General features: G+C 38.2%; 208 protein-coding genes, 1 other RNA gene, 1 pseudogene and 2 riboswitches (2 of these 212 only partly in view). Of the genes and pseudogenes, 116 read left to right on the forward strand and 94 right to left on the reverse strand.

Translation table 11 applies throughout. From position 1 onward, the window contains the following. The 4 genes from pdeM to AC04QZ_RS03420 all read right to left on the reverse strand — a co-directional run. Positions 1-341, reverse strand: partial view of a ligase-associated DNA damage response endonuclease PdeM gene (pdeM, locus tag AC04QZ_RS03405; RefSeq protein WP_086546320.1) — the 5' portion only. 298 nt of this gene lie to the left of the window's left edge; 341 of the gene's 639 nt are visible here — the first part of the coding sequence; the start codon lies at positions 339-341; its stop codon lies beyond the left edge, outside the window. Between the two features lie 34 nt (positions 342-375). Then, entirely contained in the window at positions 376-2853 is a 2478-nt protein-coding gene (locus tag AC04QZ_RS03410; protein WP_478356576.1) for a ligase-associated DNA damage response DEXH box helicase, read from the reverse strand. A 289-nt stretch (positions 2854-3142) separates the two neighbouring features. Beyond that, positions 3143-4732, reverse strand: a complete 1590-nt coding sequence (locus AC04QZ_RS03415; protein WP_478356577.1) for an ATP-dependent DNA ligase — start codon at positions 4730-4732, stop codon at positions 3143-3145. 2 nt (positions 4733-4734) lie between these two features. After that, positions 4735-5763: a ligase-associated DNA damage response exonuclease gene (locus AC04QZ_RS03420; RefSeq protein ID WP_086546326.1), complete on the reverse strand. Its 1029-nt coding sequence runs from the start codon at positions 5761-5763 to the stop codon at positions 4735-4737. 155 nt (positions 5764-5918) lie between these two features. Between AC04QZ_RS03420 and AC04QZ_RS03425 the strand changes: the two genes are divergently transcribed. Continuing rightward, positions 5919-6530 carry a SatD family protein gene (locus AC04QZ_RS03425; RefSeq protein WP_478356578.1) on the forward strand — a complete coding sequence of 204 codons (612 nt, stop codon included), beginning with the start codon at positions 5919-5921 and terminating at the stop codon, positions 6528-6530. Beyond that, complete coding sequence (locus AC04QZ_RS03430; RefSeq protein WP_478356579.1) at positions 6530-7240, forward strand: DUF3307 domain-containing protein; 711 nt, start codon at positions 6530-6532, stop codon at positions 7238-7240. The genes AC04QZ_RS03425 and AC04QZ_RS03430 overlap by 1 nt, the downstream gene beginning before the upstream one ends. 33 nt (positions 7241-7273) lie before the next feature. Here AC04QZ_RS03430 and AC04QZ_RS03435 read toward each other — a convergent pair whose 3' ends face one another. The 6 genes from AC04QZ_RS03435 to AC04QZ_RS03460 all read right to left on the reverse strand — a co-directional run bounded on the left by AC04QZ_RS03435 (position 7274) and on the right by AC04QZ_RS03460 (position 15594). Beyond that, positions 7274-9442, reverse strand: coding sequence for a S9 family peptidase (locus AC04QZ_RS03435; RefSeq protein WP_478356580.1), 2169 nt, complete (start codon positions 9440-9442; stop codon positions 7274-7276). 98 nt (positions 9443-9540) lie between these two features. Next, positions 9541-10188, reverse strand: a complete 648-nt coding sequence (locus AC04QZ_RS03440) for a DUF4412 domain-containing protein (protein ID WP_086546334.1) — start codon at positions 10186-10188, stop codon at positions 9541-9543. A gap of 23 nt (positions 10189-10211) precedes the next feature. After that, positions 10212-10988: an enoyl-CoA hydratase/isomerase family protein gene (locus AC04QZ_RS03445; protein WP_478356581.1), complete on the reverse strand. Its 777-nt coding sequence runs from the start codon at positions 10986-10988 to the stop codon at positions 10212-10214. Position 10989: 1 nt separating this feature from the next. Next, the gene (locus AC04QZ_RS03450; protein ID WP_478356582.1) at positions 10990-13077 is read right to left on the reverse strand and encodes a ComEC/Rec2 family competence protein; all 2088 of its coding nucleotides are present in this window, start codon (positions 13075-13077) and stop codon (positions 10990-10992) included. A gap of 3 nt (positions 13078-13080) precedes the next feature. Further along, on the reverse strand, positions 13081-15105 hold the full coding sequence (locus AC04QZ_RS03455) for a helix-hairpin-helix domain-containing protein (RefSeq protein WP_478356583.1): 2025 nt from the start codon (positions 15103-15105) through the stop codon (positions 13081-13083). Between the two features lie 153 nt (positions 15106-15258). Then, entirely contained in the window at positions 15259-15594 is a 336-nt protein-coding gene (locus AC04QZ_RS03460; protein WP_029274329.1) for a MerR family transcriptional regulator, read from the reverse strand. 116 nt (positions 15595-15710) lie between these two features. On the opposite strand from AC04QZ_RS03460, the gene alaS reads away from it, so the two are divergent. Further along, the gene (gene alaS, locus AC04QZ_RS03465; RefSeq protein WP_478356584.1) at positions 15711-18329 is read left to right on the forward strand and encodes an alanine--tRNA ligase; all 2619 of its coding nucleotides are present in this window, start codon (positions 15711-15713) and stop codon (positions 18327-18329) included. 85 nt (positions 18330-18414) lie between these two features. Here alaS and AC04QZ_RS03470 read toward each other — a convergent pair whose 3' ends face one another. The 3 genes from AC04QZ_RS03470 to AC04QZ_RS03480 form a co-directional block, all read right to left on the reverse strand. Next, positions 18415-18918 (reverse strand): hypothetical protein, encoded by a 504-nt coding sequence (locus tag AC04QZ_RS03470; protein ID WP_478356585.1) that lies wholly within the window; start codon positions 18916-18918, stop codon positions 18415-18417. A 125-nt stretch (positions 18919-19043) separates the two neighbouring features. Continuing rightward, positions 19044-19550: a hypothetical protein gene (locus AC04QZ_RS03475; protein WP_478356586.1), complete on the reverse strand. Its 507-nt coding sequence runs from the start codon at positions 19548-19550 to the stop codon at positions 19044-19046. A gap of 101 nt (positions 19551-19651) precedes the next feature. After that, positions 19652-20251 carry a hypothetical protein gene (locus AC04QZ_RS03480; RefSeq protein WP_478356587.1) on the reverse strand — a complete coding sequence of 200 codons (600 nt, stop codon included), beginning with the start codon at positions 20249-20251 and terminating at the stop codon, positions 19652-19654. 320 nt (positions 20252-20571) lie between these two features. On the opposite strand from AC04QZ_RS03480, the gene AC04QZ_RS03485 reads away from it, so the two are divergent. The 6 genes from AC04QZ_RS03485 (at position 20572) to AC04QZ_RS03510 (ending at position 28080) form a co-directional block, all read left to right on the forward strand. After that, entirely contained in the window at positions 20572-21759 is a 1188-nt protein-coding gene (locus tag AC04QZ_RS03485) for an ATP-binding protein (RefSeq protein ID WP_478356588.1), read from the forward strand. A 113-nt stretch (positions 21760-21872) separates the two neighbouring features. Beyond that, positions 21873-23336, forward strand: a complete 1464-nt coding sequence (gene gatB / locus AC04QZ_RS03490; RefSeq protein ID WP_478356589.1) for an Asp-tRNA(Asn)/Glu-tRNA(Gln) amidotransferase subunit GatB — start codon at positions 21873-21875, stop codon at positions 23334-23336. Continuing rightward, the gene (locus AC04QZ_RS03495) at positions 23336-24448 is read left to right on the forward strand and encodes a redoxin domain-containing protein (protein WP_478356590.1); all 1113 of its coding nucleotides are present in this window, start codon (positions 23336-23338) and stop codon (positions 24446-24448) included. The genes gatB and AC04QZ_RS03495 overlap by 1 nt, the downstream gene beginning before the upstream one ends. A 103-nt stretch (positions 24449-24551) precedes the next feature. Next, entirely contained in the window at positions 24552-25241 is a 690-nt protein-coding gene (locus AC04QZ_RS03500) for a response regulator transcription factor (protein ID WP_029274338.1), read from the forward strand. A 249-nt stretch (positions 25242-25490) separates the two neighbouring features. After that, the gene (locus AC04QZ_RS03505) at positions 25491-26213 is read left to right on the forward strand and encodes an RluA family pseudouridine synthase (protein WP_029274339.1); all 723 of its coding nucleotides are present in this window, start codon (positions 25491-25493) and stop codon (positions 26211-26213) included. Between the two features lie 76 nt (positions 26214-26289). After that, the gene (locus AC04QZ_RS03510; RefSeq protein ID WP_086546353.1) at positions 26290-28080 is read left to right on the forward strand and encodes a chloride channel protein; all 1791 of its coding nucleotides are present in this window, start codon (positions 26290-26292) and stop codon (positions 28078-28080) included. 69 nt (positions 28081-28149) lie between these two features. Here the strand turns inward: AC04QZ_RS03510 and AC04QZ_RS03515 are convergent, their stop codons facing one another. Further along, positions 28150-29553 (reverse strand): sigma-54-dependent transcriptional regulator, encoded by a 1404-nt coding sequence (locus tag AC04QZ_RS03515; protein WP_086546355.1) that lies wholly within the window; start codon positions 29551-29553, stop codon positions 28150-28152. 107 nt (positions 29554-29660) lie between these two features. Then, the gene (locus AC04QZ_RS03520; protein WP_478356591.1) at positions 29661-30908 is read right to left on the reverse strand and encodes a serine hydrolase; all 1248 of its coding nucleotides are present in this window, start codon (positions 30906-30908) and stop codon (positions 29661-29663) included. Positions 30909-30991: 83 nt separating this feature from the next. After that, positions 30992-31187, forward strand: a riboswitch (cobalamin riboswitch). Between the two features lie 95 nt (positions 31188-31282). Here AC04QZ_RS03520 and AC04QZ_RS03525 point away from each other — a divergent pair. The 13 genes from AC04QZ_RS03525 (at position 31283) to AC04QZ_RS03585 (ending at position 45456) form a co-directional block, all read left to right on the forward strand. Further along, positions 31283-33319, forward strand: a complete 2037-nt coding sequence (locus tag AC04QZ_RS03525; RefSeq protein WP_478356592.1) for a TonB-dependent receptor plug domain-containing protein — start codon at positions 31283-31285, stop codon at positions 33317-33319. Next, complete coding sequence (locus AC04QZ_RS03530; RefSeq protein WP_478356593.1) at positions 33316-34449, forward strand: YncE family protein; 1134 nt, start codon at positions 33316-33318, stop codon at positions 34447-34449. Before AC04QZ_RS03525 ends, AC04QZ_RS03530 begins: the two co-directional genes overlap by 4 nt. 9 nt (positions 34450-34458) lie before the next feature. Further along, positions 34459-35574, forward strand: a complete 1116-nt coding sequence (locus tag AC04QZ_RS03535; protein WP_478356594.1) for a YncE family protein — start codon at positions 34459-34461, stop codon at positions 35572-35574. A gap of 60 nt (positions 35575-35634) precedes the next feature. Then, the gene (locus AC04QZ_RS03540) at positions 35635-36768 is read left to right on the forward strand and encodes a PKD domain-containing protein (protein ID WP_478356595.1); all 1134 of its coding nucleotides are present in this window, start codon (positions 35635-35637) and stop codon (positions 36766-36768) included. Positions 36769-36777: 9 nt separating this feature from the next. After that, positions 36778-37713, forward strand: a complete 936-nt coding sequence (locus AC04QZ_RS03545) for a PKD domain-containing protein (RefSeq protein WP_478356596.1) — start codon at positions 36778-36780, stop codon at positions 37711-37713. 14 nt (positions 37714-37727) lie between these two features. Next, positions 37728-38831: a DUF5074 domain-containing protein gene (locus AC04QZ_RS03550; RefSeq protein ID WP_478356597.1), complete on the forward strand. Its 1104-nt coding sequence runs from the start codon at positions 37728-37730 to the stop codon at positions 38829-38831. Positions 38832-39134: 303 nt separating this feature from the next. Continuing rightward, positions 39135-39326, forward strand: a riboswitch (cobalamin riboswitch). A 98-nt stretch (positions 39327-39424) separates the two neighbouring features. Further along, positions 39425-41290: a TonB-dependent receptor plug domain-containing protein gene (locus AC04QZ_RS03555; protein ID WP_478356598.1), complete on the forward strand. Its 1866-nt coding sequence runs from the start codon at positions 39425-39427 to the stop codon at positions 41288-41290. 39 nt (positions 41291-41329) lie between these two features. Continuing rightward, entirely contained in the window at positions 41330-41917 is a 588-nt protein-coding gene (locus tag AC04QZ_RS03560) for a DUF6580 family putative transport protein (protein WP_086546370.1), read from the forward strand. Between the two features lie 130 nt (positions 41918-42047). Continuing rightward, a complete protein-coding gene (locus tag AC04QZ_RS03565; protein WP_086546372.1) occupies positions 42048-42989 on the forward strand; it encodes an ABC transporter substrate-binding protein in 942 nt (313 codons plus the stop codon). An 8-nt stretch (positions 42990-42997) separates the two neighbouring features. After that, positions 42998-43684 (forward strand): SIR2 family NAD-dependent protein deacylase, encoded by a 687-nt coding sequence (locus tag AC04QZ_RS03570; RefSeq protein ID WP_478356599.1) that lies wholly within the window; start codon positions 42998-43000, stop codon positions 43682-43684. After that, the gene (locus tag AC04QZ_RS03575) at positions 43674-44399 is read left to right on the forward strand and encodes a Dph6-related ATP pyrophosphatase (protein ID WP_478356600.1); all 726 of its coding nucleotides are present in this window, start codon (positions 43674-43676) and stop codon (positions 44397-44399) included. The genes AC04QZ_RS03570 and AC04QZ_RS03575 overlap by 11 nt, the downstream gene beginning before the upstream one ends. A gap of 129 nt (positions 44400-44528) precedes the next feature. Continuing rightward, positions 44529-45023: a YMGG-like glycine zipper-containing protein gene (locus tag AC04QZ_RS03580; RefSeq protein WP_086546378.1), complete on the forward strand. Its 495-nt coding sequence runs from the start codon at positions 44529-44531 to the stop codon at positions 45021-45023. Positions 45024-45117: 94 nt separating this feature from the next. After that, positions 45118-45456 (forward strand): Dabb family protein, encoded by a 339-nt coding sequence (locus AC04QZ_RS03585; RefSeq protein WP_478356601.1) that lies wholly within the window; start codon positions 45118-45120, stop codon positions 45454-45456. 937 nt (positions 45457-46393) lie between these two features. Here AC04QZ_RS03585 and AC04QZ_RS03590 read toward each other — a convergent pair. Both AC04QZ_RS03590 and AC04QZ_RS03595 read right to left on the reverse strand, forming a co-directional pair. Then, complete coding sequence (locus tag AC04QZ_RS03590; protein WP_086546380.1) at positions 46394-46645, reverse strand: hypothetical protein; 252 nt, start codon at positions 46643-46645, stop codon at positions 46394-46396. A 16-nt stretch (positions 46646-46661) separates the two neighbouring features. Further along, a complete protein-coding gene (locus tag AC04QZ_RS03595) occupies positions 46662-47351 on the reverse strand; it encodes a DUF3291 domain-containing protein (protein ID WP_478356602.1) in 690 nt (229 codons plus the stop codon). A gap of 131 nt (positions 47352-47482) precedes the next feature. Between AC04QZ_RS03595 and AC04QZ_RS03600 the strand changes: the two genes are divergently transcribed. From AC04QZ_RS03600 to AC04QZ_RS03635, 8 genes and pseudogenes are all read left to right on the forward strand, one after another. Continuing rightward, complete coding sequence (locus AC04QZ_RS03600) at positions 47483-47962, forward strand: GAF domain-containing protein (RefSeq protein ID WP_478356603.1); 480 nt, start codon at positions 47483-47485, stop codon at positions 47960-47962. A 13-nt stretch (positions 47963-47975) separates the two neighbouring features. Beyond that, positions 47976-48581, forward strand: a pseudogene (locus AC04QZ_RS03605) (DNA-3-methyladenine glycosylase). A 54-nt stretch (positions 48582-48635) separates the two neighbouring features. Further along, positions 48636-49124, forward strand: coding sequence for a pyridoxamine 5'-phosphate oxidase family protein (locus AC04QZ_RS03610; RefSeq protein ID WP_478356604.1), 489 nt, complete (start codon positions 48636-48638; stop codon positions 49122-49124). 65 nt (positions 49125-49189) lie between these two features. Then, on the forward strand, positions 49190-50479 hold the full coding sequence (gene kynU, locus AC04QZ_RS03615; protein WP_478356605.1) for a kynureninase: 1290 nt from the start codon (positions 49190-49192) through the stop codon (positions 50477-50479). Positions 50480-50516: 37 nt separating this feature from the next. Next, positions 50517-51377, forward strand: coding sequence for a bestrophin family protein (locus AC04QZ_RS03620; protein WP_478356606.1), 861 nt, complete (start codon positions 50517-50519; stop codon positions 51375-51377). Next, positions 51377-52279 carry a histone deacetylase family protein gene (locus AC04QZ_RS03625; protein ID WP_478356607.1) on the forward strand — a complete coding sequence of 301 codons (903 nt, stop codon included), beginning with the start codon at positions 51377-51379 and terminating at the stop codon, positions 52277-52279. Before AC04QZ_RS03620 ends, AC04QZ_RS03625 begins: the two co-directional genes overlap by 1 nt. Positions 52280-52320: 41 nt before the next feature. Further along, entirely contained in the window at positions 52321-53004 is a 684-nt protein-coding gene (locus AC04QZ_RS03630) for a pseudouridine synthase (RefSeq protein WP_478356608.1), read from the forward strand. A gap of 38 nt (positions 53005-53042) precedes the next feature. Continuing rightward, positions 53043-53777: a hypothetical protein gene (locus AC04QZ_RS03635; protein ID WP_478356609.1), complete on the forward strand. Its 735-nt coding sequence runs from the start codon at positions 53043-53045 to the stop codon at positions 53775-53777. Positions 53778-54010: 233 nt separating this feature from the next. Here AC04QZ_RS03635 and AC04QZ_RS03640 read toward each other — a convergent pair whose 3' ends face one another. The 3 genes from AC04QZ_RS03640 to AC04QZ_RS03650 form a co-directional block, all read right to left on the reverse strand. Then, positions 54011-55372: an MATE family efflux transporter gene (locus tag AC04QZ_RS03640; protein WP_478356610.1), complete on the reverse strand. Its 1362-nt coding sequence runs from the start codon at positions 55370-55372 to the stop codon at positions 54011-54013. Between the two features lie 168 nt (positions 55373-55540). Next, on the reverse strand, positions 55541-56170 hold the full coding sequence (locus tag AC04QZ_RS03645; protein ID WP_086546399.1) for an AlbA family DNA-binding domain-containing protein: 630 nt from the start codon (positions 56168-56170) through the stop codon (positions 55541-55543). A 10-nt stretch (positions 56171-56180) separates the two neighbouring features. Next, positions 56181-56666, reverse strand: coding sequence for a DUF4442 domain-containing protein (locus tag AC04QZ_RS03650; RefSeq protein WP_478357415.1), 486 nt, complete (start codon positions 56664-56666; stop codon positions 56181-56183). 80 nt (positions 56667-56746) lie between these two features. On the opposite strand from AC04QZ_RS03650, the gene AC04QZ_RS03655 reads away from it, so the two are divergent. From AC04QZ_RS03655 to hemF, 4 genes are all read left to right on the forward strand, one after another. Beyond that, complete coding sequence (locus tag AC04QZ_RS03655) at positions 56747-57055, forward strand: phosphoribosylpyrophosphate synthetase (protein WP_478356611.1); 309 nt, start codon at positions 56747-56749, stop codon at positions 57053-57055. 128 nt (positions 57056-57183) lie between these two features. After that, positions 57184-57405: a coproporphyrinogen III oxidase gene (locus AC04QZ_RS03660; RefSeq protein ID WP_478356612.1), complete on the forward strand. Its 222-nt coding sequence runs from the start codon at positions 57184-57186 to the stop codon at positions 57403-57405. Positions 57406-57507: 102 nt separating this feature from the next. After that, positions 57508-58740: an MFS transporter gene (locus AC04QZ_RS03665; protein ID WP_478356613.1), complete on the forward strand. Its 1233-nt coding sequence runs from the start codon at positions 57508-57510 to the stop codon at positions 58738-58740. Positions 58741-58838: 98 nt separating this feature from the next. Next, positions 58839-59753 carry an oxygen-dependent coproporphyrinogen oxidase gene (gene hemF, locus AC04QZ_RS03670; protein ID WP_478356614.1) on the forward strand — a complete coding sequence of 305 codons (915 nt, stop codon included), beginning with the start codon at positions 58839-58841 and terminating at the stop codon, positions 59751-59753. A gap of 52 nt (positions 59754-59805) precedes the next feature. Here the strand turns inward: hemF and AC04QZ_RS03675 are convergent, their stop codons facing one another. The 3 genes from AC04QZ_RS03675 to AC04QZ_RS03685 form a co-directional block, all read right to left on the reverse strand. After that, the gene (locus tag AC04QZ_RS03675) at positions 59806-60507 is read right to left on the reverse strand and encodes an endonuclease V (RefSeq protein ID WP_478356615.1); all 702 of its coding nucleotides are present in this window, start codon (positions 60505-60507) and stop codon (positions 59806-59808) included. Positions 60508-60515: 8 nt separating this feature from the next. Continuing rightward, positions 60516-61616, reverse strand: a complete 1101-nt coding sequence (locus tag AC04QZ_RS03680; RefSeq protein WP_478356616.1) for an alpha/beta hydrolase — start codon at positions 61614-61616, stop codon at positions 60516-60518. Between the two features lie 460 nt (positions 61617-62076). After that, entirely contained in the window at positions 62077-63069 is a 993-nt protein-coding gene (locus AC04QZ_RS03685; protein ID WP_478356617.1) for a DUF4365 domain-containing protein, read from the reverse strand. A gap of 650 nt (positions 63070-63719) precedes the next feature. Between AC04QZ_RS03685 and AC04QZ_RS03690 the strand changes: the two genes are divergently transcribed. The 5 genes from AC04QZ_RS03690 to AC04QZ_RS03710 are packed head-to-tail and all read left to right on the forward strand — an operon-like array spanning position 63720 to position 69705. Continuing rightward, positions 63720-63914, forward strand: a complete 195-nt coding sequence (locus tag AC04QZ_RS03690) for a helix-turn-helix domain-containing protein (protein WP_478356618.1) — start codon at positions 63720-63722, stop codon at positions 63912-63914. A gap of 28 nt (positions 63915-63942) precedes the next feature. Further along, a complete protein-coding gene (locus AC04QZ_RS03695; protein ID WP_478356619.1) occupies positions 63943-65562 on the forward strand; it encodes a class I SAM-dependent DNA methyltransferase in 1620 nt (539 codons plus the stop codon). Further along, a complete protein-coding gene (locus AC04QZ_RS03700; RefSeq protein ID WP_478356620.1) occupies positions 65562-66974 on the forward strand; it encodes a restriction endonuclease subunit S in 1413 nt (470 codons plus the stop codon). Before AC04QZ_RS03695 ends, AC04QZ_RS03700 begins: the two co-directional genes overlap by 1 nt. Next, entirely contained in the window at positions 66971-68671 is a 1701-nt protein-coding gene (locus AC04QZ_RS03705) for a restriction system-associated AAA family ATPase (protein ID WP_478356622.1), read from the forward strand. Before AC04QZ_RS03700 ends, AC04QZ_RS03705 begins: the two co-directional genes overlap by 4 nt. A 50-nt stretch (positions 68672-68721) precedes the next feature. Next, positions 68722-69705 carry a hypothetical protein gene (locus tag AC04QZ_RS03710; RefSeq protein WP_478356623.1) on the forward strand — a complete coding sequence of 328 codons (984 nt, stop codon included), beginning with the start codon at positions 68722-68724 and terminating at the stop codon, positions 69703-69705. 277 nt (positions 69706-69982) lie between these two features. Here the strand turns inward: AC04QZ_RS03710 and AC04QZ_RS03715 are convergent, their stop codons facing one another. The 3 genes from AC04QZ_RS03715 to gyrA all read right to left on the reverse strand — a co-directional run bounded on the left by AC04QZ_RS03715 (position 69983) and on the right by gyrA (position 74934). Continuing rightward, on the reverse strand, positions 69983-71071 hold the full coding sequence (locus AC04QZ_RS03715; protein WP_478356624.1) for a tetratricopeptide repeat protein: 1089 nt from the start codon (positions 71069-71071) through the stop codon (positions 69983-69985). Between the two features lie 156 nt (positions 71072-71227). Further along, positions 71228-72316 carry a tetratricopeptide repeat protein gene (locus AC04QZ_RS03720; protein WP_086546438.1) on the reverse strand — a complete coding sequence of 363 codons (1089 nt, stop codon included), beginning with the start codon at positions 72314-72316 and terminating at the stop codon, positions 71228-71230. Positions 72317-72342: 26 nt separating this feature from the next. Beyond that, the gene (gene gyrA, locus AC04QZ_RS03725; protein ID WP_478356625.1) at positions 72343-74934 is read right to left on the reverse strand and encodes a DNA gyrase subunit A; all 2592 of its coding nucleotides are present in this window, start codon (positions 74932-74934) and stop codon (positions 72343-72345) included. Positions 74935-75494: 560 nt separating this feature from the next. On the opposite strand from gyrA, the gene AC04QZ_RS03730 reads away from it, so the two are divergent. Further along, positions 75495-76706 carry a TCR/Tet family MFS transporter gene (locus AC04QZ_RS03730; protein WP_478356626.1) on the forward strand — a complete coding sequence of 404 codons (1212 nt, stop codon included), beginning with the start codon at positions 75495-75497 and terminating at the stop codon, positions 76704-76706. Between the two features lie 148 nt (positions 76707-76854). Here the strand turns inward: AC04QZ_RS03730 and AC04QZ_RS03735 are convergent, their stop codons facing one another. Then, positions 76855-78207 carry a PhoH family protein gene (locus AC04QZ_RS03735; protein WP_478356627.1) on the reverse strand — a complete coding sequence of 451 codons (1353 nt, stop codon included), beginning with the start codon at positions 78205-78207 and terminating at the stop codon, positions 76855-76857. 753 nt (positions 78208-78960) lie between these two features. Between AC04QZ_RS03735 and AC04QZ_RS03740 the strand changes: the two genes are divergently transcribed. Further along, complete coding sequence (locus AC04QZ_RS03740; RefSeq protein ID WP_478356628.1) at positions 78961-81120, forward strand: FUSC family protein; 2160 nt, start codon at positions 78961-78963, stop codon at positions 81118-81120. 22 nt (positions 81121-81142) lie between these two features. On the opposite strand, the gene AC04QZ_RS03745 is transcribed toward AC04QZ_RS03740, so the two are convergent. Both AC04QZ_RS03745 and AC04QZ_RS03750 read right to left on the reverse strand, forming a co-directional pair. Continuing rightward, complete coding sequence (locus AC04QZ_RS03745) at positions 81143-82141, reverse strand: PorP/SprF family type IX secretion system membrane protein (RefSeq protein ID WP_478356629.1); 999 nt, start codon at positions 82139-82141, stop codon at positions 81143-81145. After that, the gene (locus tag AC04QZ_RS03750) at positions 82141-84558 is read right to left on the reverse strand and encodes a hypothetical protein (RefSeq protein WP_478356630.1); all 2418 of its coding nucleotides are present in this window, start codon (positions 84556-84558) and stop codon (positions 82141-82143) included. The genes AC04QZ_RS03745 and AC04QZ_RS03750 overlap by 1 nt, the downstream gene beginning before the upstream one ends. A gap of 402 nt (positions 84559-84960) precedes the next feature. Between AC04QZ_RS03750 and AC04QZ_RS03755 the strand changes: the two genes are divergently transcribed. Beyond that, on the forward strand, positions 84961-85371 hold the full coding sequence (locus AC04QZ_RS03755) for an organic hydroperoxide resistance protein (protein WP_086546445.1): 411 nt from the start codon (positions 84961-84963) through the stop codon (positions 85369-85371). 139 nt (positions 85372-85510) lie between these two features. On the opposite strand, the gene bioB is transcribed toward AC04QZ_RS03755, so the two are convergent. The 6 genes from bioB to AC04QZ_RS03785 all read right to left on the reverse strand — a co-directional run bounded on the left by bioB (position 85511) and on the right by AC04QZ_RS03785 (position 90353). Further along, the gene (gene bioB, locus AC04QZ_RS03760; protein WP_086546446.1) at positions 85511-86512 is read right to left on the reverse strand and encodes a biotin synthase BioB; all 1002 of its coding nucleotides are present in this window, start codon (positions 86510-86512) and stop codon (positions 85511-85513) included. 112 nt (positions 86513-86624) lie between these two features. Further along, positions 86625-87974, reverse strand: a complete 1350-nt coding sequence (gene mgtE, locus AC04QZ_RS03765) for a magnesium transporter (RefSeq protein WP_086546447.1) — start codon at positions 87972-87974, stop codon at positions 86625-86627. A gap of 52 nt (positions 87975-88026) precedes the next feature. Next, positions 88027-88323 (reverse strand): type II toxin-antitoxin system RelE/ParE family toxin, encoded by a 297-nt coding sequence (locus tag AC04QZ_RS03770; RefSeq protein ID WP_478356631.1) that lies wholly within the window; start codon positions 88321-88323, stop codon positions 88027-88029. Further along, entirely contained in the window at positions 88323-88565 is a 243-nt protein-coding gene (locus tag AC04QZ_RS03775) for a type II toxin-antitoxin system ParD family antitoxin (RefSeq protein ID WP_478356632.1), read from the reverse strand. Before AC04QZ_RS03775 ends, AC04QZ_RS03770 begins: the two co-directional genes overlap by 1 nt. Positions 88566-88616: 51 nt before the next feature. Beyond that, complete coding sequence (corA, locus tag AC04QZ_RS03780) at positions 88617-89738, reverse strand: magnesium/cobalt transporter CorA (protein ID WP_478356633.1); 1122 nt, start codon at positions 89736-89738, stop codon at positions 88617-88619. 3 nt (positions 89739-89741) lie between these two features. After that, on the reverse strand, positions 89742-90353 hold the full coding sequence (locus tag AC04QZ_RS03785; protein ID WP_478356634.1) for a WbqC family protein: 612 nt from the start codon (positions 90351-90353) through the stop codon (positions 89742-89744). Positions 90354-90392: 39 nt separating this feature from the next. Here AC04QZ_RS03785 and AC04QZ_RS03790 point away from each other — a divergent pair, with 39 nt between their 5' ends. Both AC04QZ_RS03790 and AC04QZ_RS03795 read left to right on the forward strand, forming a co-directional pair. After that, positions 90393-91265, forward strand: coding sequence for a lysophospholipid acyltransferase family protein (locus AC04QZ_RS03790; protein WP_086546451.1), 873 nt, complete (start codon positions 90393-90395; stop codon positions 91263-91265). Positions 91266-91271: 6 nt separating this feature from the next. After that, on the forward strand, positions 91272-92285 hold the full coding sequence (locus AC04QZ_RS03795; RefSeq protein ID WP_478356635.1) for a glycosyltransferase family 2 protein: 1014 nt from the start codon (positions 91272-91274) through the stop codon (positions 92283-92285). 71 nt (positions 92286-92356) lie between these two features. On the opposite strand, the gene aroQ is transcribed toward AC04QZ_RS03795, so the two are convergent. After that, entirely contained in the window at positions 92357-92773 is a 417-nt protein-coding gene (gene aroQ, locus AC04QZ_RS03800; RefSeq protein WP_478356636.1) for a type II 3-dehydroquinate dehydratase, read from the reverse strand. Between the two features lie 49 nt (positions 92774-92822). Between aroQ and xerD the strand changes: the two genes are divergently transcribed. Further along, positions 92823-93722 carry a site-specific tyrosine recombinase XerD gene (xerD, locus tag AC04QZ_RS03805; protein WP_478356637.1) on the forward strand — a complete coding sequence of 300 codons (900 nt, stop codon included), beginning with the start codon at positions 92823-92825 and terminating at the stop codon, positions 93720-93722. Positions 93723-93740: 18 nt separating this feature from the next. Beyond that, complete coding sequence (locus AC04QZ_RS03810) at positions 93741-94262, forward strand: hypothetical protein (protein ID WP_478356638.1); 522 nt, start codon at positions 93741-93743, stop codon at positions 94260-94262. Here AC04QZ_RS03810 and prmC read toward each other — a convergent pair. Continuing rightward, a complete protein-coding gene (prmC, locus tag AC04QZ_RS03815; RefSeq protein WP_478356639.1) occupies positions 94249-95121 on the reverse strand; it encodes a peptide chain release factor N(5)-glutamine methyltransferase in 873 nt (290 codons plus the stop codon). The two genes, AC04QZ_RS03810 and prmC, sit on opposite strands and share 14 nt — an antisense overlap. Before the next feature lie 80 nt (positions 95122-95201). Between prmC and ribD the strand changes: the two genes are divergently transcribed. From ribD to AC04QZ_RS03840, 5 genes are all read left to right on the forward strand, one after another. Continuing rightward, positions 95202-96254 (forward strand): bifunctional diaminohydroxyphosphoribosylaminopyrimidine deaminase/5-amino-6-(5-phosphoribosylamino)uracil reductase RibD, encoded by a 1053-nt coding sequence (ribD, locus tag AC04QZ_RS03820; RefSeq protein WP_478356640.1) that lies wholly within the window; start codon positions 95202-95204, stop codon positions 96252-96254. Continuing rightward, a complete protein-coding gene (locus AC04QZ_RS03825) occupies positions 96255-97124 on the forward strand; it encodes an EamA family transporter (protein ID WP_478356641.1) in 870 nt (289 codons plus the stop codon). After that, positions 97111-97725 carry an IMPACT family protein gene (locus AC04QZ_RS03830; protein WP_478356642.1) on the forward strand — a complete coding sequence of 205 codons (615 nt, stop codon included), beginning with the start codon at positions 97111-97113 and terminating at the stop codon, positions 97723-97725. The genes AC04QZ_RS03825 and AC04QZ_RS03830 overlap by 14 nt, the downstream gene beginning before the upstream one ends. Positions 97726-97801: 76 nt before the next feature. After that, positions 97802-98662: a nucleoside phosphorylase gene (locus AC04QZ_RS03835; protein WP_478356643.1), complete on the forward strand. Its 861-nt coding sequence runs from the start codon at positions 97802-97804 to the stop codon at positions 98660-98662. A gap of 160 nt (positions 98663-98822) precedes the next feature. Beyond that, on the forward strand, positions 98823-100688 hold the full coding sequence (locus AC04QZ_RS03840) for a tetratricopeptide repeat-containing sensor histidine kinase (RefSeq protein WP_478356644.1): 1866 nt from the start codon (positions 98823-98825) through the stop codon (positions 100686-100688). A 58-nt stretch (positions 100689-100746) separates the two neighbouring features. On the opposite strand, the gene AC04QZ_RS03845 is transcribed toward AC04QZ_RS03840, so the two are convergent. Both AC04QZ_RS03845 and AC04QZ_RS03850 read right to left on the reverse strand, forming a co-directional pair. Continuing rightward, the gene (locus AC04QZ_RS03845) at positions 100747-101142 is read right to left on the reverse strand and encodes a DUF1398 domain-containing protein (RefSeq protein WP_478356645.1); all 396 of its coding nucleotides are present in this window, start codon (positions 101140-101142) and stop codon (positions 100747-100749) included. A gap of 3 nt (positions 101143-101145) precedes the next feature. After that, a complete protein-coding gene (locus tag AC04QZ_RS03850) occupies positions 101146-102195 on the reverse strand; it encodes an aldose epimerase family protein (protein ID WP_478356646.1) in 1050 nt (349 codons plus the stop codon). A 76-nt stretch (positions 102196-102271) separates the two neighbouring features. On the opposite strand from AC04QZ_RS03850, the gene AC04QZ_RS03855 reads away from it, so the two are divergent. The 4 genes from AC04QZ_RS03855 to AC04QZ_RS03870 all read left to right on the forward strand — a co-directional run bounded on the left by AC04QZ_RS03855 (position 102272) and on the right by AC04QZ_RS03870 (position 106275). Continuing rightward, complete coding sequence (locus tag AC04QZ_RS03855) at positions 102272-103438, forward strand: galactokinase (protein ID WP_478356647.1); 1167 nt, start codon at positions 102272-102274, stop codon at positions 103436-103438. Between the two features lie 62 nt (positions 103439-103500). Further along, positions 103501-104031, forward strand: coding sequence for an RNA methyltransferase (locus AC04QZ_RS03860; RefSeq protein WP_478356648.1), 531 nt, complete (start codon positions 103501-103503; stop codon positions 104029-104031). Between the two features lie 15 nt (positions 104032-104046). After that, a complete protein-coding gene (locus AC04QZ_RS03865; RefSeq protein WP_478356649.1) occupies positions 104047-104712 on the forward strand; it encodes a YdeI/OmpD-associated family protein in 666 nt (221 codons plus the stop codon). 237 nt (positions 104713-104949) lie between these two features. Next, positions 104950-106275, forward strand: a complete 1326-nt coding sequence (locus AC04QZ_RS03870) for an OmpA family protein (protein ID WP_478356650.1) — start codon at positions 104950-104952, stop codon at positions 106273-106275. 176 nt (positions 106276-106451) lie between these two features. On the opposite strand, the gene AC04QZ_RS03875 is transcribed toward AC04QZ_RS03870, so the two are convergent. Next, complete coding sequence (locus AC04QZ_RS03875; protein ID WP_478356651.1) at positions 106452-107750, reverse strand: DEAD/DEAH box helicase; 1299 nt, start codon at positions 107748-107750, stop codon at positions 106452-106454. Between the two features lie 345 nt (positions 107751-108095). Here AC04QZ_RS03875 and AC04QZ_RS03880 point away from each other — a divergent pair, with 345 nt between their 5' ends. Both AC04QZ_RS03880 and AC04QZ_RS03885 read left to right on the forward strand, forming a co-directional pair. Beyond that, complete coding sequence (locus AC04QZ_RS03880; RefSeq protein ID WP_478356652.1) at positions 108096-108260, forward strand: hypothetical protein; 165 nt, start codon at positions 108096-108098, stop codon at positions 108258-108260. 935 nt (positions 108261-109195) lie between these two features. Continuing rightward, entirely contained in the window at positions 109196-110218 is a 1023-nt protein-coding gene (locus AC04QZ_RS03885) for a S66 peptidase family protein (RefSeq protein ID WP_478356653.1), read from the forward strand. Between the two features lie 184 nt (positions 110219-110402). On the opposite strand, the gene AC04QZ_RS03890 is transcribed toward AC04QZ_RS03885, so the two are convergent. Together AC04QZ_RS03890 and AC04QZ_RS03895 are read right to left on the reverse strand one after the other, a co-directional pair. Next, complete coding sequence (locus AC04QZ_RS03890; RefSeq protein ID WP_086546469.1) at positions 110403-111719, reverse strand: nicotinamide mononucleotide adenylyltransferase; 1317 nt, start codon at positions 111717-111719, stop codon at positions 110403-110405. A 313-nt stretch (positions 111720-112032) separates the two neighbouring features. Then, on the reverse strand, positions 112033-112467 hold the full coding sequence (locus tag AC04QZ_RS03895) for an Hsp20/alpha crystallin family protein (RefSeq protein ID WP_478356654.1): 435 nt from the start codon (positions 112465-112467) through the stop codon (positions 112033-112035). A 125-nt stretch (positions 112468-112592) separates the two neighbouring features. Here AC04QZ_RS03895 and AC04QZ_RS03900 point away from each other — a divergent pair, with 125 nt between their 5' ends. Continuing rightward, complete coding sequence (locus tag AC04QZ_RS03900; protein ID WP_478356655.1) at positions 112593-113027, forward strand: acyl-CoA thioesterase; 435 nt, start codon at positions 112593-112595, stop codon at positions 113025-113027. 135 nt (positions 113028-113162) lie between these two features. Here the strand turns inward: AC04QZ_RS03900 and AC04QZ_RS03905 are convergent, their stop codons facing one another. Next, positions 113163-114578, reverse strand: a complete 1416-nt coding sequence (locus AC04QZ_RS03905; RefSeq protein ID WP_478356656.1) for an FAD-binding oxidoreductase — start codon at positions 114576-114578, stop codon at positions 113163-113165. A 1-nt stretch (position 114579) separates the two neighbouring features. Then, a complete protein-coding gene (gene folB, locus AC04QZ_RS03910) occupies positions 114580-114948 on the reverse strand; it encodes a dihydroneopterin aldolase (protein ID WP_478356657.1) in 369 nt (122 codons plus the stop codon). Positions 114949-115061: 113 nt separating this feature from the next. Between folB and AC04QZ_RS03915 the strand changes: the two genes are divergently transcribed. The 3 genes from AC04QZ_RS03915 (at position 115062) to AC04QZ_RS03925 (ending at position 117030) form a co-directional block, all read left to right on the forward strand. After that, positions 115062-116252 carry an acyl-CoA dehydrogenase family protein gene (locus AC04QZ_RS03915; protein ID WP_478356658.1) on the forward strand — a complete coding sequence of 397 codons (1191 nt, stop codon included), beginning with the start codon at positions 115062-115064 and terminating at the stop codon, positions 116250-116252. Positions 116253-116334: 82 nt separating this feature from the next. Beyond that, positions 116335-116712: an SRPBCC domain-containing protein gene (locus AC04QZ_RS03920; protein ID WP_086546475.1), complete on the forward strand. Its 378-nt coding sequence runs from the start codon at positions 116335-116337 to the stop codon at positions 116710-116712. A gap of 105 nt (positions 116713-116817) precedes the next feature. Beyond that, entirely contained in the window at positions 116818-117030 is a 213-nt protein-coding gene (locus AC04QZ_RS03925; protein ID WP_086546476.1) for a hypothetical protein, read from the forward strand. 71 nt (positions 117031-117101) lie between these two features. Here AC04QZ_RS03925 and lysA read toward each other — a convergent pair whose 3' ends face one another. Then, positions 117102-118274 (reverse strand): diaminopimelate decarboxylase, encoded by a 1173-nt coding sequence (lysA, locus tag AC04QZ_RS03930; RefSeq protein ID WP_478356659.1) that lies wholly within the window; start codon positions 118272-118274, stop codon positions 117102-117104. 165 nt (positions 118275-118439) lie between these two features. On the opposite strand from lysA, the gene AC04QZ_RS03935 reads away from it, so the two are divergent. Next, positions 118440-118604: a hypothetical protein gene (locus AC04QZ_RS03935; protein ID WP_158273013.1), complete on the forward strand. Its 165-nt coding sequence runs from the start codon at positions 118440-118442 to the stop codon at positions 118602-118604. On the opposite strand, the gene AC04QZ_RS03940 is transcribed toward AC04QZ_RS03935, so the two are convergent. Beyond that, the gene (locus tag AC04QZ_RS03940) at positions 118593-119906 is read right to left on the reverse strand and encodes an aspartate kinase (RefSeq protein ID WP_086546478.1); all 1314 of its coding nucleotides are present in this window, start codon (positions 119904-119906) and stop codon (positions 118593-118595) included. The genes AC04QZ_RS03935 and AC04QZ_RS03940 overlap by 12 nt on opposite strands. 183 nt (positions 119907-120089) lie before the next feature. Here AC04QZ_RS03940 and AC04QZ_RS03945 point away from each other — a divergent pair, with 183 nt between their 5' ends. After that, positions 120090-121826: a phospho-sugar mutase gene (locus AC04QZ_RS03945; protein ID WP_478356660.1), complete on the forward strand. Its 1737-nt coding sequence runs from the start codon at positions 120090-120092 to the stop codon at positions 121824-121826. 157 nt (positions 121827-121983) lie between these two features. On the opposite strand, the gene AC04QZ_RS03950 is transcribed toward AC04QZ_RS03945, so the two are convergent. Beyond that, on the reverse strand, positions 121984-122715 hold the full coding sequence (locus tag AC04QZ_RS03950; protein WP_478356661.1) for a hypothetical protein: 732 nt from the start codon (positions 122713-122715) through the stop codon (positions 121984-121986). Between the two features lie 169 nt (positions 122716-122884). On the opposite strand from AC04QZ_RS03950, the gene AC04QZ_RS03955 reads away from it, so the two are divergent. From AC04QZ_RS03955 to rnpB, 12 genes are all read left to right on the forward strand, one after another. Continuing rightward, positions 122885-123094: a hypothetical protein gene (locus AC04QZ_RS03955; protein WP_478356662.1), complete on the forward strand. Its 210-nt coding sequence runs from the start codon at positions 122885-122887 to the stop codon at positions 123092-123094. Positions 123095-123262: 168 nt separating this feature from the next. Then, entirely contained in the window at positions 123263-123547 is a 285-nt protein-coding gene (locus AC04QZ_RS03960; RefSeq protein WP_478356663.1) for a hypothetical protein, read from the forward strand. A 153-nt stretch (positions 123548-123700) separates the two neighbouring features. Further along, on the forward strand, positions 123701-124471 hold the full coding sequence (locus tag AC04QZ_RS03965) for an MbnP family protein (RefSeq protein ID WP_478356664.1): 771 nt from the start codon (positions 123701-123703) through the stop codon (positions 124469-124471). Between the two features lie 27 nt (positions 124472-124498). After that, positions 124499-125509: a cytochrome-c peroxidase gene (locus tag AC04QZ_RS03970; RefSeq protein ID WP_478356665.1), complete on the forward strand. Its 1011-nt coding sequence runs from the start codon at positions 124499-124501 to the stop codon at positions 125507-125509. Beyond that, a complete protein-coding gene (locus AC04QZ_RS03975; RefSeq protein WP_478356666.1) occupies positions 125472-126449 on the forward strand; it encodes a transporter in 978 nt (325 codons plus the stop codon). The genes AC04QZ_RS03970 and AC04QZ_RS03975 overlap by 38 nt, the downstream gene beginning before the upstream one ends. A 10-nt stretch (positions 126450-126459) precedes the next feature. Beyond that, a complete protein-coding gene (locus tag AC04QZ_RS03980) occupies positions 126460-126897 on the forward strand; it encodes a hypothetical protein (protein WP_478356667.1) in 438 nt (145 codons plus the stop codon). Positions 126898-127008: 111 nt separating this feature from the next. Beyond that, on the forward strand, positions 127009-127269 hold the full coding sequence (locus AC04QZ_RS03985; RefSeq protein WP_478356668.1) for a YHS domain-containing protein: 261 nt from the start codon (positions 127009-127011) through the stop codon (positions 127267-127269). A 150-nt stretch (positions 127270-127419) separates the two neighbouring features. Continuing rightward, on the forward strand, positions 127420-128070 hold the full coding sequence (locus tag AC04QZ_RS03990; protein WP_086546487.1) for an SCO family protein: 651 nt from the start codon (positions 127420-127422) through the stop codon (positions 128068-128070). 82 nt (positions 128071-128152) lie between these two features. Next, positions 128153-128578 (forward strand): c-type cytochrome, encoded by a 426-nt coding sequence (locus AC04QZ_RS03995; RefSeq protein ID WP_478356669.1) that lies wholly within the window; start codon positions 128153-128155, stop codon positions 128576-128578. Between the two features lie 20 nt (positions 128579-128598). Continuing rightward, positions 128599-128826, forward strand: coding sequence for a UPF0175 family protein (locus AC04QZ_RS04000; RefSeq protein WP_478356670.1), 228 nt, complete (start codon positions 128599-128601; stop codon positions 128824-128826). Continuing rightward, positions 128810-129268 carry a PIN domain-containing protein gene (locus tag AC04QZ_RS04005; protein WP_478356671.1) on the forward strand — a complete coding sequence of 153 codons (459 nt, stop codon included), beginning with the start codon at positions 128810-128812 and terminating at the stop codon, positions 129266-129268. The genes AC04QZ_RS04000 and AC04QZ_RS04005 overlap by 17 nt, the downstream gene beginning before the upstream one ends. Positions 129269-129315: 47 nt before the next feature. Then, positions 129316-129698, forward strand: an RNA gene (gene rnpB / locus AC04QZ_RS04010) — RNase P RNA component class A. On the opposite strand, the gene AC04QZ_RS04015 is transcribed toward rnpB, so the two are convergent. Further along, positions 129698-130576, reverse strand: a complete 879-nt coding sequence (locus AC04QZ_RS04015; RefSeq protein WP_478356672.1) for a polyphosphate kinase 2 family protein — start codon at positions 130574-130576, stop codon at positions 129698-129700. The two genes, rnpB and AC04QZ_RS04015, sit on opposite strands and share 1 nt — an antisense overlap. A gap of 143 nt (positions 130577-130719) precedes the next feature. Here AC04QZ_RS04015 and AC04QZ_RS04020 point away from each other — a divergent pair, with 143 nt between their 5' ends. The 3 genes from AC04QZ_RS04020 to blaB3PEDO all read left to right on the forward strand — a co-directional run bounded on the left by AC04QZ_RS04020 (position 130720) and on the right by blaB3PEDO (position 137423). Continuing rightward, positions 130720-133170, forward strand: a complete 2451-nt coding sequence (locus AC04QZ_RS04020; protein WP_478356673.1) for a transglycosylase domain-containing protein — start codon at positions 130720-130722, stop codon at positions 133168-133170. 175 nt (positions 133171-133345) lie between these two features. Continuing rightward, positions 133346-136534: a peptidase MA family metallohydrolase gene (locus AC04QZ_RS04025; RefSeq protein ID WP_478356674.1), complete on the forward strand. Its 3189-nt coding sequence runs from the start codon at positions 133346-133348 to the stop codon at positions 136532-136534. 7 nt (positions 136535-136541) lie between these two features. Further along, positions 136542-137423, forward strand: coding sequence for a PEDO-2 family subclass B3 metallo-beta-lactamase (gene blaB3PEDO / locus AC04QZ_RS04030; RefSeq protein ID WP_478357416.1), 882 nt, complete (start codon positions 136542-136544; stop codon positions 137421-137423). A 91-nt stretch (positions 137424-137514) separates the two neighbouring features. On the opposite strand, the gene AC04QZ_RS04035 is transcribed toward blaB3PEDO, so the two are convergent. Then, positions 137515-137865, reverse strand: a complete 351-nt coding sequence (locus tag AC04QZ_RS04035; RefSeq protein WP_086546491.1) for a GIY-YIG nuclease family protein — start codon at positions 137863-137865, stop codon at positions 137515-137517. A gap of 133 nt (positions 137866-137998) precedes the next feature. On the opposite strand from AC04QZ_RS04035, the gene AC04QZ_RS04040 reads away from it, so the two are divergent. Together AC04QZ_RS04040 and AC04QZ_RS04045 are read left to right on the forward strand one after the other, a co-directional pair. Then, positions 137999-138775 (forward strand): XRE family transcriptional regulator, encoded by a 777-nt coding sequence (locus tag AC04QZ_RS04040; protein WP_086546492.1) that lies wholly within the window; start codon positions 137999-138001, stop codon positions 138773-138775. Between the two features lie 79 nt (positions 138776-138854). Next, positions 138855-139307 carry a hypothetical protein gene (locus tag AC04QZ_RS04045; protein ID WP_086546493.1) on the forward strand — a complete coding sequence of 151 codons (453 nt, stop codon included), beginning with the start codon at positions 138855-138857 and terminating at the stop codon, positions 139305-139307. Positions 139308-139373: 66 nt separating this feature from the next. Here AC04QZ_RS04045 and AC04QZ_RS04050 read toward each other — a convergent pair whose 3' ends face one another. Next, a complete protein-coding gene (locus AC04QZ_RS04050) occupies positions 139374-140108 on the reverse strand; it encodes a class I SAM-dependent methyltransferase (RefSeq protein ID WP_478356675.1) in 735 nt (244 codons plus the stop codon). A 125-nt stretch (positions 140109-140233) separates the two neighbouring features. On the opposite strand from AC04QZ_RS04050, the gene AC04QZ_RS04055 reads away from it, so the two are divergent. Both AC04QZ_RS04055 and bioD read left to right on the forward strand, forming a co-directional pair. After that, positions 140234-141355, forward strand: coding sequence for an aminotransferase class I/II-fold pyridoxal phosphate-dependent enzyme (locus AC04QZ_RS04055; protein ID WP_478356676.1), 1122 nt, complete (start codon positions 140234-140236; stop codon positions 141353-141355). Continuing rightward, complete coding sequence (gene bioD, locus AC04QZ_RS04060) at positions 141356-141964, forward strand: dethiobiotin synthase (RefSeq protein ID WP_478356677.1); 609 nt, start codon at positions 141356-141358, stop codon at positions 141962-141964. It begins immediately after the preceding gene. A gap of 90 nt (positions 141965-142054) precedes the next feature. On the opposite strand, the gene AC04QZ_RS04065 is transcribed toward bioD, so the two are convergent. From AC04QZ_RS04065 to AC04QZ_RS04095, 7 genes are all read right to left on the reverse strand, one after another. Then, positions 142055-142750, reverse strand: coding sequence for a GDSL-type esterase/lipase family protein (locus AC04QZ_RS04065; protein WP_478356678.1), 696 nt, complete (start codon positions 142748-142750; stop codon positions 142055-142057). A 26-nt stretch (positions 142751-142776) separates the two neighbouring features. Beyond that, positions 142777-143679 (reverse strand): glycerophosphodiester phosphodiesterase family protein, encoded by a 903-nt coding sequence (locus AC04QZ_RS04070; RefSeq protein ID WP_478356679.1) that lies wholly within the window; start codon positions 143677-143679, stop codon positions 142777-142779. 13 nt (positions 143680-143692) lie between these two features. Beyond that, positions 143693-145102 (reverse strand): calcineurin-like phosphoesterase C-terminal domain-containing protein, encoded by a 1410-nt coding sequence (locus AC04QZ_RS04075; RefSeq protein WP_478356680.1) that lies wholly within the window; start codon positions 145100-145102, stop codon positions 143693-143695. 79 nt (positions 145103-145181) lie between these two features. Continuing rightward, entirely contained in the window at positions 145182-146729 is a 1548-nt protein-coding gene (locus AC04QZ_RS04080) for a DUF5689 domain-containing protein (RefSeq protein WP_478356681.1), read from the reverse strand. Between the two features lie 9 nt (positions 146730-146738). Then, complete coding sequence (locus tag AC04QZ_RS04085; protein ID WP_478356682.1) at positions 146739-148319, reverse strand: SusD/RagB family nutrient-binding outer membrane lipoprotein; 1581 nt, start codon at positions 148317-148319, stop codon at positions 146739-146741. A 7-nt stretch (positions 148320-148326) separates the two neighbouring features. Then, positions 148327-151503 (reverse strand): SusC/RagA family TonB-linked outer membrane protein, encoded by a 3177-nt coding sequence (locus tag AC04QZ_RS04090; protein ID WP_478356683.1) that lies wholly within the window; start codon positions 151501-151503, stop codon positions 148327-148329. 650 nt (positions 151504-152153) lie between these two features. Next, positions 152154-153374 (reverse strand): sterol desaturase family protein, encoded by a 1221-nt coding sequence (locus tag AC04QZ_RS04095; protein WP_478356684.1) that lies wholly within the window; start codon positions 153372-153374, stop codon positions 152154-152156. A 164-nt stretch (positions 153375-153538) separates the two neighbouring features. Here AC04QZ_RS04095 and AC04QZ_RS04100 point away from each other — a divergent pair, with 164 nt between their 5' ends. From AC04QZ_RS04100 to AC04QZ_RS04120, 5 genes are all read left to right on the forward strand, one after another. Then, complete coding sequence (locus AC04QZ_RS04100; protein ID WP_086546502.1) at positions 153539-154297, forward strand: ROK family protein; 759 nt, start codon at positions 153539-153541, stop codon at positions 154295-154297. A gap of 86 nt (positions 154298-154383) precedes the next feature. Continuing rightward, positions 154384-155799: an NADP-dependent phosphogluconate dehydrogenase gene (gene gndA, locus AC04QZ_RS04105; RefSeq protein ID WP_478356685.1), complete on the forward strand. Its 1416-nt coding sequence runs from the start codon at positions 154384-154386 to the stop codon at positions 155797-155799. Between the two features lie 30 nt (positions 155800-155829). Further along, on the forward strand, positions 155830-157344 hold the full coding sequence (zwf, locus tag AC04QZ_RS04110) for a glucose-6-phosphate dehydrogenase (RefSeq protein WP_086546504.1): 1515 nt from the start codon (positions 155830-155832) through the stop codon (positions 157342-157344). A 94-nt stretch (positions 157345-157438) separates the two neighbouring features. Beyond that, positions 157439-158164: a 6-phosphogluconolactonase gene (pgl, locus tag AC04QZ_RS04115; protein ID WP_478356686.1), complete on the forward strand. Its 726-nt coding sequence runs from the start codon at positions 157439-157441 to the stop codon at positions 158162-158164. Positions 158165-158168: 4 nt separating this feature from the next. Continuing rightward, positions 158169-158522, forward strand: coding sequence for a DUF5655 domain-containing protein (locus AC04QZ_RS04120; protein WP_478356687.1), 354 nt, complete (start codon positions 158169-158171; stop codon positions 158520-158522). 492 nt (positions 158523-159014) lie between these two features. On the opposite strand, the gene AC04QZ_RS04125 is transcribed toward AC04QZ_RS04120, so the two are convergent. From AC04QZ_RS04125 to AC04QZ_RS04135, 3 genes are all read right to left on the reverse strand, one after another. After that, on the reverse strand, positions 159015-159896 hold the full coding sequence (locus AC04QZ_RS04125) for a Ppx/GppA phosphatase family protein (protein WP_478356688.1): 882 nt from the start codon (positions 159894-159896) through the stop codon (positions 159015-159017). Further along, positions 159896-161956 carry a polyphosphate kinase 1 gene (gene ppk1, locus AC04QZ_RS04130; protein WP_478356689.1) on the reverse strand — a complete coding sequence of 687 codons (2061 nt, stop codon included), beginning with the start codon at positions 161954-161956 and terminating at the stop codon, positions 159896-159898. The genes AC04QZ_RS04125 and ppk1 overlap by 1 nt, the downstream gene beginning before the upstream one ends. 100 nt (positions 161957-162056) lie before the next feature. Next, positions 162057-162686, reverse strand: a complete 630-nt coding sequence (locus AC04QZ_RS04135) for a hypothetical protein (RefSeq protein WP_086546509.1) — start codon at positions 162684-162686, stop codon at positions 162057-162059. Between the two features lie 76 nt (positions 162687-162762). Here AC04QZ_RS04135 and AC04QZ_RS04140 point away from each other — a divergent pair, with 76 nt between their 5' ends. The 4 genes from AC04QZ_RS04140 to AC04QZ_RS04155 all read left to right on the forward strand — a co-directional run bounded on the left by AC04QZ_RS04140 (position 162763) and on the right by AC04QZ_RS04155 (position 166371). Continuing rightward, positions 162763-163254, forward strand: a complete 492-nt coding sequence (locus AC04QZ_RS04140; RefSeq protein ID WP_086546510.1) for a YajQ family cyclic di-GMP-binding protein — start codon at positions 162763-162765, stop codon at positions 163252-163254. A 178-nt stretch (positions 163255-163432) separates the two neighbouring features. Then, positions 163433-163879, forward strand: coding sequence for a GNAT family N-acetyltransferase (locus tag AC04QZ_RS04145; protein ID WP_478356690.1), 447 nt, complete (start codon positions 163433-163435; stop codon positions 163877-163879). Positions 163880-163937: 58 nt separating this feature from the next. After that, positions 163938-164534 carry a DUF4142 domain-containing protein gene (locus tag AC04QZ_RS04150; protein WP_478356691.1) on the forward strand — a complete coding sequence of 199 codons (597 nt, stop codon included), beginning with the start codon at positions 163938-163940 and terminating at the stop codon, positions 164532-164534. 223 nt (positions 164535-164757) lie between these two features. Next, positions 164758-166371, forward strand: coding sequence for a S8 family peptidase (locus tag AC04QZ_RS04155; protein WP_478356692.1), 1614 nt, complete (start codon positions 164758-164760; stop codon positions 166369-166371). 82 nt (positions 166372-166453) lie between these two features. On the opposite strand, the gene AC04QZ_RS04160 is transcribed toward AC04QZ_RS04155, so the two are convergent. From AC04QZ_RS04160 to AC04QZ_RS04170, 3 genes are read right to left on the reverse strand one after another with little or no spacing between them, the layout of a single operon-like run. Continuing rightward, a complete protein-coding gene (locus AC04QZ_RS04160; protein WP_478356693.1) occupies positions 166454-168577 on the reverse strand; it encodes a xanthine dehydrogenase family protein molybdopterin-binding subunit in 2124 nt (707 codons plus the stop codon). Positions 168578-168579: 2 nt separating this feature from the next. After that, positions 168580-169563, reverse strand: coding sequence for an FAD binding domain-containing protein (locus tag AC04QZ_RS04165; RefSeq protein ID WP_478356694.1), 984 nt, complete (start codon positions 169561-169563; stop codon positions 168580-168582). Next, the gene (locus AC04QZ_RS04170) at positions 169560-170183 is read right to left on the reverse strand and encodes a (2Fe-2S)-binding protein (RefSeq protein ID WP_086546516.1); all 624 of its coding nucleotides are present in this window, start codon (positions 170181-170183) and stop codon (positions 169560-169562) included. The genes AC04QZ_RS04165 and AC04QZ_RS04170 overlap by 4 nt, the downstream gene beginning before the upstream one ends. Before the next feature lie 175 nt (positions 170184-170358). Here AC04QZ_RS04170 and AC04QZ_RS04175 point away from each other — a divergent pair, with 175 nt between their 5' ends. Continuing rightward, positions 170359-171009, forward strand: a complete 651-nt coding sequence (locus tag AC04QZ_RS04175; protein ID WP_086546517.1) for a YceH family protein — start codon at positions 170359-170361, stop codon at positions 171007-171009. 396 nt (positions 171010-171405) lie between these two features. On the opposite strand, the gene fabF is transcribed toward AC04QZ_RS04175, so the two are convergent. Genes fabF through AC04QZ_RS04200 form a run of 5 tightly spaced genes read right to left on the reverse strand, consistent with a single transcriptional unit; the run spans position 171406 to position 174794 of the window. Next, positions 171406-172656 carry a beta-ketoacyl-ACP synthase II gene (gene fabF / locus AC04QZ_RS04180; protein ID WP_478356695.1) on the reverse strand — a complete coding sequence of 417 codons (1251 nt, stop codon included), beginning with the start codon at positions 172654-172656 and terminating at the stop codon, positions 171406-171408. An 11-nt stretch (positions 172657-172667) separates the two neighbouring features. Continuing rightward, positions 172668-172886 carry a DUF2798 domain-containing protein gene (locus AC04QZ_RS04185; protein ID WP_086546519.1) on the reverse strand — a complete coding sequence of 73 codons (219 nt, stop codon included), beginning with the start codon at positions 172884-172886 and terminating at the stop codon, positions 172668-172670. 14 nt (positions 172887-172900) lie between these two features. Beyond that, positions 172901-173671, reverse strand: a complete 771-nt coding sequence (locus AC04QZ_RS04190) for an SDR family oxidoreductase (protein ID WP_478356696.1) — start codon at positions 173669-173671, stop codon at positions 172901-172903. 11 nt (positions 173672-173682) lie between these two features. Continuing rightward, positions 173683-174168 (reverse strand): PaaI family thioesterase, encoded by a 486-nt coding sequence (locus AC04QZ_RS04195; RefSeq protein WP_478356697.1) that lies wholly within the window; start codon positions 174166-174168, stop codon positions 173683-173685. Positions 174169-174206: 38 nt separating this feature from the next. Continuing rightward, the gene (locus tag AC04QZ_RS04200; protein ID WP_478356698.1) at positions 174207-174794 is read right to left on the reverse strand and encodes a TetR/AcrR family transcriptional regulator; all 588 of its coding nucleotides are present in this window, start codon (positions 174792-174794) and stop codon (positions 174207-174209) included. Positions 174795-174941: 147 nt separating this feature from the next. On the opposite strand from AC04QZ_RS04200, the gene AC04QZ_RS04205 reads away from it, so the two are divergent. From AC04QZ_RS04205 to AC04QZ_RS04215, 3 genes are all read left to right on the forward strand, one after another. Next, entirely contained in the window at positions 174942-175853 is a 912-nt protein-coding gene (locus tag AC04QZ_RS04205) for a helix-turn-helix domain-containing protein (RefSeq protein WP_086546522.1), read from the forward strand. A gap of 82 nt (positions 175854-175935) precedes the next feature. After that, the gene (locus AC04QZ_RS04210; protein WP_478356699.1) at positions 175936-176778 is read left to right on the forward strand and encodes an SDR family NAD(P)-dependent oxidoreductase; all 843 of its coding nucleotides are present in this window, start codon (positions 175936-175938) and stop codon (positions 176776-176778) included. A gap of 20 nt (positions 176779-176798) precedes the next feature. Continuing rightward, the gene (locus tag AC04QZ_RS04215) at positions 176799-177650 is read left to right on the forward strand and encodes an SDR family oxidoreductase (RefSeq protein WP_478356700.1); all 852 of its coding nucleotides are present in this window, start codon (positions 176799-176801) and stop codon (positions 177648-177650) included. Positions 177651-177857: 207 nt separating this feature from the next. On the opposite strand, the gene AC04QZ_RS04220 is transcribed toward AC04QZ_RS04215, so the two are convergent. Genes AC04QZ_RS04220 through AC04QZ_RS04230 form a run of 3 tightly spaced genes read right to left on the reverse strand, consistent with a single transcriptional unit; the run spans position 177858 to position 179231 of the window. Beyond that, a complete protein-coding gene (locus AC04QZ_RS04220) occupies positions 177858-178277 on the reverse strand; it encodes an arsenate reductase ArsC (protein WP_478356701.1) in 420 nt (139 codons plus the stop codon). 19 nt (positions 178278-178296) lie between these two features. Further along, a complete protein-coding gene (locus AC04QZ_RS04225) occupies positions 178297-178863 on the reverse strand; it encodes a DUF6428 family protein (RefSeq protein ID WP_478356702.1) in 567 nt (188 codons plus the stop codon). Positions 178864-178901: 38 nt separating this feature from the next. Then, complete coding sequence (locus tag AC04QZ_RS04230; RefSeq protein WP_131530111.1) at positions 178902-179231, reverse strand: ArsR/SmtB family transcription factor; 330 nt, start codon at positions 179229-179231, stop codon at positions 178902-178904. A 142-nt stretch (positions 179232-179373) separates the two neighbouring features. On the opposite strand from AC04QZ_RS04230, the gene AC04QZ_RS04235 reads away from it, so the two are divergent. Then, positions 179374-179787 carry an EamA family transporter gene (locus tag AC04QZ_RS04235; protein WP_478356703.1) on the forward strand — a complete coding sequence of 138 codons (414 nt, stop codon included), beginning with the start codon at positions 179374-179376 and terminating at the stop codon, positions 179785-179787. 253 nt (positions 179788-180040) lie between these two features. Here AC04QZ_RS04235 and AC04QZ_RS04240 read toward each other — a convergent pair whose 3' ends face one another. Next, entirely contained in the window at positions 180041-182326 is a 2286-nt protein-coding gene (locus tag AC04QZ_RS04240; protein WP_478356704.1) for a GH92 family glycosyl hydrolase, read from the reverse strand. A 770-nt stretch (positions 182327-183096) separates the two neighbouring features. Here AC04QZ_RS04240 and mnmA point away from each other — a divergent pair. Next, the gene (gene mnmA, locus AC04QZ_RS04245; RefSeq protein WP_086546529.1) at positions 183097-184188 is read left to right on the forward strand and encodes a tRNA 2-thiouridine(34) synthase MnmA; all 1092 of its coding nucleotides are present in this window, start codon (positions 183097-183099) and stop codon (positions 184186-184188) included. 361 nt (positions 184189-184549) lie between these two features. On the opposite strand, the gene AC04QZ_RS04250 is transcribed toward mnmA, so the two are convergent. After that, positions 184550-184864, reverse strand: a complete 315-nt coding sequence (locus tag AC04QZ_RS04250; protein ID WP_057934638.1) for a hypothetical protein — start codon at positions 184862-184864, stop codon at positions 184550-184552. A gap of 294 nt (positions 184865-185158) precedes the next feature. Here AC04QZ_RS04250 and AC04QZ_RS04255 point away from each other — a divergent pair, with 294 nt between their 5' ends. Further along, on the forward strand, positions 185159-185521 hold the full coding sequence (locus AC04QZ_RS04255) for a response regulator transcription factor (RefSeq protein WP_086546530.1): 363 nt from the start codon (positions 185159-185161) through the stop codon (positions 185519-185521). Positions 185522-185612: 91 nt separating this feature from the next. Here AC04QZ_RS04255 and AC04QZ_RS04260 read toward each other — a convergent pair whose 3' ends face one another. Both AC04QZ_RS04260 and AC04QZ_RS04265 read right to left on the reverse strand, forming a co-directional pair. Continuing rightward, the gene (locus AC04QZ_RS04260; protein ID WP_086546531.1) at positions 185613-186209 is read right to left on the reverse strand and encodes an FMN-dependent NADH-azoreductase; all 597 of its coding nucleotides are present in this window, start codon (positions 186207-186209) and stop codon (positions 185613-185615) included. A gap of 119 nt (positions 186210-186328) precedes the next feature. Continuing rightward, positions 186329-187024: a DUF4142 domain-containing protein gene (locus AC04QZ_RS04265; protein WP_478356705.1), complete on the reverse strand. Its 696-nt coding sequence runs from the start codon at positions 187022-187024 to the stop codon at positions 186329-186331. Positions 187025-187192: 168 nt separating this feature from the next. Between AC04QZ_RS04265 and AC04QZ_RS04270 the strand changes: the two genes are divergently transcribed. Continuing rightward, complete coding sequence (locus AC04QZ_RS04270; protein ID WP_478356706.1) at positions 187193-187507, forward strand: hypothetical protein; 315 nt, start codon at positions 187193-187195, stop codon at positions 187505-187507. 51 nt (positions 187508-187558) lie between these two features. Here the strand turns inward: AC04QZ_RS04270 and AC04QZ_RS04275 are convergent, their stop codons facing one another. Further along, positions 187559-188383 (reverse strand): ion transporter, encoded by an 825-nt coding sequence (locus AC04QZ_RS04275; RefSeq protein ID WP_086546534.1) that lies wholly within the window; start codon positions 188381-188383, stop codon positions 187559-187561. A gap of 31 nt (positions 188384-188414) precedes the next feature. Beyond that, positions 188415-189266, reverse strand: coding sequence for an SDR family oxidoreductase (locus AC04QZ_RS04280; protein WP_478356707.1), 852 nt, complete (start codon positions 189264-189266; stop codon positions 188415-188417). 191 nt (positions 189267-189457) lie between these two features. Here AC04QZ_RS04280 and AC04QZ_RS04285 point away from each other — a divergent pair, with 191 nt between their 5' ends. Further along, a complete protein-coding gene (locus AC04QZ_RS04285) occupies positions 189458-190807 on the forward strand; it encodes an alpha-L-fucosidase (protein WP_478356708.1) in 1350 nt (449 codons plus the stop codon). A gap of 209 nt (positions 190808-191016) precedes the next feature. Here AC04QZ_RS04285 and cobA read toward each other — a convergent pair whose 3' ends face one another. Then, complete coding sequence (gene cobA / locus AC04QZ_RS04290) at positions 191017-191781, reverse strand: uroporphyrinogen-III C-methyltransferase (protein ID WP_478356709.1); 765 nt, start codon at positions 191779-191781, stop codon at positions 191017-191019. A gap of 253 nt (positions 191782-192034) precedes the next feature. On the opposite strand from cobA, the gene nirB reads away from it, so the two are divergent. The 7 genes from nirB to AC04QZ_RS04325 all read left to right on the forward strand — a co-directional run bounded on the left by nirB (position 192035) and on the right by AC04QZ_RS04325 (position 202788). Then, positions 192035-194548: a nitrite reductase large subunit NirB gene (nirB, locus tag AC04QZ_RS04295; RefSeq protein ID WP_478356710.1), complete on the forward strand. Its 2514-nt coding sequence runs from the start codon at positions 192035-192037 to the stop codon at positions 194546-194548. Between the two features lie 37 nt (positions 194549-194585). Next, positions 194586-194933, forward strand: a complete 348-nt coding sequence (gene nirD, locus AC04QZ_RS04300; protein WP_029276048.1) for a nitrite reductase small subunit NirD — start codon at positions 194586-194588, stop codon at positions 194931-194933. Positions 194934-194991: 58 nt separating this feature from the next. Continuing rightward, on the forward strand, positions 194992-195387 hold the full coding sequence (locus AC04QZ_RS04305; RefSeq protein WP_478356711.1) for a hypothetical protein: 396 nt from the start codon (positions 194992-194994) through the stop codon (positions 195385-195387). A gap of 32 nt (positions 195388-195419) precedes the next feature. Beyond that, positions 195420-196784: an MFS transporter gene (locus AC04QZ_RS04310; RefSeq protein WP_478356712.1), complete on the forward strand. Its 1365-nt coding sequence runs from the start codon at positions 195420-195422 to the stop codon at positions 196782-196784. A gap of 36 nt (positions 196785-196820) precedes the next feature. Next, positions 196821-200372 carry a molybdopterin-dependent oxidoreductase gene (locus tag AC04QZ_RS04315; RefSeq protein ID WP_478356713.1) on the forward strand — a complete coding sequence of 1184 codons (3552 nt, stop codon included), beginning with the start codon at positions 196821-196823 and terminating at the stop codon, positions 200370-200372. Positions 200373-200796: 424 nt separating this feature from the next. Beyond that, positions 200797-201303: a nitrate reductase associated protein gene (locus AC04QZ_RS04320; RefSeq protein ID WP_086546540.1), complete on the forward strand. Its 507-nt coding sequence runs from the start codon at positions 200797-200799 to the stop codon at positions 201301-201303. Between the two features lie 3 nt (positions 201304-201306). Continuing rightward, positions 201307-202788 (forward strand): rubredoxin, encoded by a 1482-nt coding sequence (locus tag AC04QZ_RS04325; protein ID WP_478356714.1) that lies wholly within the window; start codon positions 201307-201309, stop codon positions 202786-202788. Here the strand turns inward: AC04QZ_RS04325 and AC04QZ_RS04330 are convergent. Then, a complete protein-coding gene (locus tag AC04QZ_RS04330; RefSeq protein ID WP_478356715.1) occupies positions 202783-203367 on the reverse strand; it encodes a molybdenum cofactor guanylyltransferase in 585 nt (194 codons plus the stop codon). The two genes, AC04QZ_RS04325 and AC04QZ_RS04330, sit on opposite strands and share 6 nt — an antisense overlap. Positions 203368-203378: 11 nt before the next feature. After that, entirely contained in the window at positions 203379-204023 is a 645-nt protein-coding gene (locus AC04QZ_RS04335) for a Crp/Fnr family transcriptional regulator (protein ID WP_478356716.1), read from the reverse strand. Between the two features lie 237 nt (positions 204024-204260). Between AC04QZ_RS04335 and AC04QZ_RS04340 the strand changes: the two genes are divergently transcribed. Beyond that, a complete protein-coding gene (locus AC04QZ_RS04340) occupies positions 204261-204461 on the forward strand; it encodes a hypothetical protein (protein WP_086546544.1) in 201 nt (66 codons plus the stop codon). 90 nt (positions 204462-204551) lie between these two features. Here AC04QZ_RS04340 and AC04QZ_RS04345 read toward each other — a convergent pair whose 3' ends face one another. The 5 genes from AC04QZ_RS04345 to AC04QZ_RS04365 form a co-directional block, all read right to left on the reverse strand. Further along, entirely contained in the window at positions 204552-205850 is a 1299-nt protein-coding gene (locus AC04QZ_RS04345) for a PepSY-associated TM helix domain-containing protein (protein WP_478356717.1), read from the reverse strand. Between the two features lie 41 nt (positions 205851-205891). Then, positions 205892-207139, reverse strand: a complete 1248-nt coding sequence (locus AC04QZ_RS04350; protein WP_478356718.1) for a DUF4374 domain-containing protein — start codon at positions 207137-207139, stop codon at positions 205892-205894. A gap of 17 nt (positions 207140-207156) precedes the next feature. Then, positions 207157-209532 carry a TonB-dependent receptor gene (locus AC04QZ_RS04355; RefSeq protein ID WP_478356719.1) on the reverse strand — a complete coding sequence of 792 codons (2376 nt, stop codon included), beginning with the start codon at positions 209530-209532 and terminating at the stop codon, positions 207157-207159. A gap of 316 nt (positions 209533-209848) precedes the next feature. Further along, entirely contained in the window at positions 209849-210238 is a 390-nt protein-coding gene (locus AC04QZ_RS04360) for a LytR/AlgR family response regulator transcription factor (protein WP_478356720.1), read from the reverse strand. Between the two features lie 196 nt (positions 210239-210434). Further along, positions 210435-211112, reverse strand: coding sequence for a competence protein CoiA family protein (locus tag AC04QZ_RS04365; RefSeq protein ID WP_478356721.1), 678 nt, complete (start codon positions 211110-211112; stop codon positions 210435-210437). Positions 211113-211300: 188 nt separating this feature from the next. Between AC04QZ_RS04365 and AC04QZ_RS04370 the strand changes: the two genes are divergently transcribed. From AC04QZ_RS04370 to AC04QZ_RS04390, 5 genes are all read left to right on the forward strand, one after another. Continuing rightward, positions 211301-211519, forward strand: a complete 219-nt coding sequence (locus AC04QZ_RS04370) for a DUF6965 family protein (RefSeq protein WP_086546549.1) — start codon at positions 211301-211303, stop codon at positions 211517-211519. A 236-nt stretch (positions 211520-211755) separates the two neighbouring features. Next, positions 211756-213843, forward strand: coding sequence for a phosphate acetyltransferase (gene pta, locus AC04QZ_RS04375; RefSeq protein ID WP_478356722.1), 2088 nt, complete (start codon positions 211756-211758; stop codon positions 213841-213843). A gap of 1 nt (position 213844) precedes the next feature. Next, a complete protein-coding gene (locus tag AC04QZ_RS04380; RefSeq protein ID WP_086546551.1) occupies positions 213845-215041 on the forward strand; it encodes an acetate/propionate family kinase in 1197 nt (398 codons plus the stop codon). A gap of 44 nt (positions 215042-215085) precedes the next feature. Beyond that, positions 215086-216159, forward strand: a complete 1074-nt coding sequence (locus AC04QZ_RS04385) for an aminotransferase class V-fold PLP-dependent enzyme (protein WP_086546552.1) — start codon at positions 215086-215088, stop codon at positions 216157-216159. A 134-nt stretch (positions 216160-216293) separates the two neighbouring features. Further along, positions 216294-216428 (forward strand): hypothetical protein, encoded by a 135-nt coding sequence (locus AC04QZ_RS04390; protein ID WP_478356723.1) that lies wholly within the window; start codon positions 216294-216296, stop codon positions 216426-216428. Positions 216429-216771: 343 nt separating this feature from the next. On the opposite strand, the gene AC04QZ_RS04395 is transcribed toward AC04QZ_RS04390, so the two are convergent. The 9 genes from AC04QZ_RS04395 to AC04QZ_RS04435 all read right to left on the reverse strand — a co-directional run bounded on the left by AC04QZ_RS04395 (position 216772) and on the right by AC04QZ_RS04435 (position 228027). Continuing rightward, the gene (locus AC04QZ_RS04395; protein ID WP_478356724.1) at positions 216772-219333 is read right to left on the reverse strand and encodes a M1 family aminopeptidase; all 2562 of its coding nucleotides are present in this window, start codon (positions 219331-219333) and stop codon (positions 216772-216774) included. A gap of 11 nt (positions 219334-219344) precedes the next feature. After that, positions 219345-220529: an NRAMP family divalent metal transporter gene (locus AC04QZ_RS04400; RefSeq protein WP_478356725.1), complete on the reverse strand. Its 1185-nt coding sequence runs from the start codon at positions 220527-220529 to the stop codon at positions 219345-219347. Beyond that, positions 220526-221281 (reverse strand): 5-oxoprolinase subunit PxpA, encoded by a 756-nt coding sequence (locus tag AC04QZ_RS04405; RefSeq protein WP_478356726.1) that lies wholly within the window; start codon positions 221279-221281, stop codon positions 220526-220528. The genes AC04QZ_RS04400 and AC04QZ_RS04405 overlap by 4 nt, the downstream gene beginning before the upstream one ends. Positions 221282-221283: 2 nt before the next feature. Next, positions 221284-222282, reverse strand: a complete 999-nt coding sequence (locus AC04QZ_RS04410) for a 5-oxoprolinase subunit C family protein (protein ID WP_478356727.1) — start codon at positions 222280-222282, stop codon at positions 221284-221286. A gap of 2 nt (positions 222283-222284) precedes the next feature. Further along, positions 222285-223025 carry a 5-oxoprolinase subunit PxpB gene (pxpB, locus tag AC04QZ_RS04415; RefSeq protein WP_478356728.1) on the reverse strand — a complete coding sequence of 247 codons (741 nt, stop codon included), beginning with the start codon at positions 223023-223025 and terminating at the stop codon, positions 222285-222287. Positions 223026-223159: 134 nt separating this feature from the next. Further along, positions 223160-223933, reverse strand: coding sequence for a GDSL-type esterase/lipase family protein (locus tag AC04QZ_RS04420; protein WP_478356729.1), 774 nt, complete (start codon positions 223931-223933; stop codon positions 223160-223162). A gap of 51 nt (positions 223934-223984) precedes the next feature. After that, on the reverse strand, positions 223985-225298 hold the full coding sequence (locus AC04QZ_RS04425) for an ATP-binding protein (protein WP_478356730.1): 1314 nt from the start codon (positions 225296-225298) through the stop codon (positions 223985-223987). 63 nt (positions 225299-225361) lie between these two features. Beyond that, a complete protein-coding gene (locus tag AC04QZ_RS04430) occupies positions 225362-226255 on the reverse strand; it encodes a FimB/Mfa2 family fimbrial subunit (RefSeq protein ID WP_478356731.1) in 894 nt (297 codons plus the stop codon). A 155-nt stretch (positions 226256-226410) separates the two neighbouring features. After that, the gene (locus tag AC04QZ_RS04435; RefSeq protein WP_478356732.1) at positions 226411-228027 is read right to left on the reverse strand and encodes a Na+/H+ antiporter; all 1617 of its coding nucleotides are present in this window, start codon (positions 228025-228027) and stop codon (positions 226411-226413) included. A 155-nt stretch (positions 228028-228182) separates the two neighbouring features. Here AC04QZ_RS04435 and AC04QZ_RS04440 point away from each other — a divergent pair, with 155 nt between their 5' ends. From AC04QZ_RS04440 to AC04QZ_RS04450, 3 genes are all read left to right on the forward strand, one after another. After that, positions 228183-229769: a 7TM-DISM domain-containing protein gene (locus AC04QZ_RS04440; protein WP_478356733.1), complete on the forward strand. Its 1587-nt coding sequence runs from the start codon at positions 228183-228185 to the stop codon at positions 229767-229769. A 552-nt stretch (positions 229770-230321) separates the two neighbouring features. Then, positions 230322-230639, forward strand: a complete 318-nt coding sequence (locus AC04QZ_RS04445) for a hypothetical protein (RefSeq protein ID WP_086546561.1) — start codon at positions 230322-230324, stop codon at positions 230637-230639. A gap of 15 nt (positions 230640-230654) precedes the next feature. Further along, positions 230655-230686, forward strand: partial view of a response regulator transcription factor gene (locus AC04QZ_RS04450; protein WP_478356734.1) — the beginning only. The gene runs 358 nt beyond the window's last position; only the first 32 of its 390 coding nucleotides appear in the window; its start codon is at positions 230655-230657; its stop codon lies off the right edge, out of view.

Raw genomic sequence — 230686 nt, forward strand, 5'->3', positions numbered from 1 at the left:
TTGGTAGCTGAAAGCCTGTCGTGATTTCCTTTTACCAATAGAAAATTAAGCTCCTGATATTGTTTTCTCCAGGCCGAAAATTCATCAATATCGGTATTTAAACCATGATGAAACATATCTCCGTTAATGAGCAATGTTTTGGGATGGTATTGTTTAATTAATAAACTTAAGCGTTGAAGATCTGTTTGGGCAAGGGTAGCTGGTACTTGCAAACCTGCCTGACGGAAGTGTGCTGTTTTACCTAAATGTAAATCGCTTATGGCCAACAGCTGATGTTTGGGTAAAAATAAAGCCCGCTCTTTGTCTAAAATCAGTTCTTCGCCTTGGCTGGTAATGGTCATTTATATTATGCTATGTCATCCTGTGACAGGTAATTTATTTAATTTTTTCCGATTCGGCCTTCATCCGGGCAATGCGTTGTTCCAATTCTTCTGAGCTCATATTTTCACGCAGACTATCTACTTTAATTGGGAAGGATAGTGGTGTAAAACTTTTAGGATTAGTAATTATAATCGCTCCATGCTGGATTCGATCCAATGCAGCTGCCAGTCTGGGTTCTTCCAGTTGTTGGTAAAAAACCTCATCGTAAGCCTGTCGCAAAAGTAAATTATGTTTATCATAATCGCTAAAAACATTAAAAAACAAACCGGCAGATGACTGGAGATGTTTATTGGCAACATATTTCCCAGGGTATCCCTGAAAAACGAGTCCTGAAATACAGGCAATATCTCTAAATTTCCGTCTGGCCATTTCAGTTGAATTGATACTCAGCGTAATGTCTTCAGTTAAATTTACAGGCGAAAAAACCTCATAGGCTATCGATTCGTCCATAGGTATTTCCGTTTCACTCAAAAGTTCAAAACCATAATCGTTCATGGCAATGGAAAAACTGATGGGCAGCAATTTACTTAAACGATAGGCGACCAGCGCGGCCAAAACCTCATGTACCAATCGCCCTTCAAATGGATAGGCAAAAAGGTGAAAACCTTCTTTATTATTAATGAGTTCGATTAGCAATTCGTCGTTCTTGGGTACATGGGAGCGTTTTTCTTGAAGTAAAAACAAAGGATACACGGCATCTAATTCTTCATCCTGATGGGTTTTATCCAATGCTTCATTGTATTTTTTCCGCAAAACCGAGCCTAAATTAGACGACAGGGGTAGGCGGCCACCATTCCAGCTGGGAGAGATTGCATTTTTCTGTTTGCTCACCCTCACCACAACGGTCATGTCTTTTATCTGGATAAATTCTAAAACCCTTCCTGCCAAACGAAAATTATCGCCAGCTTTTAAACGGGTAACAAAATATTCTTCCACCATTCCAATATAACCACCAGAAATAAACTTCACCTTCAGCATGGCATCGCTTACAATGGTACCGATGTGTAAACGGTGCCGCATAGCAAGCTGACGGCTTTTTACTTTCCAAAGTCCGTCCTCATCCTTAACCACTTTTTTAAATTCGGTATAAGCACTTAAACTATCACCTCCGGAGGTGATGAACTGCATGACCCAGGTCCATTCTTCAGGCAGAATCATTTTAAAAGCATGCGTATGCTTAATTTCTTCATAAATGATTTTATCATCAAATCCGTCGCCTATGGCCAGTGTAACCAAATACTGAACCAGGGTATCAAATACCATAATAAAAGGCTCACGGCTTTCTATATTGTTTGTTTTGGCCGCTTCTTTAATCGCAGCTGCTTCTACCAGTTCTAAGGCATGAGTAGGAAGAAAATATATTTTAGAAATTTCATGAGGGGAGTGGCCCGAGCGGCCCGCCCTTTGTAAAAACCGGGCTACGCCCTTTGGCGATCCTACCTGAACAACAGTATCAACAGGTTTAAAATCTACGCCCAAATCTAACGATGAAGTGGCAATAACTGCTTTAAGCTGTCCGGTATGCAAAGCATCTTCAATCCAGTTACGGAGTTCGAAATCTATCGATCCATGGTGTATGGCAATCCGCCCGGCCAGTTCAGGTTCGATATTCAACAAATGCTGATACCACATTTCCGATTGCCCGCGGGTATTGATAAAAATTAAAGTGGTTTTACTTTTCTCAATAATCGGTAAAAGTTTATAGGCTAGCTTCAAACCCAAATGCCCGGCCCAGGGCAATGTTTCGATATCATCAGGTAAAATTGATTTGATTAGGATTTTCTTTTCTAAATCGGCTTTAACAATAATCCGTTTGGCCTCCAGATTGGGTTCGAGCACATCCAGCGCCTCTTCAATATTCCCTATGGTGGCTGAAATGCCCCAAATCCTTAAAAACTGATTTTTCTCCAGTTTTTGCAAGCCTTTAATCCGCGATACAGCCAGCTCAACCAATACGCCACGTTTGCTCCCTAAAAGCTCGTGCCATTCATCAGCAACAATACACTTCAAATTTCTGAATAAAGTTGACGATCCTTTTTGTGCCAGTAACAAGTGCAGGCTTTCCGGGGTAATCAACAAAATTTCGGGCATCGATTTTTTCTGCTGCAATTTCTCCGCCTGAGAAGTATCGCCATTACGCACACCAACATGCCAATCCAGTTCCAATTCCAGTAAGGTTTCGCGCATAGCCCTTGCAATATCCTTGGCTAAAGAACGGAGCGGGGTAATCCAGATTAACTGTAAACGGTCTTTCGCTTTTTTGTTGTTGGCTGCCGACGCATTTAAAGCCTCAATAACCACCGCTAAAAATAAAGAAAAGGTCTTTCCGAAACCTGTGGGTGCGTTTACCAAACCACTGTAACCATCCAAATAATACTGCCAGGCATCTTCCTGAAACTGAAAAGGCTTGCGTTTATTGGCCTTTAGCCAGGCTTTGATCTTTTTATAACCCTTGGTTTTGGTTTGGTCCATCCCTAAATATTGTTCTATATTGGTTTTGGTGGTTTAATTCCTTTATTATTTTTTTGAAAATCAATAACTTAATCCTTCGGCTAAAGCAGTCCCGCCATACGCTTTACCTTTTTTGTAGTCATGGTCAAATTATAATTTCGCCTAACAAAAAAGGTATCGCTGCTGTCGGGTTTAAAATCGATAGGCAAACCTATTAAGCTAAACTAATTTCCTCGACCTGTGTGCCACAGACCGAAATTTTTAAATTTTAATCTGGATGGTCTGTGAGGACACAGACCATGGAATCTCATTACAACGTAGATTGCAGTAACTGCCTCAAATCTTCCAGCGTATTAATTTCATCAGCTTTTTTGTCTTTTCGCCAGCGCAATATACGTGGAAAACGCAAAGCTAAACCTGCTTTATGCCGTTTGCTTTCGGCAATTCCCTCAAATGCAATTTCGAAAACCAATTCGGGTTTTACGGTACGCACCGGGCCAAATTTCTCAATCGCATTTCGGGTTACAAAAGAGTTTACCTCTTTAATTTCTTTATCTGTTAAACCCGAATAAGCTTTTGCAATCGTGACTAAATTTTCACCATCACGAACGGCAAAAGTATAATCGGTAAAGAAATTAGCCCTTCTACCGCTTCCTTTTTGTGCATAAATCATTACCGCATCAACCGTATATGGATTGATTTTCCACTTCCACCAGTCACCCCGTTTTCTGCCGCTGTGGTAATGAGAAGTCAACTTTTTAAGCATAATTCCTTCGCTGTTAATCGAGCGCGAAGTTTGTCTTAAAGCCGCCAGTTCTTCCCAGGAGCTGCAATTGATCACAGGAGATATCACCACCGCACTTTCAGCTAAACCGCCAAGCAAGCCCTCCAGTATCTTCCGTCTTACACTTAAAGGTTCTTCCCTGAAATCTTTGGCTTCGTATTCTAAAATATCATAAACAAAAAAACCTATGGGTGCTTCTTCCAGTTGTTTTTTATTAATGGTTTTACGGTTTAAGCGTTGTTGCAGGGTACTAAACGATAACACCTGTTTATCTTGTACAGCCAATATTTCTCCGTCTAAAACCACACCATCAGGTAAAACATCGAGCATAAAATGCAGCTCGGGAAATTGTTCTGTAACCAGTTCTTCGCCGCGACTCCAGATAAATAACTCTCCGTTTCGCTTTACAATCTGCCCGCGGATACCATCCCATTTCCATTCGGCTTGCCAATCTGATATCTCTCCCAGCTTTTCTGGTTCCTGCTCTAAAGCATAGGCCAGGCAAAAGGGGTAAGGCCAGGAGTTATCGGTATTTACATGAATACCGTTTATCAGTTCGTGGAAGGTAATTTCATAAGGATTCCATTTACCCATAATGCTATGCATAATCTGGGCACTATCTAAACTGCTCTGTTTCGCCAGTGCATTCACCAGCATTTTATTGGAAACACCAATCCTGAAATTTCCAGAAATCAGTTTGTTAAAAATAAAACGTTCCTGTGTTTCGAGTTTGTTCCATGCGTTCAGAATAAATTCTTTTTTGGTATCGTCATCTTTACCCTCCAGATCATGCAAATCTTCAACCCATTTATGTAATTGAAAATCAGAAGTATTTTCTGCCGGGGGCAATAACAATGCGATGGTTTCACTTAAATCGCCAACGTTGGCATAACTCTCGGCAAATAACCATTCTGGGGTTTCGGTAATGTCTATCGCCCAGTATTTAAGTAAGGCTGATTTAATCGGTCTTTTAGGCTTTTTACCTGTAAATAACGCAATCACCCATACCTTATCTTTGTCATCGGCATAGTTAAAATAACTAACCAATGCCGCAATTTTATCGTTGGTTTTATTACTCAGTTCGAGCTGCTGGATCAATTGGGCAAAACGTTTCATCCTTATTTATTTTCGTTTTGATTAGCCAGGTCCACTTTGTTTTCTTCATCATCTTCTTGCCCGAACTTAGTCAAAACTTCAGATGCTTCTATTCCTTCATCATTTAAAAACCGGCTAAAAGCTGCCGTAAAACCATGGGTAACATACACTTTTTCTGCACCTGTTGCAGTAATGGCCTCCATTAAACCGGGCCAATCGGCATGGTCACTTAATGCAAAACCAGCATCGGCACTTTGCCAGCGGCGATGCGCCCGCACCTGCATCCAGCCAGAGCAAATACCTGTTACGGGGTGGGCCAAATTTTTGATCCAGCGGCTATCCCTCATGGCTGGTGGCACAATTACAATACCTTTCTGCAATTCATCTTTAGTGGTTTCAGGGGTAATTCTGATGGTTTTAGGAAGCTTTACACCCGCATCAATAATTACTTCATTCAGGTTAGCAATACTGTTATGTACGTAGATAGGAATATCGCCAGCCAAGTTTTTAATTAAACGTTGTGCTTTGCCTAAACTATAGGCAATTAATACACTTGTTTTTTGCTGCGTAATATTATCGCTTACCCAACTTTTGATCCCATTAAAAACAACTTCCTGCTTTTGCCATTTGTAAACGGGCAGGCCAAAAGTACTTTCCGAAACAAAAGAATGGCATTTTACAGGTTCAAATGGCGTGGTAATGCCATCGTCTTCAATTTTATAATCACCAGAGATGACACAAATTTCACCTTTATAAGCTAAACGTACCTGGGCAGACCCGATAATATGTCCGGCAGGAAAAAATGAAATATTTACGCCATTACGGACGATGCTTTCTCCATATTCCAATGTTTCTACGTTCAAATCTTCGCTGATCCTGCGTTTTATAATGGGTTTGGTTAGGGTATGGCAGAGATAATATTTATTTCCAAAACGCACATGATCGCTATGTCCATGCGTTGTAACGGCATAATCTACAGGCCACCAGGGGTCTATATAAAAATCGCCCTGCTTACAGTAAATGCCTCTTTTGGTAAATTCGATTAATGCCATAGCTACTAAACAATAAATTTATCGATTAGTTTTAGATTAATATCGGGTAAATACCCGATAATTTAAAATATCGGCTAATTACCCGATAAATACTAATATCGGCTAATTACCCGATATTAGTTTTGAAATATGAATAATTAGTTCGATATTGTAGTATGATTTGCATTATAACAGGTGATATTGTAGGCTCAAGAAAGATTAAAGATAGCTGGTTATTAAGCTTAAAAAGCGCTTTAAAAATCGTTTCCGATCAGAATAGTAAATGGGAGATTTACCGGGGGGATAGTTTCCAGGTAGAAGTTGAGCCAGAAAACGCCATCAGGACTGCTGCTTATTTAAAAGCCTGCATCAGGGTAAATAAACCTGCAGATGTAAGGATGGGCATTGGGATTGGAGATATCAAAAACAAACGGAAAAAACTTTCAGAATCCAGTGGTGATGCTTTTGTAAACTCAGGAGCGGCTTTTGACAGCTTAAAACAGGCCAAGGTTAATTTAGCCATTAAAACTGATTCTGCTGATTTTGATGAGGAAATTAATGTTTTAATAAAGCTTTCGCTAATATCAATGGATAGCTGGGGAGTTGTAGCCGCCGAAATGGTAAAACTGGCCTTAGAGAACAATAACCTATTACAAAGTGAGCTGGCAGCCATTTCTGGCCGAACGCAATCCTCTGTAAGCGAAGCATTGAAACGTGCACATTATACCGAAATTATGGAAATGGACAGGCTTTACCGTAAAAAATTGAACCAAATGATTTTAAAATAATGGATATCTATTTAATCAAACTTATTCTTGTCCATTTAATTGGAGATTTCTTTTTACAACCCAATGCCTGGGTAAAAGATAAAGAAAGCAAAAAATTAAGATCAATAAAGCTCTATCTGCACGTGCTTATCCATGTAGCTTTGATATTTCTTATTTTCCTGAACTTTGGCGTTTGGAAGGTAGCGCTCTCAATCGGAGTGCTTCATTTTGTGATTGACGCCTTAAAATTGGTTCTTCAGACCAAAAAAAATGCACGGATACTGTTTTTTGTTGATCAGATTTTACATTTCATTTCGATAGTAGTGGTATGGCACTTTTTTTACAAAGGAAGTTTAAATATCAGTTTTTTTAATGAAACCAAAACCTGGATTTTAATAGCTGGGGCTTTATTTTTAACAATGCCTACATCGATTGTGATGCGGGTGATTATTGCCAAATGGCTTCCTGATAACCAGCCAGACAGTCCGCAGTCGCTACAAAATGCAGGTAAGTATATCGGGATACTGGAAAGGGTACTGATTTTCTTGTTTATCTTAACCAATCATTTCGAAGCTGTTGGCTTTTTACTCGCAGCCAAATCTATATTTCGGTTCGGTGATTTAAAGGAAGCACACGATCTTAAATTAACTGAATATGTACTGATCGGAACTTTGTTAAGCTTCGGAATAGCCATTGTAACAGCCATGCTGATTCAAATGTTTATGGCATAAAAAAAGCAGCCCGAAAGCTGCTTTTAAATTTTTCTATCTTGCGCCTGGAGGGCAGTTTTCTTTTAAAAACTTAGTATAAGTTAATGATAAATGTTTGCCGGTTCCTTCGCCCTCAGAAATACTATGGGTGCGGTTTGGATAACTCATCAATTGAAAAACCTTTCCATTTTTAATCAACTCATTGATCAGCATTTCGGCATTTTGGTAATGCACGTTATCGTCGCCAGTGCCATGGATATACAATAAATTACCTTTTAAATTTTTAGCATAAGTAATAGGAGAGCCTTTAACATAAGCCTCTTTACTTGGGAAAGGGGTACCCATGTAGCGTTCCTGGTAAACATTATCGTAAGTTAGCTGGTTGCCAACCGCGGCAATTGCAATACCCGTTTTATAAATTTCAGGATATTGGAACATGAGGTTTAACGTAGATGAGCCACCACCGCTCCAGCCCCAAACGGCAACGCGGTCTTTATCCATAAAGGCATTGGTAGCCAATAGTTTTTTGGCAGCCATAGCCTGATCGCGGATATTGATCACCCCAATATTCTTATAAATGCTTTTACGCCATGCACTACCTTTTGGAACGGGCGCGCCTCTGTTATCCATAGAAACATAGATATAGCCATCTTTAGCCATATCGCCATCATATAAATGATTTACACCCGCACCGGCAACATCTGTAGCCGTTGCACCTGCAGGCTCGCCATAAACATAAAATACAACAGGATATTTTTTGTTTGGATTAAAGTTATCAGGCTTTTTCATCCAGCCATCCATTTCAATTCCGTCTTCAGTAGTTACTTTAAAAAACTCTACTTTATTTTTAGTTATGGTTTGCTTAGCCAATTGCGTTGTAATACTTCCATCCATTGTAAATGGATTTCCTGTAGTAAAGTTCATCCACTCTGTAATCGGCTTAACAAGCGAACTATTATACGAATGGCGTGCAAAAGCAGCATTTGGAGAAATATCGTAATTATGTGTTCCTGGTAAAACAGAAGGTGTAACCTGTTCTAATTTCCCCTTTCCATCTAACTTGGTTTTAAAAAGATATTTCTGAGTAGCATTGCTTGGTGATGCCAGAAAATAAACCATATTATTTTTTACATCAATCAATTTTACATCAATCACATCATAGCTGCCTTTGGTAACCAATGTTTCTTTTTTTCCATCCAAACTGATTCGATACAGGTGATTCCAGCCATCCTTATCAGATACAATGGTAAACTCTTTATTATCATTTAACCATTTCCACTCATCCTGTGCATCAATCCAGGCCTTAGCTTTTTCAGTATAAATAGCTTTTGCTGATCCTGTTCCTGCATTACAGATAAATACTTTACTTTCGTTTTGCTCGCGGTTAAGCTGCTGTAAAATAATGTCATTACTGTTAGGTACCCACTGCATGCGTGGAATATAGTGCTGAATATTATCTCCTGGAACATCTAGCCAGTTTGTTTTGGCTGTTGCAATATCAACCACACCAACTTTACATGCCGATGGATTTTCACCTACCTTTGGATATTCTACAGGAATGGTATACGGATAAATAGAATCTGTATTATTGATCATCAAGAAATTTTTGATCTTCGTTGCATCCAGCTGCCAGTAAGCAATAGATTTGCCATCCGGACTCCATCTAAAACCATCACGGCAATCGAATTCTTCCTCATAAACCCAATCGAAAGTACCGTTAATCATTCGGTCTGTACCATCAGTGGTTAAAGCCTTAGCCCCGGTTCCATCAATATTTTCTACATATAAATTGTGCTGGCTTACATAAGCAACCTTGCTGCCATCGGGCGATAATTTAGCAAACATTAAAGATGAAGCCGGTCTGTCTTTTCCTATTTGAGTGATCTTATTGGAAGTTAAATCTGCTAACCAATAATCTCCACGCGTTTCGTAACGCCAAACTTTTTTACTGTTTGTATAAATCAATGCTTTAGTGCCGTCATCAGATAACTGAAAACTTTTAACTGCAATTGCATTGTTTTTACCTGCAGGTGTTAATAATCCACTCGATATAACGGTTTTACGATCGTTTTTAGGCAATGTAATTGAAACGATTTCTCCACCAACAATCTGATAATAGGAGTTACCGTCTTTTGCCCAGTTGATACTTTGGGCTTTTGCATCAATCAGCGAGCATAATGTTATGCAAGCCATTGATAATCTTAATAATAATCTTTTAATCATATATAGTTTTTGGACATAAAAAAAGCTTTTCAACTTTCGGGCTAATTTAAATAAAAAGCCTGCAGTTAAAAAGCTGTAAATTATCTGGAATTGGTTAATTATTCACCACCACCTTGCATGGCTTTCAATTCTTCCATCGTTACTATGTCGTAACCAGTAGGAATTTCAAGGCTAATGGCACCTACTTTAGCTTCAGAAAGAGATTTTAGAAGCAGATCTGAATTTACGCCATTAATTACTGCCGAATATTTTACAGGAAATGCCCCCAGGCCTTTAAAGAAACCGCCATTGGTAATTGCAGCAATATCAAGATCTTTTGTTGCCCATAATTCATGCGCTCCACCTTTGTCGTCTTTGTAGGTATATTTTTCAGCATTAAATCCAGCGATGGTCTGTTTTTCACCAGTTGCTTTATAATCAGAGTATTTTGGCAATAAAGCTTCTTGTGCTTCTGTTTCTGCTTTGCTCACCTTTACCGCAAATTGTTTTTGGGCAACAGGAACATCAATTAATAATAATCCGGTTTTATCTGCCGTGTTTGAAATAATGTTGATCATGGCAGGACCATTTTCAATTTCTATTTTGGTTAAGTTACCATTAAATTTAGTTTTAACATCGGTTGTTGTACCATTAGCAGTTACTGCAAATACCAAAGTACCTTCAGCAATTTTCTTTTGTGCATGGGCAATTATAGCAGTACTTACCAAGATTAAAGCTACAACACCGGTTTTGATTGATTTGAACATGTTTTTATTTCAGTTTTAGTTATTTACCAATTAATTTTTTCTTTGTTTAAAAATGAAGAGATTCCTTTTTTAAAATCTTCACTTTCCCTTACACGGGCATTGATCTGTACCGCAGTTTCCAGGCATTTTTCCAATAGGGGATTGGTTGTTTGCGTAATTAGTTGTTTAGTGATCATTAACGAATTACCAGAGCTCCCGCTACACAAACTTAATGCAAATTCTCTTACTATTTGATGAATATCGGATGAATTTGTTACAAAATTTATCAAATTATATTTCAATGCTTCCTCAGCAGAAAATATTTTTCCAGTCAGTAAAATTTCCTTGGCGATCGATTCGCTCACCTTTTCCTTTAAAAAACAAGAAACAATAGCAGGAACAAAACCAATTTTTACTTCCGTATAACCAAAATTACTTTCAGGTGTAGCAAAAACAATATCACATATGGTTGCCAAACCACAGCCACCGGCAATGGCATGACCTTCTACCTGAGCAATAACCACTTTTGGCAAATAATAAATGGTTGTAAAGAGTTTTTTTAAATGATTAGAATCAGCCACATTTTCTTCAAATGTATTGTATTGCAACTGCTGCAGATATGCTAAATCGGCACCAGCACTAAAAGCGTCACCATTTGCATTCAATACGACCACTTTTACGAGGTCATCTTCTGATGCTTTAATGAATGCAGCAGTTAATTCAGCGATAAGTTGAGGGTTTAACGCATTTTTTTTTTCGGGCCTATTGATAGTTATTGTTGCTATTCTTTCAGCAACCTGATATAAAACCAGATTTTCCATGTTATTGGGTTAGTTGCACCAAATATGCTTTATTTTTCTTTAAAATATGTACATCGATATCATTATTCTCCATCTGCTTCTTAAGCATCTGAATTTTATAATCTTTGTTAGAGGCATCAATGAGTGCCGTTTTATACTTTATAGCAATGTCCATTTTGGCTAAATTAAATTTAGTATTCCCACTAAACCAGATACTTGAAAAAGTAGCGTTTCCAGTTATTCTTTTATAATCCAGACGTTCATTAATCAAAAGTATTTTATAATCAAAAAAGGCAATTTGATTATTTTTTAATGCGAACTGCCCCAAAAGGGTATCCTTCTTCAAATCTATAAAGCATATTTTACTTACCTGTAATTGCGATAATGCCGGCTCAACAGAAAATGTATAGTTTTTATCTTCACGATTTAAATCTGAAACCAGAACAGCTTCCTTTCCATTGATAAAAGCAGCTGCATAGCTTTTTCTCAGGGAAAAGAAAATGATTTTTTTTTGTTGTAAGACGCTTAGATCATCGTACATCACTAAAAGTTGGTAGCAAACAAATAGAAATAAAGAAGAGAACAACAGTCGTTTGTTAAATTTTGCCAATGCATAAATAAACCACCCGAGCGACAAGCTCAATAACACCAATTCAGGTAGATTAATCCATATTGACGAAAAGCTGGCATATGGCAAACCCGCAATCCATTTTAGTACAGCATTTGTAAAATTTATTATCCATTCGAAAACTGGTGCCAGAAACCCGAATGATGGGATTAACACCAAAATCCCTAAATACATCATGAGTACCAATGGGATAGTGATTAAAAGGTTCGCAAAAAGAAAGTAAATCGGGAATTGATGAAAATAATAAATACTCAATGGGAAGGTGACCACTTGCGCTGCTAGAGACATGGCTGTGAAAGCCCATAACTTATCTAACCAAACCTGTTCAGTATAAAGCAGGTTGTAAATTTTGGGCTGAAGATAAATTAATCCAAATACGGCCAGATAGGAAAGTTGAAACCCCACATCCCAAATTAAAAATGGGTTGTAAACGAGTTGGCAAAATGCTGAAAAGGCCAAAACATTATAACTATTCGTGGTCTTTGATAAAACTTTAGCCGTTATTAAAATACTGATCATTATGGCCGAGCGAACAACAGAAGGAGATAATCCGGTTAACAAAGCATATCCCCAAATCAATGTGCAGATTAGCAGAAGTTTTACAATCCTTAATGTCCGGTTCCTGTTCAAAAAGAAGAACAAAAAATCTAAAACAACATAAATAATGGCTACATGTGCGCCTGATACCGATAAGGCATGAATAGTTCCGGTTTTGGAATACGCCGATAGAGTTTCTTTATTTAAATCAGCGCGGTAACCTAAAATAAGGGTGGAGGCCACAGCAAACGCTTCATCATTTTTAATCAGGTTTCGGTATTTTGCTACTTGCTTTTCTCTTAGCTCTAAAGCCATCTTTATAATGGGATTACCCAGATTATTTTTGTTGCTAACGATATGATCCTGATCAATAAATGCCTGATGATAAATATTCTGAGTGCCCAGCCAGGCTTTAAAATCAAATTCTGCGGGATTGTATGGAGGCTCCACTTCGGTATGTTTAACCGAGATCATCATTTCATCACCATACTTGAGCTTGATGGGTTTTAAACTATCTAATTTTACAGCAAGAAGCAGCTGCCCCGTTAATCTGATTTGCTTACCTTTCCGATATCCGGATATTATCTTTGCTTTAAAACGCAAAATGCCACTGCTGTGCTGAGGTTCATTATTTACCCAGACCTTTAAATAATTGCACCCTGTTTTTGCAAAGTAATTTTGGTTTAAACTTTCGTTATTGAGCAGGCAAAGCAAACCACCAAAACTGAAAAAAAGTATATAAATTAAAATACCAATAGTGCCTTTGTAACGATATATATTGAATCTTTCATAAGTGATGTTTAGAAATAAAATGCTCAGTAAAATAACGATTAGAGTTAAAGTTAACCATTGGATATATGCTAATGCAGGAAAGAAATAAAAAACACAGATACCGAAGAGAAAAGGAAACAGGATCCTGACAAAAACATATTCGGTCTTAAACATGGTTTAAAATTGATAACGTACCTGAATTTTAACTTCCGATTTTTTATTGCCATCAATTTCGTCCAGGTAAGTCCCTACCGTTTCTACGTTCTTGTAAACAAACAAACCATACCGAATCCAAACATTAAGTTTTTTAACTATATTATATTTCAGGTTAAAATAAGTCCTAAAACCTGTTCCACTATACATTCCAAAGGCAAAACTGTACAAAACATCATCTTCATAGGCGTAAATCCTACTGTTATAACTTGGTGTATTGAAATAGGCAAATCTTACATTCCCAGTTAACTTAGCGAACATTGGCGAATAATCTACATCCTGATAAATGAGATAACCAAATTCACGGCTTGCACTACCTTTTTTATATTGAGAAATCTCTAACCGGTTTTGAAAGCGCCAATTCTTATTCATTTGCCAGCTTGCCTCTGCCCGGTAACCCTCTCTTTTTACATGGTCTAAAAAGTTTACCGGTACATCCAAATCGGTGTTTTGTTGTTTACGTTCTGTTTTAAATCGAACTAAAACTTTAAAGGTTTTACCTGGGGTATAAACGGCCTGCCCCAACACCTCATAACCTTTTGAAGGTTCATCAATACGGTATTTTAACCAGGGAAACCTAAAATAATCGCCATAGAAAGAAAAAGCCCAATGTTTATTTGGGTTAACATTTAAACTAGCATACAATCCTTTTTCATTGACTGCTTCACTCGCTTCGGATACAGCCTGATTAAAAAAACTGTGATAATCTTTGGCATAATCGCGATAGGTCAAAGCTGCAGAAACTGTTGGCGACAAACTCATCAGTACGCCATTAATATAGGCCAAGCCACCACCTAAACCTTTAGCGGCCTCGCCATAGAGGTACATATTTTTATAGGTATAATTGTAAAATAAGCCGAGATTGGTTAGTGCTGTTCCGGTGAAACTATATTGATCGTAGGCTGCAGCTTGCGTAATAAAGCGAGTTTTATAATTAGTATGATAAGCAATTGCACCAAGGGCAAATTCATTTTTGGTATATTGAATGGTAGTGCCAAAAATGCGCTGTGCTAAAACCCCTTTATTCTTAATCTCAGTAGGGGTTCTATGCAATCCGGTTTGATTAATCGTGGCCTGGACTAAATTTCCTTCTGAATCTAACTTTTGGCTGGCATCAAGATTACGGAACGAAACAAAAGGAGTGATATCTATATTTTTAAACAGGTTAATGGTTGCAGCGCTTCCTCTAAAAAAAGAATATTCGTTAGTCGAATTATAAGGCCTTAAACCTAAGTCTTTTTTAGCTACGCTGGTTACATCGGGACCTTTGCCAAAAGAAAAACCAGACCATAATGTTAAGCCCTGGCCAAACTGCAGTGTATAATCGCCAATTACCAACTTTTTTAACTTACCCAATTTGAATAATGCGATATTGCCCGAATAAAAATCGAAAGGTTTACCGATAAATTTTTCGCCGGCATCTTTATCTAAAGTTATGGCTGCTGATAGAATTGAACTATATTGATATCGGTAACGCATCTGAAATTTTTCTGGCGAACCTAGATACCGGTTTCCGGGTAAATCTGTATATCCCCTTTGCTTTTGTAAAGTTTGCGCAAAACGCATCATCAAATCATTTTCACCATCATGTAGAAGGTTTTTAAAACTGAGCTGCTGATATTCAGCGATATTAGTTAAGGTTACAAATGGAAGCAGGGTTTGGATGGTTTTAATATCAAAACCCTTAATGCTTTGTAATTCCAGCACATCCGCTAGCTGACCATTTTCCTTTATGTGTAAAAAGAAATTACTTATCTGTAAGGGAGACAGGAAAACCAGAGTCTTTAATTCTTCAACCGAAGTGCGATTCAGATTAATTGGGTGTTTACGATATTTCTCCAATACATCAACCAGCTCGGTCATATCGTAATCATCGGGGAGGTTTTCGGCTACACTCTCTAAAATATCGCGGATATCTGCCTCTTGTGTATTTTGGGCAAGTAAAGAATAGGGGAAAAAGACAAGCAACAATGCATACCATATTTTCATAAGCAGGGAGTTAACCAGTTAATAAAAAATAGGGTGATTGTTGTTTTGGTGATACTAATATAAAATAAATAATTAAAAACCTACAAAAAATGTACTTTTTTAATTACATACTAGTAATGCTGTAAAAGCGATAGGAGTAAGGAAATAAAATGCTTACAGTTCTTCTGCCAGATTTACCAAAAAACCTTTCAGTTTTTCTAACGAATCTATAATCTTCTGATTCTCTCTTACACCTGTTTTATTATTCTTTAAATAGTCTTTGGCACCTTTTAAGGTAAATCCTTTTTCATCAACAAGGTTGAAGATAATCTTTAAGTTTTCGATGTCTTCCGGTGTGAAAAGACGGTTGCCTTTTTTATTTTTCTTGGGCTGCAGGATGTCGAATTCTTTCTCGTAAAAACGGATCTGTGAGGCGTTAACATTAAACATTTCAGTCACTTCGCCCATGGTATAATACATTTTATTAATGTCTCTTTCTTTATACGGCATATTTTGTGCTTGATTATGAGTGTCTTATATCGATTAATTAAAGTATTCAAATGTAGCTCGATTTTTCCTTATTAACGCAATAAAATTTTAATTTTGTTCCCTCCAATAATATTGAAATGACAGCAAAAGAGATTAGACAGGCATTCCTTAGTTTTTTTGAATCGAAACAACATCATGTTGTTCCTTCCGCACCGATTGTGGTTAAAAACGACCCTACTTTAATGTTTACCAATGCGGGTATGAACCAATTTAAAGATCTGTTTTTAGGGGAGGCGGCCATTAAATATACTCGTGTTGCTGATACCCAGCGTTGTTTACGTGTTTCGGGCAAACATAACGACCTGGAAGAAGTAGGTATTGATACTTACCACCATACCATGTTCGAAATGTTGGGCAACTGGAGTTTTGGTGATTATTTCAAAAAAGAAGCCATCGCCTGGAGCTGGGAATTATTAACTGAAGTTTACAAAATCCCGAAAGAAAAATTATATGTTACCTATTTCGAAGGCGATGAAAAAGAAGGCTTAGAAAAAGATCAGGAAGCTTATGACCTTTGGAAACAATATGTGGATGAAAGCCATATTTTACCTGGAAATAAAAAAGACAATTTCTGGGAAATGGGCGATACGGGACCATGCGGACCATGCTCTGAAATCCATGTAGATTGTCGTACCGACGAAGAAAAAGCAGCTGTAGATGGTGCTACCCTGGTAAATGCCGATCATCCTCAGGTAATCGAAATCTGGAATAATGTATTTATGCAGTTTAACCGTTTAAAAAATGGTTCATTGCAAAGTTTACCTGCTAAACACGTTGATACTGGAATGGGTTTCGAACGCTTAGTACGTGTTTTACAGGAAAAAACTTCAAACTACGATACCGATGTTTTCCAACCGATGATTCAGTTTATTGCAGAAAAATCTGGTATTAAATATGGTGCTGAGGAGAAAACGGATATCGCTATGCGTGTAATGGCCGATCATATCCGTGCCATTTCATTTGTGATTGCCGATGGACAACTGCCTTCTAATAATAAAGCAGGTTATGTGATCCGCAGGATTTTACGCCGTGCCGTACGTTATGCTTATACCTTTCTAAACTTTAAAGAGCCATTTTTAAATCAAATGGTTCCTTTATTGGCTGAGCAATTTAAAGGTGTATTTGATGAACTGATTTCGCAACAGGATTTTGTACAAAAAGTAGTGCTGGAGGAAGAAGTTTCCTTTCTGAGAACTTTATCTACAGGCATCCAACGTTTCGAAAAATATCAGGCTACTAATAATGTGGTAGAAGGTGCTTTTGCTTTTGAATTATCAGATACATTTGGTTTTCCGATCGATTTAACGGAATTAATGGCCAGAGAAAAAGGCTGGAACGTTGATCTGGCTGGCTACGAGCAGGCCTTGAAAAAACAAAAAGACGATAGCCGTGCCGCCACAGCAATTGATACAAGCGATTGGATTGTCGTAAACACAGAAGAACAGAGTGAATTTGTAGGTTACGATGATTTAGAAATCGAAACCGAGATTTTAAAATACCGTAAAGTAAAAGCAAAAGGCAAAGAACAATACCAAATTGTTTTACGCCAAACACCTTTTTATGCTGAAAGTGGTGGTCAGGTCGGAGATACCGGCCGTTTAGAAGACCATAGCCGCCAGTTTTGGGTAGACATTACCGATACTAAAAAGGAAAATGGCTTAACCGTTCATTTTACCGATATTTTACCGGATAATTTAGAAGGTAAATTTTGGGCTGTTGTAGATGAAGATAAACGTATTTTAACTGAAGATAACCACTCTGCCACTCACTTATTGCATGCAGCCCTTAAACAGGTTTTAGGCAAACATGTTAACCAGAAAGGTTCGTTGGTTAATGCAGATTATCTGCGTTTCGATTTTTCTCACTTTGCTAAAGTAACTGATGAAGAACTGGCACAGATTGAGGTAATTGTGAACCAGAAAATCCGCCAGAACATTAAATTAAAGGAACAACGCAACGTTCCTTATCAGGATGCTATTGAAAGTGGCGTAACGGCTCTATTTGGCGAAAAATACGGCGATTTTGTTCGTATGATTACATTTGATGATCATTTCTCTAAAGAACTTTGCGGTGGTACACACGTAAAAGCAACCGGACAAATCGGTTCATTCAAAATTGTTTCCGAAAGTGCGGTTGCCGCTGGTGTTCGCCGTATCGAAGCCATCACTGCTGATAAAGCGGAGCAATATTTCTTAGACCAAAGAAAAGAACTTGGTGTGTTAAAAGCATTACTAAACGGAAGCAAAGATTTATCAGCATCTGTTCAGGCTTTATTGGATGAAAATGCGAAACTGAAAAAGGAAATTGAGAAATCGACAATAGAGCGTGTAAACACCTTAAAACATGAAATAGTTCACCATGTAAGGGGAATTAACGGCATTAACCTGATTGCTAAACACATCGATCTGCAAAGTGCCGATGCGGTTAAGAACCTGGCTTTCTCCTTAAAAGATATGGTTGATAACCTGTTTCTGGTTTTTACGACAGAAATTGATGGTAAACCCGGAATAACCGTTATGCTTTCTGATCACCTGGTGAAAAAAGGATTAAATGCTTCGAATATTGTTCGGGAATTGGGTAAAGAGATTCAAGGCGGTGGCGGTGGACAACCTTTTTATGCTACAGCAGGGGGTAAAAACGCATCAGGATTAAAAGTTGTGCTGGAAAAAGCAGAAAGTTTTATTCCTCATCATTAATATAAATAATGTAATAGTCCCTGAAATAAATTCAGGGTGACGCTATGTAAAATAAAAAAGAGGCCCTAAAGCCTCTTTTTATATTTTAATGTCTTCCATGTTTTTCTCGGTGTCCTCTGGAGAATAAACTTGAATTTACACTTCTATCGTGGTGCCTGTTATCTACCCGGTATGATCTGTAATTATTTCTTGGCGAGCTGTATCTCACTCTATTTCCGCCTCCATATGAGGAGCGGTAGTAATTATTATGATGTGAATAACTTACCCTGTGACTATTATAATTGCGATATGGACTATTTCCATAAACCACTACTTTTCTGCCGTGGTGCAAATCGTAACCTCTATATCTCGCTGGTAAATATCTCGATCTTGTCCATCGGTTTCCGCTTAAATAAACAAACTGTCTTTGCGGGACATAATAATAAGATTGAACTTCCGGGAGATAGTAATAATTAACGTTTTCATAACCTGCAGGAACCCAGGCAGGCTGAGCACCAATATTCACATTAATACTTACCTGAGCGCTAGATTGATTAGATGTTAAAGCCACGATACCTAAAATCGCGGAGATGATAAATAACTTTTTCATAATAATCCATTTATTTGTGTGTACTTCAGTAATTCAAACGCTGTGCCAAAACTTCTATTGTAACAGATATATAAAAAAAGGAGTCTCTTTCGAAACTCCTTTAAATAAACCAGTGAGGTTATGGATTAATGTTTTCCTTTACCATTTCCATGGCCTTTTCCGTTATTTCCATTATTCGCTTTTCCATAAATCTTTTTAGCCTGTCCCGGAGGCATACCATGAGGATGTCCTTTTACAACATAATATTTACTATCACGGCTATCTCTTATTACCAGCTGGCCTTTATTGCCTTTGTATTTGGCATACTTTACCTTATCATTTTTGAAATTCAAATAGGGCTTAGGTGAATTAATTACCACTTTATAACCATTATATAAATTGTAATTGCCGTATCGAGCAGGTAAAGTATTGGCAAAAACCCAATCGTTTCCATTTAAATACACAAACTGTTTTTGCGGAACATAATAGTAACTTTCTACGTCAGGGAGATAGTAATAATCTACATGATCGTAGCCTGTGGGTCCCCAGAGCGGTTGAGATCCGATATTAACATTTACATTTAACTGTGCTTTTGCTGGGATGCTGAGAAATGAAATCATCATAACTGCAGCCATTAAAAATAATCTTTTCATAATCAATTCATTTAGTGTTTATTATTTATAGCCAAACCACGTGCCAGAAGTAAGTAAATAAGAAAGGAGCCCCCTTCGAAGCTCCTTTATACAACTAAATATTAATGACGCCCGTTACCGTGGCCTTGATTATTATCTCTTTCAGGACGGTTATCTCTACCATTATTATACTGAGGGCGACCATTATTTTGATCAGGTCTGGTCACATTTCTTTGTACTACACGGGTAGGACGGTTATTATTACGAACTACAGTTACATTTCTGGTAGGTCTTTGAATGTATTTTGGATGGCCTTTTACTACGTAGTATTTAGTCTCACGGCTATCTCTAATAATGGTTTGATGACCTCCATAGTTTTTATATTTACTATATCTGTTTACATAAATGTTATTTCGCAGATATGGTTTTGGTTCATTAACGACCACTTTATAAGCCCGGTACAGATCAAAGTTTCTGTATTGAGCAGGTAAACTGTTCGCCCAAACCCAATTTCCACCGTTCGAATAAATGTATTGGCCAGATGGAACATAATAATAAGCATCAATGTCAGGGAAATAATAATAATCAACATGATCATATCCTGTTGGTCCCCAAACTGGCTGTGAACCAATATTGATATTTAAGCTAAGCTGTGCTTTTGCATTGTTTATGCTGAATAATGAAACCATCAGAACTGCAGCAAATAAAACTAACTTTTTCATAATGTTTTTTAATTAAAGGTTTCTTGTGTGTGTTTGCTGAGATAGACGATAGCAGCCCACACTAGTTTAATTAAAGCCGTTCCATTTAACATTCTTTAACGTTGAATATGCCATTGAGTAATTTTACTCAGCTTACTGAGTAAATTGTAAATAACGGTATAAACAACTGAATAACAATAACTTATTGGATAATTTTTTATATAAATAATATTCAAAAAACAGCTGTTTGGCTTATATAAATCAATGATAATTTAATAACGGCTTTGAATTACTTAATACAATGAGTAATTTTACTCAACACATTGAGTAAATTGTTTAACATGTTCCAAAGATCTTATTTACAGCAACTTGTAAAAGTGATGAATGAACCAAAAAGGTTTATTCAGGTGCTTGTGGGCCCGAGGCAAATTGGTAAAACAACTTTAATCAGCCAATTGGTCAAGGAAATTGATACGCCTTGCATATTCGAATCTGCAGATGCTGTTGCCGCTTCTGACAGAACCTGGATAGAGCTGATATGGAACCATACCAGGGAACTCTTAAAAGAGCCTGGAGTTGATGAATATCTGCTGATCATTGATGAAATCCAGAAAATTGATAACTGGAGTGAAATTGTGAAGCGTTTATGGGATGAAGATATGCGAAATGGCATAAATTTAAAGGTAATTTTATTGGGCTCATCAAGATTATTAATTCAGCAGGGCTTAACAGAATCATTAGCAGGCAGGTTCGAATTAACCTATTTAGGGCATTGGAGTTTTGCCGAAATGGAAAGTGCTTTCGGTTTTACTGCCGAACAATATGTTTGGTTTGGCGGCTATCCAGGTGCTGCAGGTCTGATCAACGATGAAGACCGGTGGAAAAACTATGTGTCAAATGCTTTGATAGAAACCAGCATTTCGAAAGATATTTTAATGCTCACCCGTGTAGATAAACCTGCCTTAATGAAACGTCTGTTTGAATTGGGCTGTTTATATTCCAGTCAGATCTTATCTTTCACCAAAATATTAGGCCAGCTTTCTGATGCCGGCAATACCACAACATTATCACATTATTTAAATCTGTTAGATACAGCGGGTTTACTTGGTGGGATTGAGAAATTTGCAGCTGATGTAATCCGTAAACGTTCATCCAGTCCAAAGTTTCAGGTCCATAACAATGCACTGATAAGCGCTCAAAGAAATGAGTTTTTTGAAGAGATAAAAAAACAACCGGCAGAATGGGGAAGAATGGTCGAATCTTCAATAGGAGCACACCTCTTAAATTCTTCTTTTGTAGAAGGTTACAAAGTTTTTTATTGGAGACATAGAAATGATGAAGTAGATTTTATTTTAGAAAAACGTGGTAAAATAATCGGCTTAGAAGTTAAAAGTACGGGATTGGTTACAGGCACTTCCGGAATGGATGCTTTTAGCAAAATGTATAAACCCGATAAAATACTTTTAGTGGGTGCCGGAGGTTTACCCTGGCAGGAGTTTTTAAAAATTTCTCCATCAAGCCTTTTTTAACGAAAGCGTAAATAATAACTATATTTGACCTCATAATATTTAACCACAGATTAAATCAGCATTTAGAGGTGAAATCTGTGGTTAATAAAACCTATAACAATACGAAGCTTTAAATGCCTTTACAAGAAACAAGCCCCCAAACTCCTTTCGAACTCGTTTCAGGACTGGAAATCCACGTTCAGTTAAATACAAACACTAAAATATTTTCCGCTGATAGTGCATCGTTCGGGGCTTTACCCAATCAAAATATATCTACAGTTTCGTTGGCATTGCCCGGAGCTTTACCGAAGTTAAATAAAGAAGTAGTTGCAAAAGCAATCCGTATTGGCCTGGCTTTAAACTGTACCATTAACCAGACCAACCATTTCGACCGTAAGAATTACTTCTATGCCGATCTGCCAAAAGGATATCAGATTACGCAGGATAACCAACCGATTTGTGTGAATGGTTTTCTGGAGCTTCAACTGGCTGATGGTTCTACAAAGAAAATCGGGATCAATCGCATCCACCTGGAAGAAGACGCCGGAAAAAGCATTCATGATCAGGACGACAACTATTCATTAGTTGATTTAAACCGTGCAGGTGTACCTTTAATCGAGATTGTAACCGAACCCGATATCCGCAGTTCAGAAGAAGCTTCGGTATTGCTGAGCGAAATCAGAAAACTCGTAAGACATTTAAATGTAAGCGATGGCAATATGGAAGAGGGCAGTCTGCGTTGCGATGCCAATATTTCTATCCGTCCTCAGGGTTCTACCGAATTTGGAACACGCTGCGAAGTAAAAAACCTAAACTCCATGCGTAACGTACGTAGGGCAATGGATTTTGAATTTGGCCGCCAGGTAGAAGTGATTAATGAAGGAGGAAAGATTATCCAGAGTACCTTAAATTTTGATGCCGATAAAGGTACTACATCACCAATGCGTACCAAGGAAGAGGCTAATGATTACCGGTATTTTTCAGATCCTGATTTACAACCCATTCACATTTCTGATGCCTGGTTAGCAGAGATCAAATCGTTAATGCCTGCGCTTCCTAATGAAATATCGAAGCAAATGGTTTCAGAATTTGGGATCAGCAAGGCAGATGCAACGCTTTTTGCAGAAGATTTAGACCTGTTAAACTATTTTAATCAGGCTCAATCCGCTGTTCATAACAAAAAAAGCCTGATTAACTGGTTAATTGGTCCGATTAGAGCAGTTTTAAATGAAAAAGGAATTGCCATAACCGATTTTAAAGTTAACCCGGCGCAACTGGCAGAAGCCATTAACCTGGTTGATGATAAAAAAATCACACAACAGATTGCTATTCAACAATTATTACCCGCTGTTGAACTGGAAGCAAATGCAAAAGTTACTGATTTGGCACAATCGTTAAACTTACTGATCTCTGAAAACGGAGACGAATTAAGTAGTTTTATTGATGAAGTGTTAAATAAATATCCACAACAGGTAGAAGCGTACAAGAAAGGCAAAAAAGGCGTTTTAGGTTTGTTTGTTGGCGATGTAATGAAACTTGCCAAGGGTAAAGCTGATGCTAAAAAATTAAATGAATTAATACTTGAAAAACTGAAATAATGAGACTAAAACAATTGAGCCTGATCATGCTGATAGCGATTGCTTTCACTGCATGTAAACCCAAAGATAGCTTTACGATTGACGGAACTTTCCAAAATCCTGGAACGGAGAAGAAAGTATTTTTATACGGTATGCAGAATAGCAATATGGTTGCGATCGATTCTACCAATCTATCGGAAAAAGGTGAATTTAAATTCATCCGTAAAACGCCATCGGTTGATTTCTTTAGGGTATCGGTAGGTAACCATGAGTTTATGTTGATTGCCAAAAATGGCGATGACATTAAATTAGAAGCTGATTTGGCCGACAAAACAATGGCTTATAAAATTTCAGGTGCAAATGAAGTTGAAAAATTATCAGAACTAAATACCATTAGAAACAATTTTGCCAAACAGGTAGAAAAATTACAGGCTGATTTCGAAGCGAAAGTAGCAACACAGCCTCAAAACAGGGCAGCTGTGTTAGAATCGATGAAACCTCAGTACGAATCGTACATCAATCAATTGAATACGCAGATTATAAAATTTGCTAAAGACAATAAAGGTACGCTAGCCAGTTTTTATGCCATGAATACTTTAAGTCCGCAGGAATTTGAAGCAGAATTGGTACAATTTGCTGATGAGGTTAAAGAAGAAATTAAAGGCAATGCTACGGTTGATACCTTTGTAAAACAGATGGCACTTTTAAAAGCCGTTCAGGTAGGACAGGTTGCGCCGGCATTTACCATCAATACAGCTGATGATAAACCGGTAAGTTTATCAGACTATAAAGGGAAATACGTACTGATCGATTTCTGGGCATCGTGGTGCCAGCCTTGCCGTCAGGAGAATCCGAACGTAGTTAAGGTTTACAATAAATACAAAGCTAAGAACTTCGATATCATCGGTATTTCGTTAGATACCGACAAGGCAGCATGGTTAGGTGCAGTGAAAGCTGATGGATTAACCTGGACACACGTTTCGGAATTGAAAGATTTTAATGGTGTAACGGTAAAAAAATACCAGGTACAGGCTATCCCAACATCTTACCTGGTTGATCCTTCCGGAAAAATAATAGCCAAAAACCTGCGTGGTGAAGAACTGGAGGCCTTTTTAGCCAAAACGTTACTTTAAAACAAATTCCATGTTAAACTAATTTAAGTAATTAACAATTTCTTAACTTAGGCTTAACTAAATATTGCATCATAGACACTACTTTCGTAACAAATATTTAACTATGAACAACGCAGGTCAGAAAATATTAATTGTTGATGATGAACCGGATATTCTGGAGCTAATTGAGTATAACCTTAAAAAAGAGGGTTATCAGGTTTTCACCGCTACCAATGGCCAGGAAGGAATTACTGTTGCGAAAAAGGTACATCCGGATTTAATTATTCTGGATATTATGATGCCTAAGATGGATGGAATTGAGGCTTGCCGTTTAATGCGTGCCATACCTGAATTCAAGAATACATTTATGGTTTTCTTAACTGCCAGAAGTGAGGAGTATTCGGAGATTGCTGGATTTAATGTAGGTGCTGATGATTATATCGCAAAACCGATTAAACCACGTGCTTTAGTAAGCCGCATTAATGCGATTTTAAGGAGAAATACCGGAACAGAAGAAGTATCGGAGAACAAACTGGAAATTGGCGATTTAGTGATCGACCGTGAAGCTTATTTAGTATTTCAAGGTGGCAACAAGGTAGTATTGGCTAAAAAGGAATTTGAGCTTTTATACTTACTGGCTTCAAAACCAGGAAAAGTTTATACCCGCGAATCGATCCTTAAAAATATCTGGGAAGACTCGGTAGTCGTAACCAACAGAACCATTGATGTTCACATCCGTAAACTGAGAGAAAAATTAGGTGAAACTTATGTATCAACCGTAAAAGGGGTAGGTTATAAGTTTGAGCTTTCTTAAGTAATAATTATAAAAGCTAAAGTTATTTAGCCGCTCTGATCTACATCGGAGCGGCTTTTTTTGGACTTAAATTTTCAATTAGATCCTGAAACAAGTTCAGGAGGACGATACGCGTAAAGAATTCGTCATGCTGTCCCGAATATTTGGGATCAACATCTTTCCAGAATGTGGTCCTGAAATAAATTCAGGGTGACGACTGCCTTAAAAAAATAAAATCGTATTTTTGCACTTCATTAATTACAGCACAGTTTGAAGTTTCCTAATTTTAAAGACCTTATTCTTTTCGAAGACAACGATTTTATTGTTATCAATAAACCTCCATTTTTAGCCTCGCTCGATGAACGCGGCGGATCTGGAGAAACCAATGTATTACGTCTGGCCAAACAGTATAGCGATGATGCACAGGTTTGTCACCGTTTGGATAAAGAAACTTCCGGTGCTTTAATTATCGCCAAAAACCCTGAAGGTTATCGCCATGCTTCCATGCAGTTCGAAAGAAGAAAGGTGAATAAAACTTACCACGCGGTAGTAGACGGGCATGTCATTTTCGACCAGTTAACGGTTGATCTTCCAATCTTGAACGATGGCAATAAAAATGTAACCATCGACAGGGCAGAAGGTAAAAGAGCGGAAACCATTTTCGATTCTTTAAAATACTACAAACACTACACTTTGGTAGAGTGCAAGCCAATTACTGGTCGTATGCACCAGATTCGTATTCACCTGGCTACGCAAAGAGCAGCCATTGTTGGTGATGACATGTATAAAGGGAAACCCGTTTTTCTTTCGTCAATTAAGAGAGGTTATAAATTAACCAAAGGTGAGGAGGAGCAACCCATTATGAAACGTTTCGCATTACATGCCAGGCATTTGGTTTTTAAAGGTTTAGATGACAAAGATATTGTGATTGATGCACCTTATCCAAAAGATTTTGCAACCTTAATTAAGTTACTGGATAAATTTGATGCATAAAACAGCCCTTTAAATTGGCTCGTTTCGTTGTTTTTGTTACTTTTGGGCTATCCGCCCTCTATTAAAAAACAATAGAATGTACATCAGATTTGTAAATTACCTTGATCAGATTAACCAATACCGAAAATCTAAAATATCAAACCGTAATTTCTTAATTATCCTGGCCGTAATTGTCGGGATTTTAGCAGGACTTGCAGCTGCCGCCTTAAAAAGTTTAACCCACCATATCGAAGAATTTCTTCAATCAGACTGGCACTGGAAATATAAATACTACCTGTACTTCATATTTCCAATGATTGGTATTTTTTTAACGGTTTTGTACATTAAATACTTTATCCGTAAAACCAAGTTCGAAACAGGTTTAACGCCTTTGCTTTATGCCATCTCAAAAAAATCGAGTAAGGTAGAAGCACACAATATTTATTCGCAGATTATTACCGCAGCTGTAACGGTTGGTTTTGGCGGGTCAACAGGGCTGGAAGCTCCAATTGTGACCAGTGGATCGGCAATAGGCTCAAACCTTGGCCGTTTGCTGGGTTTATCTTATCGTGAAATTACCATGCTAGTGGCCTGTGGTGCAGCAGCCGGTATTGCAGGAGCATTTAACAGCCCGGTGGCTGGGATTGTTTTCGCTATTGAAATTCTATTACCTGAGTTTACCATTCCGGCATTTATTCCGCTATTATTATCGGCCGCAACAGCAGCAGTAGTAGCAAGATTATTTTATACCCAACAGCTTTTCTTCTTAGTTACAGAAGGATGGAAGGTAAACGCTTTGTTTTACTACGTGATACTAGCCTGTTTTATTGGTTTATTCTCAATCTATTTTACTAAAGCCAATTATGCTGTAAAAGGATTATTCTATAAAATCAAACATCCTTATACCAAAGTAATTGTAGGCGGTTTAATGCTTGGTGTTTTAGTATTCCTGTTTCCAACACTATATGGTGAAGGTTATATTACCATAAAAGGTTTGTTAAAAGGCGATTATCAAGCAGTGATCAACAACAGTATTTTTGCCGATTACAATACCATTCCGGCTTTAGTAGTGCTGTTTACAGTGGTAACCATTTTTATGAAATCGATAGCCACCTTGGTTACCTTAGGTGCTGGGGGTAACGGTGGCACGTTTGCGCCGAGTTTGATTATGGGTGGTTTAATCGGATTTATCTTTGCTTATGTGGTCAATTTATCCGGCCTGGCGCAGTTAAATGTATCTAACTTTATTGTTGCGGGCATGGCCGCTGCTTTAGGCTCGATTATGCATGCGCCTTTGACCGGTATTTTCCTGATTGCCGAAATTACCGGTGGATATATCTTAATGGTACCGCTAATGATTACTACTGCCATTTCTTACGCGATTAACCGCAGCTCACAAAAACATTCTATCTACACCAAAGCACTGGCGGATAAAGGCGAGTTATTATCACATGATGATAAAGATACGACTGTTTTAAACCAGATGAAACTGAAGTATTTGATCGAAAAAACCTATCCGCAGTTAAATATGAACGATCTGATTTCGGTTAAAATGAATGAGATTATGCAATCGCGTAAAAACATTTGTGCGGTTACAGATGAGCTGGGCGATTTTAAGGGCATCATTTATATCGAAGAACTATTTAATGAAATGATTAATCACCCGGATAAGGAAAACCTGCAAGCTTCTTATCTGGTACAACCAGCCCCAAATGTGATTACTGAAAATGATGATCTGAAAATGGTATTAGAGAAAATGGAGCAGGATAATGTATGGATTTTACCCGTATTAACTGCGCAAAACCAGTATCTGGGTTTCGTTTCTAAAACAGCAATTTTTAATAAATACAGAGCATTACTGATGAGACAGAATGATTATATGGGATAGGAAGGGGTTTTAATGTTGCAGCATAAAAAAGAAGTCAAGTTTTAAAAACTTGACTTCTTTGCTATAATGCTATTCTGCTCTTTTTAAGCCGAATTTCTCAATTTTACTATACAAATGGCTTCTTTGGATATCAATTTCATCAGCTGTTTTTGATACATTCCAGTTGTTTTTCTCCAGTTTGAATTTGATAAACTCCCGCTCTGCGTGATCTTTATAATCCTGAAAGTTATTGAACGAATCGAAAGAAGAAGCCAGGCTCGAGCCTCCAGCACCTGCAATTTGCGCACTGGTCGCTGCACCAATGTTTGTGCCACCGCCTGGATTGGCAAAAGCACGTACATCATTTTCAGTAATTACCTTGTCGCTCAGAATAATCAAGCGCTCAATCATATTGTGCAGCTCACGTACATTCCCTGTCCAAGGTAAAGCTTTTAAGGCAGACATACCACCATCATTTATTTTCTTAACCGGCATTCCATAATCGCTGCAGATATTTTCTAAAAAGTTCTGGGCAATAACGGGAATATCATCGGTACGCTCTGTTAAATGTGGCACATGGATATTAATTACATTTAAGCGGTGGTACAAATCCATACGGAAATTACCATCTTCGATTTCTTTTAATAAATCTTTATTGGTTGCCGCTAAAACGCGAACATTTACTTCAATTTCCTTTTCTCCACCCACACGCGAAATTTTATGCTCCTGCAATGCACGTAAAACTTTTGCCTGGGCAGAAAGGCTCATATCGCCAATCTCATCCAAAAATAAAGTTCCCCCATTGGCCAGTTCAAATTTACCGATGCGTTGTTTAACTGCTGAGGTAAATGAACCTTTCTCGTGTCCAAATAATTCACTTTCAATCAATTCTGATGGAATCGCAGCACAGTTCACCTCAATTAAAGGGCTATCAGCACGGTTCGATTTTTCGTGTAACCAACGGGCTACCAGCTCTTTACCGCTACCATTTGCACCAGTAATTAATACACGCGCTTCAGTAGGGGCAACACGCTCTATCGTTTCCTTAATTTTAGAAATGCTCTCCGATTCGCCTAAAATCTCACGGGTTTTACTCGCTTTGCGCTTTAAAACCTTGGTTTCAGTAACTAAATTTCCACGGTCTAAACCATTACGAACGGTAATTAGTAAACGGTTTAAATCAGGTGGTTTCGAAATGAAATCGAAAGCTCCCTTTTTACTGGCTTCAATGGCCGTTTCAACTGTACCGTGACCCGATATCATAATGAACGGTAGATCGGGTTTAATGATCTGTGCCTGTTCGAGCACTTCCATACCATCCATCTTATTCATCTTGATGTCGCAAAGTACCAGATCGAAATTTCCTTTTTTGATCATTTCGAGGCCATCGATACCGTTATCGATATCTTCAACATCGTAATTTTCGTACTCCAGAATTTCGCGTAAGGTACTCCTTATCGCTCGCTCATCGTCAATTATTAATAATTTAGCCATTAGAGATGTATTCTTTAATTTTGAAATGCGAATATATTATTTTTTAATTAATGTATAGTTTTTTATACAATTTATACGCAATAAACCTTAAAAGATCAGGAAAGGTTTTAATGGGCATAATCCATTTTGAACATACCTAAATCGGGCTTATACTTTTTAGGTCTTTTTAATTCGAAATCATAAATGGTACGCCCCAGATTTTTCATAAAAGGAAAACAAACTGTTTCGTATTCGTACTTATTATCGTTAAATATGCCATCCTCATTACTCTGTACTACTGCTGTAAGGAAATATTCGATTACATTCTTAAAATCAACAAAATAAGAATTATCGATGATGTAACCGTAACTGTCTCCATACTTATTAAAAATTCTAATATCAGGATCAGGACTTACCTGTTCTCTTCCGTAATACAGCATTTTCGCGTAGGTTGGCCAAAATTCTTTTGGATCGTATTTAGGAAAATCACTTTCTGTAGGATATTTACTCATGTACGTATAAATCAGCTTATAATCTTCTGGTGTGAGGTTAAACCTTTCTTTCGGCGGATAAGCATCAGGAAAAATTAATTTCTGCATCAGTTTCTGTTGATCGTTAATGGCGAAGGCATTTTTGCCCCCAAGGCTAAAAGGCTTATTTACCAGCTTATCGGTACTATCCATGTATCCTGTGCCCATTACCAGATGGCTTAATTTCAATTCATAATCTTTTGGATCATACTGGGCAGCCTGATCATACACCAGATGATCACCATTATAAAATTTAATGGGATTGGTATGTTTGGCAGATTCACCCGCATCACCAATGGCCAGGCGGTTTAAAATACGGCTATCATTTAAGCCATTTGCCTTTAGTTTTTCGTTAATTTCTGCCCGGCCGATAAATTCGAACAAACGGTTAAAGGCATCGTTATCACTGGTCAGCAAAATCTTTTTAACATAATGCGCTATTGATGGAAGCCCGTTTTTAGCACTCGAGTCTTTTAATACTTTCGTTTGTCCTTTAAATGCACTATCGGTAATCATGGCACTGTTAGCCGTTAAGCCTGTATTTCTTAAACGATTTACTTTTTCTAAAGCAAAAATGACTGCAGCCAGTTTAACCGTACTGGCCGGATAAAAATAGTGGTGCGGATCTAAGTTGTAACTAAATGTTTTAAACGTGGGTTTATTTTTCGCATCGCGGTTAACCTGCGTATAAAGAATCTGAATCTGGTTTTGATCAGGATGATTGAGTACGGCAGAAAAAAGTTCTGGCCTGGTTTCCATCAGTTTCTTCAGAAAAACGGTATCGGTTTTTTGCGCCATAACAGATAGGCTGATTAATGAAAAAGCAACAATTAATATTCTTTTCATAGGTAAAAAATTGATTCCTAATTTAGTCTTTTCTGTTAAAACCTCCATTTTCCATCATCCATTTTACAAGTTATTTAATTTTATTACTTTTGCAGCGCTTTTGGTTTCCGGCTTTACACCCGGAATTAAAAGGGAATACAGTGTAAATCTGTAACTGTCCCGCAGCTGTAAGCTCCTTAACGGATTTCCAATCAATCTGCCACTGTTCCGACTCGTCGGGATGGGAAGGCCGGAAACCCGGGAGTAAGTCAGAAGACCTGCCTTAGCATTATATTTCATAGCTTTCGGGGATTGAAGCTAAGGGGTGATGTACTTACGTATTCGTATTTCATTTCTTTTCCATCTGTTGGCTGTGGGTTAAACTCACAATCAAAATGACACATAAACATTCTGCCTATGCGGGCACAATGCATTTTTTTCTATTTTCTTCCATTTTATGGACAGGATTTCTATTGCCTTTAAATACAAAGGCACAGAGCGATAGTACCCTAAAAAGCACACAGCTAAAAGAAGTTCAGATTAAGGAATATCGGTTAACCGAACAAAGTAAATCGCCTACACCGGTACAAATCCTATCAGCTGATGAGCTTAAAAGGATAAACAGCCTGTCTGTTGCCGATGCCATCCGCTACCTTTCGGGTGTGCAGCTGAAAGATTACGGTGGAATAGGTGGAATGAAAACGGTTAATGTACGTAGTTTAGGCACCAACCATACTGCAGTTTTTTTAGATGGCATCCAGATTGGCAATGCGCAGAACGGCCAGGTAGATTTAGGTAAATTCTCGCTGAACAATCTCGAAGAAATTTCTCTATACAGTGGTCAAAAGCCAGAATTACTGATTCCAGCGAAAGGTTATGCCTCCGCAAGCAGCATTTACCTCAAAACCAAAGATCCTGATTTCGAAAAAAGCCAAAAGCAAAAGATCGAACTCGGATTAAAAAACGGATCATTCGGACTCATTAATCCATCATTAGTTTATTTGTACAAGATTAACGAAAAACTAAAGGCCAGTATCAATACCGAATATATCCATGCAGACGGGAAATATAAATTCAGGTACACCAACGGGGTTTTCGATACCACTGCGGTAAGAAACAATGGAAACGTGGAGCGTTTCCGTTTACAGGCTGCATTATTTGGTAAATTTAATGGCGGTAAATGGCATGCACAGGCCTATTCATTTTTATCAGACAGGGGACTACCCGGAGCAATTGTAGCCAATAGATTCGATTTTACACAAAGAATATGGGACCGCGATTTCTTTATCCAGGGAAATGCAGAAAAAAACTTATCGAATAAATTTTCCATTCTGGTAAATGGTAAATATGCTTATATATATCAACGCTACCTTGATCCTGATTATGTAACCACCACAGGTTTTTTAGATAACCGGTTTAAAGAACAGGAAGCCTACCTGTCGGTTGCTGCCAAATATAAAATCAGTTCAGTTTGGGAGGCTGCTTACGCATCTGATTACAACTTCCAGACTTTAGATGCCAACATATACAGGTTTCCTTATCCTACTCGCAATACCTTCTTAAATGTTTTAAGTTCATCCTTCATCTTTAAGCAGCTCAATATCCAGGCAAACCTGTTAAGCACAACCGTAGTCGATCGGGTAAAACTGTATTCCTCATCCGGAAATAAACAGGTTTTTAGTCCAACCGTAATGCTCTCCTGGAAACTATTAAAAGATCAGGATATCCGGGTCCGTGCATTCTATAAAAACATATTCAGAATGCCAACCTTCAACGATTTGTATTATACGTTTATCGGCAATACCCTGTTAAATCCCGAATACACCAAACAGTACGATGTTGGTGTAACCTATTTCAAGAACTTCAAAAACCATGAGATCAAATTTATCGATATCCAATCGGATGTATATTATAACCGTATAAAAGATAAAATTGTGGCACAACCCGGTGCAAACCTGTACCGTTGGATAATGTACAACATCGGCCTGGTTGATATCCGTGGTTTAGAACTTAACGCAAAAACAGCGTTCGAGCCGATTAGCAATTTCACCATCAACATTGGCATCAATTATACTTATCAGAAAGCCGTTGATGTAACTTCAAAGCTTGAGGAAACTTATCAAGATCAGATTCCTTATATCCCTGAAAATAGTGGATCATTTCTTACCCGGTTAGATTATCATCAATGGCACGCCAACTATGGATTTATTTATACTGGATTCCGTTACAACCAAAAAGCAAACAACATTTACAATTATATGGAGCCATGGTATACTCATGATGCAGCTATAGGTTATGAATTTAAGTTGAAAAATGGTAGCATAGGTATAAACGGAGAAGTAAATAACCTGCTTAACCAGTATTACGATATCATCCCAAATTTTCCAATGCCAGGTAGAAATTACAGGTTAACCTTAAACTATAAATTATGAGGCATTTAAAGTTTTTAATATTCGTTTTGGCTTTTCCTATAGTGATTATCAGTGCCTGTAGAAAAGATCCGCAGCCGCTACCATCTGAAATAACCAAAGTAGAACCTGAGCCAACATCAGTCATTAAAGGTTTTTATCTGGTGAATGAAGGCAATATGAACATGAATAAAGCTTCGCTTGATTATATGGACCTCGTAAACGGTATTTACACCCGTAACCTGTACAATCAGGTTAATCCCGAAGTAACCAAAGGTTTGGGCGATGTAGGCAATGATATTGGCCGATACGGTAGCAAACTTTATGTAGTGGTTAACATATCAAACAAGGTTGAGGTACTGAACATTAAAACCGGTAAAAAAATCGGACAGATCAATATCACCAACTGCCGTTACATCACATTCAGTAATGGAAAAGCGTATGTAAGTGCTTATTTAGGCAAAGTTGGCGATCCGAAGGCCCCTAATGGGATAGTGGCTGAAATTGATACCACGGCACTAAGGGTAAATCGAACTATTGAAGTGGGCAGGCAACCGGAGGAAATGGCCATTATTGGGACTAAACTTTATGTAGCCAACTCCGGAGGATACAGTCCGCCCGATTACGAACATACGCTTTCCGTAATCGATCTTTCCAGTTTTACTGAAATTAAAAGAATCGAAGTGGCCATTAATCTCAGCCGCGTAAAAGCCGACCATTATGGCGACTTGTACGTCAGCTCGAGAGGAGATTATTACACCATTCCAGCTAAACTTTTTGTTATCGATAGCCAAACCGACCAGGTTAAAAAGGTATTCAATATCGCGGCCAGCAACCTCGTGATAGATGATGATTACGCCTACATCTACAGCACCGAATGGAACTACATTGAAGGCAAGAACAAGATTACCTACAACATGATCAATACGAAAGATGAAACCCTGATGGATCGCAAATTCATTAGTGATGGCACTGAAAAAGACATTAAAATTCCTTACGGAATTGCGGTTAACCCCATTAGTAAGGACGTTTACGTAACCGATGCCAAAGATTACGTTAGCCCAGGCAAATTACATTGTTATAGTCCCGAAGGGCGATTAAAATGGTCGGTTACCACAGGCGATATTCCAGCACACATCACATTCACAAATTAAATATATACCATGAGCAAACTTTACCAAAAACACATTTTAATTATACTGGCCGCAACGGCCATATGTATTTCTGCCTGTAAAAAAGATAAAACTGAAATAGCGGAGAAAAAACAAATCATTACAGGTACCAAGGGCATTTACATGCTTTGCGAAGGGTTGATGGGAGGTGGTAACAGTGCCATTTCTTACTATGATATGGCTACAAAAGCAACAGTTAAAGATTATTACAAACAGGTAAATGGTACATCGCTCGGCGAAACCGCAAACGATTTAGAGCAATACGGCAGTAAAATGTATTGTGTGGTGGCTGGTATTCAGGGTACGAAACAGTCATTTCTGGACATTATCGATATCAATACCTGCAAATCGCTAAAAAGGATTCCATTCAATTCAGCAACGGATGGTTACCTGCCAAGGTTTGTTGCCTTTTATAAAGACAAAGCTTATGTATCGCGTTATGATGGTAAAGTGAGCCGCATCGATACCGCTACAATGGCTATTGATGGTGAAATAATGCTTTCAGAAGGCCTTGAGCAGCTGGCGGTAGCAAACGGAAAATTATATGTATGCAATTCATCGCACCCTTTTTATCAGAACGGAGCTAAAAATAAGGTATCAGTAATTGATCTCGCCTCCTTTACCAAAACAAAAGACATTACCGTAAACAATAATCCGGTAAGAATACAAACAGCAGATAACGGCGATTTATTCGTGGTATGCTGGAACGACTACATCATCAATAACGACCCATCGCTCGATCGAATCAGTAGTGCCAGCGATACCAAAACAGGTTCTTATAGTTACGATCTCGGCATAATTGCGATCAATGGCTCAACAGCTTATGTAGCCAAAGATATTTATTCCAACCCTGAAATTAAATCGCTTAATACAGCAACTGGTGCCATTGGTACAGGTTTAATTACAAGCGGACAGGCTATAAATATACCTTACGGATTAACAATCAATCCCTTCAATAAAGAAGTGATTGTTGCTGATGCCAATAGCTATGGCAGCACCTCAGGATCTGCTTATGGTGTTGGAACAGATGGTAAAGTAAAATTCAGTTTTGAAACTGGCGCATTGCCTCAGCACGCTGTATTCAATTACAGTTACAAATACGAATAAGGGAGCATCATTATTCCTATCAAATTACACACAGAATAAATAATTTAATAAAACACATACATGAAAAAAAGTTATCTCTTATTAGCGCTTGGTATTGCTACGCTGGTATACAGTTGCAAAAAAGACAATGAAGCCGTTCCTGATGTTAACCTCTTTATTAAAGGAGAAACCATGACTGGAAAAGTGAATACCAAAACTGTTTTTGCCGCAGGAACAAATAATGGAAAAGGCTTTAATCACCAATGGAAACTCGATGGTAAAGTAGTAAGCAGCACTTATAACTACGATTTTACACCCCTAAAAGCCGGTACTTATGTAATTGAATATACCGCGAGCAACAACGCCGGATCTTTTTCGCACAAATACACTGTAACGGTGCCAATTCCGGTAGTGGAGATTACCACAAACAGCACCAAATTTATCACCACCGTTTTTGAATATCTACCAGCGCCAGGCCAGTTTATCAATGAAGGTTTGGGAAGCCTTGCAGGTGCACAGAAAATTATTGGTGATGTAAGCAAAACCAGCATGGTTACCTTAGGTGGTTTTGGTGGTTATATCATTTTTGGTTTCGACCACTCGGTAGTAAACAATACCGGTGCCGACCTCGCCATTTATGGTAATCCGATTGGTGGTACAACTCCTTTTGCCGAGCCAGGGATCGTTATGGTGAGTCAGGATATAAATGGAAATGGCAAACCTGATGATGAATGGTATGAACTCGCCGGGAGCGAATACAACAATCCGCTGACCATTAAAAACTACGAAATCACCTACACCAATCCGAAAGGTTTTGCCAATGTAAGCTGGACTGACAATCAAGGTGGCAGCGGAACTTACGATGTAAACAATTTCCACAAACACAATTTCTACCCAGAATTTGCACCCGATCAGGAAAAATTAACTTTAAAAGGAACATTACTGCCTTCAACATGGGGTAAAAACGGCAGTATTTTCATTAACAATGCCTTTCCATGGGGTTATACTGATAGTTGGTCGATAGAGGATGATTATGCCACTAAAAGATATAACAGTTTTGATCTTGATTGGGCCGTTGATCAAACCGGAAAGAAAATCGCCTTAAAAACCATCGATTTCGTAAAAGTTTATACCGGGCAAAGAGAAAAAGGAAACACACTTCTTGGAGAAGTCTCAACCGAAGTTAAAGGCGCAGTAGATCTGGGAATTAAATAAAACATGCTGATGAAAATAAAATCAATAATAAGCTTAGCACTTTTATCTGCTGTACTTCTTTCCTGCAAGAAGGAAAATCCGGCAGAAAAAGAGGAGGAAGGAGATAAACCAACAACAAACCAATCGCCATACCTCCATAAAATATATGATTTTAAGCAAGCACCCGGACAGTTTACCAACGACCTTGTAAAGACCGATATCCTGATCGGCAGTGCAGGTAATGGACTGGTTTCATTGGGCGGTTTTGGGGGATACATTATATTCGGCTTCGACCACAGTGTAACCAATAGCTCAGGGGCAGACCTTGGCATTTATGGCAATCCGCTTATTGGTGCAGGTATGGAATTCTCTGAGCCTGGTATTGTTTGTGTAATGCAAGACCAGAATAAAAACGGTTTGCCTGATGATGTGTGGTACGAACTAGCTGGAAGTGAATATAACGATCAGGCAACCATCAAGAATTATAAAATCACCTATTATAAACCCTCGAAATTAACGGATGATATCCGCTGGACGGATAACCAGGGCAAAGAGGGGTTGGTATTGAGAAATCAATTCCACACCCAGGATTATTTTCCTTCCTGGGCCACTACTAATGAAATTTCTTTCACCGGAACCTTGATTAAAAACACACTTGCTCCCGGAGAAATCATTACAAATAAACCATTCAATTTTGGTTATGCCGATAATGGATCAAGCGAATATTTAAGCTTGCAGGAACAATTTGGCAGGGGATACAATACCTTCGATATCGATTGGGCTGTTGATGCTACTGGTAAAAAAGTAACGCTTGCCTCTATCGATTTTGTAAAGGTTTATACCGGGCAAAACAGCAACGGAAATCCTTTCAGTCCGGATAATGATAACGACCGTTCGCGCTATATCGGAGAGATTTCGACAGAATTCGGCGGAGCGGTTGATCTTAAACTTTTAAAAAATAAATAACACCATATATCAGAATGAAACAATTCAACTTTAAACAAATATTTGTAGCTGCAGCAATTTTAACAACGGGTCTTTATGCTTGTAAAAAAGACAGTGTAAATGATATACAGATTGATCCAGTCGCAGGAAAATATGATAACGGCTTTTTTGTAATCGGCGAGGGATCTTACGGACAGAGTGCAGGTGCAGTAAGCTTTTACCGTTATGGTGATGATACCCTTTCCATTAGGGCATATGAGAAGGAAAACCCGGGAAAAACCTTATCAAACACCGCTAAAACAAGTACTTTGCAGTTTGCTTCGATAATTAATGGCAGTATTTACCTCATGAGCAAAATAAATGGTCCGATTGTTAAAATAAATGAACAAACTTTAAAAGAAGAGGCCAGATACGTACAGGAAGCCAGCAACTGGAGAAGTATTATACAAGTTGATGGGAGCAGGGGTTTGGTCAGTGCAAATGATGGTGTGTACCAGATCGACCTGAATACGCTTACCGTTCAAAATAAACTAACAACAGTAGGTGCGGTAAATACGGGCGATATGTGGAAGAAAGGCGATTACGTTTACCTGCTACAGAGTAATGGTGCGAAGATTGTATCTTCCAGTAACTATTCGCTGGTCAAGAGTTTTTCAAACATCAACCGTGGATTCGCACAAACACCAAATGGAAAAATCTGGGCTTCAACAGGTAGCCGTTTAATTGCAATCGACAATAATTTAGACACTGCAGGTGTTGGCCTAGCCGTTGCTGTAGGATCATTCGGTCTTGATGCACCAACCCGTATTACGGCCTCAACTAAAGAAAATGCCGTTTTCTATCATTCAGGAAAAGCAATTTATAAATATATCGATGGCGATAAAACATCCTTAGCACAGCCATTTATCAATATCACCGAAGATCCTTTTATGGTATACGGTGCTATTCGTTACGACAGGAATAAAGATTATATCGTTGTTAACGGAATCCAGGGTTACGGTGCAGCTTCTACAGTAAATTACCTGCTCATCTACAATGCATCAACGGGTGCTTTGGTGAAAAAAATTAAATACGGTGGTGATGGGGTAACCACAGATTTTACTAAAATCTATTTCCCTGATTTAGCCATATTCCATTAAAATAACATTCAATAATAACCTCTCAACCTAAAGGTCTGCATTTTTTTGCAGGCCTTTTTCTATTTCTATGGTCTCTGTCTCCACAGACCGTCAAGAATTAATTCACGGATTCTAATCTGAGGCCCTGATTTATAAACCCGGTAGGAGCGGCAGCCTCCGATTTTTCATCGGAGCTACAGCGGATAACGGGACTGCTGTTCCCGAAATCTAACTGACATTCCTTTCCAATTAAAGACCCTTATTATCATTTATTAATTTTCAGCTCTATTCTAGCACACACTTTCGGCTATCCGCTCTTTTTACTACATTTGCGCTGCTTTTGGTTCCCGGTGTAAAATCGGGATTAAAAGGGAATACAGTGTAAATCTGTAACTGTCCCGCAGCTGTAAGCTCTGTAACGTTTTTCAATCTACAAGTCACTGTTCCGCTTAACCGGTACGGGAAGACAGAAAAACGGGAGTAAGTCAGAAGACCTGCCTTTAGCATTTAATTTCATAGCTTTCGGGGATTGAAGCTAGGATTGAAATACTTAACGTTTTTCGTATTTTCATTTCCTTTCCTAATCTGTTGGCTGTGGGCAAAACCACAATCAAATGAACAAAAAAAGAATGCTAACTGTAGCCAGTCTGGGGCTAGCACAGTTAATGATTAGCCAGGTGGCTAATGCTCAAAATCAAGACAGTTTACAACTTAAAGATGTTGTAATTTCTGCAACAAAAAACGATCAGAAACAATCGCAAACAGGTAAAGTAGTCAGCATTATTAGTCGCGAAGTGCTCGAACGCAGTAACGGCAAATCATTACCCGATTTACTTTCAGAACAGGCAGGTATTATTATTAGTGGTGGCAACAGCAGTCAGGGGAAAGATAAAAGTATCTTTTTCAGAGGATCAGGCAGTGGTTATACCTTAGTACTTATTGATGGAATTGTACAAAACGATCCAGCGAGTATCAGCGGTACATTCGATTTACGTCTGTTCTCAATTGATCAGATTGATCATATTGAGATTTTAAGGGGCGGTCAGTCTACCATTTACGGATCTGATGCCGTTGCAGGTGTAATCAACATTATAACTAAAAAGGGCGGACCAAAAGGAAATACCATTTACGGTGTAGCCAGTGCAGGAAGTTTCGAAACCTATAAAGGTACGATCGGTTTAAATGGCGGTGTAGAAGGTTTTTCATACAACATTAACTACACACATTTAAAAACTGATGGAATTTCTGAAGCTGTAGCTCCAGCTGGAAGTGCGGCTATATTTGATAAAGATGGCTTTAAAACTGACGGTTTAAATGCTAATTTCGGTATCAAACTCGACAAAAACTTCTCTGTAAATCCGTTTTTACGTTATTTCTATGGCGATTATAAAATAGATGAAGGTGCTTTTGCGGATGGTTTACCTACCAATAATTCTATTTTGAAACAGTTTAGTGCAGGTTTCAACTCAGAATATAAATTCAACACAGGTAAAATAACACTTAACTACAGCCACGAGAGTAATTCAAACAATGTAAATTCGAGTTATGCAGGTTTTGAAAGTAAATTTTTAAACTTCGGTAAACTGAATGTGGTTGATTTATTCTACAACCAGAAATTGGGCAATAAATTAGATTTATTGGTAGGTATCGACAACAGAAAGATGAAGTTGATTACCGATACCAAAAACCCGACAACCAATATCTTTGCCGCTTATGGTTCATTGTTTTTACACGATTTAAGCATTTTTAACCTTGAAGTAGGCGGACGTTACAACAAACATGATCAATATGGAGAAAACTATACTTATTCTGTTACCCCAAGCATCAACATCATTAAAGAAGTAAAACTATTTGGAACAGTATCTACTGCATTCAAAATCCCTACGCTGAATATGTTGTTTGGTCAATATGGTGCCAATCTGGACCTGAAACCTGAAAAATCTCAGAATTACGAAGCCGGTGTAAATTTAAACATTGCTGATGAAGCCTTTACTTTAAGGGTTACTGGTTTCAAACGCGATTTAACTGACGCGATTGTTTATACCACAGGTTATATTAATCAGGGTAACCAAAAATATAAAGGTTTTGAAGTAGAACCAGCAGCAAAATTTAGTGTTTTCAATATCAATGCTTACTATGCTTTTGTAGAAGGAAATACAGGAACAACCAATTATTTAATTCGCAGGCCAAAGCATACCTTCGGCATTAATGCAGGTGCACAGGCCACAAGCCATTTATATGCAAGTGTTAACTTACGTTATTTTGGTAAACGTTTCGACACCAATTTTATGTCTTATTTAGACGAAGAAATGCCATCATACAACCTGTTAAATGCATATGTAGAATATGCCCTGGCTAAAAAACGTGTGAAAATATTTTTTGATGCCAAAAACATCCTGAACAAAAAATACACTGAAATTATTGGCTACAATACACCTGGCTTCAACTTTAATACAGGTGTAAGTTTTAATATCCGCTAATAAAGATTTAACTTTGCTTAAATATTAACCAGAAATAGCATGTCTCATTTAAAATTTAATCCACGCACTTTAATTTTGTTGTCAATAATATTGGCAATAACGGCTTTCCGTTTGCTGGTAACATTCAACTCAGATGAATTAAAGTTTGCCAATTTCTCATCAATAGGAGCGGTAGCTTTATTTGGAGGCGCATATTTTAAAGATCACCTTAAAGCATTTGCTTTTCCGCTATTGAGTTTGTTTTTAAGCGATTTGGTACTTTATACAACCATCTATAGAAAGTATGTAGATATGCTCTTGGTTCAAGAACTTTGGACATACCTTGCAATTGCACTAATGGTTTTAGCTGGTCGTTTCTTATTAAAAAAGGTAAATATTGCCAACTTATTCCTGTCTACAATTGTAATTGTATTCATCCACTGGATTGTAAGTGATATCGGTTCATGGTACGGAAACCCACTTTATACACAAAACTTTAGTGGTTTTATAGATTGTTTAATTAAAGCTATTCCATTCGAAATTAGATTTTTAGAAGGAACAGTGATTTACGGCGCTTTACTTTTCGGAGCTTTCGAAATTTTAAAAGCAAAATACCCGGTATTAAAACTGCAAACACAAGAGTTATAGAAATTCACTTGATTGGTGTTTCACCAAACAAATGAAATGCAGTATAGAAATCCTCTTTTGATTCGATTCAAAAGAGGATTTTTTTTAACTTAGAACATCATTACATTTTACCTATTACATCTTACATCCAATGAAAGTTGTTTCCTTTTTACCTGCCGCGACAAAAATGATTTACGATATGGGCCTGCAGGAATACCTGCATGGTGTAACATTCGAATGTCCTAAAGAGGCGGCAGATCAGCCCAAAGTGGTACGTTGCATATTAGAGGGCAAAAACTATTCGAGCATCGAAATCGACCGGATCTTTTCAGCATCAAAAGCACAGGGCAAAAGTTTGTATTGGGTAGATGATGCACTGCTAGAAAGCATCGCACCTGATGTGGTTTTCACGCAGGATATATGCGAAGTTTGCAATATCGATACCGTTTGTACCGAAACAGCGGTAATGAAGCTTAGCAAACAGCCAACACTGGTTCCCTTATCGCCAAATAACTTACAGGATGTTTTCGAATGTGCCATTACCATTGCCAGGGCTTTAGGGAAGGAAGAAGTGGCTTTAAATTACCTCGCAGGCCTGCAAAAGAAAACAGATCACATTTTAGATCAGCTTAGGGCAAACCGTGCACCACTAAAAAGGATCATGCTGATGGAGTGGATCGAACCGATCTACAACTGCGGGCATTGGATTCCTTTTCAGATTGCGGCAGCTGGTGGTGTAGATATGTTGTCTAATCCCGGAGGCGACTCTATCGTAACCCAATGGGATAAAATCCTGAAATATAATCCAGAGGTACTGGTTATTGCACCATGTGGTTTTGATATGAACAGGAGCATGGAAGAAATGGAGCTGTTAACCTCAAAACCAGGTTGGAAAGATCTGGAGGCCGTAAAAAACAACCAGGTTTACATTGCCGATTTTGATATGTTTACCCAACCGAGTGTAGGTACCCTGGTTGAAGGTATCCAGGCCTTAGCCTGTATGTTCCACCCGGAGATATTTAAGGCAGACGAAAATATAGCCAAAAAATTCATCAACCACAGCCAGTCTGTGAAATCATTTAAATCTGTGTAACCATATCTATGAAATTAGTCGTTTTAACAGGAGCAGGGATCAGTGCCGAAAGTGGGTTAAAAACATTTAGGGATTCTGATGGATTATGGGAGGGCTATAATGTTTACGATGTGGCTACCCCCGAAGCCTGGGAGAGAAATCCCGAATTGGTACAGGAATTTTATAACGAAAGGAGAAGACAGGTTTTAGCTGCAAAACCCAATCTGGCCCACCAGTTACTGGCCGAATTGGAAAAAGACTTCGACGTTGAGATTATTACCCAAAACATTGATGATTTGCACGAAAGGGCAGGCTCAACCAAAGTGACACACCTTCATGGTGTAATTACCAAATCTCAATCTGATAGAAAACCGGAATTAACCTATCCCATTGCAGGGTCGGAAATTAAAATGGGAGAGCTTTGCGCGCTGGGTTCCCAACTTCGTCCGCATGTAGTGTGGTTTGGCGAAGCAGTACCCATGATAGAAGTAGCCGCTAAACTCTGCAAACAGGCCGATTTGTTCGTACTCATCGGAACTTCATTAGCCGTTTACCCGGCAGCAGGTTTAATTGATTTTGTTCCTTCCTTTGTTGACAAATACATTATTGATCCAAAAACGCCTGATGTAAAACGTTATAAAAACGTGATCAACATTGAGAAAAACGCGGTAGAAGGTGTTGCCATTTTAAAAGATATCTTAGCCAATGCCAGATAAAAAGATTTGCATTTTTAACTGGAGTGGTGGCAAAGACAGTACATTGGCTTTGCACTACGTTTTACAAGACCCTACAATCGAAATCCGTTACCTGATTACGACAGTCACTGAAAAATATAATCGTGTTTCGATGCATGGTGTTAGGGAAGCTTTACTCATTAAACAAGCCGAAAGTATTGGGATTCCCCTATATCAGATCCGTTTGGGCGAAATGCCGGATATGGAAACCTACGACCGTACCATGAAGCATCATCTTTCTAAGTTTAAAGAGCAGGGCATTACGCATTCTATTTTCGGTGATATTTTTTTAGAAGACTTACGTAGCTATCGGGAGAATAAATTGGCCGAAATTGGGCTTAAGGCTCTTTTTCCGCTCTGGAAAAAAAACACGAAAGATTTGATCGGTGAATTTTTAAACCTGAACTATAAAACCATCATTGTTTGCACACAGCAAAATCTCGAAAATTTCTGTGGAAAAGTAATCAGTCATGATTTAATTGATCAGTTACCTGCAGATATTGATCCTTGCGGAGAAAACGGAGAGTTTCATACTTTCGCATTTGAAGGGCCAATTTTCAAGAATAAAATCACCCTCACCACCGGAGAGAAGGTATTCAGAACTTATAATGCCCCAGGCAAAACCAGTACAGATGATGATTCACCTTGTTCAACCACAGCACTTTCGGGCTTCTGGTATATGGATTTGTTAGAATAATTTTTCTATTTAAAACATTTTGGCATCATTTTTTCTTTAGTAGTTATAATTAACTAAATCACACATCCATTTGAAACCTGTTTAGCGAGGTTAGGTAACTAAACAAGTATCATATTAAAATTAAGAGTTATGAAAAAGATATTGGTAGTAATCGCATTAAGTTCTTCAGTTTTATTTGCTTGTAACAATAAAGCAAAAGAAGAAGCTGCATTAAAACAACAACAGGCTGAAAAACAACTGGCCATTAAAGCCGTTAAAGATAGTTTAAGGTTAGATAGCTTTAAAAAAGCCGAAGTAGCCAAAGCAGAGCAGGAAAAAGAAGCAAAACACCAGGCAGAATTAGCCGCAGCGAGGAGATCAGGTTCATCCAGATCTTATGCAAGTTCTGGCGGTGGTTCTAGCAGTGCTTACGGTGGCACACAACCAACAGCTAAGAAAAAAGGTTGGAGCGATGCAGCTAAAGGCGCAGTTATTGGTGGTGCAGCAGGAGCCGTTGGTGGTGCTTTAATTGATAAGAAAAAAGGTAGAGGTGCGATCATTGGTGGCCTAGTTGGCGCTGGTGGCGGTTATTTAATTGGTAGAGGCGAAGACAGAAAATCTGGCCGTGTGCAACCTAAAAACTAAAAAGCCTTATAAAATAATAGGAAGTCCCGATTTACATCGGGACTTTTTTTGTGCCCTATAAAATGATTTATATATTTAACAAAAAAAAGAAGCGATGACAGAAATTAATACGGCTGCAGATAAAGGACAGATTCAACACTTCGTTATGTTCTGGTTAAAACCTCAACTAACCAAAACCGAAATCGCAGATTTCGCTAATTTCTTCGAAAGTTTAAAACCCATAAAATATATCAAGACATTAAGTTACGGCTTAGCGGCTAATACGCCTGTTCGCCCTGTAACGGATAATTCTTTTACTTATTCGCTTACCATTACCTTTGCCAACATCGCAGACCATAATGCTTATCAGGAAGATCAAGTGCATTTAGATGCCGTAGAAAAATTCTCTAAAAACTGGTACAGGGTAGTGGTGCACGATACCGTGATTACTTAGTCAGTTGGCAATACCTATCTACCAACTCAAGGCAGCAGTAGCAGGCAAAGGAAACACTCCTCAACTCGTCATCCTGAACTTGTTTCAGGATCTTTCAAATAAGCTAATAAGAATGCAATTGGTACAGGGTAGTGGTGCACGATACCATGATTGCTTAATCAATTTTACAGCACCTGTCGGCCAACTCAATGCAGTAGTAGCAGGCAAAGGAAACACTCCTCGACTCGTCATCCTGAACTTGTTTCAGGATCTTTCAAAGAAGCTGATAAGCATGCAATAATTTTAAGCTACCGAACCCGTGATTGCTTAATCAATTTTGCAGCCCCGTCTGGCCAGCCCAAGGCAGCAGTAGTAGGCAAACGAAACACTCCTCAACTCGTCATCCTGAACTTGTTTCAGGATCTTTTAAAGAAGTTGATAAGAATGTAACTTGTACAGGATGCACGATACCGTAATTGCTTAACAATTTTGCAGCTCCTGTCTGGCCAACTCAAGGCAGCAGTAGCAGACAAGCGAAACACTCTTCGATTAGTCATCCTGAACATGTTTCAGGATCTTTCAAGAAAGCTGATAAGCATTCGATAATTTTAAGCCAGACGTCGGAGATTCATATAAACTCAATAGCCTTATATTTTCTTAAATCTCTTATATGGTAAAGACGTTTAACATAAAACCTAAGCTGAATCTCCAAAGTAATTAAGATTAACTTTCCTGATAAAATCACAAAACTTCCCATTTATTTGGCAAAATAAGTACTAAGAATTATATTTCGTAAAGATCTTTAAAAACTAATATATCAATAAGTTACATTCATCCAATTAAACAAAAAGTCATATTCAGCATCTCAATTTAGTGCCAAAATGCATTAAAATTCAGAATATAATTTCGATAAAATACAAAACACGCTAATAATCAATTAGTTACAACAATAACACAACTAATATTGATGCCTGTTATATGCAGTGGTAAAATCAGAACGCATGAGCTTAAACCGCGCGACAACGGTTTGAATAAATTCTTCATCGATAATTTCGAACACATCATTAACACCACCTCCACTCAGGTCAAGTTCTGCAAGTTTATAACTTTGCTCAAAGGTACCCTGCTCAAACTTTACGATGTATTTCTGGTTCATCGAAAAAATGGTAATCTTACATTCCGGATGTGGAAGTTCTGCTACTACTCTCATTTATTTATATTTTTATTTACAATTCAACAGCTACACCGTTAAGCGTGCCCCAGCTATCTACAATCGAGAAGCGGGCAAACAGTTCTTCTTTATACCATTCGCGCTCCCTGGTCAGCTTAATCACATCAGCATGATCAACAGATTTGTACGCATAGTTTTTCATACTATCCGCATCCCTCCAGATCGAAAAGGTGGCCTGGTCGAAAAATGGATTTTCACCAATGCCGGCTGATAAGATAAAACCCGGTGCAATACGCATGGCATCAGCTGCCCTTTTAATATTCTGCCTAAATTCTTTTAACCGGTTTAATTTAATCGCCGCCCGGGTGATCACCGCAATTTTCCCAGTATGATTATTATTTACTTTTTCAAATTTAAATGGCTGTACTGCTGACCATAAACCATGACTAGATAAAGTATTTAGTAAGATAGTAAAACTTTCAACACCAAAGAAACTAAACCACTTAACCACAAATGAATCACGATAAAAATGATCACAATCACTCCGGTTATCCCAGGTAGTCAGTACTGCCCAGTGCCTGTAATCAGGCGCTAAATCTACCTGAGCATTTTTTCCGCTGCCCATTAACTTCCAAAACCTACACCTTTTATTTAACCATAGCGGCAACCTTAAAATCGCCATGCCCATAAAAGCAAAAGGTATAGTAAGGCCACGGAATCTGGTAATGGTTAAGGCTACGATCATAAACTCACGATTAATGATGCCAAAACTAAGGATTTTAAGAATAGGTTATCATTCAAATTTTCGTCATTAAAAACCACCGTTAGCCTACATCTCATAAATCATAATTAACTTTGATTATAGAAACTATAAAAATGGCAGAAGATTTAACCATCACCAGAAATACATCAAAAGAAGAACAATATCAATCAATCATCCCACAAATTGATGCTTTACTTCACGGCGAAACAGATTTCATTGCAAACCTTGCAAATGTTGCAGCAGCACTTAAAGAACAATTTAACTGGTTCTGGGTAGGTTTTTACCTGGTGAAAGAGGACGACTTGGTGTTAGGTCCATTTCAAGGTCCGGTAGCCTGTACGCGGATAAAAAAAGGAAAAGGGGTGTGTGGCGCATCCTGGCAACAAGCAGAAACCATTATCGTTCCCGATGTGGAAGAATTCCCCGGCCACATTGCTTGTGCATCAGCATCCAGATCAGAAATTGTTTTACCCTTAATTGCAAAAGGCGAAGTGATAGGGGTTTTAGATGTAGACAGCGAAGTTTTAAATAAATTTGATGAAACAGATAAGACTTATTTAGAGCAAGTTATATCAATTATATTAAACAGATAGTTAAGATAAAATATTGAAGTTAAAAGAAGAATACTACCAGAATGAAGATGTAGTTAGCTTAGCTAAAGACCTGTTAGGCAAGATACTGTACACTAAAATTGATAATGAAATCACTGCAGGCATCATCGTCGAAACCGAAGCTTATTTCGGCATAAAGGATAAAGCTTCGCATGCCTATGGCGGCCGCAGAACCAATCGAACAGAAACCATGTATGGTAGCGGAGGCATTGCTTACGTATACCTGTGTTATGGCATGCATAACCTCTTCAACATTGTCAGCTCGAAAGAAAACGATCCTCATGCGGTTTTAATTAGGGGTATAGAGCCTTTGGTAGGCATCGACATTATTGAGCAAAGAAGAAATATGCCCCACTCTAAAGGCGCCATTTCAGCTGGCCCAGGCTCTGCGGCAAAAGCATTGGGAATAGACAAAACTTTTAACGCCAAAAACCTCACCGGAGATGAGATCTGAATTGAAGACCACTCCATTCAATATAAAGATGAAGATATCGCCGCCACCCCACGCGTAGGCATCGCATATGCCAAAGAACATGCGCTGTTACCCTGGCGGTTCTTCGTAAAAGGCAATAAATATGTCAGTAAACCAAATAAGGTTTAATTAACGTAAACCTTTTCGCGTACTTCCTGTTTTTCTTTATAAACAATTGAAAAGATGAAAAACGAGAAAAACATAGCCATCCTTAAAGAAATGGCAGAAAGCGTACGTACCTGTATGTTTACCACATTTTCGTCAGGAGACGAATTCGGAAGCAGACCGATGGGCACCGCAAAAATTGAAGATGACGGGAGTTTATGGTTTTACACCAATGAATACTCACCTAAATCAAAAGAAATTTCTAAAGAGAACAACGTCTTGTTAGCCTACAGCGACCCTTCAAAAAACACCTATCTCACTGTAAAAGGTAAAGCCGAACTGGTAGATGACAAAGTGCGCAAAGAAGCTTATTTTTCTCCATTCATTAAGGCATGGTTTCCGGATGGAATAGAAGACCCAAGATTAATCCTGATTAAAGTTACACCTGAAGAGGCCGAATACTGGGATGCTTCAGCCTCTAAAATAGTGGTACTATTCAGCATGTTAAAAGCAGTGGTAACCGGTGATACACCCGATTTAGGTAAACACGATACCATAAAATTTTAATTTCATTGCACAAATTGAAAAGCAGGTTTGGGAACAATACCTGCTTTTTTTGTAATATTGAGGCAATGAATTTTGAAAACAACTTATTATTCGCACAAACACAAGACGAAACTGATCAGCTTCGTGATTTCAGGTCGCAGTTTTTATTCCCAAACCACAATGGAAAAGATTTTATTTACCTGTGTGGCAATTCATTAGGACTTCAACCTAAAGTAGCTGGTGAAGTTTTAAAAAACCAGCTTAATAACTGGGCCAACTATGCTGTAGAGGGCTGGTTTGATGGAAATGAACCCTGGATGTTCTACCATAAAGCACTTAAAAAGTTAATGGCCCCGATTGTAGGCGCACTACCATCAGAGGTGTGCCCGATGAATACCCTTACCGTAAACCTCCATTTGTTAATGGTGAGTTTCTATCAGCCCAAAGGCAAGCGCTTCAAAATCATTATGGAAGGTGGTGCGTTCCCATCTGATCAATACGCAATAGAAAGCCAGGTAAGGTTTCATGGATTTGACCCAAAAGAAGCGATTATAGAGGTTTTCCCAAAAGAGGGCGAAGAAATACTCCATACAGCAGATATTATAGCGCAGATCAAAGAAAACGCAGATGAAATTGCACTTGTATTATTTGGCGGAATCAATTATTACACCGGCCAATGGTACGATATGGAAACCATCACAAAAGCAGGGCACGAAATTGGGGCAATTGTGGGCTGGGATCTGGCACATGCTGCCGGTAATGTCCCGGTAAAACTTCACGATTGGGATGTAGATTTTGCCTGCTGGTGCTCATACAAATACCAAAACTCAGGTCCGGGAGGAATAAGCGGGATTTTTGTCCACGAAAAACATTTCAACAACACCGGATTAAATCGCTTTGCAGGATGGTGGGGTTACCAGGAGAACAAACGTTTTAAAATGGAAAAAGGCTTTATTCCAGAGGCTGGCGCTGACGGCTGGCAGGTAAGTTGTACACAGGTAATGCCTATGGCTTTATACCATGCATCACTTCAGATTTTCGAACAGGCAGGCTTTATCGAACCATTAAGAAGTAAAAGCATTACTTTAACTGATTATCTGGAATATATTATAAATAAAATAAATAAAGAATTAGGTGTATTACAATACAAAATCATTACCCCTAAGGTAGCTAAAGACAGAGGAGCACAATTATCCATCATCGCGCAACGCAATGGCAAACAAATTTTCGACGGTTTAATGGCTAACCACGTACTTGGTGATTGGCGCGAACCTGATGTAATCCGCTTAAGCGCCGTCCCGCTTTACAATTCTTTCGAAGATGTTTATTTAGCCGGTCAAGCACTTTTAAAAGTAAGTAAAGACGTTTTACGATAACAAAAAACAAAGGCTCATCAGATAAAAAATTAAGAAAATGATCAATTACAACCCTAAAGACTGGAGTACCTTCATTTTTCATATCCACAAAAGCGACACCTTTAGAAAGCTTTGGCCATTAATGCTAGCCGTAGCTGTATTTTCTGGCCTGGTTGCATTTGCAGAGCTCAATTTTTTTCAACTTTCTAAAAGCAGCTATGTAACCAACATCGGCATGATGCATAGTCTGTTGGGCTTTGTATTATCGATGTTATTGGTTTTCAGAACCAACACCGCATACGACAGGTGGTGGGAAGGCAGAAAGTTACTAGGCTCGTTAACCAATGTGAGCCGCAACCTGGCGATGAAGATCAAAGCGCTTAAATTGACAGAAGAAGACCTTCGCTTTTTCGAGTACGGCATTCCTAAATATGCTTTTGCCTTAAAAGAACATTTGCGCGAAAGAATGTATTTTGGTAAAAACAGTGTCTTGATAGAGGTTGAAGAAGGTAAACACATTCCAAATCAGATTGCAGGAAGCTTAATTAACAGGCTATACGAATTACTCGAAAAGGGCGCGATCTCGCAGGAACAATTCATTGTACTTTCAGGCGATTTTAATCAATTCACCGATATCTGCGGTGCTTGCGAGCGCATAAAAAATACACCGATTCCATATTCATACAGTGCATTTATCAAGAAGTTTATCTTCATCTATGTGATTACTTTACCATTCGGGTGGGTGTTCAGTCTGGGCTATTTTGTAATTCCGATCGTACCCTTTATCCTCTATGTATTAGCGAGTTTGGAGCTGATAGCTGAAGAAATAGAGAACCCATTTGGGGAAGATGCAAATGACCTTCCGGTAGATCAGATCTGCACCAACATCGAAAAACATGTGGAGGAAATATTGAGCTAATGATCAAAATTGCCTGGCACCCCCTGTACGCACATCCTTTACCTGAGGGGCACCGTTTTCCAATGCTTAAATATGAGTTGATACCTGAACAGCTTTTGCATGAAGGAACGATAACACAGCAGAACTTGTTTAGTCCGGAGCCGGTTTCAGAAGATATTATTCTCTTAACGCACGAAAAAACATATTGGGAACAGCTTAGGGATTTGACACTTTCAGCAAAAGACCAAAGACGGATAGGTTTTCCCTTAAACGCGCAACTTTTAGAACGGGAGCTGAGGATTACTCAAGGCACAATAGATGCGGCCCATTTTGCAATAAGTAACGGGATTGCCTTTAATGTTGCAGGAGGCACACACCATGCTGGTAGTAATTGGGGCGAAGGTTTCTGTTTATTAAACGATCAGGCTGTTTCCGCTAATTACCTGCTAAATAAAAACTTAGCTAAACGAATCTTAATTATTGATTTAGATGTACACCAAGGGAACGGAACGGCAGAAATCTTTCAACAGGAGCCAAAGGTGTTTACTTTTTCGATGCATGGTGATAAAAATTTTCCCTTCAGAAAAGAAATTTCAAGTCTGGATGTTCCTTTAGATGATGGCGTTCAGGATGAAGAATACCTCTCAGCCCTAAACCTGAATTTAAAAAGGGCATTCGAAAGGGCTAAGCCTGATTTTGTATTTTATCTATCAGGAGTAGATGTACTTTCTACTGATAAGCTGGGCAAACTGGCGTTAAGCAAATCAGCGTGTAAAGAACGCGACAGCATAGTACTCCAGGCCTGTAAAGATAAAAACCTACCGGTGCAGGTGAGTATGGGTGGCGGCTATTCCACCGATATCAGAGATATTGTAGAGGCACACTGCAACACCTTCCGCCTCGCTTTTGATTTATTTGAATAAGCCCACGTACAAAAACATAATATCCTTATCTTCGCGGCAATATGTTGGAGATAATTTACCAGGACGAAAACCTAATTGCAATTAACAAACCCCATGGGTTATTGGTTCATCAATCTTCAATTGCAAGAGATGCAACTGAGTTCGCACTTCAATTACTAAGAGACCAGGTTAGCAAGCACGTGAGTCCGGTACACAGGCTGGATCGGAAGACAAGCGGCATCTTATTATTCGCTTTTGATAAAACATCAGAAATTGCTATGCATCAGCAATTTATGAATACCGAAACCAACAAAAAATACCTGGCCATTCTTCGTGGTTTCACACCTGATACCATGAATATTGATTATCCCTTAGCTAAAGAAAACGGAACGATGCAGGATGCTTTCACTTCGTTTAGAACCCTTCAAAGGGCAGAAGTAGCCGTAGCTTTTGGTAAACATCCAACCTCACGTTATTCATTGGTAGAGGCTACACCTAAAACCGGGAGGATGCATCAGTTAAGAAGGCACTTTAGCCATATCTTACATCCCATTATTGGCGACAGGACACATGGCTGTAACAAACAGAACAAATTCTTTAAAGAACAATGGAATATGACCACCATGCTGCTCCACGCTTCCGAACTGGAATTTGCCCATCCCATCACAAAAGAAAGAATCCACTTAAAGGCGGATTTACACGATGAGTTTAAAAGAGTGATGGATTTCATGAAAATGGAACGCTAGCACAATTTTTGACCTTAAAATCTGTTTATATAGCATCTATGATTAAATACTTACGTTTTACACTCCCAGTTTTAGCGCTTTTCGCAGCCAGTTGTTCTTCTGTTTATATGCCAAACGTTCCAAATACGCCCATGTTAAGTAAACAGGGTGAATTTAGTGGTGGCGCGCACATTTCTTTAAAAGGCAATGCCAGTGTTAATGGCGCTTATGCCGTTTCTGATCATATCGGTGTGCTTTTTAGCGGATCGAGAATGAATAGCGAAAGAAAAAGCAAGGATTTCGGACACAAGCTTATTGAAATTGGCGGAGGGTATTTTGATACCTTTGGTCCGGACAACAACAGGATTATAGAAGTTTATGCAGGCGTAGGAAAGGGTTGGAGTGATATCACTTTCCGCGATTATAAAAACGATATCCTTGTCAGCTCCGAATTGCAGGAGGTAGATTACCGAAAAACATTCTTACAGGTGAATTACAGTTCGAAAAAGAAAAACAACCTGCGTTTATTCGGAACCGATTTCCCAATTAACTATGGTACGGCACTAAGGATTAGCCACATTAAGATGGACAGGTTCTTTTTAAACGGTGTTGTTCAGCCTAAAGAAGACAACATTTTCTTTGAGCCTGTATTCTTTACGCGTATGGCGCTCAGTAAAACTTTTCAGCTCCAATATACCACCAGCAGTAATATCGGCTTAAAGAGCCGCAAATACATGTCAGCCGGCAATTCCATCTTCACCATCGGCGTTGTAGTTAATGTTGGAGGTAAATAACGAATCTCCGATTGCGAATACCATGGAGAAAGGATAAGTAAAGGTCTTTCGACAGGCTACGGATTTACAAATTACAAAGAACGGTCGTCTTTCCCGCGGAGGCGGAAATCTTAAAGCTCATGGCTATACGATTATCTTCGATGAGCAATCTAAGATTTCCAATCATGTTAAGAATGACGATCCCCCCGAGGATTATCGTCTCTTAAAAATCCTTTGTCATTAGTTTAATCAACTTAAAGATCAACCTTCAGTGCCCTCGTTTTATTCTGAAACCTTAAAAACAATAGGATAGAGGCTGTTAACAATCCTAAGGTTAACCCATACCAGATTCCGTTAACCCCCAACCCGAAGTGAAAGCCCAACACATAACCAATGGGAATTCCCACTACCCAATAGGCTAGAAAAGTTATAAAAGTTGGAATATTAACGTCACCAACGCCACGCAGCACACCTAAACCCACTACCTGAGTACCATCGAAGAGCTGAAAAAAGCCAGCAATGATCAACAATTGGGCGGCAATGGGAATAACTGCAGCATCTTCCGTATAAATAAAGGGCATCACGTTATTGGCCAATACAAAAATCACTGCGGTAACAGACATAAATAACAAAATTACATGATAGCTAGCTATGGCAGATTTACGTAAATCGTCGAAATTATTCTTGCCAAAGTTATTTCCTGTTTTAATGGTAGCTGCCGAAGCTACACCACTCGCAATCATATAGGTCATGGCGGCCAAACTAATCGCAATTTGATGCGCAGCTTGTTCAACCGCGCCAATGGTACCAATCAGTACGGCTGCACCGCTAAAAGCACTGATTTCGAAGGAATATTGCATGGCTACCGGCATTCCAATTTTAGCAATCTTAATGGCCCTTATTTTATCAAAAAAAGTTGCCTTAAAACTCATCAGGTATTTTTTAAAGTGCTGAGATCGCAATACATAAAAACACATCACTGTTGCCATTAAAATCCTGTCGATTAATGTACTTAAACCCACACCACTAACACCCATCGATTTAATGCCGAACATTCCTTTCACGAAAATGATTCCTAAAATAATATTAATGGCATTACCCCAAATGGAAACAAACATCGCCTGTTTGGTAAATCCTAAACCTTCAGCAAACTGTTTAAATGTCTGGAAAATCAGTAAGGGGATAATCGAAACCGATAACAGGTTTAAATAAGGTTTTGCGTAACGTACTACCTCTGGCGTTTGCTCCAGGTGATCGATCACAAAGAATATCCCCAATTGAACCAGTACATATAAAAATATGCCGACACAGATATTAATAATCAAGCTATTTGATAAGAGCTTTCCGCATTCATCATAATGCTGGCGACCGTTTTCTTGTGCAATAAGTGGTGTTAAACCGTAGGAGATACCCAATCCAATAACCAGAATAAGCATAAATATACTGTTCACTAAAGAAACAGCAGCCAATTGAATGGTATCAGTAAAATGGCCCACAATAATACTATCGGCCATGTGTACCAAAGTATGACCAACCTGAGAACCAACAATTGGCAATGCCAAATGAAGATTTTCTTTGTAGTAGGGTTTATATTTGGTGTAAATTTTAGAAAACATAGGTTTACAAAGGTCGGATTTTTAAACCTCAAAAAATAGGGATGTAGAAAAGTTAATGTTCGGTTTTACAAAGGCAACCGTCATGCTGACCTGTAATGAAGTGGAAGCTACATAGGTAAAATAGATCCTGAAACAAGTTCAGGATGACGAACGCGAGGGGACAGTGTTTTATTTCACCGCCGTAAAGTATTCTTCTTTTTCAGAAGTGTGCGATTTGATCACATTGGTTAGAATTAAATTCACCAGTACTTTCTGTGCCTTGCGATATGAGCTTCGCAAGAGTTTGCTAAACTCTTTCAGGGTAATTTTTTCATGTTGTTCCAGGTATTCGAGCAGTTTTTTCTCATTCTCAGAGTAAGAAATCAGCACGCCATCATTTTTATATTCCTGTTTAAGTACTTCAAGAATAATCCGGCTTGCTAAAACGCTTTTATCATCAATGCGGATATAAGCCCACCATTTTTTTTGATCATCAAGCGCATAATGCGGCTTAGTATCGCTTTCAGGAATATTAACAACTAAAACCAATTTATCATCTACGTAAATTTCCTCGAAATAAGGCTCAATGGCAGGTTTGCAGCACTGATGGGCCGAAGTTAAAATCATATATTTTTCTTCTTCTTCCGATTTTACGCCTTTGATAGATCCATCATCGGCCACACCAATTAATAGCTTACCGCCTTTGTTATTGGCAAAAGCAACCAGGCTCTTGGCAATTTTCTCGGTACTGGTAATGGTTTTCTTAAAATCGAGCATCACGCCCTCACCCTGCAAAATTAAACTCTTAATACTCGGCATAATCTAAAAATTAATAAGCAACTCTAGGCGTTTCGCCCTGATGCAGGTTTCGGATATATACTTCATTCATTACTGTTGCACACAGTTCGCCATGTTTATTGGTAATTTCCATCGGGTAGGCTTTTACAAACTTGCCAACGGTTTTTAATGCATGTTCTGCTTCGCTCAACATCTCATCAGTTACGGTTATGGTAAAATATAATGTAGAACGACCGGGTTTTAAATATTGTATCGAGGCACTCTTTAACCACACCCTCACTTTAAAGCCGCGGCGCTGCATCAACTGATCAAACAACAAGGCATAAAATGGATCAGTAGCTGCATAAATAGTACCACCAAAAATAGAGCCGTTATAATTTTTATTCAGAAAACTCTTGCTCAGCTTAACCGTACAGCTTCTAAATTCATTTTCAAATCTCTGAACCCAAATGCGTTGAAAAAACAGGGGTGGGTAAAAACGCATCACCCATTTAAGGGTATTTTGAGAAATAATCATACTCACTAATATCAGAAAGTTTTATCACCTTTTAAAGTTTTGCAGCGCTTGTTTTAGTAATATTTCCGTAATTTAGAACTATGCATGTTTATGATACCATTACCGCCGCTTTAACCGATTTAGATAGCCGGGGCTATCATTTAGATTTCAATTTAACTGCCGATGGTTTAGCTTGTAAATCAGCCGATCTGTTTCTAATGCCTGAAGAATTTGAAATTGAAGAAGTATACCGTTTTGAAGGCATGACCGATCCGGCCGATAGCTCGGTTGTTTACGCCATTTCATCAAATATTGGAAATTTAAAAGGTGTATTGGTAGATGGTTATGGCGTATATGCCGAAAATGTATCGCCGGATTTACTCAATAAATTAAAAATTCACCACGCATAAGCGTTTTATTTCTCATTTACAACCAGTTAATAATCAGCACCATACACACAAAACAACAACTATAATGTAAAAAAAAATAAAACCAAATGATTATTAGGTTGTTAGGTTGATAGATAACAATAATAACTATGAAAAAAATAATCTTAAGTCTTGCTTTTGCGGGTTCTCTTATGATAGCCACTTCAGCATGCAATTCGTCCAAAAATATGGCTGGTTCTTCAGACAGTACTGCGACGGATTCTACAAAAGTACTGGATACGACTAAAACGACACCAGATACGACATCGAAAAAAGTGCCTGACACTACTAAAATGCCACCTGATACGACGAAAAAAAATCCTCCAATGTAGGAAAGTAAAAGCCACTCTAAATCAAGAGTGGCTTTTATTTTAAAATCTATTTTAAATATTTTGTGTTATTGCGTACTTTCAGCGTTTAAACCAAATAATTAAATGGATCTTCAAGCAAAAGCAAATAACCGTAATGTAATTTTCTTAGTCATTGTAGCTGCCCTGGGCTATTTCGTCGACATTTACGATCTTGTTCTATTCTCTGTCGTTCGTGTTCAAAGTTTAACTGAAATTGGTGTTTCGCAGGCCGACATGCAATCTGATGGTTTCCTGATCATCAATTCTCAAATGTTCGGTTTACTTTTAGGTGGAATTTTATGGGGCGTACTCGGCGATAAACTTGGAAGGATAAAAGTTCTTTTTGGTTCGATCCTTTTATATTCACTGGCTAATATTGCCAATGGTTTTGTTACCTCGGTTAACAGTTATGCCATCATCAGGTTTATTGCCGGTATAGGTTTAGCGGGAGAGCTTGGTGCAGGGATTACTTTGGTTGCAGAAACCATGGATAAAGAAAAGCGAGGTTATGGAACCATGATTGTTGGTGCGGTAGGCTTATTGGGTGCAGCGGTTGCCGCAACGGTTGCAGCCGAATTTACCTGGCAAACCTCTTACTTTGTTGGTGGTGGTATGGGCTTGGTTCTGCTTTTATTGCGTGTAGGCACATTCGAATCGGGCATGTTCAAACATGCGGCTAACCAAACCGAAGTATCAAAAGGAAATATTTTTATGCTGTTTAACAACTGGAAACGGTTTTCTAAATACCTCTATTGCATTTTAATCGGTATTCCATTGTGGTTTGTGGTGGGTATCCTGGTTACCTTAGCACCCGAATTTGGGAAGGCTTTGGGCGCAACCGAACCCCTAAAAGCAGGTACCGGAATTATGTTTACTTATTTTGGAATTGCCATAGGCGATGTGGTTACCGGTTTACTCTCTCAGGTATTAAAATCGAGAAAAAAAACAGTCTTTATTTTTCACTTGCTTTCTGTAGCGAGTGTGGTGGTTTATTTAACCAGTTTCGGCTTAACCAGTAGCAATTTTATTTGGATCTGTTTGTTTATGGGCTTCTCTGTGGGTTACTGGGCTACCTTTGTTACCATAGCTTCAGAACAATTCGGCACCAACATCAGGGCTACCGTAACGACAACCGCTCCTAATTTTGTTCGAGGCGCATTAATCCCGATTACATTCTTATTCGAATTTTTAACCCATAAATACGGATTAATTACAGCCGGTTATTTAGTAATGGGAATCTTAACCCTGATTGCCATGTTTGGTTTGAGCCAGTTAAAAGAAAGTTTTAACAAAGATTTGGATTATCTGGAAGATTAACAGGGCTCTTAATTCAGACTTAGGACTAAAACCAATGTCAATAAAATGTACTATCTAAACATAAATCAATATAGCTGCCTGAATAGCTTTAAATTTGTATGGAAATAGAAAATGTCATCATGTTTAAAGAAGAAGTAGCAGCACGGTATAAGCAAATACAGGATGAAATTTGCAGGGGATTGGAAATTGCCGATGGCCAAGGAAAATTTGAAGAGGAACTTTGGGAGCGAAACGGTGGGGGAGGCGGACGTACCCGGATTATGCAAAATGGTGCAATTATCGAAAAAGGTGGTGTAAATTTCTCTGCGGTGCACGGTAAATTGCCAGAAGCGGTAAAAAAAGCCTTTAATGTAAGTGAAGATGATTTTTTTGCCACCGGCGTTTCAATTGTGATTCACCCAAATCATCCCCTGGTTCCGATTATCCATATGAATATACGCTACTTTGAACTAAATGAAGAAACACGTTGGTTTGGTGGTGGTATTGATTTAACGCCGCATTATGTATTCGAAAACGATGCCCGTTTTTTTCACCATAAGCTAAAACAGGCTTGCGATGATTTCAGCGCTGAATTTTATCCAAAATTCAAAACACATGCCGATGATTATTTCTTTATTAAACACCGTGAAGAAACCCGTGGTATTGGCGGTATTTTTTACGATCGGTTAAAGCCTGAAAACACCAATTTATCATGGGAACAAATTTTAGATTTCTCCATTAATATTGGCGAAACATTTTTGCCAATTTATACTGAATTGATCGACCGTAACCGCGATAAAGCCTTTACCGAAGCGCACAAACAATGGCAATACCAGCGCCGTAGCCGTTATGTAGAGTTTAATTTAGTTTACGATTCTGGAACAAAATTTGGCCTGGAAACCAATGGCCGTATCGAATCTATTTTAATGAGTTTACCGCCACAGGCAAACTGGGGTTATAATGTACAGCCAGAAATTGATTCTGACGAGTATAAAACCGTACAGCTGCTAAAAAAAGGAATTAACTGGGTTTAGTAATTTTCGTCATCTCGACTGGAAAGCAGTGCAATGGGTAATTTTTGAGGAGTTAAAACAAAGTTAACGGCGCCGATACTTTGTGAAAGCCAGCTTTTAGTTTGCCCAACCTGAAATCGTTTACAATATTGTGGGCTATGCGTGTAGGCTCAGGAATACGGTAATTTCCAATAGATTTTTTAATTATCTCCAGACTTTGGTCTTGCGTAATTAAATGCCCGGCCGAAACGTAAACAGATTCGCAGTTGATTTTTGTTTTCAGCGCAAAGCCAAGCATTTCACCCGAGTTATTTTTAATTTCTGCGGTGCTATATCTGGTATTTTCTGGCTGATGATTTTTTCCATGCAAAAGACTTTTAGCACAGCCAATTGTGCTTTGATTGGCTAATATTCCAAAATGTGAAGCCACACCCATGCGGCGTGGATGTAAAATTCCATTGCCATCAAGGACCACAACATCGGGTTTGTCGGCAATCAAATCCCAAACTTTTAATAATGCCGGAACTTCTTTAAAGCCCAAAAATCCGGCTTTATATGGAAAATTCGTTTCGTAAGTTCCTAAGGCGAATGATTTTAAAACCATCTCTGGATAAGTTAAGATTACAATTCCAGCGTACATGTTTGTGCTGTTTTTATTAAAAGAAATATCTGCACCGGCAATTGTTTCAATTTTAGTAATTGGCTTAAATCTCAATTGCTTGGCAAGCTCAATTTGATAAGCCGCTGCATCTTCAAAGCTATAATGGTCGTACATGGGATATCTTATTTCTGTAATTCGTTCAAGCGTAATTTAATTTCACTTGAATTGGGATTCAATTCACTGGCCTTTTTGTACGCAGCAATGGCATTTTGTTTTTCTCCCTTCATCAAGTATCCTGCACCTAGTGCCATGAATGCTTTTGAAGAAGATGGATAATTAACTGTATTCATTTCCAGTATCTTAATAGCATTGTTTAAGGTTTCCGGATTCTTGATCAGCCACTGCGCCCATCCGTTGAAAAATGATTCGTCGGGCAAGATCGGATAGCCAAAGCTTTGCGATAATTTTTTATAGTGGTTCATGATAACCTCTGAATTCATCTTTTCGTCGCTTACTGGCGGAAGTACCCATTGGCGATAAATAAACCTAAGTCCATCATAATACGATTTAACGGTAACTGTCATGTGGCTCTCTAGCGGATAGCTTCTGTATTCAAAATCTAAACCTTTCATATTGCGCTTTTTAAGCAGCGAATCAAACTTTAAAACATCGGCATGAAAAGGGGATTTAGGTTGAGGCCCTTCATTTCCATCACTAAAAAAGAGTGTTTTCGATAAAGTTGAGCCTGTTTTTAGCTTTTTATCGGCGAGTTTCAATAGAAATTTCTGATCCCACCAAAAAGATGGACTTGCTGCAATATAGGCATTAAACATATCCGGATGATTAATCAGACAATTAGTGGTTGTAAGCGCTCCAAACGAGTGTCCTGCTAGAATGCGATAAGGTTGGGTTTTATAATTGGAATTAACAAAGGGCAGGAGCTCCTGTTGAATGAACTGAAAAAAACGTTCGTTTCCTCCGCTATTTTTGTATGGAGATTTGGCGCTGGTATCTGACTTTCCAAAATAATCCAAAGTGCTGTTAGATGGCGTGAGATCGCGGTTGCGGTCTGCATTTGTGATCCCCACAACAATTAATGGCGGAATAACATTCACATCTTGCCGGCTAAGATATTTTGAATATTCTACCACTTGACTGAAATGATTATCAGCATCCAAAACGTAAATTACCGGATATCTTTTCTCCGGATATTCAGGATCATTCGGTGTGTATATTAATATCTTCCGGTCTTCATTTAAAACGTCAGAATGCATCGTAACCATTTCACCCTGGTAAGATTTAATTGGTTCTGATTTTTGAGCTTTTGTTTCAACGGAAAAAAGTGAAATTATAAAAACACACACGAATTTAAAATTATTCCAATTTCTTAAGGAGTTCTCCTTTAGCATGAAGTTTTTCATAGTAGAAAGCATTATTTTAGAATAAACGACAATTAAATATACAAATAACCCTATAAACAAAGGAAAATGTTAATTCGATTGCATTGTGTTAAGTAGCAGCTTCCTTAAAGTTTTTTGTTTGCTCCGGGTGCTCGGGCCAATGTGTGAGGGATAGCAGTGGGTAGCCCACAGCCATGAGGCACGAAATGGCGAGGACTACAAATGGATAGCCCGACCACTGCCCTGCACCAACATTCATCTTAGCAACAAAAAGCAGGGCAGGAGGCACGCCCAAATGATAAACAATGTGCTTGCATTAACTCGTCTATCAATAGAGCTTTAATTATAGAAATATAGTTTGCTTAACACCAGGTTCTTTGCTTAAAAATTCGTTTACAGTCAGAAAATTATAGGCAAGCTCATTCGCCTTTAGTTCCAGCCTAAAGCAATAGTTGCCTGCTAGGTAGCAAGCCAAATCCAGAAATAAGTTCTTCCTTTTCAGTTCTAAAACATCCTCAACAAAGTCTTCTTGATCATAGCTTAAAATCTCTTCTGCTATTTGTTCGGTTAGTTTTTCATCAGCAAACTCGGCTTCGCCAACAAACAGATCTACCCAAGGCAGTACATCGTTTATTGCCGATTTAAGGCTTTGTCCCTCGGAAATACGAAAATAATAATCGTAGCGATGGAAGCCCGGACAAAAACCATGTATTATTTCTGCACCATTATCGCTTTGCTCATCCGTAATCGTCATGGAAATGTGATAATCGTTGCAATTCGGTATGCTGTCAATTTCTACATAGAGGAATAGCTTTGTACTTATTAGCGATTTTATGGCATCTATCGATGCCCTTAGTTGCCACAGTTTATATTCATACCTATCTTTAAAAATGCCGATACTTGTTAAAAGTTGCTTGCTATCGCGTTCAATCAAGTTCTTTTTAGGAATATTGATCTTGAAAGATTTATTGGTCAAAAGAACTGTCGACTGGTTGACCTCTTCCCAATATGCAGAATTGGTCTCTTTATTGTAAAGCACTATAATAACAGGTACCGAATAGTTGAGCCAGTACTCCAAATGTTTTTTGGTGCCTCTGAATACAAAATGATCGCCTGCACATTCTTTGAAAGAGCTTTTGCCAGATTTTATCTGCAGACCAATAAGCCTTCCGATAGGAATGGTGCGCCTTAACTCGGGATCCATAGTAGTTATTTCTATAAAGCCATCTATACCAAAATCGCTTATTGGTTGTTCTCTAAAAATCCAGCCCAAATTTTCGCTAAAAATCTTGGCAACGGAGTAAACTCCAATTCTTTCTTCACTGTTATAAATCATTTATGTAGTGTGCGAAACAAATTGTGACAACCAGCTAAAACGGAAAGTGATAGGTTTAAATATGTTTTTCTCAATATACAGGGTATTTAAGGCTATTCTAATTATTATTTTATATAAATATTGTTTAAAACAAAATGTGAAGATCTTATAATCTGAAATATTGATAAAACAATTGATTAAAGGATTTTTTAAAAAAATGGTAATTTTAGTAATAAAAAAAGCCAGTTTGAGGCTGGCTATTTGTATCTGTTTCTTATTGAACAAAGATATTGCATAAGATTGTATTATTCCCTAATTGATTTACGAAGTAAGTTAAAAGTCCTAAGCTCTGAAAATTTTGATAATCGCTAAGTAATCTCGATTCCACATTTTTATAACTGTCTTAGCCACCAGAATTGTAAACCCGCTTTAGTATAGTATTGTTAGATCCGCCGAAGATCGCAACTTTAACTTTGCGAATGGTCTTTCATTATTTTGTAAAACATTTTTTCGCGAGAGATATAATAATAAAGTCTTTTAAGAATCTTTCCAAAACGATTCATGATGCGCTATAACAGTTGAATTTTGGAATTTTAATAAATTTAAATAAACACTTTGTTTATGTTCCTTATAGTGTAAATTCGCATAAAATGCGTATTAAATAGCCTTGAATGAAAATCAATCGATTAAAAATATTGTTAGTTGAGCAATCAAAAACTAGTAAATGGTTAGCTAAGGAATTGTGCAAAAGTCAAAGTACAGTGTCTAGATGGTGTACCAATGAAATACAGCCATCCGTCGAGACTTTTAGCCAAAATTGCTCAACTCTTGAAAGTCGATATTTAAGACCTATTAAATTCAACTAAATAATACAATAGAACGATATAATAAATTATGTTATCACAAGAAATAAAAAATAAGGTTCAATTACTTTGGGACAGACTCTGGGCAGGTGGATTATCTAACCCTATAACAGCGATTGATAATATATCATATTTGATATTTATGAAGCGATTAGAGAAGTTTCATCCCAAAGTAGAAGATGAGTATAAATGGAGTAGCTATAACAATTTAGAAGGATCTGAACTAAAATCTAAAGTAGATGATGTATTCAGATTTATTCAAAACGATTTATCAAAAGAGGATGAACCTTTCGCGATCGAAATGAAAAATGCCCGATTTGCTATAAATACTCCTTCTCTATTAGAAGAAGTGGTAAGAATAATTGACAACATTTTTTCTTTAGTTGAAAAAGAAGAAAAACAGCACCAGCATTTCCAAGATTTATTAGGAGATGTATATGAATATCTCTTACGGGCAACAAATGAAGCTGGTAAGAATGGGCAGTTCAGAACGCCCAGACACATAATTCAAATGATGAGTGAATTGGTCGCTCCAAATATTGATATTGAAGACACCAAAATCTGTGATGTAACTAGCGGCAGTTCAGGCTTTCTTGTTGGTTCATATCAATACCTTTTAAAGGAAAACAGTAAAGAGATTACTCTTGATGAAGAAAACCAGTTGGAGAAAGGAATCGATGGTAAAAAACTGACAGCAAAAAAGAAAAAGCAATTAAAAGAGAATACATTCTATGGCTTTGATATAGATGCTACAATGGTTCGGATTGGTATGATGAATATGATGATGCATGGTATCGAAAAGCCTCACATCATTAACTTGAATACCATCTCTGATGAATACGAAGAGAACTATTACAAGTTCAACAAAAAACATTTTACACCTGAACAGATTTTAAGAGGAGAAGAAACAAAATTTCATGAAAAACTATTTCCGACATTAGGGAAAGAAGAATTTTCATATATACTTGCCAATCCGCCATTTGCAGCTAAAGTCAACAGTAAATCGATCAGTAAAAACCTGAATCGTATTTATGACATAAAAGATGGAAAAACACAATCGTTACAAACGGAGCTTTTATTCTTGGAACGCATTGTATATATGCTTAAGAAAAATGGAAGAGCTGCTGTAATTATTCCTGAAGGAGTTCTGTTCAATTCAGGAAAAGCTTACAAAGCTGCTCGGGAAATACTATTAAAAGATTGCGATTTAGAAGCTGTATTGTCATTACCTAGTGGCGTTTTCAACCCTTATACAGGAGTTAAAACCTCTATCTTATTGTTTACAAAAAAACAATTTGGCTCCAACGGCTATCATACTAAAAAAGTATGGTTTTATGGAATGGATTCAGATGGTTATACCTTAGACAATAGTCGAAGAAAAATAAAGAATGATTTTCCGCTACCGGAAACAGTTAAACAATACAAAACCAAAGACGAAAAAAGTACTCCACAGAAAGATCGAAAACAGAAACATTTTTATGTTCCTATCAGTGAAATTGAAGATAATGGATTTGAATTAAATTACAATTTGTACAAAGAGTTTGTTTTTGAGGAGAATAAATATGAAGAACCTGCTGAACTGCTGAAACAAGTTTTAAAGATTGAGGAAGAATTGTTTAATTCTTTAAAACAATTAGAAAAGGAGTTGTAATGGAATATGTAAATACAACAATAAGCGAAATCATAGAAGTTGCCCAAACAGGAAAAACTCCCAGTACTAAAGAACCTCTATATTATGAGGGTGATGTGATGTGGGTTACACCTACAGATTTGCAGGGACAACAATATATTTCAGATACTAACACCAAAATATCAGAGTTAGCTCTTTTAGATAATCAAGCTTTTTTGTACAAGCAGGATACCGTATTGATAAGCTGTATTGGAGACATAGGTAAAACTGCAATAGTTAAAAAGTCGGCATCCAGCAATCAACAAATAACAGGTGTTCGAGTAAAAGAAAATCTTATTCTCCCTAAGTTTTTCTACTATTGGATTATTAGAAATAAAGAATATTTAAGTTTTAAGGCTAATAGGGTAACCATTCCTATTTTAAACAATACTAATCTAAGGAAACTAAATATAAGTTTTCCAAATGATTTAGAGTTCCAAGGGAAAGTAGTTTCTCAATTAGATAGTGTTCAGACATATATTAATGATAAGGTAAAAACAATTAATATATTGGAAAATTTAATCCAATCTATATATTTCAAAATGTTTGGAGATCCTGTAAATAATCAGAAAGGGTTTCCTCGAAAAAAATTATCCCAAGTTACTCCGAAAGAAAAAATAATTACATATGGAATTGTTCAAGCAGGACCTCACGTTGATGGGGGTGTACCGTATATCAGAACAGGAGATATTAAAAACGGAAAAATTGTAAGCAAAAACTTATTACGTACAACACCTGAAATTGCAAAAAAACACGATAGGTCTAAGTGTATTGAGGGAGATATAATTGTCAGTATAAGAGCAACTGTTGGGCAATGTGCAATTATACCTAAAGAGCTAGATGGTGCAAATTTAACCCAGGGAACAGCAAGAATTAGTCCTAACGCAATTATTATCAATCCTAATTATCTATTTGCTACTTTACAAAGCGAAGGATTTCAATTTCTTATCAATAAATATGTAAAAGGCTCAACTTTCAAAGAAATTACATTGGAAAAATTGAGGAATATAGAAGTTCCTGTTCCTAAAGATCTTAATTTACAAAATCGGTTTAGCCAAATCTATGAATCTATTCAAGATGTAAAGGGTAAAGTAGAGCAATCATTAGAAATATTACAGCAATTGTTTCAGGTAATTCTTCAAAATGCTTTTAAACTTGATGTTGAGATAGATGAAGAACCTATTTTTAGGGATTTGATAAAAAAGTTTGCTGTTCAGGATTTGAGAGGCAACAAACAAAGATTACAGTACTTGATAAATCTCTTTGAACAACAAAATTTTGATGAATTTAAAGACTTTACGGAAACAAGAAAAATTTTATTCGAACTAATGGAAGAGGAAGAAATTATTCAAACTTTTGGAACTGATAATAAGGTAAAATTACAGGTAAAATGAAATTAGTTCGATTAACCATATTAGAAAAATTCCGAAGCCTTGATGAAATAAAAACAGATCAAGGTAAGGAGAATTTTACCGTTATTTTTAGAGATGATGAGCCCAATGAAGAATGGGTAAACTTTCATCCTTATTGTTTTGCAGGGTTAAACGGAAGTGGAAAATCTAACGTGTTAGAAGCATTGTCTAATATCTTTTATCATTTGGAATGTTGTACACTTGATCCTGAAACATCGGAATTTCTGAAAAATGATTTTAAAAAGGAAGTATCCGCTCCTGTTGCTTATGAATTAGAGTACTTCATTATTCCTCGTGAAGCAGAGAAAGAAGTAGAAAATTATCATAATATAATTATCAGGAAAGAGAAAGGTAAAATTCCCCAAATAAAGATAAAAGCTTTAGATCAATCTTACGAGCCTGAATTTATAGATATTTCAGGTTCTATCCGAAGTTATTTACCAGAATTAGTTATCGGGTATTCCTCTGGGGAAAATGAAATATTAAGCCTACCATTTATAAAATCAAGGCTATTACAATTGGATGAATATATTTATCACTTACGTAATAGAACAAAGCTTGTCTTGGATTATAAAATTGAAGAAAAGCCCGAGAGTAGTTTAGTTTATATGGATTATCATATGAGCCAAGCGATTCTTTTGGCTAATTTTCTTCTACAAAATAATGATACAATTGAACCAATTAAGGAGCAGTTGAGCATTGACAAACTTGACAGTTTCCGATTGGTGATAAACAACCATAAATTATACTATGATAGAGAAGATCCAGAATTGGGATATTTATTGCCATTGGTTGAAGAAACGCTAGATAAGTTGCGTAAATGTGCTACTGTAAAATTCACTCAACCTGCTGATGGGGAAAGAGGATATGAACACGAAGTACTGGATTTTTACTTTGATGAAAACAAGCAAACGAAAGAAAGTGCTTTAAAATATGCATTCAAGAAACATTTTGAATCACCATTACAGCTGTTCAAAGCTTTTCAGGTTCTTACTTTACTCAATTTGAGAGTGGTTGATAAAGAGCTTAAAAAAGAAGTATACAATTCTGATAGCTTGTATGCAATGTATAAAATACCTGCTTTTAAAGAAAAGGAACATATTTTTCATTTCAATTTATTCCGGTTAAAAAAGAAAAATTCGGATGATAAAATGCTTTTAAAAGCATTTTCTGATGGTGAACATCAATTTTTACATACTATGGGGATATGTTTGTTATTGGGAGACAAAAGTACGTTGATGTTATTAGATGAGCCTGAAACACATTTTAATCCTGAGTGGCGTTCAGAATTTATAAGTCTATTGAAGGATTGCTTAAACAAAGGTGGTACAAATCATTTAATGCGTGATATCCTCATCACTTCGCACTCACCGTTTATTATTTCGGATTGTTTTCCCGACAAGGTGATTGTATTTGATAAAGGAAATCAACCTCAAAACGCTCAAGATTTGGATATAGACACTTTCGGAACATCAGTTAATATCTTGACGAATAAAATATTTAAGCGAAAGAATACGATAGGAGAATATTCACTTAAAAAATTGAATGCATATAGAGAAAGGTTTTTACAGACTGATAATGTAGAAGGATTAATTGAAGAGTTAAATTCTGAGTTGGGAGATTCAATAGAGAAAGTTCTATTAATAAAGGAAATGACGGATATAATTAAGAAAAGATGATAAGACCATATAAACATGTCAATTCTAAGTTTCACAAAATTCAATCTTTTGTGAACCACTTATTTTTAGATGTTGTATTTCGTGCTCCTTACATTCCCCAAGCCGTATTTGATACATCATTAGTTCTTCCAAAATACCAACCATTAATAGCAGGAGTAAATGACGAATATTTATTAAATCCTATTACTGAGTGTTTCGCAATTTGCAAAACACTTTCTAAGAGTCATTTAAAGACATTAAAACGAGGAGTACATCATAATAATGAAATCAGACTATTATGCAATGGTGATTTCACTCCGTTAGAATATGCTGATATTGACTTAATAAGTGTGGATATAAGTAAACAAATTAAAATATTTTTTGACAAATTATATGATGAATCTGTGAATAAAGCAGTATTCTATCATAGATACGGAAAGATTGAAGACTATTATAAAAGTCTTGTTGGTAAATCAAGGACTTGCAGATGCTGTGGAATAAATAAAGTTTTAATTAAGTTCCACTCTAAAAGAAGTGCACTAGATCATTATTTACCGAGAAATCATTTCCCATTTACATCTATAAATACAAACAACCTATTACCGATTTGTGATACCTGTAATAGTAAATACAAATTAGCAGAGAACACCATTTTTGAAATTATAAGGCGGAATAACAGAATTGTTTCTAAGACTAGAAAACAAGCTTTTTTCCCATTTAGTAAAATTACCCCATATCCAAGAATTGATGTAGAAATTACACTTAATAAAGCTCTTTCTGATGATATGGAACCTAATGATATGAACGTTGATTTGGTAAGTGCAGGCTATGAAGAACGCGTGGAGACTTGGAACAGACTTTTTGGAATAAAAGAAAATTATCTTGCAGAATGTTGCTCAGAAGAAATGTATATGTATTATGAGGAACAGTATGTGGCAGATTTGAATTTTGGAAAGACTCACGATGAATACATAGAAGCGTTGGATCGTAATAGATTAGGAGATATGAATTTCCTAAAGTCAGCATTTTTAAATGGTGTAAATAGCTATATATAACCAGTGTTAAATTAAATTTATGAATGTTAAGGTTCAATCGCACAAGGCTAACAGAGCAAATTCTGATATTCATATTCATCAAACCTTTAAGCCTTCGAAGGCAAATATGATATTCTTTTCTATTGAAATTCTGAAAAAATATCAAGACCAAGTTATTGATTTTGCTCTAATATTCTGAAAATCTAATTTAAACCTTGTTATTTATATGTCTTATAATTAATATTATGTTAAGTTGTATTTTCTAACACCTACCTATCGACTCAAATGGCCAAATAATTTACAATTCCTGAAGTTTACGGTTAAGTTCCTGTACTTTATTGGTTGCGCCCTTTTTGGTATAGATATCAATCAGCAGCTGCACAGTTTTTTTGTCGTTTGGATTAATTTCGTTAGCACGTTGTAAAGCGAATTGTGCACGGTTAATTAATCCCTTATATTTTTCTGTTTTGTCTGCATCGCTTTTACGCAACGTTTCGTTGGCCGTATTGATATAAGCTAAACTCAATTGATACAAGGCGTCAAAATAATTCTGATCTGTTGATAAAGCTTTATCATAAGCAAGTATGGCTGTAGCATTATTTCCACCAACTTGCTGCAGATAACCATAAAGAAAATAAAGTAATTTACTTCCCTTTTCTACTTTTAAGTTATTTTCGATTAATCCCTGCGCTTTGCTGTAATTCTCGGTATCGAGTAAAAGATTGATATAATCGTTTGTTAGAAAACGGTTAAACGGATTAAGCACAAGTCCGTCTTCTAAGGTTTTAATGGCGGTTTCATTTTCTGATTTAACCACATACATTTGCGCCATTTTCTGGAAAACAGAAGGATTTTTAATTCCATTTTCTTTTGCGCGTTTAAAATAAGTCAAAGACTCATCATAAGCCTGGATATTTAAGGCGCAAATAGCTGTATTTAAAGCTAATGTGGTATCTGCAGGAAAATTGTCACCCACTTCTTTCAAATCAGCAAATGCTTCCTTGAAATCATTATTAAAAAAAGCTTCGTTGCCTTTTTCTTGTTTTTTGATCAGGATATTGTGGTTGGAAGCTTTAATTAAACCTGAATTGTCATCATACCGATCAAGTGATTTTGCTTTGGCAACAGCCTCAATGGCATTATCATAAAATTTGTTGGCATTGTTAGGATCGGTATCGATTAATGCAGCAAATGAAGTCAGGTAAGATTTTATTGACCAGGTTTCGGCCCAGTTTTTTGTTTTATTATCTTTTTCTGCTGATTCAATTGACTTTAAACCTTCATTTATAATAGCAAGCTGCTTTTTCTCATCTTCTTTATTGGCGATAGATGCCTGCAGTTTACCCACCGCATTTCTGGCAATAAGGATTTGAGTTTTTTGTGCCACAGCATTAAAAGAGACGAAAATTAAAGCGATTAATGATATTTTAAAGCAGTTCTGCATAAGATAAATAATGTGGTAAAATCGTAATAAACCATAAAAATAAACATAAAAAAAAGAGCCCCGAAATTTCAGCGCTCTTTTTTTAAATCGTTATCAGAATTATTGTTTAGGCAATGCGTCTAAACGTTTTTTGATCTCGTCGTAATTTTTAGTGTCATTTCTAAAAGCATAGATCGTTTTCAAGGTCTCTAATGCTCCTGCATTTTTATCATCTACTTCTAGTGCTTTTTTGTAAAAAGGAAGAGATTTATCCAACAAAGCATTCATCTTGCCTGTTACTTCGTTAAATTCTTTCACTTTTTTAGGATCGATTTTATTTCTGTCGGCCTGTAATTTTAAAGCTTGTGTGAAATAAATATTTCCCAATAACACCTGATAGTTTGCATTGTTAGGCTCTTTTGTAGCTAATGCGATAAGCATCTGCTCAGATTTTGCGGCATCACCCCTATCAATATAGATTTGCGTTTCTGTTTTGATCCATTCTGTATTATCAGGGAATTTAGCAGACGCTTCTTTGATAGTCGCTAAAGCCGCTGTTGTATCTTTTTGTTTGCTTAAAATAGTCGTAAGAATCTCGTTATATAAATCTTTAGACTGAGGAGAATTCAAAGCGATTGCCTTTTTGAATTGGGTAATCATACCTGGATAATCTTCCACATTTCTGGCCGCAATACCTGCATTTAGATACATGGCGGTATCGTTTGGATTGATTACTGTAGCGGCTACAAATTTTGCGTAAGCTGTTTTGTAATCTTTCTTATTGTAAGCAATTACACCACCATTTCTAACGGCGTTACTGATATTGGTTTCAGCTAAACTGATATTATCTTTTTCACTTCCTTTTGTATCTAACTTTTTAGCTTCAACAATTGCATCCTGAGCAATTTTCAAATTTGCATCTGCATTTGCTGTGCTTACTGAATCCAAAATAGCCGCAGAAGAAGCAAATAAAGCACGATAAGACCATGCTTCAGGCATCACTTTAGATTTTTCATCTGCAATAGCTTTATCTGTATGAGCCAATCCTTTCGCTAAAGATTCTAGCTTCTTCGCTAATGGAGTTGATGCACTTGAAGAAGTTAACTGGAATAAACCCCAATCATTTTTTGCGGCGTTAACTTCACTTTTCTGAGCAAATGCAGAGCTTACCGCACCTGCTAGAACTATACTTAGAAATACTCTTTTCATAATTTTTATTCTAATCTTATTTTTAGTTAATTTTCTTCTTCCGTTTCGTTATCTGAATCAGCCTCTTCTTCAGTATCATCAGCTTCCGGAGTAGTATCTGCTTCTACTTCTTCGCCGTCTGTAACTACAACATCTGTTAAATCTACTGTTTCTTCTTCATCCTCTTCGTGATCAATTTTAGTTACCGATGCAATCTCGTCATCACCTTTTAATGAGATCAAGCGAACCCCTTGCGTAGCACGGCCCATTACCCTCAATGCTGATACCGGAATTCTGATTACAATACCCGAACGGTTAATGATCATCAGATCTTCGCTATCTGTAACGTCTTTAATCGAAACTAATTGTCCGGTTTTTTCAGTAACATTAATTGTTTTTACCCCTTTACCGCCACGGTTAGTTACACGGTAATCTTCAATATCGGTACGTTTTCCATAACCTTTTTCTGATACTACTAACACGGTAACTTCAGGATTGTTTACAGCAATCATGCCAACAACTTCATCCTGATCGTGTGCAAGCCTAACACCGCGTACACCAGTAGCTGTTCTGCCCATCGGACGAACCGTGCTTTCGTTGAAGCGAATAGCTCTACCAGAACGCAATGCCATCACAATTTCGCTTTCACCATTGGTTAAACAAGCTTCCAATAATACATCACCATCATTAATATTGATGGCATTGATACCATTTACACGCGGACGTGAATACGCTTCAAGAGAAGTTTTCTTAATGGTACCTTTTTTAGTACACATGATAATGAAATTGTTCTCTAAATATTCCTGATCCTTCAGGTTTTTAACCTTAATATAGGCCTTGATTTTTTCTTCTTTCGGAATATTGATAATGTTTTGGATCGCTCTTCCTTTACTGGTTCGCGAACCTTCAGGAATTTCGTAAACCCTCAGCCAGAAACACCTTCCGGCTTCGGTAAAGAACAACATATAGTTGTGAGCAGTAGCAACCAGCATATGCTCAATAAAATCTTCATTTCTTGAGGTACTGCCTTTTGAACCTTTACCACCTCTACCCTGTGCCTTAAATTCGGTTGCCGGCGTACGTTTTACATAACCTTCATGCGAGATGGTGATCACCACTTCTTCATCGTCGATGAAATCTTCCATGCTCATATCTTCGGCTGAGTGAACAATGGTTGTTCTGCGCTCATCACCAAATTTCTGACGGATTTCTGCTAACTCATCTTTAATGATCTGCATACGCAAACCTTCATCTTCCAGGATAGATTTTAAATGTTCGATGGTTTTCATCAACTCTGCATACTCTTCTTTAATCTTATCACGCTCTAGTCCTGTTAAACGACGAAGCGTCATATCCAAAATCGCACGTGCCTGAATATCGCTCAGTCCGAATTTTTCCATCAAGCCTAAACGGGCATCTTCAGGGGTTTCTGACGCACGGATTAATTTAATTACTTCATCTAAATGATCTAAAGCAATTAAATAACCTTCTAAAATGTGTGCGCGTTTTTCGGCTTCTGCCAGCTCGTAGCGGGTACGGCGAACAATTACATCATGGCGGTGATCTACAAAATGCACAATTAAATCTTTAAGATTTAGCATTTGTGGACGGCCTTTTACCAATGCAATGTTATTTACACTGAAAGAAGTTTGTAAAGCGGTATACTTATATAGGTTGTTTAAAACGATAGAGGCATTTGCATCACGTTTAATTTCGTAAACGATACGGATACCATCTTTGTTCGATTCGTCTTTGATGTTTGAAATACCTTCCAGTTTTTTCTCGCCAACCAATTCAGCAGTACGCTCAATCATTTGTGCTTTGTTCACCTGGTAAGGAATTTCGGTTACAATGATTACCTCACGGTCTTTAATGCTCTCAATTTCGGCTTTTGCACGCATTACAATACGTCCACGACCGGTTTCGAAAGCTTCTTTTACACCTGTATAACCATAAATAATACCACCGGTAGGAAAATCGGGCGCTTTTACAAACTTCATCAATTCCTCAATGGTAATATCTCTGTTGTCGATATAGTTTACCACACCATCAATTACCTCGGTTAAATTATGAGGTGCCATGTTGGTGGCCATACCTACTGCAATACCAGAAGATCCGTTAACCAATAAGTTAGGGATTTTTGCAGGTAAAACCGTTGGTTCCTGTAAGGTATCATCAAAGTTTAACTGGAAATCTACCGTGTCTTTATTGATATCGGCAAGCATTTCTTCAGCAATTTTCGAAAAACGTGCCTCCGTATAACGCATTGCAGCCGGCGAGTCACCATCAATGTGACCAAAGTTTCCTTGTCCATCAACCATTGGATAACGTAAGCTCCAATCCTGAGCCATACGAACCATGGTGAAATATACTGATGCATCACCATGTGGGTGATACTTACCCAATACCTCCCCTACAATACGGGCAGATTTTTTATGTGGTTTATTACTGGTTACACCAAGATCGAGCATACCATATAAAACACGGCGGTGTACCGGTTTCAATCCATCACGTACATCAGGCAAAGCCCTGGATACGATTACCGACATTGAGTAATCAATGTAGGCCGATTTCATCTGCTCCTCTATATTAATTTGAATGATTTTGTCGTTCTGCTGATTTTCTAAATCTTCTGCCATAAATTATTATTCTCGCTACTTAAAACGATATTAAAAAAGGGTATTACTATAACCTTGCGAATTTAACAAAATTTAGCCGAATTAAGGCATTGTGGAAAAGTTTTGACCCTGGATATAGGTTTTTTATTCCTGACGAAATTTTAATTTACTGAAGGCCAGTTTAAGGCGTTTCATGGTGTAATAAATAAACTGGGCTGGTAAGGTTTTTTAGAAATATAAGGTTTGTGTTAGTGGCGGCCTGCAGTCCTGCTACCGCTGCAAGTCCTCGCTCGTGCCTCGCCATGGGCTTTCCGCTATATCAGGTTTATTGAAAACAAATAGTCGCACTGTGGCGGCCGCCTAAACCCGACCATAGCGGGATGCCGATTGAAGCCATATTTTTACTGTTTCGTAGTGGTTTATCGGCAGAAGCGGGGGCGGGATCACATTTACCTACAAAATGCAGCAACTGCTTTCCAACAATTGTAATGGAATGTTTTTTAAAGCCTGACAGCTTTGTAGAGAACTAAAATTTACAATATTAAGTAATTCTGATACTTTTGCGTTTCAAATTAAATATAATGGCAAACGGAAAGAAATCTGCAATGAGTTTTATTATGGTTACCCTCCTGATCGATTTTACAGGATTTGGGCTAATCATTCCGGTTTTACCTAAACTTATACAGGATTTTACCGGAGGCGGCTTCGGTTTAGCAGCAGAATATGGTGGCTGGCTCACACTTGCCTATGCATCAGTACAATTTATTTTTTCGCCAATTATAGGTGCAATGAGTGATCGCTATGGCCGCAGACCCGTATTGTTAAGCTCTTTATTTGGCCTTGGTATTGATTATATCTTTTTAGCCTTCGCTCCTTCTATTGTTTGGTTATTTGTAGGGCGGATTATTGCCGGTATTACAGGTGCTAGTTTTACAACTGCACAAGCCTACATTGCAGATGTTTCCCCGCCGGAAAAAAGAGCACAGAATTTTGGTTTGGTTGGCGCCGCCTTTGGTGTCGGATTTATATTAGGACCAGTTTTAGGTGGTGCTTTTAGCCATTTTGGTACCCGGGTTCCATTTATGATTGCAGCAGGTTTATCGTTAATTAACTGGCTTTATGGTTATTTTATATTACCAGAATCTTTACCTGTTGAAAAACGCAGGGCTTTTGACTGGAAAAGAGCAAATCCAATTGGTTCGTTAGTCAGCATTGGAAAATACCCTGCATTGTTAGGGCTAATGGCTACCCTTTTCTTGTTATACTTTGCCAGTCACTCTGTTCAATCCAACTGGACATTTTACACCATGGAAAAATTTAAATGGGATGCGGCGTGGGTAGGTTATTCGTTAGGTTTTGTAGGCCTGGTAGTGGGCCTTGTGCAAGGTGGTTTAATCAGGGTAATCCTGCCCAAAATTGGAGAAAAGAAAGCCGTTTACTTTGGTCTCATTTTATACATCATTGGCTTTATTGCTTTCGCTTTTGCCACCAAAGGCTGGATGATGTTTGCCTTTATGCTACCTTATGGTTTAGCCGGCATATGCGGACCGGCCATGCAGGGCTTGATTTCGAACCAGGTACCTTCGAATGCGCAAGGCGAAATGCAAGGCGTTTTAACGGGTTTACAAAGTTTAGCAGCCATATTTGCGCCCTGGGTAATGACCCATATTTTTGCCTATTTTATTGAAGGAAAAGCGCCGGTTTATTTTCCAGGTGCACCGTTTATATTGAGTGCTGTGTTAACTTTAATTGGTTTGTTTATCTGTTTGAGGAGTTTGAAGAAATACCATTAAGCTATTACGCTTAAGCCCCTGAAATAAATTACCTTCGGTGAGCTCGCTTAAAGCTCGGGTTACTGTGTAGCTTTCCGCTGTGCTACAGGTCAGGATGACCTAAGGCCTGTAGTCCTTTTCTGCTAAATCTGCAGGAAACGTACAGCATTTACAATAACTCGTTCGCTAAATTAGCCAACTCGCTTCTTTCTCCTTTATGCAAAGTTATGTGCGCATACAACGGGTGATTTTTCGCGTTTTCGATCAAATACGATAAACCATTACTTTCCGAATCAAGATAAGGTGTATCAATCTGGTAAATATCGCCGGTAAAAACAATTTTCGTATGCTCACCTGCCCTCGAAATAATCGTTTTCACCTCATGCGGCGTTAAATTCTGTGCCTCATCAATAATAAAGAAAATCTTGGTGAGGGTTCTTCCTCTGATGAAAGCCAAAGGTGCAATCGCTATCTTTTCGGTTACTATCAGTTCATCAATTTTTTCCGACATTTTATCGTCGCCGATAAACTGCTCTTTAATAAAACGCAGATTATCCCAAATGGGTGCCATAAAAGGATCAGTTTTCGATTTTGCATCGCCTGGTAAAAAACCGATGTCTTTATTGCTTAGCGAAACGATTGGGCGGGTAACATAAATCTGTCTAAAATTTTTACGTTGTTCTAAAGCACTCGCCAAAGCCAATAATGTTTTTCCTGTACCGGCATTCCCTTGGATACTTACCAATTTAATTTCGGGATCTAAAAGCGCATGGATGGCAAATGCCTGTTCGATATTTTTAGGTTTGATTTTAAATATCGGATCGGTAGATACTGCAGAAATGGTTTTTAAACTATTGTTATAAAATACGTTGGCAGTTTTTCTCTTGTTCTTTAAAATGTAAAAGTGATTGGCATTTTTAGGTGGCAATTCTACTTCACTCGCATTTATAAAAGGTTGTTTTTTGACTTCCTCAATAATGTCAACCGGAAAATCTATAAGTTCTGTTTTACCGGCGTAAAGCTCATCTACATTTTTAATTTTGCCCGTTTCGTAATCTTCTGCATTTAAATCTAAGGCTTTCGCTTTTAACCTCAGGCAGATATCCTTCGATACCAGCACCACTCTCTTATCAGGATATTCTTCTTTTAAACTTAAAGCGGCGTTTAAAATTTTGTGATCGGTTTTACCTTTGCCGTAAACTTCTTCCGCATTGATGGTTAGAGGCTTTTCATTTAAAACGACCTTAAATTTTCCTGAGCCGGGACTTTTTAGCGAAATCCAATCGCTGATCAGTTTTTGTTTTGAAGTTTCATCAATGAGGCGGATAAAACTTCTGGCCTCAAAATTACGGGTATCGTTACCGCTTTTAAAATTATCGAGCTCTTCTAAAACCTGAATAGGAATCGCTACATCATGCTCATGAAAGTTATTTATCGCATCATGATCGTATAAAATAACCGAGGTATCTAAAACGAATATCTTTTTTGATGGATTGGAGATTGATTTACCTTTTTTGGCCATTTGGTAAATTTAATATTTTAGGGATAATATGCGGAAGGATTCGCTATTCTTTTTTAATCGAAAACCTAAATTTTAGGCAAAATAAAAACGGGGTCCTTCTTCTTTCGATTCAGTTCCCCGTTTTAACTCTAAAAACAACCGTAGTCGTATTTTAAAGCATCTAATTCTTGTTACTTTGATTTTTCCGGTATCGTTAGGTTTTGCAACTTTTGCGACTCGTGAAAATTTATTTCCAACTCGCCCGTCCGTAAACTTCGTAGTTTTCCATAATCTCTGTTTGGGCCTGTGCGATTTTCTTATCGTCCAATCTTTCGATGGTTATATATATCCTTACTTGGTTTAACCCTTTCAGAAATTAATCGTTTTCCCTGTAAACGCTCCGAAACAATTTCCCTTTCGGTTCCTTATCTCTTTTGGCTCGTTTTATCAGAATTCAAAGTACTTCGTATTTGATATAAACTAATTTAGGGCGAAAACATCAATTTGTCAAGAGAAAAATCAACGTTTTTATAAACAAAGTTATCCACCTAAAAACACTGGTTATCAACAAATTAAATCCACAAAATCATTGTTTTCATACAGCATTACGGGTTTACTTCAGCTTTATTAACATTTTAAAAAATGCACTTACAAACATTTTATAATATTTTGTTAATCAACAGCTTACCTGTTTTCTGCTTAAAAGTTAAAAAAAAGCAAAAAACTTAATTTTAATCGCAACAAAAAACTTCGCTATTATGTTATTTTTGTAACATGCAGATTAGGCAACCCATTAGAAATATACAAGACTTTTTATTGAGTACGTATTTTGCCGACGGTCTCCGCATTACCATTGGTGTACTGCTCCCCTCTTTAATTTTCGCCCAGTTTGGCATGTTAAAGTATGGCATGACGCTATCTTTAGGTGCTTTATGTGTTAGTGTGGTAGATAGTCCGGGGCCTATGGTACACCGAAGAAATGCGATGCTAATTACCACCGCGCTTATCTTTACCTTTTCCATCATAACAGGTTTAACCAACAAGAACCATTATTTTATTGGCTTTTTACTGGCGGTATCTAGTTTTGTATTTTCGATGTTTTACATCTACGGTCTCAGGGCAGCATCAGTTGGTACCGCAGTTTTACTAATCATGGTATTGAGTATTGATGATGTTCGCCCATGGCAAGAAGTATTGTTACATGCTGTTCTGATCCTGGCGGGTAGCCTTTGGTACACCGGTTTAAGCTATTTTGTGTACCGCTTACGTCCCTTCCGTTTGGTACAGCAATCGTTAAGCGATTCTATTTTAGAGGTTGCTGAGTTTCTACGCGAAAAGGCCAAGTTTTACCATCAAAATAACAATTATGATAAAACCTATTCTGATCTGCTACAGCTTCAGGTTGCTGTTCACGAAAAACAGGATGCAGTAAGGGAATTATTGTTTAGAACCCGCGAAATTGTGAGAGATTCTACCCCCGAGGGTAGATTCCTTTTGCTCGTATTTGTAGATATGGTCGATCTGTTCGAACAGGTCATGTCTACTTATTATAATTATCAGCAGCTGCATGATCAGTTTGATAAAGCAGGGATATTATCAGATTATGAGATGGCCATTAAACGGATTTCTTATGCCCTTGACGATATTGCATTTGCCTTAAAAAGTGGAGGAACTCCCATTGTTTCGAAACGTTTGCTGATTGAGATCGAGAGGTTAAAGATCAAAATCAACGATCTGGAAAAGAATAATCAAAATCAGGAGTACAATACCCTGGGCATTATTGCTTTGAAAAACATCGAAGTGAATATCGAAAATATACTGGCCAGGGTTAAAACCATTTTCAGCTATTTTAAAATCAGAAACAGCAAAGACATCAGGCAGGCTGAGGTAGATACAGAGAAATTTATCACCAGGCAAAAATTCGATTTTAAACTGTTTACGGAGAATTTAACCTACACCTCTTCTACGTTCAGGCATTCGTTACGGGTTACTGTGGTGATGTTACTGGGTTTTATAGTTGCACAAATCCTCAATTTTTCACATAGTTACTGGATTCTGCTCACCATTCTGGTGATTTCGAAACCAGGATTTAGTTTAACCAAAGAACGTAATTATCAACGTTTAATCGGCACCACTGCCGGTGCCTTTATTGGTATGGGCGTAATTACTTACATCCACGATCGGAACACTTTATTTATAATCCTATTGATTTGCATGATAGGTTGTTATAGTTTTCAAAGGAAAAATTACGTCGTGAGTGTGTTATTTATGACGCCCTATATCTTAATTCTATTCGATTTTCTGGGCATGGGATCGATAGCACTTGCCCGTGAAAGGATTTACGATACTTTTATAGGCTCTGGCATTGCGTTATTGGCCAGTTATTCCTTATTTCCGACCTGGGAGCATGAAAAGCTCAAGGAGGCGATGGTAGATATTCTAAAAGCAAACAAGGCTTATTATGACCAGGTCATTAAACTGTATTTTGAGAAAAACTACAATAGAACGGAATATAAACTGGCCCGGAAAGAAGTGTATGTAAGTACGGCAAATTTGGCATCACTGTTTCAAAGAATGTTTTCTGAACCAAAAAGCAAACAATTGTTTATTAAAGAAGTGCATCAGTTTACAGCACTTAGCCATTTATTGTCTTCTTATGTTGCAACCCTTTCGCTCTACAATAAAGAGCATCAATTTATCTTCGAAAGCTTCGAGTCCTTAAAACCAATTGCCAATAACACCAATTATTTATTGGATACTTCTATTGATAACCTGGAAAAGGGAACCAGTACCATTGATAATGTACCATTAATCAGGCTAAATGATACGGGCTTAACCATACAGAAAGGTGAAGACCTGGTTCCGGAGCAATTTGATCTTATCCAGAAAGTAGCTTACGATATTTACAAACTATCGGTAAAAATTAAGCTTTAGTTAACGAGAAAGCATTCCAGAATTAAAACTTAGGACAAGGCACTTTAAAGCCTTTAAAGTTGTTATGCCTATAGATAAAAGACAGCTCGTAGGTACGCGGTGTAGCACTCATTAATTTACTTCCATAAACCGTGTAATTAATACCAGCACTGATATTACCCATGGCTACGCCAACATAAGGATAAAATGAAGCTTCGTTAAATTTAAACCACATGCCAAAATTCAGTTTCATTTTAGTTTCATCGCCGGGCTTTAAACCTAAAACAGTACCAAAAATAACATCCTTGTTATTTTTCTGGGCATTATAAACACCCGTAAAATTTAAATCGACATTATTGTTAAGCAGGTAAAGCAAACCTAAATTAACGGTTTTACGAGCCGAAACCACATCGCTGCTGTTGCTTAACATGGCCTCCTGAGGTTTTGTTAAATGATATTGTGCATAACCTACAGCCACACTCCAATAATCGAAATTAGCCGCGAAATTAGCGCCAATATTTAAATCGAAATAGGAGGTTTTATCGTTCTTTAAATCGAGGTAGTTTGGCATCGAACTATCAAAACCACCCCCGCCATTATATTGAGAGGCAAAGGTAAGTTTATTGTAATCTAAATACTTCGAAACATAAGAAAGCTGTGGAGCTAAACCAAACTTAAAGCGATGCTCTTCATCCATGTATTGATAGTATGAAACACTGGCACTGATGTATTGCGATTTTAAGGCTTTATTTAAAGATTCATCAAACAAACCACTTAAGCCTAAACTGAAATAGCTGTTGATGAAATCTTCGTCGTCCACCAGCTTTACATCGCCAGATACACTGTAGGTATTATAAGGATCGCCTAAGTTGCCCCACTGTTGCCTTGTATTGGCTGCAATTCTATAATCGCCATCAAAAAAACCTGTAAATGCAGGATTTAGACTTAAAGGTGCAGCGAAGTATTGCGAAAACTTCGGGTCTTGTGCCCAACAACATATTGTAGTAAGGCTTAAACATAAAATGAGAAGCGATCTGTACATTATAATATGAGTATAGTTTTTCCTTTTGATTGAATTTTACCGCCGAAGATATCAATGCCTTCTGCAAACCAGGAAAATGTTTCCAGCGGCTGCATTTTACTTTTAAACTGTCCATCCCAGCCTCCATTGGCCAAATCGGCACTCTGATAAACTAAAATTCCCCATTTGTTGTATACCTTAAAACTGATTAACTTCTGAATGCCCACTAAAAAGGGATACAAGCGGTTATTGGTTTCTTTCTGTGGTGTAAACGCCGTTGGAACAACGATTTTCGGCTGTGGCAAAATCTCCACTTCGATTGATGCAGACGCTGTACAGCCTTTTTCGTTCTGTATAGAGATATAATAAATCCCCGCCCTGTTCACTTTTGTAGGATCATTTAAAGGTCTTTTTAAATCAGCATCTTGGAAATAACCAGCCTTTACAAACTCGCTACTTCCTTTGGTAATTTCTTTTGCTGTTAAATCGACAAATCCATTATCAAAAACAGCCTTGGGCTTATTGAGTACAATAGTCGGTGCGGTATTGAAACTTACCTCTATTTTACCAGAAGTAAAGCAGCCGCCATCATTCGAAGCTTTAACATAGTAAGTTCCTGCCTTTGCAATGGCTTTAGGAGAATTGATTTGATTAGTTAATGCTTCGTCGTAGAAATAAGAATAACTTAAATGATCGCCTGATCCAACGTAAAGCGCTGGATTAGAAATGTCTATTTTGTCTGGATAACATGCTGTTTCAGGATTTTTGATATGGAGCACCGGCATGTCACTAATCGTGATTTCAATCTGATCACTCACCGTACATCCATCCGCATTGGTTGCTTTTACATAATATGTACCAGATTTATCAACCTGTTTAGGATCTGTTAAGAGATGAGTTAATTCTTTATCTGTATAAAAGCTGTATTTAAAGGTAACATCACTTCCAGAGAAATATTTTGCTGCAGTAATATCCACTTTCGCGCTAATGCATACAGGTTTCGGATTACTTATTTTTAAAACAGGTTTATCTTTAATAATAACATCAATTGAAACAATTTTGCTGCAACCAAATTCATTGGAAAGTTTAACAAAGTACCGGCCAGATACAGCAATATGCTGTGGATCGGCAATCGTATTTGTGGCGGCCTCATCGCTAAAATAAGACTTTGTAATCCCACTTAATTCACCAAGGTATAATTCGGGTTTTGTAATATCTACACTTTCCGTGTAACAAACTGCGCCGGGATTTTTAACGGCAATATTTGCTGCATTAAATACCGAAATATGGATAGGAACCACACTTTCACAACCTTTATTATTGGCAGCCTTGATGTAGAAAGTTTTATCGGCCAGTATTTTTATCGGTCCGCTGATCTGTTTGGTTAAATCTTTGTCCTCGCAAACCAGATAGGTAAAATCATCTGATTTATTTAAAATGTATTTGGCGCTTAAAAGATCAATTTCAGCATTCTGACAAACTACATCCTTTGCTAAAACTTTAAGTTCGTAATCTATACCATGAATTAAAGTGCTAATGGTGCTTGGGCAGCCAAAACCCGTATAAGGTACCAAATCCAGCACTACCTTGGAACCATCAGCAGGCTTGGGTTTTATACTAATAGATTGACCTGAACCGTATTTCACCGATCGGTCTTCGTTATACCAGTTGTATGTCTGAAAACCGCTTGGCCCTGAAAGATCAAGTGCATTGGCACTTGCACAGTAAGTATTTCCTGTGATCGGATCTCCGCAAACATTATTGATATCTACATAAGCATAACCAAAATGCGCTCCCCGCGAACAATCGGTACTCACAAATTCTATTAACAGCTGTTTGCCCTGATAGCCAGATAAATTTATGGTTACCGGCGACCAATCTTTGTAAATTACGCCTTCATAATCGGCCGATTTTTTAAAACCAGGCAGCGATGAGGTAGAAACATATTCGAAAGATGCGCAAGAGATATATTCATTTTTCGCTACATCTTTTATTCTGGCAATAAAACGGGGTTGCTCAAAGGGTTCATGTATAGGATCTTCCAGTACCACCGCATATTGATAGGTTAAGGTAAATTCTGGTCGGTCTGTTGGAACGGTCATCAGGTATGAAATTCCATCAATCTGACCGCCCGTTACGTTATTCCCTAATTTAACGGAGAAGTTTCCTCCTGAAGGTGGAATTAAAGGAAAACCACCATACGGATCCATTAAATTTTTGTTGTTGATAATGGTATGCCTTCCGGAAACTGGTTTGGCCACCTCATTCATGGTTACTACATTCTGATTATTCTCGATTGCAATTGAACCCGCATAAATCTTCCAGTTCTGAAAATTTCCATTCTCAAATCCAATATTCTCCGGACAGGATTGTGCACATAATTTGGCTGACCAGGTAAAACTTACTACGATCAGCATCAAAAGCAATCTACTAATCAAAGTTGGGACGATTTAAATAGTTACGAAGTAAAAATATTGTTTTAGTGTATCCACAGTTATAGTGTCAGCTTAAAGTCATGGTTTTTTACACGAAACGGTTGCGATATAAAAAAGTGTTTACAAATACTACACTTTATCGATCAAAGAAACAAAGAACGCAACACACTGATAATAAGAAATATACAATCATCCTGTAACTATTTATAAATTACAAAACAATACTTTTACTAAACTTTGATGCAGGCTTAAAATCAGATGAAATACTTATTTTTTACATGAAATAGTCATTACATGTTTACACTAAGTCCATTTACGCCTTTAATGGTATGTTTAGGCAGTCTTTTAGCTGACTAAAAACAAAGACAGGTGTAGTTTGTTAGAGTAATCAAATAAGAAAAAATTATGGAAAAGCTATATACAGCTGAAGTTACAGCTACTGGAGGAAGAGACGGGCACATTAAATCGAGCGATGGAATTTTAGATTTTGATTTAAGAAAACCAAAAGAACTGGGCGGACAAGGTGGCGCAACCAACCCTGAAGAACTATTTGCTGCAGCATGGGGGCCTTGTTATTTAGGTGCACTAGGCTCGGTTGCAGAACGCGAGGGTGTTGACATTAGTGAGGCCAATGTGAAAGTATTAGTTTCGTTTAATAAAGATGGAAACTCCTTTGTGCTATCAGCAGACCTGGATGTTCACATTCCTGGAATTTCGCATGAGGAAGCACAGGCTTTAGCGGACAAGGCACATAGGGCTTGTCCTTATTCTAAAGCGACAAAGGGAAATATTGAGGTAAGAGTTACTGCGGTATAGTGTAAGTCGGGTGTTAACCTCTGAATGACTAAATGCTAAAATTTCAAATTGTATGAGATAGAAATATCTGACCTTAGGAATAACCAGAAACAAAAAAGTCCCGATCAAAACCGGGACTTTTTTATTACTTTATATTTAATTAAACAGCTTCCTGTTCGATCCTTGTATTTGCTGGTCTGCCATTTTTAAAGGCATCGCGGGTTTTCAGGCCCAGCAATTCAAACATTGCCATATCATCTATAAATGCCGGATTTGGCGTCGTTAATAATTTATCGCCTGCGAAAATAGAACTTGCACCAGCCATAAAGCAAAAAGCTTGTTCCAGCGTACTCATTTCATTTCTACCCGCCGATAAACGTACCACCGAATTTGGCATAACGATACGTGCGGTAGCAATCATCCTTACCATATCCCAGATTGGAACACGTGGCTGATTTTCTAAAGGAGTACCTTTTACGGGTACCAAAGCATTAACCGGAACTGATTCAGGGTGCTTTTCCATGTTTGATAAAGTCTGTAACATCGAAACACGGTCTTCTACCGTTTCACCTAAACCGATAATACCACCACTACATACGGTTAATTTAGCTTTACGCACATTTTTAATGGTATTTAAGCGATCATCGTAAGTTCTGGTCGAAATAATACGTTTGTAATCATCTTCAGAAGTATCGATGTTATGGTTATATGCATATAAACCAGCATCAGCCAAGCGTTGTGCCTGATTTTCGGTCAGCATGCCTAAAGTACAGCAAACTTCCATATCCATATCATTCACAGCTTTAACCATTTCAATCACCCGATCAAAATCGCGGTTATCGCGTACTTCGCGCCATGCAGCTCCCATACATAAACGTGATGCTCCACCCTCTTTTGCTTTAACGGCAGCACTAACAACCTGGCCAACCTGCATGAGCGGTTGCACTTCTAAATCGGTATGGTAACGGGCTGCCTGGGGGCAATAGCTACAATCTTCAGCACAGCCACCGGTTTTGATCGAAATTAATGAACTTACCTGAACTTCATTATAATCTTTATTTTCTCTGTGAATGGTTGCGGCTTCATAAACCAGATCTAAAAATGGTCTATTATAAATTTCGTGTATTTCTTCTTTTGTCCAATCGTGTCTTGTTTTTTGCATCGGGATCAGATTTTACAGATTTTAATTTATGTAGTCTTAGTTAAATTAACAGGTGCTCAATTTAGTTTTGCAAGCATTCAATCTTGAAATCCAAAAATCAAGTAACTCCTGATTATAGTAAAAGTTTACTGGCCAATCCTAAAATTAATAGGAAACCAAAAACATCGGTAAAAGTAGTAATAATTATAGATGATGCAATGGCGGGATCGATACCTACCCGTTTTAAAATAAGCGGAATACCCGCCCCTGTGATCCCCGCGATAACCAAATTACCCGTCATAGCCAGGAAGATAACCAAACCGAGCATCGGATTTCCGTCAAAAAAGAAAGCAAAAATAAATACAATTAATCCGTTAGCTGCACCGTTAATTAAGCCCACGGTAAACTCTTTCAAAACGGTTCTGTAAGCTTGCTTATCTGTTAAATCATATAGCGAAATACGCCTCACGGTTACTGCAAGTGCCTGGGTAGCAGCATTTCCACCCATCCCGGCAATAATGGTCATATAAGCTGCTAAAGAAGGAATGAGTTTAATAGTAGGATCGAAATAACGCACCACTGAAGATGCTAAAAAAGCCGTACCCAGGTTGATGATTAACCATGGTAAACGCGATTTTACCGCTTCAACCCAGTTACCGCTCAATTCCTCATCTTCCGATACCCCCGAAATTTTCAAGATATCTTCTGTACTTTCTGCCTCCATTACATCGATCACATCATCGAAAGTTACCCTACCCAGCAATTTCTGGTGATCATCTATTACCGGAATACTGGTTAAGTTATATTGCGAAATCAGGTTGGCCACTTCTTCCTGATCGGTATCAGGGTGCACATAAACGGCATCTATTTTAACCAACTCGGTTATCTTGGCATTGTGTTTCGCTTTAATGATGTCTTTTAACGAAACTATACCTTTAAAAATTTCCTCGTCATCAACCACGTAAATGGTATAAAACTCCTCCATTTCTTCACTCTGACGGATAATCTCATCAATCGCATCCTTTTTGGTGAGGTTAATGTTTACACAGATCAGTTCTGTGTTCATCAAACCACCCGCGGTTTTTTCGTCGTAAGTTAAAAGGTTTCGGATTTCTGAAGCGTGATCTTCGGTCAGGTCTTCTAGAATCTCGTTCTGTTCGTGGTCTTCTAGCTGGGAGATAATGTCGGTCGCATCATCATAATCCAGTTCTTCAACAATCTCGGTACGTTTATCAGGGTGTAGCTGAAAAAGTAAATCTTCAGGATGGGATTCTTCATCCATCTCAGAAATAATCTCGGAAGCTATTTCTGCCGGTAGCAGGTTGATAATATGCTGTTGTTCGGATTTATCCAAACGTTCAAACAAAATCGCAATTTCTGAGGCATGGTATTCCTCTAAAACTACTTTTAGAGTTTCATCACCAGCTAAAATTGCATTTTTAACCTTGAGTACGTCGCTTTTATCTATTTCGAATGACTGCATCTATAACCTAACCAAAAACGCCCTAAAGCTACAAATATTAAAAATTGATTTTTTACAATAAGTGACTTTTAATATTAGTCATTTGATGCAAAACCCTAATTATTTCTACTGTACCATCCTCACCCAGTTTGTAGAATATTAAGTGTGATTTAACCGATGAACATCTATATCCCTTTAATATATGATCCATTATCTTTCCATGTTCAAAATGGTTTGATAGATATTCACACTCATCGAGCAATAAACTGTAATATCGATCTGCCTGATCTTTAGACCAGTTTTTAAACGTATATAACCAAATATCTTCTAAATCTACTTGCGCAGCTTCACTAATACGGTAATTAACCATTATAAATGTTTGCGGTGTAACTTTTCCAAGTGCTTTACAGGATCGAAATCTTTAACGAACCCACTTTCCTCCCCTATTTTTAAAGCTTCGCGCAACAGTTCAATTTGCTTCTCCTCTTCCTCTAACAGCCTTAAACTTGTTCTAATTACCTCACTGGCAGAATTAAATTTCCCAGACGCTATTTTTTCACTGATAAAATTATCGAAATGATCGCCTAATAATATTGATGTATTTCGCCCCATGATTACTTATTTATTTCTAAATATACCAATAATTGGTACAAACACAAAACCTTATTTAAACCAGCCTTTACGCCAAAAATAAATTACCTGCAAAACCGCAATCACAGCCATTACAATCCAGGTATACAAGTAACCATGTTCCGCGTATAATTCGGGCATATTATCTTTCAGTATTTTTCCGGTTGTAGGATCTTCCCTGCTAAAATTCATTCCATAAATCCCTGCAATAAAGGTTAAAGGAATAAAAATTGATGAGATGATGGTTAGAACCTTCATAATTTCGTTCATCCGGTTGCTGATAATCGATAAATTCATATCGATATTGGCAGAAGCAATCTCTTTCAGTGATTCTATAAAATCAATAATCTGGATACAATGATCGTAAGCATCCTTCATATAAGTTTTGGTCAGATCGGATATTAAGGGACTATCAGTACGGATAATATCATTCAGTTTATCCCGCTCCGGCCAGGCCACTTTCCTAATCGTGATTAAAGACCTTTTAATAGCTTGTGTATCGTACATGATTCTCCGGTCAGGATGATCGTATAAACGGTCTTCAATTGTATCCAGCTCTTCACCCCAGAAATTTAATAAGGCAAAATAATTATCCACAATAACATCCATAATGGCATACATCAGGTAACTAATGCCTCCAATACGAATATTGCCCTTTCCTATTTCCAAACGTTTCCTTACAGGTTCAAAACAATCAGCATAAGTTTCCTGAAAGGTGATCATTGTACGCTCTGATAAGATAAAAGAGATCTGATCATTATTTAAAGTATTCTCTTCGTTTAAAAACAGATGCCTGCTTACCGCAAAAATGTACTTATCGTTATCATATTCATCCAGCTTAGGGCGCTGGTAAGAACTGGTAATATCTTCCAGTACCAGCCTGCTGATATCTAACTTTGAATAGAGCGTTTCAAATATATTCGGATCACCCAATCCTTTTATATCAAACCAATAACAAAAATCTTTATTTTCAATCAGTTTATCAATATTATTGATGTTCTCCAGTTCCACTTTTTTATAACTCTTTTCGTTATAAGTATGAAGTACAATAATTGGTTTTAATGCATCTTCATCAATAGTATATAAACCCGGACTGGTACCTGGTGCTGGAACTTTATAGTGCTTATGGCGGTTACGCGGCTTGTTTTTTCCCATACATTATAAATATAGCCGGGCTTGCGGGCCCTGGTTAAACAACAAATCAACAATACTTAAGTTGGGCAAAAATTGATGTCTATCTTCAAAAACCTGATAATATGGCTTATTGTTTACAATATCTTCCTCTTTTTTAGGATTCATGATGGTACGATAATCCAGCTCCGGCGCTATATCATCAAAATACTCGGTGGTCACCTCGAAGGTTTTATTTAGTTTTAGCTTTTTGCTCAGCCACTCTAGCAGTTCGAGGTTATAATCGAACAAAAATTCGAATTTATTGGTATAAAAGCGCGAAAGTTCGTCTTCATAAAACTCGAAATAGGCTGAACTTCTGTAACAGCTTTCCAGGCTTAACCAATGTAAACGTTGCCATTTAAAATCATAACTAATCCGCACATCTTTCATTTGCGTGTGTGTTTTTGAGCCTTTAACCACAGGAACGGTAATATCCAGTTTTCCATTGGGAGAATAGATACTGGCCCTGTTGCGGTAAGTCTGCTTAGCTAAATGTTCATGTTTTTCGATTAAAAAATCTGTCCCAAGTTTTTGTAATAAAGTAAAATAGCCCACTGGTGGAAGATAAAATAATGGAAGTATAGCTGTATTCTGCATTTGAAAATTTATGTTTGTAGTTGAAACGTTTTAAAAATAATGATTAAAAGAGGGATTGCGCACGTTGGCGTATTTTTTTTATACCTGTTATCGCTGCTGCCTTTACCTTTGCTCTTTTTTTTTGCAAGATTACTATATTATCTGCTTTATTACGTAATAGGCTATAGAAAAAAAGTTGTCAGACAGAATTTAACCCACTCTTTTCCTGAAAAAGCTCCTCTCGAAATTAAGGCTATTGAGAAAAAATTCTTCCTGTATCTGGCCGAGCTTATTTTCGAAATCATTAAAATGACCAGCATTTCGAAAGCCGAAACGTTAAAACGCGTAAAATTTACGGGTTTGGAGCAACTAGAAGCTCATTTTAAAGCTGGAGAAAGTGTACTTGCCTGCACAGGCCATTATGGAAACTGGGAATTGGGTACTTTAGCTTTGGGCTTAAATATCTCTGCCAAAACCATGGTGATTTATAAACCCATTAGCAATAAAGTTTTTGGAAAGTGGTTCGATTATGCACGGACAAAATATGGGAATGTTTTTATCGCCATGCGACAAACTTTGCGGGGAATAGCCGCTTATAAAAACGAACCCACGCTTTTATGTTTTGCAAGCGATCAATCGCCTACCAGAGAAGAAACGAAATATTATGTAAATTTTCTGCATCAGCCCACTGCGGCACTTTTAGGAGTAGAAAAAATTGCGAAGTCTACTAAAAGACCGATATACTATTTTAAAGTGAACGTAGTTAAAAAAGGCTATTACCACATAGAAGTTTTGCCCATGTGCCTGGATCCGGAACGAATGCATGAATTCGAAATTACCGATCTACACTTTAAGTTTTTAGAAAATATTATTAAAGAACAGCCGCAATACTGGCTTTGGAGCCATAAACGCTGGAAATTTAAACCCGAATAAAAAAGAATGAACCCATCTGTAGCCGTTGTAATTTTAAACTGGAATGGAAAAGCATATTTAAAGCAATTTTTACCAGGAGTTTTGCTTTCTGAATATGATAATCTTCAAATTGTGGTGGGCGATAATGCCTCCACCGATGATTCTGTTTCATTTCTGCAAGAAAACTTCCCTACCGTTAAAATTATCCGGAACGATCAGAATTATGGTTTTGCAGGCGGCTACAATAAGGTTTTAGAACGTGTTGAGGCTGATTACTTTATCCTGCTCAATTCGGATGTGGAGGTAACTCCCAACTGGATACAGCCAGTGATTGACCTGATGGAAAGCGATGCACAGATTGCCGCAGCACAACCTAAGATTAAATGGCAGTTAAACAAAAAACAATTCGAATATGCAGGCGCTGCCGGAGGGTATCTGGACATCTACTCTTTTCCGTTCTGCCGGGGCAGAATGTTTAATGTATATGAGTTTGATCATGATCAGTACAATGATCAAACGGAAGTTTTTTGGGCAAGTGGAGCTGCATTTTTCATTAAAAGCAGATGTTGGGAAGAAGCCGGAGGTTTAGATGCTGATCTGTTTGCACATATGGAGGAAATTGATCTTTGCTGGCGTTTAAAAAACCTCGATTATAAGATTATGTATTGTCCGGATGCCGAAGTTTACCATGTAGGTGGCGGAACATTACAAACGGAGAATCCCTTTAAAACCTATCTCAATTTCAGGAACAACCTCATCATCATGCAGAAAAACCTACCTGCTGGCGATGCCATTTTCCGAATTACAATCAGGATGTTTATTGATTTTGTTGCATGGTGGCACTTTTTGCTAACCGGAAAACCTAAATTCACCATGGCAGTGACCAAAGGTCATTGGCATTTTCTTAAATCGCTTTCAAAAACGAATAAAAAGCGCAAAAGCGTTCAAAAAGCATATAGTGAACATAGCGGAGTATACAATAACAGCGTTGTATGGGCATTTTTTATTAAGAAAATCAAATATTTTTCGGAATTGAAGTAAGAAGTAAGTTGTGGATCGTCCGTAATGCATGAGTTTTAAGATTCCCGCCTGCGCGGGAATGACGCCAGTTTTTAAATCAACAAACTTTCAATAGCCAAACGATACCCCTTCATGCCAAAGCCTGTTAAAACGCCCTGACAGTTTTTCCCGGTTAAAGAAACATGACGATATTCTTCACGGGCATAAATATTAGAGATATGTACTTCAACTACAGGCGTTTTAATCGCTGCTATCGCATCAGCAATCGCTACTGAAGTATGTGTATAACCGCCGGCGTTGAGCACTACCCCATCATAACTAAAACCAACTTCATGCAGTTTATTAATAATCTCGCCCTCAACATTACTCTGATAATATTCAATTTCAATATCCGGATAAACCGTTTTTAATTCTTTAATATAATCTTCAATACTGGTGTTTCCGTAAATAGATGGTTCGCGAACGCCTAATAAGTTTAAGTTTGGGCCGTTAATAATTTGTATTTTCATAATATAATGTTGTAACGTTGCAATGTTATAAAAAATCTCAAATAAAAGCATGCTTTGGCCATCATATATTAAAGGATTTAAATCGTATTTAAAGTTAGAGCGGTCGTTATCCGGCAATTCTGTTGATGCCTATCTGAGCGATATTGATAAACTGATCCAGTTTTTTCAATCTTTAAATGAGGAACCCAAACTAACAGATATAACCATAACGCATTTAAAATCTTTTATCTCCTGGCTGAATGACCTGGGTATGCAAGCCAGTACGCAGGCTCGGGTAATATCAGGATTAAAAGCTTTCTTCTCCTATTTAATGCTCGAGGAGGTGATTTCGAACGATCCTACAGCGCTGCTTGAAGCACCAAAACTCAGCAGAAAATTACCTGATACATTAAACATTTACGAAATTAACGAACTTATTGCGGACATAGATGCCTCAAAACCCGAAGGCATGCGCAATAAAGCCATTATGGAAGTATTGTACGGCTGTGGCTTGCGTGTAACAGAATTAACCGAACTCAGGATCTCAAATGTATTTCCGCAGATTGAATTTATAAAAGTAATTGGAAAAGGAAATAAAGAACGTTTGATCCCTATTGGAAGTGTAGCGTTAAAATTGCTTGATATTTACATCAATGAAGTGCGTGTACATGCTAATATTAAAAAAGGACATGAAGATTTTATCTTTTTAAACCGTTTTGGTGCTAAACTTTCGCGTATTTCAATTTTTAACCTGATTAAAAGCCTGGCCATTTCTACAGGATTAAAGAAAACGATTAGTCCTCATACCTTAAGGCATTCATTCGCTACCCATTTAATTGAAGGAGGTGCCGATTTACGAGCCGTACAGGAAATGCTTGGCCATTCGAGCATTACCACCACAGAAATTTATACGCACATCGACAGAGACTATTTAAGAGAGGTCATTACGCAGTTTCATCCGAGGGCTTAACTATAAATAAATTAAAATATGATTAGTATTACGGTTCCATTTGATAAACACATTTTCATTAAAAGTAATAAACTTAAATTTAGATTAGAATATAAAAAAAGCTATATAAAATTGCTCATCTATATTATACTAACAGTTGGATTAATGATTTTAATTGCCATCGATAAGGGACCAAGCTCCTCTTTTTACGGAATAGTTGGAGTGATACTTTTTATATTAACATTTAATTATGTATTAAGAATTATAAATGTACGAACTCTTTTTTTTAGAGAAATGGATGCCCTGGGTGAAAAACATGAGAAACAGAATTTTATTTATACTTACGAATTTACTGATAATGAGTTTAAGTATTTTGATAAAGAAAAGCGATATTATTTAAAATGGGAAGCTTTCTCAAATTACTCACTTAGTAATGATTTCTTTATATTGTTAATTGACAAAAAAATATTTCTCATGCTGCATAAGTCTGAAACAAGTGAGTTACAATTTAATGATATTATTGAATTAACTAAATCTAAGCTGGATTTTAAAGAACTTTAGTAATTTCAGCACTCACCATTCTATCCTTCCCTTGCATATCCTGCCTTAACTCAATATTTACAAAGCCTTTATCTTTTAACATTTCAACAGTTTCTTTACCTAGATATTCGTTGATCTCGACATAAAGTTGTCCGTTAGGTTTTAGGTTAGTTTTTGCAAACTCAGCAATAGCTTTATAAAATATCAATGGGTTTTCGTCACGAACAAATAAGGCTAAATGGGGTTCATAAACCAATACGTTATGATGCATATCTGCCTTTTCTAAATCCCTGATATAAGGCGGGTTACTTACGATTATATCAAATTTTTCTTCAGATCTGAAAGTCAAAATATCGGCTTCAATAAACCTGATCTGCTCTCCCAGCCGTTCAGCATTGTGTTTGGCTACAGTAATGGCATGAGCAGAAACATCCAATGCAGATACTTCAGCTTTTGGTAAATGTTTTTTAAGTGTGATGGGAATGCATCCAGAACCGGTTCCGATATCTAGAATACTGATTTTATGGTTACTGTTAACTGAAAACTGCGAACGGTTATCTGAAATAATCCAATCTACCAGTTCTTCTGTTTCCGGCCTCGGAATAAGCACATGCTCATTAACGCTAAAAACAGCGCCATAAAAATGGGCTTCTGCTAAAATGTGTTGAATAGGTTTTCCAATCTGCAAATCGTTAAGGATACTCAGGAGTTTTTGCATGTTGATGAAACTCACATCAATATTCTTTTGCATGATCAGTTTACCGGAAGATAAGGCTAAAACCTTCTCAGCAGCAATACTAAATAATGCTTTTGCTTCATTACTATCATATAATGGCTCAAGTTCTAGTTCGTAATGCTCGGCTAGTTCTCCTATCTTCATATTTACAAAATTACTTAATTGAGATGATAACAGCGCTGTTTTGGTAAGGCCATGACTCTTTTTTTACTACTTTTGCGCTAATGAGCGATGAATTTTATATAAAACGCTGTCTGGACTTAGCGGCCCTGGCTTTGGGTAACGTTAGTCCGAACCCAATGGTTGGCTGTGTTATTGTGGTAGACGGCAAAATTATTGGAGAAGGATATCATCAGGAATATGGAAAATCGCACGCCGAACCCAATGCCATTAAAGCTGTATTTGATCACTTTGGCAATGAGGCTGAAAATTTATTAAAACAAGCTACTGCCTATGTAAACCTGGAGCCCTGTGCGCATTTTGGCAAAACACCTCCCTGTGCAGATTTGCTGGTCAAACATCAGTTAAAAAAGGTAGTTATTGGCAACAGAGACCCTTTTTCTGGAGTTGACGGCAAAGGTATCGAGAAACTCAAAAATGCGGGAATTGAAGTGTTAAGTGGAATTTTAGATGATGAATGTCGCTATTTCAACAGAAGGTTCTTTACCAGGATCCAAAAGCAAAGGCCATATATCATCTTAAAATGGGCCGAAACCGCAAATGGCTATTTTGCGACAAAAGATGGTCACCAGAAATGGATTAGCGGTGCCCTGGCCAAACGTTTGGCGCACCAATGGCGTAGCGAAGAAGATGCCATCCTGATCGGTAAACAAACTGCGATAATGGATAATCCGCAGTTAACTTCGCGTGAATGGCCTGGCAAAAATCCCATTCGTCTGGTAATCGACAAAAACCTTCAGGTGCCAGTCACAAACCATATTTTCAATACAGCGGCCAAAACCATTATCTTTAATGAGGTTAAAACCGATGTAATAGAGAATATCCATTATATCCAAATGGAAGATATGCACTTTTATTTAGCGCAAAAAGTTGCCTTTCAGCTCTACCTGATGGATATACAATCGGTAATTATTGAAGGTGGCGCAAATATTTTAAATCAATTTTTAAGTACCAACCTATGGGATGAAGCGCGTATTTTTACTTCATCTAACAGTTGGAATGAGGGAGTTTCCTCGCCAGCCATTAATGGAAATTTGCAAGACACTGTACAAATTGGAAATGACAAACTCTCTATCTATCTAAACGACATCAAATAAATGATTTACATTATTTTAAGCATCTGCTGCAGTGTTACTGTGGCCGTTTTATTAAAACTGGCCAAGCGATACCAAATCAGTATTATTCAAGCCGTTACTATCAATTACCTTGCTGCATTAAGCTTATGCTTTCTATTCTTCAAGCCTGATGTTAAACTGATTACCTCTAGCGCGCCATGGTCGATTTATATTGCCTTAGCTATTCTATTGCCATCGATATTTTTATTCCTTGCTGCCTCGGTAAAAAACCTGGGCATTGTTAAAACCGACATTGCGCAGCGTTTATCGCTATTTATTCCGATACTGGCCGCTTATTTTATTTTTAAAGAAGATTTTAATAACCTTAAAATTATTGGTCTGGCAATAGGTTTTGTGGCAATTTTCTTAACTTTTATTCGGAAATCTGATCATGAAGAAAGCAGTAAAGTAGGACTCCTATATCCCGTTATGGTTTTCATTGGTTTTGGGGTAATCGATGTCCTTTTTAAACAAATTGCATTATACAAGGAATTGCCTTATACTACATCCCTTTTTACTGTTTTTTGCCTGGCTTTTATCGTTTCATTGCTTATCGTAATTTCGATGGTGCTGGCCGGCAAAATAAAAATACAGCTGGTAAATGTGGTTTGCGGACTTATTCTAGGGTTCTTTAATTTTGGAAATATCCTTTTTTATATGAAGGCCCATAAAGCCTTAGCCGAAAATCCATCTACCGTTTTTGCAGCCATGAATTTAGGGGTCATTATTGCAGGTACCTTAATTGGCGTAATTGTTTTTAAAGAAAAACTAAGCAAATTAAATTATGCAGGTATAATTTTGGCAATTGCAGCCGTTATCTTTATTACACTATCGCAAAATGCTGTTCGATGATTCATATAAAACCATCGAAAGTACTTCAGAAGGTATATTTCGAGATAAAGGCAGCAAATTTATTGCTTATGCCTACCCAATCCGTAGCGAGGAAGAAGTGAAACCGATTATCACCAGTTTACGTGCAGAACATGCCAAGGCCAGGCACTTTTGTTATGCTTATCGCCTAACGCCTGACCGGTCAGTTTTTAGGGTGAATGATGATGGCGAACCTTCTGGTACTGCAGGCAGGCCAATCCTGAATTGTTTATTATCAGAAGATCTGACTAATATCCTGATGGTGGTTGTTCGTTATTTTGGAGGCACATTACTGGGGGTTCCTGGTTTAATTAACGCATATAAATCTGCTAGTATAGAGGCAATTAAAGCAGCTGTCATTATCAACAAAACAGTTAATGATGTTTACGAAGCCTATTTCGAATACCTGCACATGAACGAGGTAATGAAGTTGAGCAAAGAAGAAAACTTGCAGATATTAGGGCAGCAATTTGACACCAATTGCATATTGAAATTTGAAGTGAGAAAAGCACAACTCAATCAGGTTTTAAGTAAATTTGATAAAATTGATGGTGTTAAATTAAAATACCTGCAAACGATTTAATAACCATGTCTTGAGTAATGATTACAGCTATAAATTCTGGTAATCAGTGAAATCTGCGGGCAAATATGAACCAAATATGAAAATATCAGAAAGCGACTTAATCATCAATCCTGATGGTAGCATATACCACCTAAATCTTTTACCTGGAGATATTGCCGATACTGTAATTACTGTTGGCGATCCCGATCGTGTGGGCGAGGTGAGTAAGTATTTCGATAAAATAGAGTTTAAGAAAGGCAAACGCGAATTTATTACCCATACAGGTTACGTAGGCAAAAAACGAATTACCGTACTCTCAACAGGGATCGGTACAGACAATATTGATATCGTTTTAAATGAACTAGACGCACTGGTTAATGTTAATTTTGAAACCCGTGAAATTAAAAAAGAGCTTACCTCATTAAATATTATCAGAATTGGCACTTCCGGAGCTGTCCAACCGGATATTCCAATGGGAACAATATTAGCTTCATCCTATGGCTTAGGGATGGATGCGCTAATGAATTATTATCTTCAGCAATTATCTGGTGATGAACAGCTTTTAATGGACGATATTAAAGCGCATTTTGGACACCTTAAAAACATTCACCCCTATTTAACGGCAGCAAGCGAAACACTGTTAAATACCATCGGTAAGGATATGGCAAAGGGCATTACCATTACTGCACCAGGCTTTTACGCCCCACAAGGCAGAATTGTCAGGGCTAAAAATGCCGTTCCCGATTTTATTGGTTTGATTAACAGTTTTAAGAGCAACCAATACCGGATTACCAATTTAGAGATGGAAACTGCCGGAATTTATGCTTTAGCGAAGGTTTTAGGTCACAAGGCACTTTCTATTAATGCCATTCTGGCCAGCCGGGTAAAATTCGAGTTTAGTAAAGCACCTGACAAAATTGTAGAGCAGGCCATAAAAATGGTTTTAGAAAGGATATAGATGATTTTAAATTCCTGTTTTAAGTATTGCATTAATCTGCTATATTTATTTTAAGCGATAAAACTACATGAAACGGGCTTTAACTATTTTGATCCTTTGCAACTGCTTTTTCTTGTCTGTTTTGGCACAGGGAAATTTATTGAGTAAAAAGCTGATCGAAATGAAAAAGATTGCCTTAACTCATTACAGCCTGCATCAAATGCGTCCTTATATCGACACATTGAACAGAATTTCCTATTTGTATTATAAGGAAAATCCGGATAGCAGTTGGGCTTACGCAGAAAAAGCCTACAAACTTGCTAATGAAGAAAAATATCTGGTGGGTATTGCACGGGCAAAACTAAATTTTTCGGGCAATTATTATTATCAGAAAAAATATGATAAAGCTTTTAAAGAGCTGAATAATGCCTACAGAATTGCGACTCAAACCTCCGATCAGGTTTTAATAGCAGTTTGTTTAAATAATATCGGACTCGCTTACGTACAGCAAAAAAATTATCCCATTGCACTTGGTCATTTTCACCGCTCTTTAGCATTGGCCAACAGCATTAAAGATTTTAATACGCAAATGCTCAGCAACTTTAACCTGGGTTTTTGTAATGCATTGCTTTTTGGCAAAGATAAAAAACAAGCTTACTTCAAAACTTCAATCCAACATTATCAGATTGCACAGGAAATAGCTAAAAAAATAAATAATATCACCTACATCTATACCTGTTATAATCGTATAGGAGATTTATATATCCTCAAAAATGATCACAAAAGTGCAATCAAATATTTCCAGATCGTTTTAAGCAATAAAAAAGAAGTTTCAGACTGGGAGCTTGGTGCTGCCTATGCAAGCCTTGCTAAAGCGAACATCGGATTGAAGAAATTTGATGATGCCATAAAATATGCTCAGGTAGGCTTTTCTATCGCAAAAAAAGATAACGACCACATCAATATCGATAAATCACTTACTGTATTGGCACAGTCTTACCAGGCAAAAGGTGACTTTAAAAATGCCTACAATACATTATCAGAAAAGATACGTTTCGCTGCGTTGGCTACTGATGAGGAAGCCAGGAAAAAGATAGATGAATTGCTCATCACTCAAAAAAACCTCGAAAATCAATATTTAACCAGAGAGATCTCGGTAAAAGAGAAAAATATTGAGCTCAGCCGCTTATTGATTATAGCAACTGTATTTTTCTCATTGGTCGTTACGGTTTTATTGGCCACGGTTTATCGCAAATCAAAGCAAAGAAGCAGATTGAATAGATTATTGGCCGATAATAACATCGATATCCTTCAACAGAAAGATCTGATCGCGCAACAGAATATAGAACTGCAAAATAACGACGATTATAAAAATAAACTGATACTGGTTATCGGTCACGATTTGCGTTCGCCATTTGCCACGACATTACAGGCAACCAAGTTTTTTAAAGAAGGTGATTTTAGTAAAGAAGAACTTGACCTTTTTATTGATGATTTTCAGGAAAAAATATTGAGCAGTCTGGAGATGTTGAATGATTTAATTATATGGACGAAAAATAATAAATCAACCAAGGCCAACAGAACCCCTTACAAACTCAATAGCGTAACCGATCTGGTAATTAAAGAATTGGCTCAGACTATTTCGTTGAAGCAGATATCCTTACATCACCACCATACCACAATAAACGATGTGGTATTAATAGATGAGAAACAGGTAATGGTTATCTTAAGGAACCTGATTACCAATGCCATTAAATTTACCAAACCGAGAGGCACTATTGAAGTTTTTTATAGTGCTGAGATGGCTACCAATAATATTTTTCTTCATATTAAGGATAATGGTGTTGGCATGGATCCCAAAAAAGCGGCCAGGCTTTTTGCTGTTTTTGGCGATGAAATGTCATCTAAAGGAACTGCCGGAGAATCAGGCCTTGGCATCGGCTTAAGTTTGGTTAACGATTTTGCCAGATTAAACGACATTAAAATCCAGATGAAAACGCAGGAAAATGGTGGAACCGAATTTATTCTGGGTTTTAGCCTTGTTTAATACACTCTGATCGTTCAATCAACCATCAGAGTGTATCGTTATAAATTAATCAGTTTGATTAAACGGTGGGAATATGCTCTTTTACCAGTTCATTCCCTTCTGCATCCAGATAGGTACAGGTCATTTCGTCCAGGTCAGTTACCCATTTTTCAACACCCGCATCTGCAGCTTGCTTACAAAATGTAAAATAATCGGTTTCTCCCTGCTGGTGTATTTTCAAAGCATGCGCCAGTTTATCAGAAGATGATGCTGTGTTGATCGTCAGGCCTGGATACTCGTCAGGACTTACCTGTTGAGCATTATCTTCATCATCAAAATAAATCGATAAGCCATTAGATACGTACACATCGTTACGTTTAACACCCATTTCCTTAATTTCTTTTATAAACTGAGGAAAATCTGCACCAGTTTTAATTTTTGATTCTGCTGCCCGGATGTTTTCGATCGTGAACATAATTTATCTGTTTAGTGAAACTTTATAAATGGTTGTTTGCGTGTACAAATCATCCGGTCTTAAAATGGTAGTTGGAAATGCTGGAATATTAACGGCATTTGGATGGTGTTGTGTTTCTACACAAAAGGCACCATAACTGTCATAATCCTTTCCGCCTTTACCGTTCTTTACGCCTAAATATTTTGCGGTGTACAAATGGGCTACCGGTTCTGTAGTATATACGCTTAAAACTAAACCGCTTTCTTCCTCAATTGTTTTGCTGGCCAGCGATAAATCGCCATAAATCTTGTCTAAAACGAAAGTTTGATCATATCCCTCATCCTCATTCCAATCCTGCCCTATCGCTTTAGATTTAGTAAAATCCAAAGGTGTACCTTCAACAGGGATTAATTTACCCGTTACCGAATAATTATCATCTTGTTCCAAATAATTTGAAGCGAAAATCTGTTGTTTATGGTTTTTAATGTTTCCACCTTCAGGAGCGAGATTAAAATAACTGTGGTGTGTTAAGTTAATCGCGGTAGCTTTATCGGTTTCTGCCTCATAACTTAATATCAGCTCATCATTGTCAGTCAGTTCGAATGTTAAATCAATAACCAGGTTTCCGGGAAAATTTTCCTCTCCATCCACACTTTCATATTGCAGGGTAACTGAGGGTTGTGCGCCATCATTAATTTCAACAATATCCCATACTTTTTTATCAAAACCTACTATACCGCCGTGTAGTGTATCGGTACCGGCGTTTTGTGCCAATTGATAAGTTTCATCATCAATCTGGACTCTTCCATTTTTAATGCGGTTGGCATATCGGCCAATTATAGCACCAAAATAAGGGTAGTTTGCCAAATAAGCTGGATTGAGGTATTCGTCAAAAGTATCGAAACCAAGCACGATATCCTGTTTTTCGCCTTTGGCATTCTTAACTACAAATTTGTTGATGATTGTACCATAATTGAATATTTTGACATAAGTGCCTTTGCTATTGGTTAGTTCGATTGCGATAACTTCTTCGCCATCAATAATTTTTCCGGTTGGTATTTGCTGAACGCTCATAAATTGTAACTTAGGGCTTTTGTTTCCTAAACAAACATACTATTATTAATGCTTTTTATAAATATATTTTAGCCAAATGAACATTAACCTAGAGGAAAAATTTGCCGAACAATACCATAAAAAAGCTGATGCCATTTATTTTACGCCCGGACGGGTTAACCTCATTGGCGAACATATTGATTATAATGGCGGTTTGGTTATGCCCTGCGCCATTACCTTAGGAACCTGGGTAGCCATAGCCCCAAATAACGATAAGCAATTTAGGTTTAAAAGTTTAAACTTCGATGTTCAAACAGCGGTAACAAGCAATACCATAAACGAAAAAGATGGTAGCTTATGGGCGAATTATCCTGTTGGGGTAATTAACGAATTTATCAAGGACGGTAAGGAAATTAACGGCTTAGATTTTCTGTTCTACGGAAACATTCCAATCGGATCAGGACTTTCTTCTTCAGCTTCTATAGAAATAGCTACCGCTTATGCCTTAAATACTTATCTAAATCTAGGTTATGATAAACTGGACCTCGTTAAAATCGCTAAACGTGTTGAAAATGATTTTATCGGTTTAAATTCGGGAATAATGGATCAGTTTGCGGTTGCTTTTGGAGAAAAAAACAAAGCAATTGTTTTAGATTGTGAAACTTTAAAATACAAAATGGTTGATGTTGATCTTGGCAATTATGTTCTGGCCATTATCAATACCAATAAACCACGGGAACTGGCCGATTCTAAATACAATGAGCGGGTTGCTGAATGCCAAATGGCACTAAAACTATTAAACGAAGAAATAACCCTTCATTATCTTTGCGAATTAACCGCTGAGAAATTTGCACTTCACAGTCATTTAATAACAGATCAAACGATCTTAAACCGTGCGACGCATGTAGTTAAAGAGAATGATCGCGTTCATTTAGCAGCTAAAGCACTAAATGGAGGAAATTTAGCAGAGTTTGGCCGTTTGATGTACGCCTCTCACGAATCTTTACGAACATTATACGAGGTAAGCGGAAAAGAACTGGATGCGGTAGTCGATTTTTGTACTGATTATGAGCACGTAATCGGCGCAAGGATGACGGGCGCCGGATTTGGTGGTTGTGCAATCGCTTTATTAGAGAAAGGTTTTGAAGAAGATTTTGCAAAACATTTAACAGATTACTACGTAGATAAGATCGGCTACCCGGCTGCCATTTACATTAGCGAAATTGGTAACGGGCCATATTTAATTACAGATCCTCAAAGATAAATACAGATTCGGCATCATAGCCAATCGGCATAATCCCCCGATCTGTGTAATCAATTAAAATAATGAGAAAATTAAAATTAGACGAGTTAAATCGTCCGGATATTGAAGAGTTTAAAGCACAGGAAAAGTTGCCTGTGGTAGTGGTTTTGGATAATGTCCGCAGTATGCATAACGTAGGCTCGATTTTCCGCACCGCAGATGGATTTGCCCTGGAAAAGGTTATACTTTGCGGTATTACGGCACAACCGCCACACCGCGAGATCGAAAAAACAGCATTAGGTGCCACACAATCTGTTGATTGGATACACTATGCCGATACCTTACAGGCTATTGACGCCTTAAGCGCTTTAGGTTATGAGATTGTTGCCATTGAGCAGGCAGAAAACAGCACCATGTTAAATACTTTCCAACCCGATCCACACAAAAAATATGCATTGATTTTCGGGAATGAGGTTGATGGTGTGAGTGATGAAGTGATGGCTAAAATTGATGAGTGTATCGAAATCCCACAATTCGGAACGAAACATTCTTTTAATATCGTAATTTCTGCAGGTATTGTTTTTTGGGATTTCTTTGCTAAATTAAGGTTATAGTCTTTCATAAGGGAAATGGAAAATCTATTCTTAAAAAAACTTCGCGTAAAATCTGGTAATGTGATTAAGGTAGCTAATGCTCCGGAGCAGGCGGATGCTATATTTGGCGATATCCCTTCGAATATTACGGTAAAATATAATGGAAAAGAAACTACGTTTAATGTATTGGTAGCTTTTGCCATAAACAAAGATCAGCTCGACCAGCAGATTAAAAACAATCTAGATTATATTGATGCCAGGACCATTATCTGGATATGCTACCCTAAAAAAACATCAAAAATCAAGTCTGATCTTGATCTGATGAAAAGCTGGGAAGAACTGAATACATTCGGTTTAACACCATGCGCATCAGCAGCAGTAAACGAAACCTGGACGGCTTTGCGTTTAAAACTCATTGCTGAAGTAAAACCATCCGGAATGCGGAACGATCATATTAAAACCAACGAGTTTGGTGAATATATCGATCCGGTGAATAAAATAGTCAAACTCCCTGAAGATTTAAAAACGCTATTAGAAAACCATCCCCAAGCATTCGATTACTTTAGTCAACTCGCTTATACCCACCGGAAAGAATATGTGCTTTGGCTTTTATCTGCAAAACAGGATAAAACGCGTGCAGGCAGGCTCGAAAAAACTTTAGAGATGTTATTAAACCATAAGAAAAATCCGTCAGACAAGTAGGATTTAAACCACTACATCACAGCTCTGAATTTAGATTTTGTATAGAATACTAGACAAAAAATGATGAGATCTTAAATCTAAAGTAACTTTTTTGTGAAATAATTTTACACCCCTAATCTTCTGATAACATGCTATTTGTAAGAAAAATTATGCTTTTGGCAGGGTTTTTTCTTAGTCCGTTCAAAACAGTACGATATAAAAACTGTTAAGAGACTAATATTTACAAAATAGAAAAACATGAATACAAGAATTACTAAATCAACAATGTTGATTGCTTTATTAGGTTTATCATCACAATTATTTGCACAGGAAACACTAACCAGCACCAGTGCTGCAGGCCGTTTCTCTCCTACTCAATTCCGTACCTGGTCTATAGGTGTTCATGGAGGTTTATTAACCCCGAGAACTATTTTTGGCAATTCGAACCATCAATTCGAAACGCCGGTTGAGCACATCGGTTACGGTGGTTACATTAAAAAACAAATTTTGCCATCATTGGGTATCCAAGCCGATTTCTTAGCTGGTAAAGTTGAAGAATTAAGAGCTGCAACTGGTACAGGTACTTTTATTCCGAATACTGGTTACAAAACCAATATCCAATGGTCTGGTGCTTTATCTGCTGTTTGGAACGTAGCAAACATCAGTATCAATCAGGAAAATGCAGTACTTATCCCTTACTTAAAAGCGGGTGCAGGTTACATGTCATCAGGCGCTACGACTAATCCTGCAAATGTACAGGATGCCGGATATTACAGAGAAGGTTGGTTTGTACCAGTTGGCGCAGGTGTTAAATTAGGTGTTGCTAAAGGTATTAATGTAGATTTAGGTTACGATGTTAATTTTGTTAAATCGGCTAAATTTGATGGATTTAATGGTCCAACTAACGACAGGTTTGCCTATGCACATGCTGGTTTAGAGTTTGCCATTGGAGATAAATCAAAACCTCAGTTACAAAACTACAGCTCTTTGGCAAATTTAAACAAACAAACAGCTGAAGAAAGTGCGGAGTTAAGAAGAGCATTATCAACTGCTGAGCAAAATGCACAACGCGATAGAGAGCAATATGCGAAAGATTTGGGTGATGATGATAATGATGGTGTAGCCAATAAATTCGACAAATGTCCGGGAACAGCATCAGGTACTGTAGTTGATGGTTCTGGTTGTCCAATTAAAGTTCAACGCGAAATTATTAAAGAAACCAAAGTAATTACTGAGGCTGACCGTAAAGTGGTTAGAGATGCGATTTCTAACTTAGAGTTCGATTTAGGTAAATCAACTATCCGTTCTAAATCATATGCTACTTTAAACCGCGTTGCTGGTTTATTGGTAGAGAAAAACTTTAGCTTAAAATTAGCTGGTCATACTGATAATACTGGTAGCAGAGAGTTAAACTTACGTTTATCTAAAGACAGAGCCGAATCGGTAAAAGCTTATTTAGTATCACAAGGTGCTAATGCATCAAGAATTGAAGCTACAGGTTACGGACCTGACCAACCAATTGCAACAAACAAAACTGCAGCTGGTCGTCAACAAAACCGTCGTGTAGAGTTTACGTTATACTAATCGTAAATAGCGATTAACAAAAAAGCTCCCCGGATTAATTTCCGGGGAGCTTTTTTTATTAAAACTACTGCGTCATGCTGAACTTGTTTCAGCATCTTTCACGCTTATAATATTAAAACACTTTCCAAAAGGTCCTGAAACAAGTTCAGGAGGACGATTCCAGGAAAATTGCATCGTTAAGACAAGCCCTTCTTATTTTTATAAGTCATTTTGGCCTTTGTACCCGCGCTGTAATTGTAGTTTTTTAAATTACTGGCTTTCTTTTCATGAAAAGCAGCACCTCGCTCAGAAGTTTCGTCTTCTTCAGCACCCTTCTTTTTCTTCGGTTTCGCGGCTGCATCAACTACTTTCAAATCTTCAGGTAATTCCATTACTTCCAATTTCTGACCAATGGCCTGCTCAATTTTTTTCACCTCAATCAATTCGATATCGGTAGAAAAAGTAATGGCCACCACATCTTCATCGCCATGTTTAACAATGCGCTGAATTAGCGTTTCTTTCTGCTCCGGTAATTCAAAATGCAGGATAAAAGGAATGCCTTCAATATTAAGTTCGCCTAAATTCTCGTTGGCTACAATTAAAACCCTTGCATCCGGATTATCTTTAAAGTCTTCAATATCATCATAACCTTTATCATCAAAAAACAGCGAACGGTAAATACTGATCTCCCCTTCTTTATGCTGATTAAAGTTCTTGTAAACTGTTTGTGCGGTTAAACGTGTATTGACAAAAACCACCACTTTATCAAAAACTTCGGTATCGTTTAATAATAAAGTTAACAGGTTAAGTTTGGTCCTGAAATTAGGTACCTGATAAAGCATCTGCTGATAAACTTCTGCTTGCTTTTCGCCTATTTCATCTACCTCAATTGTGGTAGTAGAATCTTTCATAAAAGGCGAAATCATATGGTTTAGTTTCTCGTGCATAACCTCAGTAAACACCACATGCTGAGATTTATAAGCGCTGTTGGCCAATTCTACAACCGGCAACTGTAAGCCTTTTTTAACAATAAGCTCTGCATTATCTACAATAAACAATTGTATTTTATTGGTATTTAAGGCTAATTTAAGGTACAATGCACGAGCCCGGTCAGGCACTGCAATAATAATATCACAGCCATCTGTAATCTCATTCATTTGTGTATCAACAGCACCACGGCTGTCAATTCCTAAAATCCTGAAGGTACTGTTCCGGTTCAATAATTTAAATTGCTCCAAAACATGATCTACATGTTCTGCATCTGGCACTAAAATTAAAGCTCTTGGTGCTTCTTCAAAAGCATACTTCAACTTCATTAAAGTAGCTAAAACATAAGTTGTTGTTTTTCCCGACCCCTCTGGTCCTACCGCTATAACATCTTGTCCACCTAAAATGCGCGACATTGTTCTGGCTTGGATTTCTTTTGGCGTTAAAAATCCTGCATCAGTCATAGCCGCTACAAGTGGTTTGCTGAGTTTTAATTTATCTAAAGACACAATTACTATTTTAATGTTTGAACTGCAAATATCCTTAAAATAATTAGCTTTTCTGAAATTGAATTTAAAGGCTTCAAAACTGATGGGACAAGTTGCAGAATAAATTTGCACGGCTTTCCAATTTATCCAATTAAAAATGAGCCATTTTTTAGTAGGTTTATCTGGCTGGAGCCTGCATTCCTAATAAAACAACCATCCATATGAAAAATTATTTTACTGAAAATGAATTAGTTGAAATATTTATTAAAATAAATACTACTAAATCTATAGATATTATATACTTATTTCTATATTTGCTCAACATTAATCACTAACAAAAAATATGTTGAACAATTAAACGCTAAAATGATGTCGATTTATTTTCAATACCCAGCTATAGATGACTATCCTAAACTCATTTATCCCTTACAAACCGGAACAGATGAGCCAGCATTTGCAAAGGATGAAGATAGCTTAAATAAAGAACAGATTTTAGAATTAAGAGATTATTTGGCATTAAAGCAATTATAAAAACAGGGCCAGTTGACCGATTGGAAGGTTGGAGTTTCATAAACTCTTTACGATGGTTCGAATCCATTACTAGGCCGCAAAGTGTATCTCATAGCACTTTACCCTGATTCTGCTCAATCAGGCAAGATTTGGTTATCTTATATTTGTTTTGTTGTTAGCAAAGGCTATCCGCGATGGATAGCCTTTAATTTTTAAACTCACCAGCAGCTCATCTCTTATTGTCCTAGACGGTATTTCTTAATAGTGAGTAATTATTAAGCAGTTTTGTTATCATTAAGGAGTTAAGCAAGTTAAGGTTTGGAAATGGGTTCTTTCATGTACTTAACCTTATTGGTGTGTGATATAGTGAAGGTTTTACCATTAGGGAATTCAGAACAATTAAGTTAGACGGTATTTCTTAATAGTTAATAATTATTATGAAGTTCTGTTATCATTAAGAAGTTAAGAAAGTTAAGGTTTGGATATGGGTTCTTTCATGTACTTTACCTTTTAATGGTGTGCGATAGAGTGAAAGTTTTGCCATTAGGGAATTCAGAACAATTAAGTTAGACGGTATTTTTAAATTGTTTAGAAGCGCAATTGCAGTGCTCATCGTAAAGGCTTCTTCCTGCTGTCCGCTTCAATCTTTTTGTAAAAATTTCCGAAAATAGAACATAATGGTGCCAAAAAGTATTTCCGCTCCCATCAAGGCTATTGAGCAGATACAACGATTTAAAAGTGATTTCGCGGACAGTGAATAGGATAAGATTATTTTTTTTCAAAATCTCAAAACATTTTATTTCATTCTTGGTTATTTATATAATTCACATTATACTAATCTTTTACAGATTAATTTGTTTGGTTTAAAAAGGGATTTATGGATATAAATCCCTTTTCTTTTATGCAAATATTTTAAATCATATCTTAGCCCAATCAATATCACACCTATACTTTAGATGAACAGAAAATATTTCCTTTCTTCGTTTATTGCAGCCACAACTGTACTTCCTGCTTTTAAAACACTCGCCAATACCATTGAAAGTGAATCTTCGTCATTTAAAATTCCCCCGCATTTAAAACCTGGTGATTGTATTGGGATTACAAGTCCGGCAGGGTACATTACACAAGCGCAAATCCAACCTTCCGTTTTACAAATGCAGAGCTGGGGATTTACCATAAAAGTTGGCAATACCATTGGCAAACGCGATTTTACCTACGGCGGAACGGATGAGGAACGGCTGGCTGATTTTCAGCAAATGCTGGAGGATCCAACAATCAAAGCGATTATGTGTGCACGAGGTGGTTATGGTTTTGTACGGATTATCGATAAACTAGATTTCTCTTCATTTAAAAGAAACCCAAAATGGATTATTGGTTTTAGTGATATCACCGTTTTGCATTGTCACCTGTCCAGAAATTATGGCATTGCCTCTATTCACGCTAAAATGTGTAATAGTTTCCCCGATGACTGGAGCAAAGCTGAACCCATACAGATTGAAACGATCCTGTCTATTAAAAATGCACTAATCGGTGAACAAATGGGCTATATTGCTCCTGTTAATATCAATAACAGATTAGGCAAGGTTGATGGTGTTTTAGTTGGGGGAAACCTGAGTATTATCGAAACTTTGGCTGGTAGCGATTCCGATTTAGACACCAAAGGTAAAATCCTTTTCATCGAAGATACCGGCGAATACCTCTACAGTATCGATAGAATGTTATGGAATTTAAAACGTAGTGGCAAACTGAAAAACCTTAAGGGATTAATTGTTGGTGGCTTTAAAGTTAAACTTGATGATGAGGGGGAAGAATTTGGCAAAACTATTTATGATATCGTTCTAGAAAAAGTAAAGGAATACAGCTATCCTGTTGCTTTTGATTTTCCTGTGGGGCACCAGCGGAACAACTTCGCTTTAAAGTGTGGTGTAAACCATACTTTCATCGTAAACGAAACAGGCTCAACGCTAAGAAGTATTTAATTTCTAATTGTACCTCATAAATTTATGAAAAATTGGACCTGTATTATTTTAAAACTTAGGTGAGCTTAGGTAGCTAAGGTGGTTACTCAATTAATAAAAATATTACGCTTGGCTTGACGATAGCTTATCAACCACCTCACCTAAGGTCATCTTAGATGGAATTGATCATGACGAATATGAAGAACTAAACGGTCTTCACTTCGTCTTCGCTGTAATCCTTAATATCAGTAATATACCCGTTAATCAAAAGAAAATCAAACAAGGGTTTTGCTTCTGGTGTAACCGGCATATTTTCTGTAGTGATTACCTGATTGGTCTTTTTATCCAGGAAAGGATAAGCAAATAACCGCACATTAGTATTAAACATATCGTTAACGTAGCTTAATAACTGACCTGAATAATTCTCGCCGCTAAAGTTTTTAGCGTTGAATACAAATTTTAAGTTGTTGATGTTCGTAGCTAAACCAACACTTTTTGGCTTACACCTGGCCAGGTATTTAGCAAGACGGTTGTGTCGGGTAAAATTAGAAACGATAACAATATTTCCGGTATCGCACATTTCCTGAGCGCGTTTAGCCACTGCTTCTAAATCGATATCATCTGGCGTTTCTTGTGCATCGGTTAACACATTAGTTAATAAAACTTCTATCATTACCGCCAGATTTCCTTCTTCTACTTTATTTGTACGCTTAAACTGATCGGTGGCTTTATTAAACAGATTAAAGTTAGGTAATGATTTCTGACCGTATTTGGTCCTTAAAATCATAATATCCTTTTTATACAAAAGATCTTTAGCCTGGCGAGGGTGCGCATCCGAATCAAAAATCGCAGCTGCCGAGAAATCCTTCATAATCATATACAAATTAAGCAGAATATTGTCTACACCTGGAAAAGCTGGTCCTTTAACCGAAATCAGATCGATTTCTACCGAACCTATGGTTAAGTTATCGGCGAGCGATTCTACCATCAGTTTTGGATCCTGGTAATGGTAAAATGCAGCATAAAGTAAATTTACACCAATAATGCCCAAAACCCTTTGCTGCATATTTACATCGGTATCCAGCAAGCGCACGTGGAAAAATATCTCGTTAGGCAATCCTCCGGGCTCATTTTGGAAACGGATTCCAACCCAGCCATGTGGTTCGTTTGTACGTTTGTAATTTAGGGTTGTTACCGTATCTGCGAAGGCAAAAAAGGTACGACTTTCGTATTTTTCGCCTGACAAACGTTCGTTAAGTAAACCAAATTCGTGATCGAGCATCTGTAAAAGCCTGTTCTGACTCACATAACGACCATTCGTCTCTGCTCCGTAGATGGCATCGCTAAAAGTCATATCGTAAGCCGACATGGTTTTGGCAACTGTTCCGGATGCGGCACCAGCATTAAAAAAATTTCGTGAAACTTCTTGTCCCGCTCCAATTTCGGCAAAAGTGCCGTAAATTCTTGGGTCAAGGTTTATTTTAAGTGCTTTACGCTTCGTATCCAGAATTTCTCTCTCCATGCCGCAAAAGTACAAAAAATTGAGATTAAGCTAATTTTAAGAATGTAACTTAAAATCAATCTAAATACTTAAGCTATTGAAATACCTCGCTATGCAACGTCATTTCGACTGAAGCGGAATGAAATGACGATTTTACTCCAAAAAAAATAAGGTTAATGCCATCCAGCATTAACCTTATAAAACCTAAACTTAAACTATTATGAAACCTGCATCAATTCTCCATTACATCTACCTCAAATCCACCTGATGCAAGTCTCATAACCTTTGAAAAAACTAAACTATTATGAAAAATCCTCTCCCGAGAAAATCTTGATTACGATACTACAATTTCTTTGTGTTGCAATTTAGCATCGTCTTTTTTACTGATATTGATCGATAAAATACCGTCTTTATATTCGGCAGTAATGTTATCACCATCAGCGCTATCTGGTAAATTAAATGATCTTGCAAATGAGCTATAATCAAATTCTTTACGTGTAAAATCTTTAGCTACCTGGGTTTCTTCTTTTTTAACTTCTGCCCAAACTGAAAGGGTATCTTTCTTTAAATTGATCTGAAAATCTTCTTTTTTCAAACCTGGAGCAGCTAACTCAATAACATACGCGGTTTCATTTTCGTAAATATTCACATTTGGCGATTTATCAACCATTTTGTTTTTACTTACTGCATCGCTAAACAATGAATCAAAAACATTGTTAAAGTAAGGAGCTGTGTTACGGGTTCTGTTGTTAAAATTTACTAGTGTCATATCGCTTATTCTTTATTTTTTTTAATTTTTAAATTGATAATACACCATATTCAACTTACATACCAAAGCAAATATTTATGATTTTTAAGACATTTTGGCAAAATAAATCCAAATCAAAAGACAAATTGGCAGAAATAAAGAATTTCTCAGACAAATTCAACTATAAAACCAATGTCCATTTGCGCTTTATTGATTTCGATATGATGGGTCATGTAAACAACTCGGTCTACTTTACCTATCTGGAAATTGCCAGAACTAAATACTGGGAAGAAATTATAAAGTGGGATTGGAAGAAAACAGGTATTGTAATCGCCCATGCGGAATTAGATTACATTCTACCTATTGTAATGCATGATAAAATTGCCATCCATGTCAAAACATCGAGAATTGGCAACACGAGCTTCGACTTAGACTATCAGATTGTTAAAATAAAAGGAGCCGAAGAAATAATATGCAGTAAAGGAAAAACGGTTTGCATTGCTGTTGATTATGCAACAGGCAAACCAACTGAATTACCAGAAGAAGAGAAGCAAAAGATGCTTGGGTTTGAGCAGTTGTAAAAAAAAACAGATCATCATCTCGGCTAAAGCGCAGTCCAGAATTTTCCGGAGAGAGATCTAGATTAAATAATCCTGAGATAGATTTCTCGACTACGTTGCACTCCGCTCGAAATGACGACTCTTTTTTAATGTTTCCTAAGAATGAGACACATCAGGCATAATCTTCCCTGGATTTAATATCCCCTTGGGATCGAAAACATTTTTAATGCCCCTCATTAAATTCAGGTGGATTTCAGAATACTTAATCGGCATAAACTCCTTTTGCACCAGACCGATTCCATGTTCGCCCGATAATGTTCCGCCCAAAGCAGTGGTTAATTCGAATATTTCAGCAATACCGAACTTAAGTTTATTTTTCCAGTCCTCATCACTCATGCCGGCTTTTATAATATTTACGTGTAGGTTTCCATCACCTGCGTGACCATAACAAACACTTTCAAAACCGTACTTGGCACCAATTTCTTTAATTCCATTAACAAGTTTAGGTAAAGCTGCTCTCGGCACAACGGTATCTTCCTCTTTATACACCGAGTTTGATTTAACCGATTCGGCCATGGTTCTGCGCATGCGCCACAATTCTTCTTTTTGAGCGGCTGTATCAGCAAATAACACATCCGTACAGTTGTGTTCTTCTAAAACGACATTGGTTTTCTCGCAGTTTTTAAAAATATCATCCAAATCATCTCCATCAAACTCAATCATCAACAACGCAGCAACATCATCTTTTAAATCGAATTTAATATCATCGAATTTAATTACCCACTCCACTCCTTTCCGCTCCATAAACTCCAATGCCGATGGGGTTACCCCTGCCCTAAAAATTGCAGAAACAGCTGCGCATGCATCTTCATTAGTGCTAAAAGAGCCCATCATTAAAACAGACTGACTCGGTTTTGGCAGTAATTTGGTCACGATTTTAGTCACCACAGCCAGCGTACCTTCTGATCCGATCATTAACTGCGTTAAGTTATAACCCGATGCATATTTTAAAGTATTGGCACCTGTCCATATAATATCGCCATTAGGCAGAACCACTTCAAGGTTTAAGATATACTCGCGTATGGTTCCATATTTTACTACCCTTGGTCCACCAGAACCATGGGCTACATTGCCACCGATAAAGCAAGATCCTTTACTGCTTGGATCAACGGGATAGAGAAGTCCTTTTTCGGCTACCGCATTGATAAATTCCTCGGTAATTACGCCCGGCTCAACTGTAGCCTGCAAGTTTTCGGTATCAATATCAAGAATGGCCTTAAATTTCTCCATCGATAAAGAAATACCGCCATAAATCGGCAAAGCTGCACCGCTCAAACCTGTTCCACCTCCACGTGGCGTAACCGGAACATGGTGTGCATTACATATTTTCAATAAAGCAGAAACCTCTTCAGGTGTTGTTGGCTTCACGACAACCTCTGGCTGATAACGCAAATCCTCGGTTTCATCATGACTGTAATTTTCTAAACTATCAGCATCAGTAAAAACTTTCTCTGCTCCAACAGCAGCTTTAATTTCTGCTAAAATTTCTGGATTTATCTTTGTAAAATTCATTTTAATTGGCTGATGTATAAGTAAGTTTAACAAAAGAATGCCCGATCTGGCCCGGCATTGGTGGATTTAATTTCTTCATACTCACCTGTACAGTTTCAACAAAAGGGTACAATTCAATCACTTTTGAAATGATATTCTTCAAAACGGTTTCTAAAAGCTTCTGTGTATGCTTCATTTCTCCGATAATGATGGCATTCAAATCTTCATAATTAACAGTCTGCCCCAGTTCATCATCAAAACCTTGCGGTGTAAATTCTGTTTCAAGATCGACAACAAAATGATTTCCAATAAGTTGCTCTTCCGGATAATACCCATGTAAGGCAAAGCATTTTACATCTTTTAACGCTACGGTTTGTTTGAAATGGCTCATGTATGTTTTGTATGCTGCAAAATTAATTTTTTATTCATGAATATAATGCCCCTTGCCGTAAATTGTTACCTTTGAAATTAACGCGATTTCTTAACCAGATAACACGAAATTACATGAGCAAATCAGCAAAAAAGGACCTGTACGAGGCACCAGACTATTATTTATTAGACGAATTGTTAACCGATGAGCACAAATTAATTCGTGCTACGGCCAGAGAGTGGGTAAAAAAAGAAGTAAGTCCGATTATTGAAGATTATGCGCAAAAAGCAGAATTTCCAAAACATTTAATAAAAGGTTTGGCCGATATTGGTGCCTTTGGCCCTACTATTCCGGTTGAATATGGTGGTGCAGGGCTAGATTATACAGCTTATGGCATTTTAATGCAGGAAATAGAACGGGGTGATTCTGGAATCCGTTCTACTGCATCTGTTCAGGGTTCCTTGGTTATGTATCCAATTTATGCTTATGGCACTGAAGAACAACGTAAAAAATATCTCCCTAAACTAGCCAGTGGAGAAATGATGGGTTGTTTCGGATTAACGGAACCAGATCATGGTTCCAATCCGGGTGGCATGGTAACCAATATAAAAGATGCTGGGAGCCATTACATTTTAAACGGCGCAAAAATGTGGATCAGTAATGCACCATTTGCCGATATTGCAGTGGTTTGGGCAAAAGACGAATCTGGAAAAATAAGGGGATTGATCGTAGAGCGTGGAATGGAAGGTTTTTCTACACCAGAAACACATCATAAATGGAGTTTACGCGCATCTGCTACAGGTGAGCTGGTTTTTGACAACGTCAAAGTACCTAAAGAAAATATTTTCCCTGAAATCAGTGGATTAAAGGGCCCCTTAGGCTGCTTAAATCAGGCCCGTTATGGTATTGCCTGGGGTGCACTGGGCGCAGCAATGGACTGTTATGATACCGCTTTACGTTATTCGAAAGAGCGTGTTCAGTTTGGGAAACCGATTGGTGGCTTTCAGTTACAGCAAAAGAAATTGGCCGAAATGGTGACTGAAATTACCAAAGGTCAGCTTTTGGTTTGGCGCTTGGGTGTATTAAAAAGTGAAAACAGGGCCTCAGCCGAGCAAATATCGATGGCGAAGAGAAACAGTGTGGAAATTGCACTCGATATTGCACGTAATGCCCGCCAAATGCTTGGTGGAATGGGCATTACAGGTGAATACTCAATTATGCGCCACATGATGAACCTGGAATCGGTTGTAACCTACGAAGGAACGCATGACATACATTTACTCATTACCGGAATGGATGTAACCGGATTAAATGCATTTAAGTAACTGATTTTAACTTTATCCACTTTTATTCAACCTTATTTTCACATTACATCCTTAGCTTTGCGCTTCATATCAAAAAATATTTATGGACTTTAAAAAATACACCTACATACCTGCCCCACCAGAAGAAGTTTATTTAGCACTTACCAAAGAAACCAGCATAAAGTTATGGACTGGTGCCGAAGTTGAATTTGAAGAAGCACCTGAAACTGAATTCTCTTTCTGGGATGGTGACATTACAGGCAAAAATATTGAGTTTGTTTACGGTAAACAGATTGTACAGCAATGGTATTTTGGAGAAGAAAACGAACCTTCTATTGTAACCATCAAACTTCATGAAGATAAAAAAGGAACTTCGTTAGAGTTTAAACAAACCAACATTCCCGATGAAGACTACAAAGATTTTACTGAAGGAATCCAGGAATATTTCCTTGGAGGATTGGTAGATTTCTTTGACGAATAAATTAGCCGAAATTTAAAGGTAGCGAGTAAGCTTTCTTCAGGTTATAAATTCTAATAAAAACTTATCGAAGCCTTTACTGTTCTGATATAAATAGAATCAAATATCATGAACAGAACATTAGGACTTGTATTAATCGTTGTGGGCATTGCCATGCTCATCTGGACAGGCTTTACTTATACCAAAAAAGAAAAACTAGTTGATGCCGGCCCCATTCAAATATCTGCCGACAGAGAAAAAGCTGTTAACTGGCCACCATATGTGGGTGGTATTATTTTAGTAGCTGGTGTATTTGTATTGGTGGCTTCGAAGAAGAAATAAGAAGTTTGTCATGCTGAGCCTGTCGAAGAACTTTAAAGCATTTCAACAGGCTCAATGTGACATCAGAACATCTATATCTCTGAACTATAAACTGACCTTATCGCGTCTCTTAAGTTATATTTTGAAGCCATTACTTCTCCATAAGCACCTGCACTACGGATGGCAAAAATATCGCCCCTAAAAGATTCTGGTTGCTCTACCTCTTTGCCAAAACAATCGGTACTTTCGCAAATCGGTCCTACAATATCATATTTTAGAGCAGTAGACTCCGGACTTCCGACTTCAGACTTCCGACTTAAATTTTCGATTTTGTGATAAGCCTGATACAATGCCGGACGCATTAATTCTGTCATACCTGCATCTAAAACCACAAAGTTTTTCTTCTTTCCGTTTTTAATGTAGAGTACTCTGGTAATTAACGATGCCGATTGGCCAACTAAAGCTCGTCCCAATTCAAAATGCACTTCCTGGCCAGGTTTAACTGTCAAAAACTCACTGAAAATTTTAAAGTAAGATTTGAAATCCGGAATCTGGTGATCAGGATTGTGATAATCGATACCTAAACCACCGCCAACGTTTAATACCTGAAGGTTAAATCCTTTATCTTCAAACCATGCGGCAAACTCGTTAACACGAACGCAAAGATTTTTATAGACATCCAGGTTGGTAATTTGTGAACCAATATGAAAGTGGATTCCAATAAATTTAAGATTTGATGAAGCTTTTAAGGTATCGGCACATTCAGGCAAATCCCATGAATTAATCCCAAATTTATTTTCATCCAAACCAGTGGTAATGTTATGGTGTGTATGTGCATCAACGTTGGGATTGATACGGATAGCCACCTGAGCGGTTTTACCTTTTTTACCGGCAAGTTCATTTAAAACTTCTAACTCCTGAATAGATTCTACGTTAAAACAGAAAATATCCAGATCTAAGGCCTCATTAATTTCCTTATCTGATTTACCCACTCCGGCAAATACAATTTTTTTATGGTCAAAGCCCACTTCAACTGCTCTTCTTACCTCACCTGCACTCACACAGTCTGCACCAAAACCAATTTCTTTGATCTGGTTTAACAGCACACTATTGAAATTCGCTTTTAGTGCATAATGGATATGAAATTGATATGGAGCCGCTGCATCTGCACAAGTGCGCAAGGTTTTTTGCAACAGATCGGTATCGTAGTAGTAAAAAGGCGTTTCAATATTGTTAAACTTTGATATATCTTTATCGGCGAACATGTTCAAATTCCTTATTATAATTTTAATTTTATTCTTTGGGCTAATTTATTTGGGTAACTACCTGGATTTAAAGCATGGAAGAATTACCCAGAAACAATACAATGGTAAAATCCGATTTTTTATCGTGTTACTTTTCATTGTACTGTTCCTCTTATTTATCAAAAAATGAAGATAGCAGCTGCCATATTTATTGTTCTTATCCTTTCTGCAGGATTGTATAACTCCTACAAAAAATATAAAAACGGATTATTACCATCAAGCTTTCTGGCTTTTCACTTCCTTATCGGATTGCTGGTCATCATCGGCGCCTTTTTCCTCTTATTCGAATAATCTATTGTGCAGACTTCTTAAAGCCTCCGTTTTATATTCGCTTAATATTAACAGCGAAACGTTATAGTTGCTACCTCCGTAAGAAATCATACGGATCGGAATGTGTTTTAAACCTTCCAAAACCCTGCTGGCAAAACCATGTTTCTCCGAACCGAAATCGCCCACCACACATACAATACTGTGGTTGGTATCTACTTCTACTGTTCCGAAACTTTCCAGTTCTTCGATAATTTGTGGTAAATGGGCTGTCTCGTCGATGGTTAACGATACGGCAACCTCAGAAGTGGTAATCATATCGATCGGTGTTTTGTAACGTTCAAAAACCTCAAAAACCCTACGTAAGAAACCATAAGCCAGCAACATACGGCTCGATTGAATACGGATTGCCGTAATACCATCTTTAGCAGCTATTGATTTAATTTTACCTCTTTCGCTATCATGGGTAATCAAAGTACCCGCTGCAGAAGGTTCCATGGTGTTTAACAAACGAACCGGAATTTTATATTTCTGTGCAGGAAAAACGGATTGAGGGTGTAAAATTTTCGCACCAAAATAGGCCAGCTCGGCTGCTTCATCAAAAGATAATTGCGCAATTGGTTTAGTTCCTTTTACAATACGCGGATCGTTGTTGTGCATGCCGTCAATATCCGTCCAGATTTGAACTTCTTCAGCCAGGATTGCCGCCCCCAATAATGAGGCAGTATAATCGCTTCCGCCACGACGCAGGTTATCTACTTCTCCAAAACTATTGCGGCAGATGTATCCTTGTGTGATGAATAATTTATTGTCTTTATGTTGCTCCAACAAAGGTGTTAAGTGCTTTGTGGTAAAAGGAATATCAGGTTCGTTATCTTCATCCGTTTTCATAAAATCTAAAGCAGGTAATAGTACTGATGGTACACCGATCGACTTTAAATAGATATGATATAACGTTGTAGACAATAATTCGCCCTGTGCCAATACCACTTTCTCTTCAATTGAAGTGAAAATATCATTTGCCAATCCGGCTAAGAAACCGAAGTGATAATCGATTACTTCATTTCCCTGCTCCTGGAATTCGGCTGCAGGCAATAACTCAACAACAAAAGTTTTATATTTTTGATATAGATTTTCGACGCACTCGCTTCCCTTCTTCTTATCTCCAGCTAAAAAATAATTTGCAATTTCTACTAAACTATTTGTAGTACCAGACACAGCTGATAAAACTACAATCTGCTCTTCATTTGGATTAATGATATCCAACAACTTCGTCATGCGCTCAGGACTACCTACAGAGGTACCCCCAAATTTTAATATTTTCATTTTAATACTGGAATATGTAATTTTCTTTATTATTGTATCGGGGCGTGAAATTAAACAAAAGCAGCTTAAAAGCAACACCCTCAACAAAATAAAATTTGGATGAGTTGAAATAAAAGCATTTCAACCAAACATCATTCATTAAAATTTGTTCAACACCAGATATTAAATTTAAAAAACAGCTCAATGCAGGCAATTGACCAATCAACGCAAGCCACAATTAATCAGTGGTTAAGTGGAAATTACGATGAAAATACCAAGGCAGAAATCCAGGCCCTTGTAGATAAAGATGCAACTACCGAATTAACCGATGCATTTTACAGAAGTTTAGAATTTGGAACAGGTGGTTTACGTGGTATTATGGGTGCCGGATCTAACCGGATTAATAAATATACCATTGGAACAGCAACACAGGGATTGGCCAATTATTTAAACAATAAATACCCTAATGAAAAAATAAAGGTGGCCATTGCACACGATAGCCGCAACAATTCTGATTATTTCGCTAAAATTACAGCTGATGTTTTCTCTGCAAACGGAATTCATGTTTATTTCTTCTCTGCATTAAGACCAACCCCGGAACTTTCTTTCGCAGTGCGCCATTTTGGTTGCAAAAGCGGTGTGATGCTTACAGCGTCACATAACCCTAAAGAATATAATGGTTATAAGGCGTATGGTGCTGATGGTGGCCAGTTTACTTCTCCTGATGATAAGTTAGTGATTGATGAAGTAAATAAGATTAAAAATATTGATGAAGTTAAATTCGACCGTGTTGATGCCAATATCGAGTTGATTGGCGAAGAGGTTGATAAACTTTATTTAGACGGCATTACCGCACTTTCAATCTCACCAGAAGCGATTAAAAGACAACACGATTTAAAAATTGTATACTCGCCTATCCACGGGACTGGGATTACCCTCGTTCCTAAAGCCCTGGCACAATTTGGTTTTACCAATGTAACTTTAGTGGAAGAGCAAAGTACACCAGACGGAAATTTCCCAACAGTGGTATATCCTAACCCTGAGGAAAAAGATGCTTTGACTTTAGCAATGAATAAAGCAAAGGAAATTGATGCTGATTTAGTTTTGGCTACTGATCCTGATGCTGACCGTGTAGGTATTGCCGTAAAAGATAATAATGGCGAATGGGTATTGCTTAACGGAAACCAAACCGGATGTTTATTGATTAACTATCTTTTATCAGCCTGGGAAGCTAACGGAAAATTAGATGGTAATCAGTTTATTGTGAAAACCATTGTAACTTCTAATTTGATTGAAGAAATCGCTAAGAAAAAAGATGTTACTTATTACAATACCTTAACCGGGTTTAAATATATCGGTCAGTTAATGACGGAGTTAGAAGGTAAAAAATACTTTATCGGTGGTGGTGAAGAAAGTTATGGTTATTTGATCGGTGATTTGGTTCGCGATAAAGATGCTGTAGTTTCTGCAGCCTTCATTTCTGAAATGACGGCTTATTACAAAGATAAAGGTGCAAGTTTATACAATGCTTTACTGGATATGTATGTTGAGTATGGATTGTACAAAGAAGATTTAGTTTCGCTGACCAAAAAAGGTAAATCTGGTGCTGAAGAAATTAAAGCCATGATGGTTAAATTCAGGGAAAACCCTCCTGCAACGTTAGGTGGTTCGAAAGTTTCGGTACTGAAAGATTACGAATTAAGTCAGGAAACCGATCTAGCAACCGGAAAAGTAAGCAAACTGGATTATCCAACTTCTGATGTTTTACAGTTTATTACAGAGGATGGCAGTATTGTTTCAGCCCGTCCGAGTGGAACAGAGCCAAAAATTAAATTTTATTGCAGTGTAAATGCACCTTTAGCTGATCGAAAAGATTTTGAATCGGTTAACGCGCAACTTGGCGATAAAATCAAAGCGGTGATGGCTGATTTGCAGGCTTAATTTTAACCACAGATATGAGGAATAACACAGATGAAATCATTCATCTGTGTTTTTTATTTTGTGTCATCCGATTGCTATCGGATTTATTTCAGGGTCATAATATCAGAAAAGATGCTGAAATAAATTCAGCATGACGATTGCGTTTTAATCTTAACTTTTAATCAATCAGCTGCTTTACATTTTTCTTAGAAATATAAATAATAGCCGATTGGCTTTTCTGGGCAGATAAATATCTTCCTGTTTTTTTATCATGAATGCTTCTTCCTGCAGAAACGTACAATTTTCCTGATTTATCTACATGCAAATTATTGATCTGGTTATCAAATGGGACCTGTAATATTTTTGAGGTGCCATTTTTAAAAACCTCGATATCGCTTTTTAATACGTAACTCGACATCGAGCTTCCGGCTATGGGTTCTAAATTCTCTTTTAGTTTAATTTTCTGCTGATTATCAAGGTAAATCGTGGCGAACTCCTGAAATCTTTGTTCTGAAATATGGTATTTACTGCACCAATCCCAGGTAAATCCTTTATCTAAACTGAAAGATTGACTAAAAGTGGCCAATTGCAGGTTATCTTTAGTTCGAAAGCTGTTTGATTGCAGGGCGAAAATGGTATCCTTAACGGATAGAAAACCGTAAATGGGTTGATTGTTAACTTTTGTTTTTCGCCAGGTTTTTCCTTTATCAGTGCTTTGATAAATCTCAGTCAGTGTAGATACCATTAGCGTATCATCAATATCCCCGTAAACAGCATGGGCTTCTCTCCCACCTGCAATTTCAATCATGGTCCAGTTTGGATCATTAAATGTCGGGGCTACATCCGGCACTTCTTTTTTTGCACATGATGACAATACCATCATCACCGCGATAGTTTTAATTAATTTCATAGGTTTCATTTTTTGTGTAAGGCAAGATAAATAAAAAATTCAATTAACTAAAAACACAGGTGAAGTTGAAGAGAAATATTGTTTGTTATTCTGTCGAAGGCTCATAATTTTTGATCAAAAATCAATCAATAAAATAGATTACTTATATTCACATACTAAAGGATAACTGATGACAGAAATAATTTTAAAAGATAATATAGAGCAAAGTAAGATCAATGCGTTATTATCTTTCCTAAAAACATGGGGTATTGAGGCTGAACTAAGAATCACTGATTCTAAAAAGTCAGATAAATCAACTAAATTTTCTTTATCTACAGGAATTTGGAGTGATTATACCTTGACTGCCGAGGAGCTACGCGATAAAGCTTGGAAAAGGTAATGATCGAATTAAGAAAATCAAGGCTTTCTTATTTTTTCTTTGCTGCAACCAATTTCTTTAATACTTTTGCAGCGCAATACCATGTACAAAAAATTCTTAATATATCTTATCGTTACTTGCATCGTTTCTAATGGCGCCATGCAACTGGTTATATATTCTGGTTATAAAATGAACAAAGAATACATTACAAGTGTATTTTGTATTAACAAAGAACATCCTGAATTACATTGTGATGGACAGTGTTTCCTGGCCAAAAAATTAAAAGACCTCGAAGGTAAAAATAAACAGGCCCAGGAAAACCTGAAAAGAGTTGCAGAGGCTGAGCCCAGGTTTCAGACTATAGCCTTAAATCATCACCTTCCATATTTCATTATCACTTCCGAAAATCTTTACATCGAAAAACCGGTTAAAGACCTTTCTATCTCTATTTTTCATCCACCGAAAACGGTTTAAGTAAATCTTTTTTTTTGCGATCGTCACCCTGATCCGAGTTATCTGATTTATTTCAGGGTCTATCATGTATTATCATTAAGATGCTGAACTGAATTCAGCATGACGACCGCTATTAAAATTTCTTAAATATTTTACTTATCCAATTTTCTTAAAATGAAATTATCACAATACTTTTTGGCATTATTATGCCCTGTTATCATATTATCTTCTTGTAAAAAAAGCACTGACGAAGTTACTGCAGATACTAAATCTACTTTCACTATTGAATTCGAAAACCAGGTAAACGGAAGTCCCTTAGTTTTAAATAGCACCACTTATAAAAATGCCAAAGGCGAAGATTTTAAGATCAATGTTTTTAAATACTATGTAAGTAATATTAAATTAAGCAAGGCTGATGGAACAACTTATTTAATTCCAGAGAGTTATTTCTTAATTGATGCAGCCAAGGAAGAATCGACAAACATTACCTTAAAAGATGTACCAACAGGCGATTATACCAAAATTGAATATACAATCGGTGTAGATTATGCCCGTAATTTCGCCGGTGCACAAACAGGGGCTTTAGATCCGATCAACGGCATGTTCTGGACATGGAACAGCGGTTACATATTCGTTAAGCTGGAAGGAACCTCACCACAATCACCAGCAACCGGAAACGCACTTACCTTCCATATTGGCGGTGTTACCGATCCAAATAATACAATCAGGACATTCGCTACCGAAATTAATGCCGCAAACCCACTTCGTGTCAGAACCGATGGGAAACCAAATATGCACTTCAAGGTAAATGCCGCTGCATTATTTACAGGTAAAACCGATGTCAGTTTTTCTACTTTATATTTCACCATGGGTGGGGCAAATTCTGTAATTGTAGCCAATAACTATGCAAATGGCTTATTTCGTCTAGATCATATCCACAACTAAATGTTAAGGAAAATAACTGTCTTCGCAATGCTTTTTTTAAGCATTGCGTTGATGTATGCCTGTAGCAAGAATGAAGAAGAAGTAACTCCGGAAGAAAAGAAAATTACCTTTTCAATTCCTGCCAACTTCCCTGCTCCGGCATATAATTTCGAAGACAATAAATTAAGCAATGCAGGTTTTGCGCTTGGTAAAAAATTATTTTACGATGCCCGATTGTCGGCCGATAAAAGTGTTTCTTGCGGAAGTTGCCATCAGCAATTTGCGGCATTTACACAACTCGACCATAAGGTGAGCCATGGTGTAAACAACTGTCAGGGAAAACGCAATACCCCTCCGCTTTTTAACCTGGCCTGGCAAAAAGCATTCTTCTGGGATGGCGGTGTAAAAAACATCGAAACCTCACCATTAAATGCCATTACCGATGCCTGCGAAATGGGAACGGATATTGAAACCATCATTGCATTTCTGAAAAATACAGCACCTTATCCTGATTTATTTAAACAGGCATTTGGTTCAACAGCAATTAATTCGCAGCTGATCTTAAAATCGATTACCCAATTTACGGCAGTATTGGTTTCGGGCAATTCGAAATACGATAAAGTAATACGTAAAGAGAATGGCGTTGCTTTTACATCTGCAGAATTGGCTGGTTATAACCTGTTCAAAGAAAAATGTACCTCTTGTCATGCAGAGCCATTCTTCACTGATTTTTCTTACCGCAGTAATGGCTTGGATCTGGTCAGTACAGATGAAGGACGATCGCACATTACCGGCGTAGCTTCAGACTTTGGAAAATTTCGCGTGCCTACTTTACGCAATATCGAATATACCAGTCCCTACATGCACGATGGTCGATTTTACAGTTTAGATGAGGTTTTAGAACATTACAATTCGGGTGTAAAAACCTCAACCAATCTAGATGCGCAATTGAAAAGCGGAATTCCTTTAAACACCACAGAAAAAGAGCAGATTAAAGCCTTTTTAAAAACATTAACAGACAATGAATTTATCAAAAACACATTATACAGCGAGTCCTAAGCTATTAATTCTGGTTTTCCTCCTCATGAGCGGCCAGGTTTTCGCCTGCGATATTTGCGGCTGTTTTATGGGCATCACGCCTTATTATAATCGAAACAGTATCAGTCTTTTGTATCGCTACCGCTCATTTAGTGGTTATGAAGGACAATCACACGCCTTATTTCCTAATGGAGGAAGTTTCTTTATTCCCGCACGAAGTCAGGATTCGCCGATAACTAATCACGCAGGTAATCCCGGTGATTATGAGCTTTACCGCTCTTTAGAAATCAGGGGAAAATATTTCATCAATAGCAAACTCGAAATCAATGCGATTTTACCTTATGTTTCTAACAGCGAGCGCTACAACGGTTATACTTCTTCTATCTCAAGCATTGGCGATATCAACCTGTATGCTGGTTATCACCTCGTTCAAAAACTTGAGGATAATTTCAAACAACAATTGATTGCCGGAGCAGGAATAAAATTACCGACAGGTAAAAATGATTTCAAAAATACAGCAGGTATCCGTTATTCCTCACTGATGCAAGCCGGAACAGGAAGTACCGACGGTTTTGTATACCTGAACTACATGGTCGGCCTGGGTAAATTTGGGGCAAGTTTAAACACCTCTTACAAGGTAAACGGAACGAATAACCGAGACGAAGGCATCGCCAACAGTACTACTAGTTTTCTGAATATTTTTTATACGCAAAGAATCGGTAAAGATGTACAGATCATGCCTTCAGCACAGTTTTTTTATGAATATTCTGGCGGAGAAAAGTACAAAGGACAAAAAACCGGAGAACATGTGATGAATAACCTGATGGGTGGGGCTGGTATTGATGTTTTTTATAAAAATGTAGCCTTAAATGCTGGCGTGCAAACGAATATCTGGGAAGCCGAAACCGATCATCCAATGAGTGCAGGAAAGGTTTACGTTGGCCTTACTTATAATTTTTAAATCAAAGCATATGAACAGATTAAATATTGCAATGCTATGTTTGGTAACGGCTACGTTTATTTCATGCAAAACAGAACCTGATGCCAAAGCAGTTCGCCAGGAAGTGTTAAACATCCATGATAAATTAATGATTGATGGCGAAAAAGTAATCAAAAATAAAATGAAATTAGATACCCTCCTGGTGTCTGATCAGATTAAACTTTCTCCGGATTCAGCTTTACAAAAGCAAAAAATTAGCGATCTAATCATCCGGTTAAATGCTGCTGATGAAAAGATGATGGATTGGATGCATTTCTTTAAAGATGATTTTAAAGGAAAAACAGAACAAGAAGATCTGAGCTATTACAAATCTGAAATGGTGAAAATCAGGGCTGTTGAAGATAGCTATATTAAGGTTACCAGAGCATCAGATTCGTTGATCAAAATATATCAGTTAAAACAAAAATAATTAAAAAGTCAGAGGTCAGGGGTCCGAAGTCAGAAGATGTGGAGTTTAGCAATTGAATTTCCAAACATCAGTCTTCCAACACCTGACCCGAGACTTAAAAACAAATTCAAAATGAAAAAATTAAATTTCGCAATAATCCTAATTGGATTGGCAACCATAACATTCAGGTCAAATGCAAATCCGATAATCGACAAGCAAAAGATCAAACTCATCGATTCAGCAAAAAAAGTATTGGTAGATCCGGTTTGCAAAATGAAGGTGAAAGCTGGTGCACCGAAAACCACGGTTTATAATAAAGTTACCTATACTTTTTGCTCCGAAAGCTGTAAACAAAAATTTGTAGCAGAGCCAGTGAAGTACATTAAAAAATAAGTCCGGATCCGAAAGGCCGTATGAGGAAGTTTAGGCGCATAATACCTAAACGCCAAAACATCGGTCTTCGGACAGCTGACTCCGGACTTTTCCAAACAATTAATTTCTTAAGAAGAATACGTTGTATATTTACATTTTTAAAATAAAATCATGAATAAAATTACTGCTTACCTTGCTGGTTCCATACTGGCTGTTTCTATATTTACCGCCTGCAAACAAGAAAGAAAGCTTCCATTTTATGGCGAACGCCATGCCGAAACGGTTAGAGATGCAGCTGGCATAGAGAAAATTGATACCGTTTATCAAACTATTCCGAATTGGTCTTTTTTAAATCAGGACAGTGTTGTAACAACAAACAAAGCCACTGATGGCAAAGTTTATGTAGCCGATTTTTTCTTTACTTCATGCACCACCATCTGCCCTACCATGCACCGAAACCTGGCAACGGTTTTCAGCGAATTTAAACTCAACCCCGACGTGATGTTTGTATCACACACCATCGATTTTAAATATGACAAACCCAGTGTTTTAAAAAAATATGCACAAAAACTTGGCGTAGATGGTTCGAAATGGCTATTTCTTTATGGCAGTAAAGACAGTGTTTATACTTTAGCCGAGAAAAACTATTTAGTGGCTGTTGGTGAAGATAGCACGGCAAAAGATGGCTATATTCATCAGGGTTATCTGGTTTTGATAGATAAAGACAGGCATATCCGCGGTGCTTACGATGGTACTAAAGAAGACCAGGTAGAACAATTGAAAAAAGATATTCCGGTTTTATTAGCGGAGTATAATAAATAGAATTCTTAGCCACGGAACCATGGATTAATACGGAATTAAAATTCTATTTCAGTGTTTCCGTGGCAAATTAAACAAAGTTTCAATGCGCAAGTACATCATCAATACTACCATTTTGCTATCGCTGGTTGCTATTATCTTTTCCTGCCAAAATCAGGAAACCATCGATCTGCAAAATTACATGTCGAATGGAAAAGATATTTATAAAGCCAAATGCCAGAATTGCCATGGTGAAAATGGTGAAGGATTGGGCCAGCTTGCACCACCCCTAACCGATTCTGTTTTTCTGAAAGTAAATAAAACACGTTTGGCCTGTTTCATCAAAAATGGGGCGAATGAATCGCTGATTATCCATGGAAAAGAATACAAAGAAAAAATGCCTGCCTTCCCCGAACTTGCCGATATTGATGTGGCGCAGGTAATGGTTTATATTACCAATTCGTTTGGCAATAAACAGGGCTTTGTGCCGTACTCGGAGGTGTCAAAACATTTGCAGAATTGTAATAAATAATATTTTTGTATATTTAAGGTATGACAACGATAACCCTACAAGTCCCAGATAGCTTAAGCGAAAATGAGCATGATACGGTGCGCTTTATCGCTGCAAAGTTGTACGAATCTGGAAAACTATCTTTAGGCCAAGCAGCAGCTATGGTTGGCTTATCAAAACATACTTTTGCCGAATTGCTTTCTGATTATGGCGTTTCAATACTTAACTATCCCATTTCAGAAATGTTAAGTGATGCAGAAAAAATATGAAATAGTAATCGCTGACACTAGTTGCTTCATTCTATTAGAAAAAATTGGAGAACTAAGCCTTTTGAAATTACTTTTCTCAAAAATTATCACAACAGATACTATTGCCTCAGAATTTGGTTCTCCTTTACCTCCTTGGATCCAAATTAGAACGCCTAAAAATATTACTTTTCAAAACTCATTAGATATTGATGCAGGCGAAGCAAGTGCTATTACGTTAGCGCTCGAATCAGAAAGTTCACTTCTTATTTTAGATGATAGTAAAGGTAGGAAACTGGCGAGAAGATTAAATCTTCTTTTCACAGGGACATTAGGCATAATTTTAAAAGCAAAAAATGTCGGCATTATTCCTTCCATAAAACCTATTATTCAGAAAATACAAGAAACGAATTTTAGATTTTCTCAAAAAGTACTGGAAGAAATATATGCATTAGCAAATGAATAGTATATCACAATTGTGATAATATAGATAAAAACACCATCTTTGCGCAAAATGCAGGTTGTTCTATCGCTGTTTCGGGTAAAACCGGAAGAGAGGAAAGTCCGGGCAACGCAGGGCATCCCGCTTTCTAACGGAAAGGGGTTCAGGAATGAAAACCTGAATTACGGATTAGTGCAACAGAAAATATACCGTCCCGACCTAAAGTTGGGATAAGGGTGAAAACGTGCGGTAAGAGCGCACGAGCATTACAGGCGACTGTAGTGGTTTGTAAACCCCGGGAGTTGAAAGACCAAATAGGCTAACGTACGTAGGGCTGCCCGTCCGATGTTAGTGGGTAGGTCGTTAGAGATAAACGGCAACGTTTATAGTGGATAAATGATAGAAATCCTGAGCAATCAGGAAACAGAACCCGGCTTATAGACCTGCATTTTTTTATTCACTTAATAAAATACTTTTAGTTTCTTCGAGTTTAAGCACTTCCTCTTCACCCAAAACAGGAAACTTCAGGTCGAGGCTTTTTAATTTATCTTCAATAATTTCACTAATTGCCAGCCGTGCAAACCATTTTTTATCAGCCGGTATGATGTGCCAGGGTGATTCTGCAGTACTGGTTTCGTTAATGGCTTCCTGATAGGCATCCATATACTTATCCCACAAGGCCCTTTCTTTAATATCGCCTGAAGAGAATTTCCAGTTTTTAGCAGGATCATCAATACGTTCTAAAAAGCGTTGTTTTTGTTCATCCTTGCTTACATTTAAAAAGAATTTCAAAATTACCGTTCCATTAGCCGTTAAATGTTCCTCAAAATTTTTAATGCTCTTATAACGCTGCTGCCAAAAGCTTTTATTGATTTTTTTAACATCATTAAAACCCGGGATATTTTCACTTAAAATATATTCGGGATGCACCTTGCAAACCAACACATTTTCATAATGCGAACGGTTATGAATACCTATCCTGCCGCGTTCTGGCAAAGCTTTATAATGTCGCCACAAAAAATCATGCTCATATTCTTCTGATGTAGGTACTTTAAAACTATACACCTGGCATCCTTGTGGATTTAGTCCGCTCATTACATGCTCAATGGCACTGTCTTTCCCTGCAGCATCCATCGCCTGAAAAATAATCAGCAAAGAATGTTTTCCAGATGCATATAATTTCTCCTGTAAGTGGTTTAGCTCTATTTTCGAGTTCACCAATGCATCTTTGGCTTTTTCTTTATGATAACCTCCGGTAAAATCCGTTTTGTGGTTTTTTAAAGAAAATTTCTTATCTCCTTGTACAATTAACCCTTTAAATTCGTTTTTCATAATCATGTATAGTTTTAGATAAATCGATGCATCAATAATTTAAATATAGAACTAAAAAATAAGTAAATTAAATACGTTAATTTGCATATAGAGTTTTTTATATTTAACGCCACAGCTTTTACCTAAAGATCATCTTATCCAATATGTTTAAAGAGATAAAAAACAAGTACTTACGTTATTCTACAATAGTTTTATTTTTTATAATAATTTTCTTTTCTGCCCTTCAATTAAACTTTTTGTGGCTATTTGGCTACTCACCAAGTGTTCGAGATATTAAAGCACCTACCCTCCGTGTAGGTTCAGAACTTTACACTGCCGATGGAAAACTGATTGGCAGGTACTTTAAAGAAAACAGAACGCCGGTAAATTATAATGAAATTGCACCTAGCGTAGTGCAGGCTTTGGTCGCTACCGAAGATGTGCGTTTTTATAAACACTGGGGTATTGATTTGCAGGCGGTTGCCCGCGCTGTTGTGGGTTTAGGAAAAGATGGCGGAGCCAGTACCATTACCCAGCAACTGGCAAAAAACCTGTACCGTACACGTTATAATAAATCGCAGGGATTATTGATCAAAATACCTTTGGTTAGGACCTTAATTGTAAAACTAAAGGAATGGATGACGGCTGTAAAACTAGAATCTAACTATTCTAAGAATGATATCATCACCATGTACCTCAATACCGTTTCTTTCGGTAACAACACATACGGCATAAAAACGGCGAGCCGGATTTACTTTGATAAGGAAGCGAAAGATTTAGCGACCACAGATGCAGCTATGCTGGTGGGTATGTTAAAAGGCACAACATTATATAATCCAACCAAAAACCCGGCAAAAGCTTTAGAAAGAAGAAATGTGGTGCTTGCGCAGATGAATAAGTACAAGTACCTGAGTAAAGATAGTTTAACTGAGTTATCGAAAGAGCCAATTAAACTAAAAGAAGGTAAAATGCAGGATGGCAGCGATGGCGACTCCTACTTAAGGGCTGCTGTGGCAAAATATTTAGAGAAATGGTGTACGGATAATGGTTACGACCTTTATGAAGATGGTTTAAAAATTTATACCACGATCGATTCAAAACTTCAAAAATATGCTGAAGAAGCAGTTGCTGATCAGATGAGGATTTTGCAACGCCGGTTTTATAATGTGTGGGGCAATGAAGATCCCTGGTACGATTCGGAAAAACAAAAGGTTGATTATCCCGACAGAGCGATGAAAAACCTGCCCATTTATACAATTTTACAAAAGAAATTCCCTAATAATCCAGATTCTGTTACTGCCTATTTTAATAAAAAAAAGAGGATGCAGATCTTTACTTATAAAGGCGACCGCGATACTTTATTCTCTACTTTAGATTCGATCCGTTATTATGGAAAAATCATGAATACCGGAATGATGACCATGGAACCTGCAAGTGGTAAAATTAAAGTTTGGGTTGGCGGTATTGACCATAAGTTCTTCAAATACGATCACGTTAATCAATCTAAACGTCAGGCGGGCTCTACTTTCAAACCATTTGCTTATTTAACGGCTTTAGAACAAGGCATGAGTCCTTGCGATAAATTTACAGATAAGCCAGTTAAAATTGCTTATCAGGATAAAGGCGAAACGAAATATTGGGAGCCAAAAAATGCCGATTACAGCGTTTCTTACCGCGAAATGAGTTTAAGATGGGCCATGGCAAAATCGGTGAATACCATTACGGCTCAGGTAACTGAAAAAGTGGGCTGGGATAATGTGGTAAAATATGCGCACGAGTGTGGTATCGATAGCCATTTAGAATCTGTTCCATCGGTAAGTTTAGGCTCAAACGATGTTACGGTTTACGAAATGGTAAAAGCCTATGCGACCTTTATGAATAAAGGAATCAAAACAGATCCCATTTTAGTAGAGAAAATTACCGATCAGGATAATAATCTAATTGATGAGTTTAAACCTAAAACAAAAAGGGTTTTGACAGAAGAAATTGCCTGGTTAATGACCTATATGTTCCGTGGTGGTATGGAAGAACCGGAAGGTACCTCGCAGGCATTATGGGAATGGCCAGATTTGTTTAGAAAAAACAATCAAATTGGTGGTAAAACGGGTACTTCTTCTGATTATGTAGATGCCTGGTACATGGGTTTAACCAAAGATCTGGTAACCGGCGTTTGGGTGGGTTGTGATGAAAGAACAGCACACTTTAAAAACGGCGAACAGGGAGAAGGCTCAAGAACGGCGCTACCCATTTTCGCTAAGTTTATGGAGAAAGTATACCTCGATCCAAGTTCAGGTTATACTTATGGTCCGTTTCCAAAAGCAACGGTTGATATAACCAGAACCTACAACTGCCCTAGCCCACGGATTATTAGAGATACCACCTCAACTGACAGTTTAGCGGTAGATTCTACAGATTTTACGGTTCCTGAAACACCAGAAACCGTGACCCCGGTAACCGTTGAACCTGAGGTTAAAAAAGAAGAAAAGAAAGCTGAACCTGTTCAAACTCCTCCGGCAGCTACAGTTCCTTTAACCAGAAAGGAAGAAAGAGAGCTGAGAAGAAAACAACGTCAGGAAGAAAAAGAAAAGAAAAAGAACGAGAATAATCAGCCTTAGTTTTTTATTGTAATAATAGGCCAGATAGATTACCTATCTGCGCTGGTTAGTAGAAATAACTTTAAAAAAGTGTTAAAATTTTAATACTGTTTTAAACAATTGCTATTTTTATTTTTCAAATCTCATACCATTTCATTTTCGTAAATTATTGAACTTCGTTACTAAAACCACACATATGAAAATAGGCTCTACCTTATTAAAGCGATATTCTGCTGTATTGCTGCTGCTTATTCTTTCTTTTTCTGTTAAGGCCCAATATTTCGGGCAAAACAAGGTAAGGTATAAAAAACTCGATTTTAAAGTTTTGCAAACACCCCATTTCGAGATTTACTATTATATTAAAAACGAGAAACTTTTAAAACGTTTTTCGCAAGATGCCGAAACCTGGTACAAAATGCATCAGGAAGTTTTCAGAGATACTTTTTTAAAGAAAAATCCCATTATCCTATACAATAACCATCCTGATTTCCAGCAAACAACTGCACTTAACGGAGAAATTGGAATTGGTACCGGCGGGGTTACCGAAGCATTAAAAAACAGGGTGATAATGCCGGTTATGGAGTTAAATAGCCAAACGAGACACGTTTTAGGTCACGAGCTTGTCCATGCTTTTCAATACCACCTTTTGCTCGAAAAAGATTCGATTAGTTTAGAAAATGTTGGACAAACACCACTATGGATGGTTGAAGGTATGGCTGAGTACTTATCAATCGGTAAAAAGGATGCATTTACTTCCATGTGGATGCGTGATGCAATGTTGAACCGTGATATCCCTTCTTTAAAAGATTTAACCAACTCCAACAAATATTTCCCTTACCGCTATGGCCAGGCATTCTGGACTTACATAGGTTCGCAATACGGCGATACCACTATTGTTCCATTGTTTAAGAATACCGCAAAATATGGCTATGAAAATTCCATCAGGTATACTTTCGGCTACGATGATAAAACCTTATCTGGTTTATGGAAAAATTCTATCGATGCGCATTATAAACCCATGTTAAAAGCAGATAGTTCGCAGATCAAAATTACAGGTACAAAAATCATCGACAATAAAAATGCAGGTAATATGAACGTTGCCCCTGCCCTTAGTCCAGATGGAAAATACTTAGCCTTTATGTCTGAAAAAGACCTTTTTGGGATTGATTTATTTCTCGCAGATGCCAAAACCGGGAGAATTATCAGAAAACTAAGTAGTCAGATCTCCAATGGCCATATTGATGATTTCAATTTTATAGAGTCGGCCGGAGCATGGTCGCCAGATAGTAAACAATTTGCCTTTAGTATCTTTAGTCAGGGCAAAAACCAGATGATGATTATCAATGTCTCAAACGGTACTACGGTTTCTCAAACGGCCATGGATCAGGTGCAGCAGTTCGGTAATTTAACCTGGTCGCCAAACGGAAAAGATGTAGCTTTCTCGGGTATGGTTGAAGGGCAGAGCGACATCTTCTCTTACAATCTAGATACCAAAACAGTTACGCAGATTACCAATGACGTATATTCTGATTATGCACCTAGTTACTCACCAGATGGCAAAAAACTGGTATTTTCATCAGACAGAGCAGCAATTCAGGCTAATGTAATTAACGCTGTATTGCCTATAAATCTTGCTGTTTACGATATCGCTTCTAAAACGGTGAGCAATTTAGATGTTTTTCCAGGAGCGAATAACCTCAATGCGCAGTTTTCTTCAAACAGCCAGAATATCTATTTCCTCTCGAACAGAGATGGATTTAGAAATTTATACAAATACAATTTCGCAGATAATACCGTTGATCAGTTAACCGATTATTTTACAGGAATTAGCGGGATTACCGAATTTTCGCCTGCAATTTCAGTTTCTACAACTGATGACATTGTGTATAGCTATTATCGCTACCAGCGTTACACTTTGTATAATGCGAAGTTGAGCAGCTTTAAAGCAAAACGAATTGGTAATCAGGAAGAAAATTTTGATGCTGCGATCCTTCCTCCGATGGAAAACATCGGTGTAAACATCATCAATTCTAATTTAAATAATTTTGACCGTTTCGAAAAAACCATCGCCGATTCGATGCGAACGGTACCTTACAAACCAAAATTCAGGTTAGATTATTTAGCCAATAGCGGTGTTGGTGTTTCTACCAGCCGTTTCGGAACTGGTGTTTCAGGCGGTATTGTGGGGATGTTCAGCGATATTTTAGGCACCAACCAGATTATAGCAAATCTATCGGTAAACGGAGAAATTTATGATTTTGGTGGTTTAGTAGGCTACATCAATCAAAAAAGCAGAATTAACTGGGGTGCTGCCATTTCACATATCCCCTATGTATCAGGATTTAGGTCTTACGGCTACGAGAATATCCCTATAGGTAAAAATCAGGCCGGGGTTGAACAAACCATTAATGCCTTTGCAGACAGGACGGATATTATTAGAACATTCGAAGATCAGCTTCAGGTGTTTGGTGCCTATCCTTTTAGCAAAATACACCGGTTTGAACTCGGAGGAGCATTTTCGCATTATAGCTATCGGATTGACCGGTACAGTAATTATTATGATGCAAACGGATATTACATCCGATCTGATAAAAACAGAATTTCTAACGACGAGGCCTCAAAAACGTATGAGGTTCCTTTTAATGCCTTTACCCTGTATCAATTAAATGCTGGTTTTATTGGCGATAATTCTATTTTCGGTCTAACCGGACCGCTTGATGGTTATAGGTATCGGGTAAGTGGAGAAAAATATTTTGGCACCTATAACTTCGCTGGCGTAACGGCCGATCTTCGTAAATACTGGAGAGCAAAACCAGTAACCTTTGCCGTAAGAAGTTATAATACTTTAAGAATCGGCAAAGACGCAGATAGGCTTTACCCGATGTATCTGGGTTATCCTTATTTGATTAGAGGTTATGAATCAAACTCCATTTACAAAAGTACTTCAGCCCAATCGTCAGAATCTTTTGATATTAACCAGTTAACAGGAAGTAAAATAGCTGTTTTTAACTTCGAAGTCCGCTTACCTTTTACCGGACCTAAAAAACTAGCGGCTATACCTTCTAAGTTTTTATTTTCTGATTTAAACTTATTCTTTGATGCAGGTTTGGCCTGGACAAATGATACCAGGGTTAAATTTAAAAGTGAACCAACGTATACATCAGAACCGTTATTAGATGATAATGGTGTACCAGTTAAAGATGATAAAGGAAATCCGGTTACATATCAAGCCACTACAGAACGTGTACCAGCCATGAGTGTTGGTATATCGTTACGGGTAAACGTTTTTGGTTATTTTGTATTAGAACCTTACTACGCAATTCCTTTCCAAAGGAAGGATGTTAAAACCGGCGTATTCGGTTTAACGTTTGCACCAGGATGGTAAAAAGGAAATTAATTTAATGGCGAAATTGCACATGAAAAAAATATGTTTAATGGTTTTATTGTCTTGCAGCTTGTTTGGTTTTGCCCAAACAGTAACAGAGCCAGCGAATAATCCAAAAGAGTGGTCTCAGGCTTCAGCGCCATTTAGAATTGCAGGCAATCTATATTATGTTGGCACTTATGATTTAGCTTCTTATTTAATTGTAACAGAAAAGGGAAATATATTAATAAATACAGGTTTAGCTAATTCGCTTCCAATAATAAAAGAAAATATAAAAACTTTGGGATTTGATTATAAATCAATCAAAATTTTGCTTTTAACCCAGGCCCATTTTGATCATTTAGGCGCAATGGCTGAGATTAAAAAAGAAACCGGTGCAAAACTATATGTAGATGAGAAAGATGCGGATGCGCTTGAAACCGGTGGAAAATCGGATTATGAGCTTGGGAAATATGGCATAAGTTTCAAACCCGTAAAATCTGATTTCCTATTGAAGAATAACGATAAAATTAAATTAGGCAGCACTACGTTAACAATGCTTCATCATCCTGGGCATACTAAAGGATCGTGCAGTTTTATATTCAATACGAAAGATCAAAATTCCAGCTACAAAATTTTGATTGCCAATATGCCGTCCATAATTGTTGACAGAAAATTCTCAGAAATAGCTTCGTATAAAGATATCCAAAAAGATTATACTGAAACTTTTAAAGCAATGAAAAAGCTCGACTTTGATCTTTGGGTTGCATCTCACGCAAATCAATTTAATCTCCATGATAAACATAAATCGGGAGACCCTTATAATCCAAAAGTTTTTATGGATAAAAGTAATTTTTTCAAAAATCTTCAGGATCTGGAAAATTTTTTCCTCGAAAAAATAAAAAACTAGCCCTTTACTAACTTGTTTAAAGCGATTAATATAAATTATCGCTTTTTTTTATGGAGATAGTTTAATTTCTTTGGCCTAATAAACCTAGCGATTAAGACAAACTCGTAAATGATAGTTTTACCTGATTACTGATATTCCGATGTAAAAGAATATTTTCGAAATCGAGGCCAATAGTTAAATCAATCCAATCCGGATTACAAGATCTTACCAAACGCTCTTTTTGCATACGTGTAAACCGGCTAATGGATTTAAAACGTACCAAAGCTTGTGCTTCTGTTTTAAACTCTTCAAAATAAACCAGGCGGGTTAATTGTTGCCCATTATCAAAAAACAAGTTCGGCATCTGTTTGTAGAAATCCAGTGTCTTCATTAAATCTGAGCTCATGCCCACATGCATACTTGTACGATTTCTGTCGGTAACGATATAAACAAACTTTTTCATGATCTTATGTTTAAAACTTAAAACTAAACTATTTAGTATACGCTCTTGCAATTCAAAATAATATTACTAACTTTATGAGCATAAAATTACTAACTATTTTAGTAATTCCAAATTTATTTTAAAATTTATTTTTATGTCAAATATTTCAAATAATTTAAAGTACCTCAGGAAGAAAAAAGGCCATACACAGCAAAATTTCGCTGATATTATGGAAATCAAGAGATCGCTCATCGGGGCTTACGAGGAAGACCGGGCGGAACCTAAATACGATTTGCTAAAAAAAATAGCCGAATACTTTGATCTGACCATCGATGAATTCATCAATGAGAAAATATCTGACAGCTGGAAACCGAAGCCAAAAAGCCAGGGATCTAACTTAAGGGTACTCAGTATTTCTGTTGATCAGAACGACCGCGAAAACATCGAACTGGTTCCGGTTAAAGCGAGTGCTGGTTATTTGAATGGTTTTTCAGACCCTCAATATATTAGCGACCTGCCGAAATTCCAGCTTCCTTTAGCTGCATTAAGACAAGGTACCTTCAGGGCTTTTGAAATTATGGGCGATAGCATGTTACCCGTTCAGCCAGGCAGTGTGATTATTGGCGAATACCTCGATAACTGGAATGAAGTAAAAACCGGCGAAACCTATATCGTGATTAGTAAAAATGAAGGTGTAGTATATAAAAGAGCTGGTAACCGTTTCAGAGAGAATAAGGATTTGAAGCTGATATCAGATAATAAAGTATACGATGCCTATACCATTGCTGCTGATGACATCCTGGAAATCTGGAAGGCCAAAGCCTATATATCTACTTCATTACCTGAACCTGCACCAGACCCAACAATGGAAACCTTGACACAAATGATGGCTCAAATGCAAAAATCAATTTCTCAACTAAATAAAAATTAACACTTTTTAACAAGGGCCGATTAAACTGTTTGCGTTTTTATGTATCTATTGATTTAACAAACACATAAAAAAACATAACATGAAAAAGGCAATTTTAACAATAGCAATTGCAGTAATGGGATTAACCGCTGCATTTGCTCAAGACACTACAAAAAGAGTAAGACGGGCAATGCCTAAAATGACTGCCGAACAAAGAGCAGAAAGGGCAACGTCAAGGTTGGAAAAAGAATTGAGCTTAACCGCTGATCAGAAAACTAAAATCTATGCGATTCAATTAGAGAACGCGAAAAAAATGGATACCTGGAAATCTGCCGATCAGGGCGATATGAAGAGCAAGATGAAAGAGCGCAAAGCGGCCATGGATGAGCAAAAAACTAAAATTGATGCTGTTTTAACCGCAGATCAAAAAACAAAATTGGATGCTTTCCGTGCCGAAGCCAAAGAAAAAGGTGAGAAAATGAGAAAAGGATTGGGTGGCAGAGGCAAAAAAGATAAAGCACCAGTGGTTTCTAATCCGCCTGCACAAGGATAAGTAGTAAATTAATTCATTATATTTTTGAAAGCGTTCCGATTATTCGAAACGCTTTTTTTTATCATATCATTTTTTAACCGCAGAGATAATTAAAAACATTGGCCTGCGCAATTCATCTTTCATTTCAGGGATTTCCGATAGGCTCAGCTCACTTGGCATGGGTTCTACCAATGCGTTAAGCTCAAAACCATTTTTAATTAAGCTACTGATGTAAGAAGTTAAAGTTCTGTGGTATTTTACTACATCAGTACCCAAAAAATTAGCTTCGCGCTTACCTTCGGAAAAATAATGATCCAATGGCCAATGCAAAACACTTCCACTTTCATCATAAGTCCAGTCTTGCCTGCCCTGCGCCGTAAATATGGGGTGCTCAATAGAGAAAACAAAACGACCACCTTGTACAAGGCTTTTATTGATTTGAAAACAGATGTCATCAAAAGAAGCCAAATAATGAAACGATAATGAGCTGATTACAACATCGTAGCGATTTGGTTTAAAATCAAAATCTTCAATGGCGCATAACTGGTAATCGATTTTAGGAGAGGAATTGATTTCACGCGCCTTTTTTAGCATATTTTCGGATAAATCGACAGCTACGACAGATTTCGCTCCTTGATTAACCGCATATTTGGCGTGCCAGCCAAAACCACATCCCAGATCGAGCACTTTTTTATTATCAAAATCTGGAAAAAGGCTTTGAAGAACATGCCACTCTCCTGCACCGTCCAATCCCTTAACCGAACGGCTCATTAAACTGTATTGTTTAAAAAATTCGCTATTGTCGTATTTATTCTCCTGCATAAAACTGTTATGAGGAAACAAATTTAGAAATATTAAATAACTGGAAAAGTTAAGGTATATCCTTAAGGCAAACATTTTTTCGGAAAGATTTACATTTATGCTTCCTCTTTATTTACTTTTGACCGATGAGCAAAATTGATCAGTTTCTTAGCGATAGACTTCAGGAAAGAAAAGATAACCTTTCGATCAGGAATTTATCGACAAACATCCCTCCTTTTGATTTTTGTTCCAATGATTATTTAGGTTTGGCCAGATCGGGTGAATTAAAAAATTTGATTGATAGTACGCTGGCCAAACGGCCTAATTATCTGAATGGTGCAGGCGGTTCGCGCTTGTTAAGTGGAAATACCAAATTTACTGAAGAAACTGAACAGTTTATTGCTGATTTCCACCTGGCTGAAAGCGGATTAATCTTTAATTCTGGTTATGATGCCAATGTGGGGTTACTTTCTAGCATTCCACAGCGTGGCGATACGATAATCACTGATGAGTTGATTCATGCGAGCATTATAGATGGCTGTAGATTAAGCCATGCTACACGTTATAAATTCCTCCATAACGATATAAACGACCTTGAAACCAAACTAAAACTGGCGAAAGGAAACATATTTGTGGTGGTAGAAAGTGTTTATTCGATGGATGGAGATGTTGCGCCATTAATCGCGATATCGAATCTTTGCGAACGCTACCAGGCCAACCTGATTGTAGATGAAGCGCATGCTACAGGCGTTTTTGGCGCAAGCGGCCGCGGATTAATCAATCAGCTTAACCTAAACAGCAAGGTATTTGCACGTATTGTAACCTTTGGAAAGGCCTTAGGTGTACACGGTGCCATTATTTTAGGAAGTAAAAACTTGCGCCATTACCTGATTAATTTTGCAAGATCGTTCATTTACACGACAGCGGCTCCCATTCATAACATCGTTGCAATTAGCTCAGTATATAAATACTTAAATGAAATTGATCATGGGCTGATCCACCAAAAAATTACGTTGTTTAGAAAAACATTAAAAGAGCAGCAGATCAGTGCACTTGATAGCGAAAGTACTATTCAGGGCATTTTGTTTTCATCAAATGAGGCAACCAAACGGGCTGCTACAATACTCCAAAGCAAAGGTTTCGATGTAAGGGCAATATTAAGTCCAACAGTAGCTTTAGGCAAAGAAAGGCTCAGAATCTGCTTGCATACCTTTAACACCGATCAGGAAATTATTTCCCTGGTTAATCATCTTAAAGAATTGAATTAAATGGCTAAATATTTTATCACAGGCATTGGAACGGGTATCGGAAAGACATTGATCAGTGCCATTTTAACAGAAAAACTAAAGGCCGACTATTGGAAACCCATCCAATCGGGCGATTTAGATACCAGCGATAGCATAACAATAGATCGTTTAATCAGCAATACAAAAACGGTTATCCACCCGGAAAGCTACAGATTAACACAACCCTTATCACCCCATTTATCGGCAAAATTAGATGGCATTGAGATCGACATTAACGAAATCAACCTTCCGTTAACGGATAACCACTTAATTATTGAAGGCGCTGGCGGTTTAATGGTACCATTAAACGAAAAAGAACTAATTATTGACCTGATTAAAAAACTGGATGTCGAAGTGATACTGGTTTCACAAAATTATTTAGGCAGCATTAACCACACCCTTTTATCAATCAACCTGCTTAAACAGTACGAAATCCCGATTAAAGGCATCATTTTTAATGGCGACGAGAATCTAGAAACCGAAAGATATATCCTTCAATATACTAAAACAAAAAAGCTAGGCAGTATACCTGGCTTAAAAAATATCGATAAAGAAAAAGTGGAGGCAGCTGGCCAAAACCTTTTTATTTAACAAAGTCCAAAAGCTAGCCACAGCCTGTTTTTATTTTATAGTTCTCCCAAGAAGTCAAGTTTCAAAAAACTTGACTTCTTTCAAATCATATTATTTCTCAGTTAAGTAACCAGACTTCTTAAGAAAGTCTGCCCAAACCTGATACCCGGCAGGGATAAGGTGTAACCCATCTTTAGTAAGCTCAGCCCTTAAATGTTTATCCTGGTCGGTAAAATTCGGATACAGGTCGATTACCGTTACATTTTTAGCAGCAAACTTTCTAATTTCATCATTTAACCAAAGAATGTGTTCGTCTTTACCATAATGGTTTTTAAATTTTTCGAAAGCAGCATTCACAGGCAAAAGTGTATTGAAATAAATCTTTGTTTTCTTCGATCCCTTTCTGATCCGGGCAATCATTTTTTTATAATTGCCTAAAATCACACTGTCCGGAATATTCCTGGAGATATCATTTATTCCAATCAGGATAAAAATCTTTGCTGGTTTACCCTCAATTACATCTTGCAAACGTTCTAAAACGCCAAAAGTAATATCACCAGAAATCCCCCTGTTTTTTGCCTGCGGAAGATCTAAAAGTTTAGCCCAGTCGGTTCCGGCAGTAATGCTGTTGCCTAAAAAAACGAAATCATTTTTTGACTTTGGATCGGCTTTAAACTTAGCCACGAGCTCAACATATTTCCCCGGACGATAGGTGCTGTCCCATTTTACAGTCTGGGCCATCGCCGTTGTAAACCCCAGGGTAAATACAACAGCGGTTATTAATAGCTTATTTAAAAGTGCTTTCATTTTGTGTTTTTATAAAGCCGAAAATACTATTTTACCTGAACTAAAATATCCGGGTAATCAGAAATAATACCATCAACGTTTAACGCTTTTAGTTTCTGAATATCGGCTAAGGTATTGGCTGTCCATGGAATGATTTTTACGCCATCTGTATGTGCTTTTTTAACTAAATCTTCATTTACCATTTGCCAAAGCGGACTTAAAATAAATGGTTTAAAACCCAAATCGGCCATATTTTCCTCATATGTTTTTTTATTTGCCACCAAAAAGGAAGTTTTCATTTTTGGGTACTTTTCATGGATAATCTGAATTGTCCTTTTATCAAAAGATTGAATCACCACAAAATCAGCAATCTTTTTCTTCAAAATCACATCCATTAAAAGTTTAACAAATTCTTCAGGTTTAGGGTTGGTGATCCCATCTCCACTCACACTACATTTAGTTTCAATGTTATAGAAAAACTGCTGACGTTTATTAGCTTTAATATCATGCTGAACGGCATCAATCAGGTCAGCAAGTAAAGGAAGGTGTGTTTTTTCTTTTTTCTGCTGAGGAAATAAATCATAATATTTAGTACCGAGATCGAATTGTTTAATTTCGGCATAGTTCATTCCAAAAACCGGATATTTTTTAGCATCTGTTACAGGGATATCCTTGCCATCTGGTGTAAGCATAAATGCCGGACTCAGGTAATCGTCATGCGTTACGACTACCTTACCATCTTTAGAGATATGGGTATCCATTTCAAGAGTGGTAATTCCTTCTATTTTCATGGTGTTTAACATTGCCAAAATGGTGTTTTCGGGCATCAGTCCCCTTCCGCCACGATGTGCTTCTGCACTAAATGCCGGAAATTTAACTTCCTGACTAAATGATGGAGCTGCACATGCAACGCATAAGGTAAATAAAATTGCCGATGGATTAAGTTTCATATGATTGGATGGATTAAGCATTAATTTCTGCCTCAAATTTTTCACCGAAGCGGTCGGTGGCAACAACTTTCACTTTTTTAACCGATGGCTCAAAATGCGCCAGAAACAAATGGTCTGTTGATCTCGGCTCCACGAATGGTCTCGGATTTGGCAACTTATCGCCTTTATAGAGCTTAACTGCCAGTGGATCATAACCATCTTGTTGTGCCAATGCGCCCATTGCTTTACCATCAAGGAAATATTCAACCTTCCATTCAGGATCATAGTTCCAAACATTGGCAATTAATCTTTTCTGATTGGTTAAAGTATCTACATAAATATCAAGCTGCGCTTTGCGGTCTCTCCCGGTCGATTTATAATACCATTTTAAATCCGTTCCATCTACTTCATAAACGCCATAACCACGCGGTGTACCATCTTCACAAATCGGACCGGTCCACCAGCCACCACAAACGGTACCGTGATTATGTTCGTAAATGCCGTTCCTGATTACATTTTTATTAAAATGCGTATGTCCCGACATGATATGAACGTTTTTGAAATCTTTTAGTACAGCATAAAAATCATCGTTATTTTTAACGGAGTTGTGTACCGGAATATGCAGACAGATAATTAATAGTGCATCTTTAGGCACCAGCTGGAGATCTTTAGCCAGCCATGCTAATTGTGTTGGGGTAATGTAACCATCGTAAGTTCTTTCTACACCTAAATAACGTACATCATCTAAAACCACATAATGAGCCTTGCCTCTGTTAAAAGAGTAGTAAGTTGGCCCGTAATGTGCCTGAAAGGTACGATCGGAAGTATCATCACCGCCTTGTCTGTAATCCTGGTCATGATTGCCCAGCGCCTGGAAAAATGGAATTCCGATTTTAGCAATCGCTTCATCGTATGCAGGAAAAAGATCGAAATTATCCCAAACCAGATCCCCTACACCGATTCCATGAACAGGGGTTTTTCCCATCCCTTTAACCACTTCTCTTGTATCAGGAACAGACGTTTCCATCATCTGCTGAACATCTTTTTTGTTCTTTACCTGAGGATCGGCCCAAATGATAAAATTATGTTTGTTGTCGTTTTGTTTTAACGGTTTAAGATCGAAGTTTAATTTACCAGCGGTATCTGGCTTATAATAATGGCGTGCAATGCTGCTTTCGGTTTTAAATTCGTAACCAGATGGTGTGCTGATCCAAACAAAACGGGCCAATTCGTGAAGTTTAATCTCATAATTACCACTTTTATCGGTTTGCACCACGCTGTATCCATCAGATATGACTACACCGGCAACAGCTTTACCTTTGCTGGTGACTGTTCCGCTCACTAAACCATCAACCGCGAATAATGATGATGGAAACGATTTTAAACTAACAAATAAGGTTGTGGTTAATAAGGTTGATTTTTGTATAAAGGATCTTCTGTTCATGAATTTATTGATATTAAATCATATAGACTTAAATTTTTATAATATTAAGAAGGCCAGTTCTCGCTGGCCTTCTTATGGTTTACTTATCGATTAAGGTAGTAACGCCTCCTGTTTCAATTGCACTGAGTACTGAGGTATTGGTTAAGGGAACACTTATCATTGTTCTTACTGACTCCCATCCGCCTTTAGTGGCTTTGTAAACACCACCTAACCTTGCAAAACTTGTAGCTGTTGGAAAACCAGCAAAACGTTTAGAGATATCATTGGTACCTTTACCATAATACTCCTGTGGAACTTTCCCTGCATAAGTTGCGAATTTATCAGTAATGGTGATTCTTAATCCATACTCAGGTGGTCCGGCTGTATAAAAACTACCGTTTGCTCCTCCATAAAAAATTACGTCTAACGGAATAGTATTTGTGGTAACAGTTGTTCCTTCAAACAAAGCAATACCTGCAACGTTTCCGCTATTGGCCAGGAGATTATCTGTTTGCGCCCCAATTCCATCTGCCCCAACCGAACCAGTTTTCACAGAATAATCTACAGCAGCTACCCATTTTGAGGCATCTATAGCTGTTGACGCTGAACCATTGATGCGTCTGCCATTTCCACCAACATAGAAAAATTCACCTTTTTTTACTGTGCCTGAGGTAATATTAATTTTATAAGTCCTAACGCCTCCAGTAGCCCATCCTAATATTGGAAATGTAGCGGCCCCTGCATTGTTATTGGTAATGACAGAAAATGGTGTTACGGCAAAATTGATATCTTTTGTGGCCAAAAACTGAATGTATTCATAATTTATATCCGACCCGTTCGGATCAACGTGAAAACCAGAAATAATTGCCGGAGAAAGTTTAGGCATCGGAACGTAAAAAAAGTCTTCTGCCGTCCGCATCCGGTATTCAATCTTTTTTGAAGCTCCCGTTCCGGTAACGTATACTATACCTGTAAAATTACCTGATGGTTGTACGGCCGTGTTGGCAAAAGTGGCATTGGCACTGGTGCGCAACGTTGCCAAACCGAAACCATCATTGAGTATTTTATCGCCTGAATATACGACATCAGTCGCGGGCTCAGGATCATATACAGCGTTGTTAATGGCTACCAATGTACTCTCATACCGATCGGGGTTGGCTAGAATAGCGCTTGTATTTGCTGCCTGTAACTTGATGATTCTTCCAGAGGCAACCTTGGTTATGGCCGAACTGCTTAAACCAGTAATCTGTAAAATCCCATCAACCCTTTTTAGCACACCTCCATCCAGTTTGATATGTAATGAATCGCCCGGAACAAAATTTGAAGCCGCTGTTCCGATATTGAATGAAATTCCCCTTAGCGAATCTGCGGTACCGTTGATGCGGCTATTTTGCAGTGCAATTAATCCCGCAACCGAATTACCCGATCTGAAATCTGAAACCACTACACCCCTAATACTTGTAGCGCCTCCTATGGCATCAGCATTGAGCGACAGATCTGATCCTTTATAGTATCTTCTTAAATCAAAGTTGGAAATAAAACCACTTTCTGAAAATTTATAGCGATAGTCGTCATCCTTTTTGCAGCCTGTGTAAATAACGACAACAACTGCCAGCAAAAGAAAATATTTTAATTTATTTTTCATCATCAATAGTATTTAAGGTTTTTGCCACCACATTAATGTATTCACATCATCAGGTCCCTGTACGGCCAAAACATTTTTATAATTAGTTGGATTGGTTGACTGTGCAAGTATTGGATAGTATAAACGAACTGGCATTTTTCCACCGTTTAATAAACTCGATCCTTTTGGAAGTAACGGGTGACCAGTTCTTCTGTACTCGAACCATTGCTGAAAGTCGACTAAAAACAAGGCATAATATTTCTGTAAGTGAATTTGTTCTAATTTACTGTCAGAACCCACTGTTTTATTGTCTAATGGCAGTGCATCATTCCAGTTAAAATCACCTTTCAAAGCGTAAGCCCTTATTGCTGCATCGTTACCATTTGCATATAAAGCTGGCATCCAGTAATTAATTCCGTCTGCTATACCTTTGTAATAATAGTTTTCACCGGTACCGTTGATCCAACCTCTTGCCGCCGCTTCTGCTAAAATAAAATCAACTTCCGCCACATTCATCATCACACCTGTTGAAGCATCGGTTTGCAAACTTGTCGGATTACCGGATTGTGCATCAGAATAAAAATAAGCCTGTTTTGCTGGCGCTCCGCTACCTATCGGGTAAGCACTTGGCACACCTACATAACCCGCTGGACCTGCAGCAATGCTCCATCTGTTTACTCCATTTTTGCCTAATGTGGGATCTATTCTTGGGTCTCCCCAGGTAGTTAGGTTATTGATAAAAAAGTCGACAATGGCAGATGCCCTGAAATCGGCCGGCCTAACACTAACCATAAATGGCGACGAATAAACAGCTGTACTGCTATTTGTACCGTTCCAAAGAATTTTAGCTGTATGGCTATTATCAGTCATGATTGGATACTTGGCGGGATTCATATCTACGATTTCTTTAATTTTAGCTATGGCTTGTGCACTTGCTTCTGCCTTGCCTGAGATACGCAGCAATAACCTTAAATACAATGAATTACCAAATCTGCGCCATTTACTAATATCTCCATTGTAAACCGGATCGCTGATGGCTTCAATCTTCTGACCTGCCATAAGAAGTGTATTTGCTTCTTCCAGTTTATTTAGCAACGACGTGTAAATATCTTTTTGTTTATCGAATGCCGGCTCCAATACACCAAACTTACCCTGGTTTGCTTCTGTATAAGGCACATCTCCATAGGTATCCGTAAGCAATTGCATCGTCCAGGCCTCTGCAATTCTGGAAATCCCCTGGTAGGAAGTATTAATTGCATTGGGTTTGCTGGCGATGGTGTTGATGTCTTTTATATTTGTCAATTCAGAATACCATGAATTCCACATCGCATCAGACAGTTGCCTTCTGATATCATACCTGTAAATTCTACCTTCCAACACCTCATCCAGGGTAGAAACTGTAACCTGCATGAGCTCATTGTTAATGGTTCTGTTACGAATTAAGTTTGCACCCAATACGTTTGTTAAAGTAGGCGCCAGCAATTTATCTGCTGTAACTTCTGGTACACCTATTGGATCTGTATTAATTTTATCGAAATCTTTCTTGCAGGAGAAAAATGAAGTCCCCATCACCAGTAAGAAAGCATAACCTGTACTATATTTAATCTTTTTCATTTTCTTATTAGTTTATACCCACTACTAAACGTGCACCAAAAGTTCTGGTTGACGGCAGTTGCCCTACTTCAAAACCCGTTACGATATCGCTGCCTGATAATGTACCAAATTCCGGATCGAAGGCAGGCCACGGCGACCAGGTATACAGGTTACGACCATATACACCTATGGTGATCCGGCTCAGTCCTAAACTTGAAACCAGCCTTTTCGAGAAGGAGTAATTAATGTTTGCTTCTCTAAATTTCAGGTAATCTGTTCTGAAAGTACTTCCTTCCGCATTGGTAGAACCGTACATCGCTTCATAAAATGCACCAACATCAGTGGCAACCGTGGTATTAGGGCTGTAAGTAACCCCGTCAGGGTTTAACATTACACCCTCTCCAATTAAACCACCATATCTGCCTGGCAGTGTTAATTTTAATTTACCAAGGCCTGCCATCCTCGCAAATGTCAACGAGTGAGCTACAGCGCCAAGTTGTGCATCAAATAATACGTTAGCTGCAAATCCTTTATAGGTTATACCCGTACCAAAACTAAATCTAAATTTAGGCATGGTATTTCCGAGGTACTTTAACTGCGTTTGATCTGGAATGGCTTTACCGGTATTATCGAATATAACCTGACCGTCAGGTGAGCGCTTCAAACCAAAACCATATATATCGCCCAGGCTACCTCCAACATTTGCTACAATTTGGGTACCACCAAGTGGACCTGTACGCAATATTACGGAGCTATCGGCAAGCTCTTTAATGGTATTTCTGTTTGCTGAAAACGTTCCGTTAACAGTCCACTTAAATGATCTGCTCTGTAAAGGCGTGGCATTCACCGACATCTCCAAACCTTTGTTATCTACACGTCCGGCATTAAATACCGCAATTGAATAACCGGTAGCCCTATCAATCGAACGGCTTAATATCTGATTTTTTGTATTTCCGCTATATGCGGCAAAATCAAAATTTAATCTGCTTTTAAATAATTTCAATTCTGCACCTACCTCAATGGTGGTTGTAGATAGTGGTTTTAAGTTATTATTTGGAAGTATAGTGGGGTTTGTCATGGCTTCTCCCGGGTAAATTCCATTTGCAGCCAGCGTATAGTTATAAGCGGTGCGGTATGGTGTTGTTCCGCCGCTACCCACCTGAGCAATTGATCCGCGTAGCTTGAAATAGCTGATTTGTGAAGGCATTTGCCAAACATCTGATGCAATAAAAGATAAACTTGCAGATGGATAGAAAAAACCAACATTATCCGTACGAAGTGGAGAAGCCAGGGTACTGTTCCAATCCTGTCTCCCGGTGAAATCTAAGAACAAATAATTTTTTAGCGAGAGCGACAGGGTACCGTATAAACTGTTAATATTATATCGGGCGGTATCAGGAACCGAAATCAGCGGGTTTTGATTGTTTTCCAAGCTATAATTTCCCGGGACAACCAATCCGTCTGCACGTAGTTCTGATTTGTAGTAACGATTTCTTAATTGGCTACCGCCTACCGATGCTGAAAGTTTCAAATCTTTGGTAAGATCCTTGTTGTATCTTAATAAAAAGTCGGCGTTAGCTTCATACGAGTTGATATCCTGAACGCGGTAAGATCCCTGAGCAAATTTAGCGCCTGCAGCATCCCATGGACGTTTGGTTTCGCGGATATCATGGTTAAAATCGATAGATGAGCGTACCAGTAAGGTTAAATCATTGGTAAACTTATAAGTAGCCTGTATATTTCCCAGAATACCATTTCTTCTCTGTCCGTTTAAATATTGTTCAGAAATTGCATAAGGGCCCTCCGGAAAACTTGAAGTTAAGTCGATAAATTTTCGTTGCTCTTGTCCGGCTACCCAATAGTTTTTAAACCAATCCAGATTCATATTGGGGTGTGCAAACATAAACCAATACATTAATGACTGATTTCCGTAACCAGTTGCGGGTAAGTTATCGCTGTTCCGGTTATTATAACTCGCTTTGAAAACAATGTTCAGCTTTTTAGTTATGTTGCTATTTCCCGACAGCGCAACTGAGGTACGTTCTAAATTTGTATTAGGAACAATCCAGTCGTTGCTGCCATGGCTTGCAGTAAAGCGTAAACCTACTTTTCCGGCATTTCCATCTAAGCTCACAGAATTTGTAGTTTCAACCCCCGTTTTAAAAAATGCATCTAAAGCATTTGGGTAAGCCACCCATGGTGTACGCGTTGTTCCCCCTTTTTGTGTAGTGGGATCGTATTGAAAAAACATGCTGGTGCCATCAAACCTCGGACCGTACGTTGAACTGGTAGCATGAGTATCTGCACCATCTGCACTTGCTCCAAAGCTGTAATAACTCGCACCACTTACACCTGCACCATATTCTTGCTGAATATCCGGTCCTCTGTTAATTTGTTCGAAAGCCGTATTAGAAGTGAAAGTAATATTAAACTTTTTCTTACTGCTACCGGCAGATTTAGTGGTAATTACAATAGCGCCATTTGCACCTCTCTGACCATAAAGAGCAGATGCTGCAGGGCCTTTTAATACCGTAACATTTTCTATGTCATCAGGACTCAGATCGCTAAGCGCACTACCAAAATCTGTTGGCAAAATATCTCCTGATGTACCATAAACACCTCCACCGGTTCCGGCAGTACGTTTTGCACTACTACTTGCTACTACACCATCAATCACAATAAGTGCCTCGTTATCCCCGGTAAGATTGTTTTCACCTCTTAAAATAATTTTGTTAGAACCAGCGGGGCCACTGTTTCTAACAAGATTTAATCCGGCAACCTTACCAGATAATGCGTCTGTCCAATTGCTTGATATTGCGTCGGTGAGTTGTGCGCCATCAACTTTAGTAACTGAATAACCTAATGATTTTTCTTCTCTTTTAATACCTAAAGCAGTAACCACCACATCGTTTAACTGGCTGTTAGATGAGCTAAGCCTTACAATCACATTGCTTTCGTTATTATTAAATGTTCTGCTTAGGCTTGTATAACCAACCATATTATATAAAACGGTTGTTCCTTTAGCAATAGTGATGCTGTAATTCCCCTTCTCATTCGTTACGCCTAAAAACTTTTTATTTTTATCCGTTATAGTGGTCCCGATTAATATTTGTCCATCCTGGTCATCCAGCACGGTACCTTTAATTACAATATTCTGTGCCGGAGTTTGCGCAAAACTTTTATTAATACAAATCAGTTGCATCATAATTGCACATATCAAAAGGCTAAAGCGTTTTAGTTTACCCCTAAAAAAAGTGCAGTTTTGCTTTTGATGATTATCGGGACTGGTTTGCTTTACATGCAGAAAGCACTGGTGCCACGAAATCTGTTGAGTAAAATTTTTGATCATAATTATTATAGTATATCCGGTTAGTAATAGGGTTCATGTGTTTGATTTATTTTGTCCGGATTTGCGGGCAAAGTAAGCCTGTTCATGTTAAAAATATATTAAGCAAGCATTAACGTATTGAAAAGCAAGCCTGTTAGGTTGCGATTTATTTAGTTTAACTTACTATATATTTCGTTAATTAAAATTAACAAAACAAATCGAAACTAAAAACAATAAAACAAATCACCAAGAAATATTTTTTAATTGAATGTTTAAACAGACAGAAATATCGATGACTGCAAATAGAATGGAATATTTGAAATATATACGAACCCAGCAAATAATGGCTTATTTGCTCAACAGAGGAGATAAAAGAATTTATTGAGTAACGGAATGATCAGTGTCAACGCGTCACGTAATAATTTTATTACAAGCCCGGGTATTCACAAAATGAATAGAGCAACAAAACGAAACATCATCTTGTAACATTTGTATATCAATCAAAACCGAAAGATAAAGAAACATGATTAACCTGCCTTTACGTACTCAAATACATGCTTCATGTAAAGTTTACGTAAAGAGAATGTCCGTTCCAGTGCAATCAAAACAATAACCGGGAATATTAAAAACGGTACCAGGTTAAAAGTGTAGGAAAAGAAGGCAAAAATCAAAATCAGCCTGAAGCACTCCAAATAATAAATCCATCTTCTTTGCTCTAAAAGAGCACCTATATTGATTAAGGTAACCAGGATAAACACAAGTATTGCACCTTTATTGAATAATGTTAAAGCACTATAAAATAAAGTAGCACCCGTAAGCATGGCAACGACCAGGATCAATTGTATATTTAAATAGGTTTTAAACTTCGGTTTCGCAAGATCCTGTTTTTTATGCTGAAAGTACCGTTCTTCTAAAATCGGACGAATGTTCTGGTCCATCAAGGCAGGACTCCCGAAAACTGCATTCCACTTGGCCTTGAATCCATTTGCACGTCTGTATGCCTCTCCTATTTCTAAATAGTAGTGAAAATGCTGCCACAGGAAACTATAACTTTTAATAGGATGTGTTAAACCATATTTTGGCGCCTCTTCTTCGGCCTGGAAAGTACCAAATAATTTATCCCAGAAAACAAAAACGTCACCGTAGTTTTTGTCCAGGTATTTTTCGTCAGAGGCGTGGTGGACACCATGTAAGGAAGGCGTAATCAATATATTTTCCAACCAGCCCAGTTTGCCGATTAATTGCGTATGTGTAAAAAATGAATAGGCTCCATGCGCTAAAAGTATGGTAATAATCATATTGGGATGAAAACCAATTAAGGGCAATATACACCAAAACACATTGCGGAAAATGGCTTGAATGGTCGTAATTCTTGCCGCCGCCGATAAATTAAATTCTTCACTCTGGTGATGCACAATGTGTGCAGCCCACAAAAAATTAATTTCGTGCCCCAGCCTGTGGTACCAGTACCAAACAAGATCGGTTGAGAGCAGCAGTAATATCCATACATACCACTTGGTAGAAATATCGAAAATTGAATAATGTATATATATCCAATCGTACACCTGATAAAAACTGGCGGCAATAAATAAATTCAGCAACCTTTCGGCAATCCCTACGCTAAAATTCGCAACTGTACTTTCGTATTTAAAAATTTTCGCCTTCTTTTGGTGCTGGGCGATCTTAAATTCAATAAATACAAAAATAAAAAATGCTGGAATAGCAAATGCAAGGTAGTTTACCGTCATAACAATTTAGATCTTTTTTAAGTTTAACGGAACAAACTTAAATATATTCTATTAAATACATAGATTTTATAGAATATATTATTACACCTAAATTACTTCGATCTTGATTTAATGTTTGTCATTTTAATTTATTTGTAGAACTTCGAAATTATAAATACACCCTTATGGCTACAAAGAAAAAAGCTGAAAACAACAATATATTATCGATCGATATTGGCGGTACGAGTATAAAAACGGTTCTTTTGGATGAAAGTGGAAATATGCTTACTGAATATTTAAAAAGCAAAACCCCGCCTGAGGCTACCCCGAAAGACATTGTTTCTGGTATTGTTGAATTGATTAAGCCCTTCCCCGATAGTTATAATCGTGTGTCGATCGGTTTTCCAGGTTACGTTAAAAACGGTATTGTTAAAACCGCGCCTAACTTGGCCAAAAATAAATGGACAGATATTGATCTCGCGCAGCGTGTGGCCAACGAGCTGGGTAAATCAGTGCGTTTGGTAAATGATGCTGACCAACAGGGCCTTGGTGTGGTTGAAGGCAAAGGCTTCGAAATTGTTTTCACTGTAGGTACAGGTTTCGGAACGGCTTTATTATTTGATGGAGAGTTATTGCCGCATCTGGAGCTTGCGCATTTCCCGATCAGCAAAGAAGAAGATTATGACGATTATATCGGAAACAAGGCTTTCGAAAAAATCGGCACCGAGCGCTGGAATAAAAGGCTTAAAAAATTAATCGAAATCTATAAAACGGTTTTCAATTACGATACCTTATATATTGGTGGCGGCAATTCGAAACAGATAGACTTTAAACTGGAAAGCAATATTAAAATTGTAACCAACAGAGATGGAATTAAAGGCGGTGCCAAACTCTGGAAACTGGCCGATAAGTACAACATCTTTACGGTTGAACCTAAAAAATAATTAACCATTATTACAATCTTTTAACAACAATAGCTGCAATATTAATTTGTAAACCCTAATTTTGGGTGCATTAGAAAAAATAAAAAATGGCAAATAACGATTCGAAAAAATATAAATTGGGAATGATCGGTTTAGGCACGATGGGCCGGAACTTATTATTAAACATGGCTGATAAAGGCTTCTCTGTAACAGGTTACGATAAAGACAGAAAAATGATCTCGAAACTTGAAGAAGAAGGCAAAAAACACAACTTAGAAGGATTTGACGATATTGAAAGCTTTATTTCCAGCTTACAAACACCACGTACGTTAATCTTATTAGTACCAGCCGGACCAATTGTAGATAGCGTTATTGCAGAATTAAAACCTCTTTTAAGTAAAGGCGACATTATTATCGATAGTGGAAACTCACATTTCACTGATACCAATCGCCGTGTTGACGAACTGGAAAAAGATGGTCTGCATTTCTTCGGAATGGGCATTTCTGGTGGCGAAGAAGGGGCACGTTTTGGTCCGAGTATGATGCCAGGTGGCGACAAACAAGCTTATAACGTGGTAAAAGATGTTTTTGATGCCGTTGCCGCTAAAGTTGGAACCGATCCTTGCGTAACTTACATTGGCCCTGGTGCTTCTGGTCACTTTGTTAAAATGGTGCACAATGGAATCGAATATGCCATTATGGAGCTTATTGCTGAGGTATACGGAATCCTTAAAAATGGTTTAGGTTATTCTAACAACGAAATATATCAGGTATTTAAAAAATGGAACGAAGGCAGACTGCAATCATTCTTATTGGAAATTACTGCCGAAATCTTCCTTTTTAAAGATACCGAAACACAAAACGATCTTTTAGATCAGATTAAAGATGAAGCACGCTCAAAAGGAACCGGAAAATGGACTTCAGAAGTTTCAATGGAACTGCAGTTACCGGTACCCACCATTAACGAAGCTGTTTCTAACCGCGATTTATCTAAATTCAAAAAACTAAGGGTTTCTTTAGAAGAAGCATTTGGCAAAAAAGATACTAAAATAGCGGTGACTGTTGATGAACTGGAAGATGCATTTTACTTCTCTATGATCAGTGCTTATGCACAGGGTATGCATTTACTCGTTCAGGCATCAAAAGAATATCAATACGACTTGCAATTACAGGAAATTGCCAAAATCTGGCGTGGAGGCTGTATCATCAGGGCTAAATTCTTAGAAGATATTTATCAGGCTTACGATAAAAACAATGCGTTGGAGCATTTATTCGGTGATGCAGGCATCCAGAACATCATCAAAGGTACTTTGCCGGGCACACGCAAAACAATCAGTGCGTGTATTAATTCAGGACTGGGTATTCCGGCATTTGCTTCTACCCTAACCTATTTCGATACCATTACAACGGCCCGCATGCCTTCAAATTTAATCCAGGCACAAAGAGATTTCTTTGGTGCACACACTTTCGAACGTATTGATAAAGATGGTGTTTTTCATGCTGACTGGAATAAATTATCATAAACTATTTAGACTTACGAACAAGAACATAAAATGAAAACCAAAACCGCATTAAACCCTACCATTTTTGTAATATTTGGTGGAACAGGTGATTTAAATAAAAGAAAATTAGCACCTGCCCTATATAATTTATTTATGGAGGGTTACATGCCTGATAAGTTTGCTATTATTGGTACAGGAAGAACTGAATTTACTGATGATAGTTACAAAACGGCTTTAGAAGAGGCTGTGAACGAGTTTTCGCGAAGCGGAAAAGTAAAAAAAGATAAATGGGACGATTTCGGAAATACCATCCATTATTGCCCTACCGATTTTGCCCAGCCAAAAACTTTCGAAAATCTTAAAGCAGCTGTCGATAAATATCAAAAAGAATACGGCGCAGGTACACAGGTAATTTTCTACCTGGCTGTTGCCCCTAACTTCTTCCCGATTATTGCGGAATGTTTACAAAAATATAAACTTACGCAAGATGAAGACAATAGCCGCATCGTTATTGAGAAACCTTTTGGTCATGATTTAGAATCGGCAAAAGAACTCAATGCATTATTAAGTACCATTTTTACTGAAAAACAGATCTATCGTATCGACCATTACTTAGGTAAAGAAACCGTACAAAACATGATGGCTTTCCGTTTTGCCAATGCATTGTTCGAGCCGTTATGGAACAGGTCTTATATCGATCACGTTCAGATTTCAGTAACCGAACAGTTAGGTGTAGGCGATCGTGGAGGTTACTATGAAGGTTCTGGTGCTTTGAGAGATATGATCCAGAATCACCTGTTACAATTGCTTTGTCTGGTTGGAATGGAAGCACCAATTAATTTTGATGCCGATGAAATCAGGAACCGTAAGGTGGAGGTTTTAAGAGCGATGCGTCCTTTTTCTGCTGAAGATATCCGTTTTCATACGGTTCGCGGCCAATACAGCAAAGGCTGGGTTGAAGGCAAGGAAGTTCCGGGATACCGTCAGGAAAAAGGTGTTGATGCACATTCCAATACCGAAACTTTTGCGGCAGTTAAATTCCATATCGATAACTGGAGATGGCAGGGAATTCCTTTCTACTTGAGAACAGGAAAACGCCTGAACCAGACATCATCTTTAATTACCATTCAGTTTAGAGATGTTCCACATCAGATTTTCTCATCTGGTGTAACCGAAAACTGGCAGCAAAACAGGTTGGTGATCAGCATACAGCCGGAAATGAGTATCCGCATGCAGGTACAGGCTAAAAGACCTGGATTAGACATGGTATTAAACCCTGTTGATATGATTTTCGATTATAAAGGAACTTACGAAGGTGATACCCCGGAAGCTTACGAAACCTTATTATTGGATGCGATGATGGGCGATCAAACCTTGTTTATGCGCGGCGATCAGGTAGAAGCGGCATGGGAACTGGTGATGCCAATTTTAAATACCTGGGAAAGCAAAAAATCAATCAATTTCCCTAATTACCCTGCCGATAGCTGGGGACCAGAAGAAGCTGAAGCACTTATCGCAAGAGATGGTTTCCACTGGTTTAACCTGCCGTTGAAGAATAAGGAATAATTTTTACCCGGTCGTCACCCTGAATTTAGTTCAGGGTCTTATTGAGATAGATGCTGAAATAAATTCAGCATGACGGCCCTTATTAGTTATAAAAATGAATCTACTCATATACAAAACATTAGAAGAATTAAACCAGGATCTGGCAGATTATGTAATCAAAATTGCAGAAATGTCTATCGAAGAAAACGACCGTTTCAATTTCGTACTTACCGGCGGCAGTTCTCCTAAAGCACTTTACCATTTTCTGGCTACCGAAGGGCAGCACAGAATTGATTGGGAAAAAGTATACTTCTTCTTTGGCGATGAGCGTAATGTTCCGGCCAATGATGATAACTACAACGGATTAATGGCCAAGAAAACCATTTTAGATCCGCTGGGCATTAAAGAAGACCATATTTTTTATGTTGATACCACTTTGGCTCCTGAAAAAGCGGCTATTGAATATAAAAAAGCAATCGACAAACATTTTAATGGCGAAGACATTGTTTTCGATCTGATCCTTTTGGGTATGGGTGATGATGCGCACACCGCTTCGATTTTTCCGCATACGACCTTGGTTAAAGATGAAGAAGTAAACGTTGCAGCGGTATACGTAGAAAAATTAGATACTTATCGCATTAGCTTTACCGCACCATTAATTAACAAGGCAGATAATGTGGCTTTCCTGGTGTTTGGCGAAAATAAAGCCGAAGCCTTAAAACATGTTATCGGCGACGAGCAAAAAGATGTAGCCACTTACCCTTCTCAGTTAATTGATCCTATTGATGGAAAATTAACCTGGTTTACCGACGAGGCGGCCACAAAATTATTAGAAGACTAAAGTGATGATGTCTGAAGAAAAACATTTATCAGACTTTTTAAACGGAAAAACGGAATATACCTTAGGGTTATTCCGTTTTTTTATTGACCAATTGGGCGAATTTGGAGTGATAAAGCTCAGGCCTACCAAATCCATGATTGCGATCGAATCAAAAACGCAATTTGCTTATATTACACAATTGGGAAAGAACTTTATCCATGTGGTTATTCCCTTCGACCAACCATATGAAGACAATCTTTGCTTTACTAAAATTGCCCAGGTACCTGGAACTAATCAGTTCAACCACCATTTAAGGATTTTCTTTACAGAGGATATAAATGATGAAGTGAAAGCTTTTTTGAGGCTGGCTATGGAGTAACGGGTTTTTTAACCACAGCGTACACGGAGGAAGACGCAGAGATCGCAAAGTTTGGTACAACTATCCTATTACCATATCCGTCATTTCGACTGAAGCACAGCGAAATGGAGAAATCTATATAGATAAATTAAATTTTCCTTCACAAAAAATCATGAAACAAGCTATCATAAACTAGATGCGTCACCCTGAATTTATTTCAGGGTCTATAATGCATTGTGGTAATTTTCATGATTAAAAAGATCCTGAACCAAGTTCAGGATGACGATCCGTGCAAAAATTACCCTTAGGAGTGCTGTTGGATGTTTCCATCCGAAAGTTCAAAATAGAAATAAGGTTTAGTGTCAGATGTTTCCATCTGACACTATATATGGTCGTCATTGCGAGGAGGAACGACGAAGCAATCTTTCCTAATTTGCCAAAGTTTGCAACAAAGATTGCTTCGTCGGCTGAAAAGCCTTCTCGCAATGACGATTTCGTGAACGGAAATTGTCTTTAATCCAGTTTCTCTTCAATCAACAGCTTAATAATCCCATCAGCCATCCCCACTTTAGGTACATAAATCTGTTTTATACCGGTCCACTTCATTAAGGTTAAATAAATCTCGCAGGCCGGGATAATTACGTCTGCACGGTCGGGTTTTAAACCCAGCGTATTAATCCTTTCTTTCAATGAATAACTGGTTAATTTATTATACATCGAATTTAATTTCTGTAACGATAAAGGCGCATTTTCCTTCTCATCCGACATGCGGAATAACTTATTAATATTGCCACCTGTACCGATGCCAGCCAGATGTTTATAATCTTTGGTATGCTCTTTTACCCAATCTTTCATCTCTTCCCAGGTTTCTTCCTTATCCTGATTATCGAGCATCCTAATGGTACCGATATTGAAAGACCTTGAAGCTTCAGGAGCACCTTTTACAAAAACAGACAACTCGGTACTACCCCCACCCACATCAATATACAGGTAGTTTTTATTCTCATCTAACTCTTCTTCAATATGGTTAGCATAAATAATATTCGCTTCCCGTTGTCCTTCAATAATCTCTAACGTAACGTCCGCTTCCTTTTTAATCAGTTTGACAATATCTTCTCCATTACGGGCCTCGCGCATTGCAGAGGTTGCACAAGCCAAATATTCAGAAACATGATAAACATCCATCAGATTCTTAAAAGCAGTCATGGTTTTGATCAGATCAGCAGATTTTTTCTCCGAGATATACTGATCTAAGAATGCATCATCTCCCAATCGGAGTGGCACACGTATAAGGGTGTTCTTTTTGTATTTATATTTTCCGTCTTGTTTGCTAATATCAGCAATGAGTAACCTCACCGCATTCGAACCGATATCTATAGCTGCGTATCTTAACATTATGATTGATGCTTGGTTTTTAAATAGTTATAAATATCTACTTGCGCCCTTATTTTTTTACTTAATCTGTTTTTGTGATATTTATTATTGTTTAAGGCATTAATTTGCCTCGATTTGGTATTATCCTGCAACTGCAGATCGATAATATCCTGTATCTCCTGTTTAACATCATGATCAAGCACCGGAAAACCTACTTCAACACGGTGCTCGAAATTCCGGCTCATTAAATCGGCAGAAGACAAATACATATCGTTTTTACCGTTATTACCGAAAATATAAACCCTGGCATGCTCCAAAAACTTATCAATAATGCTAATGGCAGTAATATTTTCACTAAAGCCCTTTACGCCAGGCACCAGACAGCAAATTCCGCGGATAATCAGCTGGATTTTAACCCCGGCATTACTCGCATCGTAAAGTTTGGCAATAATCCCTTCATCTGCTAAACTATTTACTTTCAACATAATGTAAGCGAGCTTACCTTGCTTGGCATTTCGGATTTCGCGGTTGATAAAATTGACCAGTTTCGATCGGCTCTCCAGTGGCGAAACAATCAGGTGTTTAAAACCCTTGGTTACGGTACGTTTGCTTAACGCATCAAAAAGTTTGACCAGATCGTTGGTGATCTCTTTCTTTGCCGTGAAAATACTATGGTCGCAGTATAAACCTGCAGTTTTCTCGTTAAAGTTCCCGGTTGCTAAGTTTGCATAGTACACCGGTTTATCCTTTTCGATCCGTTTAACCAAACAAATTTTAGAGTGTACCTTGTAATCAGTTAGACCGTAATTTACCTTAACACCTTCCTCCATTAAACGACTGGTCCAGTAAATATTGGCCTGCTCATCAAAACGGGCTTTAAGTTCCAGTAAAACGGAAACTGCCTTGCCATTTTTAGCAGCGTTGATTAAGGCATTGATTACTTTCGAATTTTCTGCCAGCCGGTATAAGGTTATCTGTATTTCAGTTACTTTCGGATCAATTGCTGCCTCACGCAAAAACAAGATAATATAATCGTACGATTGATAGGGTAAATTCACCAAATAATCGCGCTGGGCGACTCTATTGAACATACTCTGGGTTCTGTGCAAATCGTGTACTTTCAATGGCACATTCGGCGCATACTCCAGTTCCTTTTTACCCACGTTAGGGAAGGCAATAAAATCGCCAAACTTATGGTAACGGTTACCCGGAATTAAACTTTCAGCCTCGAGCTTAAGCTTATTCACCAGCACAGTAAGCATGTTTAATGGCATGGCCGAATCGTAAAGCAAACGCATGGGTTTTCCTTTTTTGCGTTTTTCTAAACTGCTTTTTAAATCCTCGATAAATTTATCATTGATATTTTTATCGATATCCAATTCGGCATCCCGTGTTAACTGGATTGAATAGGCCTCTAAATTATCGTAGGTAAAAACATAAAATATATCGTCTAAACAATACCTGATGATATCTTCGGCAAGAATAATAAATTTTAGGTCGTTTGTTTCCGGCAGTACCAAAAACCGTGGCAAATTTGGAGGAATTTCAATGAGCGCGTATTTCTCTTTAACTTTTGTGTCTTTTTTCGAAAGTTTAACAAAAAAATAAAGATACCGGTCTTTCAGCTCTGGAAAAGGCTTATCCATATCCAGCATAATGGGAACCAGATTAGATAAAATCTTATCCCTGAAATGATTTTTAACAAACTCGCCCCTGCTTACATTCAGTTGGGTATCGTTTAAAATAAAAATCCTGTTCTGGGCAAGCTCGTTAATTAGCGTAGCCTGAAAAAGCTGATCGAATTTTCTTTCCTGTTTTACAACAATGTTTTTAATCTCGTTCAGAATTTTCTTTGGGTTAAATCCCAAAAGTGCTTTAGCCTTATCGTTCAGATTGGTTAACCGGGTCATAGTGGCTACCCGCACACGATAAAACTCCTCTAAATTTGAAGAAAATATAGATAGAAATTTAATCCGTTCAATCAGCGGAACTGTTTCGTCGGCAGCTTCTTGCAGTACACGTTCGTTAAAGTAAAGCCAACTGATTTCGCGGTTAAAAAATGGAATCTTTTTATTACTCATTTAAAAAAATAAAAAATCCCTGCCAAAACAGGGATGCTCAAAACTGCACATTAATTTGTTAAATCGATGTTAATTCATCTACACGTTAACGTTAACAAATTTATTTTTTAGTAGGTGTTTTTGTCTCTTTCTTAACTGCAGGTGTAGCTTTAGCAACCGTTTTTTTAACAACTGTTGCTGCTTTTGCAGGTGTAGCAGCCGGAGTTACCGCTTTTTTAACTGTTGCAGCGGCCTTTGCCGGAGCTTTAACCGCTGTACTTGTCGCTTTTTTAGCAACTGTTGTAGCCTCCTTTACCGCTTCTTTTGCTTTTGCTACCGGTTTTGCCAATACTTTCTCGGCTTTTTCTTCTGTTTCTATTGCCGCAACCTTAATGCTTTGTACTACTGGTTTAGCCTTTGCAACCGCTTTTTTAACCACTTTTTGAGCAGATTTTTCAGACTTACTTACCGCTTTGGCAACTGGTTTTTTTGCTGCTTTTGCTTTCTCTTTTGATGCATGTAACAAATCATCAATTTTCTGTCCCACATCAGCTTTTACGATGGTAAATTTTTTGGTTAATTTTTTAGCCACCCGTTTGCTGGCCTTACCCACCTCCGCGCTAATTTCCGATACATCATGACCTAAACTTTTAATCACATCTAAGAACTTATCCGTGATCGATTGCTCCAGTTGTTTTTTAGCTTCTTTCTTTGTGATCTTTTTTTGAGACTTCGGTTTAGTGGTTTTCATATTATTTTTCGTTTTTTTGTGAGAATGGATTAATTTCTATTAAATCTACTTATTTTTTTACTTTAAAGCTAAAACCATGCCTTCTTTTGATATTGTAAGTAAAGTTGATGCGCAGACATTAGACAACGCCATTAACAATGCTAAAAAAGAAATTCTTAACCGATTCGACTTTAACGGATCGAAAAGCACGATCGATCTGGATAAAAAAACAAATGTGGTAACCATTGTTACTGAAGATGATATGCGCTTAAAAGCAATAGAAGGTTCTATCATTTCGCGGATGATGAAACAGAATTTAGATCCGAAAAGTTTAAATTTTGGCGACGAGCATCAGGCATCGGGTAACATGATCAGAAAAGAAATCAGCATTAAAGAAGGATTAGACAAAGAGGCTGCTAAAAAAGTGGTGGCAAAAATCAAAGCCAGCGGTTTAAAAGTTCAACCTTCCATTATGGACGATCAGGTTCGCGTAACTGCAAAAAAAATCGACGATCTGCAAGCAGTAATCAACCTGTGCAGAAATGAAGATTTTGGTCAACCGCTTCAGTATATCAACATGCGTAACTAGGTGTTAAACGGGTTAATTGTATAAAAGTTGAAATTGGTTAATTGTTAGATAATTCGACACGATTAAGCACTTAACCGATTTCAATGATTAACCAGCCAAATAACTGACCGATTAAGCAATGTATGCTATTACGGATTTTGACAGCACAACAATCATTCAAAATTCAATCATTATTCATATGGAAATCAGCGAAAACGGATTTATATTTTCTGATAAAAAAGCGCTTTTAGTTATCGATGACATACATCATTATTTAAGTGTAGAATCGTACTGGGCAAAAGGTATTCCGCTGGATACCGTAAAACGTTCCATAGAAAATTCGCTTTGTTTTGGTATTTATAAAGATCAGGAGCAAGTGGGTTTTGCACGCTGGGTAACGGATAAGGCTACTTTTGCCTGGCTTTGCGATGTTTACATTAAAGAAAGTTACCGTGGCTTGGGCTTATCGAAAAAACTGATGTCTTTTATGATTTTCCACCCAGAGCTACAAGGATTAAGGCGCTACCAGCTAGCTACTTTAGATGCACATAGCCTGTATGCACAATTTGGCTTCTCTCCAATCCAAAACCCGGAAAATCAAATGGGTATTGTGATTCCAAACATATATAACCAAGCCCCAGAATAGATAAAAAAAACCTTTTTCCAACGCTCTTGTTTTTAAACCTATAAAACATAGAGAAAACATGAAAAAGATATTTTTATTGTCCGCCGGGATTGCCTTAGCGCTTTCCTTTCAAGCTTGTCAAACCGCTGATAAAAAATCGGCTACCACTAAAGACAGTATTTCTGGAGATACCAACATGGTAAACGGCAACCATGTTACAGGTGCAGAAAGTACCGAATCGGGTGTTGATGAGGCTGGAGCAACTTTTTTAAGAAAAGCAGCTGTTGGCGGCATTATGGAAGTTGAAGCAGCCAAAATTGCCCAAACCAATGCCAAAAGTGCTGAGGTAAAAGAATTTGCAGCCAAAATGTTAACCGATCATACGAAAGCCAATACAGAATTAAAGGCTTTGGCCATAAACAAAAAGGTAATTACCCCCGATGCCTTGCCTGCAGATGATCAGATCCACCTGGATGAAATGAAGAAAATAACCGGTACAGCCTTTGATCTACATTATATGCAAATGATGGTTACTGATCATGAAAAAACAATAAACTTGTTTAAACTCGGCATGCAGAACCGCGATCAGGCCATTAAAACCTGGGCTGGTAATACATTGAAGGTAATCGAATTGCACGATGAAATGGCCAAAAAGATTGTAGCGAACTTAAAATAGATTGTTTTTCAATAAAGATAAATCGTTATTTCGAGAGAAGTCGAGCACCACATGGTGCTCAGCGAAGCTGAATCTGTGTGAATAGATTGCTCTGGTCGAGATGACGATTTTCTATAAGCCTCGTATAAATGAACAAAATGTGTGAAAGACATCATTTTTAATACAATTTCTTTCTAAAAAGAAATTAAAATTAACTTTCGCCGTTTAATACAAAAATACATAAATGAATAAGAGTAGAATTTTCAGCGCGCTTTTAAGTGTCGCGCTCATCAGTGCTGTACCAACTTTAGTCCATGCACAAAAAGCAAATTGGCAAAATCTTGATCTTAAAACCGATAGTACATTCGGAATCAGTACCGAAAAAGCATATAAAGAACTTCTAAAGGGGAAAAAATCTGTTAAAGTGATCGTGGCCGTGAATGATGGCGGTGTAGAAGCTAATCACGAGGATTTAAAAAGGATAATGTGGGTTAATACCAAAGAAATAGCGGGTAATGGCAAAGACGATGATAAAAATGGCTATATCGACGATATCAACGGCTGGAACTTTATTGGTGGCCCAAAAGAATCTATAAATTTTGAAACGCTGGAGTTAACGCGTTTAGTACGCCATAATCAAGACCGTTTTGCCAATACCACTGATGCAAATGTTGCAGAAAAAGATAAAAAGGACTTTGCTGTATTTAAAGCACAAAGAGCTGATTTAGAAAAGCAACTGGCAGAAGCTAAAGAAAATCTGGCAGGGTTAACAGGTTTCAAAGCAGCGCTTGATGCAGTAGTCAAAAAAATTGGCAAACCAGACCCTAGCCTTGACGACTTTAAAAATTTTAAACCAGTTACCGATGTTGATGCCCGGGTACAAGCGGTAGTAATTGAGGAATTAGGAAAAAATACCTTTAAAGATTTTTATGAGGAGCAGATTACAGAGGGCTTTGACTATTATAGCCGCCAGGTTAATTATAATTTAAATCTCGACTACGATCCACGCGCTATTGTGGGCGATGACCCGAACAATGTTAAGGAGAAATTTTATGGAAACAATGATATAGCTGGTCCTGATGCCATGCACGGCACGCACGTAGCAGGTATTATCGCCGCTGACAGAACAAATAAACTGGGCATTTTAGGTGTGGCGGATAATGTGGCTATTATGGGTGTTCGTTGTACGCCTAATGGTGATGAGAGAGATAAGGATGTTGCAAACGCAATTCGTTATGCTGTTGATAATGGTGCTAAGGTAATTAACATGAGTTTCGGCAAGCCTTATACTGAGAACAAAGAAGTTGTTAACGAAGCGATGAAATATGCCGTTGAAAAAGATGTATTGATTGTACAGGCTGCCGGTAACGAAAACAAAAACATCGATGTAGAAAGTAATTTTCCTAACCACAAAGATTTAGATGAAAAAACCATTGCTTCATGGATAACCGTTGGTGCATCAGGTCCTAAAGATGATGAAACACTTAAAGCTAGTTTCTCTAACTACGGTAAAACGCAGGTAGATGTATTTGCGCCTGGAGTTAAAATTTATTCATCAGTACCTGGTTCTAAATACAAAAACTTAGACGGAACAAGTATGGCCTCTCCTGTTGTAGCGGGTTTAGCGGGATTAATCCGCTCTTATTACCCTAAATTAACGGCTGCCCAGGTGAAAGAAATTATTGTTAAATCGGTAACGAAGGTTAACCATAATGTAGAATATGCTAAAAGCGAAGAACCTGGGGCAGAAAAAATTTCTGTTCCTTTCTCCGACCTTTGTATCAGCGGTGGCATTGTAAATACTTATAATGCCCTAAAATTAGCAGCAACTTACAATGGTAAGGCCGTTGCTAAATAATTTAAAGATAGTGATTAAACAAAAAATGCGTCCCGATATAAAATCGGGACGCATTTTTTGTTTAAGATATTTAGAGAAGTAATTATGCCAAAATCTTATCGGGTGTTATCGGCAATGTTCTGATCCTTTTTCCGGTGGCATTAAAAACGGCATTGGCTACTGCTGCAGAAAAACCGATCAGGGCTATTTCGCCCATACCTTTTGCCCCCATGGGATTAATATAAGGATCAGGTTTATTGATAAAATTAACATCAATCTCTGGTACATCCGCATTTACCGGAACGTGGTAATCGGCAAAATTGTTGTTGATGTATCTTCCATAACGGTGATCGATGATGGATTCTTCCGTTAGCGCCATCCCAATTCCACCCACTGCACCGCCTAGCATCTGACTTCGTGCCGTTTTCGGACTTACAATGGTACCTGAATCGCCTACGGAAACAATTTTACTCACTTTTACTACGCCTGTTAGGGAATGAACTTTGACCTGCACAAAATGAATCGAGAACGAATACATCGAGTAACTATCTTTTTCCTTGCCGCCCTGGCTCTCTTTGGTTACTTCTATTTGCGGCAGGTTATTCTTTTTTAAAACATCAACAAAATTAGCCGTAGCATCCATATTTGAATTTGCGGCCAGTTCTGCAATTGCAGACTTTAATGCCACACAAACATCGTTCACGGCTGAACCTACGGTAGATAATGTAGCCGATCCACCCTGACTTGGTGCTGGTGGCAAAGAAGAATCGCCCAATTCAAACGTAATTTTATTTACAGGAATCTTCATTAATTTATTGGCAATTAAAGTCATGCCAGTTCCTGTTCCCGGGCCAATATCACTGGTTGCACTTTGCAAAAGCAGCGAGCCGTCAGCCTTTAAAATCCCCTTCACGCTGGCCTTGCCCCTGTTGGCGTTAAACACCCCCACACTTACCCCATAACCGGTTTGCCATGGTCCTTCTGTCAAACTACCCGGTTTATTTTTCCGGTTGCTCCATCCTATTTTTTCGGCCCCGATTTTATAGGCTTCTTTAATGTTTTTGCTTGAAAAGGGTTTATTTTTCTGCTGATCGGTTTCAGGATCGTTTTTGATTCTAAAATCCAATGGATCCATATCAAGGGCATGCGCCATCTCGTCAATTGCACTTTCAAGCGCAAAAGCTCCTGTTGCTTCGCCTGGTCCACGCATCCATATCGGTACGCCCAGATCAACCGGTACAATGGCATACGAAGTATTTACATTATCGCATTGGTACATAAACTTCGCCATGTTCACCACCCCTTCGGTAAAGTTCTCATAAGTGGAAGTTTCGCCATACGCCCTATGCGTAATACCTGTTAATTTACCATCTTTATTTGCGCCCAAACCGATGGTTTGTATCGCTGCCGGCCGATTACCGACCATTGTAAACATCTGCATCCTCGTAATCACCACTTTTACAGGTTTACCAATATGTTTGGAAGCCATCACTGTTGCAATTTCGAGTGGCCATGTACGCAAAGCCATGCCAAAACCACCGCCCACAAACTCCGAATTCACCTGAATATTCTCCATCGGAATTTTAAAAACGTTGGCAATAGTGCCCTGCGTAGCTTTTACACCCTGTGTTTTGGCATAAACGGTAATTTGGTTATTGGGTCGCCAATCGGCAATAATCCCATGCAGTTCCATCGGGTTATGTGTTTCAATTGGCAGAAAATATCTTTCTTCGAGCTTTACCTCCGCGGTTTTATAGGCATTTTCTACGCCTCGTTTATAGTCAGCTTGCCCCTGTAGCTTTTTAGCCTTCGGATCTTTTAAAGCCTTTTCAAAATCGGTATTGAATTCTTCTTTGGCATAGGTTGCTTTAACGAGTGAGGCGGCATGAGTAGCCCTTTCGAAAGTATTCGCCACCACGATTGCAATGGGTTGCCCGTTATAAAAAATCTTATCAGTATAAAAAATCTTCATCTGCGGACCACCTTCCTGCTCATAAGCAGCTGCTGAGGGCTTATTCAAGTGCGAAACCACAGCAATTACACCCGGTGCTTTTTCAGCGGCCCTGGTATCAAGCGCAGTAATTTTCCCCTTGGTAATGGTACTGGTTACCAAAACACCATAGGTTAAACCAGGTAATTCATATTCAGCAAAATACTTAGCTTGTCCGGTAACTTTCAAAATTCCATCTACGCGATCGTTATCGTCTTTTAACATTCTCTTTTCCATAACTAAGCTTTTGATTTTGCAAGATTCAACGCTTCAATAATCGTATTGGGTGCCAGTTTAAGTTTGAAGTCGTTCCCTCCAAAGCTTTTAGCATCCTTCATGGCCAACTGAGCCGCCTGTTCGAAATTCGACAAGGTAGCTTCTTTTCCTTTTAAGAAATTTTCAGATGCCGTTAAACGCCAGGGTTTGTGCGCTACACCACCCATGGCTAGCCGAATGTCGGTAATTTTATTATTGCTGATCTCAAAGGCTGCTGCTACGGATACCAGTGCAAAAGCGTAGGAAGCCCGGTCCCTAACTTTTAGATAATGGTAATTTTTAGCCAGGTTATTCACCGGAATCTCCAAACGGATAATCATTTCATCAAGCTTTAAGTTATTGTCTAACTGCGGCGTATCTCCTGCCAGGCGATGAAATTCTTTAAATGGCATTTTACGCTCTCCTTTGGCGTTGGCCAATATCACTTCAGCATCTAAAGCGACTAAAGCGACACACATATCGCTGGGATGAACGGCAATACATTTCTCTGAAGTCCCGAAAATAGCATGCATGCGGTTGAAACCTTCCATGGCCCCACAGCCCGTTCCGGGCTGACGTTTGTTACAAGGCATTTCAGTGTCGTAAAAATAGCCACAACGTGTACGCTGCATCATGTTACCACCAACCGTAGCTACATTTCTCAGTTGCGCAGATGCCCCTGCCTGTAAAGCCCATGAAAGTAAGGGTAGCTTCTCTTTTATCAGGGCATGATCTGCAACAGCTGTATTGGAAGCTAAAGCACCAATGTGAATTTTATTCCCAATCTGATCAATTTGTTTCAGTGGAACATGATTGATGTCGATGAGCTTTTCGGGTGCAGTAACCCCTCTTTTCATCAGGTCAATCAGATTGGTACCACCAGCCAGGAATTTTGCATTTTTATCTTTTACCAATAAGGCAATTGCTGATTTTGCCGTGGTTGTTCTTAAATATTGAAAATTGATCATACCGTTTCGCCTCCTTCCTTAACTTCAATAATTGCATCAACTATATTAGGATAAGCACCACACCTACAGATATTTCCACTCATATATTCGCTTATCTCTGCTCTCGAACCGGTATGACCTTCACGCACACAGGCTACGGCCGACATAATCTGACCAGGTGTACAATACCCGCACTGAAAACCATCGTGTTTGATAAATGCCGCCTGCATGGGGTGTAAAGTATCGCCGTTTGCCAAACCTTCAATTGTAGTGATTTTCTTCCCCTCATTCATCACGGCCAGACTCAGGCAGGAATTTACCCTTTGTCCATCCACATGAACGGTGCAAGCACCACACTGACCATGATCACAGCCTTTTTTAGTGCCTGTTAAGTGCAGTTCTTCCCGCAAATAATCTAAAAGTGTTACCCTGGGCTCTACTGTTGTTTGATAAGCTTTATTATTTACCGTAAGCTTTAAGGGAATTTTCTCAAAAAGTTCTGCGAAACGCTCATCAGCATTACTTTCAGCGGCTTTAACAGCAACGCCTGGTGTTAAGGCAATGGCGGTAATTACTGAGCTTTTTTTGAGGAAATCGCGCCTGCTATCACCCTGATTTGGTTTCTGATCGGAAGATTTCATAATTGGATATTTAGATATTGGGATGTACTCCTAAGTTCGTAATTCTTAAGTTCTTATTGTAGCCATTCAGAAATTTAGAATTATTCTATTGAGTAATATTTTTATATAACGCCTTAGAAACAAATCATTAACAAAATAATTTTCAAAATGTTCAACCAATTTATACTTTTATAACATGGACAACGTAAAACCACTACCCGATTTATCAGCAGAAGAACAACGCGTTTTAGGCTCATTAATAGAAAAAAGCAGAACTACGCCCGATTATTACCCAATGACTTTGAACAGTTTAACAGCTGCCTGTAACCAGAAAAGCTCGAGAAATCCGGTGGTAAATTACGATGAGGAAACCATCACTTTAACACTCAATCAACTTAAAATAAAAGGTTTAATCTCCACTGCTACAGGAGGATCAAGCCGTGCAACTAAATACAAACATAATCTGGCCATTGTTTATCCTTTAGTGCCATCGGAGTTAGCCATTATCTGTCTTTTACTTTTACGCGGACCGTTAACACCGGGTGAAATCAATAGTAATTCGGGAAGATTATATGAATTTGAAAGTATAGAAGAAGTTTTGGAACAACTTCAGAAACTATCAGACGAAGAACCTGCCTTTGTTAAGCAACTGGCCAAGAAAGCTGGTCAGAAGGAAGCCCGTTTTGTTCATCTTTTAGGCGAGCAAGCCGAAACCACCACAGAACCCGAAACCGAAACGATAGCCGTAGCACAATTTGATCCTACAGAACTGGAAAACAGAATAGAAAAATTGGAACTGGAAATTGAAGAATTGAAAGAACTGGTTAATTTATTGATGGATAAGTAGGTTTAATGGTTCATTAGTTCATTGGTTCATTGGTTCACTGTTCATTAGTTCAATGGTCATTAGTTCATTGGTTTGTGAACCATTGTATAGCTACGGGGGTGTCAGTCTGAGCGTAGTCGAAGACCTTTACAAATAAATTCACCTTGCTTTCTGTGTCTCCGTGGCAAAAAAACTACAGTCTTAGCGAGACGCTAAGGCCAGTATGATAGAAAATTATTAGGGTCTTAGCGAGACGCTAAGACAAGTATAGTATTTGAGATCTTACATAACAGATCTCTCCATTTCGTTGCACTCCAGTCGAGATGACGACACGATTTAAACCTAAAACAAAAAGTGTTTGGCGATTAACCAAACACTTTATTAAATTTCCAATTAAGCTGGGAATGATAAAATCAATTAAGCCTCGTACTTTTTAAAAATAGTACTCGCGGTGTGACCACCGAAACCAAATGTGTTGTTTAAAACATAATTGATCTCTTTTTTAATACTATCTTCCAATACGAAATTCAATCCTTTCGGGATGTTTTCATCCAGGTTTTTAGTATTAATGGTAGGCGGGATTACATTATCTCTGATTGATAAAATACTGATTACGCTTTCAACCGCTCCTGCTGCACCAAGTAAATGACCTGTCATTGATTTTGTTGCGCCAATCACTACTGGCAAACCGTTAAAAACAGTATTAATGGCCTGTAGTTCACTCAAATCACCCAATCCGGTTGAAGTAGCATGTGCATTAATATAATCGATTTTATCGGCAGTAATTCCGGCATCCTTCAAAGCTTTTGTCATCCCCAAAGCCGCACCAACTCCATCAGGAGGTGTTCCGGTTAAGTGATAAGCATCAGCTGCCATTCCACCACCAATAATCTCTGCATAAATATGTGCGCCACGTGCTAAAGCATGGTTCAGATCTTCTAAAACCAATGCGCCCGCACCCTCGCTCATCACAAAACCATCTCTATCGGCATCAAAAGGTTTTGAAGCGCCCTGAGGATTATCGTTATTTTTTGATAAAGCCTGAGCGGCATTAAATCCGCCAACCGATGATTTGGTAAGCGCTGCTTCCGAGCCACCTGCAATCATGATACTTGCTTTGCCCAAACGAATGGTATCGAAAGCATTGATAATGGCAGTATTTGATGATGCACAAGCCGATACGGTACAATAATTCGGACCACGCAATTTATGACGGATAGAAATGGCACCTGCAGCGATGTCAACAATCATTTTCGGAATAAAAAACGGACTGAACCTTGGTGTGCCATCACCTGCATGAAATTCTTCCAGTTGTGCTTCAAAAGTACCTATCCCACCATTTCCGGTTGCCCAGATTACACCAACTTCAGCCAATTGATCATCGCTCATTGCGCTGAAATCCAATCCCGAATCTTTTATTGCCTGGTCGCTCGAGCCAATGGCATACTGGGTAAACAAATCAAACTTTTTAATTTCCTTTTTATCCAGGTATGCTTCAGGATTAAAATCTTTTACTTCACCCGCAAAATGGGTTTTAAATTTACTCGAATCAAATTTTGTAATGGGGCCAATGCCACTTTTTCCGGCTAATATCTGTTGCCAAAATTGCTCAACGGTATTACCAAGCGGTGTTATCGCACCTAAACCTGTTACTACTACTCTTTTCATTTTAATAATTTTTAGTCAATATCCTTGAATAAATAATCGACCAATGATTGTACGCGTGGGGCAATAATTAATATAGCAGGAATGGCTACAATGTAAGAAATGCCCCATGATTTTAACCAAACTTTCATAAAGACCGATGTAAATCCAAGATTAACACTTATGGCCGCGAAAGTAACTATTCCTGTAGTAAAAACCGCCATAATAAATGCAAATGCTACCTTCTTTTTCATTCCTGCTGTATTTTTTAATTCTGAACCGAATCAATCCAGGCTTTTCTGTTGGCATTCATCACATTCAGGGCATCGGCTGGCGATTGTCTGAACAGTTCATAAATTTTAGCGGTATCACCTACCCTGATTTCAAATTCATCATTGGCCAAAGCAGTTAAAAGGTCTTCCGCAACAACCGAAGGTTTGATGCCATTATGACCACCTATTTCTTTCGAAAATTCGGTATCAACTAAAGGCGGCATCAATTCAAAAACTTTAACAGATGTTTCTTCCAAACTCAACCTTAACGAAGTACTGTAAGAATGTAATGCTGCTTTACTGGCTGCATAAGTAGGTAAAGTAACCCCTGGAACATAAGCAACGATAGAGGATACATTTACGATAGCTGAAGCTTCCTGTTGTTTTAGAACTGGCAATAATTTTTGATTAATCCTGATGATAGACAGGTAATTGGTTAACATTTCATCTTCTGCATTCGCAAAAGCATCCTGGTTTGGATCGGCCAAATTGTAAAGCAATGCCCTTCCTGCATTGTTAATGACGATATTTAATTGAGGAAAATCGGCTTTGATGCGGCTTACCAACTGATCCACATCTTCAGCTTTGCTCACATCAGAAAGAATGGTAGTTACATTTTGTAATGATGCTGCAGCTGCATCCAGCCTGTCCTGGTTTCTGCCAGTAATTATAACATGATTATCCAAATCAGTTAACTGTTTTGCGATTTCTAATCCGATACCGGCTGTTCCGCCGATCAATAAAACGGTATTTTGTGAAGTTTTCATTTTATATTTTTTTAAAATTTTAAGATTAAACAAGTGCTCACCGCGTGAGCGTAAATGGTATTATTTTCATCAACTAACTGTGCTTCTACTAAGGCAGTACGACCGCCAAGGTTGATCACCTTCCCAATGGTTCTTAATTTTCCGGTTTGAATGGTAATGGCTTTTAGGAAATTTACCTTAAGCTCTAAAGTGGTATATCCTTTTCCGGCAGGTAAAAGCGAATGTACCGAACAACCCATAGCCGAATCTAAAATAGCCGTGATTACCCCGCCATGCACCGTACCAATCGGGTTGTAATGAAATTCCTGAGGGGTAAATTCGAAAACTACATTCCCCTTTTCAATCACACTTACACTAAAATCCAAAGTATGCAACAGTGGAGGTAAAGGGAATTGATGATTGCTCATGGCCTGCAGATAAGCTATACCATCCATCTGCATCGCTTCCTTCGCGCCTATCAAGGGATTTTCCCAACTTATTGTCCTGGTTCTTTTCATAATAAAATACCAATCGGTATATTTTAGTTTAAAAATTTTTAGCCGAGGCTATTGATATATTTTTTTAACGAATCCATAATTAAATTCCAGTGTGCTGGTTTTGCGGTCAGCCGCGAAATCATGATCCCACCTTCTATTATGGCAATAATGGTAAGTGCTATCTGTTCCGGATGATGATCTGCATGAATTTCTTTGGCAGAAATGCCCGCTTCAACCAGTTTCACTATCCTGTTCTTCCAACCCAGTACAGCTTTCACTGCCCTTTCCCTTAATGCCGGATGCGTATCATCCGCATCAATTGCAGTGTTTAAAATCGGACAACCACCTTCCGACACCGTACCATTGATAAAGTTTTGATAAATATTGATATAAACCAGTAACTTATCCTTTGCATCTTTTTGTCTGTTGATCTCCGCATCTACCTTCGACACCACATTGTTCAGGTTATAATCGAAAGCCGCCAAGGCCACTTCATCCTTATTGACGAAGTTGCCGTAAATACTGCCTTTGGTTAAACCTGTAGCAGCCGTAATATCATTTAAAGAAGTACCCGCATAACCTTTCATATTAAAAATGGGTGCGGTTTTCTCTACAATGAAATTTCTCGTTTTTTCTGCCTTGGTCATGCTCTTTTAAATTGACGATGCAAATATATACCAATCGGTATATTAAATACAAATATTTTTATCATCGCAATCTCCTTTTAATTGGAACGCTGGCTTTCATCACAGCACCATAATTTGTTTTAGGTTTGAATTTTGTAACTTTGATTTATGAACAAGCCAGAAACCATTGAAGATTTTTACCAGAACAAATTCAAGTTCCTGCCCGACAACCTACAGAATGGCGTAGGTCATTTTAACGTTTTTAAACTGGAAGATTGTTTAAGGGATGATCATAAGCCAATGAGCTATAACCGCAGGGATTATTATAAAGTATGCCTTACCCGTGGTCATAATGTTTACCACTACGCCGATAAAAGTATTGAGATAAATGGTACCGCACTTATCTTTTTCAATCCTTTGGTTCCGTATACCTGGGAACTGGCCAGTGGCAATAAAAGTGACGTAACGGGTTTCTTCTGCATTTTTACCGAAGCCTTTTTTACCGAAAAGATCCGTGGAAATATTGGCGATTTACCCATGTTTGTGCCCGGAGGAAAACCTGCTTACTTTCTGGATGATAAACAGGATGCGCAAATTGAGGCTATTTTTGCTAAAATGTTTGAGGAAATCAATTCTGATTACATTTATAAATACGACTTACTCAGAAACTACATTACTGAAATTACACATTTCGCCCTCAAAACACAGCCATCAGAAGCTTTATTCAAGCATACTGATGCCAATACCAGGATTACTTCTGTTTTTACGGAGTTACTGGAACGCCAGTTCCCCATCGAAACGACCACGCAAAGGTTTACCATGCGCTCGGCCAAAGATTACGCTTCGCAGCTTTCGGTACATGTAAACCACTTAAACCGTGCAATTAAAGAAACCACTGGCAAAACCACTACACATTATATTACTGAGCGCTTATTAAGTGAGGCCAAGGCTTTATTGAAACATACCGACTGGAATATATCGGAAATAGGTTATTGCCTGGGGTTTGAAGAACCTACCCATTTTAATAACTTTTTCAAAAAACTGACCAACCATACCCCTACTTCTTACCGGATTGTTTGAATTTCGTAATCATCAGTTTGATTAACGTAATAAACGTGATTCATCTTCACTGTAATTTTGTCTTAACAAAAAAGATAAAACTATGGGCAAGAAAAAAGTTTGGTTTATTACCGGAGCTTCAAAGGGCTTAGGATTAAGTTTGGTTCATCAGTTGCTAAATGCTGGCCAATATGTTGCGGCCACATCAAGAAATATCGGTGAACTTAAAAAAGCAGTAAATAATGATGGCGGAAAATTCCTTCCGCTGGCGGTTAACCTGGTCAACGAACAAAGTGTGGAGGATGCGATAAAGGCGACCATTGCAAAGTTTGAAAGAATTGATGTGGTCATCAATAACGCGGGTTACGGAATCGGAGGCAGTATCGAAGAACTAAGTGACGCAGAAACGCGCAATAGTTTTGATGTTAATGTTTTCGGTACACTCAATGTCATCAGAAAAGCTTCACCTTATTTAAGGACACAACGGGCCGGGCACATCATCAACATCGCATCAATTGCAGGCATCGCAGGTGCCACCGGCTGGGCGGTATACGCTGCAGCAAAATCGGCAGTAATTGCCTTATCAGAAGTATCAGCGGAAGATCTTAAAGAGTTTGGCATAAAAGTAACCGTTGTGGCACCTGGTGCATTCAGAACCAGTTTCTTAACGGCTGATTCGTTGATTTTGGCAGCTAATCCAATTGCCGAATACGAAGAAGTGCGTGCAATACACAGTAAATACCTAAAAATGGATGGTCAGCAGATCGGTGATCCTGAGAAAGCTGCTGCTGCAATGATCTCACTGGCCAGCATGCCAAATCCACCCCTTCATTTGCTTTTAGGGAACGACGCTTTCCAAAGGGCGAATACTAAAATAGAATCGCTACAAAAGGAATTTAAAGACTGGAAAGCCATTACCATTTCGACAGATTTCGACGAAAATTAATTTAACAGACAAAATTTATTATGGAAAATCAAAAAGTATGGTTTGTAACAGGTGCATCAAAAGGCCTGGGACTAACACTAGTAAAAACATTATTAAGCAATGGTCTTAACGTTGCTGCAACCTCAAGAAACCTGAACGACTTAACAAAAGCAGTTGGCGAACACGAAAACTTCTTGCCGCTAGCGGTTGATCTAATTGATGAAAGCAGCGTAGAAGCCGCAGTTAGCCAAACAATCAGCAAATTTGGCCAGGTAGATGTAGTGGTAAATAATGCGGGCTATGGCATGCTGGGCGCTTTAGAAGAATTAAGCGATAAAGAATCGCGTCAAAATTTCGATGTGAACGTTTTCGGTTCGTTAAACGTGATCAGAAAGGTGCTTCCTCAGTTACGGAAACAACAATCTGGACACATTTTCAATATTTCTTCAATCGGTGGATTTTCAGGAAACTTCCCTGGTTTTGGCATCTATTGCGCGACAAAATTCGCTGTGGTTGGTTTCACCGAGTCCTTAGCTGCCGAAGTTAAATCACTGGGCATCAAAGCAACAGTTGTAGAACCAGGTTATTTCAGAACAGCATTTCTTACTGAGGGATCATTAGCAGTGCCAAATAAACCAATTGATGCCTACAAAGAAGTGCGCGATTCGCAAGCAGCGCATCAGAACAACATTAATAATCAACAGCCTGGTGATCCGGCCAAAGCAGTGGAGGTGATTATTGAAGCTTCAAAAAGCGAAAATCCACCGCTTCATTTATTCTTAGGTCCGGATGCTTATCAGGTTGCTGATGCAAAAATTGCAGATGTACAAAGAGATATGGCCAATTGGAAATACCTGGCAACAGCTACCAACTTCGATGAGGTTGGCGCATAGCATCTAACTTAATCGTCATTTCGAGCGGAGCGCAGCGAAGTCGAGAACCCGAAGGCTCTGCAAAGCAAAATCTGTCTGGATAGCTCTCTCCATTTCACTGCGTTTCAGTCGAGATGACGTTTTTCTTTTGAGGTCTGTAAAGTCCACAGCGTTAAATAACAGTCTAAAAAAAAGGTGTTTCCTTTGAACTGCCGGCGTGCTGACCTATTAGCCTTTTAAGTTTTTCTCTACAAAATCCTTCATATAAGCCTTTACCAGATCTCTGGTATTTCTGAATTGAGCCATAATTTCTTCCTCAGTCCCTACCGCTTTAGCAGGATCTGGAAAGTTATGGTGCAGTTTTATCGCTTGCGTTGGGAAGTACGGACAACTTTCTTTTGCGTGATCGCAAACCGTAATTATATAATCGAAAGGAATATCGAAATATTCCTCAATATTGTTCGAGGTTTGACCAGAAATATCAATCCCATCTTCAGCCATTACTTTTATCGCCCTTGGGTTAACGCCATGAACTTCGATCCCTGCACTGTAGATTTTGGCTTTATCCTGAGCAAAGTATTTTAAATAACCTTCTGCCAGCTGACTTCTGCAACTATTCCCCGTGCAAAGTACCAATACATTTTTCATGTTTTTAAATTTTGAATGATTAACAACAGCCACTTCCCGGATTACAGCTATTTTGATCAGCTGCCAGATTAACCAGTTCGATTTTTCTTTTTACCGGCTGGGCAGGTGCACAACATTCTTCACCTGTTTCGGTAGTACCACAACTTCCTCCGCGGTTAATCGCTTTACATTGCGTAACATCAGGTGTCAGATCTAAAATCAGGTTCTCCCCATCAATTTTAAATTCGCCCGGAAACATCTGTCTCGTATCGAACGCAGAATTACCGAATTCAATTTTTACCACTCCATTGGGGTTTAAAGGAAGCTTACTTTCCACGAGGTTAATGATAGACAATGCTTTTTTCACCTGCATGGCCCTGCCCGCTTCCTCTTCGGTAGGTTCCCATAACTGTACGATGATTTCTGTCCAGGCGTTCATCACGCCTCCGCAATCTACCGAAACAATGGGTGCCTGTTTAATTTCGGTAATGTGATAATTGGCGTTTACCCATTTACCAGGAGCATATTGAAACTGTAATACCAATTCAGGATGTTGTTGAAGTGCGGCCTTAAAGCTGCTCCATTCGGTTGAAGATGTATTGATCATAATATTGCAATTTAACGATTGATTTATGTAAAAAATTTTTAACAGCAGTTTTGCTCACCTTTATACGAGGCAAAGAAATCGCCCAGCTGTGTTTGTAATAACTTCCAGGTTTTAGGTTCTATACAGTAACAGATACTCACCCCTTCAATAGTCCCCTGTATAATGCCTGCATTTTTAAGTTCTTTTAAATGCTGAGAAATAGTAGCCTGCGCTAACCCAAGTTCTTCCACTAAATCGCCGCAGATGCAGGTATTCGATTTAAGGATACGCTGAAGAATCGCAATCCGCGCAGGATGAGCCATCGCTTTTAATAACGCCGCCATCTGGTTTTGCTCTTCGGTAAAGATTTCTGTTTTGGTAAGTCCCATAATTATTTATCGCAATATTACGATGGGTAATTTAGAAATCAAAATTTATTTTCATTTTCAGTTTACAAAACAGATTATCTACAGAATTGTATAGTTTATTTACCATAAACGCATTTATAAATGAAGATTAAACAAAATTAATATGTGGAAATTTTATGCCATATTATCTGCTGTATTTGCAGCTGCGACAGCCATTTTAGCTAAAGTTGGATTAAAAGGTGTTAATGGAAATATAGCAATAGCCATAAGAACCATTGTGATCTTATTTATTGCATGGGGCATTGTGCTGGCCACAGGAGAAATTACCCAGCTTAAAACATTGAGCAAAAATAACCTCATATTTTTAGGTTTATCGGGCCTTGCGACAGGTTTATCGTGGATTTTCTATTTTAAAGCGCTCGAAACAGGAAATGTTTCTAAAGTTGCACCGATTGATAAATTAAGTGTAGCTATTGCGATGGGTTTAGCCTTTTTAATTTTAAAAGAACCGATTGAAGCAAAAACATTAATTGGTGGAGGCTTAATTGTTGCAGGTAGTTTGGTGATATTACTTTAAAGAGCTGGCGTATTCTTTTATCCAAGGAGGCACTGAAAACAAAGAAATTTGATTGATAATGAACTTTGGTTATGCTCAGACTTACAGTTTAAAAAAGTCGTCATCTCGACCGGAACGTAGTGGAGTGGAGAGATCTATCTCGAGACAGATTTCTCGGCTACGTTGCACTGCGCTCGAAATGACGATATTCGGAAGGTAAAAAAACCGTTAACTAAATTAGTCAACGGTTTAATTTGTACAGGGATGAGAAAAATTATTTTTTAGGCTTAGCGCTCATATAAAAACTAAGCTTTCCGCCATTGGTGATATCTGAGTGTTTAATTTTATGATCGGTAATTTCTTTGCCGTTCAGTAAAACTTTCTCAACATAAACATTTTTATCACTCTGTTTAATGGCCTCAACCGTAAATGTTTTGCCGTTTTCTAAGTTAATTACAGCGTTGTTAATCAATGGGCTACCCAACGAATATACATCAGAACCTGGTGCTACCGGATAAAACCCTAAAGAAGAGAACATGTACCAGGCGCTCATCTGCCCGCAGTCGTCATTTCCACCTAAACCATCGGCAGTAGGTTTGTACTGCATATTTAAGATGTGACGGATCTGCGCCTGTGTTTTCCATGGCTGATCGGTCCAGTTGTACAGGTAAGCGATATGGTGTGCAGGCTCATTACCATGTACATAACCACCAATAATACCTTCGCGGGTAATATCTTCCGTATGCGCAAAAAACTCATCTGGTAAATGCATGGTGAATAAAGTATCCAGACGGGTTGCAAATTTCTTTTTACCGCCCATCATTTCGATCAGCGAAGCCGGATCCTGTGGCACAAAGAAACTGTAGTTCCAGCTATTGCCTTCAATAAAACCTTGTCCTTCGGTATCTTTTGGATCAAATTCTTTTTTAAATGTTCCATCCGCCAATTTCGGACGCATAAAACCAGTAGCACTATCGTAATTGTTTTTCCAGTTGTTAGCACGTTTGATAAATTCATCATAAACATCCATACGGTTTAATTTTTTAGCCAATTGTGCAATCGACCAGTCATCGTAAGAATATTCCAGGTTATTCGAAACTGAAATGCCAGATTTTTCGGCCGGGATGTAACCTTTATCCATATAATAGCCAATTCCCTCATAGTCGCGGTGTTTTGCTGTTGCAATACAGGCATCTAAAGCCTTGTTGGCATCGCCACTATAGGTACCTTTTATAATCGCATCAGCAATTACTGAAACACTATGATAACCACTCATACACCAGTTATCGTTAGCATAGTGCGACCAGATTGGCAACATATGCAAGCTACTTTGATCGTAATGCGCCAGCATCGATTTTACCATATCGTTACTGCGGCCAGGCTGCGTAATATTGAAGAATGGATGTAAAGCACGGTATGTATCCCAAAGCGAGAATGTAGTGTAATTGGTAAAGCCTTCTGCTTTGTGTACCCCTTGATCTAAACCTTTATACTCACCATTGATATCGGTATAGGTTGTAGGATTGATAAAAGCATGGTACAATGCAGTATAAAAATTAATTTTATTATCGTTAGAAGTAGTTACCTGTATTTTATTCAATTCTTTATTCCAGGTCGCCTGTGCCTGAGCCTTTACTTTATCGAAATCCCAACCCGAGATTTCTGCACGCATATTCTGCAAGGCATTTTCCTGACTCACCGGCGATAAGGCAAACTTAATTTTGATCTTCTCTCCTTCCCGGGTATCGAAATCAAAGAACATTTTTAGCTTTTTGCCCGCAATTTCAGGGAAGTTCTGTTCCTGGTTAAATTTGCCCCAAAAACCTCTGTAAGCTTGTTTGGCATCGTAGCTTTTACGGCCATAACTTTTAAAAGGTTTAGAAAAACTCATCGCAAAATAAACCGTTCTGGTTCTGGCCCATCCGTTGGTTTGGCGGTAACCTGTAATCAAGGTGTCATTTACCACGCGAACGTAAGTCCAAACCGTTTTTTCTTCGTAATTGTAAATACCAGCCATCAGATCCAAAATAATGTGCGATTGATCTGATTTAGGGAAAGTATATTGGTGCATCCCTACCCTCGTGGTTGAGGTTAATTCGGCGGTAATGTTATCATCATCCAACTTTACTTTGTAATAACCTGCCTCTGCAACTTCGTTGGCATGCGAAAATGCAGAACGGTAACCACTTTTAGGATCTGATGCCGTACCAGGGTTTAACTGTAATTTACCCTGGGTTGGCATAATGAGAAAATCGCCTAAATCTGAGTGACCGGTACCGCTAAAATGGGTATGACTAAAACCGGTAATTGTTTTATCCTCATATTTATAACCTGCACAGTATTTATATACATCGCCGTTGTATTTTCCATTTACTTCGTAAGATAAAGTATCCGTTTCGGGACTTAGCTGTACTGAGCCAAATGGAACCGTAGCACCAGGATAAGTATGCCCCATTTTTGAGGTGCCGATAATGGGCCGAACATACTGCACCAGATTCTGCTGTGCTGATGCAAGCATGGCCGATAGCAAAAGACAAGGCAGGATAATTTTTTTAATCATATCTTTTTAAAATTTAGCTTGTTTTATTGAAAATTCTAAGGTATTAATTTATCTTCAAATATGCATAAAACGAAAGACTAAAACGTTTAAGTAAAACAAAAAATACATTGCGGATTGTTGAAGGTACAATTTATATCTTTTTTGCTATTATTTTAAATTCTAATAACCAGGGTTCCGAAAGCTTGTAAACTGACTAGTAGAAATTGCTTACAGATTTGGGCGTTACCCAATCCCGTGAAATACGGGAAAGGGTCAGGCTTTTCAGGGCTGCGCTTCGCTCCGGTACCGGTGAAAACCGGTACTGAACCCTTACAATCCTTAACGCGCATTTACTCCTTTAAGACATTTAATTGTTTGCGCTCGATCCAAACGCACGGATAAATAACCTGGCAATTTGATGATAGCATTAATTTAAGGGTTAGAAGCAGCGACCCAGATTAAATAAACCCCCGCCTGCAAGGGGCAGGTGAAAGAACGGAAAGCCCGCAGCGAGGTACGAGTGAGGACTTGAAGGGATAGCAGGACTGCCGACAGCCATTAACACCGGACCACTCATTTTCAAAACTATTGACCTCCTAAGCCACCTGAGAATAACTAAGCGATAAATTGCTAACCATCCACATCATGTACCTTTTAGTTCAACCCCTCAACTTTTGAAAACCCCAAGAAACTCTTAAAAACTGGTTCGCGGATAGCTTTTTACAAGTAACTGACTTGCTTTAAATAATTTCAGCTAAATAAACCTTATTTTTGCATCCAATATTTTTAAGATGAGTAAACACGGTAGAATTCTGGTTGCCATGAGTGGCGGGGTTGATAGTTCGGTAGCGGCGGTAATGTTGCATGAGCAAGGTTATGAGGTTATTGGATTAACCATGAAGACCTGGGATTATGCTACTTCTGGTGGTAGCAGTAAGGAAACTGGCTGTTGTTCATTGGATAGTATTAATGATGCCCGTACACTTGCCGTAAACTATGGTTTCCCGCATTATATCCTGGATATCAGGGATGAATTTGGCGATTATGTAATTGACAATTTCGTTGATGAATACCTGGCGGGAAGAACGCCAAATCCATGCGTTTTGTGCAATACACACATTAAATGGGAAGCTTTACTAAAACGTGCCAATAAACTCGACTGCGAATTTATTGCAACGGGACATTACGCCAATATCCGTCAGCAAGACAGCGGCCGTTATGTGATTTCGAAAGGAAAAGACGAAAACAAAGATCAATCTTATGTATTGTGGGGCGTTTCGCAAGAAAATCTTTCGCGTACTAAATTCCCATTGGGCAGTTTTGCAAAATCTGAAATCAGACAGATGGCTTTGGATATGGGACAGGAAGAACTGGCCAAAAAATCGGAGAGTTACGAAATCTGTTTCGTTCCGGATAATGATTACAGGGCTTTCTTAAAACATAAAGTAGAAGATTTAGAAGACAGAGTAGCCGGCGGAAATTTTATTTTAAGTAATGGAATGGTCGTTGGACAACATAAAGGTTATCCCTTTTATACCATTGGCCAGCGTAAAGGTTTAGGTGTTGCCTTTGGCGAACCTATGTTTGTAACGCAAATCCTGCCAGAAAGCAATACCGTAGTTTTAGGTAAAGCCGAGGAGCTTGAACGCCGCGAAGCGATGGTACGCAATATTAACCTGATAAAATATGCGAGCATTGAAGAACCCATGAATGATGTGATTACCAAAATCCGTTACAAAGATGCGGGTATGTTAAGTACAATTGTTCAGGAAAAGGATAAAATGCGCGTTGTGTTTGATCATAATGTTTCGGCTATTGCACCAGGTCAATCGGCAGTATTTTACGAAGGAAATGATTTGTTAGGTGGAGGATTTTTAGTTTAATTACCTACTATCCTATTGTTCGGTACATTGGCGTCATTCTCCTACAAGATAGACCCTGAAATAAATTACCTTCGGTGAGCTCGCTAAGGCTCGGTTCAGGGTGACGACCGAAAAAGAAAACAAAAAACGAGTTGCCGTTTGGCAACTCGTTTTTTGTTTATTGATTATCATGCATACTAGAACGATGCGTCATGCTGAATTTATTTTACAAGAAGAAATAGTGTTTTCAATTGTCTTGTAGCTACCATGTGGTCAGCATCTTTTGTAATTAATTAATTAATGAGTTACAATCATATTAAGAGTTATTATCATAATGTTAGATCCTGAAATAAATTCAGGATGACGAAACGATTAAATATTATTACTCATTTCCCTTAAAAACATTAATCGATGCCGTTTTCCAGTGAATGTAACCTAAATTACCACAGGTTTGGGCTACAAAGTTTTCTACATCCTCCGGCACATCGTTAACTACACGCCACCTAATTTTATACTTTGGATTATAACTGATATAAACCACCAAATCATCACTACGCTGCCCGATGGCATGTAAATGCTGTAAATGAATATCCTGCAGATCTGCAGCAGCAATCCGCAGTCTTTCATTCATGATTTTACCTAATGAAAGATCTGGTCTAAAATCTGTTTCGAATATGGCTAAAACGGTAACGGTCATAGAAAAAATAAATATATCAGCAAACAAACCAAGCTAAAAGCTTTTTGTTTAAAATCATCAATTAAATACATGGAATTACCGCTTAGATATTCCCAGTATTCTGTCTCTCCAAAAGCAAATCTATACTAAAAAAATTAGTATCAAAATTTATTTTCATATTTTTTTTAGTCAGCGTAAAAATTATAGAAACGCATGACACGCGCCGCTAAGAAGGTTAATAACTCTAATATTGTGTATAACTATCTTAAACATCTGATAGCTAGATGAGTTATCTATATAATAAAAGTAGAGCTTATGAAAAAGTGCATCTATGTAGTAGAAGACAATCCGAATATCAGGGAAATCATCGAATTTTTATTAATCGAAGAGCTTTACGAGGTAAAGACTTGTCCAAACACCAACGATTTTTGGCTTCAAATGAGTAAACACCTGCCAGATATGGTAATTCTTGACATCATGTTACCTGATGGCAACGGGCTGGATATCTGTAATACCCTTAAGCGAAACATTAAAACACATGATATTCCGGTCATGATGATGTCGGCCAATAACCACTTAAATGCCGTTAAGGCTAAATGTGATGCGGAAGATTTCATCAACAAACCTTTCGATCTGAACGATTTTGTTAACAGAGTAGATAAATATTTACTCAACTAAGCAAAAATGAGGATGTATCATCAATATATTTTATCACCCTGAACTTGTCGAGGGGCAAGACTATACAATTAATACATCCTCATTCTTTTTTTTAAAGCACGATGCTTTCAACCGCTTTATCCAGCGCCTCATCTTTCAGGTTAGGCATACTTAAACCTTCAGCCCTGATTGCCGTAATATCTACCATACCCATAAAACCCAGTACCGATCTGAGATACGATTCGGTAAAGTCGTAAGCCTTCATAGGCCCCTCCGAATACACACCGCCTGAGGAAATGGCCAGATAAACTTTTTTGTTTTTAACCAAACCTTCAGGGCCTTTTTCAGAGTAACTGAATGTCTGACCTGCACGAGCAATGTGGTCAATCCATGATTTTAAGGTAGAAGGAATACCAAAATTGTACAGCGGTGCACCAATTACAATCGCATCGGCATTTTTAAGTTCAGCAATGGCTTCGTTAGAATGTTTAATGGCTTCCGCAAATTCTGATGTATGGTTTTCTACTGGCGTAAAGAAAGAATTGATATGCACCTCCTCCAAATGTGGAAAGGGTGTATCAGTTAAATTGTGCGTAATTAAACTGCTGCCAGGATTTGCGGCCTGTAATTTTTCTACAATGGCATTTCCCAATTTAATGCTGAAAGATGCTTCGCCTCTTGGGCTTGATATAAGATGTAATATTTTCATTTTTTTTGCCTTTTTATGTCTGGCAAAATTATAGATACGAAGTATCAAAAAGGTATTACTATACCAGAGGATAGTGCTATCCTTTAGTATAGCTACTAGTCTACGCGAAGAAAAAAAGCCTATTTATTGGATTTATCAGCCAAAGCATAAACTTGTTTTAAATGCTTTCTTAAGGTTGGTAAATATTTATTTACATATGCTTTAACATCATTATCGGTAGATTTCGATGCTTTCTCAAATAGTGCAACCGCATCTTGATGATCAACAAGCATTATCTCGATATAAGCTTTATCAAATGAAACCCCGTTTAAATTATTTAATCTTTCGATCGCATTGGTCACGTCAGCTTCAGTAACACCATTCGCAGTTTTTTTCGCCAGTCCAGTATTACCTGCCTCACCTCCCGCATTTTTGGTTCTTGAGGTATCTTTCATATTTTCAGGTGATGAATCTACCCTGCCATCAGGCCTTTGCCCACCTTCGGGCGTATTCATTGGCAAATCAACCTTTTTAAGTTTTGCCAATCCCCTTAATTCTTCATTAGCCTTGGTATGATGATCAACCATCATCTGGCCAAACGCTTTAACCTTTTTATCGCTCGCTTTATCTGACGCAATTTTACCAGTTAACATTTCTTTCATCCCTGCAATAGCTGCCTGTTGCAAAAATTGAGCGGTGGTTAAACTATCTTGTTGATTAATGTAATCAAATGATCTTGCATAATGCCAGTAGGCTTTTGCAGCAGCATTAAATGAAGTAGCTGAAATAATCATTCCCACTACTGCTATTTTCCTGGTATTGAAATGGTTTTTCATTGTTAAGTAATTAAGGTAAATGCATGAGTAAAACCCCTTTACCATTTAAAAAGTTTGAGCAAATCATATCCATCTTTTAAAAACCTTACAACACCAGTGGTTTAAGATTTAAAATTTTCTTTAAACTTAACCTGATCTGAATCTGTTCTACTATAAAAGACTTTTACTATGGAAAATCTAGAAAACAATCAACCTGAAGAAGAAATTCAAAACATCGAACAGTTTCAGATCAACCGTTCGGAAGGAAATGCAGCCGATGGCCACGCTTCTCCGGAACAAGCCGAAGATGACGCATATACGGAGGATGAAGTTCCGTTTGCGGATGGAGAAGGAACACAGCTAAATGAAGAAATCAATGATCCGGAAGACGAAGAAGATGAAGATGATGACGAAACAGAAACGGATGACTATAACGAATCTGACATAGAAGAACTGGATAAAGATCCAAATGCCTACGACGAGGAAGATAGTGAAATGTTATAAGCTTATTATGTCTCTTATAAAAGGTGCCAGATCAGCAATTATCTGGCATTTTTATTTAAATAGCGATGATCCGCAATACTTGCAAAACAAGGCATCGCTATCGTGGCCTTCCCTACTGCAGCTCGGGCACGATTCGGGTAATTCTTTTTTCTGCCTGGCTGCAAGAGCAATATCATGGGTAATGATACCTGTGGGTACTGCAATAATCGCATAACCGATTAACATCACTACAGAAGCTACAAATTTACCCAAAGGCGTAATGGGCGAAATATCGCCATAACCAACGGTTGTAATGGTTACAATGGCCCAGTAAATACTTTCGGGAATATTCGAAAACCCATTTTCGCGCTTTTCTACCAAATACATAATAGAGCCCAGAATAACAGTGATGGTTAAAACCGTTAGCAGAAATATGCTGATTTTACGCACGCTATTCTTCAATGCCTGGGTGAGGAAATTAATCTCGGTTAAAAAATGCCCGAGTTTAAATATCCTGAAAACCCTGAGCAACCTCAACGCCCTGAAAACCAGCAGAGATTGCGCACCAATAAAAAATATACTTAAGTAAGACGGCAATAAAGCAATCAGATCAATAATCCCTAAAGGACTGATTACATATCGGATTGGTTTTTTAATGCTCACCAACCTTAAAATATATTCTATGGTGAAAAGTGCGGCAAAAACCCACTCCATAATGTTAAACAATTTGCCATAATGCAGGTGAATGCTGACCACACTATCGAGCATCACGACAATAATACTGGAAAATATGGCAATTAACAGACCTACATCAAAAGCTTTACCCGCAGGTGTATTCGATTCGTAAATTATTTCGTGAAGTTTAAAACGCCAATCTTTAGATGAATCTGATGCCATAGTTTTTAGGTAGATTTAAAGGTAGCAGAAATTATCCGTTAACCACTTCTCCGCCGTTAACATGTATAACCTGTCCGGTGATAAAAGAAGCATCATCCGAAGCGAGAAAAACATAAGCCGGAGCAATCTCTGAAGGTTGCCCTGCCCTTTCCATCGCGGTTTGTGATCCAAAAGATTTAATCTTTTTTTCATCAAAAGTAGATACAATGAGGGGTGTCCAAACCGGGCCTGGCGCAACGGCATTTACCCGGATGCCTTTTGTCGCTAAGTTTGTGGCCAGCGAACGTGTAAAAGAAGTGATTGCGCCCTTGGTAGAAGAGTAATCGATTAAATTTGGCGATGAGCGGTAAGCGGTTACTGAAGTGGTATTGATGATGCTGTCACCAGGTTTAAAATGCTCAAGCAACTCGTGCGCAAAATAAAAATAACCAAATATGTTGGTACGGAACGTATCCTCAAGCTGTTTGTTATCGATTTTTTTTGGATCTTTTTGTGGAACCTGCATCCCGGCATTATTAACCAGGATATTAATTTTCTCAAATTGTTTAATGGTGTTTTCCACTGCCTTTTTGCAAAAAGCAGGCTTTTTAACATCTCCTTTAATCAAGAGGCACTTTTTCCCCTCTGCCTCAACCATCCTTTGGGTCTCTTTCGCATCAATATCTTCATTTAAATAAACAATGGCTACATCGGCACCTTCTCTTGCAAAATGAACTGCTACCGAACGACCGATACCACTATCTCCACCGGTAATGAGTGCAACCTGATTATTCAATTTCCCCGCTCCCCTATAGTTTTCTTTAATCACCTCGGGTCTTGGATTCATTTTGGCTTCTATGCCTGGTTGCTGATGTTGTTTGGCAGGTGTTTTTTGGCTTTTCATCACGATTAGTTCATCTAAGTATTTATAATACCTGTTAAACAAATTTATTGCCTGCAAAGTTTGCCGAACTGGACATGATCATTAACATTTTAAAACCAATTCGACTTAATATTTTGCTCATATCCGATCATTTTAGAAGCCCGCACCTCCTTAAATTAGCTTTTTAATCCCTAACCAATAGAAATCACACAATGAGAAAAACAATTTTATCAGTTTTGGTGATGTTAAGCCTAATCCTACCTGGCTTTGCTCAAAAACGCTTAGGCAATGAAACTGCAGCCCAAAAAACCAAACGCATGGAATGGTGGACAGATGCCCGCTTCGGCATGTTTATTCACTGGGGCCTGTATGCATTGCCAGCTCGCCACGAATGGGTAAGAAACTATGAACGCATTACCAACGAGAATTATCAAAAATATTTTGATCAGTTCAATCCCGATTTGTTTAATCCAAAACAGTGGGCAAAAGAAGCTAAAGCTGCCGGCATGAAATACGCCGTTTTAACGACTAAACACCATGAAGGCTTTGTGCTTTTTGATAGCAAATACACGGATTATAAAGCAACCAATACACAGGCAAAAAGAGATTTGGTAAAAGAATTTGTAGAGGCTTTCCGTGCTGAAGGTATAAAAGTAGGTTTCTATTATTCTCTTATTGACTGGCACCACCCCGACTTTACCGTAGACAAGGTTCATCCTTTACGACCTGAAAAAGAATCTGAAGAGGCTTATGCTGCCTTAAATAAAGGCAAGGATATGGCCAAGTACCGCAAGTACATGTATAACCAGGTTACAGAATTATTAACCAAATATGGTAAGATAGATATTCTCTGGGCAGATTTTTCATACCCTGGAAAAAATGGTAAAGGTCGCGATGATTGGGGTTCGGTTGAGCTATTGAAACAGATCAGAAAATTACAACCCGGAATTATTGTTGATAACCGCCTCGATTTAAACGACTATGAAGATGGTACAGATTTCGAAACGCCGGAACAGGTTAGTCCGAAAGAACTGGAAAAATACCGCGGTAAAGTTTGGGAAACCTGCCAAACCTTTTCAGGCTCATGGGGATACCATCGGGATGAAAATACCTGGAAAAGCAATAGAAAATTATTAGATCTATTAATCACCTCTGTCGCAAACGGGGGCAATTTATTACTAAATGTTGGTCCTACTGCACGCGGTGAGTTTGATAACCGGGCAAACATTGCTTTAGACAGCTTAAGCCTTTGGATGCATGCCAATTCGAAATCTATCTACCATTGTACTTTTGCCCCGGTAGAATTTAAAGCACCTGAAGGTGCAAAACTTACGTATAACAACGACACTAAAAAACTATATGTGCATCTGTTCGAATATCCAAATACGGGCTACATTACGCTGGATGGCTATAAAGACAAAGCAAAGTATGCACAGTTTTTACACGATAACTCTGAAGTACAGATTGATGCGCAAAAATCGACCGGAAACACACTGGTATTAAAGCTACCAAAGAAAAAACCCAACTTCGAAATCCCGGTAATTGAACTGACGTTAAATTAATCTACCTATATTAATGATTCGCCTGCAAGCTAAACCTTGCGGGCTTTTTTATGGATAACGTTTAGACAGTTAACTCTATTTAACTGACCATTAAAACTTAAGGGCGTTAAGATTTTAGCATCGCATAAGCAATCAATTATGAATCTATAAACCATTACAAATATACTAATAATCAAGAACCAATGAACTAATGAACCAATAAACCCTTACTAAGCCGACAAAAGTTCTCCCTGATTTAAGTTCGCATAAGCTTTAGCCTGCACCACGTTACCAATGATAATAATTGCCGGGTAAGTTAAACCAGCCTTTTCTGCAGATTCCTCCAAATGCTGAACCGAACAGACTACTTGTTTTTGATTGGGTAAGGTAGCATGTTGAATAATTGCAGCAGGCATTTCACCTAAACCCGCATCGCAATAAGCTTTAGAAATTTCGCCTACTTTTTTCATACCCATATATATAACAACGGTAGCCGAACTTTTCATGGCACATTTCAGATCATCGGTTAAACTTCCGTCCTTTTTGGTTCCGGTAAGGATCCAGACACTTTCACTAATTCCACGGTGTGTTAAAGGGACATCGATAAAACCAGCCCCCTGCATACTACTGATACCTGGAATATAATGACATTTAATCCCTCTGGCCTCTGCATAAATCAATTCTTCGAATCCCCTGCCGAAAATAAAGGGATCTCCACCCTTTAAACGCACCACAACCTGATAATTCTGGGCATTTTCGACAATTAATTCATTTATTTTCTCTTGTGGCGTGTATTTTCCATAAGGTTGCTTGCCAACATAGATCATTTTACATGCTTTCGGAGCAATTTCCAGTAATTTTTCATTACTTAAGTTATCATAAAGTATAACTTCTGCTCTTTTTAACACATTAAAAGCTTTCATTGTGATTAATTCCGGGTCACCAGGACCTCCACCCATTATAAAAAGTCCAAAATCAGTAGTTTTTTGATCCATAATTTTAATGATTTAACTATTTAAGAATAAAAGTGATGAAAATTTATTAAAAAATTAAATATTTTATGATAAAAATCACACTTTAACAACTTTTAATACAATTAAAGACTATATTTGACTATCAAAAATCATATAAATATTAAATTTTATGATTTAAAAAGGATTATTTAATAAAAATTACATTAAAACAAATAATTCGAAACAAAAAACAACCAATAAAACTAAAAAAAAACACTAAACACCTTTAAGATTTATGAAAGAACCACAAATAATCGTAATAGGAAATGGAATGGTGGGATATAAATTCTGTGAAAAGCTTAGATCCAAAACTTCTTCTTTTAATCTTATTGTTTTTGGAGAAGAACCTCGCAGAGCTTACGATCGTGTTCATCTAAGTGAATATTTTAATGGCAAAACAGCCGACGACCTCTCTCTTTCTACAGAAAACTGGTACCAGGAACAAAATATTACCTTATTTCTTAATAATCCCATTACCAAAATAGACCGCGAACTTCAAAAAGTTTATACCGCCAATGGTTTAGATTATAGTTACGACATTCTTGTTTTTGCCACAGGGTCCGGTGCTTTTGTTCCGAATATTCCTGGAATCGAAAAAGAAGGTGTGTTTGTTTACCGTACGATAGAAGATCTCGACCTGATTAGCAATTATGCAAAAAAGGCCAAAACCGCGTCAGTTATAGGAGGTGGACTATTGGGACTAGAAGCTGCTAAAGCATTGATAGATTTAGGCATCGAAAAAACAAGCATCATCGAATTTGCACCGCGCCTAATGCCAAGACAAATTGATGCTGCCGGTAGCGACATGCTTAAATCTAAACTGGCTGATCTGGGTTTACAGATCCATTTAAATAAAAATACCACGAGTATTGAAGGCGATGGTCGTATTACGGCATTAAAGTTTAGTGATGATACTGCTTTGGATGTTGATATGCTAGTGATTTCTGCCGGTATAAAACCCCGCGATGAATTGGCGAAAGCCTGCGGCATTGAGGTTGGTCCACGCGGAGGAATTGTAGTTGATGAGAAAATGCAGACCAGCGATCCCGCTGTATTTGCCATTGGCGAATGTGCTTTATATGATGGAATGATTTATGGTTTGATTGCTCCAGGTTATGAAATGGCCGAAGTGCTGGCCGCAAACCTTTGCGAAGGTGATAAAACTTTCACCGGATTTGATATGAGCACCAAACTTAAACTGATTGGCATTGATGTAGCCAGTTTTGGCGATAATTTTATTACTGAGCCAGATTGCCGCACCATCATTTTCGAAAACAAACACAAAGGCGTTTATAAAAGAATAAATGTTAGTAATGACGGGCAATACCTTTTAGGAGGTATATTAATTGGAGATGCAACAGCGTATAACCTGCTGTTGCAGACCTCTAATAACCGCATTGTATTACCAGAAAACCCAGAAGAACTGATACTGGGTGCACGCGGAGGAAGCGAAGCTGCTGGCGGCGCCGGAATTACAGGTTTACCAGACAGCGCATTAATCTGTAGTTGTGAAGGCGTTAGTAAAGGCGATATCTGCACCGCAGTCGCTGATGGCACTTGCGAAAACATTGATGACCTGAAAAAATGCACCAAAGCAGGTACAGGTTGTGGTGGTTGTTTGCCGATGGTAAAAGATTTAATGACTTATACCTTAAAGTCGCAAGGTAAATATATCAAGAATGTAATTTGTGAACACTTTAACTATAGCAGACAAGAACTTTTTGACCTTATCCATATCCACGAATTAAAAAGTTACGACGAGGTATTGGATGCATTAGGCAAAAACGATGGTTGCGAAGTGTGCAAACCATTGGTATCCTCACTCCTTGCAAGTCTTTGGAACGAAATGATCCTTAAAAAAGGAAACGATGTGGCTCAGGATAGCAACGATCGTTTTCTGGCCAACATTCAAAAAGGTGGCTCATACTCAGTAGTACCAAGGGTTCCGGGTGGAGAAATTACACCCGACAAGCTAATTGTAATTGGCGAAGTAGCTAAAAAATATAATCTGTACACCAAAATTACAGGTGGTCAGCGGATAGACCTATTTGGCGCACACCTTAACGACCTGCCCATTATCTGGGAGGAGTTAATTGCAGCAGGTTTTGAAAGCGGACATGCTTACGGAAAGGGCTTAAGAACAGTAAAAAGCTGTGTTGGCAGTACATGGTGCAGATTTGGTTTACATGATAGCGTGAGTTTCGCCATCAGAATTGAAGAAAGATACAGAGGCATCCGTGCGCCACACAAATTTAAATCAGCGGTAAGCGGCTGCATCAGAGAATGCGCAGAAGCCCAAAGCAAAGATTTTGGCATTATTGCTACTGAAAAAGGCTGGAACTTATATGTATGCGGAAATGGCGGGAGCAAACCGCAACACGCCCTTTTATTGGCAACAGACCTCGACAGCGAAACCTGCATTCAGTACATCGATAGATTTTTGATGTTTTACATCCGCACTGCCGATCCGCTTACCCGAACAGCAACCTGGCTGAACAAAATGGAAGGCGGAATAGACTACCTGCGGAATGTAATTATCAACGATAGTTTAGGAATGGCGGCACAGTGGGAAAGCGAAATTGAAAATTTAATCGCCACCTATAAATGCGAGTGGAAAGAAGCGGTAGAAAATCCGGCCATCAGAAAAAGATTCTCTCATTTTGTAAATGCGCCCGAAGAAAAAGACCCAACTATAGAATTTGTAGAGATGCGTGGACAAAAAAGAACCGCCGAATGGAAAACATTTTAATCAATAATCTTTAACAAACCTTATAAAACCCAAAATTATGAATGAACAATCAAATTGGCTAGCAGCCTGCCGAGTCGAGGATGCCATTGAGAACGGTGGCGTTTGTGTAAAACATGGTGAAGATCAGATTGCACTTTTCTATTTCACCAGAAGAAACGAGTGGTATGCCACTCAAAACGAATGCCCGCATAAAAAGCAGATGGCATTAAGCCGTGGAATGATTGGCTCCACTACCGATGAACCTAAGGTAGCCTGCCCTTTTCACAAAAAAACATTCTCATTGAGCACTGGCGAATGTTTAAGTGGCGACGAATGCGCCATAAAAACCTACCCTGTAAAGATAGAAAACGGAACTGTTTATATTGGCACAACGCCAAAATCTTAACCTGACCCAGTAAGATTTAAACTTTTCTTGATAAAAATTTAACCCAAACCAAACCGACATGAAGATTTCTAATTATGTAGCCTTAACAGGCTGCCTTGCACTTACCTTGTTCTTTTTTCCTGCTAAATCGCAAACTAAAGCTGTTTTATTCGATGGTACTATCGTTGCCGGCTACGTTGATCACGGTGCTTTTATCAACTGTACCGGACCGAGCATAAAATTCAGCAAAAAACCCTATACCGTTTTATTGGGATTACTTCCAAGTTTACGGATCAAAGAAGATAAAGTGGCTGCCGGTGTGCCTAAAAATGCAGCCCTTACCCCTAACCTTGGCTTTGGCTTAACTGCAGCCTTTCGCCACATCGCCTTACAAGTACCCTTATACTACAACCCTAAAACTGCAGTCAAAAATGGCGAATGGAACGTTGGCGTAGGTTTAGGCTATAAATTTTAAATAACCCATTGATCACGCTTAAATCAACCATTATGACACAGCATACTACTCAACCACTAGATAAACTGAATATATTTTCGCTTAAAGGTGTTCAGATGAAGACCTTTCACATCACCTGGTTAACTTTCTTCTTCTGTTTCTTCGCCTGGTTCGGGATGGCGCCCCTGATGAAGATAGCGAGAGAGCAGCTCCATCTGACCAAAGATCAGGTAGGTAACATCCAAATTGCATCAGTATCGGCCACCATTATTGCCCGTTTACTGATCGGAAGATTGATTGACAAATTTGGCCCTAAACTGATCTATACCTGGCTTTTGGTACTTTGCGCCATTCCGGTTTTATTAATCGGAACCAGTAATTCTTACACTTCCTTTTTACTATTCCGCCTGGCCATTGGCGTAATTGGTGCATCATTCGTAATCACCCAATTCCACACCTCGATTATGTTTGCTTCGAACATCAAAGGAACTGCAAATGCAACAGCAGGCGGCTTTGGTAATGCCGGTGGTGGTGCCGCCAATTTGTTTATGCCATTAATTGCATCCGGAATTACGGCTTTAGGCTTTTGCAGCACAGAAGATAGCTGGCGTTATGCCATGATTTTCCCAGGTATCATGCTTTTAATCTGTGCCTTTTTATATCACCGCTATACTTTAGACACCCCAAAAGGTGATTTTAAAGACCTTAAAGATGAAAGCATCAAAAGCAACAAAAACACCTTCTTAATTGCAGCGAAGGATTACCGCACCTGGATTTTAACCATCGCTTATGCCGCATGTTTTGGCGTAGAAATTACGGTAGACAACTTTGCACCAATCTTTTTTACAGATTCATTTGGCGCAACCATAGCAGTTGCCGGAATGGTTGCAGGCATTTTTGGCTGGATTAATATTTTTGCCAGGCCACTGGGTGGCATTGTTGCCGATAAAATTGGCAAAACCTGGGGATTTGATGGCAAAACACTTTTGCTCGCTTTATTGCTTTTGGTAGAGGGAATCGGTTTAATCTGGTTCGCAAAATCGGGGAATATCGGCATGGCTATTTTCATGATGTTTGTTTTCGGCCTGAGTTTAAAAATGGCCAACGGAGCAACTTACAGCCTTGTTCCTTTCATTAATCCGCTTGCAGTTGGTAGCGTAGCCGGTATTGTAGGCGCCGGTGGAAATATCGGTGCCATGCTCATTGCCTTTATGTTTAAAGCTAAAGCCAGTCATGCGGCTAAAAATGTAATCGAAAATGGCCATAACGTTCAAAAAGACCTGATTGATTATACCAGCGCTTTTACTTTACTTGGTTTTATTATCCTTGGAATTGGCGTTGCAGTATTCATCTTCAGAACCATTATGGCACAAAAAACAGCAGAAATAGAAGACCTGGTACTAACGCCCAGCAAATAAACAGCGCCAACAACACCTATTATACAAGCAGATCATTTGAAAGAAGAAAAAAACATATCGCCAAACAAAACGACTACCTGCTGTTACTGCGGAGTGGGTTGTGGCATTGTGGTCAATAAAGATATCCATGAGCGCATCACTGTAGAAGGAGACAAAAACCATCCTGTAAACAAAGGTATGTTGTGCAGTAAAGGCATGAATCTTCACTATACAGCGAACGATAAAAGCGATAGGCTGCTTTACCCCGAAATGCGCTACAACAAAAACATGCCCCTCCAAAAGGTAAGCTGGGATACCGCACTGGAAAGAACAGCAGCAGTTTTTAAAGCATTGATTAAAAAACATGGTCCCGATAGTGTGGCTTTCTATGCCAGCGGACAATGTTTAACTGAAGAATATTACGTAGTAAATAAATTAATTAAAGGATTTATCGGTAGTAATAACATCGATACCAACAGCCGCTTATGTATGAGCAGTGCGGTTGTTGGTTATAAAATGAGCCTTGGTGAAGATACCGTGCCCATTAGTTATGATGATATTGAAATTGCCGATTGTATTTTTGTTGCAGGCGCAAACCCGGCATGGTGCCATCCTATCCTATGGCGCCGTGTTGAAGCCGCAAAGGAGAAAAATCCTGATTTAAAAATCATAGTTAGCGATCCCCGGAAAACACAAACCTGTTCGCTTGCCAATGTCCATTTACAGCTTAACCCGGGCACTGATATTACCCTTCACCATGCCATTGGCAGGTGTTTAATAGAAGATGGAAAAATTGATGCTGATTTTATAATCAACAGCACCAATGGTTACGAAAAATACCACGCCACCGTTTTTGAAACCTCAGTAGCCGAGGCAGCAGCTATTTGTGGCATCAAAGAAAGTGATATCCGTTTAGCCGCATCTTACATCGGCAATGCAAAAGGTTTTATCAGCATGTGGACGATGGGACTTAACCAAAGCGTGGTGGGTACCCATAAAAACCTTTCATTAATTAACCTAAACCTGATTACCGGCCATATCGGCAAACCTGGAAGCGGACCATTTTCGCTTACGGGACAACCAAATGCCATGGGTGGCCGCGAAGTTGGCGGTTTAAGTAATTTATTACCTGCACACCGCGTTTTAGCCAACGAAAGTCACCGTAATGAGGTTGAAAAATTTTGGCAGATCCCATTGGGTACCATACAAGCTAAGCCAGGCTTAACCGCCACCGAAATGTTCGATGAACTAAATACCGGAAAACTCAAAGCTGTATGGATTTTATGCACCAATCCTTTAATCAGCCTGCCCGATGTTCGTGTAGCCGAAGAAGGATTAAAAAAAGCAAAATTTGTAGTCGTTCAGGACATTAGCAACAAAGTAGAAACCTTAAAATATGCCGATGTAGTTCTACCTGCAGCGGCCTGGGTAGAAAAAGAGGGTACCATGACCAATGCAGGTCGTTATATCTCTTACCTCAGTAAAGTAACCGAAGCACCTGGAGAAGCTTTAGCAGATTCAGAAATTATCTGCCGGTTTGCAAAAAAAATGGGTTATCATGGTTTCGACTTTCAAAACGCTTCCGAAATATACGATGAGCATGCAGCTTTAACCGAAGGAACCAATATTGATATCAGCGGCCTCAATTATCAGATTTTAAAAGAAAAAAGAGCTGTTCAATGGCCATACCCAAAAGAAGAAAAAGCATTTGGAACAGCCAGGTTATTTACCGATCACCAGTTTTATACCCCTGACAAAAAAGCCAATATCCTGTCATTTGATGATCAAAACCAATCAGAAGCTTTAACCCCTGAACATCCGCTGATTTTAACCACCGGAAGAATCAGGGATCAATGGCATACACGGAGCAAAACAGGTAAGGTAAATAAACTGAACCAGCACATTAGTGAGTCATTTTTAGAAATTAACCCCATTGATGCCGAGATTCGGAACATTAAAGACAGCGACATCATCGAAATTTCAAGTTTGCGGGGAAATGTTCGTGTAAAAGCAAAATTTTCTGAAGATATTAAACCCGGAGTAGTTTTTATGCCCATGCACTGGGGAAAAATCTTAAAAAGTGATTTAAACCGGGTGAATAACCTCACGAATAACCTGGTCGATCCACAGAGCAAAGAACCTGATTTTAAGTTTAGTGCAGTAGAAGTAAAACTGTACAAAAAAGCGCGACAAAAGATCATTGTGATTGGGGCAGGTGCAGGCGCCTGTGGTTTTGTTAAAAGTTACAGGGCTTTAAATACCGAAGATGATATCGAAATTTTTAGCAAAGAAAATTTCCCCTTTTACAACCGGGTACTTCTCCCCGATTATATTATTGGCACTTTGCCCTGGCATAACCTCATTAAAATGAGCGATAGCGAGGAAACCGATTATAGGATTAAACTGCACCGGGGGTTGGGTATCGACAAAATTAACAAAGAAGATAAAACCGTTACCGATAGTAATGGCGAAATCCACTCTTACGACGTTCTGCTTCTGGCCACAGGAAGCAGGGCTTTTGTGCTTAAAGATATCCCTAAACTAAATGGTATATTTACGATGCGCAGTCGTAACGATGCCGACAGCTTTAAAAAACATGTTGATACCACAAATGGGAAAGTTGTCATTGTTGGTGGTGGACTACTGGGGATCGAACTGGCCACTTCACTGGCCGAAACCGGCTCAAAAGTGACCATCATCCAAAGGATATCGAGATTAATGGGGCGCCAGTTAGACGCACTGGGCAGTCAATTACTGCATGAAGAATTGATCAGCAAGGGCATCGAAATTTTCTATAACGATGAGGTAGACCGTATTATCGGCGAAAAAAGCATTTCGGGCATGCGTTTAAAAAGCGGATTATTAATCGATTGCGAATCTCTGGTAATCGCCATTGGCACGGTGCCTAATACCGAACTGATTAAAGAAGCCGGTATAGAATGCAAAAGAGGTGTTGTAGTGGATGAATACCTGAGGACCAATGAAAAGGATATTTATGCCATTGGCGAAATTGCCGAATTTAAAGGCCAGATGTATGGCATTACCGCAGCAGCAGAACAACAGGCCGAAATCGTGGCACGTTTTCTTTGCGGAGATATTGCGAAATTTTACCAGGGCAGCTTGCTCATGAATATCCTCAAAATGCACAGTTTAGAACTCTGCTCTTTAGGCCTGGCCGAGATACCCAATAACGACCCTACCTACGAAGAAATTGTTTTTATCGATAAAGCAAAACGGTACTATAAAAAATGCATTGTACACAACGATAAACTGGTTGGAGCGATATTAATTGGCGACAAAAGTGAATTCCTGGAGTTCAGAAACCTGATCGAAAATAAAATGGAGCTGAGTGAAAAAAGGCTTCAGTTATTAAGGAGTGGTAAAACCACAGAGCCAATTATTGGCAAAACCGTTTGCAGCTGTAATAATGTTGGCGAGGGCAATCTGATCAATAAAATAAAAGATGGCTGTAAAGATCATTTGCAGCTCTGCCAGTTAACAGGTGCGGGAATGGGCTGTGGCAGTTGCCGGCCAGAAGTAAAGGCAATTTTGGATTCGTTTGTAAACGTTTTAAAAACAGAACCTAAGCCGGTTTTAGCAGATACATGATAAGTTTTGGCGATCCGTCTTCCTGTCCCGAATGTTTCGGGCCCAGGATCTATCCGGTAAAAAAGATGCTGAAACGAGTTCAGCATGACGTAACGCATTGAAACATTAAAGAGATGATTAAAATAAAGAAATGATAGATTTCGGTGATTCTTCATAAGCTTGTATCATAATACGAGTTGTCATCCTGAGCTTGTCGAAGGACTTTGATTAAATACCCTTTGATGTGTTTCGGCTATTTGTCCCGATTCTTCGGGAAGCAATCTTTATCGTAGGTTGGAAAGATTGCTTCGTCGTTCCTCCTCGCAATGACGATCGATTTTTGGAAATTGTCATTAGTAAACGACCAGGAATACAATAAGCTTTAAGATTCCCGCCTGGGCGGGAATGACGACAGATTGTTAAAGAATATTTATAATTAAACAAAATGATGAAATTAAAAATGGGTCCTTCAGAATTTAAAAACCTTAAAGGGATTGAATATTTTAAGTTCGAAGAAGATTTTATTGAAGAAAATATGCGTTGCATTCCTATGGTTGTCCGTTTTAAGATGGATGCTGCAGGAATAAAGTTAAAATTGGCAGAATGGAGCAAATTTCATCCATCAGAAAGAATCCAGCTGGCGCTATTACCGGTTTCAACTCAGGAACAAACAGATAAGTACCATCAATTTCTGATAGGCCTGATTACGAAATATACCGGAAACCAGGCTACAACAATGGCGATCGACCCTTTACCCGACTGGGGAAATTTGCATCAAATCCCTTCGATGCTGAGCGAAAAATCGGCCGAGCTGCAACTTCAGCTTTCCATAAACCAGTGGCGTAAACTCACCAATATCCAAAGGTTTGCACTTTTAAAATTATGCCGTCCAGGACACGAAAACAAGAACTTCCCTAAAGCAATAGTAGAATTTGGACTTCTAAACAGTTAAGCTATGTATCAAACCATCATCATTAACTTTCCAGGTGGCATCATATCACCGGGCAACCTGTACAACATTCTGGTTGCAGCAACAAAAGCAAGGATACAATATGTTCGTTTTGGGCTCCGCCAGCAGTTATTGATTGATACGACAACCTACAATATTGACATCTTTACGGGTGAAATGAATAAACTCGGGATCGATTATGAAGTAGACAGCAATAATTTCCCGAACATCATCAGCTCTTACCCAGCTGAAGAAATTTTTATCCGTAAAACCTGGCTTACCGAAGGTGTGTATAAAGATATTTTGGATGACATCGATTTTAAACCATCCATAAAAGTAAATATCTGCGATAGTGACCAGAGTTTCAGGCCCATGCTAACAGGCAATATCAACTGGATTGCCTCTTCACAATCAGAACATTACTGGCACTTGATTATTCGCTTTCCAAAAACCAATGTAACCTACGAGTGGAACCAACTCTGCTACACCAATCATATCGCTCAGGTAACCAAAGCATTAGAAACTATCATTAAAAACAACCCCACAAGCTTTGTGGATAATGCCTTGGCTAATGGCGAAGATCTTTTTGCACAATTAGATCCAGAAAACCTCATCCTTAAACCAGCTGAAAATACGGTATCCTTATCTTCATTCAACCTGCCTTACTACGAAGGTTTAAACCGTTACAACAACAAATATTGGTTGGGGATTTACAGGCGTGATGAACTTTTCAGCATTGCATTTTTAAAGAAACTGTGTCAACTTTGTTTAGACACCAAACTCGGTCAGTTGTGTTGTACTTCCTGGAAAACCATCATTATAAAAGGGATTGACGAGAAAGATAAAAACCTTTGGAATGCGCTGCTTGAAGAATTTGAGATTAATATGAGGCATGCAGCCAACGAGCTAAATTTCCAGGTAGAAGATAACTGCAACGAAGGTTTGGCATTAAAAAGCTTTCTGGTTAAACATTTAAGCATTGATGATACCCGAACATTTGGGATCTGCTTCGGCATTAAAACCCGTAAAAAAAGTGAGGTTTTTAGCAGTATCCTGATCCAAAAACGCCACTTGATTGATGTATTGGGATTAAAACTATTCCCCGTTTATGATATCCTTTGTGCTAAAGATTTTAATCCCAATGAACGTACCGGTGAGATTTTTAGCCGAAGTAACCCCAGCTTTCTGTTGCCAGAACAAATAAGGCGTTCGATATTCAAGTTCTATAAATATCGTTTAAATGCCATCAAAACAGGTAAACAAAAACAAAGCTTTCAAACAGAAGAAACTATAATAAAAGATGGCGATTTTCTATATCAATGTAATAACTGTTTAACTGTTTATAATGAGCGGATCGGAGAAACTGAAAACAACATTCATCCGGGCACAGCATTTAAAGATTTACCGGATGATTATTGTTGCACGCTTTGCGAGGGAGAGAAAAATAATTTCACTAAAATTGATCAATCCGCTTTGCAATTATTATAAGCCATTAATTTCGGCATGAGAATTAAAATTCCCGAAGTAACGATAATCAGCGTCATCAACCACAATTTCACAAACATGCAAATTGCTTAAAATGTATTTCATACTGTGTTTAGGCAAACCGCTGGTTTGAAGCAGGTGCATTATATTTTTCAAACCTGCAGCTTTATAAATCCCGCACAAGGGTTCTTGCTGCTTATCCTTAATGAAAATATAAGCATCAAAAGAATGATCAGTTTTAAATGAATGGATAAGTTTTTCCAGCATTCGGGCCTCCATCATCAGCATATCACAGGCCAATAAAAACAAATCTTCTTCAGGATTTGATAAATGGGCAGAAAGCACACCTAATAATGGCCCTCTGATATCAAGTGAAGGATCGTCTACAATTAACTGCTCCTTCCCAAAATAACCTGCATAGGTTTCTTGCTGTGATGGATTAACTGAAAATTTTACGGGAAGGTCAAGCAAGTTTAACTTATCGCATGCCACCTGCGCCCATAGTTTATCCTGATGGCTGAGTAAACCCTTATCGGTGCCCATCCGTAAACTCTGTCCACCGCATAAAACGATTCCCAACATATAAACCTTAATTATTTGTTACTCAAATCTGTCAGCCCGGCTTCGTTTAAAATACCGATTTGCTTTCCTTTCACTACGATTAACTTTTCAGCAAGCAGTTCATTCATGGTCCTAAAAACGGTTTCGTAAGTTGCGCCCGTAAAAGCAGCCAGATCCTGACGGCTTAATGCTAAATTTAAAAATCCTTCAGCATCCAATCCAAATTGATCCCTCAGTCCTAAGATAGCCACGGCAAGCCTTCCTTTAACCGACATGAGTGCTAAATTACGCATTTTCTTTTCCGAGGCATGCAGTTCGTCAGCATAAAACATTAATAAACCGTAGGCAAATTCCTGGTTTACTTTTATGGTGCTTTTAAAAAAATCGATGTCAACGAAACAAAGTTTAGTGGTTTCTAAAGCCGTTGCCGATATCGGATAGGTGGAAATACGGCTGCTGATTCCCCGATGTCCGATTATCGCCCCATCGTTTGCAAATCTTAAAATCAGTTCCTTATCGCCCCATTGTTTATGCACTTTTACATTGCCCGAAGTCACAAAGTAAACACCGCTCACCGGATCACCTTCTTTGATAATTACTTCCCCTTTTTTAGCAATAAAATTCCGTTTGTGGGCCTCAATGGCAGGATGCCATTCTTTTAGCGTAAGTTGGCACATAAAACAGGTTTTTAGATCGCAGCTGCTATTTTTCTTCATATTAATCAGGGATGTTGGGTAAAAATAGCAAATGATTGCACAATTATATGCCTATGGTGTGCAAATTCAGTGATTCTTCACTATTGTTGAAAATTTTATGAGAATAAAACTCATTGAAATAGAACACTTAGCATTTTTTACAGGCAACCTTACCGCAAAGATGTTTAAAGATATGCCATCAAATCATAATTTTGTGTTATGGCAAATACAAACGTTAGAAAATCAATCCAGAATAAGATCGAATCATTAGGTAAGGAAATCGAAACCTTACAATCAGAATTAAAAAGATGGGAAAAAATTGCAGCAGATTACGAAACCAATTCGGAAAGCATTGATTTAATTTTATCGATACAATTACCAGAAAAACCTGAACCAAAAGCTAAAAAGGTAAAATTGTAAAAGGATTTAAAAAAGAAAACCCGGGCAAATGTCCGGGTTTCCTTTTTTAACAAATCGTCGTCATCCCGACTTTGCTCGAAATGACGAACCTTAGAAAACTTCTTCTACCTTTTTAACCGGAATTTTAGCCCTCGGCTTAAAACCTTCTGAATTATTTCCGGCTCCTGTTAAAACGGGTTCTTTTTTAGCTGGTTTTTTCTTGAATTTCCTTCCGTACCAGATTAGGAAACCGGTTATTGGCAAACTCGCGCCAATTAACGAGGCTAAAAAAGCCAACACTTTACCCGGAAAGCCCAAAATACTTCCTACATGAATGTCGTAGTTCATTTTTCTGAGTTTACCGCCAAAACCAGCCTCTTCATATGCAATAGAATAAACACCTTCGCGCTTAAATTCTTTTAAAGTATGCTGATCGAAAGTATAACCCTGATTATTATAAAACTGACCCGTATTCGGATAAACCGTAATATTGATCGTGGCTTTCGCTTTTGAAGTATCGGGAAAATTATAATAAAAACCTTCGGATTTTGGGTGACGGCGAATTACTTTCTCCCAGGCCAGATCCATTGCTTTCTGTGGGGTATAAAACTTGCCAAGGGCTAAAGAATCTGATTCTAACCGTTGAAAATCGCCTAATTTATCACCACCAGAGGTTACCCAATATAAACCTTCGCTGTACCATTTAATGCCATAAACCATTCCTGTTAAAGCGATAAAAAGCAAAAAGATTAAAGAATAAAAGCCAAGCACATTGTGCAGATCGAGGTTTACCCTTTTAAATGAGGCACCCCACTTAATTTTGAAACTCTTATCGCGGGTTGATTTGTTCCATTTTTTAGGATACCACCAGATTAGCCCCGTGATTAACAACACCACAAATATCATGGTTCCATAGTTTACAATCGGCCTTCCGATGGCATAAGGCAGCCACAAAAAACGGTGACCGTTGAGGATAAACCTAAAAAAATCTACCTCTCCTTTTTTATGAACTACGGTACTAATCACCTCGCCGGTGTAAGGATTAATTTTCAAGATCGTTCCCCCTCCCCGTCTACCTTCGTCCTTTTTCCCCTTTAAGTTTAAACTAATTGCTCTTCCCTGCTGGTACTGGGCGTAAGCGGGTACTTTTGCAGGATAAAGTTTAAAAGCAATGGTACTCAGCTGTGAGGGGCTGATTACCGGTTTATCTTGCTTTTCAATTTTGGTTTCAGGCTCCAATAAGCCTGTAATTTCTTCATTAAAAACCCAGATACAGCCTGTTATACAAACAATAAGAACAATGACGCCCGATATTAGGCCAAGCCAGAGATGAAGCCATTTATTGATCCTCGTAAATAGTGAATCTTTATTTTTTTTCTTTGCCGGAATAGTTTTGTTTACCGTTGCCATTGTTCTGTTCGTTTAGTTTTTAGGGATGATTGGTATGAAGATTATTTTAAGTACTGAACGGCAGTAATCAATCCGCCTTCTACTTTTAAGCCTCTTGTAGCAGTTAGTGTAGCAGCATCTATTTTATATACATAGCTGGTACCGTCTTTTAAGTTAAAACCTACATAGGCCACCTTTCCATCTTTTGGTGTATAATTGTTGGTGGTGATGCTCGAAATCGCACTTTCTACAGGCAATCCGCTTACTTTTTTAAATGTTTTATCTACCACATTTAATACACCGATTGTTTTGCCCACTACATAAGCACCTTTTTCGGCTTTAAGTGATGCATTTACAATAAAATTGTTATTGCCAATGTAAAGCCAGTTGGTAATGACGTAACCTCCGGAAGCTGCTTCAAAATCAAGGAAATAAGTTAAATCGAATTCAGTGGTACCCGCTTTAATTTTGGTAATGGCTGAGGGTTTGGTAGAGGTAATTTTAGAATCTGTAAGTACATCGGTGGTTTCGGTATTGTCATCAACAGCCACAGAAGTAGAAAAAGCATAAACATCACCGTTTTCAACCAAGCCTAACCCATCTGTAAAATACCGGCCAATAAAACTTGTTCTGTCATCTTTAATTACCTTCTCTAACTTCATTTCCGGATAAGAATAAACAGCTATCCAGGCGGTGTTAGGGTATTTAGTCCAGAATCTGCTGCCGTTGATACAAAAAAACGGTGCATAAACTTTATTTCCAACTTGTTTAATCCAGCTAAAATGTGCTATTTCTCCATTATTGGCAGGTGCTGTTGCATCGATGGTTCCTTCTCCGGCAATTAAAAGACTGTTTGTATTTACCCGATAAAAGTTTGCCAACGGAGTCGTTAAATTTCTTGGAATTTTTAACAATAATAAATCATCGTTAACCGGCGCAAATGCCTGAACGGTTTCCGTTTGAAAATTTGAAAGTTTGTTTAATTTACCTGATAATATGTTATAAGTGGTTACTGCCCCTGGGTTTCCCTGGCCGTAAAGCAAACTAAAGAATTTGTTGTTATGGGTAACATAATAGCGATAAGTTCCATCCTGCTCGATCCCATTACCGGCAGTAGAAATACTACCTTTTTCCAAATCACTGGCCGTAAGTAAATAATCTGCAACACCAGTTGAAGCCACCGGCGTTACGGTAAGGATAAAATTACCAGGGTTATTAGGTATGCTTTCTCCTTCTTCTTTTTTTGAACAAGAACTAAGTACAGCTGCGAAAGCTAAAGCGATAAACGCTTTGGTAAAATTTGTTTTCATATTCTTTTTTTAATGGATTAATTATGGATTGTATTGATAAAATATCTGAGGTTCAGGTAGAATGCCCTGCCTGGCTTTTGTAAGCTGAAATTGTCGTATAAGGCAGCGTTGGTTAAATTTTTGGCCTCTAAACCAATGTTGTAACGTCCTTTTTTCAAACTGTAAACCAGATTTAAATCGTGATTAAACTGCTGGGCAATTTCCATTTTCGCTGCATCTTCGCCTCTGCCCCCACGGCTTGGCCAGTACAACCAGAAAGCATGTACGTACAATAAGTTATATCCAATGGTTAAATTATTGCCTTTGCCAACGTTCTTTAGTGAAACAGAGATATCTCCATTGCCATACAAATAAGGAATATTCGGCATCTGGTCGAGATAAACAGGACTTATGGTTGGAAGTAATTCTCCTGTATTCAGGTCTCGCTCGTATTTCTGCAGGTTTTTTAAATTTTGGTAGGTTAAAGTTGTGCCCACACTTAACCAGTTTTTATAGGAATAACGGATTTCTGCATCCCCGCCTATAGTCCTAACTCCATCTCTATTATCTGCTACCAGTTTGGCCTGGTTCTGATTTAACCGGTTATAAATAAAATTAGTTGCATTTCTATAGATGGCATTTGCAGAAATAGAGAAGTTATGATCCTTATTGATAACGAAACCGTAGCTGGTACCCAGATTGAAATTATCGCTTTGTTCAGGTTTCAGATTAGGATTAGCATCCTGATTTTCTACATCACCGAATATTTCCTGCGCTTCCGGCATCCGGTTAGTGAGCTCATAAGAAGCCTTTAACTGCAGGTTTCGGTTAACAAAGTAGCTTAGTGCAGATCCATAACCCATTTTACCTAAATTATTTGTGCCCCTGTTATTGCCGGTTCCGTTTACATTGTTTTGGTTGATGTACTTACCAAAAACTGTTGCACTCCACCTATCTTTTACATCGAAATTGTAACCTAAGCCTAAAACATTTTTATTGGTTTTCTTTGGCCGTTCATATTCTGCGTTTGTTGGGTTTAATTCATCACTACCCTTTCTGTTGAACGTGCTGAATACATTACTTAGCGCTAATGATTGATGATCGTCTATTTTATAGTTTAACATGGTTGTTGCCAAACCATTGTTATTTTTGTATTTATATAAACTTCTCGCGCGTTCGCCATTTGAGCCATTTGGTTTTGATGTTCCGTACCAATCATACCTAACATTTAAAGTGTCTATATTCTGCTCATTACCTAAATTATAATTGGCGTTAATGGTTACATCTAAACCTTTAATCAGGTTTTCCTTTTTATATTTTAGGGTAGGCATTAAGATATTACCTCTTCTATGCCAGCCCCCAAAAACAGAAACCATTCTGGCACCGGTTTGTATTTCTTTATAATTCTGACCAACCGTAATACCCAATAAGAGTTTATCTGCATAACTTTTGCCCACCACACCTACATTGGCAATTAATGTTTCGTTATGATAGGTATCATGAAATCTTTTGAGCAAGGCATTTGGTGCATATGCCCCGGTCCAGATATCTGATGCTTCTACATTTACCTTATAATCATTATCCGAATAATTCTGGAAAGCATTTAATTGAACAGTTAGTCCGTTTTTTGAAGTAACGGCGGCATTAATGACGCTTCTGTGTGTGTTAAATGAACCAAAAGAGTAAGAAGCATCTATATAATTGCGGTAACGATCGCCTGTTACAATGTTAATGGCGCCACCTAAAGCATCTGATCCGAGCCACATCGGTACCACACCTTTGTACACCTCAATCCTATCTGCTACGTTAATCGGAATGTTGTTGATCTGGAAGGACGAACCAAAATTATCCATCGGAATACCATCGATAAAATACCGCACGTGGTTGCCAGAAAAACCATTTAGTGAAAGGTTAAAGTTTGAACCCACCCCTCCCGATTCTCTTACGCGTATACCCGCTACCCGATCTAAAGCACCGGAAATATCGAGTGTCGTATTGTAAAGTTTTTTGGCATCAACAGACGTTACGTTAAAGGCCTGTCTGTTTACTTCCTGATTTGCTGTTCTGCCGATTACGTTAACCGTCTCCATTTGCTCTGACGATTCGGATAAGCTAAAACTTAAAGTGCTTATCTCCCCATCAGTTACCTTAATTTCCTTTTTCTGCGTTTTAAAACCAATTGCAGTTACCTGTACGGTATAATTACCCACCGGAATATTAGAGAGTTTAAAATTCCCATTTGGATCAGTTAGTGTACCGTAATTGGTTTTGTGGATTTTAACGGTAGCGCCAGGAAGCGGATTTCCGTCGTTGGTTTTGATTTGCCCTGATATGCTCGATAGTCGATTTTGGGCTGAAGTAAAAATTACACAGGCACATAGTATGCCCAATAGCAAAATTTTCTTAATTTGCATGGCTTTTAATGGAGATTAAAGGTGAGCCGGATTTCCGGTTTAGCCACACGGGTCCGAACCGTGTGGCATTTTTATTTTCGGCAAATATAGCCTCTATTTAGATCAAGTCCAAATAAGAATTAGTAATTATTGTGTTTTGTTAACCGCCTTTTGGAAGATCTCGGCTTACTTAGCTGAGCAACTGAGCATTACCAACCGTTTTTAATTGCTCAAAAAGCCCAGTTTAGCTAGTGTAAACCAGGTATTGAAATAACCATTTCAGCCCTCCAGGTTTCAAATTAGCAGCAGAGCTATAGCTGAATTGGGTAATGCTTTTTTAATTATCGCGGTGCTCTTTCCTGAGAATGTCTTTAATTGCCGACTCTATTTTATGGTAAGTTATGGGTTTAACGATGAACTTATCACAATAAACATTAAATGCATCAAGCGCATATTTTTCGTACGAAGTAACGAAAATGAGGTATCGAACATGATCGCGGAGCACTTTAGCTACATCTATTCCCGATACTTCCATCCCAATATCCAGGAATAAAAAATCTATTTCCGATATTGCTCTAATGGCCAGAATAGCTTCGATCGGATCAGTATATGTTGCCACAACCGTTAGTACTCCGGTACGGGCGATAAAATTGCTTAAAATATCAATACTAAGTTGATCATCGTCGATAATGATACATTTTTGTTGAGGAGCGTTAAATTGTTGCATTATTAATATTTTTCAAAAAATAACCCAAAAAACATGCCCATTATTATTTAAATGATTCTCATTTAGCCATATCATACAATTATATTCAACCTGAGCAGTTTTACCAGAAAATAGTTCACCTCACACACCTGCATCCTGTAATTAATCATTTACATGGCTGTATGGTAATTTCTGATGAATGCTAACTGATTTTAATCTAAATCTCTGGCGGGGTATGCCAATCGATAAAGGTTTTTCTACTCAACATTTTTAGATATGGGTAATTGCCATTTAACTGCTGACGTTGTTTTAGCTCATACAAAAAATGTCCACCTAAGTCTACAATAATTTTTGCAGTAGCCAGATACCACACACTATGGGGTTGTTTCCAGCAAAAAGAATATAGGTTTGAGGTGAGTTTAATTCCCTGAAGTTCGGGATGGTAAAAATTAAGTATTTTGGGGTTAGGGAGCCCCTGCATAACTTCTGCTTTTCTAACCATCGAAAGGTGATCGGAATGGCAGAACTCATAATCCTTTAATTTCGGATCATCCACATCAGGCAAATGTTTCAATATTTTAAAGCCTTTAAATTTTTTACCATTTAATACCCATATCAAATTTGGATAAAATGCCTCTCTGCTGTGCAGTTCGGCAGCTGTTATTGGAGAGTTTTGAAACTCAATGGTATAACCCGATGGGGTAAATATATCTGCCCGGTGGATATCGGTATTGGCCGCATCGTAAAAGGCAACTTCCCTAAACGACGGTGGGAAAGCCAGCTTCCAATCGCGGTGCCATGCCGTTTCTTTACGGTAATATTCTTTTTTGAGTGCTGAAACATCCGGAATTATTTCAACACGATGAATATCTTTTCTTATTTCACTATTATCCATGCGCTTGCCACACCATTAAAAACAATTATTAGGGAAGCACAAATTTAAACTAAAATTCTTAGTACAGAAACAACCCAGGGCTATAACCTAACCATATTTTAAAATCATTATGATTGAGCATTAGGCAGATACCAGCTATCAAATAAATTTAATTCCGTCTGCTCAAAATAGAATGATAACTTTGCATTATGACCATCCAAGAAGTACAGCAGCTAGAAGAGTTTTTTACCCAGGCAGGAAAACAACAGGTGCCTATTTACCTCAACCAGGCTAATGTGATTACCGATTACGAGCACTTTTTGGAAAGTCATTTCATGCCCTTAAAACTCAATCCCGATGCAAAAGTGAATCTTCCGCTTATCCATCGTTTAAAGATGTTAAAACTCTTGATTGAATCAAACGCATAACGCCGCTATCCTAAAATCATATCCTATTGGCAACTAAAAGACCATTTAAGTCAGGCCAATTTTAGATCTTAATGATTACATCCGTAATTGACGATTCGCCTATAGATGGTATTTAAAGTGTAGAATAAGTAATTATTTTATGCCGTCTTTAAAACTTAACCTGCTTTAGTTTTTAAAATAAATATTTCCAACTATATTGGGCATAATTGGTTATTCCTATACATTGATCCTTATTTATGACAAAAAATATATTCATTGCTTCAGCCGAACCCTATACCGGAAAATCAGTAATTGCATTCGGGATGATCAATATGTTATTGGCCAAAACGCAAAAAGTAGGCTATTTTAAACCGATTATTGCACAAGACGATCCCAATAAAAAGGATGAACATGTGGAGGCCATGCTGGATTATTTTTCGCTCCCTGTTAAATATGAAGATGCCTTTGCCTTTACCCGGCAAGAAATGTTGCATCAATCTGAAGATAGCGGTACCATTATCAATACCATTATCAGTAAATATAAAAAATTAGAAGACAACTATGATTTCACGGTAATTGAAGGAAGCGATTTCTTAGGCGAAGGCATGGCATTTGAGTTCGAATCGAACGCCTTAATGGCCAAAAACCTGGGTGCTCCCGTTTTAATTGTCGTATCCGGGAAAAATAAAACCGCCAGTCAGCTTTTTAAATCTGCCATCAACATTTACCGAAACTTCCTGTTGCGCGATGTACAGGTATTAGGCGTAGTGGCCAATATGGTCAATCCTGAAGAAGCAGATCGTATTAAACAGGCCTTAAGTAATCAATTACCCGCAGAACTGCTGATTGCCGTTATTCCAACTGAAACTGGTCTGCAAAGTCCAACGATGAAGGAAATTACACTGGCTTTAGGTGGCGAAGTGCTTTTTGGATCTGAACTATTGGATAACCAGGTCGACAATTTTGTAACCGGCGCCATGATGTTGCCTAATTTTTTAAGGCACATTAAAGATAACTTGCTTATTGTTACGCCTGGCGATCGTGGCGATATCATTATTGGTGCGCTTCAGGCCAATTTATCGGCCAATTATCCAAAAATTGCGGGTATTGTTTTAACTGCTGGCAGTTTACCCGATGAGCCGATTATTAAATTGATTGAAGGTTTACAGACCATTATCCCCATAATAGCGGTACAAAAAGGCACTTTCGAAACCACTACTACGATTGGTGGTATTCACTCAAAAATCACCATCGAAAACAAGAAGAAAATCGCGGTGGCGATAGAGCTTTTCGAAAAGTATGTTGACATTAAAGCACTTGATGATAAAATCATCACTTTTAGCTATCAGGGCATTACGCCGCATATGTTTCAATATCAATTGGTTAAATGGGCCAAACGCGATAAAAAACACATCGTTTTACCGGAAGGAAATGACGAACGCATTTTAAAAGCCGTGGAGAAACTCATTACCCAGGATATTGTAGACATTACGCTTTTAGGCGATCCAACCGAAATTACCAATACCATTAAAAGGCTTGGATTAAATCTGGATACCAATACGATAAAAATACATAACCCGGGACAATCGGCTCATTACAATGATTATGTAAATACCTTACATGAATTGCGAAAAGCCAAGAATGTAAACCTCGAAATGGCCAGAGATATGATGACCGATGTTTCTTATTTCGGCACAATGATGGTTTATAAAGGTGATGCCGATGGCATGGTTTCGGGTGCCGTTCATACTACCCAACACACCATCCGGCCTGCTTTACAGTTTGTTAAAACAAAACCAGGTGTATCGGTAGTTTCATCCATTTTCTTTATGTGCCTGCCCGAACGGGTGGCCATATTTGGCGATTGTGCGGTAAACCCCAATCCTACTGCTCAGCAGCTGGCAGAAATCGCAATTTCTTCAGCCGAAAGCAGCGCAAAATTTGGCATTGAGCCACGCATTGCCATGTTATCTTATTCTTCCGGCACATCAGGCGAAGGTGAAGATGTAGAACGCGTAAGAGAAGCTACGGCCATCGTAAAAGCAAGGCATCCGGAATTAAAAATTGAAGGTCCGATACAATATGATGCTGCTGTAGATCCATTAGTGGGTAGACAAAAATTACCAGGTTCTGAGGTTGCAGGCAGGGCGAGTGTATTGATCTTCCCCGATCTAAATACAGGTAACAACACCTATAAAGCGGTACAGCGTGAAACCGGCGCATTAGCCATTGGTCCAATGCTGCAAGGCCTAAATAAACCAATAAACGATTTGAGCCGTGGCTGTACGGTAGATGATATTTTTAATACCGTTGTAATTACAGCAATTCAATGTCAGGATATTTAATATGAACATTTTAGTAATCAATTCGGGAAGTAGCTCTTTAAAGTACCAGCTTTTTAACATGCCTGAAAAAGCGCCGCTTTGCAGCGGCCTGGTAGAGCGTATTGGCATTGAAGGCTCCTTTATTAAACATAGCGTTTATCGCAATAACGAAAAGTATAACATTGAACAGTCTGGTTTTATTGCTAACCACGGTGAAGGTTTAAAACAGGTGTTAGCTTTACTCACTGAAGGGGAATATGCAGTAATAGCCAGTCCTGATGATATTGCGGCTGTTGGCCATCGTGTAGTGCATGGAGGCGAACATTTTACAGGTGCAACCCTTATTACAGACGAGGTAAAACATCAGATCAAAAAACTGTTTTCACTTGCTCCGCTGCATAATCCGGTTAATTATAAATGTATTGAAGTAGCCGAGCAAACTTTTGTAAATGCTAAACAAATTGCAGTATTCGATACGGCATTTCACCAAACCATACCGGAACAGGCTTATCGTTATGCGATTCCGGAATGGTATTACAAAGAACATGGCATCAGGGTATATGGATTTCATGGCACCAGCCATAAATATGTAAGCGAACAAGCCATTAAATGGTTAAATAAGGCTGAAAGTAAAATCATCAGCATACACCTAGGTAACGGCTGCAGCATCACAGCCATTAAAAATGGTAAATCGATAGATACCAGTATGGGATTTGGCCCGCTAAGCGGATTAATGATGGGCACACGCTCTGGAGATATCGATCCGTCGGTTATTTTTCATTTAATGGAACATTCAGGATATACTTTAGAGCAGTTAAGTACCCTGGTTAACAAACAATCAGGACTTTTAGGTGTAGGTGGCTCAAGTGACATGCGCGATATCAGAAAAATGGTCAGCGAAGGAAATGCAGCTGCAATTTTAGCATTAAAACTGTATGCTTACAGGATCAAAAAATTTATTGGCGCTTATGCGGCTATTTTAAATGGTATAGACGCCATTGTATTTACAGCAGGTGTGGGTGAAAACGACAGCAATATGCGTGAGGCCGTTTGTTCAGCACTCGATTATCTGGGTATTGAATTAGATCCAAATCAAAATGCAGCCTACCATGGAGCGTTGAAAGAAATTAATAAAACAGGCGCTAAAGTAAAAATCCTGGTTATTCCAACCAACGAAGAATATGAAATTGCCCATCAATGTTTTGAGCGGCTAACTTGACGCCTGAATTATTTTTTTAATACAGAATTCTTTTAAATTTGAGCATGAACCTATTTTTCCCGATCCTCAAAGAATATACTTACCTAAACACCGCCAATTCGGGCATTTTATCGACCAATCTGGCAGCATGGAGAACTCAACATGACGAAGCATTTATTGCTGGCGGAAGCATTTTCAGAATGGAAAATCTGCCGGTTATTACCGACCTCAGAAATAATATAGCGAAGCTTTTTGGCTCAAAACCAGACAATACTTATCTCGTTCAAAATTTTTCAGTCGGTTTCAATATCTTATTGAGCGGATTGGATAAAAGTCATCGTTTTTTACTTTTAGAAGAGGAATATCCATCGGTAAGTTATCCGGTAATCAGCATGGGTTTCGATTATCATAGTATAACCATCGATGAAAAGCTTGAAGAAAACATCATTAACGCCATTGAGAAGTTCAAACCTACTATACTGGCGTTTAGCATGGTACAATACATTAGTGGACTTAGGATGGATGATGATTTTATCCGGAAACTAAAAAACACTTATCCTGATCTTTTATTGGTTGGCGATGGCACGCAGTTTTTGGGTACTACTGCTTATGATTTTGAAAAAACGGGTTTAGACGCGTTGATTGGCAGCGGATACAAATGGCTTTTAGCAGGCTATGGTAATGGCTACGCATTTCTTTCTGATCAGATGAAAGATGCGGTCTTCACCAAAAACAAATTGGCCCAACTGCCAACAGCACCATTTTTAAAAGGAAAAGATCATTTATCGATGTGTTTCGAACCTGGCCATTTAGATACCCTAAACTTCGGCACCTTAAACGAAAGTTTAAATTATCTTAGTTCATTTGGCTTTGATTGGATTGAAAAAACCACGCAAACGCTTTGTAATCGGGCCAGGCTGGAATTAAATTCCAGAGGATTAATCCCTGACTGGACGCTTGACAGGAAGTATCAATCGACCATTATGAGTATGCCTTTAGATCAAAAAACAGTGGATAAACTTGCTGCTGCCAAAATACTTTGTTCGCCAAGAGGAGCCGGTACAAGGATTTCTTTCCATTATTACAATACAGAAGAAGACTTAAATCATTTACTACAGGTCCTGGATGACCAGAGTTAAGTTATTTTCGGAGTGATTTTTCCAATCGTAGGTGTAAACGCTGCTACTCAATTAAAAAAGTTACAAACTATATTCTAAAATCGACGTTAGATAATGGTAGACATTTAATTGACAAACATTAACCGCAGCCTTATATGCAAACTCAAACAACAGAAAATACGAACCTTACCGTTTTGATCCAGGATGATGCTTCAATTGAAGATAAAAGAGATATTTTATTAAATAGTTTATTAGATGATTTAAACAGTCAGACAGAATCTTTCAATTAGTGCCACAACCCATTATTATTTTTTAGAAAGGGTTAATGTTTCTAAGCACGATTCCAAAAACTCAGATGATCTCAGGTGGCTTAGGTGGTAAAATACACTGCCTCATTTAAAAGTATCCTAAACATTAAGAAGTGAAGAACGTTAGCGAGCTCACCGCAGGTAATTCATTTCAGGGTTTATTTTTGCAGAAAAGATGCTGAAATAAATTCAGCATGACGATTATTCGTAAAAGAAAAGGGCAAACAAATTCATGTTTACCCCTTTCAATCTAAATTAACGCTCTCGCGACAAAAGTATAAATTCTTCTTAAACCTGTATGTAACAAATTTATTTACATTGGAGCTTAATGCACAATGACTTGTGCCCGGCGAAGATTATCTGTTGTCTGCAAAATTTTATCCCTTAATTTTGAATTGTAAGCAGGATGTGATTTTAAGAAATCCTGTACCACTGCATTTGCTTCTTTGTTGTTATAACTGGAAAAAATAGCAGCCAGCCACGATTGAGGAAAAAATATATCCCCTGTTTTCTGTATTTCTTCCAATAAATCTAAACTTTCTTTCAGATAATGAATAGCTGTTTTTTGCCTGATGGGGTGATGCAGATAAGATAAAGCCGTAGTTACCCAGGCTTCTTTCTGACGGTTTTTCCGGTCTTTTAAAGCGTTAAAGAATTGATCTCTTTCCTTCACATCTAAAGATAATGCGGGCATTAAATAAATCAACCGATTTCTACGGTCTTCATTTTTGGTCCTTTCTAACTGCGCTTTCAGGATGGTATTTGCAGTATCAGTTTTAAGTGCCAGTGTTAAAGCCAGCGCATTATAATCATCTTCTAACAATTTAATTCCATTTGGTGCAGTTTGCCTGAACCAGATATCATACATGCGTTTCCCGGCATTGGCACTTAAATACACATTTTGATAAGCATTGAACAAAATCTTCCTGTTATTTTGCATTGGCTGCTGTTCCATTGCATTCCATATTGTTTTCTCCACGCTTTCATACATACCATTCCGTACTTCAGCAGTAAGAAAAGTCCAGTAAATATTAGTGAGGTAGCCCGTAATCAACCTGAGGTTCATTTCATTTTTCTCAACTGCCAATCCCTGTAAAAACACCATTAAAAGTTCTTTAGGCTTATTACCTTTGCCCGAAAGCATATTTTCATAGGCATTGATATAAGCTGATGCACGTTCTAAGGGATCCTCAAGATGATAAAGATTTGCCATCATCTCCTGATCGATTGGGAAAAGGCCATATCCGGCACCGTTTGCATTAAACAAAATATACTGTGGTTTTGGAAGACCTTTTGCCTCCATTAAATCTGTTTTAGCTGTCTGAGCGCTGACCACTAAAACCTTGCTATAGGTTGGGTAAACCAGCTTAACCGTAAAGGATTGTGGCCATACCCTGGCCTGCCCCATCTCACTGTTTTGACTTAAGCTTAAATTACTTATTTTATCTCCATTGTATTTAATATCATAACTAAAAACTGGTCTGCCGGGTTCATTTACCCATACTTTATTCCAGCTGAGCAGATCACTCTTACTGTATTTACCTAAAATGGCAATCAAATCATTCCAGGTAGCGTTGCCATAACTGTATTTTTTCAGGTATTCCCTTATTCCCTGCTGAAAATTTTCCTTGCCCATCAGTAACTCCAATTGACGCATCATAATGGGTGCTTTGTGGTAAATTATATTTCCATACATCGATCCCGCTTCCTGTAGGTTATCCAGTTGCTGTCGAATGGGGTTAGCGCCCAATGTTCTATCTACCCCATAAGCTGCCGGATAATGGTCTTGTAGAAACTTAAGGTTGAAAGTAGACTTGCCCATTAATTTTTCGGTTACCTTATCGGCCATAAAATTGGCAAAAACCTCTTTCATCCAAACGTCGTTAAACCATTTCATGGTGACCAGATCGCCAAACCACATATGTGCCGTTTCATGCGAAATCAGATTTGAACGCGAAATAAACTGATCTTTAGTTGCCCCCTGATCTAAAAACAATGCGGATGCCTTATATTGTACTTCTCCAGGGTGTTCCATACCACCAAACTGAAAATCAGGAATGCTGACAAAACCTACTTTCTGGAAAGGATATTTTATCGCTGTCCAGTCTTCTAAAAAATCGATGGCATCGCGATGTGCGACAAAAACAGAATCTACACTGAATTTAATTTTCGCTGAATCCGTTTCCCGGTGTAGAAATTCCATTTTATTATTTTTCATTTCCCGGTTTATCAGGCTGTATTTTCCTGCCGTAAAAGAGAATAAATAGGTGGGTAATTTATCCGAATTATTGAAATGGTAAGTGGTTGAATTGCCATTTACCAGCGAATCTTTTTTAATAGCATTAGCCATTACCTTCCAGTCGGTTGGAACGGTTAACGAAAGTAAAAAGTTAGCCTTTAAATCAGGCTGATCAAAGCAAGGAAATACGGTCCTGGCATGATCAGGAACAAAGAGCGCATACAAAAAATCTTTATTTCTGTTTAACGATTCGTTACCGGCAATAAATTCGATTTCAACCTGGTTATTCCCGACTTTTAAATACTCCTGTTTTATCAGGATATGTTCTGCTTTAAAATCGACCGGTATGGTTTTTCCATTAACCGATATTTGTTTTATGTGATCTAAATCCTGCTTAAAGTCGACCTGCAGATCAATCAACTTATTCAACTTAAAATCAATACTTTCAGTTGATTCTATTAATGCATTTTGCACTGCAGGGACAGTAAAATGAAGCTTGTATTGAATATTACTTATTGTTGCGCTTCTGGCGTTTGCCAATGCTAGAGAAACTCCCGGTTCTACGGCCACTGGTTTTGTACGCTGCTGCGCAAAACACGTAACACTTAACAGCAGGAAAAGGCAAAAATATTTGGTAATCGTATTCATTTTATAAAGATTTATTCTCCGTTTATCATTTGTATAATGGTGCCATAACTCATCCAAACCATGGTTAATACCACAGCTAAGCCGGTTAAGGTTAACCAAAACGGTTGTTTGTAATTTGCGATAATTTTAGTTTTATAAGCAGCAATAAGCATAATACCCAGTGCAATAGGTAAAATAAATCCATTAATGGCACCTACGGTAAGCAGTATTTTAACGGGTTTACCAATCAGGATAAAAATAATACAGGAGATGGATATGAAGGCAATGATAATCTCTCTGTTAAACTTTAATATCATGGGGTGAAAACTCTTAATAAAAGAGATGGAGGTATATGCAGAACCCACAACCGATGAAATCCCCGCAGCCCATATCACTACACCAAAAATTTTATACCCGATTTCGCCGCTGGCCAGTTTAAAAACCGAAGCTGCCGGATTGGATGGATCTAAAGTAAAACCTTTACTAACTACCCCTAAAGCCGCAATAAATAACAATAAGCGCATAACAGATGCGAGTCCGATGGCGCTTAGTGCACCCTTATTTACGGCGCTTAAATTCTGGATTCCCGTTTGTCTGGCATCCAATAAACGATGTGCACCAGAAAAAGTAATATAACCGCCAACTGTTCCACCAACTATGGTTAATACTGCTGTAAAACTAAACTGTATGGGGTTTACAGCCCTTAATGCGGCTTCTGCCAATGGCGGCGAACTCGTGTAGGCGATAATTAAGGCGAGTACAATTTTAATCAGCCCCATGGTTTTGGCAAAAACATCCATCGCCTTACCTGCTTCTTTGTATATAAAGATGCCAATTGCCATAATAGCACTGATAACAGCACCCTGTCCTACACTAATGCCGAATAATACATTTAGTCCTAAGCCGGCACCAGCAATATTGCCAATGTTAAAAGCCAGACCACCTAAAAAAACCAGAAAAGAAATAAAGTAACCCAGGCCTGGAAATACCTTATTGGCGATATCCTGAGCAGGTTTATCAGCAACTGCAATAATCCGCCAGATGTTTAACTGTGCAATGGCATCTAATATGATGGATAACAATATCACAAACGCAAAACTCGCCCCCAACTGTTGGGTGAAAACTGCTGTTTGTGTTAAAAAACCGGGACCAATAGCCGATGAAGCCATTAAAAAAGCAGCCCCTAAAAGTACACTCCAATTGTATTTTGGCTTCATATTACCGGGGCTTTAATAACGATACCTTCTTTTTTTAATCGCTCCGCTATTAATTTAGCAAAAGCAACAGCATGTTCGCCATCACCATGCAAACAAACCGTTTCGGCCCTGACTGTGATACGATTTCCACTTGTACTCCGTACTTCCTGCTTTAAAGCAAATCCCAAAACCTGATTTACAGCCTCTTCTTCGTTCGTAATTAAAGCATTATCTGCAGAACGTGAAGTCAATAAACCATCATCCTGATAACTACGGTCGGCAAAAACTTCGGAAGCGGTTATTACACCCACTTTTTCAGCTTCCTCAATCATTTTGCTACCTGCCAAAGCATACAAAATCAGACTGGGATCGAAATCGTAAACGGCCTGTACAATGGCTTTTGCTAAACTACTATCCTTTGCAGCCATATTATATAATGCACCATGTGCTTTAACATGATGTAATTTGCTGCCTGCAGCTTTTACAAAAGCACTTAATGCACCAATTTGATATAAAGTAAGCTGATAGGCTTCGTTTGCAGTAATCTTCATTTCTCTGCGACCAAAACCTTGCAAATCGGGCAAACCCGGGTGCGCCCCAATGGCTACCCCGTTTTTTAAGGCTAAAGCGACCGTTTGCTGCATTACAGCCGGATCGCCGGCATGGAAACCACAGGCAATATTCACCGATGAAATGTATTCCATTAGTTTTTCATCATTGGGCATAACATAATTCCCAAACGCTTCTCCCATGTCGCAATTAAGGTCGATCATTTTCATGTTTTAATATATTTTAGGCTTATGGCCGTGGTAATCAATGATAAATCGCGTTCCCGTTCAAGGTAAAGTTCTTCTGCCTCATCTCTCGAAATTTCGGAAAAGTGAATGGCATCGCCAGGTTTTAACTGTGCACATAAAGGCAAATCGACCGCTGCAACATGGGCAATACGCGGATAACCACCTGTTGTTTGACAGTCGGCCATGAGTATAACCAAATCGCCACTTCCGGTTACCTGAATAATCCCGGGTGTTACTGCTGTACTGAGCAATTCCTGTTTAACCCTCCTCACCAATGGTTTTCCCAATAAATGATAACCCATGCGGTTACTCCTTCTGTCGATGGTATAAAAATTGGTTAAAAATGAAATAATGGATGTGGCATCAAACCAGCTGATTTCATTGGCGAGTACCACCCGAATGGTTTGCCTTTTCTCTGGCAGTAAACTTTCGCGCGAAATGCGCCAATTTGGGTAGATTAACGACCGGTTGATCAATTGTTTTATTATCCCATTCGATACTTCGTTGAGAATAGTACCACTGCTCAAAACATCGGCTTTTTGCAATGCTCTCCCTTTAAAGCCGCCAAAAGCAGCAGTAAGATAAGTGCTTCTGCTTTCCATTACATCCGGCACCTCCCATCCACCAGCAACAGCCAAGTAGGTACGTGCACCAATGGTGTTGCTGATGAGCTTTATAACCGAACCTGCCGGAAAAAACAATGGCTTTTCTGCAGGCATTAACTCATCATTGTAAACCAAAAATGCACCATCGCCAGAATAAGAAAGCAGAACAGGTGTTTCAGCTTTAAATGAAGCATCGGCATAAGTAAACTCGATGGTAGCATGATGATCATCGTTACCAACTGCTTTATTGGCCAGCCGGTGCGCTAACTCATCCATCGCCCCCGAAACAGGCACAGCCTGCGAAAGGTATCGGTACCGGCCTAAATCCTGAATGGTGCTTAACAAGCCTGGCTTAATGATGCTAATTTTCATACTCATATTTCAGCATAAGCATTAAACTCATCTATACCAATGGCTTTAAAAGTAACCTGGTCGCCTCCCTTTAAAAGGGATGGTTGAGCACGGTTTACCTCAAACATTTTTAATGGTGTTTTGCCTATAATCTGCCATCCACCCGGGGTTTCTAAAGGATAAATACCCGTTTGATGGCCTGCAATACCTACAGATCCAGCGGGTATTTTAGCATTCGGGATTTCTTTTCTGGGGGTGGATAATCTCGTATCCATGCCGCCCATGTAGGCAAAACCTGGCACAAAACCGATCATGAAAACCATGTACTGCCCGGCGGTATGTATATCAATTGCCTCAGTTTCGGTCAGGTTATTGGTGCGGGCTACCGTTAAAAGATCCTGGCCAAAATCGCCGCCATAACAGACCGGAATAACCAGTCTATCTGCTATTACACTCGATTTTTCTCTTTTTGTTTGTGCAATTTTATTTAAATGTGCCGATACCTTATCGAAACAAGCCTCGCCAGGAAGATCTGATAACATCACACTTAGCGGATCAAAAAACACAGTTAATGTGGTATAAGCCGGAACTGTGGTAATTAAACCAGCAAAAGGATTTTGTAACAGCAATTGATTAAAATCGGTAATCAGGCTCAATAAATCGTTGTCAATGGCCGTTCCGAACGTTATGGTAACCGATTTTTCGCTCAACCCGTAAATTTTTATGGGCAGGTTTGTTCCAAAATATCCTACCTGATCACTCATATAAAAACAGAAAGGATTTAATCATAAATGATCTTCATAAAACGGGGTTTGACAACTAACTGCTGCTATAAAAATGGCTATATAATATCAAAATCGCAAAGATTTATGAATATTGGCTAACCCAGCCCATGGGATTAAAAATTTTTCTTTACCACCCGTTCAATGGCTTTGCCCCAAAATTCGCCTAAAGATACTGCGCCTGATTTATTTGGATGCAGGTAAAAAGTCCCCGCCTGCCCCTTTTCAGGAATCAGCTCAGTAAGATGGTGCTTTTTAAAATAAGCAAAAGCCTTTTTATCACCCACGAAAACATGTTTGGGTTTTGTTAAACGGTAACTTGTAACAAGGCTATCAATTTTTGGAATGTAAGCCTGCACTCTCGATAAGCCCTCTTGCAAATATTTTGAACTATTATAAGTATTTGGACTGTACCAGATAGGGTGCTGTAATACCACAATAGCCTTTGGAAAATCGGCCAATAATTTTTCTATGATGGTTTTTACATTTTCGATATACCGATCAGGTGAAACGGGAGCCCCATGTGGTCCCTGGATAGCGCTATCGTTGGTGCCGAGCTTTAATGAAAAAACCAGTAATGCTTCTTTATTGGTAAATGCATTGGCTGCTTCTTCAACTTGATTAAAAGTGCGGCCTGCGCCAGGTAAAAAATCAAGAGTGGTGTAACCGCTATGGCCCTGATTGCTGAATTTAACTGCGTTTATTCCTTTTTGCCTAAGCAGATAAGCAACGGCTACCGCAGGTGGGGCATCAGCAGCATTAGCGAGCTGTACACCTTGTGTGATACTATTGCCAATAAAAACAATATTAAGGTTACGCTCTTTTTGCTGTGCGAACAGCAATGGGGTATTCATGAGTAAAATGCTGATCAATAACAGGTATCTTTTCATCTAAAGTTGTTTTTATCGGCAACAAATTACTAAATACTTATTAATTTCAATCTAATTTTGTGCGGGTTCAAGGCCTTTTATCAATTGCAATAACTCATGTTTTTCTTCAGCCTCTAATTCTATCAGGCCATTAAACATTTCAAAAATCTCATTGCGTAGGTTTGAGCGCATTAAAAGATCGATCAGGCGCACTAAAGTTTTCTTCTGATCGGTATTTAAACTGCTAAACAATTTGGGTTCTATTTCATATAATGCCTTAAGCAAATTAACCAGGGCTGGTTTCCTTAATTCTTTTTCCCTTTCGGTGGCATAAACCGGAAAGATTTCTTCCTGTTCGTAAGTTTCAACCAGGCGATTGGCATATTCTTTTAAAAAGGGTTTACGTTTACCTTTAAGATATTCTGTTAGTGCTTTAATTAAAAATCTATATTCAGCCGAAGATTTAGCGGCACCAAATATGGCTACTTGTCCTTCATTTTCAAAACTCTTAAAATCGAAATCACGAAAAAAATCACTATCGATGTAAACGCTATGGAAATAATCGTCGCTCTTTTTATTTAAGGTGGTGTAATCCTTATAAATTTCTTCTCCTTCGGCTAAAAAATAATATTTAGACAGTTCTTTGTGCAGATTTTCTTTCCAGTGCACATATTTAATTTTAAAAGTAACGGCAGTATCGGGATAAAAAAGATTAAACTCTTCTAAGGTTTTAACATTGCTGCTAAAATCTAATGTTTCGCCATTTACAATAATTGAATAATTTTTATGCTTGTTTAATTCAATAAACCAACAGAATTCGTTTATCAAAAAAGGAAGTACCGTTTCTTCCATATCTTGCAGGCTGATCCTCAAATTGGCAAAAGAAACTGTTGTCCCGGTCTCACCAACACCAGTCAGGGCAGCAGTAAAATCGTGGCTATAACTATTTAAACCACCAGTGCTAATTTTTATTTCACCATAACGAAAGCCCTGCGCTGATTGGTAAGTGGTATGCCAAACGGCATCATGCGCAAAGGTAAAAAACGTAAGTCTCCCTACCCCGTTACGGCCATGCATTTTAGAAGTATGCTTGGGCGCCACAATCTGGATAGATTTTTCAGATTCAAAAAAGGGATCGAATTTTTGCTGTAAACGATCAAAATTAATTCCATATCCATTATCAGCAATGGTGAGCTCCTCCAAAAGACCAAGCGGATTGGCTACATAATCTACGCGTATGGTATTTGCATTGGCATCAAAACCATTCCAGATGTATTCGGCAATGGCTTGCTTTTCATTATAGTTTTTAAGTACCTTTTGTATTCCCTTTGAAGTGATATTAACCTTTACCGACATACTTACTAAATTAATTAGCAAATATATCATTATATTTTAATCATTTAGAGGCTTGCTTATAACGAGTTATAAACACAGCATGAAATGACCGGTTTAAAGTGTTACAAGTGTAGTATCAGCCAGCCATTTATCATTAATCACAAAGCTAAACCCAACTTTACCAATAGGTTCCAGTAATTTGCCCTTTACCACCGTTCTTTTATTTTTATAAACCGGAACAGAAAGCGAGCGCCTTCTCCCACCTCCGCTCACTTCAATTTCCAAAGGTTTATCGGTACGGAGAATATAAATACTAATTGGACCTTTTGTGTTATTTACGATATAACCAAAATCATTTTCAATACTGCCAAATGATGTTTTTGCGGCAAACAGATAACCTGTTGCTTCATTATTTACATCAACTTCGTAATTGGCTACATCTTCTACAAGCACTTCCAGCTTACCCACAATCCTTTCCATATTTAAATTAATAGTCTGATTGGCATTTATGGTGTTCATAATGGTTGCTACAAACGTATCATCTGTTTTGTATAATTTTTCGGATGGAGACTGATTAGGTTGCCAATATTGCATATTTCCCTCATTAAAAGGCAAAATAACGGTATTGGTAGCACCCTGATAAAATTGATTAATGCCAAATAACGACCGAGAACCGATAGCCACAAAATTATAGGTATTAAGCGGAAGGTCTAAACTAAGTTCCCCAAAATTAGGATCGGTAGCGAGCTGGGTAACACGGGTATACTCTTGTCCGGTAAACGATTGATAAACCACAATGGTTAACTGTTTAATCAGGTCTTTAAGCGGGGCATTTACCGCATCCCCTGCCGTTCCCAGATCATTATTAGCCCCCGTAACCATAAATTTTACAGTTTGTTTTTTGCCTCCTTCTTCCGGATGTTCATTAATATTTTTCTTACACGAAAGCATTGCCAGGCTGGCAAGCATCAAAAAAATGAGTCTTTTAAAAAAGTAATTTGTTTTCATAGCTTTATTTCATCAGATAAACGACATCCGAAATTACAGCTATGTAGTGTAAACATGTATGTGTAACACCGCACAATGTGGGCACATTACGCGACTATGATTACACATTTAATTGGATAAAATTGAGCAATGGTACCGTAAAGAGAAGCTGATGCTTAGGCATCCCGCTGACTAAAATGCCTGCGAAGTTTTTCTTCTTCCAGATCGAGCAGCTCTAACTGTTCTTTGATCAGTTCATCATTAATCTGCTCTTTTTTATTTAGCCCTTTCAATAAAATACGCTGTTCAGCCATGATATCTTCAAGTGCGACGCGATAATCGTGGTAAAAGCCCTCAGACCGTGAAATGTTTTCTTCTTTTTCCCAATCCCGCAACAATTCCATTTCTGCCTCAATACGAATTTTTATCGATCTGATCATATCATTATGCAATAAGGCATCGTGGTATTTTTCATCCAGGATTTTAAGTGATAACATGGACAATTTCTTTCTCACCATTTGTTTTTGTTGTTCGAAAGAAACTGTATAATCCGGATCGGGCATATCTACCCATTTTATTAATGCTGGTAATGTTAAGCCTTGCAAAACCAAAGTAACCAATATCACACTGAAGGTAATAAACAAGATTAAGTTACGCTGGGGAAAAGCTTCACCCGACTTTAAAGCCACCGGAATAGAAAGTGCTGCAGCCAAAGAAACCACCCCTCTCATTCCTGCCCAGCCAAAAAGTAAAGGTGCTTTCCAGCTTGGATTTGGATCAGCTGTGGTAATATAACGGCTAATGAAACGTGTGAAGTATAAAGCACCATAGGTACTGGCTAACCTGGTGACAATTAAAACCGTACAAATAATAGCGCTATAGCGGATGGCGGGTAGAAGGCCATCGTTGCCCAGGCCATGAATAATAACCGGAAATTCTAAGCCAATTAATAAAAAAACAAAGCCATTCAGTACAAAAGCCACGGCTTCCCAAACATTTATGCCCTGCAGCCGGCTCCTATGGGTAAGAATACGGTCTCTGCGGGCCGAAAGAAACAAACCGCCACTCACTACCGCCAGTACACCAGAAAATTCAAATTCCTCTGCAGTGATGTACATGACATAGGGCGTTAAAAAAGTAAGGATAATATCAATATTGGTAGTGGTAGGTAACCACCGGTGCAGCGCGTAAAAAACTAAGGCCACCGCAATTCCGATTAAAATGCCCATTACAATAACCAGCACAAAATTACCTGCAGCCTTACTAAATACGAAACTTCCGGTCATTACGGCTGCTAATGCAAAGCGGAATACCACCAAACTGGATGCATCGTTTAGCAAACTTTCGCCTTCCAATATGGTGGTGAGCCTTTTAGGCACTTTAACATTTTTAAGTATGGCCGATGCGGATACGGCGTCTGGTGGAGAAATAATGCCACCTAACAAAAAACCCAGGGCCCATGTAAAACCCGGGATCAGGCTTTGAGAAATTAGCGCTACAATACTGGAGGTGAAAATAACAATTGGAAAAGCAAAACTGCTGATTACCCTACGCCATTTCCAGAAATCTTTCCATGAAGTATTCCATGCTGCCTCATACAGCAACGGTGGTAAAAAGATTACAAATATGAGTTCGGGTTCAATTTCAATGTTGCGAAGGATCGGTAAAAAACTTAATGCTAAACCGGCTATGACCAACACAATAGGATATGCCACACGGATTTTTTGTGCCAGCATGACAACAAACAAAATAATTGCAAGTAAGAAAGCGTATTGTATAATGAGTTGATGCATAAAATTTCTGGCTTGGTCTAAAATACAAATTTGATCTGAATGCCAAACCATTCGGATTATGTTCTTTTTTGAGATAAAATTTGGATTTACTGTTATAAAGCTATAATTTCTCCCCTGTAATAAGTCATCCCTGCTTTTTTACATTGGTTTAATTAATGAAGACCATTTTTATTCTTATCGCTTTCTTATTAGAAGGCAGCCTTTGCATGGCTCAACCGGTGATTCAGGTGGAGAAACAAACTTTTGATAACATTGGCAAAGCAGGATACTTTTGGCAGGATACGCTCAAAACAACATCTTTTGAAAAGGTAGCGCAACTTAAGTCAGCCTATTTTTCAAAAGGCAAGTCAGCAATTTTTAATGGCGGAACCAGCGGAAAAGTATGGTGGATGAAACTCCGTTTTACCAAAAACACCCAAACGATTCCCTATCTGTTTATCAATTATGCAAATATCGATTCCATCAGCGTATTTTATCGCGATAAACTCGGTAAGCTAATCCAGATCAATTCTGGTATGTTCAACCTGAAACAAAATGATAACATTCTGGGTACAGGCTATGTTTTCCCTTTACTCCAGGCACAAGAACCTGTTGGTGAAGTATATGTGAGAATGCGGGCCATGAATACTTTACTGGTACCTGTTAAACTGGTTACCGAATCGGTATTAAACCATGCTTTATTTAAAGCACATAGTTTACAGCCTATTTACATGGGTATTGAATTAATGATCCTCATTTTTCATGTTTTTATGTTCGTTGTTACACGAAGTAAACTTTTTGCACTTTATACAGCGCGGATTATTTTGCTCTATTTTATTGTCATGGTTTGCTATCTTCAAGGTTATGGCTTATTGCTGAACCAGGCAATCGCCAGGTTTATTGTAGTGCATGCTCATTTTTTTATTGCCCTCGGCTATATTTGTACGGTGCTGTTTAACAGTTATTTTTTAAAACTCAGGCGGCAACTCCCTCAGTTGCATCAATTCTTTAAGGTTTTAATGTTTGGATGGGGTTTAATTCTAATCTGCTCTTTATGGGATGCCAGAAACATCACCAATGTATTTACACAGGTACTATTTTTATTAACTTCTTTACTTTTTCTTTTCAGTAGTGTTAAAGTTATTATCATCCGCGGATATGCCAAAAACAATCCACTCATCTGGTGTTACGTATTCGGATGGATTCCCGTAGCGCTGATTTCGATTTACCTTGTTTTTTGTTTAACGGAATTTATCCCCTTTCAATCCTATAGTTTTAATTTACTCACTTTGGCCGGAATAATTGAAGGAATTCTCATCAGCCTTGGCCTTTACGGACAACGTTTAAGGTTATTAACGCGGCATAATGCGCATTTCCGGCGACAACGGATCCTGCTTCAGGAACAGGTGGAAGGTTATCGTAAACAACTCGATGCAAAAATAGAAAAACCTGTTGAGCAGCTTTCGCTAAAAGCACTTATAGAACTTGCTCATGCCAAAGACCCATCGTTTATGAAACGCTTTAGTGAGGCTGAACCTGTGTTTATCGAAAGGCTGCTTGAGATTTCACCTCAGCTATTACCCGTAGAATTAACACTTTGTGCTTACATCAGGTTAAATTTCGATACTAAAGAAATTGCCAGGACCTGTAAACTCAGTGTGCGTTCTGTTGAAAGCCGTAAATACAGAATCCGGAAAAAACTTGGCATTGATGGTGAAACAAATATGCTCACCTGGATGTTAGACCTCACCAAATCGTCCTAAATAATATACAAAAATAAATTGATTTTTCTCTATCCTTATTTCAATAACAAATAACCTAAAATTACTTAACCATCTTTAAAACAACAACTTGCGTCTACGTGCGTAGAAATGCGTATCCCCATAAGCAAGCTGCCGCACCCTCTTTGCATATAGCTATTTAGAGTGCACGCGGTGCGATACCGTTTTTTTAACCAAACAGGCTTAATGCATTTTGTCTGGGTTGTACTCGCTTTTTTAGCCATGTCGACAGAAACGGTCTTTTCCGGGATGATTTGTTACACGCCTGACGGCATGGCTTATTTAAAACGCTAATTCATCAAAAACTATATATAATGAACTCAAATGCCAATTACATTTCACTCTTCTCACTGAAATCCAAATATTTAAAATTGGTGCGTATTAGTGCGTAGCCAAAAATTTTGATAACTCTAAAACGCTCTATTTCTTTGTCCCTATCCCTAATTGAAAACATTTTAAAATATTGCTGTGCCGCAGGAGGTCTAGACAGGGGACGGTTTAGCCTTCTGTGCAAACAGCATCCGAAAACCAACCATGAAACCGACTAACAGCCCTGCTAAAATTATTGGCAGCATCCAGGAATTTTACAACGGCAGAGATCCCGAAGAAATTTATACTGCCTTAGCAATTGATAAAAACTGTTTTGACAGCTGGATTAGAGATTTTGGGAGTATAGCCCATGAACTAATGGAGCTGAGAGATGAAAACGAAACATTGAGAACCATGTTTACCAATTTAAGTCTGGTGAACCAGAGTTTACGCAACTCGCTTGACAGCCTCACCAGAACAGACTCGAAAATATTTGAGTTATTGCTAAAAAAAAGAGGTACTGGTAATCTTAGCTTTCCTTAATAAATCATACAAAAAATGTTCTCCCTATCCCAACCAAAAATATTAAT

Source organism: Pedobacter folensis (assembly GCF_056490665.1).

Excerpts from the sequence above, each read along its gene's own strand:
- AC04QZ_RS03410 (WP_478356576.1), bottom strand. The coding sequence starts at position 2,853 with ATGGACCAAACCAAAACCAAGGGTTATAAAAAGATCAAAGCCTGGCTA.
- AC04QZ_RS03415 (WP_478356577.1), bottom strand. The coding sequence starts at position 4,732 with ATGAAACGTTTTGCCCAATTGATCCAGCAGCTCGAACTGAGTAATAAA.
- AC04QZ_RS03420 (WP_086546326.1), bottom strand. The coding sequence starts at position 5,763 with ATGGCATTAATCGAATTTACCAAAAGAGGCATTTACTGTAAGCAGGGC.
- AC04QZ_RS03425 (WP_478356578.1), top strand. The coding sequence starts at position 5,919 with ATGATTTGCATTATAACAGGTGATATTGTAGGCTCAAGAAAGATTAAA.
- AC04QZ_RS03430 (WP_478356579.1), top strand. The coding sequence starts at position 6,530 with ATGGATATCTATTTAATCAAACTTATTCTTGTCCATTTAATTGGAGAT.
- AC04QZ_RS03435 (WP_478356580.1), bottom strand. The coding sequence starts at position 9,442 with ATGATTAAAAGATTATTATTAAGATTATCAATGGCTTGCATAACATTA.
- AC04QZ_RS03440 (WP_086546334.1), bottom strand. The coding sequence starts at position 10,188 with ATGTTCAAATCAATCAAAACCGGTGTTGTAGCTTTAATCTTGGTAAGT.
- AC04QZ_RS03445 (WP_478356581.1), bottom strand. The coding sequence starts at position 10,988 with ATGGAAAATCTGGTTTTATATCAGGTTGCTGAAAGAATAGCAACAATA.
- AC04QZ_RS03450 (WP_478356582.1), bottom strand. The coding sequence starts at position 13,077 with ATGTTTAAGACCGAATATGTTTTTGTCAGGATCCTGTTTCCTTTTCTC.
- AC04QZ_RS03455 (WP_478356583.1), bottom strand. The coding sequence starts at position 15,105 with ATGAAAATATGGTATGCATTGTTGCTTGTCTTTTTCCCCTATTCTTTA.
- AC04QZ_RS03460 (WP_029274329.1), bottom strand. The coding sequence starts at position 15,594 with ATGCCGTATAAAGAAAGAGACATTAATAAAATGTATTATACCATGGGC.
- alaS (WP_478356584.1), top strand. The coding sequence starts at position 15,711 with ATGACAGCAAAAGAGATTAGACAGGCATTCCTTAGTTTTTTTGAATCG.
- AC04QZ_RS03470 (WP_478356585.1), bottom strand. The coding sequence starts at position 18,918 with ATGAAAAAGTTATTTATCATCTCCGCGATTTTAGGTATCGTGGCTTTA.
- AC04QZ_RS03475 (WP_478356586.1), bottom strand. The coding sequence starts at position 19,550 with ATGAAAAGATTATTTTTAATGGCTGCAGTTATGATGATTTCATTTCTC.
- AC04QZ_RS03480 (WP_478356587.1), bottom strand. The coding sequence starts at position 20,251 with ATGAAAAAGTTAGTTTTATTTGCTGCAGTTCTGATGGTTTCATTATTC.
- AC04QZ_RS03485 (WP_478356588.1), top strand. The coding sequence starts at position 20,572 with ATGTTCCAAAGATCTTATTTACAGCAACTTGTAAAAGTGATGAATGAA.
- gatB (WP_478356589.1), top strand. The coding sequence starts at position 21,873 with ATGCCTTTACAAGAAACAAGCCCCCAAACTCCTTTCGAACTCGTTTCA.
- AC04QZ_RS03495 (WP_478356590.1), top strand. The coding sequence starts at position 23,336 with ATGAGACTAAAACAATTGAGCCTGATCATGCTGATAGCGATTGCTTTC.
- AC04QZ_RS03500 (WP_029274338.1), top strand. The coding sequence starts at position 24,552 with ATGAACAACGCAGGTCAGAAAATATTAATTGTTGATGATGAACCGGAT.
- AC04QZ_RS03510 (WP_086546353.1), top strand. The coding sequence starts at position 26,290 with ATGTACATCAGATTTGTAAATTACCTTGATCAGATTAACCAATACCGA.
- AC04QZ_RS03515 (WP_086546355.1), bottom strand. The coding sequence starts at position 29,553 with ATGGCTAAATTATTAATAATTGACGATGAGCGAGCGATAAGGAGTACC.
- AC04QZ_RS03520 (WP_478356591.1), bottom strand. The coding sequence starts at position 30,908 with ATGAAAAGAATATTAATTGTTGCTTTTTCATTAATCAGCCTATCTGTT.
- AC04QZ_RS03525 (WP_478356592.1), top strand. The coding sequence starts at position 31,283 with ATGACACATAAACATTCTGCCTATGCGGGCACAATGCATTTTTTTCTA.
- AC04QZ_RS03530 (WP_478356593.1), top strand. The coding sequence starts at position 33,316 with ATGAGGCATTTAAAGTTTTTAATATTCGTTTTGGCTTTTCCTATAGTG.
- AC04QZ_RS03535 (WP_478356594.1), top strand. The coding sequence starts at position 34,459 with ATGAGCAAACTTTACCAAAAACACATTTTAATTATACTGGCCGCAACG.
- AC04QZ_RS03540 (WP_478356595.1), top strand. The coding sequence starts at position 35,635 with ATGAAAAAAAGTTATCTCTTATTAGCGCTTGGTATTGCTACGCTGGTA.
- AC04QZ_RS03545 (WP_478356596.1), top strand. The coding sequence starts at position 36,778 with ATGAAAATAAAATCAATAATAAGCTTAGCACTTTTATCTGCTGTACTT.
- AC04QZ_RS03550 (WP_478356597.1), top strand. The coding sequence starts at position 37,728 with ATGAAACAATTCAACTTTAAACAAATATTTGTAGCTGCAGCAATTTTA.
- AC04QZ_RS03555 (WP_478356598.1), top strand. The coding sequence starts at position 39,425 with ATGAACAAAAAAAGAATGCTAACTGTAGCCAGTCTGGGGCTAGCACAG.
- AC04QZ_RS03560 (WP_086546370.1), top strand. The coding sequence starts at position 41,330 with ATGTCTCATTTAAAATTTAATCCACGCACTTTAATTTTGTTGTCAATA.
- AC04QZ_RS03565 (WP_086546372.1), top strand. The coding sequence starts at position 42,048 with ATGAAAGTTGTTTCCTTTTTACCTGCCGCGACAAAAATGATTTACGAT.
- AC04QZ_RS03570 (WP_478356599.1), top strand. The coding sequence starts at position 42,998 with ATGAAATTAGTCGTTTTAACAGGAGCAGGGATCAGTGCCGAAAGTGGG.
- AC04QZ_RS03575 (WP_478356600.1), top strand. The coding sequence starts at position 43,674 with ATGCCAGATAAAAAGATTTGCATTTTTAACTGGAGTGGTGGCAAAGAC.
- AC04QZ_RS03580 (WP_086546378.1), top strand. The coding sequence starts at position 44,529 with ATGAAAAAGATATTGGTAGTAATCGCATTAAGTTCTTCAGTTTTATTT.
- AC04QZ_RS03585 (WP_478356601.1), top strand. The coding sequence starts at position 45,118 with ATGACAGAAATTAATACGGCTGCAGATAAAGGACAGATTCAACACTTC.
- AC04QZ_RS03590 (WP_086546380.1), bottom strand. The coding sequence starts at position 46,645 with ATGAGAGTAGTAGCAGAACTTCCACATCCGGAATGTAAGATTACCATT.
- AC04QZ_RS03595 (WP_478356602.1), bottom strand. The coding sequence starts at position 47,351 with ATGATCGTAGCCTTAACCATTACCAGATTCCGTGGCCTTACTATACCT.
- AC04QZ_RS03600 (WP_478356603.1), top strand. The coding sequence starts at position 47,483 with ATGGCAGAAGATTTAACCATCACCAGAAATACATCAAAAGAAGAACAA.
- AC04QZ_RS03610 (WP_478356604.1), top strand. The coding sequence starts at position 48,636 with ATGAAAAACGAGAAAAACATAGCCATCCTTAAAGAAATGGCAGAAAGC.
- kynU (WP_478356605.1), top strand. The coding sequence starts at position 49,190 with ATGAATTTTGAAAACAACTTATTATTCGCACAAACACAAGACGAAACT.
- AC04QZ_RS03620 (WP_478356606.1), top strand. The coding sequence starts at position 50,517 with ATGATCAATTACAACCCTAAAGACTGGAGTACCTTCATTTTTCATATC.
- AC04QZ_RS03625 (WP_478356607.1), top strand. The coding sequence starts at position 51,377 with ATGATCAAAATTGCCTGGCACCCCCTGTACGCACATCCTTTACCTGAG.
- AC04QZ_RS03630 (WP_478356608.1), top strand. The coding sequence starts at position 52,321 with ATGTTGGAGATAATTTACCAGGACGAAAACCTAATTGCAATTAACAAA.
- AC04QZ_RS03635 (WP_478356609.1), top strand. The coding sequence starts at position 53,043 with ATGATTAAATACTTACGTTTTACACTCCCAGTTTTAGCGCTTTTCGCA.
- AC04QZ_RS03640 (WP_478356610.1), bottom strand. The coding sequence starts at position 55,372 with ATGTTTTCTAAAATTTACACCAAATATAAACCCTACTACAAAGAAAAT.
- AC04QZ_RS03645 (WP_086546399.1), bottom strand. The coding sequence starts at position 56,170 with ATGCCGAGTATTAAGAGTTTAATTTTGCAGGGTGAGGGCGTGATGCTC.
- AC04QZ_RS03650 (WP_478357415.1), bottom strand. The coding sequence starts at position 56,666 with ATGATTATTTCTCAAAATACCCTTAAATGGGTGATGCGTTTTTACCCA.
- AC04QZ_RS03655 (WP_478356611.1), top strand. The coding sequence starts at position 56,747 with ATGCATGTTTATGATACCATTACCGCCGCTTTAACCGATTTAGATAGC.
- AC04QZ_RS03660 (WP_478356612.1), top strand. The coding sequence starts at position 57,184 with ATGAAAAAAATAATCTTAAGTCTTGCTTTTGCGGGTTCTCTTATGATA.
- AC04QZ_RS03665 (WP_478356613.1), top strand. The coding sequence starts at position 57,508 with ATGGATCTTCAAGCAAAAGCAAATAACCGTAATGTAATTTTCTTAGTC.
- hemF (WP_478356614.1), top strand. The coding sequence starts at position 58,839 with ATGGAAATAGAAAATGTCATCATGTTTAAAGAAGAAGTAGCAGCACGG.
- AC04QZ_RS03675 (WP_478356615.1), bottom strand. The coding sequence starts at position 60,507 with ATGTACGACCATTATAGCTTTGAAGATGCAGCGGCTTATCAAATTGAG.
- AC04QZ_RS03680 (WP_478356616.1), bottom strand. The coding sequence starts at position 61,616 with ATGGTTACGATGCATTCTGACGTTTTAAATGAAGACCGGAAGATATTA.
- AC04QZ_RS03685 (WP_478356617.1), bottom strand. The coding sequence starts at position 63,069 with ATGATTTATAACAGTGAAGAAAGAATTGGAGTTTACTCCGTTGCCAAG.
- AC04QZ_RS03690 (WP_478356618.1), top strand. The coding sequence starts at position 63,720 with ATGAAAATCAATCGATTAAAAATATTGTTAGTTGAGCAATCAAAAACT.
- AC04QZ_RS03695 (WP_478356619.1), top strand. The coding sequence starts at position 63,943 with ATGTTATCACAAGAAATAAAAAATAAGGTTCAATTACTTTGGGACAGA.
- AC04QZ_RS03700 (WP_478356620.1), top strand. The coding sequence starts at position 65,562 with ATGGAATATGTAAATACAACAATAAGCGAAATCATAGAAGTTGCCCAA.
- AC04QZ_RS03705 (WP_478356622.1), top strand. The coding sequence starts at position 66,971 with ATGAAATTAGTTCGATTAACCATATTAGAAAAATTCCGAAGCCTTGAT.
- AC04QZ_RS03720 (WP_086546438.1), bottom strand. The coding sequence starts at position 72,316 with ATGAAAAGAGTATTTCTAAGTATAGTTCTAGCAGGTGCGGTAAGCTCT.
- gyrA (WP_478356625.1), bottom strand. The coding sequence starts at position 74,934 with ATGGCAGAAGATTTAGAAAATCAGCAGAACGACAAAATCATTCAAATT.
- AC04QZ_RS03730 (WP_478356626.1), top strand. The coding sequence starts at position 75,495 with ATGGCAAACGGAAAGAAATCTGCAATGAGTTTTATTATGGTTACCCTC.
- AC04QZ_RS03735 (WP_478356627.1), bottom strand. The coding sequence starts at position 78,207 with ATGGCCAAAAAAGGTAAATCAATCTCCAATCCATCAAAAAAGATATTC.
- AC04QZ_RS03740 (WP_478356628.1), top strand. The coding sequence starts at position 78,961 with ATGCAGATTAGGCAACCCATTAGAAATATACAAGACTTTTTATTGAGT.
- AC04QZ_RS03745 (WP_478356629.1), bottom strand. The coding sequence starts at position 82,141 with ATGTACAGATCGCTTCTCATTTTATGTTTAAGCCTTACTACAATATGT.
- AC04QZ_RS03755 (WP_086546445.1), top strand. The coding sequence starts at position 84,961 with ATGGAAAAGCTATATACAGCTGAAGTTACAGCTACTGGAGGAAGAGAC.
- bioB (WP_086546446.1), bottom strand. The coding sequence starts at position 86,512 with ATGCAAAAAACAAGACACGATTGGACAAAAGAAGAAATACACGAAATT.
- mgtE (WP_086546447.1), bottom strand. The coding sequence starts at position 87,974 with ATGCAGTCATTCGAAATAGATAAAAGCGACGTACTCAAGGTTAAAAAT.
- AC04QZ_RS03770 (WP_478356631.1), bottom strand. The coding sequence starts at position 88,323 with ATGGTTAATTACCGTATTAGTGAAGCTGCGCAAGTAGATTTAGAAGAT.
- AC04QZ_RS03775 (WP_478356632.1), bottom strand. The coding sequence starts at position 88,565 with ATGGGGCGAAATACATCAATATTATTAGGCGATCATTTCGATAATTTT.
- corA (WP_478356633.1), bottom strand. The coding sequence starts at position 89,738 with ATGGGAAAAAACAAGCCGCGTAACCGCCATAAGCACTATAAAGTTCCA.
- AC04QZ_RS03785 (WP_478356634.1), bottom strand. The coding sequence starts at position 90,353 with ATGCAGAATACAGCTATACTTCCATTATTTTATCTTCCACCAGTGGGC.
- AC04QZ_RS03790 (WP_086546451.1), top strand. The coding sequence starts at position 90,393 with ATGATTAAAAGAGGGATTGCGCACGTTGGCGTATTTTTTTTATACCTG.
- AC04QZ_RS03795 (WP_478356635.1), top strand. The coding sequence starts at position 91,272 with ATGAACCCATCTGTAGCCGTTGTAATTTTAAACTGGAATGGAAAAGCA.
- aroQ (WP_478356636.1), bottom strand. The coding sequence starts at position 92,773 with ATGAAAATACAAATTATTAACGGCCCAAACTTAAACTTATTAGGCGTT.
- xerD (WP_478356637.1), top strand. The coding sequence starts at position 92,823 with ATGCTTTGGCCATCATATATTAAAGGATTTAAATCGTATTTAAAGTTA.
- AC04QZ_RS03810 (WP_478356638.1), top strand. The coding sequence starts at position 93,741 with ATGATTAGTATTACGGTTCCATTTGATAAACACATTTTCATTAAAAGT.
- prmC (WP_478356639.1), bottom strand. The coding sequence starts at position 95,121 with ATGAAGATAGGAGAACTAGCCGAGCATTACGAACTAGAACTTGAGCCA.
- ribD (WP_478356640.1), top strand. The coding sequence starts at position 95,202 with ATGAGCGATGAATTTTATATAAAACGCTGTCTGGACTTAGCGGCCCTG.
- AC04QZ_RS03825 (WP_478356641.1), top strand. The coding sequence starts at position 96,255 with ATGATTTACATTATTTTAAGCATCTGCTGCAGTGTTACTGTGGCCGTT.
- AC04QZ_RS03830 (WP_478356642.1), top strand. The coding sequence starts at position 97,111 with ATGCTGTTCGATGATTCATATAAAACCATCGAAAGTACTTCAGAAGGT.
- AC04QZ_RS03835 (WP_478356643.1), top strand. The coding sequence starts at position 97,802 with ATGAAAATATCAGAAAGCGACTTAATCATCAATCCTGATGGTAGCATA.
- AC04QZ_RS03840 (WP_478356644.1), top strand. The coding sequence starts at position 98,823 with ATGAAAAAGATTGCCTTAACTCATTACAGCCTGCATCAAATGCGTCCT.
- AC04QZ_RS03845 (WP_478356645.1), bottom strand. The coding sequence starts at position 101,142 with ATGTTCACGATCGAAAACATCCGGGCAGCAGAATCAAAAATTAAAACT.
- AC04QZ_RS03850 (WP_478356646.1), bottom strand. The coding sequence starts at position 102,195 with ATGAGCGTTCAGCAAATACCAACCGGAAAAATTATTGATGGCGAAGAA.
- AC04QZ_RS03855 (WP_478356647.1), top strand. The coding sequence starts at position 102,272 with ATGAACATTAACCTAGAGGAAAAATTTGCCGAACAATACCATAAAAAA.
- AC04QZ_RS03860 (WP_478356648.1), top strand. The coding sequence starts at position 103,501 with ATGAGAAAATTAAAATTAGACGAGTTAAATCGTCCGGATATTGAAGAG.
- AC04QZ_RS03865 (WP_478356649.1), top strand. The coding sequence starts at position 104,047 with ATGGAAAATCTATTCTTAAAAAAACTTCGCGTAAAATCTGGTAATGTG.
- AC04QZ_RS03870 (WP_478356650.1), top strand. The coding sequence starts at position 104,950 with ATGAATACAAGAATTACTAAATCAACAATGTTGATTGCTTTATTAGGT.
- AC04QZ_RS03880 (WP_478356652.1), top strand. The coding sequence starts at position 108,096 with ATGATGTCGATTTATTTTCAATACCCAGCTATAGATGACTATCCTAAA.
- AC04QZ_RS03885 (WP_478356653.1), top strand. The coding sequence starts at position 109,196 with ATGAACAGAAAATATTTCCTTTCTTCGTTTATTGCAGCCACAACTGTA.
- AC04QZ_RS03890 (WP_086546469.1), bottom strand. The coding sequence starts at position 111,719 with ATGGAGAGAGAAATTCTGGATACGAAGCGTAAAGCACTTAAAATAAAC.
- AC04QZ_RS03895 (WP_478356654.1), bottom strand. The coding sequence starts at position 112,467 with ATGACACTAGTAAATTTTAACAACAGAACCCGTAACACAGCTCCTTAC.
- AC04QZ_RS03905 (WP_478356656.1), bottom strand. The coding sequence starts at position 114,578 with ATGAATTTTACAAAGATAAATCCAGAAATTTTAGCAGAAATTAAAGCT.
- folB (WP_478356657.1), bottom strand. The coding sequence starts at position 114,948 with ATGAGCCATTTCAAACAAACCGTAGCGTTAAAAGATGTAAAATGCTTT.
- AC04QZ_RS03915 (WP_478356658.1), top strand. The coding sequence starts at position 115,062 with ATGAGCAAATCAGCAAAAAAGGACCTGTACGAGGCACCAGACTATTAT.
- AC04QZ_RS03920 (WP_086546475.1), top strand. The coding sequence starts at position 116,335 with ATGGACTTTAAAAAATACACCTACATACCTGCCCCACCAGAAGAAGTT.
- AC04QZ_RS03925 (WP_086546476.1), top strand. The coding sequence starts at position 116,818 with ATGAACAGAACATTAGGACTTGTATTAATCGTTGTGGGCATTGCCATG.
- lysA (WP_478356659.1), bottom strand. The coding sequence starts at position 118,274 with ATGTTCGCCGATAAAGATATATCAAAGTTTAACAATATTGAAACGCCT.
- AC04QZ_RS03935 (WP_158273013.1), top strand. The coding sequence starts at position 118,440 with ATGAAGATAGCAGCTGCCATATTTATTGTTCTTATCCTTTCTGCAGGA.
- AC04QZ_RS03940 (WP_086546478.1), bottom strand. The coding sequence starts at position 119,906 with ATGAAAATATTAAAATTTGGGGGTACCTCTGTAGGTAGTCCTGAGCGC.
- AC04QZ_RS03945 (WP_478356660.1), top strand. The coding sequence starts at position 120,090 with ATGCAGGCAATTGACCAATCAACGCAAGCCACAATTAATCAGTGGTTA.
- AC04QZ_RS03950 (WP_478356661.1), bottom strand. The coding sequence starts at position 122,715 with ATGAAATTAATTAAAACTATCGCGGTGATGATGGTATTGTCATCATGT.
- AC04QZ_RS03955 (WP_478356662.1), top strand. The coding sequence starts at position 122,885 with ATGACAGAAATAATTTTAAAAGATAATATAGAGCAAAGTAAGATCAAT.
- AC04QZ_RS03960 (WP_478356663.1), top strand. The coding sequence starts at position 123,263 with ATGAACAAAGAATACATTACAAGTGTATTTTGTATTAACAAAGAACAT.
- AC04QZ_RS03965 (WP_478356664.1), top strand. The coding sequence starts at position 123,701 with ATGAAATTATCACAATACTTTTTGGCATTATTATGCCCTGTTATCATA.
- AC04QZ_RS03970 (WP_478356665.1), top strand. The coding sequence starts at position 124,499 with ATGCTTTTTTTAAGCATTGCGTTGATGTATGCCTGTAGCAAGAATGAA.
- AC04QZ_RS03975 (WP_478356666.1), top strand. The coding sequence starts at position 125,472 with ATGAATTTATCAAAAACACATTATACAGCGAGTCCTAAGCTATTAATT.
- AC04QZ_RS03980 (WP_478356667.1), top strand. The coding sequence starts at position 126,460 with ATGAACAGATTAAATATTGCAATGCTATGTTTGGTAACGGCTACGTTT.
- AC04QZ_RS03985 (WP_478356668.1), top strand. The coding sequence starts at position 127,009 with ATGAAAAAATTAAATTTCGCAATAATCCTAATTGGATTGGCAACCATA.
- AC04QZ_RS03990 (WP_086546487.1), top strand. The coding sequence starts at position 127,420 with ATGAATAAAATTACTGCTTACCTTGCTGGTTCCATACTGGCTGTTTCT.
- AC04QZ_RS03995 (WP_478356669.1), top strand. The coding sequence starts at position 128,153 with ATGCGCAAGTACATCATCAATACTACCATTTTGCTATCGCTGGTTGCT.
- AC04QZ_RS04000 (WP_478356670.1), top strand. The coding sequence starts at position 128,599 with ATGACAACGATAACCCTACAAGTCCCAGATAGCTTAAGCGAAAATGAG.
- AC04QZ_RS04005 (WP_478356671.1), top strand. The coding sequence starts at position 128,810 with ATGCAGAAAAAATATGAAATAGTAATCGCTGACACTAGTTGCTTCATT.
- AC04QZ_RS04015 (WP_478356672.1), bottom strand. The coding sequence starts at position 130,576 with ATGAAAAACGAATTTAAAGGGTTAATTGTACAAGGAGATAAGAAATTT.
- AC04QZ_RS04020 (WP_478356673.1), top strand. The coding sequence starts at position 130,720 with ATGTTTAAAGAGATAAAAAACAAGTACTTACGTTATTCTACAATAGTT.
- AC04QZ_RS04025 (WP_478356674.1), top strand. The coding sequence starts at position 133,346 with ATGAAAATAGGCTCTACCTTATTAAAGCGATATTCTGCTGTATTGCTG.
- AC04QZ_RS04035 (WP_086546491.1), bottom strand. The coding sequence starts at position 137,865 with ATGAAAAAGTTTGTTTATATCGTTACCGACAGAAATCGTACAAGTATG.
- AC04QZ_RS04040 (WP_086546492.1), top strand. The coding sequence starts at position 137,999 with ATGTCAAATATTTCAAATAATTTAAAGTACCTCAGGAAGAAAAAAGGC.
- AC04QZ_RS04045 (WP_086546493.1), top strand. The coding sequence starts at position 138,855 with ATGAAAAAGGCAATTTTAACAATAGCAATTGCAGTAATGGGATTAACC.
- AC04QZ_RS04050 (WP_478356675.1), bottom strand. The coding sequence starts at position 140,108 with ATGCAGGAGAATAAATACGACAATAGCGAATTTTTTAAACAATACAGT.
- AC04QZ_RS04055 (WP_478356676.1), top strand. The coding sequence starts at position 140,234 with ATGAGCAAAATTGATCAGTTTCTTAGCGATAGACTTCAGGAAAGAAAA.
- bioD (WP_478356677.1), top strand. The coding sequence starts at position 141,356 with ATGGCTAAATATTTTATCACAGGCATTGGAACGGGTATCGGAAAGACA.
- AC04QZ_RS04065 (WP_478356678.1), bottom strand. The coding sequence starts at position 142,750 with ATGAAAGCACTTTTAAATAAGCTATTAATAACCGCTGTTGTATTTACC.
- AC04QZ_RS04070 (WP_478356679.1), bottom strand. The coding sequence starts at position 143,679 with ATGAAACTTAATCCATCGGCAATTTTATTTACCTTATGCGTTGCATGT.
- AC04QZ_RS04075 (WP_478356680.1), bottom strand. The coding sequence starts at position 145,102 with ATGAACAGAAGATCCTTTATACAAAAATCAACCTTATTAACCACAACC.
- AC04QZ_RS04080 (WP_478356681.1), bottom strand. The coding sequence starts at position 146,729 with ATGATGAAAAATAAATTAAAATATTTTCTTTTGCTGGCAGTTGTTGTC.
- AC04QZ_RS04085 (WP_478356682.1), bottom strand. The coding sequence starts at position 148,319 with ATGAAAAAGATTAAATATAGTACAGGTTATGCTTTCTTACTGGTGATG.
- AC04QZ_RS04090 (WP_478356683.1), bottom strand. The coding sequence starts at position 151,503 with ATGATGCAACTGATTTGTATTAATAAAAGTTTTGCGCAAACTCCGGCA.
- AC04QZ_RS04095 (WP_478356684.1), bottom strand. The coding sequence starts at position 153,374 with ATGACGGTAAACTACCTTGCATTTGCTATTCCAGCATTTTTTATTTTT.
- AC04QZ_RS04100 (WP_086546502.1), top strand. The coding sequence starts at position 153,539 with ATGGCTACAAAGAAAAAAGCTGAAAACAACAATATATTATCGATCGAT.
- gndA (WP_478356685.1), top strand. The coding sequence starts at position 154,384 with ATGGCAAATAACGATTCGAAAAAATATAAATTGGGAATGATCGGTTTA.
- zwf (WP_086546504.1), top strand. The coding sequence starts at position 155,830 with ATGAAAACCAAAACCGCATTAAACCCTACCATTTTTGTAATATTTGGT.
- pgl (WP_478356686.1), top strand. The coding sequence starts at position 157,439 with ATGAATCTACTCATATACAAAACATTAGAAGAATTAAACCAGGATCTG.
- AC04QZ_RS04120 (WP_478356687.1), top strand. The coding sequence starts at position 158,169 with ATGATGTCTGAAGAAAAACATTTATCAGACTTTTTAAACGGAAAAACG.
- AC04QZ_RS04125 (WP_478356688.1), bottom strand. The coding sequence starts at position 159,896 with ATGTTAAGATACGCAGCTATAGATATCGGTTCGAATGCGGTGAGGTTA.
- ppk1 (WP_478356689.1), bottom strand. The coding sequence starts at position 161,956 with ATGAGTAATAAAAAGATTCCATTTTTTAACCGCGAAATCAGTTGGCTT.
- AC04QZ_RS04135 (WP_086546509.1), bottom strand. The coding sequence starts at position 162,686 with ATGAAAACCACTAAACCGAAGTCTCAAAAAAAGATCACAAAGAAAGAA.
- AC04QZ_RS04140 (WP_086546510.1), top strand. The coding sequence starts at position 162,763 with ATGCCTTCTTTTGATATTGTAAGTAAAGTTGATGCGCAGACATTAGAC.
- AC04QZ_RS04145 (WP_478356690.1), top strand. The coding sequence starts at position 163,433 with ATGGAAATCAGCGAAAACGGATTTATATTTTCTGATAAAAAAGCGCTT.
- AC04QZ_RS04150 (WP_478356691.1), top strand. The coding sequence starts at position 163,938 with ATGAAAAAGATATTTTTATTGTCCGCCGGGATTGCCTTAGCGCTTTCC.
- AC04QZ_RS04155 (WP_478356692.1), top strand. The coding sequence starts at position 164,758 with ATGAATAAGAGTAGAATTTTCAGCGCGCTTTTAAGTGTCGCGCTCATC.
- AC04QZ_RS04160 (WP_478356693.1), bottom strand. The coding sequence starts at position 168,577 with ATGGAAAAGAGAATGTTAAAAGACGATAACGATCGCGTAGATGGAATT.
- AC04QZ_RS04165 (WP_478356694.1), bottom strand. The coding sequence starts at position 169,563 with ATGATCAATTTTCAATATTTAAGAACAACCACGGCAAAATCAGCAATT.
- AC04QZ_RS04170 (WP_086546516.1), bottom strand. The coding sequence starts at position 170,183 with ATGAAATCTTCCGATCAGAAACCAAATCAGGGTGATAGCAGGCGCGAT.
- AC04QZ_RS04175 (WP_086546517.1), top strand. The coding sequence starts at position 170,359 with ATGGACAACGTAAAACCACTACCCGATTTATCAGCAGAAGAACAACGC.
- fabF (WP_478356695.1), bottom strand. The coding sequence starts at position 172,656 with ATGAAAAGAGTAGTAGTAACAGGTTTAGGTGCGATAACACCGCTTGGT.
- AC04QZ_RS04185 (WP_086546519.1), bottom strand. The coding sequence starts at position 172,886 with ATGAAAAAGAAGGTAGCATTTGCATTTATTATGGCGGTTTTTACTACA.
- AC04QZ_RS04190 (WP_478356696.1), bottom strand. The coding sequence starts at position 173,671 with ATGAAAACTTCACAAAATACCGTTTTATTGATCGGCGGAACAGCCGGT.
- AC04QZ_RS04195 (WP_478356697.1), bottom strand. The coding sequence starts at position 174,168 with ATGAAAAGAACCAGGACAATAAGTTGGGAAAATCCCTTGATAGGCGCG.
- AC04QZ_RS04200 (WP_478356698.1), bottom strand. The coding sequence starts at position 174,794 with ATGACCAAGGCAGAAAAAACGAGAAATTTCATTGTAGAGAAAACCGCA.
- AC04QZ_RS04205 (WP_086546522.1), top strand. The coding sequence starts at position 174,942 with ATGAACAAGCCAGAAACCATTGAAGATTTTTACCAGAACAAATTCAAG.
- AC04QZ_RS04210 (WP_478356699.1), top strand. The coding sequence starts at position 175,936 with ATGGGCAAGAAAAAAGTTTGGTTTATTACCGGAGCTTCAAAGGGCTTA.
- AC04QZ_RS04215 (WP_478356700.1), top strand. The coding sequence starts at position 176,799 with ATGGAAAATCAAAAAGTATGGTTTGTAACAGGTGCATCAAAAGGCCTG.
- AC04QZ_RS04220 (WP_478356701.1), bottom strand. The coding sequence starts at position 178,277 with ATGAAAAATGTATTGGTACTTTGCACGGGGAATAGTTGCAGAAGTCAG.
- AC04QZ_RS04225 (WP_478356702.1), bottom strand. The coding sequence starts at position 178,863 with ATGATCAATACATCTTCAACCGAATGGAGCAGCTTTAAGGCCGCACTT.
- AC04QZ_RS04230 (WP_131530111.1), bottom strand. The coding sequence starts at position 179,231 with ATGGGACTTACCAAAACAGAAATCTTTACCGAAGAGCAAAACCAGATG.
- AC04QZ_RS04235 (WP_478356703.1), top strand. The coding sequence starts at position 179,374 with ATGTGGAAATTTTATGCCATATTATCTGCTGTATTTGCAGCTGCGACA.
- AC04QZ_RS04240 (WP_478356704.1), bottom strand. The coding sequence starts at position 182,326 with ATGATTAAAAAAATTATCCTGCCTTGTCTTTTGCTATCGGCCATGCTT.
- mnmA (WP_086546529.1), top strand. The coding sequence starts at position 183,097 with ATGAGTAAACACGGTAGAATTCTGGTTGCCATGAGTGGCGGGGTTGAT.
- AC04QZ_RS04250 (WP_057934638.1), bottom strand. The coding sequence starts at position 184,864 with ATGACCGTTACCGTTTTAGCCATATTCGAAACAGATTTTAGACCAGAT.
- AC04QZ_RS04255 (WP_086546530.1), top strand. The coding sequence starts at position 185,159 with ATGAAAAAGTGCATCTATGTAGTAGAAGACAATCCGAATATCAGGGAA.
- AC04QZ_RS04260 (WP_086546531.1), bottom strand. The coding sequence starts at position 186,209 with ATGAAAATATTACATCTTATATCAAGCCCAAGAGGCGAAGCATCTTTC.
- AC04QZ_RS04265 (WP_478356705.1), bottom strand. The coding sequence starts at position 187,024 with ATGAAAAACCATTTCAATACCAGGAAAATAGCAGTAGTGGGAATGATT.
- AC04QZ_RS04270 (WP_478356706.1), top strand. The coding sequence starts at position 187,193 with ATGGAAAATCTAGAAAACAATCAACCTGAAGAAGAAATTCAAAACATC.
- AC04QZ_RS04275 (WP_086546534.1), bottom strand. The coding sequence starts at position 188,383 with ATGGCATCAGATTCATCTAAAGATTGGCGTTTTAAACTTCACGAAATA.
- AC04QZ_RS04280 (WP_478356707.1), bottom strand. The coding sequence starts at position 189,266 with ATGAAAAGCCAAAAAACACCTGCCAAACAACATCAGCAACCAGGCATA.
- AC04QZ_RS04285 (WP_478356708.1), top strand. The coding sequence starts at position 189,458 with ATGAGAAAAACAATTTTATCAGTTTTGGTGATGTTAAGCCTAATCCTA.
- cobA (WP_478356709.1), bottom strand. The coding sequence starts at position 191,781 with ATGGATCAAAAAACTACTGATTTTGGACTTTTTATAATGGGTGGAGGT.
- nirB (WP_478356710.1), top strand. The coding sequence starts at position 192,035 with ATGAAAGAACCACAAATAATCGTAATAGGAAATGGAATGGTGGGATAT.
- nirD (WP_029276048.1), top strand. The coding sequence starts at position 194,586 with ATGAATGAACAATCAAATTGGCTAGCAGCCTGCCGAGTCGAGGATGCC.
- AC04QZ_RS04305 (WP_478356711.1), top strand. The coding sequence starts at position 194,992 with ATGAAGATTTCTAATTATGTAGCCTTAACAGGCTGCCTTGCACTTACC.
- AC04QZ_RS04310 (WP_478356712.1), top strand. The coding sequence starts at position 195,420 with ATGACACAGCATACTACTCAACCACTAGATAAACTGAATATATTTTCG.
- AC04QZ_RS04320 (WP_086546540.1), top strand. The coding sequence starts at position 200,797 with ATGATGAAATTAAAAATGGGTCCTTCAGAATTTAAAAACCTTAAAGGG.
- AC04QZ_RS04325 (WP_478356714.1), top strand. The coding sequence starts at position 201,307 with ATGTATCAAACCATCATCATTAACTTTCCAGGTGGCATCATATCACCG.
- AC04QZ_RS04330 (WP_478356715.1), bottom strand. The coding sequence starts at position 203,367 with ATGTTGGGAATCGTTTTATGCGGTGGACAGAGTTTACGGATGGGCACC.
- AC04QZ_RS04335 (WP_478356716.1), bottom strand. The coding sequence starts at position 204,023 with ATGTGCCAACTTACGCTAAAAGAATGGCATCCTGCCATTGAGGCCCAC.
- AC04QZ_RS04340 (WP_086546544.1), top strand. The coding sequence starts at position 204,261 with ATGGCAAATACAAACGTTAGAAAATCAATCCAGAATAAGATCGAATCA.
- AC04QZ_RS04345 (WP_478356717.1), bottom strand. The coding sequence starts at position 205,850 with ATGGCAACGGTAAACAAAACTATTCCGGCAAAGAAAAAAAATAAAGAT.
- AC04QZ_RS04350 (WP_478356718.1), bottom strand. The coding sequence starts at position 207,139 with ATGAAAACAAATTTTACCAAAGCGTTTATCGCTTTAGCTTTCGCAGCT.
- AC04QZ_RS04355 (WP_478356719.1), bottom strand. The coding sequence starts at position 209,532 with ATGCAAATTAAGAAAATTTTGCTATTGGGCATACTATGTGCCTGTGTA.
- AC04QZ_RS04360 (WP_478356720.1), bottom strand. The coding sequence starts at position 210,238 with ATGCAACAATTTAACGCTCCTCAACAAAAATGTATCATTATCGACGAT.
- AC04QZ_RS04365 (WP_478356721.1), bottom strand. The coding sequence starts at position 211,112 with ATGGATAATAGTGAAATAAGAAAAGATATTCATCGTGTTGAAATAATT.
- AC04QZ_RS04370 (WP_086546549.1), top strand. The coding sequence starts at position 211,301 with ATGACCATCCAAGAAGTACAGCAGCTAGAAGAGTTTTTTACCCAGGCA.
- pta (WP_478356722.1), top strand. The coding sequence starts at position 211,756 with ATGACAAAAAATATATTCATTGCTTCAGCCGAACCCTATACCGGAAAA.
- AC04QZ_RS04380 (WP_086546551.1), top strand. The coding sequence starts at position 213,845 with ATGAACATTTTAGTAATCAATTCGGGAAGTAGCTCTTTAAAGTACCAG.
- AC04QZ_RS04385 (WP_086546552.1), top strand. The coding sequence starts at position 215,086 with ATGAACCTATTTTTCCCGATCCTCAAAGAATATACTTACCTAAACACC.
- AC04QZ_RS04390 (WP_478356723.1), top strand. The coding sequence starts at position 216,294 with ATGCAAACTCAAACAACAGAAAATACGAACCTTACCGTTTTGATCCAG.
- AC04QZ_RS04395 (WP_478356724.1), bottom strand. The coding sequence starts at position 219,333 with ATGAATACGATTACCAAATATTTTTGCCTTTTCCTGCTGTTAAGTGTT.
- AC04QZ_RS04400 (WP_478356725.1), bottom strand. The coding sequence starts at position 220,529 with ATGAAGCCAAAATACAATTGGAGTGTACTTTTAGGGGCTGCTTTTTTA.
- AC04QZ_RS04405 (WP_478356726.1), bottom strand. The coding sequence starts at position 221,281 with ATGATCGACCTTAATTGCGACATGGGAGAAGCGTTTGGGAATTATGTT.
- AC04QZ_RS04410 (WP_478356727.1), bottom strand. The coding sequence starts at position 222,282 with ATGAAAATTAGCATCATTAAGCCAGGCTTGTTAAGCACCATTCAGGAT.
- pxpB (WP_478356728.1), bottom strand. The coding sequence starts at position 223,025 with ATGAGTGATCAGGTAGGATATTTTGGAACAAACCTGCCCATAAAAATT.
- AC04QZ_RS04420 (WP_478356729.1), bottom strand. The coding sequence starts at position 223,933 with ATGAAAAGATACCTGTTATTGATCAGCATTTTACTCATGAATACCCCA.
- AC04QZ_RS04425 (WP_478356730.1), bottom strand. The coding sequence starts at position 225,298 with ATGATATATTTGCTAATTAATTTAGTAAGTATGTCGGTAAAGGTTAAT.
- AC04QZ_RS04430 (WP_478356731.1), bottom strand. The coding sequence starts at position 226,255 with ATGAAAACAAATTACTTTTTTAAAAGACTCATTTTTTTGATGCTTGCC.
- AC04QZ_RS04435 (WP_478356732.1), bottom strand. The coding sequence starts at position 228,027 with ATGCATCAACTCATTATACAATACGCTTTCTTACTTGCAATTATTTTG.
- AC04QZ_RS04440 (WP_478356733.1), top strand. The coding sequence starts at position 228,183 with ATGAAGACCATTTTTATTCTTATCGCTTTCTTATTAGAAGGCAGCCTT.
- AC04QZ_RS04445 (WP_086546561.1), top strand. The coding sequence starts at position 230,322 with ATGAAACCGACTAACAGCCCTGCTAAAATTATTGGCAGCATCCAGGAA.